Here is a 226782-nt window from a genome sequence, read left to right as displayed (position 1 = left end):
TCCTGCTGGAACTGGGTACGCACCTGGTCGGCGATCCGCCGCAGCTCAGCACTGTCGACACAGGCCAGGTGGAACTTCCGGGATCGTTCGTAGGTCGCCTGTTGCCGCTCAGCCGACCAGAACACCCCGCTGACCAAGGTCGACCCGGCCGGTAATCCGATGTGCCGCACCGTGATCGCGCCGACCGCCAGCTCGAACCCGGCCAACTGGTCGCGCAGCCGCTGATCCTCCGGGTCGGTGATCGTCGCGGTGTTGTCGGTCGCGAACAGTTCCGCGGTGGGCTGCAACGGATTTCCCGCCGCACATGCCGCCGGACCCGCACCAGCGGGCCCCGCTCCCCCGAGCAATCCCGCGCCGACGAATACCGTCGCGAGAACAGCCACCATCCGTACCGCGATCATCCCGATCCTCCCGAGCCGTTGATCCGCGCGATAGACCACTGCACCTTAATGCCGCACTCGGAATGATCGAGACGTTTCGCGCCCTACCCGGACGCGGCCGAGCGGGCGGTACCCGATGGGGCACGCACCCGCTCGACAAGACCGGAAAGTCGGTCAGTTGCGGAAGGCGTCCTTGACCTTCTCGCCCGCGTCCTTGAGGTTGGACTTGATCTGATCGCCCTTGCCCTCGTTCTTCAGGTCCTGATCGTCGGTGGCTTCACCGAACTTCTCCTTGGCCTGACCGGCGAGATCGTCAGCCTTGTTCTTGGCCTTGTCCGTTGCGCTCATTGTCTAACCCCTTTCGTCGGGTCCGACCGACCTGCCTTTTCGGGCCGGTCTTCTGGCGGATAACCGGCCTCCGCCGATACAAACACCCACGGGCTGTGGTCAACACCGCCGTTTACCCGCAGACAGGCCCCCGAGCTGCGGCTCAGGCGTAGAGTTCCAGGTGCAATTCCCCGAGTCCCGAAGCGTGGCTCTGCGTGCCTGCGACCGAACCCGGAGGAATCATGACCCTTGTCTCACACAACGAACTCATCGAGCACGCACCCCCGCGCCCGCCACCATCGGCCGAGCACGATACCGCCGCGTTCACCGAACTCGGCGACCGACTGGTCCGCAATCTGTTCGACACCGGCCTGCGGCTGGACACCATCCGGATGGCGTTCGACCGCGACGAGCTGACCCCAGCGCAGGTGGGCGCACACCGGGACGCCATCGTCGACATCCTCGCCACCCTGGATTCCATGATTCGTACCACCGGCTCAGCGATGCTCACCCTGACCGCCGCCGCACCGATGGGCGCGCCGCGCCGCAAAAGGCGGCGATGAGGTCGTGGCCGGCACGGATGACGCGTACGCCGTCGTCGCCGTCGCCTCGTCGGCGGGCGGGATCACCGCACTCTTCCGAGTGCTCGGCGCCCTGCCCGCCGACTTGCCGGTTCCGGTTTTGGTCGTTCAGCATCTCGACCCTCGCCACAAAACGGTGCTGGCCGAATTAGTCTCGCGCCGAACCGAATTGCGCGTGAAGCTGGCGACCGCGGGGGAACTGGTCGAGGCGGGCACCGTGTACATCGCGCCGCCGAACCAGCACCTGCTGGTGGAACCGCCCGGTATCCTCGCCCTCTCCGGTAGCGAGCTCGTCCACTTCGTCCGGCCCTCGGCCGACCTGCTGTTCGAATCGGTGGCAGGCGCGTACGGATCGCGCGCGATCGCCTGCGTACTGACCGGATCGGGCAGTGACGGAGCGACGGGGGTGAGCGCGATCAAATCCCGCGGCGGCACGGTGCTCGTGCAAGACCCGGACGAAGCCGAATTCCAGGGCATGCCCCGCGCGGCCGTCGCGACCGGAGACGCGGACATCGTTGTGCCACTCGAGGATATCGCCGACGTCATTCGCGGCTTGGTGGTGGCGAGCTCATCGTGACCGAGTCGAGCGAGCAGATCACGACGGCACCGGGCGACGACATCGACACCGTCGACCCGGCGCTGGAGGATCTGCTGCTGTTCATTCGAGATTCGCGCGGTTTCGATTTCACCGGCTACAAGCGCTCGTCGCTGACCAGACGTATCCGCAAGCGCATGCACGAGGTACGGGTCACCGATTACCTCGATTACCGGGATCTGCTGGAAAGCAACGCGGAAGAGTTCCGCCACCTGTTCAACACCATCCTGATCAACGTCACCAGCTTCTTCCGCGACCTGGACGCCTGGCATTACCTGCAGCGCGAAGTGTTGCCCGAACTGATCGCGAATACCAAGCCCGACAGCGAGATTCGGATCTGGAGCGCGGGCTGCTCCAGCGGTGAGGAGACCTATTCGCTGGCCATCGCGCTGGCCGAGGTGCTCGGCATCGAAGAGTGCGCGAGCCGGGTCAAGCTCTATGGCACCGACGTCGACGAGGAGGCGCTGCGCGAAGCCCGGTCCGGCGTCTACCCGGCGAAGGCGCTCGGGCAGCTGTCCGGTGAGCTCCGGGATCGGTACTTCGAGCCGTTCGGTGACAAATTCGTCTTCCGATCGGATCTGCGCCGCCGGGTGATCTTCGGCCGCCACGACATCACCAGGGACGCACCCATCTCCCGCCTCGACCTACTGGTGTGCCGGAATACGTTGATGTACTTCAACGCCGAGGCGCAAGCGCAGATCCTCGAGCGCTTCCGTTTCGCGCTGCGCGAGGGCGGATTCCTGTTCCTCGGCAAGGCGGAACTGCTACTCGCCGAGGGTGAGCGGTTCGGCGTGGCGAGCATGCGCCAGCGCATCTTCCGGCGCCGGGCCGGCGAGGTCAGGGCGCTGCGCCAGCCGCACCCGGCGCGACTCGACATCGACGACGGCCTGCAGGCGCACGGCCTGGTCAAGAAGCGCCAGCTCGGTGAGCTCGCCCTGGAAACCGCGCCGTTCGGGGTGATCGGGCTCGATGCCGAGGGCAAAGTCGCCATCCTCAACAACCAGATGCGCAGCCAGTTCGGCTTGACGGCGCGCGACGTCGGCAGGCCGCTGAGTGATCTGGAAATCTCCTACCGGCCGGTCGAATTGCGTTCGCTGATCGAGCAGGCCGTTTCCGAGCGCCGCAGCATCCGGGTCAGTTCGGCCGAACGCAAGCTCGGCCCCGGTGACGCCCAGTATTTCGACGTGCTCGTCCAGCCGCTGTGGGCGGGTGATGGCACGAATGTCGGCGTGGTGGTCAACTTCGTCGACACGACGATGCCGACGCGGCTCGCGCTCGAAGTGAAATTGAAAAGAGCCGAACTCGAAACCGCCTACGAGGAACTCCAGTCGACCAACGAAGAACTCGAAACTACCAACGAAGAACTCCAATCCAGCATCGAGGAATTGGAGACCACCAACGAAGAGCTGCAATCGACCAACGAAGAACTCGAAACCACCAACGAAGAACTCCAGGCGGGCAACGAAGAACTCGAGACAATGAACGAGGAAATGCAGCTTCGCACCGATGAGTTGAACGAGACCCGCACCTTCCTCGAGGGCGTGCTGTCCAGCGTCGCGGCGGGCGTGGTCGTCCTCGACGATCAGCTGCGGGTCAGGAGCTGGAACCGGGGCGCCGAGGAGATGTGGGGGCTGCGCTCCGAGGAGGTCCAGCAGCAGGTGTTCTTCGGGCTGGATTTCGGGCTACCGACCCTGCGGCTGCACGAAAGCATCCAGCGCTGCCTCGAGACGGGGCACCGCGAGGGCCCGGTGGGGATCCCGTCGGTCAATCGCATCGGACGTTCGATCACCTGCGCGGTGACCTGCTCACCCCTGGACGGCACCCCCGACGGCGTGGTGTTGCTCATGGAAGAGATCTTGTCGACAAATGTTGGCTTACAGGGCAATTAGTTCTCCCCCTTGCGTGGGGGCGTAGGCTTTACCTGTGCGGTCGTATTCGGACGCTCACCAGGAAATAGCCCGTGAGTGGCAGGAATTCAGCGCCGAGCGAGGACGTGCAGCTCGCGCGGCGACCGTGGCCGCGAAATACGAGGCACAGGCCGTCCAGCGACCGGAATCCATGCAGCCATTTCGTCGGCACATGGCGGAATTGCACCGGCGGATCGAGGCCCGCCATCTCGCGTGCGCGCGACTGCACCGTTTGCACGCGCTCCGCCTGCAGCGTTGGTACATCGGCGACCGGGCGTCGCTGCGACCGGTCTTCATGGCCGCGGTCGCCCAGCACCTGAGAATGGACAGCGCCGCGGTCACGCTGTTCGGGCGCGCTGGCGAGGAGCTGCTGGTCGCCGCCTCGGATGGGACGGCGCGGACCGCGCACGATCTCGAACTGCTGATCGGCGAGGGCCCCGCCCGCGAGGTATTGGACGGCCGGGACTTCGTCGCCGCGGACAGTACGGATCTGGCCGCTCGCTGGCCGCAGTACGGTCCGGCGCTCACCGAGATCGGGGTGCGGTCCGTGGTCGCGGTCCCATTGCGCTCTTCTCGGCTGCTCGGTGCCTTGTGCGTGTTCACCAGCCGAGCCGGACTGCGCAACGAAGTCGCCCCGGCCGCGACGAAAGTGGCCGACGCCCTGGCCAACACGGTGCTGCTCGCCGCACACGGGACCGACGACGGCAGCGGTCCGATGGGGACCTTGTTCGATGACGCCGATTACCTCACCGCGGTGCATCAGGCGGTCGGTATGGTTGCCGTGCAGTGCAGTTGCGATCTCGACGCCGCGTTGGCGCTGCTGCGCGCACGCGCGTTCGCCGAAGGCATCGCCGTTTCCGAGATCGCCCACTGGGTACTGGAGGACGGATATCAATTATGTTGCCCGTCAAGGTAGTTCATGACTGACGAGCTGGCATTGGGAATGTCGGAGTTGACGGCGACGCTGTTGACCGGCGATGACGTTGCCGAATCACTGTGCGCTGTCGCCGATATCGTCGCCAGGATGCTCCCTGACCACCCCATGGTTGGAGTGACGCTGATCCGGGAGCACGACACCATCGTCGCCGGTTCGAGCGGCGCACCTGCGCTGCTCATCGAGGAATCCCGGTTCGGCGAGCGAGACGACCCCTGTCAGCAGGCGATCAGTACCGCACGCCAGGTTTCGGTGCCTGATATGGCCACCGAGCACCGCTGGGGCGGCTACGCCGAACGGATGCTGGCCCACGGCGTGAAATCTATTCACGCCCAACCTCTTTCGGTGAAGGGTGAAATAGTCGGCGCACTGTCGCTCTACTCGAAGCGCCCGCACAGCTTCACCGGCCGGCTTCGCAGGGCCATCACGCTCACCGCCGAACACATTGGTGTACTGCTCGCCGTGGCCATCGATACGACAAGGCGGGCCAAGCTGACCGAGCAATTGCGCGCCACGCTGGCCTCCCGCTCCACCATCGACCAGGCTCTCGGCATCCTCATGGCCGAACGGCGGTGCACCCGCGAGGCCGCGTTCGCGGTGCTGCGTGGCACGTCGCAGCGGCGCAATGTCCGGGTCGCGGACTTGGCCGTCGAGATCATCGAGGTGGTCAGCGGCCGCAAACCGCCCTCGCCGCACTTCGTCGACCCCGAACAGCCACCCCGCCCGCGCCGCCGGTGATGTCCGGCGATCAGAGAATGGGCCTACCACCCGTGACGGCCAGGCGCGCGCCGGAGATGTAGCTGCCGTCGTCCGAAGCGAGCAGCACGTACGCGGAGGCGAGTTCGGCGGGTTGTCCTGCCCGGCCGAGCGGGGTGTCGTCGCCGAACTTGCTGACCTTCTCCGGCGGCATCGTCGCGGGGATCAGCGGTGTCCAGATCGGGCCGGGGGCCACGCTGTTGACCCGAATTCCCTTCTCCCCCAGTAGCTGAGCCAGGCTGGCCGAGAAGTTCGCGATGGCCGCCTTGGTCGCCGCGTACGGCGCGAGCGTCGGCGAGGGCATATCGGAATTCACCGACGAGCTGCCGATGATAGATGAGCCTGCGGGCATGTGCGGCAATGCGGCCTTGACCAGGTAGAAGTAGGCGCCGATGTTCAATTTGAAGGTGTAGTCGAACTCCTCGTCGCTGATCTCGTCGAGGCTGGTGTGCGTCATCTGATAGGCGGCGTTACTGACCAGCACGTCGATCTTGCCGAATTCCGCTGCCGCACGGTCGATCACGGCGCGGCAGTGCTTCGGGTCGGACAGGTCGCCCGGCATCAGCACCGCCCGGCGGCCCGCCTGCTCCACCAGCTGCGCGACCTGCTTCGCGTCCTCGTCCTCGTCGAGGTAGGAGATCAGCACATCGGCGCCTTCGCGGGCGAAGGCGATGGCGACCGCGCGGCCGATTCCGCTGTCCGCTCCGGTGATCACGGCCGCCTTGCCGGTCAGCTTGCCGGAACCGCGGTAGCTGTCCTCACCGCAGTCCGGCACCGGGTTCATCCGGGCCTGGATACCGGGGACTTCTTGCTGCTGCTCGGGAAAACCCATAACGGCGGACCCTTCTGTGCGCTGGTCTGGACTCAGACCGGGTGCCCCGTCGCCGCGCCAGGAAACCCTCCGTTGATGCCCTTTCGATGGCTGCGCCGATCGACATAGGTATACGATTCTGCCGGCGGTGGAACGGTCCAACAAGGCGGCTGGCCACTGTATTTTCGAGCACGCGAGTCCGAGTGCGTGGGATGGACCGGAGGCGGCATTGTCCGAAATGTCGATTACTGCTTTCGCGGCGGATACCAGTCCCAACGGTGTCAGCGCGGGCCTGCTTTCCGAACTTGTGGAACATCTGCGGCAGAACCGCACCATCCTGCGCGAAGAATGGGCGCGCCGGATTACCGAAGCGCAGTTGCTGACCGCGATGACGCCCGACGAGATGTTCTCCGAAGCCACCTCCGTCTACGACAACTACGTCGCCGTGCTGGAAACCGGCTCGGTAGAGGCGCTACAGGATTACGCCCGCGATCTGTCCGAACGCATCATCCCGCGAGGTGTCGAGACCGACGAGGTCCTCGGCATCGTGCTGCTGTTGCGCGACGTACTCGCGCGCTCACTGTTCGAGAAGTACCAGGCCGACTTCCAGCTACTCAACGCGGTACTCGACGCCTACGAACCGGCCGCCAACCGCATCGCCAACACCGTTGGCGTCTCCTTCGTCGAGGAACGCGAGCGCATCATCCGCCAGCAGCAGGAGGCGATCCGCGAGCTGTCCACCCCGGTTCTCCAGGTGCGTGAACAGCTGCTCATCCTGCCGATCATCGGCGTGCTCGACGGGCAGCGCGCCCGCCAGCTCACCGAACAGCTGCTGCGCGCGATCCGGGCCAATCGCGCCAAGGTGGTCGTCATCGACATCACGGGTGTGCCGACGATCGACTCCACCGTGGCCAACCACCTGGTGCAAACCGTCGACGCCTCCGGCCTGATGGGCGCGAACGTGATCATCACCGGCCTGTCCTCGGAAATCGCGCTGACGCTGGTTACGATCGGCTTGGATCTGTCCAAGATGAACGCGGTCGGCGACCTGCAAGGCGGTATCGAAGAGGCCGAACGGCTGTTGGGCTATGAGGTCAGCCGGACCAGCGACTCCGCACGGCGATCGGACGGCTGAAAACCCTCGCCTACTGCTCGGGACCGGCGTGCTCGTGCAGGGTCAGCAGCAGATGGTCGAACGCGGTCTGCTCCCGCGGCGGGGCCGGGGGCAGCGAGTCGAGTTCGGTGATGAGCCGAGTGGCCAGCGTGCGCAACTTGACGTTCGTTTCCTGCGACCGCCATTGCAGCACCCGGAAGGCCTGCTCGGCATTGATCCGGTACACCCGCATCAGCACGCCCTTGGCCTGTTCGATCACCGCGCGCGACTCGAATAGTTCCGGTAGCGCGCCGTCGAGCATCTCCTGGCGCTGCTCATCGAAGGTTTCGGTCAGGTCTATGTAGTAGCCCGCGGTGCCGACGACATTGCCGTCGTTGTCGGTCATGGTGTCGCCGAAGACGATCACATGGTGCGTCTGACCGGTCAGGTCGATGATGCGGTGGCGGCTGCAAAAGGGCTCGGCATCGCGCAGCGACTTGGCGATCGTCTGCGCGACTTGAGCCCGGTCGTCCGGATGCTTGTGGGATAGCAGCAGCTCCGTGGTGGGAGTCACCGATCCCGGCTCGTACCCGTGCATGGCGGCGACCTCGTCCGACCACTCCCACCGTTGATCGGCGAACCAGAAGCGGAAGCTTCCGGTCGCCTGCGGGGTGCCGACACCGACCACCTGGACGACCGCATCGGTCTCCGCCCGGGTAGCCACCGCGCCTGTTTCCATCACAGCGTAAGTATGCTCGCTACCTGCGGTTTTCTGCTAGTGCACCCGTCGGTCGCCGGTGTCGTAAGCAGTGCACGCCGTTTTCAGCAGCCGGAGACAACTGTCAGATATCTATGTGCCGCGGGGGTGCCAGATCCGGTGGGGCGTGCAATATTCCGGCAGCCCCCGGGTCCTGTGGCGCGGCGTTCTGCGCTTCTACGATGGCGCGCGCGTGGTCGGTGGGCGTGACGCCGTGGGCTCGGGCAAGTCGGACCAAATAGTGCCGCGCCGCAGCGATATTCAGGTCGAAGTATTCGGCCAGGACGCCGACCGCCGCGGCGATCACGGTGGTGCCATGCAGCACCGCTTCCACGGTTTCACTGGTGCTCGCGCGCCGGCCTTCCACTCGCCCGGTGGACAGCGCGATGGCGATGAGATCGGCCAGGATCTGGCCGAAGTCGTTGGGACGGGCGTTGCCCCATGGCTCGTCGACGTGCACCACGACCGAACCGAGCGGCACTGTCAACGCGATCACCGGAAAGGCGCGGATGGATCGCAGACCCGCGGCCAGAGCCTGCTGGCGATACTGCGGCCAGCGGAGGTCGGCACCCTCGTCGAGATCGGCGATCATCGCCACCACACCGTCGCGGGCGCTGGCGGACCCCGGTCCGGTCACGTTCAGGCGCGGATCCGCCGAGACACCGTCGCGCGACGCCTCGGCAACGATCTGAAGCCCTGGCGACTCGGCCGACTGCCGGGAGTCGACCAAAATCACCACCGCGGATACCGCGTCGAAGCACTCACGGGCATGGGCAGCAACGGCGTGCAGCAGTGTCGGCACGTCGAAATCGGTGGTCAGCGTCGACGTCAGCTCCGCGATCGCCAGCCGCGTCCGGGCCGTGGTCATGATTCCTGCCCCTCCGTCGTGTCGCGCTGGTCCCGCAACGACAGTCGCCGGGCGACGATGTCTGCAGCGACCTCGGCGATGGAGCGCCGCTGCGCGTAAGAGTAGGCCCGCAACCGATCCAGACCCACGGCGACCGGGACCGCGAGTTGCACCGCCACCATACCGGCGGCGTTGAATACTTCCGCGCGCGAGAAGTCGTTGGCGGTCTCGAGCGCGCGGTCGTCCGATCCGGCTTTCTCGAGCGCGATCTCGACGCTCCCCGCCGCGTCGATTCGCTCGGCCCAGTTCGCCCGCAGGGTGCGCCCGACCGCCACCGCGACCGCCACCGCCGACTCCTGCTCGGTGGCAGCCAGCATCCCGGCCGCGTTGCGATACAGCTCCAGCACACCGATCGGCCGCACCGCGCCGGGTACCGGAAAGGCGAACGCGGCGCGTACCCCGAGGGCAAGCACGTCGGGGGTGAACGCGGGCCACCGCGCGGCGGCGGCCGCCAGCGTCAGATTCGGCCACAACTCGCCGCGATCGTCGCGGTAGGCATCGACGCAGGGACCCTCACCGACGATGAACTGCAATTCATCGATCTGCTGGGCGGTCGCATTGGTCGCGTAAACCAATTCGCGCACTTGCGTCGAACTGCTCAGCACCGCTACGGCGGCACCGTCGGTACCGGTCAGGCGCACGGCAGCCGAGCACAGCGTGCCGATTCCGGTGAACAGCGAACCACGCGCACGGGTGACGTCCTGGTCGGGATCACCAGGCCGGTCACCGTGATAACCACCGGACGCTTCCTCCACGCCGCACTCCTAATCTCCCCGATTTCGACGCTACTCCAGCTGGGTACGCAATCCAGCACCAACGGTGCGGCGCGGGCGATTTCGGGCCGATCTCCCGGTTGGGTCGGCACCGCTGGGGTATGGCCCCAGTGACGCGATGGGAGGCGGTGGACATGATGAAGGTGGTTTCCGAGACATCGGCGCCACAGCAGACGGCCGTGGTCGCGCACCGTGTTGTCGTCGAGCTAGCCGCTGAGCTGCACGAATTGGGAATGCTTCGAGCGCTCGCCGACACGGTGTGCATGATGGCCGACGTCGCGCTCGATGCGATTCCGGACATCCGGCTGGTGCTGAGCGAAGCGGCGACCGCACTGATGCTCGACGCGGTGCCCGGCTCGACCCTCGACTGTGAGTTCACCTACAACCGGCGCCGGATCAGCGTTCGGATCAGCGCGACGACAACGCGAGATATCGAGGTCAGCCGCGATCCGCTGAGCTGGCAGCTGGTGCGCATGCTCACCGATGCGGCCGAGCTGACCCGAGATCCTTTTGATCCCGCCGCGGGCGGGTATCCGACGGCCATCGAATTCAGCTGGGAGCGAGGAACATCCGATGCCATGTGAGTTCACGGACCGAACCGACACCGCTCGACGCTCGCAGTCGCGCGGCGACAGCTACGACAATATCGAGCCGTGGTTCGAGAAGATGGCCGCGCTCGACGCGGGCGATCCGCACCGGAACGAGCTGCGCGAGGAAGTGCTGCAACTGTGCCTGCCGTTGGCCGAGCACATCGCCCGTAAGTTCGCGGGCCGCGGCGAGGCCTTCGACGATCTGCACCAGATCGCCCGGGTCGGCTTGGTGCTCGCGGTCGATCGTTTCGATGTAGCGCGTGGCAGCTCGTTCCTGTCGTTCGCCGTTCCGACGATTATGGGTGAGGTGCGCAGGCACTTCCGGGACAACACCTGGGCGGTGCGCGTACCGCGCAGGCTCAAGGAGATTCAGCAGCTCATCGGGCCCGCCACCGAAACCTTGTCGAACCGGCTCGGCCGCGTGCCCACCGCTCGGGAGATCGCCGCCGAACTGGAGCTCGAGCTCGGCGAGGTCACCCAGGCGTTGATCGCGAGCAATGGTTATCAGACCAAGTCGATCGATGCCGTGGTCCGCGACGACGGCGAGAACGCTGCCCTGCCCGTCACGGCGGGACTCGGCGCGGAGGAACCGTGCTACGGGCTGCTGGAGCAGTCGATGACGGTGCGCCCACTGATCGCCGCGCTGCCCGAGCGGGAACGCCGGGTCCTGATCATGCGGTTCTTCGAATCGCTGACCCAGGCGCAGATCGCCGAACGGCTCGGCGTCTCACAGATGCAGGTTTCGCGCATTCTCTCTAAGACGCTGAATACCCTGCGCGAGCAGGCACTGGGTGAGGAGGCTGTACAGGTTGCCTGACTCCCCTAGGCCACGTGGCCCGGCTTGAGGTCGGCTACGGCGTTATAGCGCAGCGGGGCGGTTTGCGGGGCGGGTGCGGAGGCTGCGACCGGTTCGATGAGTATGCCGACGTGATCGCCGAAATCGTGCCGTTCGAGAATGCGCCCGGCGAACCATCCGGCCGCGGCCTCCAAGATCGGCTGTTCGGCCGGGCCCGCGTGCCACTTGCAGTGCGCGAACTTGTTGATGTCGTCACCGGTCTCGGCGCCGAAAAGCGCGGCAAGCGAGGACTGTTCGCTGCCGAGCAGATGCACGACGAGGTGGTCAGCGTCCGCCGCGACGCCGAAGGTGAAGTTGTTCTTGGAGATGCCGATCAGAAAACGCGGCGGTTCGATACTCACCTGCGAGGTGAAGCCGACCAGACAGCCGGCCTGGCGGCCACCCGCGCGCGTGGTCACGACGAACACCGGGTAGTCGGCGGTGGCGATCACCGCGTCGAAACCCGATCGATCTGCTGTGGCGTTGTCCGACATGGTCCTCGCGCTCGGCTCGGCCGCGCCCCTCGTCGCGCGGGCGTGCAGCGCGGCTCAGGACCGCGGCAAGTGGGCAGTCCGTAACCCACACTACGAGACATCACCGCTTCGCACGTCCGCAGAACGGTGGACCGCCGGTCAGCGGGCGGAGGTGATGTCCGAGCGGAGTTTGCGGAGGTTGGCCTTTTCGGCGAGGAGGCGTTCGATTCCGGCATCCAGCTGACGGGTGCGCTCGTCGAGTTGCGCTAGCACGTCGTCGCGGTCCTGGTCGGAGGCGTTTTGCGGGGCGGTGCAGGCGATGTGGATCAGCGTTGCCGCTTCCGACAGCGAGAGGCCGGAGGCGAGCAGGCAGCGAATATCGTGCACCGTCTTGACGTCTTCTTCGCGGTAATGGCGGTAGCCGTTGGGGTCGCGCTGCGGGGTCAGCACCCCGGCATTCTCGTAATGCCGCAGCATCCGCGGGCTCGCGCCGGTGATCCGGCTCAGATCGCTGATCCGCACTGACCTTCTCCTTGACATTGACGTTAGTGTCATACTTTACCTTGGCCGCATGACGAACGAACAGCGCCGACCGAACGTACTGCTCGTGGTCTCGCACCCCGATCACGAGTCCGCCACCTGGGCTATCACCCGAGCGGTCGAGCAAGGTATCCGAGCAGACGGAAGTACCACTGCCACAACACATGACCTGACCGCCTCCGGCTTCGACCCCGTGTACAACGCGGCGGATCTCGCGGTCCATCGACTGCTCGGGGACGTACCCGCCGACGTCGAGCGGGAGCACCGGTTGCTCGAATCGGCCGATGTCGTCGTTGTTCTCTTCCCGGTGTACTGGTGGTCCATGCCCGCATTGGCAAAGGGCTGGATCGACCGGGTCTTCAGCCGCGGCTGGGCCTACGAGAACAGCGCGCACGACGGCGGCAGTGCGATCAAAGAGCTGCACTTCGTCGCAGTGGCGGGCGTCGGGGAGGGCACCTACGATCGCCGCGGCTACAAGGAATCGATGACCATTCAGTTGCAGCACGGCATCGCCGGATACTCCGCCATCCCCCACTCATCCATCGAATTCCTCTACGGCTCCGAAACCACGGACCCGCACGTCCACCAGGAACTGGCGGCCCAGGCCTACAAGCTCGGCGCCGACCTGGCCCAGCGCGCCCAGTCCGCATTCGACGCAACGAACCCTGAGCCGTGAGTGGGCGCTCTCGCGTTTCGCCGCTGCCATGTGCCACTCACCTTCGCCGATAAAGTGCTCATTTGGTGAGCACTTAACTGGGGATGATGGCTTTATGGAGACGTGCGATGCAGGGTTCATTTGCTTCACCGACGCGGCGGAGTGGGAGGCTTGGCTGGCCGGGGAGCACGATCGGTCGACCGGGGTCTGGTTGCTGATCAGCAAGAAGGGTGCGGCCGACAAGGGGATCACCATCGGGGAGGCGCTCGATGCCGCGCTGTGCTTCGGCTGGATCGACAGCCATCGCAAGGGCTACGACGAGCAGCACTACTTGCAACGCTATTCGCCCCGGCGACCGAAAAGCCCTTGGTCCCAGGTCAATGTCGAGAAAGCCGAGGCACTGATCGCCGCGGGGCGGATGCGCGAGCCCGGTCTCGCGGCGATCCGGGCGGCCGAGGCCGACGGGCGGTGGGCAAGCGCCTACCAGCGGCAGCGCGACGCCACCGTCCCACCCGACCTGGCCGCCGCGTTGGCCGCTGACGGCCTGGCACTCGACCATTTCGAGCGACTGGACCGGACACGGCAGTACGCCCTGCTCCTCCGGCTGATGAAGGCGCGCACGCCGGACAGCCGGGCCGCACAGCTGGCTCAGATCGTCGCGGACCTCGCGCAGGCGAGCTAGTGGCCGGGAACCTCTTCGGCGTCAGTGTGTCTGGCCTGAGCTGGCGTCGGCGCATCCTGAGATGCCGTCGCTTTGCCATCGCTGGCCAGGGTGAGCATCGCCAAGGCGGATTCGCGCACGAGCATTTCCAGCTCATCGATGAGACCCATCACGATGCCCCGAACGTGTTCGTGCGTTGTCTCCGGACGGTCGAGATCATCTAGCACCGTGTGCAATTGGAGTCCGAAATCCAGCAAATGCCGCCGTAGCTGATCGTTACAGGCAACGAATTGCAGTATGTCGGGCCCGTTGGACTCGGCGGCCGACTCTCCTGTCCCACGCGAACGGGTCGCGGCGCCGATAGTCTGACCAGGCCTCCTTCTGGCGCCAGGCATCTTGGTTCCTCCTGAATCAACTCATCTCGGGGCGCCGATGCAGACGACCCGAGCACGGTGGATCACGAGTCGAGTAGACATTTTATGGTTTTGCCCGCCGCGACGCAGCTAACCCGCACCTTCGGTTTCGACCAGCCTGATCGGCTCAGCCGATGTATCGCGTCCGGCGCCAGTTCTGTTGCGGTGCTGTAGAAAAGCCCGCTTCGCATCCGAAACACCCAAGCCGGTGGCGCGCGGGAAGCATTGGCATTACGCGCACCGACCTCCCCGGTGCAAGACTCGGGGACATGAGATGGGCGGTGGCGGAGACGGGCGATGGCGGTGCACGTCTGTGTCCACTCGATCAGGACGGTCGGCCCGCGGGACCAGTGGTGCGCGAACCCTCGCTCGCCGAGGCGGTGCGTGCACGCCCGCAGGTCGAGCGGTGGGTCTGGCGATCCACCGCCGAGATCTACCGACCCTTGCTGGCGGCAGGCGTACGGGTCGAGCGCTGCTACGACGTGCAGGCCGCGGAGGCCCTGCTGATCGGCCACGAGGAGGGCCAGTCGGGCCAGGCCCGCTCGCTGGCGGCGGCCTGGGCGCGATTGCACAACCTGCCCGTTCCGCCGGACGCGCCCGCGCGGGCCGCCGAGACCCAGCCGTCGCTGTTCGAGTCGGGTCCGGTACCGCTGCCGCCAGGCACGGACGAGTTCACCGCGCTACTGGAGGTTTACGCGGGACAGATCGCCCGTACGGCGAAGACCGAACATCCGGAGCGGATGCGGCTGCTCCTCGCCGCCGAGTCGGCGGGCATGCTGGTGGCCGCAGAGATGTCGCGAGCCGGGATCCCCTGGCGCGCGGACGTGCACCGCGAGTTGCTGAACAAGCTGCTCGGTGAGCGCTTTCCCGGCGGGGAACCGCGCCGGATGACCGAGTTGGCCGAGGAGGTGTCGCGGGCCTTCGGGGAAGGTGTGCGGGTCCGGCCAGATCTGCCCAACGACATCATCAGAGCCTTCGCCCGCGCCGGAATCCCGTTGTCCTCCACTCGAAAATGGGAGCTCCAGCAGATCGATCACCCCGCGGTGGCGCCACTGCTGGCCTACAAATCGCTCTACCGCCTGTACACCGCCCACGGCTGGTCCTGGCTCGAACAGTGGGTACACGACGGCCGCTTCCGTCCCGAATATTTGCCCGGCGGAACGGTTTCCGGCCGCTGGACCACCAACGGTGGCGGTGCCCTGCAAATCCCCAAGGTGATCCGGCAAGCGATACGCGCCGACCCCGGCTGGTCTCTGGTGGTCGCCGACGCCGACCAGATGGAGCCGCGAGTACTCGCCGCAGTCTCCCGCGACCAAGGGCTGATGGAGGTGGCGGGCCGCGGCGACGATCTGTACGCCGATCTGGCGGCTCGCGCCTTCGGCGGCGACCGCGCCCAAGCCAAGATCGCCCTACTCGGCGCCATTTACGGTCAGACTTCCGGCGACGCCCTCACCCACATGGCCGAACTGCGCCGCCGTTATCCGGCCGCGGTGGCCTACGTCGACGACGCGGCTCGGGCCGGTGAGCAGGGTCGCCTGGTCCGCACCTGGCTGGGTCGCACCTGCCCGCCGCTGTCCGCGGCGGCGCCGGACCAGGCGGACCTATCGCAGGAGGAGGCCAGCGGGTATGGCAGCACCGCCGCGGCCCGCGCTCGTGGCCGCTTCACCCGTAACTTCGTGGTCCAAGGCAGCGCCGCCGACTGGGCACTGCTGGTACTGGCGGGGCTGCGGCATGCGATGACTCGGGCCGGGCTTCGCGCCGAACTGGTCTTCTTCCAGCACGACGAGGTCATCGTGCACTGCCCGGCCGAGGAGGCGACCGTGGTTGCCGAAGCGATCGCGGCCGCCGCGGCGGCCGCGGGCCGGATCGCCTTCGGTCCGACACTGGTGCGGTTCCCGTTCACGACAGCGGTGGTGGAGTGCTACTGGGACGCCAAGTAACGGCGCGTCCCGGCGGCGAACTCGCGGCCAGAGCCGAGGCCGCCCGGAGACCTCACAGGTTTCTCCGGGCAGCGTCGGTATCCGAGACGGCGGGAGGGCGCCCGCCACCGGTGAGCCATGAGCCACGGACGCCTCCGTGCCCCACTCGGACCGAAATCCACTGATCCACCGGTGGTTTGAACGGTACTGACCGTATGCCTCTCTACGGAACAGTATTTGGACAATTAGGGGAATTTGTCTACTTGCAGTACGAAATATGCAATCTGTACACCTTCATTCGAAGGGCTGCACGCTCCAGGGCGGGGCGGTCCAGCGCAGGCGTTCGGCGATTCGATCGGTCCATCTGTCGGGAAGATTGCCGCCTACGACCATGCCACTGGGGACCAGATAGCCGCTGGATCGATCGACGCCAACCCGACGGGCGATCGATCCGAGAACGCACAATCGGCGATCGGTGGGTGGGCCACCGATCGCCGGTCGTACTTATGGATTTGTCATCGCGAGAGCGAGTTGCGCAGGTCGGTGATAGTGGAGCGGCGCTCGTAAGCGATCCAGGCGAAGATCGCGGCGAGCACCAGCGGGAAGATCGCCATCACGGGCTTGTCGGCGATGAAAGCCTGCGTCGCGGCGGCGAGCACGGTGAGAACGGACAGACCCGCGGCAGCCAGAGCGCTGAGCCGTGGCACCATCAGACCGATACCGCCCGCGACCTCGACAACGCCGATGAAGATCAGCAGCCCGAGGGGGATGGTCAGATTCTCGGGGGCGTTCTCCATCAGGGTGTTCGGGATGACGAGCTTGGGCCCGCCGGAGGCAATGATGAAGAACAGGCCGAGCAGGATCTGCAGCGTCCACAGGACGCGGTTGCGGACCTTGCCCGGACGGTAGGTGGTGTCGTCGGCGAAGTTGGCGGTGGGGTTGGCGGTGGTCATTTCCGGTCCTTCTGGTCGGTCGCGCCGGGTTGGTAGCGCGTTCAACAGATAGGACGGAGCACCGTCGGAGAACTCATCGCTGTCCGCGAAGATTTTCGGAACCATTGGGGCCCGGTCGCTCGCTGCGAGACTACGAAGGTCGCGGAGCAGCCGCCGAAGCTGCCGCTGGGTCGTCGGTGAACAGCGAGGGTTGGGTAAAGCGGCTCGCGGGAACGCTTCCGGCCGCGACGGATCCGGGCCGGAATACGCCGAGCGTGCCGATCACTGCTGCATCCTCGGGTCCTGGGTGGGGTCGGCATACCGGGGCGGGCAGCCGTAATCGGCGGCCTCGGGCCGCAGTTCGTAGTGCCAGGGTTCGTTGCTGTAAATCTGGCACAGCCCGTACTCGGCGCCGTGCGCGGACAGCCACGCCGCTGCCTCGATGGGCCCGATGTCGACCGCCTCCCCCGACACGTGAGCAGACGTGCCGGGGGTGGCCACCCATCGGGCAGCTTCGGCTTCCGAGCCGTACTTCGAGACCGCCTCCCGCAAGAGTTGCTTCTGATAATCCGGGGACCGCCAGCCACTATTGACGACGAACTCGACCCCGTCGTTCGCAGCATCACGTGCCGCTCGGCGCAGGGCACCGAGCAAATCGGGATCGAGGTTGGCCACGGACGGAACGTCGTCATCGAAGACCGTCACGCGGTCCGGCAGGTGGTCGCCGTGCGGAATATGAATGGACCATGCGCCCGAGGAGGACAGGGACGCCAGCGACTGGTAAACGAAGACGCCGATCAGCGGCGCGCTGACGACCACGAGGGCCGCGAGGGTGGTCGATCGGATCCGGCGAGTCGCTGTTCGTGCTGGTCTACTGTGGTTCATGCCTTCAGTGAAGGCAGCGTGGTGTTGCTAGCACGTATGCGATTTTCGATACGCCGACGATATCCCCCGGCTGGGAGAATCGAGGGTCTATGCGCGTGTTGATCGTCGAGGACGAACCCTATCTGGCGGAAGCCATCCGCGATGGCCTGCGCCTGGACGCGATCGCCGCCGACATCGCCGGTGACGGCGACACCGCGCTGGAGCTGCTGAGCATCAACGCCTACGACATCGCCGTCCTCGACCGCGACATCCCCGGTCCCTCCGGCGACGAGATCGCCGAACGCATCGTCGCCTCCGGCAGCGGGATGCCGATCCTGATGCTCACCGCCGCCGACCGGCTCGACGACAAGGCCTCCGGATTCGAACTCGGTGCCGACGACTACCTCACCAAACCCTTCGCACTCCGAGAACTCGTGCTCAGACTCAGAGCACTCGACCGCAGACGCGCCCACAGCAGACCACCCGTGCGCGAGATCGTCGGCCTGCGTCTGGATCCGTTCCGCCGCGAGGTCTACCGCGACGGCCGCTACGTCGCGCTCACCCGGAAACAATTCGCCGTGCTCGAAGTTCTCGTCGCTGCCGAAGGCGGTGTCGTCAGCGCCGAAGAACTTTTGGAACGAGCATGGGATGAGAACGCCGACCCGTTCACCAACGCCGTGCGCATCACAGTCTCCGCTTTGCGCAAACGCCTAGGCGAACCATGGATCATCGCCACGGTGCCCGGCGTCGGCTACCGCATCGACACAGGAGGCGAGAGAGGCGAGCGTGGATAGGGCACCGGGGTTGAGCATTCGCCTCAAACTCACCCTCAGCTACGCCGGATTCCTCATGCTCGCTGGTGCCCTACTGCTTGCGGTCGTATGGGTATTCCTCCTGCGCTACGTGCCCGAGGACGCTCGCAGGGCCCCAGGTGGCGGACCCAACCGCGCCGAACTGCTGAGCGCCTTCGGCCCGAAAGCAGCCTGGGCGCTGGCTTTCCTGCTGATGTTCGGTCTCGCAGGCGGATGGATTCTCGCCGGACGGATGCTCGCCCCGCTGACCCGCATCACGAACGCCACCCGGATGGCCGCGAACGGGTCGCTCTCCCACCGAATCCAGTTGGAGGGCCGCACAGACGAGTTCCGCGAACTCGCCGACGCCTTCGACACCATGCTCGCACGGCTGGAAGCACACAATGCCGAACAGCAGAGGTTCGCCGCCAACGCCTCCCACGAATTGCGGACCCCACTGGCGATCACGCAGACACTTCTCGACGTGGCCCGCAATGATCCGAGCCGCGACACCGGCGAACTGGTCGCCCTCCTGCACACCGTCAATACCCGCGCGATCAACCTCACCGAAGCATTGCTCCTGCTCAGCCGTGCCGATCAACGGTCCTTCACCCGAGAACACGTCGACTTGTCCCTCACAGCGGAAGAAGCTATCGAAACGCTGCTCCCCCTCGCCGAAAAACGCGGCCTCACCATCGAGATTACCGGCGACATGGCACCCACCCTCGGCTCCCGCACGCTCCTGCAGCAGATGACAACGAACCTCGTGCACAACGCGATCGTCCACAATCTGCCTGAACAGGGCATCGTGCGGGTGACGACCAGCGTCCACCCCAAGAGCGTGGCGCTCACTGTCGAGAACACGGGCGAAAAGCTCACCCCCCAGCTGGTTTCCACGCTTGTCGAGCCGTTTCAGCGCGGCACCGAACGCATCCGCAGTGATCATGCGGGTGTCGGCCTCGGCCTGGCCATCGTCAAGAGCATCGCCCAGGCACACGACGGAACCCTCACCCTCACCCCGCGCCCCGCCGGCGGGCTCTGCGTCACGGTGCAACTACCCAGGCGGTCATGAGGCGGGCGTGAGCGCCGGTGGTAACCAGCGGTCTGCATAAGCCGGACGGCGCGAGGTGCATATCGTGTCGGGCTAGTGGCCGCGGGGCGCGGGCCGCGACCACGGCCCCAACACGCTAAGCCTGCAACTGACGTTGGGTAGCGGCGGCCATCGCGGCATACCCGATGTCGTTGAGGTGCAGGTGGTCGCCGGCGTCGAAGCGGGGGTCGAGGCGCCGCGGGTCGGCCGGGTCGGCCAGCGCCGTGTCGAGGTCGACGAGCGCGTCGTATTCGCCTGAGGTTCGGATCCAGGCGTTGACGGCCTGCCGCCGGGCTTCGCGCTCTTCGGTGTAGTAACGCGAACCTTGGAACGGGGGCAGGGTGGCGCCGATCACCCGGACGCCCGCGGCTCGGGCTTGCTGGATCAGGCTGCGATGGCCGGCAATCAGCTGTTCGGCGGACACTTGCGCCTGCGGCGCACCGTTGCGGTCCTGACCGCCGCCGAGCCCGATGTCGTTGATGCCCTCGAGGATCACGACAGTGCCCACTCCTGGCTGTTCCAGGGCGTCGCGCCGGAACCGCGACAACGCGCTGTCGCCGAGGGTGGGGGAATCGACGGTGACACGGTTGCCGCCGATACCCAGGTTCAGCAGCGGCCGCGGCGTGCCCTGCGCGGTCAGCTGCTCGGCGAGCTCATCCGGGTAGGTGTTCCTAGCGTCCGGTGTCGCGCCGTAACCGTCGGTAATCGAGTCGCCGAACAAGGCCACACCCGACTGGCGGGGCAGAGCGACTGTCTCGATGGCGGACAGGTAGTAGTAGGACACCGACGTCTCGGTGAAGGCATCGGCAGTGGCGTCGGCGCGGTGATCACCGTATCCGCGGTAGCTCGTCCCCATCGCCTGCGCGTGATAGGTGGATGGCCCCGTCGGTTGTGCGAAATACATCGTGATAGTCAGCGAATCCAGCGGCGCTACCGGGAAGATCGCTGGGTCGGTGACGATTTCGGAACCCGGAGCGATCACGAATGACCGGTTGAGGCCAACAGCCAAGTGCTGCATTGTTTCTGGTTGAATCGCCGCGCCGGATGCCGTGCGCGCGATGGTCAGGCCGGTCACTTGAAGCGGCTGTGTGCCGTAGGCGTTGGACAACCGCAGCCGCAGCGCAGGTCCGCCGCTGGTAACTCGGATCACCTGGCGCACAGTGTGATCGGCGAAGCCTTCCTCGGACCAGTTGGGCGTGTAGTTCTTCCCCGCCCGCATCGTGGCCGTCGCCCATACCGCTTCCCATCCCTGCGCGGGCGCCGCCACGGCAACGCCGGAGGAGCCAAGCAGGGTCGCCATCACCGCGGCCGCCACAATCTGTTTACGCACGAGTGCGATTCCTTCCTTATCAGTCATATCGTCTGGCCCATACCGATGACCCGGTTCTCGTGAGCTACGTGGCCACCGCGACCGGCTTCTCCCGCATGCCGGTGTTCGATTCGCGGCTCGCGGCCCACATCGCGAGCAAGATCATCAGCGTGAAGGCGATGAGTGCGGTGCCGGTTCGCAGGTAGTGGAAGTAGTCCCAGCGCGTGAGGATCTCGGCGTAGTCGGTGGGTGCGCCTTCGGTGACCCACCTGTTGATCTGGTGGTTGATCGGGACGTTGCCGAAGCGGGTGATCACAAAGCTCGCCACGACCAGCGTGCCGGACAGCGCGGCGAGTAGGCGAGGTCGGCCGCTGGTCACCGCGGCGAGAGCCACGCAGGACAGCGCGGCCAAGGCCATGGTGAGTTGCATGCTGACGCTGTTGTTCCGCATTAGATCGGTGTGGAACTCGAGCCGCATCTGCAACGGGACGCGACGGAAAGTGGGTGCGAGGTTGGCGGCGCCGTAGCCGAAGGCGCCGGCGAGGAGTCCGGTGGTGAGCAGTGCGAGGGAATGAGTAAGTCGGACGCGGTTCAAGGCACTCCAAGCGATAGAATTCTTACAGTGATGTAAAGGCTAGAGTGTCCCGCTAAATTTGACAAGGGTGTAAGAGTTGATCGAAAAACGGGAACCGAAGCGGCGAGCCGACGCCGAGCGCAGCAGGACCCTCATCCTCGAGGCGGCCGTCCGGCTACTCTCCGAGCGGCCCGGAGCGGGGATGTCCACGATCGCGAAGGAAGCCGGGGTGACTCGCCAGACGGTGTACGCCCATTTCGCGTCCCGAGACGAATTGCTCACCGCCACCGTCGATCACATCACCGGCCAGGCCAAAGCGGCGTTCGACGCCGCCCACCTCGACGATGGGCCCGCCACCGACGCCTTGCTGCGGCTGCTCGACATCGGCTGGCGGTTCTTCCGGAAATCGCCGATCCTGCACCACGTCGGAGCCTTCGCGGGACCGAGCGACCGCAGCCGCGCCGTCCCGCTCAACACCCGCCTACTGACCCTGATCCGCCGCGGCCAGCAAGCCGGTGAATTCGAGCCGGCCGCCTCCCCGCAATGGCTGGTCACCGCCATCATCGCCCTCGGCAACGCGGCCGGAGATGAGGTCCGCACCGACCGCATGACCGTTCCCGAAGCCCAGCAGGTACTGCGCCACAGCGTGTTACGGCTCGTGAGTAGCCAACCAGCATCCGATGCCGAGCGGCGCTGACGGAATCGGTACCGGTGAAGATGGCTTAAGGGTGCGTCTCACGTGGTCGATTGGGCCGGGGGAATCGCGGCAACACAGACGGCAAGGTCGTTGCGCAGTCGGCATTGCTCTTCCGCGGACAGCGGGGAGAACATTTGCCGTTCGACGGTGCGCACGGCGACGCTGGCGGCGCGCAATTTCCCCTGCCCTGAGCTGGTGAGCCGGGTGGGCAGCGCGCGGCCGCGGGGGGCCTGCTCGGGTCGGGTGAGCAGGCCGCGGTCTTGTAACCCGCGCAGGACGAGGTTCATCGATTGGCGGGTGACGAACGCGCCGCGGGCGAGTTCGGAGTTGGATATCCCCGGGCGCCGGCCGAGTAATTCGAGGCAGGCGTATTGCGCCACAGTCAGTTCCAGCGGGCGCAGCACCGCGTCCATTGCGGAGTGCAGCGCGGCCTGGGCCTGTTTGAGGACGTAGCCCACCGATTGCTCTAATTCGCCCACGGTCTCCTCTTGACGCATGTCAGCATCATGACACAGACTCTCCATGTCAACATCCTGACAACCCGAGGTGCGTGATCTCTCGCGAAAGGGTGCGGTCCCCCACTTTGGCTCCATATTCACGACAGCGAGGAGAAAACGATGGCTGAGATCCGCGACAGGGCCGACGATGTCGACGACATCAACCGGCGGACAGGCAGCGGGAAGACACGGCCTGCCACGATCCTCGACAGCCACGCCGACATACTCGGCAAGAAGGGCTTCGCGCACCTCGCGTCGCTGGGACCCGACGGTGAGCCGCAGTCACACCCGGTATGGTTCGACTTCGACGCCGTCCATGGGCAGCTGCTCATCTCAACCGGCACCGACCGGCAAAAATATCGCAACATCCAGCGCGATCCGCGGGTGTCGGTCTCGATCCTCGATCCCGACGACCCCTATCGCTACCTGGAAGTCCGCGGCCGTGTCGTCACGATCGAGCCAGACCCCGGCAAAGCATTCCTGGATCAGCTGGCGCGCAAGTACCTAGATCTGGATACCTACCCGTACGAGCAGAGACGGAACGTCGAGCGGGTGATCATCCACATACAACCGGAACACGTCATCGCCTGACGGGCCGTGCACGAGCGATCGGCTGAATCAAGCCACCACGGCGAGCAGTGTCGTCGCGGACTCGGCCAGCTCCTGATCACCGCGCAATTCACTACGCCGACGGGCAGTTTCGACGGTGATGCCACGGCTGGCCAGCCGCCAGAGCGTGTCCTGGTCCATCCGCACGGATGCGGTCGGCTCCACAGCTTGCGACGTCGTCAACTCCCAGCGCTGACCGTCGGACACGCCCGTCCAGCACCCGCCCGCCGGGCCGACGACCTCGAACCGCACCGTCGCACCGCTAGGTCGAATCCGATCGTGCAAGGCCGACGGCAGCGCGTGCAGGAAGGTGACCAGCACCGGACGCAGCATCGAAACATCATCGGCCCCGGGCCGATACACCGCGTCGCGGATCTGTTGCTGATGGACCCAGAATTCGGTGTATTCACGGGCGATGTCGAGCCAGCCTGGACTGACACTCAACCCCGCCCAGGAAACGTCCAGATGTGCGGGGCCCTCGAGATCGGTTGCCGCCCAGATGAGATCCAGCTCTGGGCCCAGTTGTGCGAGTAGCTCGATGACCAGGTGCGGGCTGCATTGCCGCATCGCGCGGACGAACTCCTCATTGACGCGTGCCAGGTAGGCCGGCAGGGTTTCCCCGTCGCGAAAGGCGGCACCGCCGTGTTGGTCTCGGCTGCCCGAGATGCGCCGCATGTAGTCGTTGAGGATGTGCGCAGTCACGTCGGCGACACTCCAGCCAGGACATACCGTCGGCTTCGTCCAGTCTGCCGGCTCCAACGACCGGAGTAGCTCGAGCAGAGCCTGTCGCTCGACCGGGAACAGTGGGCGGGTATCGCTCGGGATCATGGTTGTCCAGTGAACCGCTCGTCTCGCCGTCGATGCCAGTAGTTTTCCCAACGCTCCGCGCCTCGGCCACGCCCCAGGGTTCGTTCATCCATTGGCCGACCTCCCGCTACTGCTGGACCGCGAAGCGTATCGAATTCGGCATTGTGGGATGTCCCGAGCCGCAGCGCGTCTCGGTCGACAACGCACGATAGGCGCGCGCAGCCATTCGTCGCGGTGGTGGTGAGGGCTTGGGAGCTGCCCGGATCGGCGGGGTGGTCCAGGGCCCACGAGGCCAAACAGACTCGGTGCACCAAACTCATCACTGCGAGGAACGTGTCCTCGCTGAAGTCGCCCACCACGTGCTCGCGATGGGCTTTCGGGGCTACCAGTACGTGGCCGAGCGAGGTCGGGTACTTGCACAGGAACGCGAAGTTCCGGTTCGTCGCGGCGCGCTAGTTCGTGCGCTGGTCGATCAGTTCGAGGACCAGGCTCCTTGCTGGACCAACTGCGCGCTCGCGACGTCCCGATGCTAGACCGTGCGCTAGTTCCGCGCGGCCAGGATTTGGGTGAGGTAGTCCGGGGTGCCGTCGATGCGTTGCAGATGCGGGTAGCGGAGGCCGTCGTGATAGTCCAGTTCAACGGTCCGCGTCTGATCGAAGTCTTTCACCTGCAATCGGATCGGTGCCGGGTCTGTCTTGGCCGCCTCGATTGCGGCTTCCATCGTGGCTTGGGAATAGGGGGCGTCGTTGACCGAAACCACCGTCATCCCGGTGCCGACTTTGGCCTTGAATGCGGGCCCGTCCCATCGCACGTCGGTGACCTTGCCTTCACCGGACACGTTGAGACCGATGGAGTAGGTGTAATTGACGGCGCCCTCAGCCTTTTTCATCTGAGCCGTGAGGAGGGCACCCGGGTTGTTGTCGAAGACCAACTTCCACCCCGTCTTCTCGACACTTGCGGCGAACGGTTCCTTTCCGTCGAGGCGATCGCGCAGGTACTTCGCCCAATCGTCGGAGACCACGCCATTCAGCGTCGAGACGACGTCGTCGAAGTCGTAGGTGTTCTGTGACATCCACTTACTCTCGTCGACACCGAAGAACGCACGAGCGAAATCATCGAGTGACTTTGTGTTCCCCGACAGTTCGCGGATACGCGCGTCCACCCCCAGCCACACCAGTTGCCCGCCCCGGTAGTAATCCTCGCTGAGCTGCCACGACAGATACGGCTTCGTACGCCGCTGAGCGATGATGGGATCGTTGGTGGTGTCCTGCAGATTGCGCCAGGTGAGTCCGGGCCGGTTTTCGGTGTATGCGGCGACTACCGAAGCCAACGCATCACGAGAGACTTCCGCAGGTCGCAAGCCGGACCGGCCGGTGAGCACGTTGCCCCAATACTGCGTCTGTCCCTCGTAGACCCACAACAAGCTGTCTTGCATCGGGACGTTGTAGTTGGGTGTCCACAGGTCTGCCGGACGTCGAAACTTGCCGTTCCAGGAATGGGTGAACTCGTGCCCGAGCAGATCGGCGCTGCCAACCGCGGGGTCCCACCCGGTGAAATAGTCCGTGGGTTGGCCGTTCTCGCTGGATCGTTGGTGTTCCAATCCGTTGGAGCTGAGCTGATTCGACAACGACAGCAGGAAGTCGTAGTGGTCATAGTGTTGTGAGTCAAACAGTTTCACAGCCTGTTGCACCAGAGCCTTGTGCAGCTCAATGTGCTCGGGCTTGGCTTCGAGCTGCTCCGGTGCGTCTGCGAATGCTTGCAGCCGCACAGGGGTTTTCGCGCCAGGAGCCAGGTCGAACTCCCTGTGATAGCGCCCCGCATACACGGGCGAGTCGACGAGGATGTCCAACGGAACCTGCTTGTAATTCACGGTGTCGCCGTCCTTGCCAGCGACCTCCAGCGCGGTTCCGGCCTCGAATCCTGGCGGGTAGGTAACGCTCGGAATGAAGGGAATCTCACTGACGGGAGCACCAGCTGGATAGAGGACCACGGCATTCCACTGCAAATTCAGCATATTCGGCGTCATCACCACGCGCCCTTGAGTGGAATCGGTGGGGGTGAAGTACTGGAAGCTCGCGTCAATTGATTCCACGCCGTCGGGCACAGTAACCTTGAACGCATACACGTTCAGCGGATCACGCTTCCACTCCAGCTTGTTCCAGGCGCTGGTGAAGGTGATGCCCGCGATCTTGTCGATCGGACCGGACGGAGAGTGGTTGCCGGGCAGCCACTGCGGAAAAAGTAAATCTACCTCGCCCGGCTGAACGGGGATCGTCTGTTTCACCTGAATCACGCGTTGCGGCAGATTGGTCACGTCGACCGCCACCGAGATCGCTTTCTGATTCGCCGGAGCTTCATCAGACTTGCGCAAGCCGAAGTAAAGCGAGCCTGCCAGGAGAATGAGAACGACGACGCCAACAGCGCCAAATATACGGATCTTAGACAACGACACTCCCCGAGTCACACAGACGATCTTGTCGACACTATGAAATAGACGCAATGCCCGCCCCCGGCGGCTGGTGCACATCGGCCAAGGATAGGACCTACCGATTGCCGTCATAAACAATGCTGCTTATAGCGGCAACAAGTTCGCGTACGGTGCGGTCGCCGCGACCGCCTGCCCCATCCCTCCTCCGGCGTCAATGCTTCGAATAGTTTGTTCGGGTCGGCGAACGTCCCTTAGTTGCTGAACTAAGGGACGATACTACGAGGGTTGGTATCGCAGCGTGCGAGGAGCGAGTGTGGGCTGCGTCATACTGACCTTCGCCAGGGCCTAGACGCGCGCGACCGCTTCGATACTCTCGCGCTACCCGGTGAAATTAGCGAGTAAATAGCGACCTGGCCCCGATCGGCGCCAGGTTCGCTACCCGACCACGCTGCTCAGCAGCGGTTTTGTGGGGCGGGCGGGGCTCGAACCCGCGACCAATGGATTATGAGTCCACGGCTCTAACCGACTGAGCTACCGCCCCTCTTCTGCGGGGTGAACCACAGGCGTGGGGGATGCTACCGGCTGGGGTGGCGCTTACACCACTTGGACCCGAAGTGGTGGTTAGGGTGGGGTCGTCCCCGCAACCGTTCTGGAGGGTCGACCATGGCCAATATGTTCGCGAATGTGCTGAAGGCGCATCAGTGGGTGTACGAGAAGAGTGGCGGGTTGGTGGGGCATCGGCTGCTGTTCGGGAATCCGACGTTGCTGCTGCGGACGGTGGGGCGCAAGACAGGGCAGCCGCGGACGTCGGCGCTGACTTACGGCAAGGATGGGGCGGACTACTTGGTGACGGCGTCCAATGGGGGTTCGCCGCGGCCGCCGGGCTGGCTGGCGAATCTGAAGGCGCTGCCGGAGTGTGAGATTCAGATCGGGCGGCGCAAGGTGCGGGTGGTTGCGCGGCCTACCTATCCGGACGATCCGGAGTATGCGCGCCGGTTCGCGATTGTCGACAAGGTGAGCAGGGGTCGCTACAGCAGTTATCAGAAGCTGACCAAGCGACCCATCGCCGTGGTGGTGCTGTCGCCGATCGGCTGACCCCTATCGGTCCCGGTCGTCATCGTCATCGCGCTCATTCCAGCGGCCGCGATAGTCGTCGGGATCGTCCCTGTCCCAACGACTCTCGTCGGCCGGGGGTCTGCTGGCGATTTGCACGACAACTACGACGACGGCGAGTACTAGCAGAACCACACCAACAACGATCAGAGTCTCCACCCAGGGCACCCTAGCGCTGAGCCAGGGTGCCCGCCAGAGCCTCGATCGAACGGTCTCAGACAGCAGAATCCACGGTCAGCAGGGTGCGCCCCAGCGCGGTCCTGGACTCGATGGCGGCGTGGGCGCGTTCGGCCTCGTCGAGTGAAAAGGTTTGGCCGATCACCACTTCCAGCCGCCCCGCCGCGGCCTCGGCGACGGCACGTTCGGCCAGCCCCATCCAGTCGGTGTTGCCGTCGGTGACGTCGAACAGACCGTCCACCGCGATGCCACGGGACGCGGCCACCTCGCGGTCCGGCGCAGCGAATTCACCTGCGGCGGCCCCATATCCGAGGAATCGGCCGTTGTCGGCGATGGCGTCGAAGGCCGCTTCGCCCAGCGCACCGCCCGCGCCGTCCAGCACCACGGCCACGCCCGCGCCGCCGGTCGCCGCCCGGGCCGTGTCCGACCAGCCGGGCACGGAGTAGTCGACGACGACCTCGGCACCGAGCCGCTCGGCCAACTCCAGTTTGGTCCGTCCACGCGCCGCGGCGATCACGTGGGCGCCCGCCGTGCGGGCGAGTTGGATCAGCAAGGTGCCCAACCCGCCGCCCGCGGCGGTGATCAGCACCCACTCCCCCGGCTTTATCGCGGCGCGGTCGAACACCGCCAGCGCGGTTTTCCGTCGTGGGTGAGCGCGACAGCCTGCAACAGGCTCAGCCCCTCGGGCACGACGGTCAGCGTCGCGGCCTTGGCGAGCGCCTGCTCGGCGTATCCGCCGATCGGTTGACCGCCGCCGATCCTGCTGGCGGCGGTCGCCGTGGCGACGCGCTTACCCACCCAGGACCGATCGACATCGGCGCCCACCGCTACGACTACCCCGGCGACCGCGCCGCCCGGGACGTAGGGCGTCCGCAATTCGAAGAAGTCGCCACCCCAACCGCTGCGCAACCGGGTGTCCAAGAACATCACGTCGGCGGCCGCCACCTGCACCACCACCTCATCCGCCCCGGCCACCGGCTCCGGCACCTCACGCACCGTAAGTACTTCCGGCCCACCGAATTCCACCGCTTGCACAACCCGCATGACAAACCTCCATCGCTTCCATGTCTCGTCCGACTTGGACCAGCATGGAACCTGAAGAGGCGTTGAGGTCAAGCGGTCAGGAACCGCCCCCACCGCAGCCGCTGCTGCTACTTCCGCCGCCGCAACTACTGCTGCTCCCACCCCCGCAGCTACTGCTACTTCCACCGCTGTCGTGATGGCCACCGCCGTGCCCCGGTTCGTATCCGCCGCCACAACTGCTCGACGAACCGGAGTCGGTATCGGCGAACCCGGCGGCACCGGCAGCCCAGTACGGGCCCGGTCGGTTTCCGCCGCCATACCCGCGGCGGGGACCGCCCCCGCGCCTGCCGCGGTAGGGCGGAACTCGCCTGTTGCGCCGCGCCCCGACGATCGCGCCGATGATCAAGAACGGCGTGGCGATAACCACCAGCACCAGCCCCACGATGACCAGGAGAAGGACAACGTCACCCATCCATGAACCGTAGCGGCCCACCGACGCTGCGTACAGTGAACTGTGCCGTCCTTCAGCTTCCGCAGATCCCGGCAGCGCGAAATCGATCTGGCCGCGGTCAACACCACCGTCGCCGCTCTGCAACTGCCCGAGGCCATCTACAAGACCTGCCCTTGGCAGCCACGGGAACTCGTCGAGACCGGCCTGCGGCAATGGCTGCGCTGTTGCGGCGCGGCAATGCGCGACGGGCAGGTCATCGGCATGCCGTCGCACGCGGTGGACGAGGCCTGGCACGGGTTCATTCTCTGCACCGAGCGATATGCCGCCTTCTGCGCCGCGGCCTACGGCAAATTCCTCCACCATTTCCCGGAAGGCGCTGGGCCACCAAAGGTTTCGCACGGCTCGATGGGCGAGCAACTCGGCCGCACCGTGGTGGCCTGGGCACTGGTGGCCGAGCCCGGCGAGGCCTGCGTGTTGTGGGACTTGGACGGCAGGGTCGGCGTCGAACACCCGTGGGGCGTCGACGCCGAGCGCGTCGCGGCCATCGAGGCCGACCTGCGTGCCCTGTCCGACTAGGTGAGCTTCACTCGGGCCGCGACGAATCGGCCGATGGCGGGCGCGAGCCTGCTGACGTGGTACTGCAATCGGGCTTCCGGCGTCACCGGCACGATGCTCCGGTCCTTTTCGACGGCACGCACGATCTGCTCGGCCACCTTCTCCGGCCCGTAGCGCCGCATCCGGTAGAGGTTGTCGTAGCGCTCCTGCTTGCGCTTCTCCTCTTCGGCGCTGACACCCGAGAAGGTGGTGTTCGCAACGATATTGGTGTGCACGATGCCCGGGCAGATGGTGTGCACCGAAATACCGCGACCGGCGAGTTCCGCGCGCAGGCAGTCGGAGAACATGAACACCGCCGACTTGCTGGTGGAGTACGCGCTGAAGCCCTGCTGCGGACTGTAGGCCGCCATGCTGGACAGGTTCACGATGTGCCCGCCCAAACCGCGCTCGGCCATGGCGGATCCGAACGCCCGGCAGCCGTTCACCACGCCGCCGAGATTGATCCGCATGACCCGATCGAACTCCGCGGCCGAGGTGTCGAAGAACCCGCCGGCCTGGCCGACACCGGCGTTGTTGATCAGGATGTCCGGCACACCATGGGTTTTCAGTACGGCCTCGGCATGGACGGTCACCGCGGCCGCGTCGGAGACATCGAGCTGGTAGGCATGCGCCACACCGCCTTCGGCGGCGATCAGCTCTACGGTCTCTTTCGCCGCGACGAGATTGATGTCCGACAGCACGATTTCGGCACCGCGCCGGGCCAGCGCCAACGCCGTTTCGCGACCGATACCGCTGCCGCCGCCGGTAATCACCACCAGCTGATCCTCGAACGGCTTTGCGCTGCGGCCGACTTCGGCACGCCGTAGCCCGCGCGGGACCGCGGCACCATTGATCGTGTCGATCAGCTCGGTGGTCGCGGTGGCCAGCAATTCGGGGTGGGAGAACGGCATCCAGTGCCCGGCTGGTACATCACGGCGCCACAGCCGCCGCACCCACTTGCGTTCGTCGTCGTATCCGGCGGGCCGGACCGCGACGTCGCGACGCGCGACGATCAGCTGCACCGGCACCTCGGTGTGCCGCTCCCGCGGCGAAAGCAAGCGCTGCACGATGTTTGCCCGGTAGATCAGCAGGCCGTCGACCAGGTCGCTGCGGAACGTCGGGCCCAGGGTCACATTCGCGGGCGGCGTCTCGTTCATGATCGAGACGACCCGCTGCCACCGCCGCTCGGTGCCGAGCAGGCCGAAAACGGCCCGCGGCAGGCCCGGCGTCATGAAGAAGAAGGTGTAGGCCGAGGACAATGCCTGGCTGAACGGCTGCCAGATATTGCGCGGCGTCGGCCGGGAAAGCCGGTCGCGCATCCAGTTCGCGATGTGGTCGAGATTCGGTCCGGACACCGAGGTGAACGACGCGATCCGAGCGGTCGCCTGCGGCTCACACACCGCCTCCCACACCTGCACCGAACCCCAGTCGTGCGCGAGCACGTGCACCGGCCGGTCGGGACTGACCGCGTCGGCGACGGCGAAGAAGTCTCCGGCCAACTGGTCCAGCCGGAAGTCCTCGGTGCGCCGGGTCCGGGTGGATCGCCCGTGCCCGCGGGTGTCGTAGGTGACGACGTGGAAGCGCCGCGCCAGCAACGGCACCACCGCGTCCCAGAGATGATTGGTGTCCGGCCAGCCGTGCACCAGCAGCACGGTTTCCGCGGTCGGGTCCCCGTATTCATAGACGGCGAGCGCGAATTCGCCGCTGCGTACCGTCCGCTCGGCGGCCACCAGCTCCGGTGGTTCGATGGTCGTCATCGGGTTTCTCCTTGCTGACCAGAGGTCATGGTTACAGATCGAGCACCAGTCGCCCACCGGGCGAACGGGATACGCAGACCAGCATTTCGCCCGCCTCGTGTTCGGCGGCGGTGAGCACGGTTTCGCGATGCTCCGGCTCGCCGGTCAGCACCCGCACCTTGCAAGTGCGGCAGAAGCCCTGCCTGCACGAGTAAGGGCGATCCGGCCGGGACTGGAGGATGGTGTCGAGCGCCGAGCGATCCGCGGCCACCTCGATCACCTCGCCGGTGGAGGCGAATTCGATCTCGAAGGGCACGCCGTTCACGATCGGCGGCGGCGAGAACCGCTCGGAATGCAATTCCACACCGGGCATTTCGCGCACTACGGCGGCAACGGCGCTGGTCATCGGCACCGGGCCGCAGCAGTAGACCGCGGTGTCGGCGGCGACCCCTGGCAGCAGCGCGGCGGCGTCGGGCAGGCCGTGCTCGTCGTCGGTGCGGATCGTGACCCGGTCACCGAACCCGGCGATCTCATCGAGGAACGGGATGGTTTCGCGGTTGCGGCCGGTGTACACCATCGACCAGTCGATACCGAGCCGCTGCGCCAGCCGTGCCATCGGCAGGATCGGCGTGATCCCGATGCCGCCCGCGATGAAATGCAAACGGGCGGCGGGTGATCCGTGACCGGGTACGGCGAACGGGAAGGCGTTGCGCGGCCCGCGCACGGTCAGCGGCGCACCGATCGGCAGGCCGTCGTGCACCTCCACCGACCCACCGCCGCCGTCCGGAATGCGGCGCACGGCAACGCGATACGCGCGAATGTCGGCCGGATCGCCGCACAGCGAGTACTGCCGCAGCCGCCCCGAGGGCAGTTCGAGGTCCAGATGGGCGCCCGGCCGCCACGGCGGCAGTACCCGCCCGTCCGCGGCTTCCAGCCGCAGGCTCACCACGTCCTGGTCGTGCGCCTCGATCCGCCGCTCGGTCACCACGAGGGCAAGTCGGCGGTCGTCGATCCTGGTCGACAGATCGCGCCGATTGACCAGTGTTGTCCAGCGCAGCCGCGCCGACGCGACCGCGTCGAGCACCCGCACCGCCCGGTCCTGCGCCCGCTTACCGAATAGATCCGCGGGCAGCTGCTCCGGTATCGGCCGCACGGTCACGACGCGACCGCTTGCGCGGCAGGTGATTTCGCGAGGTATGCCACCGCCTGCGCGGTGGAACCGACCGTTTCCGGATCGTAGCCGGGTTTGAAGGTCGACAGCGCACTCCACAGCAACGACGGCACGCCGGGCAGCGCCCCGCGCCACATCGCGCCCAAGACCCGCTTGATCAGCCGTGGATAGCCGAGATCGGGCAGCGCGGGGTCTTGGTGGACCATGAATTTGGTGCCGCGCACCACCAGCGTGATGAAGATCGGGAATACCAGCGTCATGATCGCCGCGCGCCGCACATAGCCCGCCCCGAAATAGACCGCCACATCGTGCGCGACGTGCCGGTGCTCGACCTCCTCCGCACCGTGCCAGCGGAACAGATCCGCCATCCGCGGGTCGGCGCCGAACTTCTCCAGCTCGGCGTTGAGCACCCAGTCGCCGAGGTAGGCGAAGAAGTGCTCTAGGCAGGCGATGAACGCCAGCCGCTCCACCATCACCTGGCGCTGCGCCACGCCGCCGGCCTGCTTGGGTCCCAGCGTCTTGCGGAACAGGTATTCGGCCTGCCGCACATAGGGTTCCGGGTCGATACCGTGCGCGGCGAGCACCTCGTTCAGCACCTTGTCGTGCGTCTCGGCGTGCATGGACTCCTGGCCGATGAACCCGAGCATGGCCTCGCGCAGCTTGTCGTCCTTCACGAACGGCAACGCCTCGGTGTAGGCCGCGCAGAACATGCGCTCGCCCTCGGGCAGCAGCAGATTCAGTGAGTTGATCAGGTGCGAGGCGATCGGCTCCGCCGGCATCCAGTGCAGCGGCGTGTCCGCCCACTGGAATTGCACATTGCGGGCGTGTAGCGCGACCTCACCCGGATCGGTGTCCGGCCGCCGTCTACCGCTACGAAGTAGCTTCATCGGTACTCCTCTCACGACCGCGTCGTCGCGCGCCTTCCTGCATGGCTGTAGCAATCATCATACACATATATGGAACTTGGGGTTACATACATATCCGTAGCAGCGCAAACGAGCCTCCGGTCGCGGCCCGCGCCGCAGAACAACCCCCGGCCCGTCGCCCCCTCAATGCCGTTAGCCCGCTTGACAATAGAGACCACGACTGAGACCCACATCCCACCCATTCAGCCCAAGACTAGAACGCGTTCTAGTAGTCTCCCGCTATGGAGCGACTAACCGGATTGGATGCCAGCTTTCTCTACTTGGAAACCGGGACCCAGCACCTGCACGTATGTGCGCTGCTGATCTTGGATCCCAGCTCGGGGGACTATTCGTTCGAGAATTTCAAGGCCGAGCTCGGCAGGCGACTACCGCTGATCCCGCAGATGCGCAGGCGCGTCTACGAGGTGCCGTTCAACCTGGATCACCCGGTGTGGGTCGAGGACCAGAACTTCGACCTGGACTATCACATTCGGCGCATCGGCATCGCCGCCCCCGCGGGCCGCCGCGAGCTCGCCGAACTGGTCGGCGACATCGCCAGCCGCCCGATGGACCGCGACCGCCCGCTCTGGGAGATGTCCGTGGTGGAGGGCCTCGACGACGGCATGGTCGCGGTGATCTGCAAATACCATCACGCCGCGGTGGACGGCATCACCGGCACGAACATGATGATGCATCTGTGCGACCTGGAACCGCACGCGGAGAAGACACCGCCCGCCGAGGAATGGCAGCCGGAACCTAGCCCCAACGACTGGGAACTGCTGGCCAAGGCGGTGATCAAGTTCCCGACCAAGGCGGGCATTGTCGGTATGGTGCCGAAAACGCTCGGCATGGTGGCCGGTTTCGCGCAGCGCCGCCGAAAGGACAAGGCGGGCATGGCATTGCCGTTCTCCGCGCCGCGGACCCCGTTCAACCTGGCCATCACCCCGCATCGCGCGGTCGCGTTCACCGAGGCGGAACTGGGCGCCGTCAAGGAGATCAAGTCCGCGTTCGGGGTGAAGATCAACGATGTCGTGCTGACCGTCGTCGCCGGAGTGCTGCGCGCCTATCTAGCGAAGCACGACGAGCTGCCCGACCGCTCGCTCGTCGCGTCGGTGCCGGTCTCCGTGCACGAATCGTCGCGGCACACCGCGGGTATCAACAAGGTGTCCACGCTGTTCGCCCGGCTCGGCACCGACATCGCGGACCCGGTACAACGCCTGCTACAGGTGGCCGAGGACAACCGGGGGGCCAAAGAGGAACACGACCTCATCGGCGCCGACTTCCTGCAGGACTGGTCGAAGTACGCCCCACCGAACACCTTTCAGCTCGCGGCGCGGGTGTACTCGTCGCTGAAGCTGGCCGAGCGGCATCCAGTGGTGCACAACCTGGTGGTCTCGAATGTGCCGGGGCCGCCGATGCCGCTCTACTTCCTCGGGGTGCGGGTGACCGGGATGTATCCGTTCGGCCCGGTCTTTCACGGCGCGGGGCTCACCGTGACCGTGTTGTCCAACAACGACGACCTGGACTTCGGCTTCATCGCCTGCAAGGAGCTGGTGCCCGACGTCGCCGAACTCGCCGACGCGGTCCCGGGCGTAGTCGACGAATTGCTGACCGCAGCAAGAAAATTGGGCTGAACCTTGGCCAGGTCCCTGTTCGTCACCGCCGCCGGACAGGGCCGCCGACGCCCGCTGTCACAACCTCGCGGCGACCGCCCCGCACGCCTCGACCAGCACGGGAACGAATTGATCGGCCTCCAGCACGCAGGCCGCGTGCCCGCCCTTGACCAGGTGAATGGTTGCCCCAGGGATCGCGGTCGCCATCTCCAGCTGTCGATAGACCGGAATGGCCCGGTCGCGAGTCGTAATGACCACGGCGGTCGGCATATTCAGGCTCGACAACCAGTCGGTCGCATCGAATCGGCCGACCTCGCCGATCACCTGGGTGATCGCCCAGCCGCTGGTACTGCGAAGTTCGGTGAGCGCCCATCGATCCAATCCGCCCGGCGCCCAGGCGATATCGGGCAGTTCCGGTAGCCGCCCGGCGAATTCCTCGATGCGCCGGAAGGAATACGGCCCGACCGCCGCCGCGAACGCACCGAACGCCTGATGAAAGGCGCGCTCGCGCCACTTCTCCTGGAACCGGTACGGCGTGGCACACAGCACAAGTCCGCTCACCCGATCCGGATGCCGGTGTGCCGCGGCCAGACTCACCACGCCACCCAGCGAGAACCCCACGCATACGGCCTTATCCAGACCGAGCACGTCGAGCACGGCGACGACATCGTCGGCGCAGTCGTCCACCGAGAAACGCTCGGAGCGGATCCCCCGGCCATGCCAGCGCTGATCGAACAGGATCACCCGGTACCGCTCGGCCAGCGCCGCCAGCGACGGAAACCAGTTCAGGTACGCGGTACACGCGGTGCCGTGCAACAACACCAGCGCGGGCGCGCCCTCCGGTCCCGGGATGTCGACCACGTACGTGCGCCCCCGCCCCGGCAGGTCGATCAGTCGGCCGCCCGGCACCTCGGCGATATCCGGTACCCGCCTGGCGAACCGGCGCAGCGCCGCGGCGGATCGTGGGTTCGTCATCGTGCGCCTCCCGCGGATCGCGGACAGAATTAGAACGTGTTCTAACACGATGATGCCATAGCGCGACGACTCTCGACAGCAGGACCGGACCGGCTCCGACGGCTACGCCATGGCTCGGACGATCACTTCGGCGATGCAGGCGGGTTTGTCCGAGCCTTCGCGTTCGATCGTCGCCGCGAGCACCACCTGGAGGCCCCCTGGTACCTCCTCGACGCTGACGATCGCGGCCCGGCCGCGAAGGCGGGAGCCGGCTGGTACCGGAGACGGAAACCGAACTCTGTTGAGGCCGTAGTTGATCCGTGCACCGGCATCGCTGATCTCGAACAACTGCCGCGTGATCGCCGGAATCAGCGACAGGGTCAGATAACCGTGCGCGACGGTGGCGCCGAACGGTCCATCCGCCGCCCGCTGCGGGTCGACGTGGATCCACTGGCGGTCCTCGGTGGCTTCGGCGAACGCGGTGATGCGGTCCTGGCCGACCTCGATCCAACCGCTCACGCCGAGGTCGGTGCCCGCCGCGTGCCGCAGCGACGCCATGGTGAAGAGGGTGGGCTCACTCATTCGAGTAACCCTAAATCGGACGAGCGGCCGCCGCGAGGTCAGTCGGTCGCGCGGTTCCGGACAACCTGGGCACGCCACCTCCCGCCGCCCCATAAGCCGCTGGCCCACAACGGCTTTCCCCGGCGCACCGCCCTCGTATGGCAGCATCGGACGCGGGACCGGCCCCCGATCGGGCCCACTTCTGTAACGTGTTCCAGTACGTTGGCGTGGACGAGCGAAAGACGGAGGTGCCGCGATGGGGCGGTTGACCGGCAAGGTGGCGTTGATCAGCGGCGGGGCCCGCGGCATGGGCGCGGCACACGCGAAGGCCATGGTGGCCGAGGACGCCCGCGTTGTCCTCGGTGACGTGCTCGACGACGAAGGCGCCGCCGTGGCCAAGGAATTGGGCGACGCGGCTGCCTATGTACACCTCGATGTGCGTGAACCGGCGCAGTGGCATGGCGCCGTCGCCGAGACGGTGCAACGGTTCGGATCGCTGAACGTGCTGGTGAACAACGCGGGCATCGCCAACGGCAACCTGCTCGTCGATTTCGACCTGACCGAGTGGCAGCGGATCATCGACATCAACCTCACCGGAACTTTTCTCGGTATGCAGACCGCCACACCTGCCATGATCGAGGCGGGCGGCGGCTCGATGATCAATATTTCGTCTGTCGAAGGCATGCGCGGCAGCCCGGGCCTGCACGGCTATGTCGCGACCAAATTCGCCGTCCGCGGCCTCACCAAATCCACAGCGCTCGAGTTGGCGCAGTACAAGATTCGGGTGAATTCGGTGCACCCCGGCCTGATCACCACCCCGATGACCGAGAACATTCCCGCGGACTTCCTGCAGATCCCGATGGGCCGGGCCGCCGACCCGTCCGAGGTTTCCGCGCTGATCACCTTTCTGGCCAGCGACGAATCCTCGTACTCGACCGGCGCCGAGTTCGTCATCGATGGCGGGCTCACCGTCGGCATCCCGCACAAGGCGTTCGACGACTGGCCTCAGTCGCCGTAGTGGTGCGGCATGTCGCGGGTGAGCAGCAGCGCGAGCACCGGCAGCGCCGTCAGCGCGAGACAGGTGATCATGTTGACCCACTTGTAGGCCACCAGGATCGCGGCGAACTCGCGCAGAATCGCCGATGGCAGATAGTAGAAGGCGGTCTTGGCACCGGTCACCTCGGCGTCGAGGTCGAGTCGCCGGGCCAGGATCGCCGTCCGCAGGATGTGAAAGTTGCTGGTCACCAGGACCATTCGAGTGGACGTGCCGCGCTCGCCCAGTAACCGCTTGGTGTAGAGCAGATTCTCCCTGGTGGTCGTCGAACGGTCCTCCAGCACCACGTTTTCGGCGGGCACGCCCTTGTCTACGAGATAGCCCGCCATCGCCGCCGCCTCCGATACGGCTTCGTCGGAACCCTTACCGCCGCTGGTGATCAGCACCGGCCTGCGGCCCGCCGCGATCTCGGCTCGGTAGAGCTCGACGGCCCGATCCAGCCGACTGGCCAGCAGCGGCGGCACCCGGTCACCGAGCAGACCGGAGCCGTGCACGACGATCGCGTCCATGCCGGGCCGATATGGCAGCGCCCCGTAGAACAGCGAATACGGCAGGAAGCTGGCGAACAGAAAGCCGATGTAGCTCACCGCCATGGTCAGCGACGCCAAAATCACCACGAACCAGATCTCCCCGGTGAAAATGGCCACCGCCAGCAAGACATAGGGAACGAGTAGCGCGATACCGAGCCCGAGTGGGAGCAGATTGGCGACCCGCACTCCTTCACGCCGGAGCAGCTGTCCGCCGTTGACCATCAGCAACCCGGCGAGCACCAGCACGAGCAGCGGTGACAGCAACACCAGCAGGCCCGCCAGCACCACCGGCGTGTCGCCCTCGGCACCCGATCCGAGCAGCCAGACACCGCAGAATGCCATCCCGAGCAGCAGAAACACCCCATTGCTCAGCCGACGGCGATCCTTGCGGAACCTCAGCACGAACACACCCAACAGCACAAGACCGACGACTGCCAACATCACTCGGCCACCGTAACCGGCGCGCCGGCAACCGGGTGGCGATGGCACGGCGCGGCTCCGCCGGGCCTTTCCGTTTTTCCCATAATGTGTCGCTCGTCCGAACACCGGCCGGGCGAATTTTCACGGCCGGTTTTCGAGTTATTCGACTTTCCACATGCAAAACAAATCCCCGTGAATGTCGTGAGGAATGGGAGTCGCTCATCGTCATGCTTCGACACATCAGCCCCGCGCTCGCCGCGCTGGCCCTCGTGCTGTCGGCCGCTCAGGTAGCCGTCACACCGGGTATCGCTGCGGCACAACCGATCTACCCGCTGCCGGACCCGGACCCCTTCTATGCGGCACCGGCGGATCTGGATCGGGCGAAACCGGGTGACGTGCTCGGCGTTCGCTCGATGCCCGCGCTGCTCGCCTTCCCCGGCACCACCGTCACGATGATCAAATTCCGGTCGACCAATTCGGCGGGCGATCCGATCGCGGCCACCACCACCGTGCTGACCCCGCACAACCACGTCCCAGGCGGACCGCTGTTGTCCTACCAGCACATCATCAACGGCCTCGGCACCCGGTGCGCGGTATCGCGCGTGCTCTATACCGACGATCCGAATCTGGCCGTGCGCGAGGCCCCCGCGCTCAACGCGGTGCTGCTGCGCGGCTGGTCGGTGGCGCTGCCCGACCATCTCGGGCCTACGAGCGCCTACGGCGCGGCCAAGCTGGGCGGGATGATCACCCTCGACGGCATTCGCGCCGCCCGGCAGGTCGCCGAGCTCGGCGTCGCCACCAGCCCGATCGCGCTGTTCGGCTACTCCGGCGGCGGCATGGCGACGGGCTGGGCGGCCGCGCTGGCGCCGACCTACGCACCGGAACTCGACATCGCGGGCGCGGCCGAAGGCGGGGTTCCGATGAACCTGGTGAAGATGACCGAGGGACTCGGTTACTCCAGGCATCCGGCGTTCGGCCTCGCGCTGGCGGCGGCCATCGGACTCGAGCGGGAATACCCGACGCGGCTGCCGATCAGCGACCATCTGAACGCCTTCGGCCTGGCGACCCGCGACCGGATCGCCAACGGCTGCACCAACGAGATCCTGGCGGCCGGTGCCGGTCACAGCGTGCTCGACGTGGCCAGTTCCACCTCGCTGGCCGACGACCCGAGTGCCCGCTCCGTGCTCGAGGAGAACAGCCTGGAACTCTACGACGGTGTGCCGAAAACGCCGATTTACCAATGGCGTTCGCACGAGGACGCGCTGATCCCGGTGGCTTCGATCGACAACACCGTGCGCCGGTATTGCGCGGCCGGTGCCAGCGTTCGATCGGCCCTGTTCCCCAGCCCGGACCATCTGACCACCGCGGTACTCGGCGCACCGGCCGCGATGGCATGGATCGAGGAGCGATTCCGCGGCACACCGGCACCGAGCGACTGCTGAGCACCCTGTGCCGCAACATAAATCGGCGGCGCGGGGACGAATATCGTCCCCGCGCCGCCGATTTCAGCGGTCAGGACTCCTTGCCGCTCTGATGGGCACTCTGGCGAGCCTCGTCGAGATTGGCCTCGGCGCGAGCCTTCTCGGCCTCGGCTTCCTTCTTTGCGGCCTCGCGCTCGGACTCGGCCTTCTCCTGCTGGGCCCGGCCTTCGCTCTTCAGGCCTTCGTTCCCGGTGACAACGCCCGCGGCTTCCTTGGCCTTGCCCTTGACGTCTTCGACGACGCCCTCGACGGCCTCGCGCGGTCCACTCTCGTGCTTGGTCATGACTACTCCTCCAACTCGGGGTGTGGGCGGTCATTCGCCGCATACCCGGCGTCCGGTGCCTCAATCAGCACGGGACACCCCGGCGACTGTGTCTCGCATCACCCAGGTGGCTCAGCCAACCCTGTTCTCGCCGAACAACACTCGTCTCACGACTAGTGGCAACATTCGAGTTTCCCGCGTGGCAGCCAGCTCTCGACTACCAGCCCAGCTCCGGACGCCGTGGTTTCGCCGTCAAGGCGACGGACCGGCGAGCAACAGCGCCACCGCCAGCAGCGTCATCATCACGGCGATAGCGGAATCCAGGACGCGCCAGGCAAGTGGACGGGCGAACAGCGGGCCGAGCAGGCGGGCGCCGTACCCGAGCGCGGTGAACCAGATCACACTGCCGAGCATCGCGCCCGCGCCGAGGAACCAGCGGTCGGGGCTCGTATAGGTGTTGGCGACGGCGCCGAGCAGGACCACGGTGTCCAGGTAGACGTGCGGGTTGAGCCAGGTCAGAGCCAGGCAGGTAGCGACCGTCGCGCCGAGCGCCACGGTCGCGCCCGCGGATTCGGCGGTGAGCGTGGCCGACGCGAATGCCCGCCGCGCCGCGAGGATGGCATAGCCGAGCAGGAACGCCGCACCCGCATAACGAACCACCGTGACCGCGGCGGGCACCGATTGGACGACCACGCCGAAACCCCCGACGCCCGCGGCGATCAGCACGATATCCGACAGCGCGCACACCGCGACGACCGCGAAAATGTGCTGTCCGCGCACCCCCTGACGCAGCACGAACGCGTTCTGTGCGCCGATCGCCACGATCAATGAGAGTCCGAAACCGAGACCGGAGAAAGCCGCCAAGGCCGCCGAGGGAACATCCACATTCGCCGACGCTAGGCCGGGCATTATCACCAGACAAGCTAAAGATTCTGCACTACCATTACGATTCCTTAATATGGACCTCCAGCTCGATCAGCTCCGCGCCTTGAACGCGGCGGTCACCGAGGGCACGTTCGACGCCGCCGCGAAAAGCCTGCGGATCACCCCGTCGGCGGTCAGCCAACGCATCAAGGCACTGGAGGACGCGGCGGGCCGCGTCTTGGTGCAGCGCACAAAGCCGGTGCGCGCCACCGAATCCGGGCTCGCGGTGCTGCGCCTGGCCAGGCAGATCGAGCTGCTCGCCGGGGACACCGCCCGCGAACTCGGCGACGCCCATCGACCCGCCGATCGGCCGATCCGCCTGCCCATCGCGGTCAACGCCGATTCGCTGGAAACCTGGGTGCTGCCCGCGCTCGCCGACATACCGCCGAGCATCTGTTTCGAAATCCACCGCGAAGACGAGGAACACACCACCCGGCTGCTGCGCGACGGCACGGTCATGGCGGCGATCACCGCCACGTCCGCCGCGGTGCAGGGCTGCAAGGTCGAGCGGCTCGGCGCGATGCGGTACCGGCCGATGGCCGCACCGCGGTTCGCTCGAACCTGGTTCGGCGACGGTCCCACTGCCAAGGCTTATGCGGCGGCGCCGGTGGTGCTGTTCGATCGCAAAGACGATCTGCAAGACCGGCACCTGCGGCGCCGCAGCCGCCAACGCCTTGATCCGCCGCGCCATTATGTCCCGTCCTCGGCCGGTTTCCTGGCGGCGGTTCGGCTCGGATTGGGCTGGGGCATGTTGCCGGACCTGCAATCCCGAAATTCTCCTACCACCGAGCTGGTGTCCATCGATGGCGAGGCATTCATCGATGTCCCGCTGTACTGGCAGCAATGGCGGCTCGACTCACCGGCATTGAGCGCGGTCGCCGCGTCGATAGCCGCGCGGGCGGCGGAATCGCTGCGCTGACTACCGCGCCGCCGATGCTCGTGCACTTCTGCGGCGCACTGCTTTTCTCACCGACGAGTTCGATGCGATACGGTATTAGTATTTCGAGCCAAATACTCGTGACTACGCAAAGGACGCACTCCATGGCCAAGAAAGTCACCGTCACCCTGGTCGACGACTACGACGGCAAGTCGAAAGCGAATGAAACAGTTCAATTTTCGATCGATGGCGTGGCCTACGAGATCGATCTGTCCACCAAGAACGCGGGCAAGCTGCGGGTCGCGCTGGAGCCGTGGGCGGAAAAGGCGCGCAAGACCGGTCGGGCGAAGCGCAAAGGTTCCGGGAAAGCCACTTCGGCGACCGATCGCGAGCAAACAGCGGCGATCCGCGAATGGGCCAGGAAGCACGGGCACAACGTATCGACCCGCGGCCGCATCCCCGCCGACATTGTCGCGGCATATAACAACGCGAACTAGCGGCACCCGGATTCGCGCCTCGGCTCGGCACATCGCCAGTTCACGGCAGTTGCCGCGGACTTCGGGCGGGCGATGTCTCGTGGCGGGAACGGCCGGGCCCGGCAGGCTCGTCTGTAGAATTCCGGGTTCGATGGCCTGAATCGGCCGACGGGACTCGGATAGGACAGGTGTGAGGCGATGCGCGTGCGGAAGCTGACCGCTCGGTCGGCCATTCTGAGTGCGTTGCTCGGCACGCATCCGGCGCAGGCCCCCGTCAGCTGGATCGTTTCGGTGGCCGAGGAACTGGGGTTGCAACAGTCGGCTGTTCGGGTCGCGCTGACCCGGATGGTCGCCATGGGTGATCTGGAACGCGCGAACGGCGTGTATCGGCTCTCCGACCGGCTGATCGAGCGGCAGCGCAGGCAAGACGCCGCGGTGAGTCCCGTGGTGAAAGCGTGGGACGGCGAATGGTATTTGGCGGTGGTGACCGCCATCGGTGACGACGCGGCCGCGCGGACCGCGTTCCGGGATACGATGCGCGCCCGCAAACTCGGTGAATTACGGGAAGGCGTCTGGACCCGGCCCGCGAACATCGAGCTCGTTCTCGGGCCGGATGCCCGCCGACGGGTTTCGGTGTTCACCGCGGTCCCGCAGGATTCACCGGCCGCGATGGCGGAAACCCTTTTCGCGCCCCAGCTTTGGGCTCGCGACGCCGAGCAGTTGCTCCTCGAGTTCGCGAGTTCGTCATCGTTGCGTGAGCGGTTCGAGGTAGCGGCAGCGGCGGTGCGGCATATTCTCGATGATCCCTTGCTGCCCGATCCGCTGTTGCCCGCCGACTGGCCCGGGTTGCGGCTACGTGCCGAATATGCGGCATTTCGTACCGAATTCATGACATTCGCCGAACACCTGCTGGTCACCTCGGACGCATAACGGGTGCGCAGTCGGCTTCAGTCGCCGGTCTTGGGCGTGGCTCGCTGAATGATCGCCGTGCTATCGATGCCTGTCGGTAGCGTGCCGAAAACATCACCGTGCTCGCCGCCGAGCCTGCTGATGGTGAAGGCATCCGCCACGGCCGGATGGCCATAGCGCACGAGCAGCGACGCTTGCAGAACCTGCGCCATATCGCCGACGATGCGGCGGGCCCGGTGCTGGATGGTGTCGAAGTCGCCGAATTGCTGTTCCAGCCGGGTGATCGCGGCATCGAGATGCCGGTCGGCGCCGCCCGCTCGTTTCACCTCGTCGAAGAAGGCGCCGAGGGTTTCCGGTTGTTTGGCCATCGCGCGCAGGGTGTCGAGGGCGGCGACATTGCCCGAGCCCTCCCAGATCGACATCAACGGCGCTTCCCGATAGAGCCGCGGCATTCGAGACTCTTCGACATATCCGTTGCCGCCCAGGCATTCCAACGCTTCGGCGGCGTGGATCGGGCCACGTTTGCACACATAGTATTTGCTCACCGCCAACGCGATTCGGCGTAACTGATCGGCGCCGTCCACCCCGGCCGTCGCCTGGTCGGTGAGGTCGGCCAACCACAGTGCGACGGTGGTCGCCGCCTCGGCCTCGATCGCGAGATCGGCCAGCACATTGCGCATCAGCGGCTGATCCGCCAGTGCCGCACCGAAAGCAGTGCGATGGGCGGCATGGTGCGCGGCCGCGGCGACACCGGTGCGCATGCCGGTGGCGGTACCGAGGGTGCAGTCCAGCCGGGTCAGATTGACCATTTCGATGATCGTCGGCACGCCGCGGCCTTCGGCGCCGACCAGCCAGCCGATGGTGTTGTCGTATTCGACCTCGCTGCTGGCGTTCGAGCGGTTACCCAGTTTGTCCTTGAGCCGTTGCAGCGCAAAGGCATTGCGGGTGCCATCGGGCAACACGCGCGGGACAAAGAAACAGGAAAGGCCGCCGGGCGCTTGCGCCAGCACCAGGAACACGTCCGACATCGGCGCGGAGGTGAACCACTTGTGTCCGGTGATCCGGTAGGTGCCGTCGGACATCGGCGTCGCGGCGGTGGTGTTGGCCCGGACGTCCGAACCGCCTTGCTTTTCCGTCATCGACATCCCGGCGATCAGACCCCGCTTCGACAGCGGCGTACGCAAGCCGGGATCGTATTCTCTTGCACACAACAAAGGTTCGTACTGTACGGCGAGGTCCGGGGCGGCACGCAGTGCGGGGACGACGGCATAGGTCATCGAGATCGGGCAGCCGTGCCCGGCATCGACCGGACCCCATACGCTCAATTTCGCGGCCCGGGTCAGATGCGGGTTCGGTCGAGGGTCCGCCCACACCGCGCCGTGCAGGCCGAACCCGATCGCGTGGGTCATCAGCTGGTGATAGCTCGGGTCGTAGACGACCTCGTCGACGCGGTTGCCGTATCGGTCGTGCGTCTTCAGGGTCGGCGGATGCGCCTCGGCGCGATCACCGAGCTCCGCCGCTTCGGCACTGCCCGCCAGTCGTCCGATCTCGTGCAGCTCGTCGAGCGCGTGCTCGGCGCCCGCACGGTGCAGCGCCTCCAGCAGTACGGGCTGTTCGGCGGCGTCATAGTCGACGAGCGGGGGAACTTGATTCGTTACCACGTGGGTGGGCATGAAATCAGTATTACAGTGTTACGTCACTTGACACAAGTATGTAATATCAAGGCTAGTTCCCCCGTCCCCGACGCACAGTCAGGAAACCGTCTTGTCAGACTTCGAGAATCATTCCGGCACCCGCCCGGCCGCTTGGTACGAGGGACTTACCGAAGCCCCCGATTCGCCGTGGGCCGACCGCACGCTGCCGCCGACCGAAATCAGCTACCGCACGCTCACCTACGAGGTGACCGGCCGGATCGCCCGGATCACCTTCAACCGCCCCGAACACGGCAACGCGATCACCTCCGACACCCCCATCGAGCTCGCGCACGCGGTCGAGCGGGCCGACCTCGATCCGCGCGTGCACGTAATGGTGGTTTCCGGCCGCGGCAAAGGCTTCTGCGGCGGATACGATCTGTCCCTCTTCGCCGAGAACGGATTCGATTCCGGCGATGGCATGGACTCCACGACCGGAACCGTGCTCGATCCGGTGGTCCAGGCGCGCAATCACAACCCTTGGGGCACTTGGGATCCCATGGTCGACTACGCGATGATGAGCCGGTTCAACCGCGGCTTCGCCAGCCTGCTGCACGCCAACAAGCCGACGGTCGCCAAACTGCACGGCTTCGCCGTCGCCGGCGGCACCGACATCGCGCTGTACGCCGACCAGATCATCTGCGCCGAAGACACCAAGATCGGTTACCCGCCCACCCGCGTCTGGGGCATCCCTGCCGCGGGCATGTGGGCGCACCGCCTGGGCGACCAGCGCGCCAAGCGCCTGCTGTTCACCGGCGACTGTCTGTCCGGCAAGCAGGCCGAGGAGTGGGGGCTCGCGGTCGAGTCGACGCCGCCCGACGAACTGGACGAGCGCACCGAAGCCCTGCTCGAGCGCATCGCGCGGATGCCGGTCAACCAGTTGATCATGGCGAAACTGGCGCTCAACAGCGCGCTGCTCGCGCAGGGGGTGGCGAACTCGGGCATGATCAGCACCGTCTTCGATGGCATCTCCCGGCACACCCGCGAGGGCTATGCCTTCCAATTGCGTTCGGCCACTACAGGTTTCCGGGAGGCCGTCCGGGAGCGGGACGAGCCGTATGGTGACTGGAAGCGGACGCAGTTCGAGAAGTAGGTCGGTGACGCCGCTTTTCCCGATCATCGGCGCGAGCACGCGGCGCGCTCCGGTTGCGCCGCACCGGATCTCGCCGCGGTTCAGCTCGGATCCTGTTGGCCCAGTGGATGGTTGGCAGCGGCCACGCGAACGAGTCAGCGGCCCGTTCGACGGACGTGGCTCATTCGACCATCCGCCAAGCCAAGCCGTACACCGATATCACTGAGACTCATGCCGTGATCGTGCGCGTCTTCGATCGCGGTCTGCCGGATACCCGACAGCTCCGCGATCCGAAGTTGGTAATGGGTAATAAGATTCGCGGCCAACTGCGCCCGTCGGATCGGATGCGCCTCGGCCCGAACATCATCGACCTCATCGTCGATGGAAAGCCCGCCAGGTTCGTCCACCGATACTCCACCGATAACAAAGGTCCCCCGCCGCGGCACAGTCCGCACAAGCCCCCGACTACCCAGCACCTCAATCGCTCGCCGAATAACCGACCGCGACACCCCATACCGCCCGATCAACTCCGCCTGGCTAGGCAGCCGAGCCCCGGCCGCAAGCTCCCCCTCCCGAATCCGCCGCGCGTACTCGTCCGCAATCGCGACATAAGCCGCTTCGGCCATCCCTCGATCCCTTCATCAGCGCTCGGCGCGTTCGAGGATACGGCTTGCGGGTGAAATCGCAGTGGCACGAACGTGGAACCGATCGACGACCCCATGCGTCAGTATCAATAGGTAGGCGACATGAACGAGGCGCTCACAGGTCAGTGGGGGTGAGGAGAGACCGATGTCGTTCGAGGTCAGCCCGGACAGCCTGCGGGGAGCGGCAGGGGTGCTGGCCGCACTGCCCGGTTCGATCGATCGAGCTCCGCACCTGGGCGCGGGCCCCAACGTGGACAAGTTGAAAGGGTCTGTGGTCGGGGCAGCGCTGGCCGAGTCGGACCCGTCGAGCAGGCGGGCCAAGGATGTGTTGAAAGCACGGTTCAACCAGTTCTCCAGTCTGCTGGCACTGTCGGCGGAAACATTTCGCGACACCGATCTCGATGCTGCCAAGCGACTGGCCGCCGTCGCCGATATCAACTCCGGCGACCCGCACGCGGGGAATTGAGCGATGGCTACACCGAATGAAGTATTGAGTTGGGATGTATCCGGACTGCAGGCGGTCGCTGTCAACGCCACTGCTATCGCCGACGCGACCGTCAAAGCCGCCGACACGATGTACGTCACGCTCCACGACGATTTAGCGTGGAAGGGCGATGCCAGGCAAGCCGCAGAAGACAAGGCCGACCGAGAACGCACCCAGATGCGGGCAATCGCCACGGCATACGATGATCTCGGCACCGCTTGTGCCGGAGCCGCCCGCGATATGGCACATTCACTGGCGGAGATCCGCATTATCTTCCAGCACTACGTCTTCCCACCGGTCAGCGTCGCCGACGACTGGACGGTGAGCGGCGTTCAGGACTGGGATTCCGAGGCCGGAGTGCAGCTTTCGAGACTTGTCGGCTTGGTTTCAGCCCTGGCGGGTTCCGACGCACAGTGGGGCGCGAAGATCGCACAGGCGAATCAAGAACTCGAAGCCATGGCACCGGAGTCGGCGTTGACCGAGGCGACGAAGGCGATCGAGGACGTCAAGACACAGAACTCCAGGTCGGACCCCGACCGTCTCCGTACCTCCGCGGCGGCTTTCCAGCAGATCTTCGGCCGAGCACCTACCAGTCCGACGGACTGGAAAACCGCCGAAGCATTGAACCCTAATAGTTACGACCCGAAGTATCAGGGAGTGCCACCGAATATCAAGGTTGCCCGGATCGAGCCGGTGCCCGGTCAGGGGATCGTTCGCGCCGCTGCCTTCATCCCTGCCGCGCAGGTGTTCAATGTGCCCGAATACGACCTGGGCGACAATCGCGCCGAGGATCCGAAGTTCGACCCTGAACACGCACGCGTCGTCACATACGTCGACTACGAGAACGGCCTCATCATCACTCGCCAAAATCCTTCGGTCACCACCTCCGGCGACGTCCAGGTCGGCGAACCGGCAGTGCAGGCGCAGCAGCTTCCGAACGGTTCGGTGTTGATCCAATACGATGCGGCCAATCCATTCGCACCGCCAGGATCGAGCGTGACCGGCCACACCGTCAACGGTGAGCTGGTGATATCGCCCACGAGCGGAAACCCTGGCACACCAAGAGTTGTGGCCGGTGGAGAGATAACCGACTACCCTTCCGTCGAGATCTATCAAGATAATTTCGCAGGGACCGCTCGACCCGTCTTGATCGATCCGGCGAACTCCGGGAGCCAGTGGGGGCCGCTCGCGAACCTACCGTCCTTTCACGATGTCGGAGGAGGAAAAGCAATGTTCGAGCCGTTCAAAGCCGACTTCAGTGATCCGAACTGGGAGCGGAACAAGCCGACAACACTGGGCAGTCCCAGCAATCCGCCGTCCGTTGTGGTTTTGCGCTAGTGGAGCAACGTGGTGATACCAGCGCACAAGGGTTGATGTCCGACTCGGTCTTCTGGCAGATGACGACATTGGCGGTGCCAGTGGCGTCCGCAACGGCCGCGATGCTGTTCGCCTTTGTGGTGCGACTGGCGGACGCGGCTTACCCATCGGTCGACCCGTCGAAGCACGTGATATTCGCAGTCGTCACTGTCTTGATGGCCGCGGCGGCAACCCTGCTGGCGCTGCGGAGAACGCCGCGAAGGCTGGGCGCAGCCGTCGGTACAGCGACCGCAGGCTTCCTTGTTCTATTCGTCTGGCTGGCAACGGCATGAGCGACCCGCCACCGAAGTATGCGCGGGACAACTGGTTCGGTCCCGAGGCGTTCGTCGCCGTAGTGATCGGCATGATCTGCATAGCATTGCCCTACACAGGACTGGCCCCTCGCGACGCGACCTGGCTCATCGCGGGACCTCCGGTGGCCGGCGGCCTGCTCATCGCCATCAGCGCCGCAGATCTCCCACTCCGTTACAGCACCCGCCGAGTCGGCGTCGGCTTGCTGGCGGCATTCGCCGGACTTCTACTAGCCCTCTTCGGATTCCTGCTCGGCCTCGCCATCGGCGGGATGGTCACCTAGGCCGACGCCTTATCGGCGATAGAGCGCTCGGGCACGATCGACGTCGATAGTCCTGTCGCGGTACAGGTGCAGGAAGTGATCCAGCTGCCATGCTTGCGCCCTGCCCGCCTGCCGGTTGGTGGTGTGCACCTACGGCGGATAAACCCGGAACGCCCGCTTCCCGTCCGAACCGTCTCCGGCGACGACTCCGCGCTCGCGGAGCACGTCGACGGGAAAGACGAACTGCCCCAAGCTGTCCCGCTCGACCGTGCTGATGACGAACAGATCGACGCGGTCGGTGTCGTCGAAGGGCTCGATCGGCCCACCAACAGCCCTCTTCCAGACAGTGACAAATTGGCCGACCTTAGTGGGCGTCGACTTCGCCGAGCGAAACCGGATCGAACGTCCGTCGACGGTAAACAAGTGGGCGGCGTACCCGGCACTCTCGGCTTCCGGAACCGGTTCCGTGCAGGCGAACCCACACGGATCGTAAACAAGCTCCTTCGCCGCGACCAGGTCGTCGTGCACCACGGCAGTATCCGACCACGGGTCGAGACCGGCCGAGTAGCAATCGGATAAATACTCGCCGTCTGCAACCATCCGCTAACCCTGGCACGCACCACCGACAGACCCCGCTGTCACTACTGCCCCGGGTAATGATTCCGAGGTTGCAATACGAGTTCGGCCCCCATCTGTGCCCCCCCGTTCCGGCTCAACCATGACCCATCCGGCTCCAACGACGTCCGGAAATGCCGATGTGCGCGCCTTGGTCAATCATCCGGATGGGTTGGGTGACAGGGTTTTCCAAGATCCGTGTCGAACACTCTGCTGGCTGTCCTGATCCTGCTGTTCAGGCCTCGAGCTTATGTCCATCCGAATCCGCTCTTGTCGGTGCCTGTGCTCACGGAAACCCGGACCTTCGCGGCGGCGCAGTTCACGGCGTTGTTCAGACGTGAGTAGATGATCGGCTCACCGTCCACGAGGATCATGCGCCCTGTCGTGCGGCCGTCTAGAAGGTCCGCCACGAGGGGTAGTCGGGCTCGGTGGTGACGACAGGCTCTCAGCGGCAACGCTGGGGGCCGCTACCTCCGTCGCGGGCGCACAGATGCGGCAAAGACGTTGGTGCGGTAGCTCGTCCAGCACCGCGCGGGGACCGTCGAGCGAGTTGCTGTATCCGTGCCCGCAATTCTGTGGGCCCGCCCCGGTTCGGTGTACCGTCCCGACGCGTGACGCGATGTTTCTGGGTTCGTGACGTTGCCGTTGGGATGTGCGATCCACGACTCCGAACGGAGACCCGAATACGGCGGCACTCAGATCGAATGCGTTTCCCCGTCAATTCTTAGGAGACACCATGCGACACCGCAACATGCTCGTTCGGATGCCGATCATCGGAGCGTGCGTCGCCGCAGTACTGCTTTCGTCCGGCACAACCGCGAGCGCGGCCGGACCCTACGGCGCTCAGCTGGTGAACACTCCCACCGCTTGCCGTGACTTTCCCATCCCTACCGAGATCAACGGCAACGCGCAGAGCCGCCCCGATCTCGGTCCGCTGGGCACAGTCGGCATTTGGTACGGCTTCCAGCACCGTGCCTTTATCTACACCCCGTGCACGGTGACCGTCACCGCACACTGGACCAACCTCGACACCGGAGACTCCGGCTCCGTGGACGTTCCGCTCAGTGGCGGTTGGGGTTTCGCCCTGCCCGCGAACACCGGCACCGTCGGCCGGGCCACTTTCTTCACCGGAGTCGGCCGCGTCAGCATCACCACGACGACGGACATGCCACACCAGGTGATGCCCGCCGCCGAGTTCTACGCCGGCTGATCCACCGGGAACTTTCGAACGCGATCGGCCAGCCCGGTCGACTACGCGACGGGTTGCGGGCGTAATCCGCGACAAGCGTTCGCCCGCTCCCCACGAAGATTGCTCGTGCGAGCGGGTTTCGGGGAGGACCCCTGCAGCGCTTCGGGGCTCAGGCCCTCGAACTCCGTATCAGCGGCTGGTCACAAACGTAAGCACACGCCGCTGGGCGGGCGTCCTGCGAGGCGAGATCGCCTGCGGGGCAGAACATCCGACGGTAGGTGATCAACAACCGCCCCAGCTACCGGCGGCATATGGTTATCGAACAATCAACAAGCTGCGCCCATCGCATCCAGGCTCGGCAATAGAAGTTGCGCCGGTGCCAATGGGCGCGCATGCGTGGCGGACATCTGCTCGTGCGGACGGGGCGTGATGTGGGACGCGCTGAGGAAACCGCGGTAGAGGTCGCACTCCACCGGGAATCGGTTTGCCTGTTGCGTGGGATGGGTCAGGGGTGCTGAGTCGGGGGTCGGCTCATGTATCGGAGGGAGTCGAGAGCCCAGGTGAGGTAGGCGGCGGGGAAGTTGAGGGTGGCGCAGGCGATGCGGCTGATGTCGCGGATGGTGGCCGGAGGCAGGCCGAGATGGTCGGCGATGTCGGGGACGCGTTGGCCCAGGGCAGCGGCCTGGTCGAGGCGAGCGACGATGCGGCCGACCACCCATTGGTCGGCGTCGGAGTGGTTCAGTCCGAGTTCGTGGCGTGCGACCAGGACGTAGTTCATGGTGACGCGGTCGGTGATTTCCTTGGGGCAGGAGAGGATGTCATTGCACCAGTTCGCGGCGTCGCTGACGTGGCAGACCAGCTGGTGCCACAGCGTGGTGGCCGCGAACGCGGGCGGTAGTTCGATGCCCAGGATTGCTTCGGGTAGGTCGTAGATCCACATGCCGCCGGACTGGCGCCGCAGCAGCGGATACTCCGCGATAGTGGGAACGGTGCCGCTGCGGCGCAGCCGCAGTTCGCGCAGGCAGCCGGTGTGCTGGTAGCGCAGGTCCTCGCTGAAACGGGCACGCCAGTCTGAGCCCATGCCTCTGCTGGTTTGCTGCCACAGCTCGGCGAAGGCTCGCTCGATCACGTGGGCGGGACCGCTTGCGGTGCCGTGGACAGCGGACGCGCTGCTGTGGATGTCGGTGTCCGGGACTTCCGTGCGGGCCAGCAGGTTTCCGAACATCGTGTCGATCGCCTGCGGGTCGGTGTGAGATTCGACGTGGTCGTCGAGGCTGAACAGCCAGATCAGCCAGCGCGCGTACAGCAGAACCTGCTCGTCGCGTTCCTCGGACATCGCGGTGGCGGCCAGCTGGTCGATGCCCTGGGCGCGCAGCCGCACCGCGGCCGGCCCGGCGGCCAGGCCGCAGTCGGAGGCCCAGCGTCGGGCTCGGTGTTCCAGGTCGCTGGCGTGGCGGTGGCGGCGGTGCGGGCGGCATAGCCAGCGACTGACTTCGGGCAGTAGCACCCCCCGCACACCGGAATCGGTGTGCACGGGTTCGTCGGTCACAGCCCAGCCCGGGACAACGGTGTCTGGAACGCCGGGCCGTACAGCCAGTTGCCGGGCGCCTCCGGGTCGGGGTTGGTGTAGTAATCGCGGACAGCGTCCAGGTATTCCTGCACGCTCAGGGCACCGTCGGAGTCGGTGTCCAACTTGTCGAACGCCATCCGGCTGTCCTCGGCGGAAATCCCCAGCACGGCCTCCATCGCCTGGAACTCCGCCTGGTCGATCCGGCCGTCGCCGTCGGTGTCAGCGACGATCGCCAGGGCCCTGGCAGCGGGTCGGAAGATATCGTCGAATTTGCCGCCGTCGACGAAGGCCGCAATCATCCCGGCCCGGTATTCGTCCGGGGTGATCTGGTGGTCGCGGTCGGTGTCGCAATGCTCGGCCAGGGCGTCCCAGAATCGATCGAACGCCTCCAACAGGGCCTGCCCCTTTGCCGTCGACGTCGGCTCGGAGAACTTCAGCAACAGTCGCGAACCCAGCCCGAGCATGTCCTGCCGCTCGATCAGACCATTGCGATCGATATCGAGGTGCAGAAACGTGAGGTCGATTTTGTTCGCCAACGGTGCGTTCATCGTCACCACTCCAATCGTCACAAAAGGAGAAAGACCGGAAGAACACCACAGATCACCCGTGGTGTCGGTGCACAGATTGGTGAACTGATTCCTCCAATCTGTTTGTGAGCCAGCCAATTCCGGAACAGCGCTTCTCACTGTAAAGACTGCCCGGGTCCGACACGCCGCAGACCGAACAGCCCACCGGTCGCCGACGGTGTGTTCCGGAACGGAGTACCCGGCAGCGTTCACCTACGCGCACCGCATCCCCACTGTTGCGGAACATCCTGTATTGCCGCGGTGCGGGCGTTCTGCGCGGCAAGATCGACTGCGGCGCAGAACGTCCGGTAGTGCCGATTGTGTGGCCTCGTCCGTCCGGCCAGAACAGCGCACTGGCCATGCCGTGTTGCCCGCTGATCCGTTCAGTCGGTGCCGTCCGAAGCGCGCTGGCCTGCCGATGCGCGGTCGGCAGGTCACCGTGTTCGGTGGTGCTCAGGACAGTGTCTTGATCCATTCGGTGATGATGTCGACATAGCGTTGCGCCTGTGGTTCGTGCATGGTGTGCGGTGCGTCGAGCTGGGTGTAGGTGACCGGGTGGCCGGTGGTGCCGAGTAGGCGTTTGGCTTGGGCGGCTTGGATGTCGGTCATCGCGCCCATGAGTTGGCCGGTCTCGGGGTCGGTTTGGTGGAAGTGGTGGGTGAGCAGTGCCGGGGCCTTGTTCTGCGACAGCATGGTGGCGTGGTCGCAACCGGCGTTGGCGGTGTCGGTGGCCTTGAGGTGCTGGACCGGGTGGGCGACGCTTTGCCGTTGCCGTCGCCCATCATGAACCCGATACCGGGGTGCAGGAATTCGGGGTGCAGGAATTCGGGCAACTCGGCCGGTGCGGCTTCGATCATGCCTTCCCAGTCGCCGATGCTCCATTGCGGGCCGAGCCATTTCGCCCACAGCGCGAAGATCGGACCGAGGGTTTGCATCATGCCGGGACCGTAGGGTGGTCCGGCTTGGGCGGAGAACAGGGGCGGGTCTTCCAGGATCACGCCGCGGACCAGGCCGGGCTTGGCGTAGGCGCTCAGCCAGGCGGTGATCACACCTCCCGAGGAATTGCCCGCCACCAGTGCGGGGCGGCCGATGACGAGATCGATGAAGTGTTCGACGTCGCTGCCCCAGGTGTTGAGGTTGTAGCGGCCGGTGGTCCAGGTGGTGCGGCCCTGCCCGCGTAGATCGATGGCGAAGACCCGGAATTCCGGGCTCAGCAATGCGATGGCTTCTTCGTATCCCCACCAGGATTCGCCCTGGGCGGGGATCAACAGCAGCGCCGGCGCCTCGGGATCACCCTCGGCGACGTAGTTCATGCGGATCTCTCCGAGGTCGACGGTCTTCTCGTCGAATTTGTGCGCGACGAAGGTGTCGGCGCGGTCGGCGGCTTCAGAAACTCCCATGATCAATGACCTCTCTGTGTTGGAGTCCGGCCAGCTGAACCATTCCGCGCTAGCGGGCCAGCTAATCGCTGGTAATCGTTTGGGCACGATCCAACGTAGGAGGTGCTTAGGACAGTTGCCGCCCTAGGTCATCGCGCCGTCTCTGTGGCGAGAGACATAGGGCCGGTTACTGGGAGGCCGTCGTCCGCCAGGCTTGGTCGGAACATCCATCCATGTCGCGGTCGGCACCGAATATCGCCATGGTGCGTGCAGTGCCGCGATCACGGCGTGCCGGTTCGGATACGAACTGTCGAGGAGGTGCCGGGTAAGTCACCTTCTCGGCAGCGCCCTCCGGGTGCCCCACAGAATGTCCGCTCATGCCGCATATCGCGTGTTCTCAGCCAGATTGATCGTTCTGCCGACTTCAGATCCACACGGCCCATTGAATTTCCGCTGCCCCGCGCGGCCGGATCGATCAGCGCGGTATGCGGCAGTTCAGTACATTCGCCCGTTGAAGAGTGGACCGAGCTGAGAGCAAACGATGCGGCCCAACCATCCACCGGTCATGTCCTCACCACGCAGTTCCCGGAATCTCTGTGCCACACGCCAGGCGGAGTCCGCGTCGTCCAGTTCGGGGATGAACGCCGACTCATTCCAGTAGTGCTTCATCGACTTGGTGTAGTCACGCAGCACTGCGGGACCAGAACCGAGTTCGGCACGCGCACGGGCGAATCCCGCGTAATCATCACCGACGGTCCATACCGACCGCGGCGTCACGTCGGTGACCGAGGAATACCAGCCCGGCAGCTCGTGCGCCCGACGGTACTGTTCGGGACTGGTCCTCAAGGTGACGCCACGTCGTCGCAGTGCCGCGGCGAACTCGGCGTACTGCTCGCTACGCAACATCCAGCCGCGATACCACGCCGTATCGCTCGTTCGCACCGCGCGAACTGCCTCCTCGGCACCGTCGGGTCTGGTCAACGCGTCGTGATCGACCAGCGCGACCTCCATTCCGGCCGCGCGGGCGGCATCTGCCTCGGCGGCGAAATGCTCATCGGCACGACGAGGACGAAGCACATCGGCGGGAACGAGCAGCATCATGGATCGCATGGTGGCGACCGAATCGTCCGTCTTCAAGTCGTTTTCGCGCTGGATGCCCGCTCGTCGGCAAGAGCGGATGTTCTGCGCCGCAGTCGATCTCGCCGCGCAGAACACCCGCCCAGCGGCAATACCGGATGTTAACGAGATCAACTGTGGGCCATCGGTTTCGCTCGACCGAACGAGCAGAACACGATCTATGAGGACGGTTGCAGCATGGTCTACTTCATCCCGGCGGCGCGGAAGAGACGATCGTAGATCTCACGGATCACCTGTTGCTTACGCGCGTTGTAATCCATGACGTTGCCACCTGCGGGGATCGCCGCTCGTTTGGCGTTCTCGTAGAGTGCGCGGTCCTCGGGGTGGGTGCGCAACCAGTCGCGGAACATGCGGTGTCTGATGACCTCCGGACAGTCCGGGCCGAACACGTGCAGGTTCACCCGAGGGTCGGCGAGCCGCAGGCACCGATGCTCATGGAACAACGGCTCTCGAACGGTGAGGAAATAGCCGAGTCGTTCGAGCGGTGGGACGTACACGCTCTCCTCTCGCGGGTCGGCAACGGTGAGATCGATGTCGATGACGTCCTTTGCGGCAAGTCCCTCGACGGATGTGGATCCGATGTGCTCGATGTCGAGGGCCACCTCGCCGAGCGCGGCAAGGATGTCGTCGGCCAAGGCCTGAAAGCGGCGCGCCCACTCCCGGTTGTAGGAGACGATCGTGATCGTCTCGGGTGAGGGCGGCCCGTTGACCCAAGGGTTGTCGGAGGGATCGGGTTCGTGGTGGCGGGTGATCTCGTCGAAGGTGGGCATCAGAAACAACCTAGCGATGTGACGAGGGTTTCGGCACCGCCTTTCCTCGGCTCCGCCAGCCCCACACATGGTCGCTAGCGGGAGCAAGTGCAACCACAAACGCCCTCAATTCGGCAGATCCGGATGTTGGCGAGATCGACTGCCGCCCAGCGGCTGCGGCCGGGCCGAACGCACGGGTCGCGGCATGAGCGGACGTTTTGAGCTTGCGTATTAGGCGCAGCAGTCCTCGGTTGTTCCTCCATCCGCCCGATGAGATGTGCGCCAGCATCTGCGACTGGTAGGTGTGGTTGGTGACCGGCGGTCGGACAGCAACCACAGCGAGTTCGGTGCCATCCGAACAGGACGTAGGTCGGGTAGGGGCGGAACGCCAGGTGGCGCGTTCTGCGGGACGCACTAGACATAGTAATTAGGCATGCCTAACCTCAAGGCATGCCAGGACTGGGGAACCGTTTGAAGTTCGCACTCGCTGGAGAAGTCCTCGAAACCGTCAATCCACTTCTACCGGGCCGCCCCCACGACGCACTGATCCGCCTGGTCGAGCGCGGTCACGTCGAGCACGTGTTGGAGTTGTGTGCCGGGACCGGATACGCGTCACGGCTACTAGCCGATAGGCGCCCTGAGATCCAGGCGACCGCCGTCGATCTCTCACCCGAGATGATCGCGGTGGGCAGACGCAAAGTGGCCGCACAGGGGATCGTCAACCTCACCCTGGCAGAGGGCGATATAGCTGACTTGCCCTATCCGGACGACTCGTTCGACACCGTGATGTCGGTCTTCGGGCTGCATGAAGTCCCTACCGCGGTCCGCGACAGCGCAATCCGCGAGTCCGCGCGGGTACTCGTACCCGGCGGGCGCATCGTCATCATCGATCTCGACCGCCCAGTGCTGACCGGATTGCTGATGGATGCCTACCTACTGGTCATGGAGCCGCAGCATGCCCGCGCGGTGTGCGGACGTGGCCTGGTTGAGCTACTGGCGAAAAGCGGATTCACCATCAGCCACCACGACCCTGCCGGGTCGCTGGGAATGACACAGTCGATCATCGCCACCCTGGAGGCGGCACCCGAGCCCTAGATCACCAGATCGAACCCGGAGATCCCTTGGGAGCAAACGGATTCGGGTCCTTTGGCGTGGCTGGGCCATTTCGGGATATCGAGCATTCGATCGAGTTCGCGCCGCATCGAAAACTCCGACTCGTGTGCCCAAACGGCCCTGCAGATCATCGAGATCGGCCTGCGGCCGTTACCGGTAGCGGCGGTGAACTCGACGAGCCCCAGCCATACCCCGTTCCAGGCCCGCGCCGCGATGGACCCGGTCTCCATGCATCGGCACCCCCGACACGATGCCGAGGGTGCCGTTGTTTCTGGGGCGTGCCGAGTCCGCGCTGGCCGTCCTAGCACTACGACTCAGCAGTGGTGTACGCCAGGACAGTGGCCTATCTTTGGGTGCAGAACCGAACTGGGGAGGGTCGGTAACAGAGGTGGGCCAGCTACTACGCAACCGCAAAGTACTCGGCGTATTTGCCGTGGTCGCATTCATTATTTACGCGGTGGGATCCTTCGCGGCATGTGATTTGATTCGCGGCGGCTCCGACACCGACGTCGACAAGTTGAAGGTGGGCCAATGTCTGGCGAGTACCTACCAACCTCGCGTTGTGGACTGTGCCTCACCTGACGCCGAAGACTATGTTGAAGCTATTGTTTCGAACGCTGACCAATGCCCTGTGCATGGGGGTTTCCGATTTTGGCTGCTCGGGTCGAAACACGTCGTCTGCCATAGCGGCTGGGACCACGTGAAGATGAAACCCCGCCATCAGCTATAGCGGCTGGTACCACGCCTTCTGTGGGCGATCCCGTTGCTGGCCGCACGAACCAACGACGACAGTGCAAGGTCGTCGGGGTGGCGTTCGAAGGGGTGGCGCCGGTGTAGTCGATCCCGTCGTATCGGGGTCAGCGCAACAATCCAGGTTTGTACTTCTCGGCGACGGTGGGCGCGCATGTCGAGTACGAGTCGCGGCTCGAGCGGGACGAGGCGATGGCTCTGGACTTCGATCCGGACGCTGTCGGGTATGCGGCGCAGCCATTCTGGCTGTTCTGGATGGACGGGGTGAAGCAGCGATCGCATGCGCCGGACTTCTTCGCTTGCCTCGCGGACGAGTCCGGTGTGGTGAACAGACGCCATCCATTTCACGCAGACCAGATAGGTTGAGCCAAAGCCGTCACGAATTGACTCAACCTATCTGGACCACCGCAGCTCAACGCATCGACTATGGGCCAGAATCCTGAGCCAGAACACGCTCGCTTTTCGCTGTCGCGCACGGTCTTCTGCGTCGTTCGAGTGTGGCCGTCAGGGCTTGAACGTCACGAACACGCAACCCTTGCCACCGGAACCTCCCTTTATGCCGTCCCCCGAGGAGGAGGGGCTGGCACTGGTTGCGCGCTCGGGCTTCCGGCCGCCGTTACGGCCGATACCACCGTAGCTCGTGCAGCCTGCCGACTTCCCACCCTCCGAGACCGCTCCGGCATGCGGACTGGATTTCCCGGGTTCTCCGGCGGTGACCTCCGAGGAGTCACCGGTGCAGAAGGACGCCTCCTCGGGGCCGCCGATTCCAGGGACTCCATTGGTACCGGCAGCTTCGGCTGTACCGGCAGTTCCGCCGTCCCCACCGAACCCACCCTCGGCAGCGGCCACCTCTTCCCCCGCGACGGCGACAGACGAGCGCTCACCGTCGTCGCCCGTGCCACCGCGGGTAGGCGTTCCAGTGTCGGCCCCGGTGCCGCCCTTTCCTCCGCGGCCCCCCTTGCCCACAGTCATTGTCACGACCTGCCCTGCAGTGACAGCCACCGTGCATCTGACACCAGCAGCGCCGCCACCACCGCCGCCACCACCACCTACGTTGCTATCCCACCCCCCGCCACCCCCGCCGCCGCCATTGCCGCCTCCAACGAAGACGGCCATCTGCGTCATGCCGTCTGGAACCGTGCAACTGAAGGTGCCTTTGGGGGCCTCGATCTCCGATTCACAGGGCTTGTCAGCGGCAGCGGCCGCCGGGGAGAAGCACACGGGTATCGCGGCCACAGCAGCCAGGACCACTACCCGGAGAAACGACCCTTGCCATGACATTTGACCGATCAGCGGTCCAGAAACCAGTAGTACGAATAGCGAACCTCCTGTAGTCGGGAACCGATGCGGAAAAAAACACGCACATATTTGGGACGAAGAACGACAGTGGACGCCAGCGAAACAAGGCAGAACACCAGAGCCACCGGTCCCGACGATTATTCGACACCACTAAGGTTGCGGATGGCATCGATTACTAGTTGGGAGCGGCGCACTTCGCGGCCTGCGGATACTCCAGCCTGGTGGACGTCAGCGTCAGATCGATCGCGGTCGACGCCGTTCCGGTCGCCGACTGGATCGACCACGTCACCGGGGGCGCACATCGAACGGACCGGTTTCAACCTGTCGACCAGATGCGCAATCTGATCATCGACGCTCTCGGTGCTGCGTCGGATGATCTTCCACGCATAGCAGCGGGGAACCCAATGCTCCGCCGACCGACCCCCCATCACCATGACCTCGTCCGGGTCCATCTGCATCCGAGCGGCCATCTCGACCGCCGACAGCGTGTCACTCTTCAAACGCGAAATAGCAGTACTGACGGGTCCTCATCATCAGCAGGATCGACCCTTGCCCACGTCCACGTGCCCAGCTGTCGCGATGGCGTGCAGCGGTGGAAGCGCTGTGATGACTCGGCGGCGACGCTATTCACGCACGGCGCCCGCGGCTGGCTCTGTTCGCCAATGACGACGGCCGCGCGGCGTCCCCACCTGCCGCAGCGGGTTGAACGCGCGCCCAGCGACCATCTTCGTGTGTTGGTGCCAGGTGCTCTTACACCCGGTTCAGGGGCCCGATGGTGCAGCTCGTTGATTGCTGTTCGATAACCAGATGACACTTGGCCGTTGTTGATCACCTACCGTCGTAAGGGTCAGGTGTTATCCAGGTCAACAAGAGCTGAGGTAACTGAGATGGCTGCGAAGTTCGAGATGTACAAGGACAAGTCCGATAAGTACCGGTTCCGGCTCAAGGCCACCAACGGCGAGATCATTGCTGTCGGCGAAGCGTATGAGTCTGAGACTGCGTGCAAGAACGGCATCGAGTCGGTCAAGAAGAACGCTCCAGCCGCAGAGATCGTCAACCAGACAGCGGCACGGGTCTAGCGAGTTCGTTCCGCAAGCTCGGTCCGGCCACTTGTCGTCGGACCGAGCAAGCGCACCCAGCGGCACAGAACGTTGGGGACCATGCCGTGCGCTGAGATCGCGCGCCGTGCGGCATTTCCGGACGAGATTCACCGGGACACGGGACAGCGCGGGCAGTAGCGCGGCGGAGCGCGATACGACGTACGCTCTCGGGCCGTGAACAATCCGTGGCTGCAACACATTCTTCTGATCGGCGCCATCCACACGGTGTGGCTCGGGGTTGGGAAGGTCTGTGCCGCAACCGGGAAAAGCGGTCGGGTCCCGTACCTCGAGTCGGCGGGAACCTGGGGCGAAGCGTTCTCGTACCTGGTGAACGGCGCATTGATGGCGGCGATCGCGTGGGCGTGGATACGAGGGAACACGGATGTGGCGCGGGTGCCCTTCGACGATCTCGCTATTCCGTCGATCCTCGGGCCAGCGGTCGCCTTCCTCACCGGACTCATAATCGGTCCAGACAGTCCTGTCGGACGATGGCGGGAACGCTGAACTGCGCGGTTACAAGGCGCGGAAGTTGGTGGGTTCCGGTTTGCCGCCGGTCAGACGGATGATCCGGTGCGAGCGCGTCCTGGCCGCTGGTGATCGCGCGTGCGGTGTCGATCAGGTGACCGCCGACGATGGTCGCGCCGGATCCGATGATGGCGACCTCCGCGCGGCGGGCCCTGACTCATGTGTAGCCGAGTTCGGCTCTGCGGTGCAGTTCGTTGGCGATGGTGTCTGCGGAGGCGGGGGTGACGGTGGTGTCGTTGGGGTTGACATCGATCAGATATCGCCGGGCGGCCGGATGTCCGTCGTGGATGTCGATCCCAGCTCACGTAGACGGCCGGTTGGCCGCCGACCTGGTCCCAGATGCGGGATCCGGGGCGGATTTGCTTAGTACTGCTCCAGCCGCATCAGTGAATCCGGAACCCGCACCGCCGGTCACGTTTACCGGCGTCGGCCCCATGGACAGCAACCCCGACGATCCGGCCGATCGCACCAACAGGTGAACACGAGGACAGTCTGGAACTTCACGCCCGACGAATTCGCCTGGGTGTGGGCCGAAACCGGACGCGATGAGTATCCGGACCCGATCAGCATCATCGAATCGCCCATAAACCAGGACGACTACACCCGCCTAGTCGGCGAAATAAGCGCCCGCTACCCACACCACGCCGATGCCGATCTCACCGGCCCACTGCGGATGCTCGCAGATCCGGACCTCCGGATCGTGTGCACCGGCCGATCGCTCACCTCGCACAAACGGCTTCGGTCGGTGCCGCGGTCGCTGATCTCGGTGTCGTATTGTTCCAGAAGTCTGGTGCGATAGCCGATTTCGGCGGCAACCTCAAGCTGGTCGTCACTCAACGAAGTAACCTCGGCAAACACCTCGTCGGCACCATGCCGACAGCCCCCGCTGGCGCAGCAGGACAGATGATCGGATACACGCGACGAGCACGTGGGCAAGAACCACCCAGTTCATACCGACACGCTGACAATGGACAACAGCCCGTCGAAGAACGCATCCGAACCCTATTGCGTGCACCACGGACCGCCGAAGGCTATCTGAAGATCGAACGTGACCTACACGACCGACGTCCGCCCTCTCGGACAACCCGGTACGCGACACCTCCCGAATGCGCCGACGCAAAACCAGGCCACAGCCCATCGAACGAGAACGCCTCAACGCCCTGCGCGCCCAGCTTCAGGAGTGGTTGGCAGGCAACGAGATTCCAGGAACACCCGCATACACCCGTGGCACGAAGCGGGACCCGCTCGTACTCGATGTCGCCGATCTGATCCTCGGTTCTGGCGTGCGACCGGGGGGAAGCCCTGGCGGCTTGTTGGGATCAGTACGACCTAGAGGCCGAGCCGGCGCTGTTCACCATCTCGGCGACCGTCATCAGGCTCGCTGGGAAAGGGCTGTTCCGCCAGGAGTGGGCGAAGACCGATGCCGGGCATCGTGTTGTTGCGCTCCCGGAGTTCACTACCCGCATGTTGAAGCGGTTGCGGGCCGATCCGAAGTGTGGGGGTATGTGTGAGGTGAAGACCGTTCGGGAGGTGCGCGGCGGAGTCGTGGAGGTAGACGACAAAGTCTCGCTTGTCTTTCCGGCCGGGGAGGAGTGCTTCGCGACCCACACAACTTCAACCGGACATGGCGCGACGCACGTGGAACGCTGTACAAGAACGTCACCCAGTACACGTTCCGCAAGGCCGTCGCCACGCTGATCGCCGAGACATCGGATTCGAAGACCGCCGCGAAGCAGTTGGGCCACTCCCGAGAGGGAATCACCGAGAGGCACTACATCGCTTCGCCCGAGCAGGCTCCGGACTCGTCTGCCATGCTAGAGGAGGGCTTCGCGTGGGGACCTGACGCAATGTTCGGTGCCGAATTCTTGGTGTTTTCTTGGTGACGGCCCAATACACACCGGCCAAATGAATAGCCCCTGACCATATTGCCTGGTCAGGGGCTTATTCCTGCTCCCCCATCTGGACTCGAACCAGAAACCTGCCGATTAACAGTCGGCTGCTCTGCCAATTGAGCTATAGGGGACTATCCTCGGCTCGTCTGTGCTAGGCGGGCCGAGGAGAAACTTTAGCGTATGGGCGGGCGCCCGCCCAAATCGTGTCACTACCTGCTGACATGTGGGGTGAGGGTGGCGGTGGCGGCGCGGTGGTCGCTGCCGGGGGTGCGGCGGACGGCGGCGTGTACGGGGGTGAAGCCGCGGGCGAGGATGTGGTCGGGGCGGGTGAGGGGGAATTCGGCGGGCCAGGTGAAGCCTAGGCCGGTGCGGACGTCGTCCAGAGTTTCGGTGAGTGGGGCGAACTGGGGGTCGGTGGAGGCGGTGTTCAGGTCGCCGAGGACGAGCAGTCGGTCTGATCGGTCGCGTTGCACGAGGTCGGTGAGTGTGCGCAAGGTGCGGTTGCGTGATTCGGTTTCACCGAAGCGGACGGAGCCGAGGTGCACGGCGTAGACGGTCACGTCGCCCGCGGGGGACTCGATTCGGGCTCGTAGGGCGCGGGCCCACCCTTGGCCCAGGTCCAAGCGTTCGACGTCGTTCACGGGGTAGCGGCTCCACAGGCCGATGGTGCCGACGGTGGCGGCGTGCGGGTGGTGTGGGTCCAGGGCCACCGCGACGGATGCCCGGTTGCGATCGGTGAGTTCCTGTACCGAAATCACTGCGGCGTCGGCCAATTCGGCGGCGGTACCGGCTGCGCCGAGGTTCTGAGTGGCGACGCGGAGTTCGTCGGCGGATGCCTGCCCATGGGGACGCTCCATGAGCTCCGGCCCGAAGAGTACCGACCAGGCGAGCAGCGGTGCCACGACAGCGACGAGGCCGACCTTGGAGGCCATGCTGAACGCGACCACGGCAAGCAGCAGCGTCGGGACCAGCAGCCACGGCAAAAAGCTGCCGACCAGCTGGCGAACGCCGCCGAGCTCGGGCAGCAGTGGATGGGCGACCAGCAGCACGGCCAGTAGCGCGGCAGCCGACGCGAGCGTGATGTCTCTCAGTGTCCCGTGCAGCATGACGCCAACGATGAACTCCGAAAATGAGAGCTTCATGAATCGACCGAGTTCGACCGTCCTGGCGTGGCGGTAACGGTACGGCGTCCATCGGGCGAGAGTATGAATACATAGCGCTGAGCGCGTGGTGAATTGGGCACTCCACAGCAACCCCGCTGAGCAAAGGAACGAGGAGGCCGTCATGAGCGAATTCGCATGCGGCGATTGCTGGCGTCGCGAGAATCTGACATTCAAACAACGACTGGACCCCGCGCACATCCACCGCGGCCATCGGCAGCTGTGCGAAGAGCATCGGGCCAAGCGAGAGGAACTCGCCGCCTGAGCCGCTTTCGTGACCGGTCGGCGAATTGACCCGCCCAGCTGCTAGCCGGATCGACAGGGCTACCGCGCGTCGGGCAGGATAGAGCCCGCGAACAGGCAACTGGGAGGAGCACATCGAGATGCTGCGGTTGATCATCGGCGTGGCGGCCGGGTATGTACTCGGCAGCAAGGCCGGGCGGGCTCGCTACGAGCAGATCAGCGCGGCGACCCGCGCGCTGTCGGAGAGTCCGGTGACCCGCAAGCTCGTGCTCGTCGGCAGGCAGAAGTTGTCGGACAAGCTCAGCACGAAACCGCGGCTGGAACCGATGGAGCCGCTGGACGAGCGGACCACCATCCTGGTGCCGCAGGACCAGCTGCGCCGCTGAGATCTGTGCGAACACAGTCGAGCGACCCAGGCGAGCTGAGCCTCGGTCGCTGAACGCCGATTACTAAGCCCCGGTGGCGAAGTCGTCGTGGTTCCCCATCGCCTGCGTCAGCAGGCTCTTGCGGTACTGCTCCAGCGCCACCAGATCCCCGAACAACGCCATGTACGCATCGGGCTGCTCGGTAGACGACACCCGTTGCAGCTTGGACTTCAGCTCGGCGATCTGCCGCCCCACCCACGCCTCCTGGACGCGCGCCAGCACGCCCGCGACGAAGCGCGGGATACCGGCCGCGTTCTTCACCGGCAACGGCTCATTCGCCAGTTCGGACAGCAGCGCGCGCATGGTCAGATCGTCGGTGCGGTCCGCGATCGCGTTGACCCACTCGGCACCGCCGAGCCCGGCCCCGGTGCCGCCCACCTCCGCGATGAGCAGCCGGACCGCGGCGTAGGCGGGGTGGGTGAAGGCATCGGCCTCCAGCGAGTCGAACACCGAGCCCGCCATCGCCGGATACTGCAGCGCCGCCGCGAGCACCTGCCGCTGCGGCATCAGGGTCGGGTCGTTCGGATTGGGCCGCGCCGCAGGATGTTCGGCGACCACATCGCCCTGCTGCTTGGCCGGCGGGATCGTCCGCCCGCCGGAGCCGTGGCCGCTGCGGTGGCGCTTGGCTTCGTCGCCGACCCGGCGGACCACGGTCTGGATATCGTCCCAGCCGACCCACCCGGCCAGCTTGGTCGCGTACGCCTTGCGCAACGCGTTGTCCTTGATCTGGGCCACCACCGGAACGGCCCGGCGCAACGCCTCCACCTGCCCCTCGGCGGTGTCCAGGTTGTGGTCGGCGAGCAGACCGCGAATCACGAACTCGTACAACGGGGTTCGTCGCGCCACCAGATCGCGGACGGCACCGTCGCCGGCGTGCTGGCGTAGCTCGCACGGATCCTGCCCGTCCGGAGCCACCGCGATGTAGGTCTGGCCGGCCAGTTTCTGGTCGCCCGCAAAGGCTTTCAGTGCGGCCGCCTGGCCTGCCGCGTCACCGTCGAAGGTGTAGATGATCTCGCCGCGCCAGAAGTTGTCGTCCAGCAGCAGCCTGCGCAGCAGCGCGAGATGCTCGTCGCCGAAGGCGGTGCCGCAGGACGCGACGGCGGTCTTCACCCCGGCCAGGTGCATGGCCATCACGTCGGTGTAGCCCTCGACCACGACGGCTTGATGCCCCTTGGCGATGTCCCGTTTGGCCAGGTCGAGGCCGAACAGCACCTGGGACTTCTTGTACAGGATCGTTTCCGGGGTGTTGATGTATTTGCCCGGCATGGTGTCGTCGTCGAAGAGCTTGCGCGCGCCGAAGCCGATGACGTCGCCGCCGAGATTGCGGATCGGCCAGAGCAACCGCCGGTGGAACCGGTCGATCGGCCCGCGCTGGCCCTGCCTGGAGAGTCCCGCGCCTTCCAGCTCCTTGAACTCGAAACCCTTGCGCAGCAGATGTTTGGTAAGTGTGTCCCAGCCCGCGGGTGCGTAGCCGCAGCCGAACTGCTGGGCGGCGGCGGCATCGAAATTGCGGTCGGTGAGGAACTTGCGCGCCGCCTCGGCGCCCGGCTCACGCAGCTGAGCCATGTAGAACTCGTGCGCGGCGGCGTTGGCGGCGACCAGCCGGGAGCGGGTGCCACGATCGCGCTGCACCGAGGTGCCGCCGCCCTCGTAGTTGATCTGGTAGCCGATCCGGTCGGCCATCTGCTCAACCGCTTCGACGAAGCCGACGTGGTCGATCTTCTGCAGGAACGCGAAGACGTCGCCGCCCTCGCCGCAGCCGAAGCAGTGGAAGAGGCCATGATTCGGCCGCACGTGGAATGACGGCGACTTCTCGTCATGGAATGGGCACAGGCCCTTCATGGAGTCCGCACCCGCCCGCTTCAGCGCGACATACTCGCCCACGATGTCTTCGATGCGGACGCGGTCACGTATCGCCGCGATATCGCGATCAGGGAGTCGTCCGGCCACGGCAGTGAGCGTACCTGTCGAAGGGGGCCTTCTTCACCTATGCCTCCGGCTCGACAGTAACTCCGGCGGCCTCCGTGCTCTTCGATGGCGAGCGGGGTATGCGACCGTGTCACCCTCGTCACGCTGACCGACCAGGATCCGGTCGCTGCGCGCATCCGCGGAGCGGACGTACTCGACGCAACGTGACGACGCTCGACGACGCTGTGACGGCAGCGGACCGCGCGCCGATCAGTGACCGAACGATTCCGCGACCCGCTCCAGCCTGCTCTCGGTGTAGGACGCGATCTGGTCCACGATCACCCGGACCCGCGCGGTGTCATCGGCGGCGGCTTCCCACCATGGCAGCAATAACGGATCGAGGCGATGCGGCGCGGCGGCGAGCAGTCCCTCGGCGACAGCGTGGATGCGGTCGCGCTGGGCGGCTTGGCGCAGTTTGTGGTCGGGGTCGGACATGACGTAGCGGAGGGCGACGGTTTTGAGCACGGCCACTTCGGCGACGACGACGCGCGGGACTTCCAGGTCGGCGCCGTAGCGGGAAAGACTCGCGCTGCTCGCGGTTTCGCGGGTCGCGGTGATGGCGGCGGTGGCGAAGCGGCCGACGAGTTCGCTGGTGAGGCGTTTGAGCGCAACGGAACTGGCGAGGGTGCCGTCGTAGGCGGTAACCGCGGCGACGACGGGCAGTTCGGACAGTCGCTGGGCGGCGGCAACCAGTTCGTCCGCCGAGAGGGAGTGATGCTTGTGTCTGCCGAGGGTAGCCAGCGCGTCCTGTTCGGCGGGATCGGCCAGAGCGCGTAGGTCGATCCGGCCGGCGATCACGCCGTCCTCGACGTCGTGCACGGAATAGGCGACGTCGTCGGACCAGTCCATGATCTGGCATTCGAGGCTGCGGCGGCGCTCGGGCGCTGCCTTGCGGATCCAGTCGAGGCGGTCGGTGTCGATGTCGTAGGCGCCGAATTTGGTGCCGGAACCTGTTCTGCCCCAGGGGTATTTGAGGGCGGCATCGAGGGAGGCACGGGTCAGGTTGAGGCCCGCACTGACGCCGTCGGCGTCGAGCACCTTCGGTTCGAGGCGAGTAAGGATGCGCAGGTTCTGCGCGTTGCCTTCGAAACCGCCGTGCGCGTCGGCGAACACATCGAGAGCCTTCTCGCCGTTGTGCCCATATGGCGGGTGGCCGATGTCGTGCGCCAGCCCGGCCAGGTCGACCAGGTCCGCGTCGCAGCCGAGACCGTCGGCGATGCTGCGACCGATCTGGGCGACCTCGAGCGAATGGGTGAGCCGAGTGCGCGGAGTATCACCATCGCGCGGGCCCATCACCTGAGTCTTGTCGGCGAGCCGCCGCAACGCCGCCGAGTGCAGCACCCTCGCCCGGTCGCGGGCGAATTCGGTGCGATGGCCGGACTCGAATTCGCTGCGCGGCGGGCCGAGTCCCGCGGTCTTGGCGCGCTCGACGACGAGCCGCTCAGCATCGTGTTCGGTGTAACCCTGCACTACTGTCCCGCCGTGTATCGGAAGTCCGCCGCGAAATGGGTGAGTTGATACCAGAGCAAAGCGCCTGTCTCCCTGGCAATTCCGTGCGCCTGCGACTCACGGGTGTAGACCGCGGGCCCGGTTCTGGTCGGCGCGGTCCACGCGTCGAGGCCCTCGTCGCGAGCCATCGTACGGGTGCGCAGCGAATGCCAGGGATCGCTCACCAGTACTGCCGAACCCATCTCGCGCGCCCGCATGGCCGTCGCGACCGCCTCGACGCTGCGCAAGGTGTCCGAGCCGGTTTCGACGGCGAGGATCTTGTCGCTCGGTATCCCGCGCGACTGCAGATAGTTCTTGCCGGACGCCGCCTCGGTATAGAGATCGCCCTCCTGCTTGCCGCCAACGGTGATCACCCGCGGCGCCACTCCCGCTCGGAACAGCCGGTAAGCCTGGTCTAGTCGCGCCTCGAACACCGTGGAGGGTGTGCCGGAATATTGCGCGGCGCCGAGCACCACGATGGCGTCCGCGGTCGAATAGTCATCGATGCGCGCCACCTGCCACACCCGGAACGACGTCCCCCCGACCAGCACTAATCCCATCAACACCGACCCGACGACAAGCCGCCGAACCCACCGCAACAGCCCCGCTCCGTGGCCGCGCGACGGGACGGGGTCGGGCACCGAATCAGCTCGAGCGCGCATCGTTGGCGAATCCACTCCCCAAGTCTGCCAGTAGGCGCGCCGCGCCCGGGTTGTTCGGGCGCCGGCGTGCGCACGCTGGGCCCGCCCGCCGATTTCGCGATCGAACCGTTCACGGCACGTCCCACAGAGCTTGCGAACGCTGCACAGCGCTGACAAGCACTGTGCGGCGTCGGCAATCTCGGTGACTGCGGGATTCGGCTGCGCGTTCGGGTTACCAGCCGCGTTCGCGCCACTCGGCTAGGTGCGGGCGTTCGGTGCCCAGGGTGGTGTCGTCGCCATGACCTGGGTAGATGACGGTGTCGTCGGGATAGCGGGCAAAGAGTTTGGTGGTCACGTCGCCGTAGAGGGAGTCGAAGTCCTCCGGACTGGTGGTGCGGCCGAGGCCGCCGGGGAACAGTGAGTCGCCGGTGAACAAATGGACCAGTCCGTCGCCGTCGGTGAGGCCGAGGGTGACCGAGCCGGGGGTGTGTCCGCGAAGGTGGATGACGTCGAAGCTCAGCTCACCGATGTCGAGATGATCGCCGTCGGCGAGCAGGCGATCGGGGCGGACCGGTAGCGGGTCGGCATCGAGCTGGTGGGCAGCGGTGGGCGCTCCGGTAACGGCCGTCGTCTCCTTCAGCGCCCACCAATGATCGGGATGCTGATGGGTCGTGACGATCAGACCGACCTGACCAGGCGCTACATGGTCGATCAGCGCCTCGATGCGCTCGGGTTCATTCGCGGCATCGATGAGCAGCGCGGCACCGGTGGCCGTGCATTGCACGAGATAACAATTGTTATCCATGCCGCCGACGGACATCTTGACGATGCGAGCACCGGCGACATCACGCTGCTGCGGATTCGAATCCGCCGACACGTGGCCGGTATACGGGCGATCGATGGTGATCACCCCGTCGATGCTATCCACCCCCGCCGCCCCCTGCCATCCCCAGACCCTCCGGCCCGGCCACCCGAGTCCGATCATGATCAACGGGACACCAGCGTGCCGCCACCCGCGAAATGCCGCGGCCACGTCCCGTTGATCACGCAATCAGGCACTTGGACGACAGCCTCGATGAGGGGGCGCGCGATAGATTCGTGCCATGTCGCTGCCGAATCGTGTTGCCCGCTGGACTGCCTGGGTGGCGGTCGGTCTGCTGATCGCCGGGGTTGCGGGGGCGCCGGGGGTGGGGGCGGAGCCGCCGGTGCGGATGGATACCTATGTGGTCGATTCGGCGAAGGCGCTGAACGGCGGGCAGGTCGATCGGGTGCAGGCCGCAGTGGATCAGTTATATGCCGAGCAGCAGGTGCGGCTGTGGGTGATTTATGTACGGGATTTCGGCGGGCTCGGGCCGGAGGTGTGGGCGCAGCAGACCGCGGCGGAGTCCGGGTTCGGCGGTCGCGATCTGTTGCTCGCGGTGGCCACGCGGGATCGCTCGTACTGGTTTTACGGGGATTTGCCCAGCGGTGTCAGCGACTCCGAACTGGACAGTCTGTTGACTCGTGAGGTCGAGCCCGCCCTGCGGGACGGCCGCTGGGCCGATGCGGGTGTCGAGACGGCCGACGGGCTGAAGGCGGCGGTGCAGGGCGGCGGCACCAGCGTCCGTGTCCTGCTCGTCATCGGGCTGCTGCTCGTGGTCGGCGTGGGCGGGCTGGTGCTGTTCTCCCGCAAACGACGCCGCGACCGGACCAAGGCCGAGCTCGCGGCGGCGCGGCAGGTGGACCCGGACAACACGACCGCGCTGGCGGCGCTCCCGCTGCCGGCGCTGCACACGCGCTCGCGCGAGGTGCTCGTCGAGATCGACAATGCGATCCGCACCAGCGCGGAGGAATTGGAGCTGGCGACCGGCGAGTTCGGCAGCACCGCTGCCCTCCCCTTCAACACTGCCCTCGATCACGCGAAAGCCGCTGCCGCCAAGGCCTTCTCGATCCGGCAACGACTGGACGACGAAATTCCGGAGACACCGGAGGAACAGCGCACGTTACTGGTCGACCTGATCGGCACCGTCGGGCGGGCCGATCGCGAACTCGACGCCCAGGTCGCCGAATTCGACGCGATGCGCAACCTGCTGATCAACGCGCCGGACCGATTGGACGGGCTGACAAGGGATCTGGTCGAACTGACCGGCCGCATCCCCGCGTCCGAGGCGGAACTTTCCCGGCTCACCGCCGCCCATCCGACCAGCGTCCTCGCACCGATCCACGACAACGTGACGATGGCCCGCGAACGAATCACCTTCGCGGAGCAGAACATCGATGCGGGTCGCGCGGCGCTCACCCAACCGGTGGGCAAGCAGGGCGGCGCGGTCGCCGCCATCCGCGCGGCGGAGGCGGCGGTCGGCCAGGCAGGCACTCTCCTCGACGCCGTCGACAACGCGTCCGCCAATATTCAGCAAGCCCGAGATGGCCTGCCCGCGGTATTGGACGAGCTGCGCCGCGATATCGCCTCCGCCACCGAGCTTTCCGGCTACGGCGGCCCCGAGCTGGCCGCCGCCACCGCTGCCGCGCAAACCGCCTTGGCCAAGGCCGAGACCACCGCGACGGCCGACCCGCTCGACGCTTTCCACGACGCGGTAACCGCCGATGGCGAGTTGGACCGCGCCATCGCCGCCGCCACCGATCGCAAACTCGCCGCCGAAGATCTGCGGCGCAGGCTCGACCAGGCGCTGCTCAACGCCCGCTCGCGAGTCGGCGCGGCGGCGGACTACATCAGCACCCGCCGCGGCGGCATCGACGCCGAAGCCCGGACCCGGCTGTCCGAGGCGCAACGCAATCTCGATGCGGCGCAACAGCTCAGCGCCACAGATTCCGCGCAGGCACTCGCGCACGCCCAGGCCGCCGCCGATCTCGGCGGACGCGCGCTTCAGGCCGCGCAGGCCAGCGTTCAGGCCTGGGAGGCACGCCAACCGCTGTCGGGCACGTCGCAGGCGGGAGCCGTGCTCGGCGGCATCCTCATCGACGGACTGCTGCGCGGGGCGGCGAGCGGCGGCCGCCGGTCCGGGTCGGGCGGCTGGAGTGCGGGCTCCTACGGCGGATCCTCGGGCTCGCGGCGGATCAGCCGGGGCGGCCGCTTCTGACGGTTGACCCTGACACCGTGTGAGGCCATAGACCGGGAGTCGTTATGTTCACCATCGGAGACTTCGCCAGACACGGACGGGTATCGGTGCGCATGTTGCGCCACTACGACACGCTCGGGCTGCTGCGCCCGGACAAGGTCGACCCGTACAGCGGCTACCGCTTCTACTCCGCGGGCCAGCTGGCCCGGCTCAATCGCCTTGTCGCACTGAAGGATCTCGGTTTCACGCTGGAGCAGGTGGGCCGGATTCTGGACGACCAGGTCAGTGGCGCGGAGCTGCGCGGCATGCTCACGTTGCGCCGCGTCGAGCTGGAGCAGCGCATCGCGGATGACCGGGCCAGGCTCGTCCAGGTCGAAGCGAGGCTCCGCATCATCGAGAAGGAGGGCGCAATGCCCGAGCATGATGTGATGATCAAATCCATTCCGGCGGTCCGGGTGGCCGAGTTGTCCGCTGTGGCGGGCGATTTCGAGCCGGATTCGATCGGCCCGGTCATCGGGCCACTGTTCCAGGACCTGTGCGCGCGGCTGGAGAAGGTCGGGGCCCGCTTCTGCGGACCAGCCATTGCCTACTACGGCCAGAACGGCGACGGCACGGTCCTCGCACACGCCGCCATGCCGGTCGATCTCGACCCCGGCGACACCCACGATTTCACCGTCGTCGACCTGCCCGCCATACCGAAGGCCGCCACGGTGGTGCACCGAGGCAGCATGCAGGACGTCGACGAACCCTGGCAGGCCCTCGCCCGCTGGATCGACGAAAATGGTTACCGCATAACCGGTCCCAGCCGCGAGGTGACACTGGTGTACACCGAGGACGAGGCCGGATGGGTCACCGAGCTACAAGAGCCCATCGAGCCGAAGTAGCCCGACCAAGATCAATGGATTTGGTGGCGGCATCGCCCGAGAGCAGCCGCCACCAAGTCCCGTGATCATGAAAGCCAGTTTGGCCGAGCTCTGGCAACGGCCGTTTCCTTCGCCGAGCGGTTAAGTGTGGGCGGTTGACTGCGCCGACTGTCGCTCAGACCTGCACGGTGACCGTATGGAAGCCCGACGGCCCGGTCGGGAACGGTGTGCGGTGCCGCCCCTGCTGAACCTCACCTGACCGGCTGATCGCCCTGGCCTGCACGGTGTGCTCCCCCGGTGGCAGTTCCACGGTGACACGCCAACGTCGCCAGGCCGCCGGGGCCAGCTCGGTGCCGAGATCGACTGGGCGCCAGTCACCTTCGCCGACCCGAACCTCGACCGCCTCGACACCGTGCGGCGGCGCCCACGCGACCCCGGCGATCGTCGTGGTGCCCGCGGCGGTCCGCCCCGGCGCGGTGACGTCGATGCGCGCCTGCGGCGTAACCCACAGCGGGCCCGCGGGCCAACCGCGCCGCCACCAGTAATCGACGTGACTGTCGTCGGTGAGCTCCAGCTCGCTGAGCCATTTCACGCCGGTGTACTGGCCGTAGAGGCCGGGCACGAAGACACGGGCCGGGAACCCGTGCGCGGGAGTCAACGGTTCACCGTTCATGCCGATCACCACGTAGCCCGGCCATTCACCCGATCGCAGCGGCTCGACCGGCAACGAAATCGTGTAGCCATCCACGGCTTTGGTGACCAGCCGGGTGGCCCCGGCTTCCGGGATGACGTGCTTCAACAGACCGGCCAGCGGTACCCCGTACCAGCGGCCGTTGCCCGCCCGGCACTCGCCGGGACGGTTGTGCACGCACACCATGACGGCGTCGAATTCCACCGCGTCCTCGGCCAAGTCGGCCAGCGACAAGCGCAGCGGATGGGCGACCTTCCCGGTGACCGACAGCCGCCAGTGGATCGGATCGATCCGGGGCGGGCGCAGATTGACGTCGGCGACATACATCCGGCGAGCGGCGGTGACCAGTGGCGACAAACCGGGCTCGTCCTCCAGGCCGTCCTCGGGGACAACGCCGAGCGCGCCCATCGGGCCGACTCGGCGAATGTCGTTGTCGTGCTTACGGTCCAGATCATGCTGCAACGTGTTCGCCGCGGCGAACATGCCGGCACCTGTTGCCGCCCAGGCCAATACGCCGAGCATGCCGCGCGGCCGCCTGCGCAGCCCGGCGGCGAGCACTCCCGCGGCCGCGACCGCACCGGCGACGGTGGATGTCGAGCGAGTCGGCAACCGCGTCCCCAACGCGGCCGCTCCCGCCCCGAACGCGGCCGCGGCGGGCGTGCGCAACCGTTCGGGCAACGCGCCGAGCCCGACGGTGGCCGCGAGCGCACCGGCACCGATGCCGAGCCGGGTGACGGCCTTGTCGTGCTCACCGGACATCGCGACGGTGGCCTCGACGACCGGCACCGGCATGACGTCGATCACCGCCCGCGCCAGGGTGTCGATGAGCGAACCGCCCCTGGTCGCGGCGATGGCTTCGCCGACCCCGAGCGCCGCCACACCGACCGCGGCCGCCCCGAGCCCACTACCGCGTCTCCGGTCTCCGTTTGTCAGCACCGCTGGCACACCCGCTTCCAACCCGATCGTCCGCTGTTACCCAGCATTCTGCCCGACCCCGTCAACCTGCCAGCCTGGTTTCCCCCGTGCTACGGCCCAGGTACGGGTCACTGACCGATCGTCTCGGCGGATAACGCGGTCAGCTCTTTGCGCACCGCGGCGAGCAGCCGGTCGGTGTCGGCACCACCGCCGAGCACGCCGACGGCCAGTTCGCCGTGAAAGGTGTAGACGAGGAAGGTGACCGCGGCGGAGGCGCCGACCGAGGGCCTCGGGTGGGCGGAGAGGTAGACGATTTCGTAGTCGGTGAACGCGAGTCCGGCGGGGGTACGAAACGACGGGACCGCGCCGGTATTGGTGACCGCGACGTGCCCGGCCAGCGAGTGAATTCGGCCGGGGCCGAAGAACTCAGGGAAGTGCAGCACCGACTGCTGCACGACGCCCTCGGCCAGGTCCTGGCGTAGTCGTTCGGAAATGCGTTGGGCCAGTTCGAGAACATTCCCCGAGGGATCGACATCGGCGCCGAACGAAGCCAGTCCGGCCATGTTCGTCCCCTCGGCGGGTGCGATCCGCGGGTCGAGGCGCGGGCGCATGTCCACCGGATACAAACAACCCAAGCGTGCCGGATCGCCTGTGACATGGGCGCTTTCGGACGCGTACGCGCGCAGCAGCGCGGCGGTGACCAACCCGTTGACGCTGACGCCCTCTTGGTGGCCGAGTCCGATGATTCGCGCCGTGGCCGCCCCGTCCAACCTTGTCCGTTCCGGCCGGGCGAGTGAGCTCGGTCCGGGGTCGCCAGCCGGGGCGACGCCCGCGCCTGTCGGCAATGGCCGCTGCACGTCCTCGAACCCGGACACCGGGCCAGCGGTAATGCCGCGCCGCGCCACATGCCATTCGAGCGACTGCGGATAGCTTTGCGGCACAACATCTATCGGCGTCGATTCGACGATATCGGTGTAGAAATCCCAGAACCGCGACAGCAGTTCGACGCAATGCCCGGCGTCGGCGATGCTGTGATGCGCGAACAGCGTGACCCGCCACCGACCCGAACCGGACGCCACCGCGTCCAGGTAAGCGAGCTGCGTCGCCGGGTCCACCAGCGTACCCGGCAACCCGACGGTCTCCACGTTACCTTTGGTCACCGACGCCCCGACACGCGAATCCCCTGGGCGCAGTAGATAACCCGTGCCTTCCGCGTCTTCCCCGATCCGGCAGGTCACCACCGGATACGCACGCTGAAGTGCGGCAAAAGCCGCTGTCAACACCTCCGCATCGAGGTCCCCCGACACCGACACCGACCGGCCCGTGTACGTGCCGTGCCGAACAAACCGCTGTTCCGACGGTGCCAGCACACGCACCACTTCATCCTCATCCCGCAACACACCGCAAGCGTGCGGTAACACCGGCGACGGCGCAAACCATCGGATGCGCAAGACTGGACGGCATGAGTCTCGCCGCGCATCTGGAAGAACTCGGCCGTCCCCTGGTCGAGCATCAGCTCGACCACCCCACCGTGGCCGGCATTGCCAAGGGCGACTTGGCGGAGCCGATCTTCCGGTCCTGGCTCGAGCAGGATTACCTCTTCCTGCTCGACTACGTCCGGGTGTTCAGCCGCTTGGCCTGGCAGGCCCCTTCGGCACACCTCGGCGACCTGGTGGATCTGGCGCACGCCACCTATCACGACGAGCTGGCACTGCACCGCTCGCTCGCCGCGGAGTTCGGCGCCGACCTCGACGGTGCCACCAAAGGTGTTGCCTGCGAGGCGTATACGTCGTTCCTACTCGACTCGGCCGCCACCTACGCCGAGGGCCTTGCCGCGCTCTACCCGTGCATGTGGGGCTATTCCACCCTTGGCGCTCGTCTCGCCGAGAACCCGCCCGCCGAACCGCGCTACCGCCGCTGGGTCGACACCTACGCCGACCCGGGCTTCGCCGACCTCACCCGCCGCTGCGCGCAAATGATCGATGAAGCGGGCGCCGACCCGGCCCGCGCGGAGCAGCTGTTCCTGGAGGGCATGCGGCACGAACTCGCCTTCTGGGACGTACCCCGCTGAGGCGGCGCGAGAAAACAATGGAGGCAATGGAATTCAGGGGCGCAGGACGATCTTGCCGCGAGTATGCCGCTGCTCCAACTCCCGGTACGCTTCTTGCACTTTGTCGAGCGGGTAGGTAGCCGCGATCGGCACCTCGATGGTGCCCGCCGCGGCGAGGTCGGCCAACTCGGTCAGAATATCGATGGTCGCCGCGGCGGCATTGCCGTCCGCCTTGACGCCGTACTTCTCGACGGCCGCCCAGTTGATGATCGTATTGATCCGCTCGACCGGAACGCCGAGTTCGACGGCGATGTCCACGTAGTCGGCACCGTAGGTATCGATGAACGCGTCCACACCCTTCGGTGCCGCGGCCCGGAGCCTCTCGATCAGGCCGTCGCCGTAGGCGACGGGTGTCACGCCGACCTTCCGCAGCCAGTCGTGATTGGCGGCACTGGCAATGCCGATCACCTCGGCGCCTCGCGCGCGCAACAGCTGCACGGTGATCGAGCCGACACCCCCGGCCGCGCCGGAAACGACGACCGTGTCACCCTCGTTCGCCTCTACCGCTCGCATTGCCGCGAAAGCTGTTGTGCCCGCGACGAATAGCGCCCCGGCTACATCCCATTCCAGCCCAGTCGGTTTGGGCGTGACCTGATCAACGGGCACCACAACGTGCGTGGCGTGACTGGCCCTATTGTCGGTGAACCCGAGCACCTCGTCACCGACCTCGACACCACCGACGCCCGCACCGATCTCGACGATCCGCCCCGCGAAATCGGACCCTTGTCCGGACGGAAACGTCGCGGGCCACCGCTCGTGCAACGCTCCGGTGCGGATGTACGCCTCGCCGGGATTGATGCCCGCCGCGACCACCGCGACCACCACCTGCCCCGGCCCCGCGGTCGGCGTCGGCACCTCGACCACCTTCAATTCTTCGATCCCGCCGTACCGATCGAACTTCACCGCTCTTGCCATACCCCGCTCCTCACTTCGGTGACGTACCGCACATCGAGCGTCAACGGTCCACCTGGACCGGTTAATTCCCGCCGGGCGCAGTCGGAAACCTGTCGCACTACGACTGACTAATTGCGCGCACACCACGCGCAACCGTCCTACGCTGGCAGGCGTGGGAGTGGAGCATGTGCGGGCGTCTGACGCGGACCGCGAGAAGATCGTCGAACAACTACGGCGCGCGATGAACGAGGGCAGGTTGACCCTGCACGAGTACGACGATCGACTCCAGCAGGTCTACGCCGCGAAGACCTATGGCGAACTGACTCCACTGCTGTCGGATCTTCCCACCCATCGTGTCAAGCACCCCAGGGAGTCGCCGCGCATACCGCAGTGGGTGGTCATCATGTGGATCCCGTGGGTCTTCGTGAGTCTGCTGTGCCTGCTGATCTGGCTGGCCACCGGCGCGGGTTACTTCTGGCCGTTCTGGGTGGCGGTGCCGTGGGGCATGGCGCTGCTCATTCCGACGGCGATCGGAATCACGATGCGCGGCAATGGTTCCGGGCCGGAGAGTCCACCGACTCCGCCTAGTCCACCGCTCCCACCGCTGCCGCCGAAGCACTGAACGGCGAACGACCCGCACCGATCACTCGGTGCGAGTCGTTCGGTTGATCCTCGAACCCTCAGGCCCCCAGCAGATGCTGAGCCAGGTACCCCTCGACCTTGTCGAGCGCGATCCGCTCCTGCGCCATCGAATCCCGTTCGCGGATGGTCACCGCCTGATCGTCCAGGGTGTCGAAGTCGACGGTGATGCAGAACGGGGTGCCGATCTCGTCCTGGCGACGGTAGCGGCGGCCGATCGCGCCCGCGTCGTCGAATTCCACGTTCCAGTTCCGGCGCAGTTGCGCCGCAAGGTCTTTCGCCTTCGGCGTCAGATCCGCGTTACGCGACAACGGCAGCACGGCCGCCTTGACCGGGGCGAGCCTGCGGTCCAGCCGCAGCACCGTGCGAGTGTCCACGCCGCCCTTGGCATTGGGCGCCTCGTCCTCGGCGTAGGCATCGACCAGGAACGCCATCAGCGAGCGGGTCAGGCCGGCCGCGGGCTCGATGACGTAGGGCACGTAGCGCTCGTTGGTGGTCTGGTCGAAGAAGCTGAGTTCGGTGCCCGAGTGCTCGGAGTGCGTCTTGAGGTCGAAGTCGGTGCGGTTCGCGACACCCTCCAGCTCACCCCACTCGTTGCCCTGGAAGCCGAAGCGGTACTCGATGTCGGTGGTGCCCGCCGAGTAGTGCGACAGCTTTTCCTTCGGGTGTTCGTAGAGCCGCAGGTTGTCCGGGTCGATGCCGAGGTCGGTGTACCAGGAGAAGCGGGTCTCGATCCAGTACTTGTGCCATTCCGCGTCTTCGCCCGGCTTGACGAAGAATTCCATCTCCATCTGCTCGAACTCGCGGGTGCGGAAGATGAAGTTGCCCGGGGTGATCTCGTTGCGGAAGCTCTTGCCGATCTGGGCGATGCCGAACGGCGGCTTCTTGCGCGCGGTGGTCATCACGTTGGCGAAGTTGACAAAGATGCCCTGCGCGGTTTCGGGCCGCAGGTAGTGCATGCCCTCCTCGGACTCGATCGGGCCGAGGTAGGTCTTGAGCATCATGTTGAAGTCGCGCGGTTCGGTCCACTTGCCGACGGTGCCGCAGTTCGGGCAGGCGAGCACCTCCATCGAGACGCTGTCCGGGTCATCGATCTTGTGCTTGAGCGCGTAGGCCTCCTGCAGGTGGTCCTGCCGGAAGCGGTGGTGGCAGTTCAGGCACTCCACCAACGGATCGTTGAACACGCCGACGTGGCCCGAGGCCACCCACACCTGACGCGGCAGAATCACCGACGAGTCGAGGCCGACAATGTCTTCCCGGCTGGTGACCATGGAACGCCACCACTGCCGCTTGATGTTCTCCTTGAGCTCGACACCCAGCGGACCGTAGTCCCACGCCGATTTGGTGCCTCCGTAGATCTCACCGCTCGGGTACACCAGACCCCGGCGCTTGGCGAGGTTGGCAACGGTGTCCACCTTCGACTTGGGTGCCACTCGAGAATTCTCCATCCACTACGAGTCGGATTCGTCGGTTCGATTCGATTGGATGCATCCCATCGGGTTGGGCATATCCAATCGGTCGGACACAGCCTATCGGCCCTGCCCAACCTAGTTTCCACCGCACGGGCAACCTCCGGCACGGCGCGACTTCGAGCCCGGCACGGCGCGCCCGTTTGACATGCGCAACTGTGCATATCAAAATGGGATCGCTTTCCAATAAGGAGTTGGTGCCATGACCGCCGGAACCGCCACCGCCCATCCGCACAATCCGTACCGCTCGCCCGCACCGGCGCCGGTGCCCGCGCGGACCGTCCTGGAGGACGCGGGCGAGCTGCTGCGCGCCCTGGCCGCACCGGTCCGCATCGCCATTGTGCTGCAACTGCGCGAGTCGCCGCGCTGTGTGCACGAGTTGGTGGACGCGCTCGGTGTCACCCAACCGCTGGTGAGCCAGCATCTGCGCATCCTCAAGTCCGCGGGCGTCGTACACGGCGAGCGGTCGGGTCGCGAGGTGCTCTACGAACTCGTCGACGACCATCTCGCCCATATTGTTGTCGACGCCGTCGCGCACGCCGAGGAAGGGTGATTCGTGCCAGAGAACACGGTCGTTCCGCAGAAGCCGGTCGGCATCCGCAGTACCAGACAGCGCAGTGCGATCGCCGCGCTGCTCGGTGACATCGAGGAGTTCCGTTCCGCTCAGGAGTTGCACGACGAGTTGCGCAAGCGCGGCGAGGGCATCGGCCTGACGACGGTCTATCGCACCCTGCAGTCGCTGGCCGACGCGGGCATGGTCGACGTGCTGCGCACCGACACCGGCGAATCCGTCTACCGGCAGTGCTCCACCGGGCACCATCACCATCTGGTCTGTCGGCGCTGCGGGCGCACCGTGGAGGTGGAGGGACCGACGGTCGAGGCCTGGGCGGGCGCCATCGCGAACGAGCACGGATTCACCGAGGTGAGTCACACCATGGAGGTGTTCGGCACCTGTCAGTCGTGTGCGTCGGCAGGTAATGGCGACGGCCGGACGCCCCTGTAATCAACCATCTTTCGACTGAGGCAGGGTAACGCGCACCGGCCCGCACATTCGCCGTCAACTGATTCGAGCGCCCTCGCTGGCGCAGCCCGAGCCGCACACCTCTCGGGTCCCGGCATCCGAATGCATGTGCCGGAAATCAAGAAGTGTGCGGCTTTGACGATAAGGGTCCGGGTCTTCCGGCGCCCGCCCTCGGGCGGGTCAGCTTGCGGTGACGGGAACCCGTGCCGCAGCGGGGGTTTCGTCGGTACGGCGGTCGCGCAGCGCGCCGATTCCGAGCAGAACAAGCGCCGCGGCAGCCCAAATCACCAGCACCACAAGCGGACCCGCGGCTCCCGCACCGTCGAAGAACGCGACCGAGCGCAGTAGCGAGGCAGCCGCGCCGGGCGGGAGGAGCTGACCGATGGCGCCCCACGGCTGCGGAAGCAGTTCCGGTGCCGAGGTGGCGGCGGAGAACGGGTTGCCGATGAGCAGCATGGTCAACGCGGCCAGACCGATGCCCGCCCGGCCGATTGCGGCGCCGAGGCCGACCACCGTGCCCGCGACGGCGAACGAGACCAGTGCGGCGACAGCGGACAGTTCGAGGTAGGACCCCGGCACCACCGACATCCAGCCGTGGATGATCTCCATGCTCAGCAGACCTCCCACGACACCGAACGTGGTCAGCCCCAAGACTTTCCCGCCGATGGTCGGGATGAGCAGGCTGAGCAGCACGCCCGCCGCGATTCCCGCCATCACCAGCGGCAACACCATGGCGCCGAACGCGGTGCCACGCGGGTCATCGGAGTCTGCGGCCACCACATCGTCCACCCGCGCGGCCGGTACGCCGGACAGCTGCTGGCCGATCTGCGTGAGTTGTTGCGCGACAGCGGGACTCGCGGCCGAAGCGATCAGCACCCGCGGCTGGCCCGCACCGGTGACGATCGCGCCGTACACCTCCCGGTTCTCGATCGCGGTGCGGGCCGCCGCCTCGTCGGCCGGCCGAGAGATCTCGAAGGCTCCGGGACTGTGCTCGGCCAGGCGGCCGACAATCATCTCGGCCTGCGGCCCGGCGACGGCGATGGGCACGTCGCGTGGGGCGATATTGGCGGCCGGCCAGGCGAAGGCGATCAGCATCAGCGCCTGAATCAGGGCGGCCCCGACGCCGACGGCGAGCGCTCGCTGCGTGATGTTCATGACGTTCTCCGTAAATCGAATGTTCGTTCTCTTTCGACGAAATCAACGGTCGCACGCACTCAGAAGGTTGTCAAGAACGGATGTTCGTTTTACTTTGTAAGCATGCCCAAAGTCAGCGAAGAACACCTGGAACGCCGCAGGCAGCAGATCCTCGATGCCGCGCGCCTGTGCTTCGCCCGCAAGGGCTTCCACGAGACCTCCATGCAGGACGTCTTCGCGGAATCCGGCTTGTCGGCCGGGGCGGTCTACCGCTACTTCAAGAGCAAGAACGACCTGATCGCGGCGCTGGCCGCGCAGACGACGGTCGGCTTGCGGGTACGGATGACCGAGCTGATCAGCGCCGATCCGCTGCCAACGCCGGACCTGCTGGTCCGCGCGCTCGCCGAGCACATGGTCGCGCACAGCGGACCCGATGGCACGGTACGGCTGGCCCCGCAGGCGTGGGCACTGGCCCTGGTGCACCCCGAAGCGGCGGAATACGTCAAGGAGGCCATCCTCGGCGTCCGCGGACGCTGGTACGAATACACCGAACGCATGCGCGACGAAGGCTGGTTGCCCGCCGACACGGATGTGCACGCGGTCTCGACCGCCATCATGGGCGTGCTCCCCGGATTCATGTTGCAACACTTGATAATCGGCGACATCGACCCGGAAACCCTGGCCCGCGGCATCCGCGCGCTGCTCCCCTACGGGCCCTCAGCCACCTGACGCTCGGCACTATCCAGCCAGGGATGGTCGGCCGCGGTCAGAGGCTGAAGGCAACCGCACGCAGAATCAACGCGACCACGAAGACCGCGGTGAAGGCCAGGTCGATCGACATGCCGCCCGCGCGAACCGGCTGTAGCACCTTCCGGACCGGCGCGATCACCGGCTCGGTCGCGGCGTACGACAGGGCGCGGGGCCGGTCCGCCCAGGACGGGTTCTTGCCGAGCACCGCCATCCAGTCGAACACCATCCGAGCGAGCAGCAACAAGACGAACACTGTCAACGCGTACCCGAGCAGGGTGCCGATGAGGCTCATGCCGAACTCCTTCGTGGTGGCCGGATTGGCCTTCTTACCACTCTCAACGCCGGAGACCAGGCAAAAGTGTCGTGTTTGCCGGGTTCTCAGCCGACTATCAGTCGGAGCCACCCGGCCCAAGAAACTACCGGCAGTCCGATCCGCGCCGGGGCATTGATCTCCGGCATCGCCTGTGCAAGTGTCGGGCGTACCCCCGCTCAGGGGAAAGCCGTTGCCGGAAGGGGAATTTGCCGTGTTCGTTCCGAAGAAGGCCGCTGCCGCGGTGACCACGCTCGGCGCGTTGACCGCCGCGATCGCACTCGCCGCGCCCACTGCGACAGCTGCGGTCACCCGCATCGATGTCGCGCCCGGCCTGAGTTTCGGTAGCTCCGGTTCGTACGGAACCGGCTGCTCCTACACGGTCACCGCGACCGCGCGGCCCGGTGTCGCGGTGGTCTTCCTCGACGAGGTCGACGGGAACCGGACCGACACCACGTTCAAGCCGGTCGGCCCGGTCACGGACGCGTCCGGCAAGGCGAGCACCACCTGGACCCCTGCCAAGAAGGGCGAGCACAAGATCTGGGCGGCCGAGTACGTCCAGGGCGAGACCTACTTCCTCACCTCGGTGACCGTCGGGACCGGCATCAGTACCGGTCCCGCGTGCGTCGTGCTGCCGTAGTCAGGGCAGACCGACCTCAGCGCAGCCTGGAGTCGAGCAGGATGGTCGCGATGGTGACCTGGGCCGGGTCGAGGGCGGTGTGGCCGTCCTCGACGTCCCAGTGCGCGTTCTGCAGCACGCGACCCAGCGTCCAGCCCGCCGCCCGGCGCCGGTCGAGGCCGAGCACCTCGGTGAGCAGGTCGAAGCGGTAGCGCACGGCCCGCGCCGTGTCGCCGGTGGCCACCATCTCTTCCCAGCGATTACCCAACGCGGGCAGCAGTTCGAAGCCAGGATCGCCCGCGAGCGGCTTCGGATCGATGGCCAGCCATGGTTCTCGCTCGGCCGCGAGAATGTTGTCGAAATGCAGGTCCCAGTGCAGCAACCGGTCGCCGGGTTCATCGACCAGTTCGGCGACGGCGGATGCACAGGTGCGAACCAGCAGCCGCTCGGCCGGATCGGGCAACGCCGCCAGGGTGCGGGGCACTTGATCGAGCATGGCCGCGGCGATATCGGCCAGTTGCCGCAGCCCGGTTGGTGCGGGGACCGCGACCAAGCGGGCCAGTAGCTCCGCGAGAATCCGCACTGCGGCGCGGTCGTCGGTCACCGAAGACAGTGGACGGGCCGCATCCAGCCGTTCCAGTAGCAACGTGCCGGTGTCCGGATCATGGTCGAGCAGGCGCACCGCGCCGTCGCCGTTCCAGCCGCGCAGGCCAAGCGGCTCGCCGACGTTCTCCTCGTTGACCGGCTGTAGTTTCAACGCGGCGGGCGTCCCGTCCGCCTTGATCACCGGCAGCACCAGCGACACCATGCCGTGCCGTGCCGGACCATCCAGGCGCAACGCCCAGCGGTCGAGGAAGCCCGCGGCCAGGCCGGGCAACGCCGCGATCCAGGCACGACCGGATGCACCGTCGTGTGCGCTGTGTGACGCCGCCAAGGCGTCGGGGACGTCGATGCGGATCGACGTGCTCATCGTCAAATCTCCTTCGTAGGTTCCGAATGTGGACACGAAGGAGGCGAGGTGGTGCCCGGCCGCCGGGCTGGGGTCAACGCATGCCGGCCACCTTAGTCGACCACGATCATTGTGCGGGAGCCTGTCGGCGCCGCGTTCAGAGCCAGCCGAGACGTTCGGCCGCGCGGACGGCTTCGGCGCGGGTGGTGCTGCCGGTCTTGCCGATGGCGGACGAAAGATGGTTGCGCACAGTGCCTTCCGAGAGGTGCAGCCGTTTGGCGATGGCGCCCGTGGTCGCGCCGTCGGACGCGGCGGCCAGGACCTCGCGTTCGCGTTCGGTCAGCGGGGAGGTGCCCGCGGTGAGGGTTTCGGCGGCCAGCGCGGGATCGACCACCCGCAGACCCAGCTGGACGCGGCGGACCGCGTCGGCCAATTCCCTTGCCGGGGTGTCCTTGACGACGAAACCGCTGGCGCCCGCGTCGATGGCACGGCGCAGGTAGCCGGGCCTGCCGAAGGTGGTCACCATCAGGATGCGCAGCTCGGGGTGGGCGGCGCGCAGTTGCGCGGCGACGGCGATGCCGTCCATGCCGGGCATTTCCACATCCAGCAGCACCACATCGGGATTCGTGCGGTCGACCGCGTCGAGCACCTCGTCGCCGCGACCGACCTCACCGACCACCTCCAGGTCGGATTCCAGTCCGAGCAACGCCGCGAGCGCGCCACGCACCAGCGCCTGGTCGTCGGCGAGCAACAGCCGGATCATCACGCCCACTTCCTTATTCGGGGACAATGGCACGAACACGTACTCCCCCGCACTCCGGCACGGACAGCGTCAACGTGCCACCCGCGGCCATGACCCGGGCGCGGAGACCGGCGAGCCCCGAGCCGGACGCCGCACTCGCACCGAGCCCACGGCCGTCGTCGACCACCTCGATGCTCGACGCGGTGACCGTCACCGTGCAGTGCCGGGCGGCACTGTGCCGGATCACATTGGTGATCGCCTCGCGCAGGACCCAGCCGAACAACTCACTGTGCGGTGTATCGGGCAGCTGCCCGACCGTAGGCAGATCGGCGGCGATATCCGCGGCAGCCAGTGCGGTCCGCGCGTTGGCCAGTTCGCCACGCAGCGAGACCTCGCGCAGACCGCCGACGGTATCGCGGACCCCGGCCAGTGCCTCCCGGGCGAGCCGCTCGATATCGGCGAGCTCGGCCTTCGCCCGTCCCAGATCGACGTCGACGAGTCGTTGCGCCAGCTCGGTCTTCACCGTGATCACCGTGAGCGAGTGGCCGAGGATGTCGTGCACGTCGCGGGCCACCCGGTTGCGTTCCTCCACGATGTCGAGTTCGGCGCGTTGCCGCCGGGCCAGCTCCGCGAGCCGTTCGCCGCGCAGTCCCAGCTGCCTGGCCACCCAGATCGCCACCGGGACGAAGGCCAGGTAAAACGGCATATCGGCGAGTTGCCGACCGGGCATGAGCACCGGAAGGAGCAGCATCGCGGCCATCACCGCGACGACCACGTATCCGGATTCCCGCAGCGGAAGATTGACGATCGCGACCACCGCGATATAGATCACCGTGGGCAGCGCGATAGGTCCGAGCAGCACCACCAACGCCACATGCAGCGCGGTCAGCGCCGCGAGCGTGAGCCAAATCCGCCGATCGATCGGCCGCTCCACCATGAGCGCGCGCGGACCGGGCCGACGGAAGAGCAGGAAGGACCCGACGATGAGCGTCGCGAACGCGGCCAGGCACGCCGTCGCCAGACCGGCGGTCACCAGCTCGCCCCGCGACCATCGCTGCACGATCGGCGCGACCAACCAGACCAGCCACACCACCGCGACAAGCGTGCCGAACCAGCCGCGCCGTCTGGGATTCACCGACACCGACTGGTCTTCGAGCACGCGGTCGATCAGGCCGGAAACGCCGCCCGCGCGCAGCGACGCCAGCCCAGAACTCACGCCCATCCGACGCCCCTGAGCGGCGACGGATCGCGGGGGAAGCTACGCGCGCCGTCGTTGATCACGAGGACCGACGGTACCGAACCCCGCTCGGGCCGGATCACCCCCGCGGCACGGCCGTCCACCCCGCGAACAGGACGGCCGCGCCGCGGCGCACCTGGTAACTCAGCGGGCAGTGTCACGACGGAACAGGATCGCCGAGCCGCCGACGAACACCGCGGCCCAGACCACGACATTGAGCACCGCGAGCGCGATCGACCCGGCGCTGGTGTCACCGAACGGCATTCGGGACAGCGTGGCGACCCCGTTGGTGGGAAACACCTTCGACACCGTGTCGAACCAGCCGTGCAGCGGAATGAACAGACCGCCAGCGAAGGACAGCACGGCGAGCACCGGCCCGAGCAGTTGCATCACGTTCTCCGACGGCAGCAGGTAGCCGACGAACAGGCCGAATGCCGCGAAAACCAGCGAGGTCAGCCAGGCGAGCAGGAAGCAGCCGACCCAGGCGACCGGCGTGAGGTGGGCGCCGAGCACCCCACCGACTACGAACACCGCGCTGACCGAAACCAGCCCGAGCACCATCGCGACGGCGACCTTGGTGGCGATGTAGGCGACCGGATGCAGTGGGGTGAGCCGCAATTGGCGACTCCAGCCCTGGGCGCGTTCGATCGCCACCATGGCGCCGCCGCTGGTGGTGGCCAGCAGCGCGCCGTAGACCGCCATCGACACCATGACGTAGCCGGTCACGTTGCCGGAGCCGAAAGACTGTGTCCGGAAATCGGATTGCAGGCCGAAGATGACGAAGAACAGCGGCGGAATGAGCAGCGTGAAGATCATCGTGCGGCGATTGCGCAGCATGCGGCGCAGTTCCAGGCGCAGGAAGCCGAGACTGAAGCCGCCCAACGGCGTGGGCTGATGCCGGGCCGAAGCCGACGGGGCAAGTGTTGTCATGTCAGTTTTCTCCGGTGGTGAGCGCGAGAAACGCGGATTCGAGATTGTGCGAGGTGATTTCGAGGTCGGTAGCGCTGGTCTCGGTGAGCAGGTAGCGTGCCACCGCGTCGGAGTCCTTGGTGTGCACGACGATTCGCTCGCCACGCACCTCCACCTCATCGACGCCTGGGAGATCATGCAGACCGGTGGGCACACCACCGGACAGGGTGGCGCTGACCGCGCGGCCCGCCGCCAAGTTCTTGATCTCGGCGGCGCTGCCGTCCGCGACCACCCGGCCCGCCCGGACCAGCACGATCCGGTCGGCATAGGCATCGGCCTCGTCCAGGTAGTGGGTGGCGAACAGGACGGTGCGGCCGCGCTGGGAGTCCTCCCGCATGGCGTTCCAGAAGTCCCTGCGGCCTTCGACGTCCATGCCGGTGGTCGGTTCGTCGAGCACGATGAGGTCGGGATTCGGCAGCAACGCGAGCGCGAAGCGCAGCCGCTGCCGCTGCCCGCCCGAGCACTTGCCGACCATGCGGCCCGCGATCTCGGCGAGGCCCGCGCGGGACAGCACCTCCTCGACCGGACGCGGATTCACGTGCAGACTGGCCACCAGCCGCACGGTCTCGGCGACGGTGAGGTCGGGCAGCAGCCCGCCGGACTGCAATACCGCCGAAATCCGGCCTACCGCAAGTGCTTCCGCCGGTGTGCCGCCGAACACCGCGACGCTGCCCGAATCCGGCGCCGCCAAGCCAAGCACCATGTCGAGGGTGGTGGTCTTGCCCGCGCCGTTGGGCCCGAGGAACGCGACGATCTCGCCCGGTTCGATGACGAGGTCGAGTCCGTCGACGGCCCGCACCGTGCCACCGCCCGGCACCGGAAAGCTCTTACGCAGATCGCGCAGTTCGATCGCGGGCGTCGCCGAACCGCCAGCCGCGGCGAAGACGGCCGCGGTCGTCAGTGCTGATGTCATGGGACAACCGTCGCGCATCCACGCCAGGAAACCCCGGCACGACTGTCACGTGTCTGCCATGACAGATGTCAGGGCAGCAGGCCCTGCCTGGCGCGGCCCGCGCCGGAGAGGACGAGCACCAGCATGGTGGCCAGTGCCTGGTCGTCGAGCCCGGCGGCCGGGAAGGTGTAGCGCAGGATGATGTCGGCGAGCTTGTCGTGGGCGATCACGGTGAGCGACCCGAACTGTAGCGCGTTGTTCCGCTCGGCGACCCGCTTGTGCAGCTGCGGCTTGATCGGCCGATCCCAGGCCAGTACGCAGGTCAGGGTCAGCACGTCCAGGCCGGGCGCGAGGCTCACCGCACGCAGCGAGCACAGCGCGCCCTCGTATTCGAAACCGATCGAGCCCTCGGGGTCGACGCGCACGTCGATGTCGTACAGCGAAAGGCAGGCACCGGCGCGCGCCTGAAGTTCGTGTTCCGGAGTCACCGATGATTCCATGCCTGTGCCGCCGTTCATTTGGTGCCGCCGAAGCGTCGGTCACGGGAAGCGTACTGGAGGCACGCTTCCCACAGATTGCGCCGGTCGAAATCGGGGAACAGGGTGTCCTGATAGACGTATTCGGCGTAGGCGGACTGCCAGAGCAGGAAGTTCGAGCTGCGGAACTCCCCGGACGGCCGCAGGAACAGATCCACGTCCGGCATGTCCGGCTCGTCGAGGTATTTCGCCACCGTCGCCTCGGTCACCTTCTCCGGGTCGATCTCGCCCGCCGCCACTCGCCGCGCGATTTCCCTTGCCGCATCGGCGATTTCGGCTCGGCCGCCATAGTTGACGCACATGGTGAGGGTCATCACCGTGTTGTCCTTGGTCAACTCCTCGGCGACTTCCAGTTCGTTGATCACGCTGCGCCACAACCGAGGTCGCCGTCCGGCCCAGCGCACCCGAACGCCCATTTCGTTCATCTCGTCGCGGCGGCGGCGGATCACATCGCGATTGAATCCCATGAGGAAGCGCACCTCCTCGGGGCTGCGCCGCCAGTTCTCGGTGGAGAACGCGTAGGCCGACAGCCACTTCACGCCGATCTCGATGCAGCCCTCGACGGTGTCCATCAGCACCGCCTCGCCGCGCTCGTGTCCCGCGGTGCGCGGCAGTCCGCGCTCCTGCGCCCACCGGCCGTTGCCGTCCATCACCAGCGCGACATGGTTCGGCACCAGGTCGGCCGGAATTTCCGGCGGACGAGCTCCCGAAGGGTGCTGCGAAGGCGGACGAACGGTGCGGGCCGCGCCCGGCCGTGCGTTCGACCTGGTCGCGGTGGAGGAGTCTCGGCGGAGGATCACGGCCCCTATCCTGCCTGATGGTTGTGGAGGCCTTGTGAAGGTCTCCGCGGACCTCAGCTATCAGGCCGGGAAGCCCACTGGACGGGACCGCTCGATCAGCGGCAACGTGCGCAACTGCCGTTCCAGATGCCATTGCAGATGCGCGGCGACCAGGCCACTGGCCTGCCTGCGCGCACCATCGGGCACCGTCTCGATGTAGTCCCATTCGCCGCGCAGCAGCGCGACCAGCAGATCGAGCACGCCGGGCGCCGGTGTCGCCGAGCCGGGCGGGCGGCAGTGCACGCACACCGCGCCCCCGGCCGCGACGTGGAACGCCCGGTGCGGGCCCGGGGTCGCGCACTTGGCGCATTCGTCCAGCGCGGGCGCCCAGCCCGCGAAACCCATGGCGCGCAACAGGAATGCGTCCAGGATCAGCTCGTGCGGCCGTTGCTTGGCGGCGATGGCGCGCAACGCGCTCGCGGTGAGCGCGTGCAGCCGCGGCGCGGGCGCCCGCTCCTCACCGGCCAGCCGTTCGGCGGTTTCCAGCACCGCGCAGGCCGTGGTGTAGCGCCCGTAGTCGTCGATGATGTCGGCGGCGAACGCCTCCACCGTGTGCACCTGGGTCACCACGTCCAGTGTGCGTCCCGGATGCAACTGCACATCGATATAGGCGAACGGCTCCAGCCGGGCGCCGAACCTCGACTTGGTGCGACGCACCCCCTTGGCCACCGCACGCACCAAGCCGTGCTGGCGCGTCAGCAACGTGACGATGCGGTCCGCCTCGCCCAGCTTGTGCTGGCGTACCACCACCGCCACATCTCGATACAAACGCACGCCTCATCCTCCCACGAACATCCGACAGCCCTCGGCAGGCGCGGCACTGCCCCGGTCACTTCCCGGACGAATCCACCATGCCGTTCGGCGCACTGACCTATTCTTTTTCTCTACCGCACTGCTGGGGAGGGGTTTTCGGATTTGGACGACCTACTTGGTACCGGAACCGCCGCAGGTTTCCGGGCCACTCGTGAACTGCTCGGCCTGCCGGTGCCCTGGTGCGCCCGGCTCTTCGCCGTCGCCGAGCGCACCGTGGAACGCTGGGAGAAGGGGGCCTTCCAGATTCCGGACACGGTGGCGCGCGAGCTCGCCGAGATCGCCGACGAGACCGAGCAGGTCATCGAGGCGATGGTCGACGCCATCGGCGCCGGGGAGATCTCGCCGCGCCTGCACACCTATCGGACCAATGACGACTACTGCCGCCACGAGCCGGACACTCGTTACCCCGCCACCTGGCATCGCGCCGTGTGCGCCCGGGTCATGGTCGAGTTACCGCAGGTGGAGCTGCAATTCGTGGAGTAAAACTCAGGTCTTGATGAGGCCGGAGATCAGCAGCAGCATCGACTGCTGGGCTTCGGCGCGGGCGCTGTCCGGATCGTCCGCGTGCGCGACGATCAAGGCCGATTCGGTCAGTGCGCTGAGCAGTAGCTGGGCCAGTACCTGGATGGGTGCGTCGGCGATCAGGCCCGCGACGCGAGCGCGTTCCAGCTGGGCGGTGATCACGCCGAGGCCGTGCCGGCTCTCGAATTCGCGCCAGGCCTGCCAGCCCAGTACGGCGGGCGCGTCGGTGAGCGAGATACGCAGCATCGCCGGGCGCTGGCAGATCTCCAGGAACAGGCCGAGGCCGACCGCCATCCCGGTCATCACATCGTCGGGATCGACTGTGGCGATGGCCTTTTCGATCTCGTCGGTGGCTTCGACCTCGATCTGTTCCAGGACGGCGAGGAACAGGCCGCGCTTGTCGCCGTAGTGGTGGTGCAGCGCGCCACGGGTGACCCCGGCCTCGGTGACCAGTTCCTCCGCCGAGGTCGCCGCGAAGCCGCGCTCGGTGAACAGGCGACGTCCGGCCTGTTCGAGCGCGGCCCTGGTGGTGCGGGAGCGGTCCTCCTGGCTACGGCGTGGCATGCAGCCGAGTGAACTCCAGGATCGACTCGGTGAGCAACTCGGGCTGGTCTTCCGGCAGGAAGGTGTAGGAGTCGTCGATGACCTCCAGTGTCGCGTGCGGCAGGTCCCGGGCCAGGCGTTCGGCATAGGACATCGGGAAAATCTTGTCCTCGCTGGCCCACACCAGCAGCACCGGTATGTCGACCGACGCGAAGCGGGAGGCGGCTTCCAGCGTGTAGCGGCGGTGCGCGTTCTTCAGGAACGACCGCAGATTTCTGCGGACCGCAGCGGATTTCTTGGGGCCCGCCAGATACGAGTCGGCGATCTCCGGCGGCACCCGGCGTTTGGCGACCAGGCCGAACACCAGTGGCGTCGGCTGCAGCGCCCGGATGCGCGCCAATTCGATGACCGGACGCATCGAACCCGGAATCTTGGCCAGCCAGGTGAGCAGGGCGAACGGCTGCGGCAGGAATCCCTCGTAGCTGTCGACCGCGGCGAGCACAACGCGCCCGATCCTGGCCGGACGACGGGTCATCAGCACCTGGGTGATCGCGCCGCCGGTGTCGTTGGCGACCACGGTGACATCGGTCAGGTCGAGGCGTTCGAGGAAGTCCGCGATGAGGTCGGCCACCCCGGTCGGGGTGAGGTCCGCGTCCGGGACCGCGATCTCGTGTGCGCCGAGCGGCCAGTCCGGGGTCAGGCAGCGGTAGCCCGCGGCGGCGATGCCGGGGACGACCTTGCGCCACAGGTCCGCGTTGACGATCAGTCCGTGCACGAAGACGACCGGCGACCCCTCCCCCGTGTCGTGGTACCGAATGCGGCCGCCGGGCAGATCTACCTCGTGCGTGCGGCCGAGTGCCGTGCTGATTCCCATGGTTCCTCCAGTGCGTCGCGGTCTCACCACTGTTACATACATACGGTATGTATGTCTATATCGAGACCCGAGCGACCTTCGATGGAAGCGCCGAACCGCGGGTTTTCGCTTCAGTGCTCGACACGAGGCCGTAGACGACTCACCAGACGCTGACTGTGTTGACCGTATTCCGGGTCATTGAGAGGAGCGGCAACGAAATCGGTGTGCAGTAGACGGCGATCGAGTCGAGTCTCCAGGCAGCCGATGCAAAGGATGCTGTCTTCCGCGGCATTGGCGTGTTCCCATACGCGGTCGTGCACCGTGTACCACTCGTCTGGACCATCGAGGGGTGCGGTCGGCAATCCGCAATCGTGACAGGGGAACTCATCCCGCTCGCAAGAGTTATGCCTGTGCGCGACGCTCCACCTTTCCCTTCTTGAGGCACGAAGTGCATACCTTCATACGCACGGGGGTACCGTCTTTGACGGCCCGCACCGGTTGAATGTTCGGATTGAATCGGCGACTCGTCCGGCCTTTGACATACCGTTGCTGAGCCCGACGTCCGGCCCGCGCTACGCGATTCCCGAAGCTGGGCTGCTTACCGCAGACATCGCATCGACTAGACATCTCATGGCTCCTTTTCGGTGTCGGCTATCGCCGCTGACTGTTTCCTTGGCCGACCATGGGGATCAGCCTGAGGATAAATTCTCCAGCACTGTGCCGAGACGCGTAAACGGTTCGCGCCCTTGGGTTCCGCTTCAAACGGCCCCCTACCAGCGAATATGTGGAGACTGGGCATTCGGGCCCGCCAGTTTCAAGGCAAAATGCATCGGATTCAGTGCAGATTGCATTTCGGGCCAACAAGTCGTGTGTCAGATCCAGCCACGGGTGGCAGCGACGCGTATTGCCTCGATGCGATTGCGGGCGCCGACCTTCCGGTTGATGGCAGCCAGATTGTGGCGAATCGTTCCCGGCGAGAGATGCAGCGTCTCGGCGATTTCATCCCGGGGTGCGCTCTCGCGCGGCCAGCTAGCGGATATCGATATCGCGTTCGGTCAGTGAATTGCCGGGAGCGTGGAGGGCCTCCGCGTCGGTCTGCGGCTCCAATACCCGATCACCGCAGGCCACCCTGCGCACAGTGTCGGCACTAGTCGGTTGTCCAGTTGCGGGTTACGGTTTTCCGAAGCACGACGAGAGAGGGAGCTCACATGACAACCGCCGACCAAGGGCGACTCCCCGCCGGAGCACCGCCGAACGACCTCGGGCTGTCCGACTACGCCGCCGCACTCGCGCACGGCACCATCGGTTCCGTCGCCGCGGTCGGCGCTGCCCTCGACCGCATCGAGGCCGCCCAGCCGACGCTCAACGCGTTCCGGCTGGTGCGCCGCGACCGGGCACTCGCCGAGGCGGCCGACGCCGACCGGCGCCTCGCGGCGGGTGACCGGCTGCCGCTGCTCGGCGTGCCGATCGCGGTGAAGGACGACACCGATATCGCCGGTGAGCCAACGGCATTCGGCTGCGGCGGCGATTTCGCGCCGAAAACCGAAGATGCCGAATCGGTTCGGCGGTTGCGCGCGGCGGGCGCGGTGATCGTCGGCAAGACCAACACGTGTGAGCTCGGTCAGTTGCCCTTCACCAGCGCGGCGTCCTTCGGGCACACCCGCAATCCGTGGGCCGCCGACCGCACGCCCGGTGGCTCTTCCGGCGGCTCGGCGGCGGCGGTCGCGGCCGGATTGGTACCCGCCGCACTGGGTTCCGACGGCGCGGGCTCGGTCCGGATCCCAGCCGCGTGGACCAATCTCGTCGGCATCAAACCGCAGCGCGGCCGGATCTCCACCTGGCCACACGCCGAGGCGTTCTACGGGCTCACCGTCAACGGACCACTGGCCCGCACCGTCACAGACGCCGCCCTGCTGCTCGACCTGGCCGCCGGACCGCACCCCGGTGATTTACACACTCCCGCACCGATTTCCGCCACCGAGGCGGTCGGGCGTGATCCCGGCAGGCTGCGGATCGCACTGTCGCTGCGCACGCCGTTCACGGCGACAAGGACCGCGCTTGACCCCGAGGTCGCCGCGGCGGTGCGGCGCGTCGGCGACACCCTGCGCAAGCTGGGCCACACGGTGACCGTCGCCGATCTGCACTACGGCCTGCTGATCGGCGCGTCGTTTCTGCCCCGGTCATTGGCGGGCATTCGCGCGGCGTACCGGAAGTTCCCTGGCGCCCAAGTGGATCCGCGCACCATCGCCAACACTCGGTTCGGCACCCTGCTCGACGGCCCGGCGCTGTTCGCCGCACGGCAGGCGGAACCCTTGCTGCACAGGCGCATCGGGAACTTCTTCCGCGACTACGACGTGGTGCTCGCGCCGACCACCGCGACACCGCCGCCGCGCGCCGAGGACATCGACGGCATCGGCGTGCACGCCACCAACAACCTGATCACCGCCGCCTGCCCCTACACTTGGCCATGGAACGTGCTCGGCTGGCCGAGCGTGAACGTCCCGGCCGGTTTCACCGAGGCGGGCCTGCCGATCGGCGCGCAGCTGATGGGCACCGAGGCCACCGAACCGATGCTCGTTTCTGTTGCGGCGCAACTGGAATCGGAGCTGCACTGGGAACGCGAACGCCCTAACCCGTGGTGGTTATCTCGCTGAATCGCGTGATTCGCGGATGCTCGCCGACATCCGGCGAGCCGTCGTCCGGGCGGGACACTCCAGCCGTCCGCAGCCCGGCGGCGGCCGCGGCGTCCAACTTCTCGATCGCGGCGGAGGCGAAGGTGATCCGCTCCGGCGGCACCCCGATCACCTTCGCGATCAGCCGGTACGACACCGGATCGTCGTCGGCTCCCTCCGACGCGCTGTCGAAATAGCCGCCGATCGAATGGGCCAGATCGCCGAACTCCGAGTGCGCGAACCAGAGCTGTTGCACCAGTTCGGATTCGGCACAGAACACATAAACAGGTACACCCGAACGATGCCACGCCTCCAGCACCGGAGGCACATCCGCGTAGAACCGCGCCGACAACGCACCGGATGCGAACCCGTCCAGCCAGATCAACCCTTGCAACGCCCCCAACGGCTCGGCTCTGATCCCGAGATCGCTCCACTGGTGCAGTCGCTCGGTCACCACATCCAGGTCGGCAGCCACGTCCCCCATCGCGAGGCGCACCGCATCGATAATGAGCGCAATCTCCGGCTCCGATTTGCGCACCCACTCCGCGATCCGCGGACGGGCGTAGGGCACCAGCGAGTCCCGTATGGCGGCAACAGGACTCACAGTTCCCTCGATGTCGAGGAGGACAGCGTCACGCATACGACAACCTCATCAGAGTTCGGTATTCCGGTAGCGATCGGGGTCACCCTATCCATCGGTTGAAACGGAGCGCACCGCCACCACCAGGTCATGACCGGGGTTCCTCGTAGGCGGTCATCTGTATCGACGGCCCCGGACCTGATCCGATTATCCGCAGTTCACTCGATGTGTCCGACAGCGGTGGCATCATCGATGCGCTACGAGATGGGATGAGACAGCGCAAACCTTGTCGGCAGGGGGAACATGAGCGCAGAACTCATTGCGATCAGGCTGGGTACCGCGCTGGTCGGACGTGCGGCGCATCTCCTACTGGCGAAACAGCAGGGGGATCAAGACCGGCGGTCCGATATGGACGGGCTGATTCGGCGATACATTCCCGGCCTGCGTCCGCAGCGCAGCGTGCAGCGGCAGTTCGAGCAGATCGCGGATTCAGTGGCCGACCGGCTGGAGCCGATGCTGACGCATGAGTTCCGCGGAATGGACGCGGGTGAGCACGCTGCGGTAGTCGATGCGGTGATCGACGCGTTCGAAAACGCCGATCTCTCCGACAAGGTGATCTTCGAGTCCAACGCGGACTCGGCACAGCTGGCGCGCCGGATCCGTGAAGCTGCACGGCCGCCGGTCGGGCTCAGTGCGGCCGGGTCGGCGCTCTATGAACAGCTCGTCGCGGAATGCTGCGATTGCTATGTCCAGATCGTTCGCCATCTGCCGGTGTTCACCGAACGGGCAGTGGCCGAATTGCTCAGTCGGGTGGACGAACTGGGCAAGGATGTCAGGGAGGTCTTGGAACGACTGCCCAAACGCTCTTTGTACGCTCCGGGTGGCAGCGACCACGACGCCGCCTTTCGCCATGAATACCTGACACTGATCAGCCGGTCTCTCGATGAGGTCGAGCTGTTCAGTTTCGCCGTAGAGCAGCCGTTGCGCACCAAGCTCTCGGTTGCCTACGTCAGCCTGCGGGTGACCACAGAGCCCGGCGGACGGTGGCTCCGGATACCCAAAGACCCTGCACTGTGGCGCAGCCCGGCACCACGGACAGGTATCGAAGCGTGGCAGGCCGACGAGCAAGAAACGGGTGGCGAGCGGGTCGAAGCGGCGTTGAGTCGAAAATCGAGAATCCTGCTGCGCGGTGAAGCGGGCTCCGGCAAGACCACCCTGCTGCGCTGGCTGGCGACCACGGCGGCGCGTGCGTCGTTCACCGGCGAGTTGGCCACCTGGAACGGGCTCGTCCCGGTACTGCTCAGGTTGCGTAGCTACGCCTCTCGCGAATTGCCGAAACTCCACGAGCTACTCGATGACGCGGCAGGCCTTATCACGAGCCATATGCCCAACGGGTGGATCGACCGCCTGCTCACCGACGGACAAATCCTGCTGCTCATCGACGGAGTCGACGAACTCGTCCCCGCCGACCGGCACCGGGTGCGCGAGTGGATCACTCTGCTGCTCCACTCGTATCCAACCACCCGGGTGGTGGTGACCTCCCGGCCGATCGCCGCGCGCAACGATTGGCTCGATGAGGCGGGATTCGCACCCGTCGAGCTCGAGCGAATGACCCCAACCGATCTGAAAGCCTTTATCCGACAATGGCACCAGGCCGTGGAGGCGAGCGGACAGCGGCTGCCTTGCCCGCCCTTGGAACTGCCCGAGTACGAGCGTGCCCTCGTCGCGAGCATTCAGGATCGGCATCATCTGCTCGCACTGGCTACCAACCCACTGCTCGCGGCGATGTTGTGTTCGCTGCACTTGAGCCGCAATCGACAGCTGCCGCGTAATCGCATGGAGCTGTACCAGATCGCGGTCGAAATGCTGGTGCAGCGCCGCGACGCGGAGCGCCATATTCCTGCCGCACAAGAGGTTTCGCTGAGCTTGACCGACAAGCTCACCGTGCTGCGGGATCTGGCATGGCGGCTGTCCGACAACAATCTCAACGAACTGGATGTCGTCAAGGCCACGGAATACGTGACCGCGAAGATCGCTTCCATGCGTCACCTCGACGTCGAGCCCGTACGCGTGATGGACTATTTGCTCAACCGCTCGGGCGTGCTGAGGTCCCCCGCCGAGGGCCGAATCGATTTCGTACACCGGACTTTCCAGGAGTATCTCGCCGCGGGCGAGGCCGCCGCGCAGGATCGAATGGGGAACTTGATAAGTCGGGCGCACCTGGACGCCTGGCGCGACACGATCATCATGGCGGCGGGCCACGCCAATCGCAGCCAACGGCAGGAGTTGATCACCGGAATCCTCGAGCTTTCCGTCCGGAACAGTGCGAACCGAAGAGAGATGTGCTTACTGGCCGCATCCTGCATGGAAACGATCGAATCGATCTCCGGCGAACTCGCCGACCGGCTGGACAAATCCATCGCACGGCTGGTTCCGCCTCGCTCCTATGAAGAGGGTGTCTCGCTGGCGTCTGTCGGCGAGTCCATCTTGCATCATCTGCCGAAAACCCTCGGGCAGCTGCGATCCGAGGAAGTGTCGGCGACGATACGCACGGTGGCGCAGATCGGCGGCACCGCGGCGTTGCGATTGCTGGCAGCTTATGCCCAGGACGGGCGACTGACGGGACAGGTAGCGCTCGGCGAGGCCTGGGCCTACTTCGACCTGGACGAGTACGCCGATCAGGTGCTCGCCAAAGTCCCCGCCGAACCTGGTCTCCGCCTCCAACTGGTCGATCCGGGCCAATGGAAGCCGGCGACTCGGCTCGACAACCTCAAAAGGTTGATCATCGACTACCCGACCAACCTCGACGACCTCGCCTTCGGTGAGCTCCCCGCCGTCCACGTTCTTCGCATCAAGCGGCTGATCGGAACGAATGACCTCGGCGCGCTGACCGTGCTACCGCCCGATTATCCAAGGCACTTGACGCTCAACGCTGTTGATAGCCGGGTCAAGGCGGTAAACCTCGCAACACTGGCAACACGCACCGGCTTGTCCACACTCGAACTGACCGGATGGGAGCCGCTTCCGCCGCTCACCGATGTCACACTGCCGACCTGTCTGCAATCGCTCGGTCTTGGCTCAGTCCATCCGGGCTACGACCTGTCATTTGTCGTGGAATCCGGGCTGAGAACGCTAAGTCTCGCTGGCATGCATGCGCACCTCCCCCTCGCTGCAGTCGGGTGCGCGGCCCAGCTCGAGAACCTGGTACTGGCCAACTGCGACCTCGACGCAGGTTTCCAGCCGCTACCGGCTGTGTTACCGGCGCTGCAATCGCTGGAACTGCGCGGCACCGTTCTGCCGTACGATCTGATCTTTCTCGCCGACTTCCCAGCTTTGACCGAGATCAGATTGATCGACTGCATCGGACCGTCGAATTCCGCCGTCAATGTGGCCTCGATTCCGCAACCCGACCCACCGAGGCAGCTGATTGTGAGTGTCGACGGCGCCACGCGGACAACAGGGGCGATCGCGTCAAGGGACCGCATCGTGTACCACCGACTCCCCAGGGGAACTACCTCGGACTGAATGCTGTCCGACCTCTAGAACCCCAGTTTGCCCAACTGTTTCGGGTCCCGCTGCCAGTCCTTCGCCACCTTCACGTGCAGGTTGAGGTAGATGCGGGTGCCGAGGATGTGTTCGATCTGGTGGCGGGCGTTGGTACCTACCTCTTTGAGGCGGGCGCCGCCTTTGCCGATGATGATCGACTTCTGGCTGGGGCGTTCGACGTAGAGGATGGCGTGGACGTCGAGCATGTCCTCGCGTTCCTGGTAGGGCAGGATCTCCTCGATCACCACGGCCAGCGAGTGCGGCAGTTCGTCGCGGACGCCCTCTAGCGCCGCCTCGCGGATGAGCTCGGCCATGAGGGTTTCCTCCGGCTCGTCGGTGAGCTCACCGTCGGGGTAAAAGGCAGGTCCCTCCGGCATTTTCGAGGCGATGACGTCGACGAGGACCTCGATCTGCTCACCCTTGACCGCCGACACCGGCACCACGTCGGCGTCCGGCCCGAGCAGCCGGGACAGCGCGAGCAGCTGTTCGGCGATCTGGTCCCGGCTCACCTTGTCGATCTTGGTTACCACACCGAGCAGAGTCGTTTTCGGCGCCATCTGCTTGATCTGCTGCACGATCCACTTGTCGCCCGGCCCGATCTTCTCGTCGGCCGGGACACAGAGCGTGATCACGTCGACCTCCGAATACGTATCGCGCACAAGGTCGTTCAGTCGCTGGCCGAGCAGGGTGCGGGGGCGGTGCAGACCAGGGGTGTCGACGAGGATGAGCTGGGCGTGCTCGCGGTGCACGATGCCGCGGATGGTGTGCCTGGTGGTCTGCGGACGGGAGGAGGTGATGGCGATCTTCTGGCCGACGAGGGCATTGGTCAGCGTCGATTTTCCGGTGTTCGGGCGGCCGACGAAACAGACGAAGCCGGAACGGAATTCGCCGTCAGCCACCGCGCACCTCGCTGACCGAATCCGCGTCGACACTGGTCTCCGCGTCGTCGACGATCTCGAAGACCGCGCCGTCCCGGTCGGTAAAGATGATCTTGGCTGCGGGCGACACCTCGCGCACCGCCGTCACGCCACGGTCGGACAACCGTCCGCCGACCACCACGGCCGCCTCGAATCCCTCTGCGCCACTGGAGATCGCGGCCGCGACCGCCGCCTGCAATGCGGTCAGGCGCAGCGCGGTCAAGCTCACCTCGCCCGCCGCGTAGGTGCGCCCGTCGGTGTCGCGGATCGCGGCGCCGCTCGCACCACCGGCGCGGCCCATCGCGCCGCGCGCCAGCACCAGCAGTTTGTTGTCCTCGGGATCCAATTCGGTCATTCGGTGTCTCCGTCCTCGTGTCGACCGGCCGGGGTCTCCCGATCCGATCCATTGCCTTTACGCTTGCCGTTCGACTTCTCGCCGTCGGTGTCCTGTGCCTTTTCGGTCGCCCTGCGCACCACCACGGTGTGCACCCGCACCCGCCCGCGGGCGTCGGCACCGCCTTCGCCGCGCAGCACCAGCCCGTGCACCACGACCTTCGCTCCCGGCAGCGGCACTCGGCCGAGCTCGTGCGCCATCAGCCCGCCGACGGTGTCGACGTCCTCCTCCTCGATGTCGAGGCCGTACAGATCGCCGAGATCCTCGATCGGCAGGCGCGCCGACACGCGGTAGCGGCCGTCGCCGAGGTCTTCGATGGGCGGCGTCTCGTCGGTGTCGTACTCGTCGGCGATCTCGCCGACGATCTCTTCGAGCACATCTTCGATCGTCACCAGCCCGGCGATGCCGCCGTATTCGTCGACCAGCAGCGCCATGTGGTTGCGCCTGCGTTGCATCTCGTCGAGCAGGCTGTCAAGCGGTTTGGAGTCGGGCATGAACACGGCGGGGCGCATCACCTCGCGCACCAGCACCTTTCGACTCCGTTCCGCAAAGGGCACAAGGTCTTTCAGGTACACCACGCCGAGAATGTCGTCGACGTTCTCGCCGACTACCGGAATCCGCGAGTTCCCGGATCGCACCGCGAGCGACATCGCCTGTGCCACCGTCTTATCCGCTTCGATCCAGACCATCTCGGTGCGCGGCACCATCACCGCGCGCGCGGCCGTGTCGCCTAATTCGAAGACCGACTGGATCATTCGGCGTTCGTCGTCGGCCACCACGCCGCGCTCGCCGGCCATCTCGACCACCTCGCGCAGCTCGATCTCGGATGCGAACGGGCCGTTGCGAAAACCTTTACCGGGGGTGATCGCGTTACCGAGCAGGATGAGCAGCCTGCTGAGCGGGCCGAGCAGCGCGCCGATGAACTGCAACGGCAACGCGGCGGCCAATGCGATCGAATAGGCGTGCTGACGCCCCAGGGTGCGTGGGCCGACCCCGATCACCACGTACGAGACCAGCACCATGACGATGGCGGTGACCAGCAACGCCCAGTTGTCCCGCCATACGGAGATCAGCGCCGCGGCGAGCAGTACGGTGGCGCCGATTTCGCACAGAATGCGCAGCAGCACCATGAGATTCACGTAGCGGGCGCGGTCGGCGACGATCCGGCTGAGTCGCACCGCGCCGGGCCGGTCGGCGCGAACCAGGTCGTCCACCCGGGCCGGGGAAATCGTGTTCAACGCCGAATCCACGCCTGCGAACATTCCGCCCACCGGGATGAGCAGAACGGCAAGCAGGATGAGGGTCAACGAACTCACGCGGGTCCTAATGCGTCACCCGGTGTGGTGAAGCCCGCCTTCCCCAGCAACCTGGCGTCTCGGGCGGCGAGCTCGGCGCGCCGCTGGGCCTCGCGCAAGCTCTCGTACCACTCTTCGAGCAGTCGGGCCTGCAGCGCGAACATTTCCTTCTCCTCCTCCGGCTCGGCGTGGTCGTAGCCGAGCAGGTGGAGCACGCCGTGCACGGTGAGCAGCGCGAGTTCGTGATCGAGTGAGTGACCGGCCTTGCGGGCCTGGGCGGCGGCGAACTCGGGGCACAGCACGATGTCGCCGAGCATGGACGGGCCGGGCTCGGGGCTGTCGGGGCGCCCGCCCGGCTCGAGTTCGTCCATCGGGAACGACATGACGTCGGTCGGGCCGGGTAGGTCCATCCAGCGCATGTGCAGGTCGGCCATGGTGTCGAGATCGACGAGCACCATCGACAGTTCCGCGGCGGGGTGCACATCCATCCGGGTGATCACGAAGCGCGCGACACTGACCAGATCTTCTTCGGGCACGTCGATACCCGACTCGTTGGCGATCTCGATACTCACCCGGTCAGCCTATGTCACGGGCTGTGTCCGACAGGTTGACACCCGGCGTCGCCGGATGTCGACCAAACGGTCCGGAGCCGGAGCTCAGCGCCGATCGCCGCGGCTCGCGGCTCGGCGCTGCGCCCGGTTGCCCGGATAGTGCGGTCCGACCTGCGGCCGGGTGTCGGATTCGGCCCGGTCGTAGGCGTCGACGATGTCGGCGACCAGCCGGTGCCGGACCACGTCGCTGCTGGTGAGGTACGAGAAGTGGATGTCCTCGATGTCGGTGAGGATCTCGCTCGCCGCACGCAGCCCGGACCGCGCGCCGGTGGGCAGGTCGACCTGGCTGACGTCACCGGTCACCACGATCTTCGAACCGAAGCCGAGGCGGGTAAGGAACATCTTCATCTGTTCGGCCGTGGTGTTCTGCGCCTCGTCGAGCACGATGAACGAGTCGTTGAGGGTGCGACCACGCATGTAGGCCAGCGGCGCGACCTCGATGACTCCGGCCGCCATCAACTTCGGGATGGCTTCGGGATCCATCATGTCGTGCAGTGCGTCGTAGAGCGGGCGCAGGTACGGGTCGATCTTCTCGTTGAGCGTGCCGGGCAGGAAGCCGAGCCGCTCCCCTGCCTCCACCGCGGGACGGGTGAGGATGATCCGGTTGACCTGCTTGGTCTGCAACGCCTGCACGGCCTTGGCCATCGCCAGGTACGTCTTGCCGGTACCGGCCGGGCCGATGCCGAACACGATGGTGTTGGCGTCGATCGCGTCGACGTAGCGCTTCTGGTTCAGCGTCTTGGGCCGGACGGTCTTGCCGCGCCGGGACAGGATGTCCAGGCTGAGCACCTCGGCCGGGGACTCGGAGGAGCCCTCGGTGAGCATCGAAACGGTGTGCCGCACCGCCTCCGGTGTCACCACGCGGTTCCGGCTGGTGAGCGCGACGAGCTGTTCGATCACCCGCTCGGCCAGCGCGACGTCGGCCGCCTTGCCGGTGAGGGTGACGGAATTGCCGCGGACGTGGATGTCGGCGTCGAGCAGCTTTTCGAGTTCACGCAGGTTCTGGTCGGCTGAACCGAGGAACGGGAACACGGATTCGGGAGCGAGTTCGATACTGGAACGCACGGTGCGTGCTGCTGGACCCGAGTTAGTGTCGGCACCGATGCCCGTCGCAGAGGTGGTCGGGTCGCCGATCTCGCCTTGAGTTCTCAAAAGTGGCTACAGCCTGCTTTCCGGTCTCGACGTGCTGCTGTGTTGATGAAAGTTTAACGCGCCCCACCGACACCGCCCAGTGAATAAGCCGCTAACGGAGGGACCGGGCTGATCATTGGATTCCCCGGCGTCGCTGCGCCCAATCCTCGGTGAAATCACGAAACCGTCGCGCCGCGGCCGACGCGGGAGCCGCGGCCGACCAGACCAGGCCGACTTCCCGGGTCGCGCCCTCGTCCGTCAGCGGGATCAGCACCGGCCCGGACAGCAGGTGGGTCGGGCCCAGATCCTCCTGCGGTAGCACTGCCACGCCGAGACCGGCCGCGACCAGGCCCGCGACGGTGATCAGGTCGCTGGCCTCGAAGGCGATGCGCGGCCGGATGTCGGCGGCGGCGCACAATTCGTCGACGATGCGGCGCATGCCGAAGCCGGGATGCATGACGATGAACTCCGCGTCGGCGACCTCGGCGAGGCGCGCCTGCCTGCGACCCGCGAGCCGGTGATCGGCCGGAACGGCGAGCGCGAGCCGCTGATTCAACAGGCCGCGCCAGCCGATGCCGTGCACCGCCGGGCGCGGCGAGACGATACCGAGATCAGATATCCCGTCGAGCACATCGGTGGCCACCATTTCGGCGGGTCCCTGGCGCAACGCGAAGGTGATTCGGGCGGAGCCGCGGCGGAAGCCGCCGACCAGTTGCGGGACCAGCCAGCCGCCGAAGGAGTGCAGGAAGGACAGGCGGACAACGCCTTTGGTCGGACTGGTGAGGTCGGCGATGGCCTGGCTCGCGGCGTCGAGTTCGGCTTGCGCGCGGCGGGCGTGCTCGTAGTAGATGCGGCCGAACTCGTTGAGGGTGATGCGTTTTCCGCGGCGGTCGAACAGTTCGGCGCCGAGCCTGCGCTCCAATCTGCCCAGCATCCGCGACAGGGTCGGCTGAGCGATGTGCAGGCGCTCGGCAGCCGCGCCGACGCGCTCCAGTTCGGCGAGTGTGGTGAACCATTCCAAGTCTTCACCCAGCATGGGTTGCCTCTCTGTCCGCTCGTTCGCCGACCAACGGTTGTCCTCGGTTCACAGAGTTTCGATGCGCCCCACAGCGACTACATGTGCTGTGGGGCGTGCGGAAACCCTGGGATCGACGAGTGGCGTGGACCACTCCGGGACCGCGGGGCGCACGGTTGGCCTTTCTATATGCGCTCAGTGCATGAACTAGGCCATTATTATTCACTTCCCTTCTGAGGGGGGACTGGTGATCCTGAGTCCGGGAGGTGCCATGTCCACGATGAAGACCCGGGCCCGGGCGGGGAGCGGTGCGTCGCACGAACGCCGGATCACCACCGCGCTGTTCGCGGCGGGGTTGGCTACCTTCGCGACCATGTACAGCGCGCAAGCCCTGCTGCCGAGCCTGTCGGCGGCGTTCGGTGCGGCGCCCGCCCATGCGGCGCTTGCGGTTTCGCTGACCACCGGGTTTCTCGCGCTGGCGATCATTCCGGTGAGCGCGCTGTCCTCGCGGATCGGGCGTACCCGGGTGATGACGGCCTCGGCGGTGAGTTCGGCGGTGATCGGGTTGCTGCTGCCGTTCAGCCCGTCGCTGGAGGTGCTGTTGACCGGTCGGGCGCTGCAAGGACTCACCTTGGCCGGGGTGCCCGCGGTGGCGATGGCCTACCTGGCCGAGGAGATCGGCGCCGATGGGCTTGGCGCGGCGATGGGCGTCTACGTCGCGGGCACCACGATCGGTGGACTGGCCGGGCGGGTGGTTCCGGCGTTCACCCTCGGCTTGGCCTCGTGGCGCTGGGCTGAAGCCACCATCTCCGTCGCGGCGGCCGTGTGCACCGTGTGGTTCGTTCGCGGCTTGCCACCGTCGCGTGGATTCGACGCTAGACCGGCCGGAATCCGCACGGTACTACGCGATCTCGCCGCCCAGCTTCGCCATCGCGGGCTGCTCTGCCTTTTCGCGTTGGCCTTCGTGCTGGTCGGCGGGTTCGTGTCCCTCTACAACTTCCTCGGCTATCGACTGACCCAGCCGCCGTTCGAATTGCCCGCCGCCGTAGCCGGTTTGGTGTTCATCCTTTACCTCGCCGGAACAGCGGCTTCGGCGGCCGCAGGCCGACTCGCCGACCGCCTCGGCCGCCACCGGATCCTCGCCGCCTCCGTAGCGACCATGGGCCTCGGCTTGTTCCTGACGATCCCCGACAATCTCGTCACCCTCGTTCTCGGGATAGCTCTATGCACCGCAGGGTTTTTCGGTTCCCACACCGTGGCGAGCGCGTGGGTCGGCGCCATGGCGAACGGAAACCGCGGCGCCGCATCGTCACTGTATTTGTTCGCCTTCTACCTCGGCAGCGCCGTAATCGGCGGCGGTGGAGGTATCGCTTACACGCATTACGGCTGGACCGGCCTGACCCTCTGTGTGGCCGTCCTTCTGCTCATCGCCGCAATCCTCGTGTGCGCTTTGATTCTTCACTCGCGGTACACCGGCCCCGCGCAGGTAGCCGACCTCGGCCAGCCCGCCTGATGCCGGTCTCACAGAGGCTCTTGACTGCCCACAGGGGCTAGAGACGCTGTGGAGGGAGACTGCTGGGCGGGCCGTGTATGGCTAGTGCCAGCGGGGGGTCAAAGCGCCGAGGGCACCCAAGGCTACGGCCGCGGCTGTCGAGGTGCGCAGGACAGTCGGACCCAGCAAGACGATGTCGGCGCCCGCTTCGGCTAGGCCGGTGAGTTCGGCGGCGTCGAGGCCGCCTTCGGGACCGACGATCAATACGACCTCGGGCGCGCCATCGAACGGGAGCTCGGTGAAACGGCCGGTGCCGGATTCGTGCAGGGCCGCGACGATCGCACCGTCCGCCCTCGCCTTTCGAACCTGTTCGACCAGGTCGCGGGTGCGGTGCAGCTCCGCGACTTCGGGGATGTAGGCCCGACGGGATTGCCGGGCTGCGGTGCGGGCGGCGGCACGCCATTTGTCAACGGCCTTGCCCGCCTTGCCTTCCCAGTTCGCGATGCAGCGGGCGGCTTGCCACGGGATGATCGCGTCGGCGCCCGCCTCGGTCATCAGCTCGACGGCCAGCTCGGAGCGGTCTGATTTCGGTAGCGCCTGAACAACCGTTACGCGTGGCGAAACCGGCTGCGCCACAGTGCGATTCAGAACCCTCAGGTCAAGCCGGTCACGTTGCGCCGCAACGACTTCCGACTCGGCAAGCACACCGCGCCCGTCCGACAAGGTAATCGGCTCGCCTACCCGGATCCGGCGCACCGTAGCGGCGTGCCTGCCCTCCTGGCCGTCGAGCACGGCGATGGCGCCCGGTTCGGGCACCTCGTCGAGGTAGAAGACCGTCGCGGCCAACTAGCGCCCGCTGAACGAGGCCCGCAGCCTGGCGAACAGGCCGCTGTTGTGCTCGGACTGCGTCGACATGACCTCGGCGCGCTCGCTCGGGCGCATGCCCTTGTACTTGCGCAGCAGGTCGGTCTGCTTGCTGTCCAGCTTGCTGGGGATCACGATGTCGAGGTGCGCGAGCAGGTCGCCGCGCGCGCCGGACCGCAGCCGCGGCATGCCATGGCCGCGCAGCACCGACACCTCGCCCGGCTGGGTGCCCGGCGGAATGGTCAGTTCGGTCGGGCCGTCCAGGATGGTGTCGATCACCACGGTGGTGCCCAGCGCGGCGTCGACCATCGGGACGCGGATGGTGCAGTGCAGGTCGTCGCCGTCGCGGACGAACACGTCGTGCGGCTGCTCGACGATCTCCACGTACAGGTCACCGGCATGCCCGCCGCCGGGACCGACCTCGCCCTGCGCGGCCAGCCGCACCCGCATGCCGTTCGCGACACCGGCCGGGATCGGCGCGGCGATCTCGCGGCGCGCCCGCACCCGTCCGTCGCCGCCACACTTATGGCAGGGGTCGGGGATGGTCTCGCCCGCGCCGCGGCAGGTCGGGCAGGGGCGGGAGGTCAGCACCTGGCCGAGGAACGACCGCTGCACCGACTGCACTTCGCCTGCGCCACCGCAGGTTTCACAACGGACCGGCTTGGATTTGCCGTTGGTGCCCGCACCGGTGCAGACGTCGCAGAGGATCGCGGTGTCCACGGTCAGATGCTTGGTCACGCCGACCGCGCATTCAGCCAGGCTGAGCCGGGTCCGCAGCAGCGAATCCGCGCCGGGCTGCACCCGTCCACGCGGCTTGCGGGTGCCGCCCGACGAACTCATGCCGCCGAAGAACGCCTCGAACACGTCCCCGAGTCCGCCGAAACCGGCGCCCGAGAAGCCGGGTCCGCCGCCGCCGGACTCCAGCGGGTCACCGCCCATGTCGACGATGCGCCGCTTCTCCGGATCCGACAGCACCTCGTAGGCGGCGGACACTTCCCTGAACCTGGCCTGCGCCGTCTCGTCCGGGTTGACGTCGGGGTGGAGTTCCCGCGCCAACTTGCGATAGGCGCGCTTGATCTCCTGGTCGGTCGCGTTCTTCGCGACGCCGAGCAGTCCGTAGTAGTCCCGTGCCACTTGAGTTCTCTAGTCCTTGGTCGTTCTCGACAATGCCGACGGTGCCTTCACCGTTCCCACCGCATGCTGATGAACAGCATTAGTCGGATGCACTCAACTTTATCCGGCCGGAAGTACGAGGGTAGCAGCGGCATCGGAGCCGTCAGCGTTCGGCGAGGACCTCGCCGATGTACCGGGCAACGGCCGCGACCGAGGCAATGGTTCCCGGGTAGTCCATCCGGGTCGGGCCGAGCACCCCCATCCCGCCGAGCACCGCACCGGACGTGCCATAACCGGTCGACACCACCGAGGTGCCGCGCATCTGCTCGACCTGCGTTTCCTCGCCGATCCGCACCGTCACGGTGCCCGGCTGTTGCGCGGCGGCCAGCAGCTTGAGCACGATCACCTGCTCTTCGAGGGCCTCCAGTACGTCACGCAGCGAACCAGGGAAACCGAAATCGGCCGCATTGCGCGTCAGATTGGCGGTGCCGCCTAGTACGAGTCGTTCCTCCGGATGCTCCACCAGCGTCTCGACCAGCACCGTCGACACCCGGATCAGCACATCGCGCAAGCGCAGCGGCGCCCGCTCGGGCAGTTCCGCGACCGCGGCCGACGCCGCGGCCAGCCGCTTTCCGTCCATCGCGCCGCCGAGCATGCCGCGCAGCGCGGCCAGATCCTCGTCGTCGATCAGCGCGCCGAGTTCGACCAGCCGCTGGTCGACCCGGCCGGTGTCGGTGATCACCACCAGTAGCAGTCGGGCCGGATTCAGCGCGACCACCTCGATGTGCCGCACCGTCGACGCGGACACCGACGGATACTGCACAACCGCGACCTGCCTGGTCAGCTGGGCCAGTAGCCGCACGCCGCGGCGCAGTACGTCATCCAGGTCGACCCCTGATTCCAGGAACTCCATGATCGCCCGCCGCTCCGCCCCCGATAGCGGCTTGACCTCGGCGATCCGGTCCACGAACTGCCGATATCCCTTATCGGTAGGAATGCGCCCGGAACTGGTGTGCGGCTGCGTGATGTACCCCTCCGCCTCCAGCACCGCCATATCGTTGCGCACCGTCGCACTGGAAACACCCAGATTGTGCCGCTCCACCAGGCTCTTCGACCCGATCGGCTCCTTGGTCGCGACATAGTCCGCGACGATCGCGCGCAGGACCTCGAAGCGCCTGTCCTCGGTGCTCGACATCGGCCCCACCTCCTCGCTTCGTCCTCGGGTACGCCGCTACAGGCCGCCGGCGAACCCATTCCCTTCGCACAACACCATACGAATCCCGGTCCGTCTGCTTAACCAGTCTAATTGCCCACGCACGAATCGCCCGCCTACGCGGGGGACGTCATACGAACTGGATTCGGCGACCACGCGGGAAACAAAGCGACGGACTGAATCGGCAGTCGCCTCGATGGACACGGGAGGAGCGCCCGTGCTCATCGAGTACGCCGACGGCACAGCGGCGACCAAGGGACCAGGCTGTGGGGCTAATGGAAGGGTTCCGGTTGGGGCAGTGGTTCGGGTGGTAGAGGCAGGGCGGTGGTAAGGCTGGTCAGGGCACGGCGGATGGCATGGAGGGATCGGAGTCCGCGCTGTCGCCGGCGTCGGCTGCGCCGTCGGTGTCGGTCTTGCCGAGGGAGAGGCTGTGGCAGCGCCCGACCACTTCGAGGCCATCGGCTTTCTGGGTGGCTGTGCCGTTGGTGCAGGAGAAGGTGGGGCCGTCGTCTTCGATCTCGATGGTGAACCCCGCGACGACCTTGCCGGTGGTGGGCGCGGAACCGGTGGCGTTGCAGTAGATGCCGAGCCCCTGCGGCCCCTTGAAGCTCATCTCCTTGCAGATGTAGGCCGGTTTAGCCGGGCCCGCGACGGCGGTGCCACTCGAGAGGACGAATACAGCGGCCAAGACGAACAGGCAAACGGAACGGATGCGCAAGACCAACCCCTTCGCGGACAGGGCGGTCCCCCGGTGCTGCGTCATCCCATACGGAACCGCCAGTCTGGTCCCAACCAACTAGCCAGGACTACCCCTATATTCGGTCCCAAAGTCCACCTGGATTGACCCAAACCCACCACATCTCGCGGCGAACGCATGTTCAGGGGATCGCGCGGAGGACGGTGGGGGTGATTTGGGTGACTTGGGTGCAGGCGTCGAAGGGGAAGGGTGGGGTGGCGGGGGCGAGGTTCAGGGAGACGTGCAGTAGGTGGGCGTTGTTGGCGGTGGGTGGGTCGGCGCGGCGGTAGTTGAGGGTGACCTTGCAGGTGGTGTTCTGGCGGGTGGGGTCGGTGGACTGGACCGAGCGGATTTCGATACCGGTGAGTCCCTCGACGGTGGTGTGGCGGCCGTACTGGATGGACTGTCCGCCGTCGAGGCCGGAGGGTAGCCGCAGGACCTCCCCCGTTTTGACCATCTGCTCGATGTTCTGCTCGAAGGACACCTCGATGGTCACCCGGTGCCCCCCACCGGGCTGGATCAGGGTGATCGCGCATTTGTATGCCTTGGTCCAGCCGACCGAGGACATCTGCCAGCCGCGGAATTGTGCGCTGATCTGCTGTTCGGCCGCGCAGGGGTTGCGCTGCATCAATGACCTGCCGACCGGGTGGTCGATGACATGCGGCGGCAATGCCGACACCCCGTCGATGGTTGCGGCGAGGTAGTCCTTGGTGAACCGGCACGGCTGCGACCACGGGACCGGCGTCTTCTTCGCCCCCGCCATCTTGGCAATGGTCAGGAAATGCCCGAATCCGGTGTCTCCGGCGGGGATTCGGTACTCGCAGCTGTAGGCGTCCGGCCTGCCGTCGTCGCTGTTCGCGCTGCGATACACCGTGCGGCCGTTGATCTGCTCGGGTTTGTCCGACGACCGCTTGTCCGAGGTGTAGAGCTTGTCGAGTTCCAGGTTGAACGAGTAGTAGGTGTCCGGGTTCTCGGGTTCGGTGACCAGTAGCCCGCAGCCGGTCCAGCCGGTGCCGCGTTCCCAGCCGGGACTGCGGTCGAAGCGTTGGAATGGTCCGAGGCGCTCGGCGAATTCGCGGTTCAGCAGGCTGCACGCATCGGTCGCACGGACCCGCGCCATGAGTTCGCTCGTCCCAGGTGCGATGGCGGCCAGTTCCATGGACCCCGGCAGCTCTGCTTGCGCTTTCGCTGATTTCGGGGCACGGGCTTCGGTGCTGGTTCGCACGGTGGCATCTCTGGTAATGGTGCCGCACCCGCACAGCGCGACAACGACCATGCCTATCGCCGCTACTGCCGCCCAGCGTCGTATGCCGTCCACGATCAACGGCAACTCCCTCGGCTTATCGAACGATCCTCGGCAGGTTAACCCACTCGCGGGTGCTCCTCTATCGGTTCTCGAATACCCGGCGAATCCTGTCCGAATCAATGCTCGAATCGACGCCGCGCGAACAAAACTCATGATCAACACCCACGGGGCAGGCGGCGACGGCCGCTGCTGAGTTCATGGGTGAGGTCCTCGTACGCGATGGCCAGTTCGGCTAGGCGCTCCAAGGCGAACCAGAGGTCCCAGTCGGATTCGTGGGAGAGGGCGGCGTTGGCGCACGCGGTGAGTCGGGCGAGGCGGTCCAGGATCGCGCCGACAGTTTCGGTGTGCAGGTAGGCGCCGCCATGCGGGACGGGTAGCTGGGCGGTGACCCAGCGATCGACGTCACGGACCTGGTTGGCTCGATATTCGTCCAACTCACAAGTACTTTCGCGGGCAGCGGACAACCTGCGCTCATGTAGGGCGGTCAGTTCACGAGCCGCCCGCAACAACGGATGGTCACCGGCAGTCCCCCGACAGGCTTGCAGCACTTGCCCTCTCGTCGGCAGCGAACTTTTCACCGCCCGCTCCCTCTTCTCGTGCTGCGGCACGCGTGTAGACCGCACACCCTTTGTGACGCGACCACACCCGCCGTACTGGGGGTGCGGCTGCCGAAAAGGGTGTGCGCTGGATAGTTTGGTGGTTGCTCGGGGGTGGGACGTCTGGAGCCGGTGGCGGACGGATGCAGAGGTTCTGGCAAGACGCGTCGCACCCCTATCGCGGCGAGCTGTTGAACGCGCGGCCAGCGCATGTGGTGCCCACCGGCGTACACGGGCAGCGAAATCGATGGTCACCGAACCCGACGGGTAGGTACGGCGCCGGGGCGATGCGCTCAGCTTCCTACGGACGGTGGATGGACATGGTGGCCCAGCGCTACGGAGCATCGTCTCGTAGTCCAGCTGCTCGACTCTCGCACCATCGCGGACAGGCCGTCATTGCAGGCATCCAGCGCTTAACAGCCACCTGGATATCCGCTGGCACGAGTAAAGGCTTGCGGCACGTCATAACTCGTCTGAAGCGAGCCCGTCACCGGACACTCTGCCGCGCGGCGCAGGTGCGGATGTAGTCGATGATGACCGCACCGGAAGGACGGAAGGTGTCGCGCGGTGGGACTACCCAAGCCCGGCAGGCGGCGCGTGCGTCGTCCGGGGACGGGAGGGCGATTTCGCTGCCGAACGGGACGATGGAGACGTCGAGGCGGAACAGTTCGGCGAACAGGCGCAGGTCGTCGGGAACGTCGGGACGGCAAAGGAAAGTCCAACGGCGGGAACGGATGTGGGCTACAACCGGGCCGAGGGGACAGCTGCGGAACAGCATGTCGTCACGGACGCGCTGGCCGAGTCGGGCCGGCATAGTGATCGCACCGACAACACCCGCTTTGACGACGATCCGGCCCACCCCCGGATGGATTCCGGCGGGTAGACCGCATGTGCGACGGTAATACGCACAGCGCGAAATAGGTGAATCCGCGAACACTGGATCGTTCATATTGAACCTCGACTCCCCTCGGTCGGTCGCTTGGTGCGCCGGATCCGAGTGGACCTGAACCCGCTCTCGCCGATAAGGTTTCAGTACTTCGATGACACGGACCGGGGCGCGCGTTCAGTAGAGCACCGGAAATGATCGGCGGGAACGTTCCCAGTAGTGGAGCCAGGGGAAAATTCGCAAGGTTCCAAGGATTCCCGTCCATGCGGTTCCAGTTGCATACATGGCCAATAGTAAGGCTACGAAAGGGCATTGCCGTGACCCCCACCGGATCCACCCTCCCGCGACGCATGCTGGCACGTCAGCTGCGCGAACTCAGGGAAAATTCAGGCGTCAGCGCGGAACACGCCCGCCAAGAGATAGGCGTTGGCAAGCAAACACTGTGGCGGATGGAGACCGGGCAACCCGTCCGGCTGAATCCGTTGTTCATCGAGCGCTTGTGCGAGGTGTACGGCGCATGCGAAGACGTGACGAGCATGCTGCTCGGATTGGTCGAAGAGGCGCATCGCACCGGATGGTGGCATGCGTACGGCGATGCCATTCCGAAGCATTTCGATTTGTTTGTCGGATTGGAAGACGCTGCTGAGCGGATCATTTCGTATCAGACGGTGCTGTTGCCGGGTTTGTTGCAAACCGAGGAATATCGGCGGGCGATGATTCGGGTAGACGCACCCACAATGCCTAGAGCGGAAGTCGAACGGCGCATCGAGCTGTTCGCTCGACGGAAGGCTCGGCTGACCAATACCGACAACCTGCTCGCCATCGACGCCATCGTGGACGAGTGCATGCTGCGCCGGCCAATCGGCGGTCCAGCAGTCATGGCAGACCAGCTCGAACACCTTGCCCGAGTTGACGAGTTGCCGAACGTCTCGGTACGTGTGGTCCCACTCAGCGCAGAGGCATACGGAGGCCTGGCGGTGGGGCCTTTCGTACTACTCGAATTCCCAAGGCACCCAATGGCACATCTCACAGAGCCACCGATCGTCTACACGGAGGGCCACAACGGTGCGCTGTACCTCGAGAAGGCCGACGAGGTGAAGCAGTATCAGCAGGCATATATCGACCTGCAACGTTGTGCCTTGGATGAGTCCCGCAGTCGCGCTCTCCTCTCCAAGATCGCGAAGGAGCACGCGACGTGAACACAGATCGATCGACAGCCCACGGTTCAAGAGCAGCTACTGCAGCCCCAGCCGGGACTGCGTAGAAGTCCCCTTCCTCGGCGGCGACTTGGTCGGCGTTTGTGATTCGAAGAACGCGAACGGCCCAGCGCTCGTTTTCACCCCCGGCGAGTGGGACGCATTCACCGCCGGTGTCGCCAATGGCGAGTTCAGTCGGTCGCGAGGCTGAGGCGACCGTGCGATGGGGCCCCGGAACCTGGTTTGCCCGCGGTTCCGGGGCTCGCAAGTACCCGCGATGCGGCGGTTCCTGGACCCAGCTCAGCCCACCCGCCCCTTGGGCTACCCACCTGACGCGATGCGCTTGCACCCAGGTTGGCGCATCGGTAGCGTCAGCATGATCTGACAGGGGGCGGAGGAGCCGGTCCGGCCCTGTGCGATCAAAACCAGCACCGGCGGCGAAGGATCCGATGACGAGCAGGTCGAATTCGTGGCAGTTAGCTGCTCTCGCGCTCGGCGCCGTGTTCGTGATCGCCGGGTGCGGGTCGTCGACAGATGGGGATCCCAAGCCGACGGGAAATTCACCTACGTCGACGACGAGCGTCGCTCCGGACGTGCCTTCCGGCTACGACCCCTGCACTGACGTCCCGCAGAGCGTGTTGGACTCCGAAAAACTGCTGGACAAGACGCCTGATGACTCCAATGCCTCTGGCGGCATCAAGTGGCGTGGGTGTCTGTGGGTCCAAACAGACGGGTACGGAGCGAGAATCCAGACGACGAACATCACCGTCGATATGGTGCGAGCGAAGAACTTCTCTGATACTCGCGAGTTCACTGTCAACGGTCGCCGAGCAATCTCAACCCGGCAGTCCAATGACCACCCGGAGGCCGCATGCACGGTGGATGTGGAGATGAAGGGCGGCAGTCTCGAAATCAACCTGAGCAATCCTCCGTCGCGGCGTAATACAGGACACCTCGACACCTGCGACCTCACTCGGAAGCTCGCGGAGAAGGTCGTGCCGACAATGCCGGCCAACGTGTAAATCCACTGACCGCGATAGGAACGACTGGGAGGGAAGGACTCATGGGGGACGATCAGACGGCACCGCCTCGACCGATGTCGAACATGATCAGCGCAGCTCGCGAAGGTCAATTGGCGGTTGAGATGAAGCCTGAAGACTTCATCTACATTGACCGCGACTGCGAGTACTTCAAGCGCACCATCCAGCGAATCCAGACGATCGCCGATGGTGTGTCGAATCAGCCGAATTGGGGCCTCGGAGAAACCAACAACCAGATGGTTTCGGCAGGCACAGTCGTCGATCGATTCAAGACGAAGGCCAAACTGACGAAGGATGGCAACGACGTCTTCGCGATCATGGAGCAGCACTACAAGATCGTTGAAGATATCCAAGCGGTTTACCGATTGGCCCGAGAGCGAATGATGCAGGCGGACACCGAGTTCGCCAGTGAGTTCACGCGCCTGAACGAGACACTCCCCGAGCGTCCACCCGTTCAACTCCCAGCTGGCCCATACCTCCTCCCGGACGGGACTGGCCGATGAGCGGATACGAACCACCCCGGATTCCGGGCGGCGGCGAGCACACAGACAGCTGGGAGCATCCGGAGATCAAGGATGCCTTCGATCCGCTCGATACCACCGACGCGATCAACCAGGCCGAAAAGTACTGGCAGATGCATCAACTCTGGGAGCAGGGCGTAGCGACCTTCGCCCGCTCTATCCAGAACTCGATCTCCCAAGCGTGGTCCGGCCCGGCCGCCGAGGCGTCGAAGAAGGCGATCCAGGACTACACGACCGACGCCCATACATTGACGCCCGCCCTCGCCGAACTGCACACCAGGGTGCGTGATGCCGCGAGCGCAATCGTCAACACCAAGAAGGCGATTCCCGATCCGGTAGTCGTCACATGGACATCGTGGGCTTGGCCCCCGCACCGCTGGGACCTCCAGCGTGACCAATCCGAGGAGACTCAGCGGGCGCGCGTCGCGATGAACGAGCACTACGTGCAGCCATTCAGCCAGATCGACGGCAAGATCCCCATCTTGCCGACGCCGACGAGTCCCACCAAGCCCGTCGACATCACCCCTCCGCCCGGCGGATACACCGACGACAACAGCAACAGCGGCAGTCAGCCGAACCAGTCCAAATCGACCAGCACGGACCCGAACTCGACCAACTCCCCCGTCCCCGGCGACAAGGATGGCGACGGCAAGCCCGACGACCCGGGCACTACGCAGCAGCCGGGCGACCAGACCACCCCCGAGCAGGCGCAAACCACCCCCGCCTCCACAACTCCGAGCAACACCCAAACCACCCCGGCGGGCGCCAACCCAACAACCCAAACCCCAGGCACCACCCCCACCTCCACGGATCCGACGAAGACCATGGCGACCGGCACCGGCACCCCGTACGCCCCCGGCACCCCAAGCCGCACCGGCAGTCCCGGCACTCCAAGTTCACCCAGTCCGTCGACTCCCCAACCGGGCCGCAGCGTCCCCGGCACGCCCACCGCCCCCGGCACCCAGACCAATCCCGCCGCAGCAGCAGCCGCCGCCCGCGGCGCAACCGGCATGCCCGGCATGGGCGCCCCCGGTATGGGCGCCCGCGGCGGCAAGTCCGAAGACGACGCCGAACACAAAGTCCCCGACTACCTGATCACCCAAGAAAACACCGACGAACTACTCGGCGACCTCCCAAAAACCATCCCCGGCGGCGTAATCGGCGGCGAAACCCCCACCTAACCCCATGCCCCACCCCCGCCAACTCAACTACCAACCGATGCCGACGGCCATTATCCCTCCGCAGCCCCGCCGAACGGGACCTCACGCAGCAAGCCAGCGCGTCCCCCAGCCACGCCCCGCCCCACCCACAACCGACCGACACCAACCTGGACCACACGGTGCGTGCACCGATCGCTCCGCAGCCACGTCCAGCTACCCGCTGAGGCTGCCCGGCCAAACACCGAACGGGACTACACGCCGCGAGAATCCACGGATCGCCGCAGCCGTGTCCCCCTCGCCGCTCGCGGCGGCGTTGGGGTGGGCGGGATTCGGATGGGACGATTCGTGTGGCGAACGGCCTGGCATGGGGGCGCCTGTGTGCGGGGCCGAAAGCGGCGCCGCATGAGCGTTGGGGCGCACAGGCACTCAGCAAAGTACGACATGGAGCAGATTGGATGGGTATGGCTGAATGGACTTGGGAACCGGATGATTTCGCGGCGCTCTGGTATTCCGATGCCCATGATCGGTTCCCGGGTCCGCTGCGCTACACCAGTCGGTTCGCTTTGCGTGATGAGTTCGCGGCGCATCGACGTGCGGTGCGGGAGCGCTATAGCGCTGACGAGTTTGAGGAGATTCAGCTGGCGTTGCACACGCTCGGCACCTCCGAGTTGCGGATCGAAATCCTCGGTGGCACTTGCAAACACAAGAACAGTTCCGGCCGGGACGATCTACGTGAGTACCGGATTGTCGGCGCGAGGAATCCTTATCACGCCGTCACTCTCATGCAGGCGGGCACCGCTACCGAACATGGCCCGATCCGCGTGCGCATGTTCCGCCCGGACAGCCTCCCAAACCGTTTGGTGCAGGCCCTGCCCGCCTGCACGCCCGGCAGCGCGGCCCCGGCCACCTTCCACCCGGACGATCTCACACCGCGTAGCAATGGCTACTTCGAAGACGTGGCCCGCCAAACCCCGCGCGAGCAATACCAGCGACTCCTCGGTCGTCCCGCCGACGGCGGCGGCACCGCCGTCCTCGTAGCCGCCCCGCTGCACACCCTCGCCCAACCCTGGAATGTCCTGCAATGGCACGACATCACCGACGACGGCCGCTACACCGAAATCCGCGGCCCCCACATCACCGTCCGCCCCACCACCCCCACCGACCTGACCACGCACTTCACCACCTGGATAACCCGCGCCCTGACCCGCCTCCAAGAATCCAGCGCCGAAACTTGGTAGCCACCAGCCGCCACGGACCTGGTTCCGCCGTCAGCTCGTCGGAGTCCGCTGACTCGGACTGTTCGTAGCGTCGTTCACCCACGACTCGATCCACGACTGAGCCGCTGCCAGTTCCTCTTCCCGCTGCGAACGCGGCAGACCGGCGCCCTCCGGCAGGTACATCCGGACGACAGGCAGCGACTGCTCGGCAGTGTTGGGTGCGGCGAACTCCGGTGGTCTTCGACCACTGGGCTCCTCCGCCTCCTCGGCTGTGTGCCCGTCGATCACGTTGAGCGCCAACGCGCACAGCACGATCAGTGCCCCACCGACGATCCCGCTCCACGTCGGCACCTGGCCGAAGAAGCACAACCCGAACAACAAACCCCATACGCATTCGAGGGTCAGCATGTTGCCGCCGGGTACCGGATCCACATGCTCGAAGGCGTAATTGATGAGGAAGACGTTCACCACGCTGAGTACACCGGCGATACCGATTGCGGCCCACAGCATTCCCGCTGAAGTGTGCGGCGGCAGTTGCTCCGGAATTCGCGGTAGTCCGTCCCTTTGCACAACGGAAGTGAACGCCACGCCCAAAGCTCCGACGCCGAGGGTCAAGGCGGTGAGCTCATGATTGTTCAGTACACCGTTATGCCATTCGCGGCCAAGGTAACTCAACGAAATTGCCACCATGGCGACCAGCGCGACGAGGTTGCCATAGTTCAACGCACTCGATGCACTCCCCCCGAATCCCGACAGGATCGCCACGCCCACCGCCGATCCCCCGACGAACACGATCCGGACAGCGGTGACGCGCACGCTGCGCATCAGCATCCCGAGCGCGGAGACCAGGGGCAGGGCGGCGATGAAGGAAATATCGCTCACCGTCGTCATTGTCGTGGCCTTTGCGAACAATGTGGTGCCGATTACGTACAGCAGCACGGTACGTCCCACGATCACGGACCATTCCCGCACGCCTACCCGAAGCACGGTGCGCCAGCGAATCCACCGGCTGAATACGGCGAGCGCCAGCAAGAACGCCACACCGGTCCGCAGATAGACCTGCTGAGCGACGGTGAAACCACCGGCGAGATAGCGCGACAACACCGTGAGCATGGCAAATGACGCGGTGAGCAGAACCAGCGCTCCGATACCGCGCAGGTCAGTTGAATGTCTGCTTTGTACGATCTCGGACCCGTTGATGTCGCTCACATTACCGATATGACCGACACCCGGTTCCGTACTCCCGGGTATTTTTTCGCGGCTCGCCGCGCGCTACAACGATATGGGCCTGAACGGAACTTTCCGCGGCATCACGGGTCCGAGTTTGCCCTGGTTACCGGGTCTGCGACTAGGCGGAACCCCCTGCGGTCTCGCATATCCGAGTGTGCCTGCGATCCTCGCGGCAATGACAGCGTCGCCCGCGCGCCAGCCAGCCGGCCAGTACCCACGCGGCGGCCAACACCGACACGGTGCCGATGTTCATTGCCGATGCGCAAGTGACGAATGTGGCCAGCGCGGTGATTCCGGTCGCGATCGGGGTCAGCACGTGTATCGCCTGGTGGGCGAGTGACACGTGGTCATCCTCGGCGGCATAATGCACCGGGTTCGCCGGAGTCCTTCCGACGATGACTATTTTTCTCATGCCCCCAGCGTGGTCCCGCCGTCCCGCCGTAGCCAGCAATGCCCCGTCCTTGCACGCCTCGCGCGCAGAACTGCCTGTTTATGGACGTGAGCACAGCGTACGGATACCGTCAAGAGCGCGGGTCACGCAGATCCATCCGCGTGTCCGCCAAGGAAATCACCAGTGACCTGGAGATGTCGTGGGGAGCCAGCACAGCATCGCGTGCGGCAGACGAGTCGTGCGGGAGTATGCGGCCGCGGGCGGGACGACGTGGGAGACGGTCCACGCGGTCCGGTCGCATTGTGGAGTGTCGTTGCTCCGAGCTCATCGGATCGCGCACGGGTTCACCCTCGTCGATGTCGCCCAGCGGTTGCAGCAGATCGTCAGTGCCGAGGGGTCGTCGTGCCGCGGGTTATCGCATCAAAGCGTGTCCCGTTGGGAGACCGGTCTCGACATGCCGACGTATCAGTTCCTCGACGCGCTGTGCCGGTTGTACCGCACCCGGCCGGACCGACTCGGCTACGGGCACGACTACACCGAGGACGAATCCCCGCCGATCGCGCCACGGAGCCGCCTGCTCGCCCCGACCACCCCGCGCAGCGACTTCACGGCGCTGGAAACCGTTCGCGTACTGGAGGAGAGCCTCGAACTCTGCGGCTACCTCGTCTACGTCCTTCCCCCATCGGAATACATTCCGGCACGGATGCGTGACCTGGCCCAGGTCCAGCAGCTGAAGTTGACCGACCACTCCGCCGACCTACATCGGCGCCTGCACCGCATCGAGGCGATCCTCGCCGGGCTCATCGCCTTTCGGCTGAACGACGTCGCCGATCTGCAAGACACCTTCATGTGGTTCTCTAAGGCGCGCCGTGCCGCCCGCCATGCCGGGGACACCGCACTCGAGGCCTGGTTGCACGGGCACATGGCGCACACGCACGAGTGCTACCGGCACGCGCTCGACCAAGGCTTGGCCGCGGCACGTGCGGCCCAGGCGGCCAGTGGCCCGTCGCCGACACCGGCGGGGGTCTTCGGGCTACTTGCCGAGGCGGGTATTCAGGCCCGGATCGGACGGCGGCGGGATGCGCTGGACGCGGTCACCGCCGCCGAGCGGATGTTCGCCGCGCTGCCCGCCACCGCCACGACCGACGACAATCTCGGCACCTCCGAATACATCCTGCGCTGGCACCAGTCGCACGCACTCAGTTCCGTCGGCGACTGGCGCGCGGCCGAGTCGATCCGGCAACGGATGCTCGAACTACCGATGGCCGAGAAGGATCAGGTCGGCCGCGCACTTCTCGATCTCGATATGGCCGCGGTGTTCATCCGCAGAGGCGAATTGGACCATGCTCGGGAGACGATTCGTCAGGTCTGGCAGTCGTTGTCGCCGGAACTGCGGGTTGGTCAGGTCCGTCGGCAGGTCTCGCAGCTAGTTGTCCGGCTCCCACCTGCTATGCGAGACAACATCTTTGAAAGATGAGCGGTCCACGAAAAGCATTGATCGCGCTTCGTGGACCGCTTCAGGGGACTCGATTGAAGAGTCGGCCCGCGAGGTCGACGCCGGTGATCGTGCCGTGTGCGTCGTGGGTGAAGAAGCCGCGTTGACCGGCTAGGGCGCCGGTGGTGAGGATGTAGTCGTCGCCCTCACCGGGTAGGAGGCCCATGCCGAAAGGCGGGTAGTCCCGGGGCAGCAATTCGATACCGTCTGCTGTTCGGCCGTCGCCGAGATGGAAGCGGGCCCAGCGGAGTTGGTCCGCGACCGAAGATGCGAGGCCGCCGCCTGGATGGTTGGCACGGGTGTCCTTCCATGGGCGGGTGCGACATGTGATTGCCTTTCGGTTTCGCGTACGACGCCGAGGGTTTGGATGCGTCGAACGGCTGATGTGCACGACGATGCCGAGTGCCGCTGATATGGCGCTGATATGGAGGTGCGGTCGTATGGCGACGCGGCCTACATCGCGGCACGACCGATATGGCGGCGCGCGGCCGGATCAACGCGGATCGTGTCGGTTGGGATATGGTGTCCAACTTCTCAGTGGCGCATCAATTTTCCGGCAGGTGGGTGCGCTGGTCGTAAGTGAGCAGTTGGTAACCGTTGGTCGCGCGCTGCCAGCTGGTGATCGATCCGTTGCCCGCGAGGCCAGCTTCGGCAAGCGCCAAAACCTCTGTGTCGGTGAGCTTTTCGATGAGTTGGCGCAGGAACAGCACTATCGCGTCATGCGCCACTATCAGCACCCGGCGGTGGCGGTGGTCGGTTTCGAGATCGGCCACGACGCCGCGCAATCGTTCGGCGACATCTTTGAAGGATTCGCCTTCGGGTGGGCGATAGCCGAGTGGGTCGCGGGCTTCTTTCGCGAGTTCCTCGGGGAAGCGCTCGCGTACGACTGCAGGGGGCAGGTGTTTGAGCTGACCTCGGTGTCGGTCGTAGAGACGGTGGTCGACGCGGTGGCACGGCAGCTTTCGGTTCGCCGTGCGCAATTCCTGCTCGGCGAGTTGCCAAGTCTGCACCGCTCGCCGGTACGGGGAGCAAAGCACCAGGTCAGGGAACTGGTTTGCATCGAGGGCGGCGAACCACTCGCCGACCGCAGTCGCCTGCCGCCGACCCAGCTCGGTCAGTGCGATGGCCATGTCGTCGGACTCGACCGTCTCATTCGCGGCGAACGCGACGTTCGATTCGCTCTGTCCATGCCGGACTGCGTACAGCAGATCGATGACTCCGCCATCGTCCGGATGCGGGCAGGAGAACTCGAATCCCTCTCGCCCCCAATCGCTCCCGGCATCGTCCCCCGCCCGAGCCGCACTATCCCCATTAGTGATCACACCGAATTATGCGCCTTGCGCCGTCAGGTGCCGATCACATCGGCGGTCATCGAGAACTCGATCGGAGCGTTGCTCCCAACTCGACCCGACCCATGGGTGCGGCGCACACTTCGTCGAGCCGCACCAGCACGCCTACACCGCCTTCGGCGCCGCAAAAGACTCGACTTCGATCGAGATGGAACGGCGCGCCACTCGAGCCGTGTGCACGCTCCACGCCAAAGCCCACACCCCACAGACCTTCCGCACGGTCCACAGAGGGTAGAAGGCCTGTGAGCCGTGCCGATGGTCTGCGACCACCAGCGGACAGAGGACTAGGCAGGTGCCGAGCTCGAGGCCACCGGCGACTGATCACGGTGGGGGTGGAGCGGGTGTCGAACTGGGGGCCACCCGCAGCCTCGCACCGCCGCCGTGCGCATGGTCCACGTCGACAGCAAGGTTTCACAGACCTTTCGCGCGGCTCACAGAGGGCAGAGGGCCTGGGACCCGCACCCAAGGTCTGTGACTACGGGCAGGCGGGTGTCGAGCTCGTGGCCGTGTTCGGCTGGCGCCGGTTGGCCTCGGCTGGTGTGGGGCGCGAGGCAGCTTGGGGCTGGTCGGAGCGGGGTGGGGCGCTGGTGGTTTCGAGGGCGCGGACCCACATGTCGACTACGGTGTCGATGCAGTCCTCCATGGTGCGGCCGGGAGGTGGTTCGATGATGGCGCCGTGGATTTGGGCACCGACGGCTTGGACGACTAGCAGGGCGGTGAGGTAGGGGTCCGGGCCGCCGACGTTCATTCGGCGGAGGTGGTATTCGACCTCGGTGGCGAGGACGTCTTCGAGGTCCCGCATGCGGCGCATGATGTCCGGGGTGCGATGAGCCTGTAGGAACAGCATCCGGTTCAGGTGCTTCTCGTCGCGGTGCCCGTAGGCCAAACCGGTGACTATCTGGCGAACGGTGTCGGCCAGCGGCGGATCGTCGCTGCGCAGGATGGCGAATTGCGCCATCAGCGCGTCCATGTTGTGCCGCAGGTGGCGTTCGTCCAGCGCGTACAGCAGCGCATCCTTGTTCGGGATGTAGTGATACAGCGTCCCGATGGACACCCCGGCCAGCTCGGCGATCTTGTTTGTGGTGGTGTTCTTGTACCCGTCGCGCTCGAAAAGTCGAGCAGCCGCATCCAAGATCGCCTCGAAGGTGAACTGTGAGCGCTGCTGACGGGGCTGTTTACGGGGTGTGGACACGGTCGCCTCAAAGTCGAGTTGAATACCGGGGAAATCCTCGAAACAATCATGTCATGCAACCTCGTCGGCGAAAGTCGTTCTGCCGCAGGCGGTCCGCTCACCGAACCGGCCATCCGCTACACAGCTCACTGCCACAGCGGATCACGGCGTGATCGGTCGGCTCCGCGCACTCCGGCAGCAAACCAACGCCATGAACATCGGCGGTCCGGGCAACGATGCCCGCACCTGTCGATCGGCAGCTTCGCTGATCTGCACCTCGAGCGAATGCTGTTTGATCGAGTAATCATTCAATAACAACCACAACCCGCGGGGGGTTACCGAATTGGTGATAGGCGATGTTCGAGACCTATTCAGCGAAGAAGAGGACCAGGTCGAGGCACTGCGCGCCCGGGTACGCGCAGCCATGGCAGAGATCGACGGCTGGACGTACGAAGCAGGCGACGGCAGTGCGCATGTGACCGTCTCGGCCGACGGACGAGTTCTGGCGATCGAGCTGCCACGCGGGCTCACCGATTGTTCCCTCGGATTCGGCGGCGCTACCGAGGCGGCGTGGTCGGAAACGAGCAACGCCCTGGCTGAGACCTGCCGGGCGATCGTGGCAGCAGTCAACAGCGCCCGGCGCAGTGCGGCGGAGGCAGCCATCGACGTGCTGCGCAAAGAATTCCCCGAAGCCTTCGAGCACCATCCCGCCAGCCTGTGAAAGAGGGCTCGTATGTCGGATCTCGTCAGCATCTCCGCACTCGTCCAGGAAATGAATCGAGACTGGAATCGTAGTGCGCAGAACATCCTCGACGGAGGGTCCGCACTGGCCGACCGGTTGTACGAGGTCAGGGTCGTGGACCGTCGGGCGGGCACCGAGTTCGGCAGCGTGACGATCGATGGCCGTGGCCTGCTCCGCTCCATTGATCTGGACGCCGACAAAGTGCTCGACATCTACGAGGGAGAGGTCCTCGGCGCCCTGATCAACGCCATCAATAGCGCCATATCCGACTCAGCCGCAATGGCGAAAGGCAATGTCTCGCCGTAAACCGTTGGGATGCAGTGCGATTGATGCGGTCGGTCGGGAGACCAACTGGGAGTGGAGTATTCGCAGGCTCGGGGTCGGCCCGCCGCCGACGTCGCTGTCGTGGCACCAGGTTTGACTCGGAGACCAGCGCGATGGGGTGTTGCTGGGCGAACGGACCAGCTGCGCTTCAGTGCAAAAGTTGCGGACCTAAATTCTGCTCAGCGAGGAAATCCAGTGCCGTGTCAGCGACTTCGCGCCAACCGAGGTCGACAGGCATGGCGTGGCCACGATCGCTGAAGACGGTGAGCTCGGTGACGCCAAGGTTCTTAGGCTGAATCCGGTACGCGGAGTGCACAGTTGCCTCCGGCACGGTGCGATCGCGACCGCCCGCCAGCAACAGCAGCGGCCCGCGGGCGCTCTTGGTGTCGACACTCGCCTCGCTATGCGGCGCGAAATTGGCCACGCCCGCTTGAAAGATGGGCTGGCGGGGGCGGGGATGCTGTTGCGTGGCGAACAGATTGTCGGATTCCCGGCGCGGGATCTCGCTTGGCGAAGAAGCGGTGATAGCTCTCCGGCGTGTGCGACCACGTCTTTGCGTGCGCAGCCATGGCCTGCTGAGCACCGGGAGCGCGCTGCGCACCTGCGCGAGCGGCAACGTGAAAACACCACGGAACTGGGCGGGCGCGATCGCGACACCCGCACTGGCGAGGCCGGAGCCGAGGAGTTGCTGCGCGATCGACCGCCGAAGGAGTGGCCTATCACCACGGGTGGCGTCGGCGGTGTCGGCGTCGCCGGGCCAGCCCGGTGCGAACGTGTTGTATCCCGCGCGGTCGAACCGGTCGAGCCACGAAGCCCCCTGCTGCTGTGCATCCACAGTCCATGGATGAACACGACGGGGCGTGCGGCCGACCGACCCGAACCTCGGATCGAGCACAACGTATCGGTGCGTCAGCTGTACAGATCCGCGCGACGGCCGCTGACAGCCACTAGCAGTGGACCATCAACCAGCGACCGGAAGAGGGTCCAGACGCATCCAGACCGCAGACACCGCACGATCGCAATAATCGCGCGGCGCTGTAGTTTTCGTGACCCGTCGCATTTCGCTTGGCGCTTGCGCACCGCGTACGGGCTGCCCCGCGAGTGGCGGCGACTGGCGCTCGCCGACGGGGAGGTGTGTTAGTCGCAGACCCTGGCTTGTTTGCCGGCGAGTGCGTCCAGGCCGAGCATCGCCAATAGGGACTGGCAATCATCGGCGTTTTGCGAATAGCTGGCGACCGTGCGGGCGGCCACCGCGCTCTGTCGCGCAGTTTCGGCCTTTTCGTTTGCCCGCGCCTCGGCGAATTCGCCCGGTTCGTGGATGAGAGTGATGTGTCGTGCCGGGGACATGAATCTCCTTGGGGTTGATCGAAGCCTACAAGGCCGGTCGGCTCCGCGACAGCCGAACCGACCCGGCAGTTCGCCGAAGGTGGTTGGTCGGGCTGCGGGATGCTCGCAAGTTTGCGAGTGCTGCGGCGAGTCGACCGGGTGCGCTAGCGGGCTGGTTGCCCCGGTAGGGGACCTGAGAGCGCCCTGGAGGCGAGAAGATCTACCGAGTCCCTTCCGATGCCGAACGAAGAGGGCGGATCGTTCCGCGCCAGCGAGGTGATCCGACCCGTGATGAGTGTTGTGTCACATGCGAACGAGAGCGAGCCGGTTTTCCGGTGACTGTCGCGCACCCTTTGGAGCGATGAGGTGCGCGACCTGCTTATGGGACGAGCAGCTGACGGACCACTCCGTCGGCCAGGAGCCTGCCTCGATCGGTGAGCACGAGACGATCACCCGATCGTGTTGCCAGGCCGTCGGCGATAACTCGGTCGGCAGCCGCGGCGCTGGTCGGGTCCAGGTCGGCCAGGGGTAGGCCGGTGCGGAGGCGGACGGCGAGCATGACGCGTTCGGTGTAGCGCTCGTCGGAGGTCAGGGTTTCCCAGCCTGCGGCGGGGAGGCCGCCGTCGGCCACGCGGTCGGCGTAGCGGGCGGGGTGTTTGATGTTCCACCAGCGGACGCCGCCGACATGGCTGTGCGCGCCGGGGCCCGCGCCGAGCCAGTCGCCACCGTCCCAGTAGCCGAGGTTGTGCCGACAGGCCGCGGCTTCGCTTGCGGCCCAATTGGATACCTCGTACCAGGTCAGGCCTGCGGCGGTGAGGCGGGCGTCGATGCGTTCGTAGCGGACGGCGAGGACGTCGTCGTCCGGGGCGGGGAGTTCGCCGCGGCGGACGCGGCGGGCCAGTGCGGTGCCGTCTTCGACGATCAGCGAGTAGGCGGAGACGTGGTCGACGCCCGCGGCGAGTACCGCGTCGAGGCTGGCATCGAGGTCGCTGTCGCGTTCGCCGGGGGTGCCGTAGATCAGGTCGAGGTTCACATGGTCGAACCCGGCCGCGCGGGCCTCTTGTGCGGCGGCGACCGCGCGGCCAGGGGTGTGGGTGCGGTCGAGCACTTTCAGTACGTGCGCGGCGGCGGATTGCATGCCGAGCGAGACACGGGTAAAGCCCGCCGCGCGGATCCGCTCGAAGAATTCCGGCGAGGTGGATTCCGGGTTGGACTCGGTGGTCACCTCGGCATCCGCGGCGAGGGTGAAGTTCACGCGCACCGCATCGAGAACCGACGCCAGGCCGTCCCCGCCGAGCAGCGAAGGGGTGCCCCCGCCGACGAAGATCGTCGCAACCTCGGGCGTCGTCGTCGGAAGCGCCGCGAACTGAGCCGCCGCAGTGGCCAACTCGCCCCGCAGTGCGTCCAGCCACGACTGCGGCGACGCTGAGGTCCCGAGCTCACCCGCCGTATAGGTGTTGAAATCGCAGTACCCACAGCGTGTCGCACAGAACGGCACATGCACGTAGATCCCGAACGCCCCACCCCCGAAATCACCGAGCACCGGCCCCGACGTCTCGGTGCCAACAGGGATAGCCGCAGGTGAACTCACCCCTCCAGTCTGCCGGTCCTCCACCACCCACCCGCGCCCGGGCAACCCGCGCGGCTGCCATGCCCCCACGCGCACCTCGCAGCTACCCGCTTCAGTCGAACGTCGGAGGGTCCGGCGGTACGGCGGCGCGGTGGTCCAGCCCTCCAGCGGATGCGAGGGCTGTCCGAATGCTTCCGGCCAGCCACTGCGCACCTCGATTCAGTCTGCGACCACCGTGTTCTGGTTTGCGGTGAGCAGCCAGCGGCCGTCTTCTTTGGACATCACGTACATCGGGGAACCCTGGCCGGTCAGTTCGCCGTCGTTGGTCAGGTAGCGCTGACGGACCTTGACGGCTGCGACGTCGGGGCGGATGAACAGGACGTGTTCGATCTCGTAGATGGCAGTGCCGTCGCGCATCGCGCCGGGCAGGACCTTGGCGGTGAACTCGGCGATGGCGTCGCGGCCGAACAGTCGTTTGCCGCCACCGGTGGTCCAGATGGCGTCTTCGCGGAACAGGCCGACGAACTCCTCGACCAGTTCGTTCTGCTGAGAGTGTTCGATGGTGGCCACGACCTTGCGGATGGCGTCGAGTTCGGCCTCGACAGCTGCGGTACTCATGGCGCTCACCCTGACACCTCGAGTGGACTTCAGGTCAAATCCCAGAATCCGTCCACGAGCGGGACCTGGCTGAGGCAAAACCCGAGTAGCCCCCTCCGTGTTGTCCCCTTCGCCGAGCACCCCTACGGCTTGGCCTCGGCGGACGGGACATGGCTGCGAGAAACTGCGAGTGATGCCGCCGTGAGGTCCCGTCCGTCGATAGTGGCACGGTTCACTTCGGTGACGGCGGGGTATCAGCAGCCGAGTTCGGTAGATGGTCTATGACTGGCGTCACATATCGACCGAACGGTCCAGGGGATTTCCCGCTAAATTGCGGAAAATATGGACTCTCGGTCGGAAGGCCGCCGCTGACGTGGCACAATTGGGCTCATGCGCGCATCGGGAGTACGACTTGTGGCACGTCGCCACGTCGACTACAAGCGCGTCTGTAGTGCTTGCTGTCTGCCTGCTTCTTCTCGGTAGCTCAGCGACGCCCATCCCCGGGTCTTCCCGGCGATCCCGATATTCGACTTTATCGGTCCGCTGACACCGCAGGTGCGAGTCAGCCCCTCGCGCCTTCAGCACGGATGTAAACCCACCCCGCAGGAGCGACCCCATGACGTCGAGCACCGACGCCGGTCCGACCGATCAGTCCGGCCCCGATTCCCGGCCCGCCCACCACTCGCGGCCCGACCGCCCCGCCTCCGAACGCCGCGTCCGCCCCGACCGCCCGCGCCCCGAAACGTCGGCCGCACCCAAGGCCGGAGCTCAACGCGCCCGCACCGGTAAGCCGGTGCGCCGCAAGGCGGAAGGACAGTGGGCGCTCGGCTATCGCGAACCGCTGAACCCGAACGAACAGTCCAAGAAGGACGACAACCCACTCAACGTCCGCGCCCGGATCGAGAACATCTACTCGAAGCAGGGCTTCGACAGCATCGACAAGGGCGATCTGCGCGGCCGGTTCCGCTGGTGGGGTCTCTACACCCAGCGCGAACAGGGCTACGACGGCAGCTGGACCGGCGACGAGAACATCGACCTGCTCGAGGCCAAGTACTTCATGATGCGCATCCGCTGCGACGCGGGCGCATTGAACGTCGAGCAGCTGCGCACGCTCGGCCAGATCTCCACCGAGTTCGGCCGCGACACCGCCGACCTGTCCGACCGCGAGAACGTGCAGTACCACTGGATCGAGGTGGAGAACGTCCCCGAGATCTGGCAGCGGATCGAGGCAGTCGGCCTCAAGACCACCGAGGCGTGTGGCGACTGCCCGCGCGTGGTGCTCGGCTCCCCGCTCGCGGGTGAATCGCTGAACGAGATCATCGACCCGACGCCCGCGATCGACGAGATCGTGCGCCGCTACATCGGCAAGAAGGAGTACTCCAACCTGCCGCGCAAGTTCAAGACGGCGATCTCGGGCCAGCAGGACGTGGTGCACGAGATCAACGATGTCGCGTTCGTCGGGGTGAACCATCCCGAGCACGGGCCGGGTCTCGATCTGTGGGTCGGTGGCGGCCTGTCCACGAATCCGATGCTGGCGCAACGAGTCGGCGCGTGGGTGCCGCTCGACGAGGTGCCGGATGTGTGGGAGGCCGTGGTTTCGCTGTACCGCGACTACGGCTACCGCCGCCTTCGTACCAAGGCGCGACTGAAGTTCCTGGTCAAGGACTGGGGCATCGAGAAGTTCCGTGAGGTGCTCGAAGAGAAGTACCTGAAGCGAAGGCTGATCGACGGCCCGGCGCCGGAGCAGCCGACCAAGCCGATCGACCACGTCGGTGTGCAGAAGCTGAAGAACGGGCTGAACGCGGTCGGCTTCTCCCCCATCGCGGGCCGGGTCTCCGGCACGATCCTGACCAAGGTCGCCGACGCCGTCGAGCGGATCGGGTCGGACCGTATCCGGTTCACGCCGTACCAGAAGCTGATCGTGCTCGACGTCGCCGACGACAAGGTCGACGCGTTGATCGACGAGCTGGAACCCCTTGGGCTGCAAGCACGTCCGTCGTTGTGGCGGCGAAACCTGATGGCGTGCTCCGGCATCGAGTTCTGCAAGCTGTCGTTCGCCGAGACGCGTAAGCGGTCGCAGGTGCTGGTGCCCGAACTGGAGGAGCGGCTCGCGGATCTCAATGCGCTGCTGGACGTTCCGGTCACCATCAATATCAACGGCTGCCCGAACTCGTGCGCCCGGTCGCAGATCGCCGACATCGGGTTCAAGGGTCAGCTGGTCGATGACGGCAACGGGAACCACGTGGAGGGCTTCCAGGTTCACCTGGGTGGCAGCCTCGGCTTCGACAGCGCCTTCGGGCGCAAGCTGCGTCAGCACAAGGTGACCAGCGACGAGCTCGGTGACTACATCGAGCGGGTGGTGCGCAACTTCATCAAGCACCGCGAGGATGGCGAACGGTTCGCGCAGTGGGCCGTTCGTGCCGACGAGGCTGACCTGAAATGAGCCTCGCTTGCGCTGGGCATGTGATGGGAGATCAACTGTGACAACCGAATTGGTAGCGAAGCTGGCCGAGGAAGAGCTGCGGGCCATCGCCGAGAAGGGCGCAGCCGACCTCGGTCCCGAGGCATCCGCGCTCGACCTGCTGCAGTGGACCGAGGCCAACTTCGGCTCGGGCTACATCGTCGCCTCGAACATGCAGGACGGCGTGCTGGTTCACCTGGCCGCGCAGGTCCGCTCCGGCGTGGACGTGCTGTTCCTGGATACCGGCTACCACTTCGCCGAGACCATCGGCACCCGGGACGCCGTCGAGGCGGTGTATGGGGTGAACGTGGTCAATGTTCGTCCGGAACACACTGTGGCCGAACAGGATCAGTTGCTCGGCAAGGACTTGTTCGGGCGTGATCCCGGCGAGTGCTGCCGGTTGCGCAAGGTGGTCCCGCTGCAGAAGTCACTGGCCGGATACAACGCCTGGGTGACCGGCATCCGCCGGGTCGAGGCGCCGACGCGGGCCAACGCACCGCTCATCTCGTTCGACGAGGCGTTCGGACTGGTGAAGATCAACCCGATCGCCGCCTGGTCCGACGACGAGATGCAGGCCTACATCGAACAGCACGGCATCCTCGTCAATCCCCTGGTGGAAGAGGGATATCCGTCCATCGGCTGCGCTCCGTGCACACGGAAGCCGGAGCCGGGTTCCGATCCGCGAAGCGGCCGTTGGGCCGGCCTCGCCAAGACCGAATGCGGGTTGCACACCGCCTGACCGAGTCAGGCCCGGCGGAGGCAGCCTGCGTAACCACGGAGGGCCCTCGGACAGGCAGATTGGATACAGCATGACGGAGACCATTGTGAACGAACTTGTGAGCGAATCCTCCAACACCACCGAACGCGCCTTCGGCATCAGTGATTTCGACACGCTCGCCGCCCTGGAGTCGGAGTCGATCCACATCTTCCGTGAGGTGGCAGGGGAATTCGAGCGGCCGGTGATCCTGTTCTCCGGCGGCAAGGACTCCACCGTGCTGCTGCACTTGGCGCTCAAGGCATTCTGGCCCGCGCCGCTGCCGTTCGCGCTGCTGCACGTCGATACCGGGCACAATCTGCCGGAGGTGCTGGAATTCCGGGACAAGATCGTCGAGCGGTACGGGCTGCGGCTGCACGTCGCCAAGGTCGAGGACTATCTCGCTGACGGCAGGCTCACCGAGCGTCCGGACGGCATCCGCAATCCGTTGCAGACCGTCCCGCTGCTGGACGCGATCAGCGAGCACCGCTTCGATGCGGTGTTCGGCGGCGGCCGCCGCGACGAGGAGCGCTCCCGCGCTAAGGAGCGAATCTTCTCGCTGCGCAACGCCTTCGGGCAGTGGGACCCCAAGCGGCAGCGGCCGGAACTGTGGAACCTGTACAACGGGCGGCACGCGCCGGGCGAGCACGTTCGGGTGTTCCCGTTGAGCAACTGGACCGAGCTCGACATCTGGCGCTACATCGCCCGCGAGGACATCGACCTGGCGAGCATCTACTACGCGCATCAGCGTCCGGTGTACCAGCGCGACGGCATGTGGATGACGCCCGGCGTCTGGGGTGGCCCGCGCGAGGACGAAGTGCTGGAAACGCTTTCGGTGCGTTACCGCACCGTCGGCGACGGATCGTCCACCGGCGCAGTGCTTTCCGACGCTGCCGACAACCAGGCGATCTTGGCCGAGGTGGCCGCGTCCCGATTGACCGAACGTGGTGCTACCCGCGGTGACGACCGGGTGTCGGAAGCCGCGATGGAAGACCGCAAGCGAGAGGGTTATTTCTGATATGTCCGCCGAGCTATTGAGGCTGGCCACCGCCGGTTCTGTCGACGACGGCAAGTCCACCCTGGTCGGACGCCTGCTCTACGACACGAAATCCGTTCTGGCCGATCAGATCGATGCCGTTACTCGGGCGTCGGTGGACAAAGGGCTTGCCACACCGGACCTTTCGTTGCTCGTGGACGGGCTGCGCGCGGAACGTGAGCAGGGCATCACCATCGATGTCGCCTACCGTTATTTCGCCACGCCGCGGCGCTCGTTCGTGCTGGCGGACACTCCCGGGCATGTGCAGTACACCCGGAATACGGTGTCCGGTGCGTCGACCGCGCAGCTGGTGATCCTGCTCGTCGACGCGCGCAAGGGTGTCATCGAGCAGACCCGTAGGCACGCGGCGGTGCTCGCACTGCTCGGGGTGCCGAAGCTGGTACTCGCGGTGAACAAGATCGACCTGGTGGATGATGCGGCGACCGTGTTCGCGGACATCTCGGCCGAATTCAACCAGCTCACCCGGACTCTCGGCTGGGCCGACGACGACGTGCTGGAGATTCCGGTTTCCGCGCTGCACGGCGACAACATCGCCACTCGCTCCGAGGGCACCCCGTACTACAGCGGTCCCTCGCTGATCGAGCATCTGGAATCGGTGCCGGTCGATGCCGACAGCACCGGCAATCACACACTGGGACTTCGCTTTCCGGTGCAGTATGTGATCCGGCCGCGCACCGCCGAGTACCCCGACTATCGCGGCTATGCCGGTCAGATCGCGGCCGGTGCGGTCGCGCCCGGCGACGAGGTCGTGGTGCTGCCCTCCGGGATTCGCACCACCGTCGAGCGGATCGATACGCCGGACGGTGAGCTCGCCGTGGCGCAAACCGGCCGCAGCGTCACGCTGATCCTGGCCGACGACGTCGACATCTCCCGCGGCGACACCATCGCCTCGGTCGCCGACGCCCCCGAGCCGATCGACACCTTCGACGCGACCGTCTGCTGGCTCGGCGACAAGCCGCTGCGCCCCGGCGCACGCCTGCTGCTCAAGCACGGCACCCGCACCACGCAGGCCATCGTCGGCGGCCTGCTGGAACGCTTCGACGAACAGCGCCTTCTCGCCGACCCGAACCCGGAATCGTTGGCCCTCAACGACATCGGCCGCATCTCTGTGCGCGTCGCCGAACCCCTCGCCGTCGACGACTACCGAGTCAACCGCCACACCGGCAGCTTCCTGCTCATCGATCCGTCCGGGGGCAACACCGTAGCCGCAGGCCTGGTCGGCGACGTGCTGTCGGCCGTTGAGGTCGGCACCGGAGTCTGACGTGAGGGATCCGTTCGGCAGTACGACACTGCGGCCCGCCGCGACGGGGGTGGTGTCGGGCGCAAGCACGATGCCGGACGCAAGCACGGCGCCCGACACGAACACGGTGCTGGACGCGAGCACGGTGCCAGGTGCGAACACGATGCCGAGCATGAATACGGTGCCTGACGCAAGCCCGGCGCCGGGCGCGAACACGGCAGCGGACGCGAACACAGTGTCGGGCACGAGCACAGCGTCCGGCACGATCACAGCGTCCGGCGCGAACACAGTGTCGAACGCGAATGCGGTGCGGGTGGCGATGCCAGGCGTGAGCGGGGTGACGGAATCGCGCGCCATCGCAGCGACGCCCGCCTTGCATACGGCGGCGGTGCGACAAACCGCTGCGGCACTGAGCATGTCGGTCGCACCGCTCGTCGGTGAGGCCGCACCGAGGCGAGGTGCCCCCGCGTTGATCGCGGTGGCGCATGGCAGCCGGGATCCGCGGTCCGCCGCGACCATGTCGGCGGTCGTCGAAGAACTGGCGGCCGCGCGGCCGGGTTTCGATGTGCGGCTGGCGTTTCTCGATCTCAGTGCGCCGTCGGTCGAGCAAGTCGTGGACGCCGTTGCGGCGCAAGGGCATACCCATGCGGTGGTCGCGCCGATGCTGCTGGGCAATGCCTTTCACGCCCGGGTGGATCTACCCGGCCTGTTGGCCGCAGCCCACACCCGCCACCCGCAGCTCCACCTCACCCAAGCCGACGTACTCGGCCCCGATATCCGGCTGATCGCCGCACTGCGAGATCGGGTAACAGAAGCCTGCGACTCGATCGCCGCCACGCGGTACCCACCGAGTGATGCCACGCGAGACCGCAGCGACACCACCCGTGACATGTCGATCAGCGCAACCCAAGACCCCACGAGCTCCACCACCCGAATCGAAACCTCGCGGGGCCCATTGCGGACCCGGCCGAATTGTCGCCTCGGTATCGCGGTGGCCGCGGTGGGCTCCTCCTCCCCCGCCGCCAACGCCCGCACGGCGGCGGTGGCCCGACGTCTCGCCGCGCTCACCGGCCATCTCACCGAGATCTGCTTCGCCACCACCGAACCCACGGTGTCGCAGGCGATTTCCCGCTTGCACGCCCGTGGCGCCGATGACGTACTCGTCGCCCCGTGGTTCCTGGCTCCCGGCCTCCTCACCGACCGTCTAGCGACCGCCGCCCCGAACTTGGTGCACGCCAACGTCATCGGCCCCCATTCCGCTCTCACCGAAATTGTCTGGGACCGCTACGACGCCGCCGTCGCCAACAACCTCGTAAGGTCGGCCTGACAGGACACACCCGACGGCGCGCATCTGTCCCACAGTTCCGGCGTCGGTCCTGACGCCTGCGTAAACACTCCGACTGAAAGTCGTGCGATCCGGGGCGAAGAACTGGCAGATGTCTAGTCCGGACACGTAGGCAGCGACCCGTCTACACGAAACTCAGCCCAGCAACTCGTCGACAATCGCGCGAGCCGTCGCCACGCCCCAGTCGTTGCCCATCTGGCGGGCGCTGTGGGCGGCGGCGATGACGGCGTCCAGTTCGAAGGCGATGATGTCGGCGTTGCGTTCGCCGAGGTGTCCTTGTTCCTGAGCGTGGCGGATTTCGTTGGCCACGAAGGCGAGGAAGTCGCGGTGGCCCTCGGCGACGGCGTCGCGGATGGGGCCGGGGCGGCTGTCGAACTCGGCGAGGGTAGCGACCCGGAAGCAGCCGCCGGGGAACGCCGGCTCGATGACCTGGCCGAACCAGCGGTCGACCAGGGCGCGCAGGCGCGGCATGCCGGTCGGCTCGTCCAGGCTCGGCTTGACGACCTCGTCGACAAAGACCTCACGCGCCACTTTGACCGCAGCCAATTGCAGAGCTTCCTTGCTGCCGAACAGGGTCGCGATGCCACTCTTGCTGAGGCCGAGATCGGTGGCCAGCCTCCCGATGCTCAGCCCCGTCAAGCCCTCGACGGACGCAACATCAGCTGCATGCCTGGCGATCGACGCCCGGGCCCGCGCACCTTTGACCAAGCGCTGATCGGCGCTTTGCTGCTGGTCAGAAGCACTTGTGGGCTCGGACATGTCCCCATTCTTCCACGAAAACGCACGAATACGAACGGACGATCGTACTTTAGTGAACGACCGATCGTGTGCTCTCAGACAGGTCCCGCTCGGGAGCCCGCCAATCTTCAGAACTTCGCCGAGGGCACATAGTGGAGGCGTTTGCGGAGAAGGGCTCACCATGATGTGCCACTCGACGCTCGCCGGGGAACGAGAAGCGTGGGTGAGGTGGCGGTTTTACGGTGATGGGGGGTGGTAGCGGTTGATGAGTTCCGTGCCGATTCGGGCTAGTTCGGTGCGGACTTCTTCGGGTTCGACGACTTCGATGGAGGCGCCCCAGCCGGCTAGTTGCTGGGCGAGCATCCAGGCGGTGGGGGCGGTGACCTGGACTTGGATGCGGCCGTCGGGGATCGGGCCGTCGACTACGCAGTGTCTGCCTTGTTGGTTGCGGAGGATCGGGAGCAGGCGGTCGGAGATGAGGACGGTGGCGGCGGTGGCGGCGCGGCGTTGCTCCATTTCGTCGACTACCTCGTTCCAGGTGGCGGAGAGGTCGAAATCGGCTGGGCGGTGGGCGGGTTCGTCGGTCAAGACGGCCTCGGTGATGCGGTCGATGCGGAAGGTGCGCTGGCCGTTGTCGGTTCCGGCGATGAGGTACCAGATGGCGTCCTTGTCGATCAGGCCCCACGGGTCGACCAACCGCTCGGTGCGTTCGCCCTTCTTACTGGCGTAGTGCAGGCGAACCTTGTTGCGCTGCACCACCGCTCGCTGTAGTAGCTCGACCACCGGCGGTAGCTCCCGGTCGGCCTGACCCCAGCGGGCGGGATCGATCACCACGGCGTCGGCGGCTGCCGCGGCGTCAGTGCGGAAGGGCTGCGGCAAGGCGCGGACCAGTTTGCGCAGTGCTGATTTCACCTCCGGTACCGCGCTGGCCGACGGGCCTGCCAGCAGGAACAACGCCCGCGCCTCGCCCGCCGTCAAACCGGTGAGGTCGGTGCGCGCGCCGCCCACCAGCGACCAACCGCCGCCGCGGCCCGGCTGTGGGTACACCGGGACGCCCGCCGTCGACAATGCCTCTAGGTCGCGGCGCGCGGTGGCGACCGATGTCTCCAGTTCCTCGGCGACCTCGGCGGCGGTCACCCGTCCGCGCGTCTGCATCATCAGCAGGATCGCCACCAATCTGTCCGCTCGCATGCGCACAATTCTGCCTGAAAAAGTGCTCATTCGGTGAGCACTTTAGGTTGGATGATGGTTTTACAAGCAAGAACCAACACCGATGAAGGAGACCGAAATGCTGCGAGGAATGGCGACGAGCACGTTCTACGCCGACGACCTGGAAGCCGCGAAGGACTGGTACACCGAGTTCCTCGGCGTTGAGCCCTACTTCCACGTCCCCAATGGCTACTACGAGTTCCGCATCGGCGACTACCTGCACGAATTTGGAATCGTCAACCGCGCCTACGCCCCGGCAGGCGCCCGCAACGCACCCGGCGGGGCCATCGTCAACTGGCACGTCGACGACATCAAGGCCACCTTCGACCGACTGCTCGAACTCGGCGCCAAGGAGTACGACCCGATCACCGAGCGCGGCGAAGGCTCCGGATTCGTGACGGCGTCCGTCGTCGACCCCTTCGGCAATGTCCTCGGCCTCATGTCGAACCCGCACTACCTCGAGGTGCTGGCGAAGACCGGTCCGGCGTAACCAGGAGCCGTCCACCGAGCGAGTCGCACTCACCTGCGGCCGTCCACCCGAGCGCGTCGCACACACCTGCGGCGCGCTCGGTCGTTGGCGGTTTCACAGCGGTTCGGCCGCTGCGCGGGTGGCCGGGTGTTGCTGTCGGCGGGGCGGCATATGATCTGGGCCACATCTGCTGTTTGCGTCGTGAACGGCTTCCGGCTTGGAAGGACACCTATGGTCATCCCCGTCCGAGCAGTACACGGCGCGCGCGGCACGGCGAATAGTCCGGAGATGCTAATCCGCCGCGTCGGGCGCGGGGACGAGCAGGCGTTCGCCGAGTTGTACGACATCGTGGCGGGGCCGGTGCTAGGGATTGTGGCGCGGGTGGTGCGAGATCATGCCCAGGCCGAAGATGTCGCGCGGAATGTACTGCTCGAGCTCTGGCAGAAGGCACCGCAATTCGATGAGCACAATCATCGAGTGCTGGAGTGGGCGATGTCGATCGCGCATCGCCGCGCAGTGGAACGCGTGCGCTTCGCCGACGCCGGGGAACGGCAGAATCGTGCGGGGCAATCCGAGTTGCGCTGGTGCTTCGACGAGGTTGTGCAGACCGCGATGGATCGGATCGAGGACGACGCGGTGCGCAGGTCGTTGGGCGAACTCACCGATCTGCAATGCCGATCGCTCATTCTCGCCTACTACCGCGGTTACACCGACCGCGAGGTATCCGAGGCACTCGACAAGCCGGTAGGGACGATCAAAGCCCGGATGCGCGACGGACTGATCCGCGTCCGCGACACCCTGGACCGGCAGCCGTGAACCCCGACATCCACAACCTCACCGGCGCCTTCGTACTTGACGCCCTGAACGACGCCGAACGCGCCGCCTTCGCACGCCACCTCGACAATTGCCCCACCTGTCACGCCGAGGTCACCCTCCTGCGGTCAGTCGCCGCACGCCTCGCCACCGCGGTGGCCCCGGTATCGGCACCTTCGTTGAAGGACCGGGTCCTGGCCGACCTCAGCACACGCCGCCAACTCCCCGCTGACACTCTCGGCCGAACCCAGATCATCCCAGCCATAGGCGACCTGGAGCGAACAGCAATTATGCCGCCCCTGGAAGGCTTGACCGACAACGACTTTCCACCGAAAAGCAAGCGCCGGTGGACCCCGTTCCGAAAGCGCCGCTCGAGGTAACCCGCCCGCCAGCCGCCGACGCCCCATTAAGCGCCCCACCGAACAGGACACAGCCGAGTCCCACTCGCAATTCGGCTCAGCCATGTCCCACTCGACGCCTTGGTCAAAGCGGCCGCGGCCGCCCGATCGTCAGCTGCCCAGGGCGCAGTGGCCGCCTCACCCAACGGGACACAGCCGAGTCTCTACTCGCAATTCGGCTCAGCCATATCCCGCTCGACGCCTTGGTCAAACCGGCCGCACCCGCCCGCTCATCAGCTGCCGAGGGCACAGTGGGCACTTCGTCCTCCGGGCCACAGCGAGTCCACGCTCGCATTCGGCTCGCCCATGTCCCCTTGGCACTTTGGTCACAAACCATGCCGCGGTCGGACTCGACCGCCGCTTCGATAACCTCTTTCCCCGACCCTCAGCGGCCAAGGGCGCGGCGGGCGCTTTGCCCAACGGATCACAGCCGAGTCCCCGCCCGGGATCCGGTTCAGCCAGGTCCCGCTCGGTGCGTGGGTTGGGGAGGCCGGGGCGGGTCGGAGTCGACTCTGTCCCGTGCGTTCAGGGGTGCCGAGGGGACGGGTCAGGGGCGGAACCAGCGCTCCAGGATGGTGGCTACGCCGTCTTCGAGGACGTTGCCGGTTACCTCGTGGGCTAGGTTTCTGACTTCGGCGGGGGCGTTGGCCATGGCTACGGAATGGGCTGCCCAGCGGAGCATTTCGCGGTCGTTGTAGCCGTCGCCGATGGCTAGGGTGGCGGAATGCGGGACGTCCAGGGCTAGGCGGAGACGTTCGAGGGCCCAGCCTTTGGACACGCCTTCGCGGGAGACGGTGAGCCAGGGGCCGAATTCGCCGTGCACCCAGCTGGCGCCGGGGACTTGCAGCTCATGCAGCAGGCGCAGCATTTCCGCCAGCGAACCCTGGGGCCACCAGCCGTTGAGCCGTGGGGTCGGCTCGCTGCTCAACGCGCCGTGGTCGACGAGCAGGTATTCGCCGAGCGAGAACTCCCCTGGGCTGGTGCCGGTGGCCCAATAGCCGATGCCGACCTTCTCGACGGCGAAGATCATCTCCGGGATCAGGGCGCGCAACGCGAGAACCGCAGGCGCCGGGTCGAAATCGTGCACGGTCACCGGCTGCCCCTTGGCCACGTCGACGTGCACCGCCCCGTTGGAGCACAGCGCGTGCCCCTCGAGTAGACCCAGTTCGGCCAGCACCGGCCGGGTGGTCAGGACGGTTCGCCCGGTCGTCACGACGACATGCGCGCCCGCCAGCACGGCCGCACGCACAGCGGCGGCCACGCGCTCACTGACCGGACTACCGGTGTCGAGCAGCGTTCCGTCCACATCCAGCGCAATGAGCTGGGGTCCCCCGTTTGCCACCAGCCCATTGTGCCTTGACGCCGCGGTGCCCGTCGGGCGATCACTCACGTCGAGACCTCCACTCGGCCCGCTGATTCGGCACCGGCCGTACGGCAATGCCGCAGCCTTACCAGAGCAGCCGCAGGCCGACCAACCTGCGCACCGAACCACACCGCCGTGTTCGCCGTGACGGCAAAGGGCGGACGCAGCACTGCTCCGACTCCCAGCGAATCGCCCTAATGCCCGCCTGCGCCATCTGTGGAACCACCGGTCGAACCACCCGAGGACGTGCCGCCGGAAGTGGAACCGCCGGAGGTCGTGTCGCTCGAGGTCGACGTGCTCGCGGTTGTTCCAGAGGTGCTGCCCCCGGTGCCGCTCGACGTGTCGCTGGAAGAGGTTCCGCCGGAAGTGGTTCCGCTCGAGGTGCTTCCGCCGCTGGAAGTACCGGCGGAGCCACCGGCCGTGGTGCCACCGGTGGATTCGCCGGAAGACGTACCCCCGGTGGACTCGCCGGACGATGCGGTGCCACCGGAGGTCGTGCCGCCGGTGCCGGAAGTTGTTGTCCCGCTGGCAGTACCGGAAGTTGCTCCGGCGACCGGCGCTTCCGCGACACCTCCGGTGATAGGGGCTGCCGGGGTGGTGCCGGTATCCGGTATCGAAGGCGCCGGATTGCCCTGGGGCGCAGTGGGTATCGACCCTGGCGCAGGCGGCACGGCAGGTGTGCCCGCGATCGGGGCGGCAGGCTGCGCAGGTACGCCAGGAACCGCAGGCTGTTTAGGCGACGGCGCAGGTTGGCCGAAGGGCAGCGGGTTGATGAAGTAGGCCGGGTCGGCATAGGGGGCACCGCGACGTGGCGTGGTGGCACCGGCGATTCGAGGTCCGTCGTTCGAATCGTTGCGGGATTCCGCCACGCTCGGCCCGAGCGGGGTCGCGTGTGACGCGGGCGTGATGAACAAGCCGTACGCGGAGGGCTTGGCGTTGCCGGAAACCAGGTTTCGCGATTTCGTCCACCCGGCGGGTGTCGCCACCCAGGCGTCGTGGTGGCCCGCCATATGGTCCCCACTGGCGTCGTACAGCAGGGTGTCGCTCGTCGGTGCGTCCAGGCCGGGGTAATGCTCGAGCACCGGTATCGCATCAGGACCCGCTGGGCTGCCGAACACGGTCACCGCCGACATGGCGACCGCGGAAACCACAGCAGCACTGGAGAATACGGCTACCCGCGGCGAGTTCCGGCTGCCGTCGGAGGCTGCGAGCGCCATGGTGCGCGCAGCCATGAGCGCGGCACCCGCGGCGACGGTCTGGCCGGGATCGGCCGAGACCACCAGGGGGCGGCCGAGTTCGGCGAGGGTGCGGGCCACCTCGGCGGGCCGGGACGCGCCGCCGACCACCAGGATGCGGCTGATGTCGGACAAAGTGAGATCGGCCGATCGGACGGCGCTGCGCACCACCTCGAGTGTGTCGTGCACGTGCGCGGCGCGCAGGCCATCGATGTCGATCATCGACAGCATCGACATCGGTGTCGTCGTGCCGGGCCGGGCGTCGTGGGCGTACCGTGCGATCATCGCGCCCAGCGGCCTGCCACCGAAGTCGTAGGAGCGCACCGGTTTTCCGACCATCGGATGGTTGTCCCAGTCCGGACCGACGCGCACGACGGAGACGTCGAGGCTGGTCCCGCCGAGGTCGTAGACCAGCACGAAGCCCGGTTCCAGCGGACCGTGTTCGCGTTCCAGCCATTCGGCGGCGGCCACCGGCTCGGGCACCAACGCGACGTCGCTCGCTCCCGAGAGGTCGAGCGCCTGCCGCAGCAAGGTCACCTCTTTGTCGGAATACGTTGCGGGATAGGTGGCTACGGCACCCGACTCGGCCGCCGCGGGCTCGGCTTCGCGCAGCCCGTTCACCACCGCGGCGACGAGGTTGGCGGGCGACCAGATGCGCCCGCCGACGATCATCGACTCCGGATCGCGACTCAGGTCGGCGAAATCCGTTACGGCCATGCTGAATTGAGGTATGCCACCGATCCGCAGGCCGCCCGCGCTGTCGAAGGTCACCGCGGTGCGTCGACTGCGCACGACGGGCCGCGTTCGCGCACCGGTCACCGAAGCCGTCATAGAGTTCACTGCACCGATGCTGAAACCCAGACCTGTGGTCATATGCTATCCCGTCAACGTACCGAGACCACGTCCATCACACAGAGAACCATGTGGCCGCGGTCGTCTTCCAAACAGCCAGCACAGATTAGCTGCTCGGCTCGCTGGAAGGATGTGGAATAGATATGAACGGCACGAGAATGGCGTGAAACGTTTAGCTCCCGACGGCAATGATCCGGGTCACCTGCGGCGATGTGCCGTCGCAGAAAATGTTCAGCCCTCTCGACAGGCGCGGATGCCACAGCGCACCACACAATCCCGTTACTTCACAGCGATCCGGACAAAGCGCCGATGGCGGACCGAGAGCCGGTATTCCCCGAGAATCACAAGTCACATTAAGACACTGACTGGTCGGTAACCAAATCGTTGCCAGCGCTACTCATTCCAGTGGGAGCTATCCCGCCGCCAGTTCCATGACGCATCAACTCAATGTCTGATTCCTGCCAGCGCAGCCGCCCCGCGCCGACTTGACTTGGTTCTGCGACCGCACCACAGAGGTGAGATCGCAAGAACGAGAAGGGAAATGAAGAACATGGCTACAAGGTTCGAGGAAAAGGTCGTGCTGATCACCGGCGCCAGCTCGGGCGTCGGCAAGGCGGTGGCCCTGCGGGTGGCTAGCGAAGGGGCTGCCGTGGTGCTCGGCGCGCGCGGCAAGGACACGGGCGAGCAGGTGGCGTCCGACATCCGCGCGGCAGGTGGTCGGGCGCTGTTCGTGGCGACCGATGTCACCGTGGAGGCGGATGTGGCACGGCTTACCCAGGCGGCGCTCACCGAGTACGGGCGGCTGGACGCGGCTTTCAACAACGCGGGCGCGGTCAATGCCTTCGGCCCCGTCTCCGAGATCGATGAGGCGGGCTGGCGCGCCGACCTGGAACTGAACCTGACAAGCGTGTTCTACGGTCTGCGTCACCAGGTGCCCGCGCTAGCGCGTCCGGTGGCGGTGCGATCCTGAACAACGCGTCGAACCTCGGCGTCGTCGGCATGGGCTCGGTCGCCCCGTATGTGGCGGCCAAGCACGGCGTCATCGGCCTGACCAGGGCGGTGGCGCTGGAAGCCGCCGAACAGGGTGTCCGGGTGAACGCGCTGGTCTCCGGTGCGATCGACACCCCGGCGTTCCGCAATTCGATGGGCGCGACACCCGAGGGTGAGGCGGCCATCGCCGCGCTGCACCCGCTGGGCCGGATCAGTCAGCCTGCCGAGATCGCGTCCTTTTGCGCGTATCTGCTCAGCGACGAAGCCAGTTTCGTTACCGGTGCCGCACTGGCGATCGATGGTGGATTCACAGCTCGGTGAACGCCGGAGGCCCCGGCGGAGGCGCGGGGCGCTGCGAGCGTCGGAACTCGGCGCTTGTCGAAGAATGCTCGGACGGGTCGCCGCGCGCGACCCGTCCGAGCTCCAGCGGAACCGACCCGACGTGATCCCGCTAGCACACGAGCCGAGACCTGCTCGTGTTGATCCCGGTGCCGACGCTGAACGGTCGCGATGGCGGTCGCAATCCCCCCAGTTCCGTACGCGTGATGCCCTTCCATCGTCTGGCCTCCCGTCCCCGCCCACAAGTCCCCGAAACTGGGGGGATCACCCCGAGGTCACGCGCTCACAAGCCGCCCACGAATCTGCCTCCCGCACATGACCTAGCGGCCAGTAACCTGCACCGCAACAAAACCGCACACCCCGCCCCGCCGAAGTCGAGCCTGCCGCGCATGAATTAGGGTCCGGCAGGCAGAATGGCCCGCAATTATCCGCGCAACAAGCCGAAACCCGCGCGGCAGGACGAAATCCGCGCAGCGGGACCAAACACGCGCGGCATGGCACGCGGCCGTAGTCCGGCTGCCTTGCATCAATTGGTTCGGCTCGCGTCTCGGCCCCGCAATTGTGTGCGCAGCAAGATACAACACGCGCGGCTGGACCAACGTGCGAGCCGGGAGCGAACACACGCAGCGGGACACAACGCACGCGGCGGTACGGAACACACACGGCGAGACGCACTTACGCATGGACGGAGCGAGTCTCCCAGCGCGGTCACGCCCTCATCGCGTGGCCGCGGGGTGGGCACCATCGACGGCGGCGCTGGCGTCGATGGTGACGGCCTCGCGGGACCGGGGTGCCGCGAGGGGTTTGTCAGGAGCGGATGAGCAGGCGGCGGAGCGGGCCGCGGCGTTCGGTGGCTCCGGCGGTGCGGACGGCGGGCTGGCGCTGGTGGATCAGGCGGTCGAATTCTGGTGGTGTACCGGCAGGTTCGGGTAGGCGGCCGGCGTTGAAATCGTCGGCGAGCTGCTGCACCGTCTCTTGCGCGCAGGATTTGTTGGTGCCGATGAAGCCGGTGGGACCGCGCTTGATCCAGCCGGTGACATAGGTGCCGGGCAGTACGGCGCCGTCGGTGCGCTCGAGCACGCGGCCGTCTCGGTTCGGGATCACGCTGGCGGCGTCGTCGAACGGCAGGCCGGGCAGGGGCACGCCACGGTAGCCCACCGAGGTGAGCACGAGGCCGGCGTCGAGGCGTTCGGTGGCACCGGTTGCGACCGCGCGGGTGCGGCCGTCCGCGTCGGTGACGAGTTCGTTGCGGCTGACCTCGATGCCCGCTACCCGGTCGGTGCCGAGAATTTCGGTGGGCGAGGCGAGGTAGCGGAAGACGACCCGCTTGCGTTCGCCGAACGGCCTGCTGCGCACGGTGTGCAGCAGCCGCAGCTTCTGCTCGACCTGATACGGCAGACCCTCGACGATCTCGGGCAGTTCGCCCTCGATCGCAATGTCCACATCGGCACCGAGCAGTCCGACGAATTCGGGCACGGTGAAAGCGGATTCGAGCGGACCTCGGCGGCCGAGAATCACCACTTCCTCGATCTTGCTCTCCCGCAACGCCCGCAGCGCGTACGGCGCGATGTCAGTGCGCGACAACGATTCCGGGTCGGTGGTGAGAATGCGCGCGACGTCGAGCGCGACATTGCCGTTGCCGACGATCACGGCGCGCTGCTGCGACAGGTCGAAGGTGCGGTCCGCGTGATCGGGATGCCCGTTGTACCAGGCGACGAAGTCGGTGGCGGAGATATTGCCCCGCAGTCCCTCACCGGGGATGTCGAGCTTGCGGTCCGCGGACGCACCGACGGCATAGATCACCGCGTGGAAGTGATCGAGCAGTTCCTCATGCGAAACATGCGCGCCCACTTCGACATTCAGATATGAGCCGAATCCGGGCTGCGCCGAGATGATGTCGAACAGCTCGCTGACCTTGCGGGTCTTGGCGTGATCCGGCGCGACGCCGTGGCGGGCCAGCCCGTAGGGCACCGGCAGCCGGTCGAACACGGTCACCGACACATCGGGCTGGGTCAGCAGTTCGTCGGCCGCGTACATGGCCGAGGGTCCCGACCCGACAATCGCCACCCGCAACGACTGGCGTTCGGTGCGAATTTCGGCCGCGGGCACCGGCTTCGCCAGCAACGGCCGCGGCCGGGTCTGCCGGTAGAAGTCGGCGTTGATCTCGATGAACGGCTTCTGCTCAGCGGTCAGCTTCTTCGACGACACGATCGCGTCGACCGGGCACGCGGTGGCGCAAGCGCCGCAGTCGACGCACGCCTGCGGGTCCACGTACAGCATGTCCGCGGTCAGGAAGTCGGGCTCATCCGGCGTGGGATGGATGCAGTTGACCGGGCAGGCGTACACGCAAGACGCGTCGCTGCAACAAGATTGGGTGACGATATAGGGCACGTCAGCCGGCCTTGGCCGCGCGCAACGGCTCCGAACGGTAGCGGGTGGTGTGGCCGTCGATCTTGAGCAGCTTCCAGATCGCCTTGGAGACCGGGTTCATCAGGCCGATGTCCTTGGCCAGCGTGCGCACGTCACCGAAGAAGTCGCTGAACTCCTGCTTGGATTCCTTCGACCCGTAGAACAGCTCCTTGCGGACGTAATCCGGGATGTCGAATTCGCGCCAGAAGGACCGGGGCGGGGTGAAGATCGCGCGGCCGAGAATGAACATGACGATCGGCATCGCGATGGACAGGATGAACTTGGGGGCCGCCTTCGACTCCGGCACGTGGATCTTCAGGAACTCGTGCGCGAAGGAAATGTGCCGCGCCTCTTCGGCGACGTGGATGGCCATCACGCCGCGCATGATCGGGTGCACGTCTTCGCCGGAGCGCAGGATCGCCTTCTGGATGTGGTCGATCGGCTCTTCGCCGGCCAGCACCGCCATGAAGAACAGATTCGGGAACAGCGCGGCGACGGGGGCGCCCAGGTACTTGAACTTGCGCACCAGCGGGCCCATGCCGGGCACGTCCTCGCCGATCCGGTTGACCATCTCCTGGAACATCAGGGTGTGGTTGTGCTCCTCGATCATCTCGTGGGAGCAGTAGCGGAATTCGGGGGAACCGTTGGGCAGGCCGAAGTTGTGCGTGACCATGCCGCTGATCAGGATCGTTTCGAACTGCAGACCGACCTTGGCGACGTTGGCCTGGCGGTACTTGCCGATCGCGATCTTGCGCTCGACGGGCAGCGCCTGGTACCAGGGGTGGCGACCGAGCGGGTCGGCCGAGACCGGGAGGATCCACCGCTCCTCCCCCGCGTCGACGGCGAAGTCGGGGTTGTCCCAGTCGATGTCCTCGTACGGGTCGAAATGCTTGTTGACCGAACCCTCGGAGAGCAGCAGCAGCGTCGCGGCGTACTCCTGCGCCTTCTCCAGATCGGGGTCGACCGGGGGCGTCACGGCTGTAGACATCGTCGCAGCTGCCTCTCCTCGTAGAACGTTTACCTGTATCCCATAGTTACACCTACGACTGGTCACGTCAACCCACGAAGACAGCTGGACGAATGATCACCGGGGAGCTGATGCCGGGGAAATACAAAAGGCCGCCGCCACCAATTCCTGCTCAGCAGGGAAACGGTGGCCGCGGCCTACTCGGCGCAGCTCGTTGACGAGGCGTTATCCGCTGGCGGTGGCCCTCATCGCTACCGCCAGCGGATAACCACCCCTAGTGCAGCCCGAGCTGCGCCAACCCCACGATCACCCCGTCGGCGGGCAGGGCAAGCGCCATGCCGACACCCGCTACCGACAGCCCGGCCGCGAGCGCCACCCTGGTCAAGCGACGCTTGGTGCGCTGGGACAACACCAACGCCCTGGTGGCCGCCCGGTGCGCCCCGCCCCCACGCCGCTTGGCGTGGTGCTTACCCGCCGCCTCCTCGGCGGCAACGGCAGCCCGCCTGCCGATGATCGCCGCACCGTCGGCGATGGTGCGTTCCGGATCGGGCGCGGTGATCACCGGCCGGGCCAGCTCGCCCGCCAGCACCTGGGCCACCTCGACCGGCCGCGCCGCGCCGCCGACCACGAGGACGCAGTCGACATCGGCCATGGTGACGTCCGCGATGCGCAGACAGCGATAGACGAGTTCCAAGGAGGACCGCACGTGTTTGGTCCGTAACTCGTCGGCCGTGGTGCCCATGACCGAACCCGAAATAGAGGCCGAAGGCAATCCGTACCCGGCGCGCGAGGCGACCAGCGCACCGAAGGCCCGGCCGCCGAATTCGGCGGAACGCAGCGGCTCGCCGACGATCGGGTTGCGCGGACAGCCCGCGCCGACCCGGACCAGCGTGATGTCCAGACTCGCGCCACCTAGGTCATAGACCAGGGCCAGCCCCGGCATGAGCGGACCACGGTCGGCTTCCAACCAGGCCGCCGCCGCGACGGGTTCGGCCACCAGCGCGACATGGTCGAGACCGATGGCGTCCAACGAGGCACGCAGATCGCCGACGTGCGCCTCGGTGTAGCGCGCCGGATGGGTCAGCACGATGCCGACGTCGGTGCTGCGCGCGGTGTAGTGCGGATGATCGAGCAGTGTCTCGGTGATCAGGCTTTCGGCGACCACCGACACCAGATCCGCGGGCGACAGGGCGCGGTGGCCGACCCGCGCGGACATGATCGAGCGTTGGGTGAGATCGGCGAATTCGATGATCGCGCGCCCGTGCCGCGGAATCATGCCGACGCGGGCCAGGCCCGTGCTGTCGAAGGTGAGTGTGGTTCGGCGGGTGATGGATTGGGAGCGCTGGGCCCACCGGCGACCCGGTGGAGCCTGCGGGGATCGCAGCCAGCGGGGCGGGTAGGAGCCGTCTGAACCCTCCTCCGCCAGAGCGGAAACCGTGTTCACCGTGCCGATGCTCAAACCGAGACCAACCGCCATCGCAATCCACCTGATCGCCGAGCCGATTTGCTTCGAACTCCGTCCACGCAACCACTCCGCGACCCGCCTGCCAACCACCGGACACCCTGTTGTCCGCAGCCCGCCTGTTTTGCAACAGGTTACATAGCACAAGCATCCATCCTGGTCACCTGCCCTGGAGAGCGGCGAGTGCGACGGGAGCCGGATCCCAGTGCGACACGCCGATATTCGGCGCTGTCCCGCCCCGGTTTGCCGCACGGAAAAATAACCGCACAGCCATCGGGGACCATCGCGGATACACGTTCTCACATGCCGTGATAGCCCCTAACAATCGCAGAAACGCCTGACACGCGACCAGCGGAGAGCGATACTGCACAGACCTGCCGGAGCAAGGCACCGCCCGCCGCCCCGCAGAACCCGCATGCCCGCACACAACGTGGACACCGCAGTGACTTCGTACCCCCATGCCCGGACGCCATCACACCGAAAACTGATGGATCTCCTTGCGCCAGCACAAGATCAGCAACGATCCAGCAGCCGGACGACAACTCAGTGCGCGGGCAACTCCGGAATTCTGGTCGCCCGCGCATACACCGTCTCCCCATCGGCCAGCCGCAGCGCCTCCGCGTCACCGCGAGTCACCTGCGCGGCGAACAGATCACCGGTGGCCGCGTTGCGCAACTCGACCCGAACCTCGAAACCCAGGTGCACGACGCGCTCGACGGTGGCCCTGGTGACCCCCGCCGACTCAGCGGTCCCCTCGTGCTCGGCCAGCGACATGCTCGGCTCCCGACCGACGCGAATGTCGTGCGGCCGCACCAGATGTCCGTTGAGCCGCGCCACCGCGCCGAGGAAAGACATCACGAACTCGTTGGCCGGCCGGTCGTACACGTCCTCCGGCGTGCCGATCTGCTCGATGCGCCCCTTGTTCATCACCGCGATCCGATCGGCGACGTCCAGGGCCTCCTCCTGGTCGTGGGTGACCAGCACGGTGGTCACGTGCACCTCCTCGTGCAGCCTGCGCAGCCAGGTGCGCAGATCGGCGCGGACCTTGGCGTCCAGCGCGCCGAACGGCTCGTCGAGCAGCAGCACCTGCGGGTCGACGGCGAGCGCCCGCGCCAGGGCCATACGCTGGCGCTGGCCGCCGGACAGCTGCGCCGGGTAGCGGTGCTGGAAGCCGTCGAGACCGACGATGCCGAGCAGTTCGTCGACCCGCTTGCGGATCTCGTTCTTGGGGCGCTTGCGGATCTTCAAGCCGAAGGCCACGTTGTCGCGCACGGTCATGTGCTTGAACGCGGCGTAATGCTGGAACACGAACCCGATGTCGCGCTTCTGCGGCGGGACCCGGGTGACGTTGTGCCCCGCGATCATCACCACGCCGGAGTCGAGCGACTCCAGCCCGGCGATCGAGCGCAGCAGCGTCGACTTGCCCGAACCCGACGGCCCGAGCAGGGCGGTCAGCTCGCCGGACGGGATGTCGATGGTGACGTCGTCGAGCGCGGCGAACGAACCGTAGTTCTTCTTCGCATTGGTCACGGTGATCATTTGGTGCCCCGTTTGCGTTCGAGGAGGGTCATCAACAGGAGGGTCACGAGGGCCATGCCCATCAGCAAGGTCGCGGCGGCGTAGGCGCCGAAGGTGTTGTGGTCGTTGATGTATCGGCCATGCACGAGCAGCGTCAGGGTCTGCGACGTACCGGGCAGCGCGGACGACACCATGATCACCGCGCCGAACTCACCGAGCGCACGCGCGACAGTCAGTACGACGCCATAGGTGAGCCCCCAGCGGATGGCGGGCAGGGTGATCCGCCAAAACGTCTGCCAGCGGGTGGCACCCAGGGTGGCGGCGGCCTGTTCCTGGTCGTCGCCGATCTCGTGCAGCACCGGCTCGACCTCGCGCACCACGAACGGCAGCGTGACGAAGATGGTGGCGATCACCATGCCGGGCAGATTGAAGATCACCTTCAAGCCGATGTCCTCGAGACCGCCGAACCAGCCACCCGCGCCCCACAGCAGGATCAGCGCGACACCGACCACCACCGGCGAGACCGCGAACGGCAGATCCACGATGCCCTGAACCAGCGTGCGGCCGGGAAACTTGCCGCGCACCAACGCGATCGCGGTGACGATGCCGAAGACGACGTTCACCGGAACCACGATCGCCACGATGATCATCGACAGCTGGAACGCCGAGATGGCCGCGGGCGTGGTGATCGAGTCGATGAACGCGCCGATGCCCTTTTCGAAGGTGCGCACCAGGATGATGATCAGCGGCAGCACCAGCAACACGAACAGGTAGCCCAGCGCCACCACCCGCAACGAAATCCGGGTAGGCCAAGACAGATTCATCGCGATTCCTGTTCCTTGCGCACGCTGCGCTCGGCTAGCAATCGGAGCACCAGCAGCGACGCGAACGAAATGGCGAGCAGCGCAACCGAAACCGCCGCGGCGTTGAGCGGACGGTCGATCTCGATCTGCTTCTGGATGTACTGCGAGGCCATTTCGGTCTCCCGCGGAATGGCGCCGCCGATCAGCACCACCGACCCGTATTCGCCGATGGCACGGGCGAATGCGAGCCCGCCGCCGGAAATGATCGCCGGCCCGAGGGTGGGCAGCACGATGCGGCGGAAGGTGGTCCAGTTGTCCGCGCCGAGCGAAAGTGCGGCCTGCTCGACCTCCCGATCGGCCTCGATGAGCACCGGCTGCACCGAGCGAACCACGAACGGCAGCGTGACGAACGCCAGCGCCACGATCAGACCGGGCTGAGTCGCGTTGAGGTGGATGTCGATCGGGCTCTGCGGCCCGTACAACGACAGCAGCACGATGCTGGCCACGATCGTCGGCAACGCGAACGGCAGATCGATCAGCCCGTTGACGATGCCCTTGCCCGGGAAGTCATCGCGGACCAGCACCCAGGCGATGAGCGTGCCCATCACCACGTTGATCACCGCGACCACCACCGAGACGAGCACGGTGATCCGCAGCGAGTCCAGCGCGGCGGGCGCGGTGACCGCGTTCCAGAAGCCGGACCAGCCCTCGTCGAACGAGGCGACGGTGAGCGCGGCCAGCGGCAGCAGCACGATGATGCTGAGCCACAGCACCGCGGTGGCGATGCCGAGCGGGCCCACCGAGCCGGTCACCCGCAGCCAGGACCAGTTTCCGCGCGGACCGGTGTCTTTGGTGTCGCCTGGAGCGGGCGTCGACCCGATTCCGGCGGTGCTGCTCTCAGTCACAATCGTCCAGTATCCCGTGTGCCGGACCGGCTACCTGGTCGCCTTGTCATAGATCACCGCGACCGATCCGGTGTTCGGGGTGAACAGTTCCTTGTCCACGGTCTGCCAACCGCCCAGGTCGGCGATGGTCCACAGTTTCTGCGGCGTCGGGAAGTCGCTGCCGAAATCGGCGGCCACCTGCGGGTCGACCGGGCGGAAACCGGCACTCGCCCAAGCCTTCTGCCCCTCGGCGGTGTAGAGGAAGTCGCGGAAGGCGACGGCCTTCTCCTGGTTCTTGCTCGACTTCAGCACCGCGACCGGGTTCTCGATCTTGAAGGTGACCGGCGGCACGATGTGCTCGATGGGATCGCCGTTGCGCTCGGAGAAGATGGCCTCGTTCTCATAGCTGAGCAGCACGTCACCGGTGCCTTGTAGGAAGGTCTCGGTGGCCTCGCGGCCCGACTTGGGCTGCACCTTCACGTGCTCCTTGGACACCAGCTGACTCAGGTAGTCCAGGCCCGCCTGGGGGTTTTTGCCGCCTTCGGATTTGGCCGCGTACGGGGCGAGCAGGTTCCACTTGGCCGAACCGGAGCTGAACGGGTTCGGGGTGACCACCTCGATGCCGGGCTTCAGCAGGTCGTCCCAGTCCTTGATGCCCTTCGGGTTGCCCTTGCGGACCACGATCGCGACGACCGAGCCGAACGGAATTCCCTTGGTGGCGTCGGCATTCCAGCTCTCGTCGACCAAGCCCGCATCGACGAGACGGGTGATGTCGGGCTCGACCGAGAAGTTCACGATATCGGCCGCGGCACCGTCCTTGACCTTGCGGGACTGATCGCCCGAGGCGCCGTAGGCCCCGTTGACGACGACACCCTTGCCCTGCTCGGTCTTGTTGAACTCGACGACGACCTTGTCGAAGCCGGGCTTGGGGACCGCGTAGGCGTAGAGGTTCAGCGTGCCGCCGCTACCGTCGGCGCCGCTGCCCCCGACCGTGTCACTGGCTCCGCCACCGCACGCGGTGAGCGCGACCGCCGCGAACGCGGTGAGGGCGGCGACAACAGACCGTCGGCGCGGGGAGAGCCAAGTTTTGCGAGCCATTCGGGGTGGACCTTTCCTACGGACCGCCGGCTCGGGACCTCGAGCGACGGAGAAGCATTCTGTTGGATCGGTAGACCTGCCGCCGGATCGATGCGGCAGTGGCGCGACTGTCGGCCGGATCGGCCGCCGAGGTTCGGGGACGTCTGCGGAAAATTGCACGCCAGTCTACGAGGTAGGGACGCGCAGCCGTGCCCGTCGTCGATCAGCGACAGAGAATGTCGGCGACCGCGAGATTGCCGACCGCGATCAACGCCAGTTCATGGCGGACCTGCGGGACGGCACTCGAAGACACGGGCAGACTGTAGCAGAGCGCATGGCGCTACTTCGAATTGCAGAGCTCCAGGAAGAGGGGGGTTTCATCCCATGACTACCAGCCCGGATCGTGTCCGCACCCGGTTCCCCGGCATCAGCACCCGCGCGTGGGAGCACCCCGCCGATCGCACCGCTCTGGTGGCGTTGCGGACGCTGTCCGGGTTCGACACCGTGCTGCGCACCTTGTCCGGTTTGCTGCAAGAGCGCCAGCATCGGCTGCTCTATCTGGCCACGGCCGTTCGGGTGGACGAACGTCAGTTCCGTTCGCTGCATCAATTGCGGGAGGACTGCGTCGATATCCTCGATGCCCGCACCACGCCGGAGATTTTCGTGCTGCAGAGTCCGCACGTGAATGCCTTCACCATCGGCATGGACCAGCCGTTCATCGTGCTGACCACCGGTTTGATCGATCTGATGGATACCGAGGAGTTGCGTTTCATCGTCGGGCATGAGCTCGGGCACGCACTGTCCGGACATGCGGTGTACCGCACCATGCTGATGCATTTGCTGCGGATCTCCGCGAGCATCGGCTGGATGCCGGTGGGCGGCTGGGCATTACGCGCGATCGTGGCCGCATTGATGGAGTGGAGCCGCAAATCCGAGTTGTCCGGCGACCGGGCCGGGCTGCTGTGCGGGCAGGATGTCGACGCCTCCGTGCGGGTGCACATGAAGACCGCGGGCGGCACCTGGATCAAGGAGATGAACCACGGCGCGTTCCTCGCCCAGGCCGACGACTACGAACGTTCCGGCGATCTGCGCGACGGTGTGCTGAAACTGCTCAACCTGGAATTGCAGAGCCACCCGTTCTCCGTGCTGCGCGCCGCCGAGCTGCGCCGCTGGATCCAGAGCGGCGACTACGACCGGCTGCTCGCCGGCGACTATCCGCGGCGCGAACACGACAAGAGCACCAGCCTCGGCGAGGAGATCAAGGAAGCCGCCCGCACCTACCGCACCAATTTCGACCAGTCCGAGGACCCGCTCATCCGCACCGTCCGCAATCTGGGCCGCGATGTGGGTTCCGCGGTGAGCACGGTCGGGCAGGAGGTCGGCGAAACCGTCTCCAAGATCGGCAAGCGCTTCAACGACTGGCGCAGCGGGGAGAGCTAGGCGTCAGCGGGTGACGAGCCAGGCGACGACAACGAGGACGAGCAGGGCGATCAGGGCGAGCTGGACGCGCGAACGTGGCATCAGCGGACACCGCTCTGCACGGTCGGGCGGGCATCGACCGAGGTGAGCTCGGCGGGCAGGGTGTCGGGCACGGTGGGCAGTGCCTGCTCGACTCCGTGCTTGCGGTCGAGCACGCGCAGCGACAGGCGCAGTGCCCGGTCCAGCAGGTAGGCGATGGCGAAGCTGACCGGCACCATGCCCACCAGCACCACCAGGAACTGCGGGATGAACGGGAGTCCCGCGACCCACAGCTCGAAGCTGTCCCACCAACCTGCGATCCGATGCACCAACCCAGCCTAGTAGCTCCACCTGAGAGCTCGGCAAGTCCAATTCGAGACCTCGTGCCGCGGGCACGGCCATAGATACAGTGAGCTATGGCGTCCTCCGATGATCTCACCGTCGACGAACCGTACGACCTGCCGGTGGTGAGCAGGCTGACCGAAGCACGGAAACACGGCGCCTACCCGCCGATCGACGACTACGCGTTTCTGTCCGACTGCGAGACCAGCTGCCTGATCGCGAGCAATGGGTCGGTCGAGTGGATGTGCGTCCCGCGCCCCGATTCGCCGAGCGTCTTCGGTGCGATGCTGGACCGCAGCGCGGGCCATTTCCGGATCGGCCCGTACGGCGTGAACGTGCCCGCCGCGCGCCGCTACCTGCCGGGCGGGATGATCCTGGAGACCACCTGGCAGACCGAGACCGGCTGGCTGATCGTGCGCGACGCGCTGGTGCTCGGCCCGTGGCACAACAACGACCAGCGCTCCAAGACGCACCGGCGCACCCCGATGGACTGGGATGCCGAGCACCTGCTGTTGCGCACGGTGAAGTGTGTGAACGGCACCGTCGAGCTGGAGATGAGCTGTGAGCCCTCGTTCGACTATCACCGCGGAACGGCCCGCTGGGAGTACACCGGCAAGGTCTACGAGGAGGCGACCGCCGTCCGCGCCGACGACTCGAGCGCGGGCCCGACGCTGGTGCTGACCACCGATCTACGGCTCGGCCTGGAGGGCAGGGAGGCGCGCGCCCGCACCAGGATGGAGGAAGGCGACGAGGTGTACGTCGCGTTGACCTGGTCGGAATTGCCCGCGCCCAAGACGTTCGAGGACGCGGCGCAGAAGATGTGGCAGACCACCGAGTGCTGGCGGCAGTGGATCACCCTCGGCAACTTCCCGGATCACCCGTGGCGCAACTACTTACAGCGCAGCGCGCTGACGCTCAAGGGCCTCACCTACGCGCCGACCGGCGCGCTGTTGGCCGCCGCGACCACGTCGCTGCCGGAAACACCTGGCGGTCAACGTAATTGGGACTACCGCTACACCTGGGTACGCGATTCCAGCTTCGCACTGTGGGGTCTGTACACGCTCGGGCTCGACCGCGAGGCCGACGACTTCTTCTCCTTTTTGCGCGACGCCACCACCGATGAGAACGGCGATGCCGTTCCGCTGCAGGTGTTGTACGGCATCGGCGGCGAACGCCGAATCACCGAGGAGACGCTCGATCATCTCGGCGGTTACGACGGCGCCAAGCCGGTGCGCATCGGCAACGCCGCCTACAACCAGGATCAGCACGACATCTGGGGCACCATGCTCGATGCCGTGTACCTGCACGTGAAGTCGCGCCAGCAGGTGCCGGAAACACTGTGGCCGTTACTGGAAAGACAGGTCCGTGCGGCCATCGCGCACTGGCGCGAGCCGGACCGCGGCATCTGGGAAGTGCGTGGCGAGCCACAGCATTTCACCTCGTCCAAGGTGATGTGCTGGGTGGCGCTGGATCGCGGCGCCAAGCTGGCCGAACTGCACGGCCAGTTCGAGCACGCCACCGAGTGGTACACCATCGCCGACGAGATCAAGGCCGACATCCTCGAGCACGGGGTGAACGCCAACGGCGTATTCACCCAGACCTACGGCGGCGACACCCTGGACGCGTCACTACTCTTGGCGGTGCTGACCCGCTTCCTGCCGCCGGACGACCACCGGATCCGGGCCACCGTGCTGTCCATCGCCGACCTGCTCACCGAGAACGGCCTGGTGCTGCGCTACCGCACCGAGACCACCGATGACGGCTTGACCGGCGCCGAAGGCACTTTCACCATCTGCTCGTTCTGGCTGGTGTCCGCGCTGGTGGAGATCGGCGAGGTGCAGCGCGCCAGGCACCTGTGCGAGCGGCTGCTCGGATTCGCCAGTCCGCTGCGGCTTTATGCCGAGGAGATCGATCCGCGCAGCGGTCGCCACCTCGGCAACTTCCCGCAAGCCTTCACCCACCTGGCGCTGATCAATGCGGTCACGCACGTGATCAGGGCCGAGGACTACCGCAACGCGGGCGGCTTCCAGCCCGCCCACACGCCCGCGAACCACCCTGGCTGACAGGGGTTTTCGTCAGGCGGCCAGACTGTCGGCCTGCTCGCGCAGGCCGCGCAGCTTGCCGAGTTGCCCGTCCAGGTCGGCGATCCGGTCCCCGCTGTGATCGCCGTATTTCTCGAAGGCGGCCTCGGCCAGGCGCAGCGCCTCGTCCGCCTGCCGGGAGACGTCGGTCGCGATCTCGGTGAAGTGGTCGCGCAGCACTCGCTGCATGGCCCGCAACCGATTTCGCGATTCCTTGCTCACCTGGAAGATGACGTCGTCCATCAGCCGAGCCACCGCGACCTTCGCCTCGGCGCGGCGGCGGGCCTTGCGGGCCTTGCGGTCATCCCACAGGGCGTTGACGCCGAGCAGCACGCCCGCACCGGCCGAGTACCAGTTCACCAGCGACATGCCGAGCAGGCTGGTGGCCAGACCGACCATCAGGATGCCGCCGTAGGAGCCGCGCAACGCGGACAGGAACTGCTGCGTCACACTGGCTTTCGCGCTTTCCAACGGCTCGAGCGGCTGTACCGGTTCGAGTACCTCACCGGGCTTGTCCAGGCGCAGATCGGGCAGCGGCGCGGCGCGGTTGTCCGCGAGGAACTTCGAGGCCACCTGCTCGGAGAGTTCGACGGAGCGATAGTGCGCCATCACGAAGTTCTCCTCGACCGCCTCACAGATCCTGGCGTCGAGGTCGGTACCGAATTCCTTCCAGCGGCGCGCCGGATCGGTCTTGGTGATCTCGGCCTCGGCGTCACGCACCAGATTGCGCAGTCGATGACGCAGGTCGTGCTCGATGTCGGCCATCAGCTCAGTGCTGCCGTCGACCAGGGTGACCTGCCAGTTCGCCGTGCGCTGGCGCAGTTGCTCGGCGCCGTCGCGGGCCCGGACCAGCTGGTCGGTGATCTCGGCCCGGCGCCGCGGGTCGCGCAGCGACTCGGCCTCGTTGCGCAGCGTCAACGCGAGATGGTCGCTGACCAGCCGGATGTCCTGTACCGCGGCATCCACCGCGACCGTGTCGGCGCGGGCGACCACGTAGTCGCGCAGATGGTCGATCAGTTGCGGGACACCGGATTCGATGTCGCGCTGATAGTTGCCGGACAGCCCGGCCTGCCGGTGCAGTTCCGCGGACACCGGCGCCACCGCGAAGCCGAGACCGGCCGCGTCGAGCAGCTCCCGGTTGCGCTGCTGGGTGTGCGACCAATGCGGGTACTGGTCGATCTTGTTGAGCACGCAGATGACGGTCGGGCAGATCTGCTGGATACGTTGCAGATAGGCGATCTGCTCCGCGGTGAGTTCCGCCGCGGCGTCACCGACGTAGAGCACGGCGTCGGCGGCGGCGACCATCGACCAGGTAATGGGGTTGTCGGCCCCGTGCGCGCCCGGCGCGTCCATCACCACGACACCGTCGGCGAGCAGCGGGCTCGGCTGGGTGAACTCGGCGCGGATCACGCCGAAACCGGAAATGGCGGGGCCGGGGTCGAGCGGGTCCACCGACTGCCGCTCGGTGCGGCCATCGACCGAACGCACCAGGGTCGCGGTCGGTTCCGGGCCGTACTCGACGATGACGGGCACACTCAAGTCGCTCGCGGTCGCACTGACCGAGGCCCCGACCAGGCTGTTGACCAGCGTGCTCATCCCGTTCTTCGGTTCACCGACGACGACGAGACGAACCCGGGGGTCACTCACCCTGGCCCGGACCATGCTCAGACGGCTGCCGAGATCGTTCCGGCCCGCTGATCGGGTCATCTCCCACAATTCGTCGAGAATCCGGATGAGCGGCGCCATCGCGTCCGGGTGTTTCACCGTGGCGGCCTTCAGCCCGGCTGCGGCAGACAACCCTCCTCCTTACGCTGGTTTGCTTTCGATCGACATGGATGCCCCCGCTCATCCCCTCCCACAGAGATCCGCTTACACCAACGGTATGTCCCAGCCGCCCGGTGTCGCGTGGTGGGTCTCGCTCATCATCGACTCGGGCATCAACCCACCGGACAGACCGCTGCCCGAGGCGGCGGCGAGCGTCGAGTGATCGGTGTACGCCGTGTAGTCGGTGACCGGCTGCGCGGTCGCGGCGACCATGTGCGTGCTGTTGATCGGATCGGCGATGGCGTGCGGCTTCGGGTCCATCACCGGCGGCTTGTACGTCGGCACCGGTGCCTGGGTGGGCGACGGGGCGTGGAACGTCGGCGGCAGGTCGTGCGTCGGCACCGGCGCGTTGTGCGTCGGGACGGCGGTCGGCACGTCATGGGTCGGCACGGACACGGTCGGCTCCGGCTGGGTGACCGTCGGCACCTCTCGGGTCGGCACGGTCGGCTGGGTGGTGACGCCGCCGGTCGCGCCGCCGTTGCCCGTTCCCGTGCCGGGAGTGGTCACGTCGCCATCCGGGTCGGTGGTCGGCACCTGCGTCGGGTGTGTTCCGGTGGCACCGGGCGTCTTGGTGGTCGGCACGTCCGGCCCGGTGCTGATGCCACCGTGCGGTGTGGTGGGGACGCCCGGAATCTTCGTGCCGAGGTCCGGCGTCTTCGGGACGCTCGGCGCGGTGACATCGCTCGGCACCACCGGGACCGGGACGGTCTTGGTGATGGTGGTCGGCGTGTTCGGCGTCGTGATCGTGACTTCCGAGGAATGCGGCTCGATCGCCGGTGTGGGCTTCACCACCGGTGTCGGCCGCGCCTGATCGAACAGCGCGGGCGTGGCGGCGGCGGGCACGGTGAGCACCGACGGACCCTCCGGTGCCCCGATCACGTTCGCGATCGGCGTGGTCGCGGCGTCCGGCTGGATCGTGGTCTGCAGCGGGGTGGCCACCACCGGCTGCGGGGCGCTCGCCACCGGCGCCACCGCGACAACGGGTGCCGCCGCGGCGGCCGCCACCGGCGCGGGCGCCGTCGACATGATCGGCGCGGGCGCGGCGAGCGGCTGCGGGACCGGCTGCGTGGTGGCGGTGGGCACCGTCGAATGGCTGGAATGACCGGACTGATTCGACTGGTGCGTGGACGAGCCAGGGGTGGTGAGCCCGCCGACGACGCCGGGGGTGCCGTGGCTGGTCACGGTCGGGTCGGTCACCGATCGGCCGCTGCCGTCCGGCACGTGCAGGCCGCTGCCGAGCCAGTCGGTGAACTGGTCGAGCTGGTCGCCGACGTGACCGGCGCCGAGATCGACCTTCATCTCGGAATTGAAGTAGATGCCATGCGGTCCGACGCCGAAGTCCACGGACCACTGCGTTCCGACGAAGATCCCGAGGGGATCACCACCGTCGCCGACTCCATCGAACGGGCCGCCGGCCGATGGGGACGCGGCGGCAGCGGGATTCGAACCGGGCAGACCCGGCGCGACAAAACCGTTCGCACCCGGCAGGCCGAAACCGTGCCCGGCTTGTCCGAGCCCGTGGCCGGGCAGGCCGAAACCGTTGCCACCGGGCAGGTCGAGGCCGTTCGAGGGCGCGTGGTTGGGCGTTCCCGGCAGCGGCAGTCCGCTGGATTCGGGCGTAGCACCGATCCCGCTTGGTGCGCCGGACAGTCCGGGCAGCTGCATGCCCTGCTGGCCGGTCCCGCCGCCGGGCAGGCTCGGCAGCTCCATGCCGTGCTGGCCGGAGTCGCTGCCTGGCAGCGGGAAGCCGGCGTCGGTGCCGTTGTATTCGTCGCCAAGGGACGGCAGCGGAAGGTTCGCGCCGCCGCCGGTGCCGGGCAGGTTGAACCCGGAGTTGCCGTGTGCGACGGGCGAGTTGGCCGAATGCGGTGAGTTCACCGGTGCGGGTTCCACGACCGGGTCCGGAAACGTGATCACCGGGGAAGGAGTGTCGGAATCGGGGTCGCTGGTGTTCGCCCAACCCGCGTTCCAGCTGTCCAAGCGGGACGAGCCCGGATGTTCGGGGGTGCCGCCGCCGTCGTACGCGGCGACCAGGGCACCGCCGGTGACGTACGCGCCCGCCCGCGCGACCCGCGCGACACCCGTGGCCACCCGATAGGCGGTGTCACCCGCGCGCTCGGCTGCCTCGGTGGCGTCGTCATCGAAGGGCAGGTCACGCGTCATCGAAGCTCCATCTCGGGGGTTCCAGCAGCCATCCTCACCGCCGGCCGGACCGAGTGAAGATCACCTAACACTATTTCGGGAATACCCGACTGTCACATTCTTCAGGACTGTAGAGAATCCGGCGAGGGCGAGCAAGACAACCTTGCCACTCCCAAAATCAGAACGGAAGCCCTATTTCTGGTGGCCTTACCCAACTGGACATCGCCTCAAATATGCTCGATGACCAGGTCCGATACTGCCGCTTCCACACCTTGGCGGCACAGCGGTCACGAGACCCTAAGAGTTCTCTAACGATTGCTCAACGAGTGGTGAAGATCCTTTCCCTACCGTCGATTTCGTCGGGCCGACCGGCCGGCAGCATCGATCTGAAGGAGACACCCCTCATGACGGCACTCATCGGACGCCGCGGCGCTCGCGTCGCGGCCGTGCTCAGCGGCACCGCACTCACCGCCGCCGTGGTCGCGGGAATGGCGGGTTCCGCCTCGGCGCTGCCGGGGCCGCCGATGCCGCCGCCGCCCGGTCCCGGGATCATCCAGGTCGACCCGGTCGCTCCCGGCGTACCTGCCCCGCCGGTCGTCCCCGGCGCACCTGCCGCGCCGGTCGTCCCCGGCGTACCCGCCCCACCGGTCGCCCCCGGCGCACCTGCCGCGCCGGTCGCGCCCGGCGAACCTGTCCTGTGCCACGAGATCGACCCGACCGGACCCGTGGTGATCACGCCCGCCGATGACGGCGGTGCGTGGGTGACCATCGAGCGCGAGCTGCCGCCCGGTGCCGTGCCCGCGGTCCCGCTCGAGCACGCGTGCGTCGCCGCCAGCGTCCGCTGACCGGCCGGGACTAATGTTGATCCATGACCGGACACCGGATCTTGGTCGTGGACGACGAGGTTCGCGTGCTCGCGTCGCTACGACGCGGGCTGGAACTTTCCGATTTCGAGGTGGTCACCGCGGGCGACGGCGCCGAAGCGCTGGCGATGGTTCGCTCCGCGACGCCCGACGCCATGGTGTTGGACGTGAACATGCCGACCCTCGACGGTGAAGGCGTGGTCACCGCGTTGCGCGCGATGGGCAACGACATACCGATCTGCGTGCTCAGCGCGCGTAGCGCGGTGACCGACCGGATCGCCTGCCTCGAACGCGGCGCCGACGACTACCTCACCAAGCCCTTCGACCTGGGCGAGTTGGTCGCCCGGCTGCGGGCGCTGCTGCGCCGCCGGGTCAATACTCCGGAACGAGCGGGCGCGCAGGTACGGATCGGACAGGTGCAGATCGACCTGGCCGGGCACCGGGTACTGGCCGCGGGCACACCGGTCGACCTCACCAAACGAGAATTCGAGGTGCTCGCCTTGCTCGCCGACCACCCGGGCATCGTGCTCGGCCGTGAGCAGATCCTTTCCGCGGTATGGGGTTACGACTTCGCCACCGACACCAATGTGGTGGATGTCTTCGTCTCGTACCTGCGCCGCAAACTGGAGGCGCCCGGCGCGCCGCGGGTGGTGCACACCGTGCGCGGTGTCGGATTCGTCCTGCGGGAGCAGCCGTGAAACGTTCACCGTCGCTGCGTACCCGGGTGGCGCTGGTCTCCGGCGTGGTCGCCGCGCTGGTCGCGCTCACCCTGACCATTACCTTCGCCGCGTTGCTGAACGCGACCGGCGAGCGGCAGCTGGACGAGACCGTCTCCTCGATGGCGGTGCGGGTCGCGCCGCCATTGAAAGGTGTTCCGGCGGAGACGGTTCCGCCGCCGCCCGCCCCACCGCCCCCGGCGGCACCCGCGCCGGGTCAGGCGCCCGCGCCGGATCGGGCGTCCGCGCCGACTCGGGAGACCGAAGCACCCGCGCCGACTCGACCACCCGATGCACCCGGATACATGACCGACATACCCGAGGAGAGCGCACTCGCGCCCGGCATGCCCAGCGACGTGGCCGTGACCCGGGTCGACGGTCTGCCCGGCGTGCTGGTGGCGCTGGACCCGAACCGCGATGTGGTCGCCTCCGCCATCCACCGCAGCCAGTTGATCGGTCTCGGGATCGGCGTGGCCGGTGCGCTGATCGCCGCCGTGCTCGGCTGGTTCCTGGCCGGTTACGCCGCGCGACCGCTGCGCAGGCTGGCCGCCGCCACCCACGGCATCGACACCCTCGAAGAGCTGCCGCCGCTGTCCGGCCGCGGCGCCAGGGAGGCGGAGGAACTGTCCGACGCCATCACCCGCATGCTGGCCCGGTTGGAGGCCGCGCACCGCGCCACCAACCACGCCCTCACCAGCGCTCGCGATTTCGCCGCCGTCTGCGCCCACGAGCTGCGCACCCCGCTCACCGCGCTGCGTACCGATCTACAAGTGCTGGCCACCAAGGAAATTCCCGCCGAACAGCGCGGCGCCATCCTCACCGAGGTGCTCTTCGCCGAGCAGCAGATCGAGAACACCCTCACCGATCTGGAGCGTCTCGCCGTCGGCGAACTCACCGAACCCGACGCGTTCGAACCCTTCGACCTCTGCGAAACCCTCGACCGCGCAGTACAAGACGCACAGCGCCGACACCCCGACGTCCGCATCGACCTCGCCGAATGCGACCCGATCACGGTGACCGGCCTGCCCGGCGGGCTCATGCTGATCGTCACCAACGCGGTCGCGAATGCCGTCGAGCACGGTCACGCGGACACGGTCACCGTCACGGTCCATCCCGCTGCCGACCACACCATCGAAATCCTCATCGATGACAACGGTCGAGGCGTCCCGGATACCGTGCGCCCCAACGCTTTCGACCGCTTCAGCAAAGGCCCCGGCTCCCCCGGCTCGGGCCTCGGCCTGGCCCTGGTCCGTCAACAAGCCGAATTGCATTCCGGCACAGCCGAACTCGATCACAGCCCACTAGGCGGCACCCGCCTGCGCGTGCGTATCACGGCAAGCACCTGACCCACTGTCATGGCCTATCCACTGGACTGGCCCGCCCTCAGATCCGTTCGAGGTCCTCGAACGAGATGCTGACCTTCATCCCCTCGGGTAGATCCACCACAAGCGAACCTCGATGCGGGAGGCGTCGGAGACTCACAGAACACGACCCGACCGTCGACGACCTCGATCGTCCGGCACACCTCCGCTGGCAGAGCCTCGTACTGCTCCTCGGTGACCACCAGACTGGACGGGTCGGTGGCCCAAGTAGGCAGCGACATGACCGAACTCCTTCGCGATCAGTGTGCGGCCGACACTACTACTACTTCCCCTTCGGCTTGTCCGACGCCGCGTCCGAGGACAGCGCCGCGACGAACGCCTCCTGCGGAACATCCACCCGTCCGATGGTCTTCATCCGCTTCTTGCCTTCCTTCTGCTTCTCCAGCAGTTTGCGCTTACGGCTGATGTCGCCGCCGTAGCACTTGGCGAGCACGTCCTTGCGGATGGCGCGAATGTTCTCGCGGGCAATGATTTTCGAGCCGATGGCGGCCTGGATGGGCACCTCGAACTGCTGCCGCGGGATGAGCTCGCGCAGCTTGGTGGTCATCTTGTTGCCGTAGGCCTGGGCGGCGTCCTTGTGCACGATCGCGCTGAACGCGTCCACCGCCTCGCCCTGCAGCAGGATATCGACCTTCACCAGCGCCGAGTCCTGCACGCCGGACTCTTCGTAGTCGAGGCTGGCGTAGCCGCGGGTGCGCGACTTCAGCGAGTCGAAGAAGTCGAAGATGATCTCCGCCATCGGCATGGTGTAGCGCAGTTCGACGCGGGTCTCGGACAGGTAGTCCATGCCACCGAGCTCACCGCGGCGGCCCTGACACAGCTCCATGATCGAGCCGATGAACTCGCTCGGCGAGATGACGGTGCACTTCACCACCGGCTCGTACACGTGCCGGACCTTGCCCTCCGGCCAGTACGAGGGATTGGTGACGACGTGCTTGCTGCCGTCCTCCATCTCTACGGTGTAGACCACGTTGGGTGCGGTGGAGATCAGGTCGAGGTCGAACTCGCGTTGCAGCCGCTCGCGGGTGATCTCCATGTGCAGCAGGCCGAGGAAGCCGCAACGGAAGCCGAAGCCGAGGGCCACCGAGGTTTCCGGCTCGTAGGTCAGGGCGGCATCGTTGAGCTGAAGCTTTTCCAGTGCGTCGCGCAGATCCGGGTAGTCGGAGCCGTCGACCGGGTAGAGGCCGGAGTAGACCATCGGGCGGGGTTCCCGGTAACCGGTGAGCGGTTCGGAGGCGCCGTTGCGCGCGGCGGTCACCGTGTCACCGACCTTCGACTGGCGCACGTCCTTCACGCCGGTGATCAGATAGCCGACCTCGCCGACGCCAAGACCCTGGGTGGGTTTGGGTTCGGGCGAGACGATGCCGATCTCCAGCATTTCGTGGGTGGCGCCGGTGGACATCATCTTGATCTTCTCGCGCGGGGTGAGCTTGCCGTCCACCACGCGGACATAGGTGACCACGCCACGGTAGGTGTCGTAGACCGAGTCGAAGATCATCGCCCGAGCCGGCGCGTCGGGGTCACCGACGGGGGCGGGCACCGTCTTGATCACCTCGTCGAGCAACTCGCTCACGCCGACACCGGTCTTGCCGGAGACCCGGAGCACGTCGTCGGGTTCGCAGCCGATGATGTGCGCGATCTCGCCCGCGTAGCGGTCCGGGTCGGCGGCAGGCAGGTCGATCTTGTTGAGCACCGGGATGATCGTCAGATCCTTGTCCAGCGCCAAGTACAGGTTGGCCAGCGTCTGCGCCTCGATGCCCTGCGCCGCGTCGACCAGCAACACCGCGCCCTCACAGGCTTCCAGTGCGCGCGACACCTCGTAGGTGAAGTCGACGTGACCCGGCGTATCGATCAGATGCAGCACGTAGTCGGTGCCGTCGACCTGCCACGGCAGCCGCACGTTCTGCGCCTTGATAGTGATGCCGCGCTCACGCTCGATGTCCATCCGGTCCAGATATTGGGCGCGCATCTGCCGCTCTTCGACCACGCCGGTCAGTTGCAGCATCCGATCGGCCAGCGTCGACTTGCCGTGATCGATGTGCGCGATGATGCAGAAGTTCCGGATCCGTGACGGATCGGTGAACGTGGTGTCGGCGAAGCTGGCGGGCACTCCACTCCTCATGGGTATCGGCAAACTGCCGTCTATCGTCCCATGAGCAGTACGAAGCTTTCCCCAGCGGTGCCACCCAAGCCCGGCACGCTGGCATTTTCACCGTCGAGAACTGCGATAGCGGCCCCAGATCAGCACATTCGCAGTACCACAGCCACTCGCGGCGCGGGTGAGAAGAGGGCGGGGCGCCGTTATATTTCGAACATGGCCCGAAGGTGGAACTCTCTCGGCAAGCAGCTCGGACTTATCGCTAAGGAGCAGGGTCCCAGGATTGTCAAGCAGCAGGGACCGAAGTTGGTGGAACGGCTGGTCGGGTCGTTGGCGCAGCGGCGGACGCCGGCGGTAAAGGTGCGGCCGACGGCGTCGACTCCGGTGCCGACGGCCGAGCGGGCGCGCCAGATCGTGTATTCGCCGCAGTTGGACGGGCGGGCCGATCCGGGGGAGGTCGTGTGGACCTGGGTGCCGTTCGAGGACGATCCGAGCAATGGCAAGGATCGGCCGGTGCTGGTGGTCGGGCGGGATCGCCGGACACTGCTCGGATTGATGCTGTCATCGAAGGCGGAGCGGGCGTACGACCCGAATTGGGTCGGCATCGGCAGCGGCAGTTGGGATCCCGAGGGCAGGCCGAGCTGGGTTCGGCTGGACCGTGTCCTGGATGTGCCGGAAGCCGGGATTCGGCGCGAAGGAGCCATCTTGGCGCGCAAGACATTCGACCTTGTCGCCCACCGCTTGTGCGCCGAATACGCCTGGCACTGAGTCGAATACGGTTCTACCCGTGTTGAATCGCGTCCTGGGCCCGACCAAGCTCGCCATGCTGGTCACCGATATCGGCTTCCTGGTGTATTGGGCGATTGCCTTCGCCCAGGTCATCCCGCCGGAGTTGGCTTACAAGGACTACGCGAATCCGATTCTGAGCGACTGGAACTTCTCGTTCGTCGTGCTCGATCTCGCGGCCAGCGCCACCGGCCTGGCCAGCCTGTGCCGCACCAACGGCTGGCGGGTACTGATGACCATTTCGCTCACGCTGACCAGCACCGCCGGGCTCCAAGCGATCGCTTTCTGGGCGCTGCGCGGCGATTTCAGCCTCACCTGGTGGATCCCCAACCTGTTCCTGCTGCTGTTCCCGCTCCCCGCGCTGATCGCCTTGACCTGCAACGCGATTCCGAACCCGGCCGAATAGCAACAGGCCCACCGACATCGCCGTGCTGCCGGTGGGCCTGTCCTAGTCAACTCAAGAGAGCATGTTGCGGGACCGTCCGAACAGCAGCCCGTACACCAGCGCACCGAGCGCGCCACCGATCAGCGGGAACACCACGAACGCCCAGACCTGGGCCATCGCACCGTCCTGGTAGGGCGCGACGCCGAGGCTGCGCGCCGGGTTGACCGACGTGTTGTCCACCGGGATCGAGATCAGATGGATGACCGCCAGCGTCACGCCGATCGACAAACCGGCCAGCGGGACATCGGAGAGCTGATCGGTCGAGGCGAGCACCACGAAAACCAGCAGCGCGGTCAGCATGACCTCGATGATGATCATCGCCGCCATTCCGTATCCGTTCTGCAGCACGACCTCCCCCAGCGGCCCGCGCTGCGCCGACGGACTGTGCTGCCCCCAGCCGTTCGCGCCGAGCCCGTCGACCGCGCGATCGTAGGACGGCAGGTTCTTCGCCAGCGCGAACAGCACAAGCCCGGCCAGGAACCCGCCGATCAGCTGCGCGATCCAATACCCGACCGCGGTGACCGCCCCGATCCGGCCGAGCAGCAGATGTCCGACCGTCACCGCCGGATTGACGTGACAGCCCGAGATCGGCCCGATCGCGTAGACGAGGAACAACAGCGTGAGCCCGAAGGCGAGCGCAACCCCCAGCGCACCGACCCGCTCGCCCGCCAGCACCGCCGTACCGACGCCGCCGATCACCAGGACGAACGTGCCGAGCGCCTCCGCACCCCATCTCTTGGCGTCGGAGATCGGCCCGTACTCGGCGACCTCTTCGACAACTTCTTGAGCCGTTGGAGACATCTGCCAGCCCGCCTCTCCGCGTGTTTACCCGTCACTGCCGCAAGACTTGTGCACAGGGTGCTGCGGTTCGAACGCTACGCGCCCGATCTACCGCCGACAACGATCTCCGCAGCGTGTCTCCCTGCCCGGCGGCCAGGTGCTGATTTCGTGCGCCGAGCGGCGGCTGGTATCCTCGACCTTCGGCGTTGCGTTACCCGTTCACTCAGGGTGCGACGCACGCGTAGGAACTTTTCCAGCACATACCACTCAGCGACAGGAACACGAGGAAACAGGCGTGGCCAACATCAAGTCCCAGTTGAAGCGGATCCGTACCAACGAGGAAGCGCGTAAGCGTAACCAGTCGGTCAAGTCCGCGCTGCGCACCGCGATCCGCAGCTTCCGGGAAGCCGCCGCGGCCGGCGACAAAGAGAAGGCCGCCGCGCAGCTCCAGTTCGCGAGCCGCAAGCTCGACAAGGCTGCCTCGAAGGGCGTCATCCACGCCAACCAGGCCGCCAACAAGAAGTCCGCGCTCGCGCTGGCTCTGAACAAGATCTGATTTCCGGTACCGATTCGGTACCGCATTCTTTGACGCAGCCGCCGTGGCCTCGACGACCACGGCGGCTTTTGTCGTGCCCCCCGCTAGACCGGGCCGCGCCGAGTGTTCATCTCCGGGGATTCTGGATCGGCCCACAGCCTGTCGGTGGTTCCAGCTACCATTCGGCGCATGGTTACCGTTTACGCCAATCAGACCGTGGTCCGTGGCGAGGATCTGCCCGACGTGATCCGGGCCGCCGAGGTCCTGGGCATCGGGGTGAAGATCGAGAACGTGATGGTTCCCATCGACGATGAGGGCACGTACTCGTTGGAGTGGGTTGTCACGAGGGACGAAGAAGTACCCGTCTACGACGAGTGGGACGGCCGGTACGACGAGGCCGAAGAGGACGAGGAGCTGGTACTCAGCTCGGTGGAATAAGCCACGACGACGGTGCCGGATCGGCGGCCAGCCGGTCCAGCGCCGTCTGGGACTCCGCATCGGCCGCGCGATAGATGATGACGCGCTGATCGGGATCCTGCACCGGCATCAGCACCTCGTAATCGACCACCAGCCGACCGACCACCGGGTGCCGCAGCGGTTTGGCGCCGCGGCCCTGCACCCTGACATCGTGTCGAGCCCAACCCTGCGCGAACTCCGCGCTGTGCGCCGTGAACTCCGCGATCAGGTCGCCGAGCGCCTGATCGTCCGGATGCGCCGCCCAGGCCGCCCGCAGATCCGCGATACCCTCCCGGATGATGCGTTCCCGCTCGACGTAGAAGTCGCGCATGCTCGGCTCCATCAGGCACAGCCACATAGTGTTGCGCTGCTGCGGCGGCAGCGTGTCGAAGTCGACGATCAGCCGCGCCATCTCCTGGTTCCAGGCCAGGATGTCGTAGCGATGATTGACGAGCATCGCCGGTAGCGGCGAGAGATCACGCACCAGCATGGCCAGCGCGGGCGCGGGCACCGTGCTCGGTTTCCCGGGGTTCGGCGGCCGCTGCTGGGCCAGGTCGAACAGGTAGGCGCGCTCGTCGGCGGTCAGTCGCAGCGCCCGGGACAGGGCCTCCAACACGTCCGCGGACGGCCGCAGTCCACGCCCCTGTTCCAGCCGGACGACGTAGTCGGTGCTCACACCGGCCAGCTCCGCGACCTCTTCGCGCCGCAGCCCTGGCGTGCGCCGCGCCTGCCTGCGCGGCGGCAGGCCGACGTCGCCGGGTGTGAGACGTTCGCGCCGGGCGCGCAAGAAAGCCGCCAGTTCCTGCGTCGCATTCACCGTTCCAGTCATCGCCTCGATATTACGGCTGCATAGGACTGGCTTTCCCAGGAAAAACCTTCCCTTACCGTTCCCCCGGCACCGCTCCAGACTGGGCTTCATCACAAAGGAAGCACCAACGACAAGGAGCTGGACATGTCCGGAGCACTCACCCTCGATACCTACCGGCTGCTCGGCCGCTCGGGTCTTCGGGTGTCTCCGCTGTCTCTCGGCACGATGACCTTCGGCGCCGACTGGGGTTGGGGCGCCGACCGAGACGAGTCGCGCAAGATGTTCGACACCTACCTCGATCGCGGCGGAAACTTCATCGACACCGCGAGCCAGTACACCAACGGCACCTCCGAGCAACTTCTCGGCGAATTCACCGTGAACAACCGCGAAAGCCTGGTGCTGGCAACGAAATACACCATGCTGCGCCGCCCCGGCGACCCCAATTCCGGTGGGAACCACCGCAAGAGCATGTTCGCCTCGGTCGAGGCGAGCCTGCGCAAGCTCAACACCGACTACCTCGATCTGCTGTATCTGCACGCCTGGGATTTCCTCACCCCCGTAGACGAAATCCTGCGTGGCATGGACGATCTCGTGCGTTCGGGCAAGGTGCTCTACGTCGGCATCTCCGATGCACCGGCCTGGCAGGTCTCCCGCATGCAGGCGATCGCCGACCTGCGCGGCTGGGCACCGCTGGTCGCGTTGCAGATCGAATACAACCTGGCCGAGCGGACCGTCGAACGCGACCTCATTCCGATGGCGCGGGAGATGGGTCTCGGGGTGATCCCGTGGTCGCCGCTCGCCAGCGGCGTGCTCACCGGCAAGTACAGCCGGGCCGACCTCGACCACGAGGCAGCGGGCTCGCCCGAGGGCACCAGGAAAAACGTGGCCGCCGCCAACGGTGCGCTCACCGAGCGCGCGCTGACCATCGCCGACGTCGTCAAGGAGGTGGCGGGCGAGCTCGGCAAGACTCCCGCGCAGGTCGCGCTGGCTTGGACCTTGCGGAATCCCGGGGTGACCGCGCCCATCATCGGTGCCCGCACCGCCACCCAGTTGACGGACAATCTCGGCGCGCTCGACGTCGAATTCGACGCCGCCCAGCTGGCTCGATTGGCGCAGGTCAGCGCCATCGAACTGGGGTTCCCGCACGACATGCTGGCACGGCCGATGACCCGTGGGGTCGTCTCCGGCGATCTGAAGATCGAAGCGCGCTCCTGAGTGACGCGGCGGTGCGAGCAGCTTGCGCCGCCGCGTCAGGCTGTCCTATGCTCGGCCCCGCGACATCGCGTCGCCGTAAGCGTTCACGTCAACCAACGCACCGGCCCACGCCATCCGGCGGGGCCGCTGCCTGACGGACACTTATGGAGCGAATCGATGAATTCCGCGAACACCAACTCCCGCAACGCTTTCGGCAAGCTGCCCGCCCGGTATTCGGCCGTGGTCACGCCGATGCTGCTGTCGATTCTGATGACGTGCATCGTCTCGTTGATCAGCACACTGATGAGTGACGGCCTCGCCGTCGGTGTTTGGTTGCGGTCGTGGGCCGTGTCCTGGCCCATCGCTTTTCCGACACTACTGCTGGTGCTGCCGCTGGTTCGCCGGGTCGCCTCGGTGCTGGTCCGGACGGCATAACCGGGCTGCTCGGGGCGCGACGATGAATTTCTGCGTCCCGCCCCGTCTGCACAGATGATCGACACCGACCGCGGAGGACGCAATGGATCACGACCGGACACGCACATGGATACGCACCCAACGGCTCGCCCTCGCCGACTTTCTCGACGACCTGACCGAACCCGAGTGGGCAGTCGATTCACTGTGCTCCGGCTGGACCATCCACGAGGTGCTCGCGCACGTGACCCTGTCTTCCCGGGTCGGGTTGTGGGAGACGATCTTCGGCGTCCTCCGCGCCCGCGGCGACTGGGACCGAATGACCGCCCGATTGGCCCGCGACCGCGCCGCCCGATTCACACCGACCGAGCTGATCGCGCAACTGCGCGAATCCGCGGGCGCGACCCGGCGGGCACCCGGCGCGGGCGTGGTCGATCCGTTGGTAGACATCATGATTCACGGTCAAGACATCGCTCGGCCACTCGGCCGGAGGCTGGAGATGCCCACCGAACCGGCGATCGCCGTGCTCGATCATGTACTGCGCAGCCGGTTCTACGGGGCGCACAAGCGGTTGGCTGGAGTGCGGTTGACGGCCACGGACGCGGCATGGTCGTCGGGTGCGGGGCCAGATGAGGTATGCGGGCCGCTGAGTGATCTGCTTCTTGTCGCGACCGGACGTACGGCGGGGCTCGCCGCACTGACCGGGCCGGGGGTGCAGCGGATCACCGCCTTGTGAGCTTCGAGAGTTGTTGCCCGGCAGGTCAGTTGACGCAGGGGATGGTGTCGCCGGTGATGGTGGTAGCGACCGGCTTACCCACATCCGGTGTGGGCGTTGGGGTTCCAGTGGGCGAGTCGGCGGCTGCCATGGTCGGCGGGGCCTGATGGAACAAGGCGGCGGCGGGTTCCGGCTCGCCGAACGCGGCGCGGACCTCGCGGCGGATGGCCGCCGGGTCGATGATGTTGACGTCCTGGCCGTTGATGGTGTCGTAGCGGAGCACCGGGAGGGTGCGGAATTCGACGGCCGGGCTGCCGGACGTGCCGAGGGTGCGCAAGAAGTCGGTGACATTCCAGCCGTCGGACAGCACGATATTGCGGTGGGCGACGTCCATCAGCGCGGACAGCTTGCCGACATCGGTGAAGGTGCCGGACTTGCGAAGGTCCAGGGCCACCGAGGTGAGAAAGGCTTGCTGCCGGTGGGTGCGGTCGAGATCGCCGTTTTCCAAACCGTGGCGCTGCCGGACGAAGGCCAGCGACTGGGCCGGGTCGAGTCGTTGCCTGCCCGCGGGAAAATCGGCGCCGGAGTAGTAGCTGTCGTTCACCGGCTTGTTGAGACACACCTCGACACCGCCGAGTGCCTTGGCCAGATCATAGAAACCGGCGAGGGTGACCTCGCCGAAACGATCGATCGGCACCCCGGTCAGGTCGCGTACCGCCTGCACGATCGACGCCCGCCCCGCCTCACGTCCCGCGCGTTCCAGCTCCTTGGTGTCGGTGACGCCCTGATTGATCAGCTGGTCCTGAACCGCCGCCTTCTTCAGCCCGTACGCTTCCTTGATCTTCACGTTGCTGTAGCCGGGGATACCCGACACCTTGACGTAGTCGTCGCGCGGAATCGACACCGCCACAATCTTTTTCATGTCCGCCGGGATGTGCACCAGGATCAGCGTGTTCGCGTTGTACCCACCCTCGTCGCCGTCACCCGCGTGCAACTGATCCAGGACCTCCCGCGGCAGATCATTCCCGTTCTGATCCTTGCGGGTATCCAGACCGATCAACAGGACATTCATGTCCCCCGACAGCGACCGCGGCGCATCCACGCCCAACGCCGCCGACCTGGTGAACCCTTTGTCGAACCGACCTTCCGTCGCCCATCCGACCGCGGTCCCAGCCAACACCGCCGTAGACAACCCCCCAGCCACCACTTTCAATATGGTCTGCCCCACCCGCCGCGACGGCCGCCGATGCGCGCCACCCCGCCGCCGTCGAGCGCGCCGCGCACGGGCCCGCCGGGATTCATCAACCGGAAATACCGGTGCAGTTCGCTCGTCCATAACCAAATCCAGTTTGACATGAAATGGATAGCTGGCAATTTGCGATCCTCGTCGGGAACCCGCTGGCCAGGCCGCTGCGAGCAGGCTGCGCATCCGCCCTCCGCTGCTTGCGCAGACCGGACAAATCTCACCTGACCTCGCGATCTGTCACATCGCCCCAACCCGGACGCGAGCCATTCACGTCAACAGAATCGAGCAATCCGGTGGCGATGGAGTCCACATTTATGTGCTACAGCACACGTCCGGACAACCATTGACCGGCTGAACGCCAGCCGGTTCGGTGTACTCCCCCACCCAGCTGTCCGGCGAGCACCGGGATCGGCGACCCCCATCAGCACTCCACTACACCAGACACACCTACGTACGAACCATGATCAACGGGACACAGCGGCGGCAGCGCCCGAGTGAACCCTCCACCATGTCTCGTTGATCATGGCCAGGGCCGTGGACGTGCCCTCTGTCGTAGCTGCGCACTAAGGCAGACCGCCCACACCGACGAGCGAACCGTGATCAGTGGGACATGGACGCGGCAGCGCACGAGTAGACCTTCCACCACGTCCCGTTGATCATGGCCATGGCGGTAGGCGTGCGACCTGTTATGGGCGGATCTTCAGCGGGACCCCTTCGAGCCGAGGCAGGCAGCGGAGCTCAGCTCATGGAGTGCAGGTCCAGGATTTGGGTGAGGGCGTGTTCCAGGGCGTAGTTGGGGTCGGCGGCGCCGCCTTTGACGTCGGCGTTCAGTGCCGCGACGACCTGGAGGGCGGAGCCGATGGTGGCGGGGGTCCAGTTGCGGGCTTGAGCTTGGGCCTTTTTGACTTTCCAGGGCGGCATGCCGAGTTGCTGGGCGAGTTTGAAGGGGTCGCCGCGGCCTGCGGAGCCGACGCGGGCGATTGTGTGCACGGAGTCGGCGAGGGCGTCGGCGAGCAGCACGTGTGGGACGCCGCGGTCGTTCGCCCAGCGCAACGCTTCCATCGCACCGGGGCGGTCGCCTGCGACGGCGAGTTCGGCCACGTCGAACCCGGAGACCTCGGCCTTGCCGGAGTAGTAGCGGTGGACGGCCGCGACGTCGATCTTTCCGCCCGTGTCGGAGGCCAACTGCGAGCAGGCCGCGGCGAGTTCACGCAGGTCGGATCCGACGGACTCCAGCATCGCCTGCACGACATCGCCCGCGACCCGCACCCCGGCCGCACGGAACTCGCCGCGCACGAACTCCACTCGCGCGGCCGCCTTGGTCAACTTGGCGCAGTCGTGCACGACAGCACCGGCCTTCTGCAGCGCGGGTACCAATGCTTTGGCTCGTCCGCCGCCCGAATGCAGCACCACCAGCACCACGCCTTCCGGCGGGTCGCCCGCGGCGGCAGTGATCACCGCGACCGCGTCCTTGCCCGCCTCGGCCGCGGACTCCAGGATGATCACCCGGTCCTCGGCGAACAGCGACGGACTCAGCAGCTCGGCCAGTTCGGCGGTACTCGCGTCCCCTGCTCGCATCCGATCCACCGGCACCGCATCGGCATCCGGCGCCAGCGCACGCACCTGCGCGGTAACCTCCGCCACCGCCCGCTCGACCAACAGCTCTTCATCCCCCAGCACCAGGTGCAGCGCGGGCCGCTCGGTCACGACGCCACCTCGCCGACGCTCGCCCGCGCCACGCGCGAAGGCACGCGGTGTCGATGGTCCACTCGCTGACGCTCGCTCCGCTCGGTCACGGCAGCGATCCTACGGTCCCCCACCGACAGACCCGCGCCGCAGGTTCCGCGTGTTCACCGAGCACCGCGCAGAACCCGGCAACTCGCGTCGACGATGCGCCGGGTCAGCTCCGGGTCGAGTCGGTCGAAGCGTTCGCCCACATGTGTTCGTGGCAGCCACAGCGGTCGGTCGGATAGCGCCACGCCGAACGGCGTTTCCACGGCCGTTCCGAAAGACGTTGCCCGGTAACGGGTTCCGGTTTCAATTTCGACAACTACCACGGTCGGGCCTGCGGCCTCGTTGTATTCGTCACTGGAGATGACCAAATACAGCTCGCGTTCGCCGGTCAACGGAGAGGGGTCGGCGATAAAGACGTCGCCTTGTCTCATGCCGACCCGCCGGAGGGCCGGTCCGCTATCCAGGCGGACAGGCCGTCGCGGACCGCGCGCGACTTCCGGACGAGTCGCTCGGCATCTCCCGCCTCGGCCTCGTTAACCATGCGGGCATGCTCGTCGAACTCCCGACGGAGCAGCTTCTCCTCGATCGCCTTGGCAGCGAAGGTAGTCAGGGTGACGCCGTCGCTCTCGGCCGCCAACTTGGCCGCTTCCACCAGATCCGCACGTAGCCGCATATTCACAGGCTTTGTCACGCCTTCACTCTACTCGGGCCTGCACAGATTGTGTGACAGGTTGTTTTACGGAACGTATACGCCCTCACCGGGAGGTAACTACACGTAACGACCCCCCATCAGCTAGGACCAGCACGTCGCCGCGTTGGTCGGTGCGTGTCACCGTGGCGCCGAGAGCGGACAACTCCGTGAGCACTCCGGCATTCGGGTGACCGAAGGTGTTCTCGCTGCCGACGCTGATGACGGTGAGGCGGGGGCGGACGGCTGCGAGGAATTCTTTTGTCGTGGTTCGTGATCCATGGTGTGGGAGCTTCAGAATGTCTGCGTGCAGCGAGATTCCGGCCTGTAGCAGTGCGCGTTGTGCGGGTGCCTCGATGTCGCCGGTGAGGAGGATGCGACCGGCGGTCGTGGTTGCCGCCAGGACGACCGAGCGATCGTTGGCTTCGTCTGCTTCGGCACCGGGGGTGGGCCGCCCTGCACTCGCCTCAGGTGCGAGCACCTGCAAATCGACTGTCCCGAAACGGAATATCTGCCCCGCTGATAGTTCCAGCAGCGGGATTCCAGCCCGGTCGGCAACGTCTACGACCTGGGCTAGACCGTCCGCTCGCCCGCCGTGCCGCGTTATCTCCCGCTGCCGCTCACTCGACGGGTCGGCCCCGGCCACCGAAACGTCGCCGGTTGTCGGCGCTACCCCAGCGAGCTCATGCAAGCCGACCGCCAAGGCGGCTACCGAACGACCGTCCAGCGCACCGCTGATACCACCGATGTGGTCCGCATGGGGATGGGTCAGCACCAGCAACTCGATGCGTGAGATATGCAAGCGGTCCAGGCAGTTTCGGATCAAGCGTGGGTCCGGACCGACATCGATCACCACCGCCGTGCCGTCACCGACCGAGATGGCAAGTCCGTCCCCTTGCCCGACATCGCAAGCGGCCAGTACCCAGCCCGCCTGCGGCCAGCCGGGCTGCCAGATCCGCACCGGGATCAGCACCACCGCCACGCCGAAGGCCACAGCCAGGATCACCCGGCGTATTGCGGCGAAGCGCAATGCGACGACACCCACGATGACAACCACGAAAGCGATCAGCCCACCGAGCATTCCATCGGGCACGCCGACGGAAGCGCCGGGCACACCGGCCGACTGCTCGGCGACGAACAGCAACCACCACAACGGCGGTGCGGCACAACGCACAACGCATTCGGCCAGTGGCAACCAGATAACGGCGAGGATCGCACCGGTCGCGCCGATCACGGTGATCGGCGCAATAACCGGCGCCACAAGAACATTCGCGAGAATAGCCACCAAGCTGAGCTGCCCGGTCAATGCGACCATCAGCGGCGTGGTGACAACGAAGGCACCCGCCGCCACCGCGAACAACTCGGCTGGCAGGCGCCACCACCCCCGGGCCCGCAGCCAGTCCGCCCAACTCGGGGCCAGCAGGATCAATCCGGCGGTCGCGAATACCGACAGTGCGAAACCCGCGGACACCGCAAGCGCGGGCCACACGGCGAGCAGACCGATGACCGCGGCACAGAGTGCGGGCAAGGCCTGCTTCCGCCGCCCGGTCACCAAAGCCAACAAGGTGATCGCGCCCATGGCCCCGGCCCGCAGCACACTGGGATCAGGCCGTGCGACAACCACGAACATCACCAACGCCGCTCCCGCGACTAGCGCCCCGGCGCGCGGACCAAGGGTCAGCACCCGCACCGAGAACAGCACGACCGTCAGCAGGATAGTGAAATTGGCACCGCTGACCACGCAAAGGTGTGCCAGCCCCGCGATTTCGAACTCCTCGCGGAGATGATCCGGCAGCGCGGAGGTGTCCCCGACGACCAGCGCGGGTAGCACCCCAGCCGGTTCCATCGGCAGCGCTCGCGATGTCGCGTCGGCGAAATCGGTACGCACCGACCGAGCTACCCGCTGCCACCACGGCAAAGCTCCGACCAACTCGGGCGATCCCTGTGCCCGCAGTGTCGCCACCGTGAGATCACGGTGCCGCGGTGGAGCCACCCTTGCCTGGAATTCCACCGCCTGGCCGGGCGACAGCCCGGCCCATCCGTCTCCGGACGCCAGAATCACCACCGCGCCACCAGCCCGCACCGCCGACTCACCCAACCGATACTCGTGCAGGCTCGCCCGAACAACCCACTGCCGACCACCGAATGAGTTGCCGCGCACAGGCTTCGGATCCCCGCTCGGCGTCACCACTACCCGCAGCGAAAGCCCCGCCGCCGCCCGCATCGGATGCGTCGCCGCCCGATACTCCCGCCAAGCCGCCGCCACCGCGAACCCGGCGGCAAGCAGCACCGCCGCCAGCGCCACCACTGCCACTGCCCGCCACCGCTCACCCCGATGTGCCATCGCCCACAGCAGCAACACCCACAACCCGATTGCCAACACGACCAGCGCCACCGCAAGCCACAACCCGGCCACCCACCCCGCCGTCAGCGCCACAATCGTTGCCCCCCAACAACACAACGCGGCAGGTAGCAGCCGAGCATCGAGCACCTGCGGCTCGTCATCCGATCCCGGGGCGGGACTTTCCGCATCGTCGCCGTTCGGCGAACCACTCTGTCTCGGACCACCCGGTCGCGCTCCATCAGCGTTCATACCTTCACCAGCTCGCGCAGGCGGGCCAAGCGGGCGGGACCGATGCCATCTACTTGGCCGAGTTGATCGATGGCGGTGAAACGCCCGTTGGCGGTGCGCCAGGCGATGATGGCCTTGGCTGTCACGGGGCCGACGCCGGGAAGAGCGTCGAGGTCGGATTCGGTCGCGGTGTTGAGGTCGACTCGGCCGGACGGCGATGGTGCACCGGCCGACCCGGACGGCGCGGTGGAGGTACGGCCGCCCGTGTTGATCGTGGTACTGCCGAGCTGCGGTGGTCCAGGGTTCGGACCCGCCGGACCGACCAGCACCTGATCTCCGTCGAACAGTCGCTGCGCCAGGTTGAGGCCAGCGAGGTCGGCGCCGTCCCGGGTACCACCCGCGGCCGCGAGGGCGTCGGCGACGCGCGATCCGGCTGGCAGCCGCACCAGACCGGTGTGATGCACCAACCCGACCACGCTGACCACCAATTCGTCGGCACCCGGTGCCGCGCCCGACTCGGCGGGCTGCGGTGCCGCACCGGGCAATGCGGCCGCACTCGCCGGAGTGGTGGAATTCGACCGTGCCACAGCCGGAGTCGTAGTGCTGGTCCGCACCGCGGGCAATGGCGGCACCGGTTGCGCGACAGGCCGCTCACGGAACACAACGACAGCCGCAACCACCATCGCCACCACCCCGATCACCAGCAGGGTGCCGACACCGCGCCGCCCAGGATCGAACCGAATACCTCGAAACCGCTCCGGCACCAGCCGATCCCGCCACCCGGAACCAGCCACGGGTTCCTCCAGCCACTTGGGCGCACGCACCTCCCCCACCTCGTCATCCCCGTCGTCACCACCACTGCCCGCCTCGGACGGCACCTCCGCAAAATCCCAGCGCCCGCTACGACCGGCGCCCACCGGTCTCGTACCGACCTCACCCCGTCGCTGACCGGCACTGCCCGCCTCGGACGGCACCTCCGCAAGATCCCAGCGCCCGCTCCGGCCAGCGCCCACCGGTCTCGTACCGACCTCACCCCGTCGCTGACCGGCACTGCCCGCCTCGGACGGCACCTCCGCAAGATCCCAGCGCCCGCTCCGGCCAGCGGGCATCAGTTTCGTACCGACCTCACCCCACCCCTGACCGGCCACCCCTGCTCCAGCCGTCCGCCCGCTCGACAAATCCCGCGAGCGACCCCCAAGGGGATGCGCGGCTTCGGCCGCACCCGCGATCCCAGTCCTACTGGCACTGACGCGGGTGGTCAGCGCGCCCAGCCGCCGCCGGATCCGTTCGCGTTCGTCCTGTCGTGACATGAGGCGACCGTATTCCGGCCCGAAGCCGAAAGGTCTTGCCCGACCAGGCGATTCAGCCGTCCTGTTGACAACTACGGGGATGTGGACAACTCGCCGAAGCCGCACACCTGTCAGCGCGCGGCGCACGCCGAGGTGCCCCAGCCACCCGCCCACAACCGGACCCAACCAATGCGGCGAACGAGACCTGACGGAGCCCTCTACTCGCGTTTCGACACGGCTATGTCCCGCTCGGCGAAACAGCCAGGGCTAGGTGCAGCCGCCGGGGAGTACCAGGACGCCTACGGCCCCGATGCCGAGGTGGATGCCAAGCGCGGGACCGAATTCGGCGACGATGAGTTCGCGGATGCCGGGGACCAGGTCACGCAGTTGGGCGGCGACGGTATTGGCGGCGTCTTCGGCGCCGAGGTGCTGGACAGCGACGGCCGCACCGTCCTCGCCTGCCGCATCCACCGCTGCCGCAACGAGTTTCGCGAAGGCTTTGGAGCGTGTCCGAACCTTCTCGCGGAGTTCGAGGCGCCCTTCGACGATCTGTAGCAGCGGCTTGGTGACCAGTTCACTGCCGAAGAAGGCGGCAGCGGAGCTCAGTCGGCCGCCGCGGCGCAGCTGTTCGGTGCGGTTCACCAGGATGAATGTGCGGGCGCGGCTCGACGCGGCGACCGCGGTGTCGTAGACGACATCCAGCGGCGCTCCGTCGTGGGCCCGGCGCGCCGCGGCCAGCACCGGCAGCCCGGTGGCCAGACCCGCGCCGAGCGAATCGACAAGACGTACCCGGTCGGCGGCGTCCATATCGCGGACGGCCTGCCTGCCCGCCTCCCAGGTCCCGGAGAGTTGACGCGAAATATGCACGGCGACAACACCATCGCCACCACTGCGCGCCCAGGCCTGCTCGTATACGGCACGCAGCTCACCCGGCGATGCCGCCGAGGTGGTCACCGTGTCGGAGGCATAGTCGATGTCTACGGCGTCGACACCCTCGCGGATCGCGCGGTCCCCGATCAGCACATGCAGCGGGACGACGGCGATATCGAGCTCGGCGGCGAGTTCGGCAGGGAGGCTGGCGGACGAATCTGTCACGACCACGACGGCCACGGACTACCGAACCTCCTGCAGGGTCTTCACCATCGCGTTGGCCACGGCCGTGTGCCCCGCCCAACCCCAGTGGATACCGTCCGGATTCGCCTCACCGGAGAAGATGTTGTCGCGCACCGCTTCGCCGAGATCGACCAGCGGCACCGAGGTGCGCGCCGACCACGCCCGCAACGCTTTGACGGCACGCGCACGCCCGGAGTGCACTCGCCCGTAGGCGGCACAGTTGTGCACGGACGGCAGCACCGCGACCACCGGCAGCTCGGGCCGCAACTGCGCCAACGCTTCTCGCGACTGCTCCAGGTAGTCCACGCTCACCTTCGGTGGCAGCGCGACGGGGCGACCGAGTTTCGACAGTTTCGGCTGCAACCAGGTGTAGGTGGCGCGGACGCTGCGGCGCAGCGCGGGCGGGCGCACGTATCGAATCAGTTCACGCAGCGCGGTCGGCAGCGGCGACGGCAAGGTGTCCATGCCGCCGACGGCGAACACCACGGCACCGGCGCGCGGCACCGCCGCCCATACCCGCGGATCACCGATCAACGCCCAGTACGCGTCCCGGCAGGTCCAGCCGATCCGCCCGACTATCTCGACGTCCCAATCCAGCTCGGCGCCGACCAGGTTCGGCCAAATTTGCGGGTGATCGGCGGGGAGCCCACCCTTTGGCCCGAAGTACGACAGCGAATCCGCGATGACCAGCAGCACCGGTCGCCCGGTGGCCGACGCGCCCTGCGCCACCTCAGCCGACTCGTCCCGCGCCACTTCAGCCGACTCGCCCTGCGCTACCGCAGCCGACGCACTCGAACCGGCGGCCACAGCAGCCGACGCGTCCGCCGATACCGAAGAGCCGCCAGCGACGCCGACAGCGGCAGCCAATTCACCAGCGCCGGACTCGGCGGGTACTCCCGCGGGCGCGGCGGACTCGTCAGCAGCACCGACCGAATCGGCAGTCCGCCCTGACTCAGAACCGCCCGCAACAACCGAGGCCCCGCTCGACTCTGCGACCACAACCGACCGCTCAGGAGGTGGGTCTACCGAACTGGCCGGAGCGGAACCTTCGGGCTCAGCCGACTCTCCCTCCTCGGCCCCCGACTCAGCAGCTTCGGGCTCCACCGGCGGCACCGGAGGCGGACCGAACAACGCGTCCGGGATCGAGCGTTCCGGTTTCGCCGAGGCCTTCCGGAACAGTTCGTCCGGCACCTGCCGAATCGGATCTTCAGAGGACATCCGAGGCCACCTTCGCCGATGCGTTCCACACGTCAAGGCGCCAACCGGGCTGGTCGATGCTCGGACCGTGACTGCTCAGCTGCACCCAGCTGGTATTGGCCAGTCCGCCGAGGACGGGCCAATTCGCTGGCGGCAGATCGAGCAGCGCGGCCGTGAGGCCGGCGATCAGCCCGCCGTGCGCCACCAGGATGATAGTCCGGCCCGGCCAGTCCTGCCGCTCGACAAGCAATTCCTGGACAACCGGCAGCGCTCGCGCGCCGACCTCGAGTTTGCTCTCTCCATTGGGCGGCCGATAGGTGGCGTCGAGCCGCCAGGCCTGGCGCGCGCCGGGGAAGTCGGCGTCCACCTCGAGGTGCGTCAGCCCCTCCCAGTCGCCGAGATCGGTTTCCCGCAGTCGTGGGTCGGGCACCACGTCGAGTGACGTGTGATCGGCGAGCGCGGTCGCGGTCTCGAAGGCCCGGCGCAGGTCGGAGGAGACGATGGCGATCGCATTGCGCGAAACCAGTTCGCGCGCGGCCTCTTTCGCCTGACGGCGACCGAGCTCGGTGAGATCGGTATCGATCTGGCCCTGCATCCGGTCGGCGGCATTCCATTCGGTCTGCCCGTGGCGCAACAGGATCAGTGTGCGCACGCCGGCGTACTTACTCACGGTCGCGCCTTTCTGACGCTCGACTCTGCCGCTAACAAGACTGCCGTACCGATGACTCGTTCATTCACTCGGCGTCGCTCTCCGCATCACCGTTCACCGCCGCGGCCCGCGCTTCCGGCGCACCGATGCCGTCCACCGGCACCACCGGGCAGTCCTTCCACAACCGTTCCAGCGCATAGAAGTTGCGCTCGTCGTTGTGCTGCACGTGCACCACGACATCGACGTAGTCGAGCAGCGCCCAGCGTCCCTCGCGGGTGCCCTCGCGCCGGACCGGCTTGTGCCCGGCCTCGCGGAGCTTGTCCTCGATGTTGTCGACGATGGCGTTCACCTGACGCTCGTTCGGCGCGGACGCGATGACGAAGCAGTCGGTGATCACCAGCTGCTCGGACACGTCGAGCACCACCACGTCGGAGGCCAACTTCTCATCCGCCGCCCGCGCAGCGACCTGCGCGATCTCAACCGACTCCACGGACGCACTCATGCCTGCCCCCCGCTACGCTCGCTCACTCAGCTACCTTCCGCTCCTGCGGGCACATAGAGGTGCCGCTTCGATATGTACTGCACCACGCCATCGGGGACGAGGTACCACACCGGCCGGTTCTCGGCGGCGCGGCGACGGCATTCGCTCGACGAGATCGCCAGTGCCGGGATTTCGACCATGGTCACCGCATCGGCTGGAAGATCGCGCAGATGCTCCTCGAGATGATCGGTATTCAGCTCGTACCCCGGACGGCTCACCCCGACAAACCTCGCCAGTTCGAACAGTTCGGCCCAATCCTGCCATGTCAGGATGTTGGCCAGCGCATCCGCTCCGGTGATGAAGTACAGCTCGGCGTCCGGATGCTTGCTGCGCATCTCGCGCAGCGTGTCGACGGTGTAGGTGACCTTTTCCCGGTCGATGTCGGCGCGACTGACCGAGAAACTGGGGTTCGAGGCGGTCGCGATCACGGTCATCAAGTAGCGGTCCTCGGCCGGACTGACCTGTTTATCCGACTTCTGCCAGGGCTGACCGGTGGGGACGAAGATCACTTCGTCGAGCTCGAACCGATTGGCGACCTCGCTGGCGGCGACCAGGTGACCGTGGTGGATGGGGTCGAAGGTGCCGCCCATCACGCCCAGTTTGCGGCCGCGCCGACCTGTCTCTTGCATGAGTGCCGAGCTTAATCGGTCGGCTCCGGGCAACCCTGGGCGGCAAGCCGGGGCGCGGTCAACTGCTGGCGACCGCAGGCAGCTACTCGCCCGCCACCCGGTCCCCGTCCGCCGCGTCCAGCATTTCCCGCAGCTCGCGGCGGGTCTGTGCGAGTTCGGCGGCCACCGCCGCGGTCGACGAGTCGCCATCGATCCCTGCCAACTCGGCGATCAATGCCTGCATCGCGCTCAACCACGGCCGATCCGGCCCGGCGGACCCCCACACCTGCAACCACGCCGCCGACCGCAGGCAGCGCGCCCGCGACACGACCTGTCCGAGGTCGCCGAACAATGCGGCGGCCCGCTGATAGGCGGCCCCCGCCGCTTCGTCCTGATCGCAGTATTCCAGCGCGGTGGCGGCCGCCAAGGCGAGTCCGGCGTGCTGCTCGCGGCGGTCGGGGTCACGCTCGACGAGCCGGGCGGCTTCGGCGAATTGCCGGGCGGCCTCGTGGTAGCGGTGCAGTGCGTTCAACGATTCACCGAATTGCGCACGAACCGTTGCTATTTCGGCGGGTGGGTAGGGCAGCCCGTCGGCCGCCAAGGCCTCCTCGAACAGGGCGACGGCCTCGCCGTGGCGCCGACCGCGATGGCAGGCGCGCGCGGCAATCACGGTGTGGTGCAGCAGATCCGGTTCGGACAGCGCCTCCCAGCGAGCGGCGGCGCGGATCGCCGCGTCCGCCAGGTCCAGCTCGCGATTCGGTTGCCCGGCGATCGCGATGCACAGTTGTGAGCTGAGCCGTGCCAAATGTTCCGCGGGCAGTACCGCGCCACCGATCGCCAACGCTTCCCGCAGGCGGGCTTCCGCGACTTCCGGGGCATCGGCCAGCTGAGCGGCACCGAATTCCGCCAGCCGCAACACCTCGGCCAGCCGGTCATCCTCGGAGCTCACAACTTCCGGAGATGGTTCGGAATCGAGCGCAACGGCTGCCGAGGTGCGCACGACCCTCGGCAGTCTGCTACGCAAGCCGAGCGGAAGCCGTTCCACCAGTGGTTGTCCCGCCAGCCGCGCGGCCACCCGGCTACTGACCGCGCCATTCCGGTTACGAAGGTCGTACCGCGCGCACAGCCCCGCGATCTCCGTATCGAGTTCCACCAGTACCGAATCCACGGTCCCGTCCGCGACCCGTACATACCCCAGTCCAAGCGTGACCAGCCTGCGCAACAGCACACAAACCCCGGTGATGAACGCGAGACGCGCACCGACGTCCGCGCCGGGATCACCGACCCAACGACTGTGCTCGGCCAGAATCTCCAGTCCCCGCCCTTCGTTCCCGGTCAGCGCACAGAACTCGATATGCGCCGCCACCGACGGCCGCAAGCTCTCGCTGTGCCGAACCAGCGGATACCCCGTCAAGTGCGCGCCGCGCGCCGCCGCGACGCGGCCCGTGCGCAGCAGTGGCAGCAGTGCCTGAGCCAGCACGCGATGCGGCTCTTCGGCGCAGCCGAGCTCACCATCGATCACCGGCTGCCAGTGCGCGAGCGCGCCCACGTCATCCCCCGAAGCCGCACTGCCGCTACCCCATTCATTGCGCTCGCAGGCCTCGCAGTCGGACATGCTGTCGCGCGGTGCCGCCATCGCCTGCTCGTGCCACCGGGCGGTACCTTCGCGGTCGCCCAGCTGCCTGGCCAGTTGGGCGCGCAGCGCGAACACCGGCCGCAGGCTGTAACCGCGCTGGCCATAGCGATTTTCGAGCTCGTCGAACCAGCGGTAGACGGTCGGCAGCGGTACCGCGGGATCGTCGATGAGCCCCCAGGTCATCCACTTGAGGTACCAATGCACCGAATAGGTCAGTGGCCCCAACTCGACCGGGTGCTCGTCATAGATCCGCAGCAGCCTGGCGTAGGCGACCGGCGCCAGGTCACGTTCGCTCGCGTAGGCATAGGATTCGGCCAGCTCCAGCAGCACGCGACCTTCGAGGTGCCGGTCCGGTCCCGACTTCGCGGCCGCCGCAAGGATTTCCAGTCGTTCGACGCGTACTCGTCCTTGCGGCAGCGTATAGACCTGTGCCAGTGCCTCGTTGATCTCGACGGTGTCCATCTTCACTCCGTCTCGTCGGCGGTGCCCGCGGCACGTTGCGTTGCCCAGCTGAGGAATTCACCGAAGGCGCGATTGAGCAGCGCCGTGTCGGCGGGCCGCAGCGGCCGGTGCGTCATCAGCAGGGCCTGCCCGTACAGCGATTCCACCGCCGTCTTCAGGAAGGCCGGATCGCCGATGCGGGCCAGCCTGCGGACTACCGGACTGTGGTGGTTCAGCACGAGCTTGGCACGCGGCGCGGCGGCGTCGAGCGCACCGAGGATCTCGCTCCACAGCTCGTCCGCGCCGAGCGCGGTCTCCGCTCTGGTCCGTTCGTTGCGCGCACTCCGTCCGTCCAAGTACAACGCGGGCACCGAAACCGGGTGAAACGCTCGCACGATCACGTCGCAGGACAGTGGGTCGAGCGCCGCGCGGGCAATGGTCAACACCGGTGTCAGCGCCAGTTCGTCGGCCGGGTCGACCAGATCCAGCGCAGCCGTGATGGCGTCGGTGTCGAGGTCGATCACCTCGACACCTGGCAGCAACCGCGGCAGCGCCACCACCAGTTCCCGGTCGTAGGCGTAGCCACCGTTGACGATCCCGATGCCCTGCGCCGCCGCGGTCGACGCCACTTGACGGAACTCCTCCACCGTCGCCGTCACCCGGATGACCGGGTGGTTGCGGGCGAACTCGGTCAGCGGAACTCGGCCGTCGCTCGTCTCGAAGGTCAAGTGCGGCAGCATGATCCGGAACAGTTCGGCCGAGTGCCGGGCCATCGCCTTGACACCGAGTGCGTGCACCGACAGGAACGCGGCCAGCCGCTGCGGCTGCTCGGCCGCGATCTCGGTGAGCCAGTCGCGCACCCGGTCGCCGAGTACCTCCCGAATAATGGCCAGCCGGTCGTCCTCGTACAGTCCCTCGCGGGATGCGGTGGGGCGCAATGAGTCGGTATCGATCACGCACCGCACGAAGAACGCCCAGTCCGGCAGCAGTCCGCGCACCGCGTCGCCGAGCAGCATGCCCTTCAGATACACCCGGTGCGCGCTGCTCTCCGCCGGATTGCCCGGCTGCGCGAGCACATACGCGACGCCGCTCACCCCGGCCAGTTCCGCGTCCAGATCGATGACGTCGAGGGGCGCGAAGCCGAGTGTGCGCTCGCCGAATTCGAGCAGGGCAGCCCGCCGTTCCGCGGCGGAGGAATAGTCGCGATGCCACACGGCCGGGCCATCGGTGACCGGCACGATGACGCCATCGGACTCGACGGTCACCGCATAGGGCAGCAAGGAGCCGTATTCGCGGGCGAGTTCGATGACGCGGCGCGGCGCGAACCACGACTCCGCACCCGCCCGCGGCGTCAACTGCACCGTGGTACCGGGCTCGGGGTACTCCGCTGGTTCCAGCAACCGCACCGAGTAGGTGCCATCCGCGGCGGCCAGCCATTCGACCGGCGCGGCAGCCGGATCGTCGGCGGAGTGGGTGACCACGCGGATCGTCTCGGCCACGGTGAAGCAGGCCAGCAGCCCGATGCCGAACTGCCCGAGAAACTCTCGCCGCGCGCCCTCGATGTCGTCACGTTTCGACGATCGCCCGATCGTCGCCAGGAACCGATGCACATCCGCCTCGGTCAGACCCACCCCCGGGTCGGTGATCCGTAACCCGGTCGCATCGACGGCGATCCGAATCGCGGTAGGCGCCAACCGGTCTCGCCCAGCACGTGCCGTGACGGCGTCCACCGCGTTCTGCAGCAACTCACGCAGATACACCCGAGGACTGGAATACAGGTGGTGGGACAGCAAATCGACGATCCCGCGCAGATCCACCTGGAACGTATAGCTGTCCTGCACCGCCGCCACACCATTGGGCGCTCTCTCCACCATGGTGGGCATCCTCGCGGCAAGGCCCAATGGTTCTCTTAACGAACGCTGATGACGCCGATCCTCACACCGGAAGCAGGCGCGACACCACGGCCGTCAGCTGACTGGCCGAGCGGCATTCGTGCATCTCGATCACCTGCCGGTACTTGTCGGCGGCGGAATCGCCCGAACCCCAATTGGTTCGCATCTCCGGATTGAGCCAGTGCGCGTGCTTGGCGGTACGCACCAGCGATCGCAGCGTCTCCAGTTCGGGGTCACGGTAATTGGTGCGCGCGTCGCCGAGAATCAGCAGTGAGCTGCGGGCGGTGACGGCATCTGGAAAGTCTCTGGCGAATCCGGCCAGCGCGTTGCCGTAATCGGAGTGCCCGTCCATGCCGACAACGCGTGCCTCGGTGAAGATCCGGGCCATCGCCTTGTCCAACTGCGTGCGCGGATCGAAGAACTGGGTCACCTCATCGGTCTGGTCGACGAACGCGAAAATCCGCACCCGCGAGAACTGTTCGCGCAGCGCGTTGACCAGCAGCAGGGTGAAGTTGCTGAAGCCTGCCACCGAGCCGGACACGTCGCACAGCAGGACGAGCTCCGGGCGCCCGGGCCGAGGCTTGCGGTTCACCAGGTCGATGGGCACGCCACCGGTCGACATCGACTTGCGCAGCGTCTTCCGCAAATCGATCTCGCCACGCCGGGAATGTCTGCGCCGCACGGCAAGCCGCGAGGCCAGGATGCGCGCCAACTGCTGGGTGCTGCGCCGCATCGCGGCCAGCTCGGACTCGGAGGCGCGCAGGAAGTCGATGTCTTCGGATTGGCGCGGTACGCCATAGCTGGCGACGCGTTCGCGTCCGATCCGCTCGGCCACCCGCCGCCGCGTTTCCGCTTCCACGGAGGCCCGGAACTGATCGATGCGCCCGCGCGCGGTCCGCCGGGCGACCTCGGTGTCGAATGCGCTGACATCCGGCCCGGCCGCGAGCCCGGCCAGGATCTTGGCCAGCAACGTCTGCGGCTGAACATCTTTCAACGCCTGATAGGCCGAGAACGACGGCCCACTCGCCGACTGATACTGGCCGAGTTGCTCGACCAGCTGGGCAGCCAATGCCTCCAAACGCGCGTCGGAGGCTTCCTCGGTCAACAGTTCCGCGAGCAATTCCCGCAGCGCCGCGATGTCCACTTCGCCCGTAGGTGTCCTGGGAATCTCCACTTCGTCACGTCCGGCGGTGCGCTCCCCTACCGTGATCGGGAACCACAGATCGAACAGTCCGTCGAACGTCGCGCGATGCGTGGTCCGGCGCAGCAGCGCACACGCCAGGCCCTCGCGCAGCACCTCGCGGTCCAGCAGGTCGAGCACGGTCACCACCCGGCCCGCGTCCACGGTTTCCGACGGACCCACCGGAATGCCGCGCTCACGCAGCGCTTCGACGAACCCGACGAGATGCCCGGGCAGCCCGTGCGGCGCGGTCAGTTCCACGCCGGGCGCGGGCAGCGATCGCGCGGCCATCGGCTCAGGCCAGCTTCAGCTCGGCCAGTGCGCGCTGGTGATCGCTCTGATGCTTGAGCACGACGCCGAGCGTGGCGCGCACCGCGCTGTCGTCCAGGTCGTGCATGCCGAGCGCGAGCAGCGTGCGACCCCAGTCGATCGACTCGGCCACCGAGGGCAGCTTCTTCAGCTGCATGCCGCGCAGCACGTGCACGATCCGCACCAGCTGGGCGGCGACGGCGGCGGACAGCTCCGGCACCCGGCTGGCCAGGATGCGCCGCTCCAACTCCTCGTCCGGGAAGTCCAGGTGCAGGTAGAGGCAGCGGCGCTTGAGCGCCTCGGATAGCTCGCGGGTGGCGTTGGAGGTCAGCACGACGAACGGCTTGCGACTCGCGGTGATGGTACCCAGCTCCGGGACGGTCACCGCGAAATCGCTGAGCACCTCGAGCAGCAGACCCTCGATTTCGACGTCGGCCTTGTCGGTCTCGTCGATCAGCAGCACCGTCGGATCGCTGCGCCGGATCGCGGTGAGCAGCGGCCGCGACAGCAGAAATTCCTCGGTGAAGACGTCGGCCTTGGTTTCTTCCCAGGCGTTCTCACTGGACGCCTGGATCCGCAGGATCTGCTTGGCGTGGTTCCACTCGTACAAAGCGCGAGCCTCGTCGACACCCTCGTAGCACTGCAGACGGACCAGTTCGGCGCCGGAGGTCTGCGCGACCGCGCGCGCCAGCTCGGTCTTGCCGACGCCGGCCGGACCCTCGACGAGCAGTGGCTTGCCGAGCCGGTCGGCGAGGAACACCGAGGTGGCAGTGGCCTTGTCGGCGAGATAGCCCGTGCCGGCCAGCTGATCGATCACATCGTCGACCGACGCGAAGATCGGCTCCTGGGGCGCCTCGGGAATGGGGGCCACGTGCAGTCCTTCCTCGGAATCGAGTGGCATGCGCGCCGCTCGCTCCCTATATGCCTATACGGGCCGAATCTGGCCGTCGCCCCACACGATCCACTTGGTGGAGGTCAGTTCCGGTAGCGCCATGGGGCCGCGGGCGTGCAGCTTCTGGGTGGAGATGCCGATCTCGGCACCAAACCCGAACTGCTCGCCGTCGGTGAACGCGGTAGAAGCATTCACCATGACCGCCGCGGCGTCGACCCGGCTGGTGAATTCGCGGGCGGCGGCCAGTTCGGCGGTGACGATGGCCTCGGTGTGCCCGGTGCCCCAGGTGTTGATGTGCTCGATGGCCGCGTCCAGGCCGTCGACCACCTTGAGCGCGATATCGAGGGTGAGATACTCCTCGCCCCAGTCCTTGCTGTTCGCGGGCACCAGGCCGGGCAGGTCGCCGTGCACGGTGACGCCGTGGCGTTCCAGCGCCTCGATCAGCCGGGGCACCGCGGTGGTGGCGATCGCGTCATCGATGAGCACCGTCTCGGCGGCATTGCAGACGCTGGGGCGGCGGGTCTTGGCATTGAGCAGGATCTGCTCGGCCATGTCCAGGTCGGCGGCGGCGTGCACGTAGACGTGGCAGTTGCCGGTACCGGTCTCGATGGTCGGCACGGTGGCGTCGCGGACGACGGCGCTGATCAGACCGGCGCCACCGCGCGGGATGACCACGTCGACCAGTCCGCGAGCCTGGATCAGGTGGGTGACGCTGGAGCGGTCCGCGCTCGGCAGCAGCTGCACGGCGTCGGCCGGGATGTCCTGCGCGACAAGCGATTCCCGCAGCACCGCGACCAACGCCGCATTCGAGTGCGCGGCCGAGGATGAACCGCGCAGCAGGGCCGCGTTGCCGGATTTGAGCGCCAACCCGAAGGCGTCCACGGTGACGTTCGGCCGGGCCTCGTAGACCATGCCGACCACCCCGAGCGGCACCCGGACCTGGCGGATTTCCAGGCCGTTCGGCAGCGTCGAGCCGCGCACCACGTCACCGACCGGATCGGGCAGCGCGGCCACCTGACGCAGGCCGGAGGCGATGCCGTCGATGCGCGCCTTGGTCAGCCGGAGCCGATCCAACAGCGACTCCTCGGTACCCGCGGCCTGCGCCTCGGCGAGATCCTCGGCGTTGGCCTCGAGCACCGTGTCCGCCGCGGCGAGGAGCGCGTCGGCGGCGGCGTGCAGTGCGGCGTTCTTCCGCGCGGTGGTCAGCTGGGCCAGCACCCGCGACGCGACGCGAGCCTTGCGCGCGGCATCGTGCACCACCTCGCGGACATCGGGCCCGGTCGTCGTTCCTACCGTCATGGGTACAGCCTACTGATCCGGTCCAGGGCAAAAACCACCGCTGTGGGACACCGCAGCGCCTCTACTAGCCTCTGACGGCATGGCCGAAAAGACGGACACGCCCTCGATCGCTGTGCTCGGCAGTATCAACATGGATCTGGTGACCATCACCGAGCGACGCCCGGTGCCCGGCGAGACGGTGCTCGGCACGGGCTTCGCGACGGTGCCCGGCGGCAAGGGGTCGAATCAGGCGATCGCCGCGCAGCGGGCCGGTGGCGCCGTGCAGTTCCTCGGCGCGGTCGGCGACGACGTGTTCGCCGCCGAACTACGGCGCGCGCTGACCGATTCGGCGGTCGGCGTCGAGCGACTGCGGACCGTCGACGGGCCGAGCGGCGTGGCCGCGATCGTGGTGGACAGCGGCGGTGAGAACAGCATCATCGTGGTCGGTGGTGCGAACGCCCGGCTGACCGAGCTCACCGAGGAAGACCTCGACGTGATCGCCGCCGCCGATCTGCTGTTGTGCCAGTTGGAGATTCCGATCGACACGGTAACGGCGGCCGCGCGGCACGCCCGCGCGAACGGCACCACGGTGCTGCTCAATCCGTCCCCGGCCCAACAGCTGCCCGCCGAACTGTGGGCGAATGTCGATGTGGCGGTGGTGAATTCGGGCGAGGCCGAACAGCTCGGCGCCGCCCTCGATCCGGTCGCCCATGTGGTCGTGACGCGCGGCGCGGACGGCGCCGCCTACCGAGGCCCGGACGGTGCGCAACTGTCCCAGCCGAGCCCCAGGGTCGACGTCGTCGACACCACCGGCGCGGGCGACAGCTTCACCGGTGCACTGGCCGCCGCCTGGCATCGCGGCCCGGAATGGGCGTTGACCTGGGCAGGCACCGCAGGCGCACTGGCTACCACCAAGCTCGGCGCAAGCACTTCGATTCCCACCAGCGAAGAAATCAGCGCCGCACTCGCGGCACAGTAGCGGCGCCGACCCTGATCAACGGCACATGACGGCGGCATTCGCTGAGTAGACCAGCACGTGCCGTTGATCATGGCGTCACCGTGAACTCGGTGGCGCGCAGTGGGTTCGGGGGCGAGTCGACTTCAGGGGGCAACCTGGCGGGCTATCGTTGGTGCTCATGGCAACCATGCCGGAGCGCATACCGTCCGATGACGACAATTCGGCACTGATCGGCAGGCTGGATGCCGACATTGTCGCGTTGACGTTCGTCGACAACGCCGGGATCACCCGGGTGAAGACGGTGCCGATGCGGCGGCTCGCGCAGGCGGCGCGGCACGGGATCGGGGTGTCGCCGTGCTTCGAGACGTTCGGCTTCGACGATGTGATGGCGGTCGGAAAGTACCTCGGCGGACCCGACGGCGACCTGCGGCTGGTTCCTGACCTCTCGATGCTGACCGAACTCGCCTGTCAGCCGGGTTGGGCGTGGGCGCCCACCGACAAATACACCCAGGACGGCACCCGTTTCGCCGCCTGCCAGCGCGGATTCGCGGCCCGCCAGGCCGAGAGCGCGCGGCGAGCGGGGCTTCGACTGTCCATGGCATTCGAGACCGAATGGTCTGTTGGCCGGGACGACTCCGCCGACTTCACCCCGGCCGCCTATGGCCCCGCCTACGGCATGGTGCGACTCGGGCAGGTCGCCGACTACGCCAGGGAACTGATCGCCGTGCTGGACCGGCAGGGAATCCTCGTCGACCAGTTCCATCCGGAATACGCGCCAGGCCAGCTGGAACTGTCCGTCCAACCGTCCGATCCGGTCGGCGCCGCCGACGACGCGATACTGGTGCGGCACACCATCCGCCAGGTCAGCCTGCAGTACGGCTGGCGTGCGCTGCTTGCCCCCTGTCTCGAGCCCGGCGGCACCGGATCCGGTGCGCACCTGCACTTTTCCGCCCAAGACGACGAAGGTCCGCTGTTCGCCACCGGCGACGGCCCCTACGGCATGCGCCGGACCGGCGAGGCATTCCTGGCCGGCGTGCTGCGCGAACTGCCCGCACTGGTCGCCGTGGGTGCCGGCAATCCGGCGAGCTTCCTGCGGTTGGTCCCGTCCCGCTGGGCGGGCATCTGGCAATGCTGGGGCCGGGAAACCCGGGAGGCGGCATTGCGTTTCGTCACCGGCGTGCGCGGCACCGAAGAGTGGGCCGCCAATGCCGAGGTCAAATGCTTCGATGCGACCGGCAACCCCTATCTCATCGTGGGTTCGGTCATCGCCGCCGGGTTGGCCGGTGTCGCCGAGGAACTGCGGCTGCCCGCCGAAATCAGCGGCGACCCGGTCACCTTCGATGCCGAACAGCTGCTCATCTCTGGCGTGCGCAGGCTGCCGACCGGCCCCGCCGAGGCGGCCGACCGGCTGGCGGATTCCGCGATCTTGGCCGAGGCCATGGGGCCCGAACTGCACGACGCGCTGCTCACCGTGCGCCGCGCGGAGGCCACACGCTACTCGGACACCAGCCCGGAAGAGCTTGTCGCACTGACTCGTTGGCGGTTCTGACGTGCTGACCGAAGGCCTCACCCTCACCGATCACCATTGCCACGGTGTCGTCCCCCGCGATCTGGACCGGGCCGGGTTCGAGCGACTGCTCAGCGAGGGACCCACCGGCAGCTTCGATTCCACCATCGGCCTCGCCGTCCGGCGATGGTGCGCACCGGCACTCGATCTGCCGCCGCATGTCGGCCCGGACGCGTACCTGACCCACCGCGCCGAACTCGGCTGGCGCGAAGTCGCCGTCCGGCTGCTGCGCGCCACCGGTACCACCAGCTGGTTCCTCGACACCGGGTTCGGCGGTGGGACAGCGGATTTCGGTTCGCTGACCGACGGCGAGGTGCGCGAGGTCGTGCGGCTCGAACACGTCGCCGAACAGGTGATCGCCGAAGTGGGCGCGGGCAAGACGGTATTCGATCAGATCGAGGCCAGGCTGCGCGAGCGGGCCCGAACCGCCGTCGGGCTCAAGACCATCGTCGGCTACCGGTGCGGCCTGGACTTCCCGCTACGTGATCGACCGCCGCGCGCGGTGATTCCCGAGCGCCGCCTCACCGATCCGGACCTCCTGGGCTGGCTAGTGGGTCTCGGGGCCCGCATCGGCGCCGAATTCGGCCTGCCCCTGCAATTCCACACCGGCTTCGGCGACACCGATCTGCGGCTGCATCGCGCGGATCCCTTGCTGCTCACCGACTTTCTCCGGAAAACCGCGGACACCGGTCTCCTGGTGATGCTGCTGCACTGCTGGCCGTTCCATCGCAATGCCGCCTACCTGGCGCACGCCTTCGGGCATGTCCGAATGGATGTCGGACTCACCGTTCCCTATGTGGGACATCGCGCCCAAGCCGTGCTGGCCGAAGCGCTCGAGCTCGCGCCCTTCCGCTCGCTGTGTTACTCGTCGGACGGCTACGGCCTGCCGGAGCTGCACTTCCTCGGCGCCCTCTGGTGGCGGCGCGGGCTCGGCCGACTGCTCGACGAATGGATCGCCGATGACCTGATCACCACCGCCGACGCCGAACGCCTGGCCGCGGGTATCGCCCACATCAATGCCGAGGACGCTTATGGGCGGGCGAAGTCCATCAGCAGACCGCGCACGGCCGGAGCGTAGGCGGAGGTTCACCTACCCCAACACCACTGCCCGGTAACTCCGGTAGAACTACTCGTCCACGCCACGTATTTATTCGAGTGCACCGCACCCCGGCGATCCCTACCGTTGATCAGTAGGACAACGAAAGGATCGAAACAATGTTTCCCGTCGAGCTGCGCGGTACCCGGGCGCAGACGCTTATGTGGGCCGACGAGCACGCGGTCGAGCAGGCCGCGCTGCAGCAGCTGCGGAATATCGCCGCGCTGAAATGGGTCCACGGCGTCCGCGTCATGCCGGACGTGCACCTCGGCAAGGGTGCCACGGTCGGCTCGGTGATCGCGATGCAGGACGCGGTGTCCCCGGCCGCGGTCGGGGTGGACATCGGCTGCGGCATGGAGAGCGTCAAGACCGATCTCACCGCCGCGGATCTGCCGGACGACCTACGCTCGCTGCGGTCCCGGATCGAGGCCGCGGTGCCGGTCGGCTTCCACGCGCACGACGACGCGGTCAACGTCGCCGAGCTCGGCTCAGCGGTTGCCTCGCTCGGCGCGAGCACCGCGACGCTGCGGGCGGGCTGGGATCGTTTCTGGGGTTCGTTCGCCTCGCTTGACGAGGGCGTGCGCGCACGAGAGACCAAGGCGCACAAGCAGATGGGCACCCTCGGCGGCGGCAATCACTTCATCGAGGTCTGCCTCGACCAGGACGACGCGGTGTGGATCCTGCTGCATTCCGGCAGCCGCAATATCGGCAAGGAACTCGCCGAGCGGCACATGGCCGTGGCCAGGAAGCTGCCGCACAACGTCGACCTACCCGATCGCGATCTCGCCGTATTCCTTTCCGGCACACCGGAAATGGATGCCTACCGGCGCGACCTCAGCTGGGCGCAGGAGTACGCCGCACGCAATCGCGCGGTGATGCTCGCGCTGGTGTGCCGCGCGGTCCGCGACGAATTCGCCGAGCGCGAGGTACGTTTCGAGCAGCCGATCTCCTGCCACCACAATTATGTGGCCGAGGAGCTCATCGACGGCATCCCGATGCTGGTGACTCGCAAGGGTGCGGTCCGGGCGGGCGCGGGTGATCTCGCGCTGATTCCGGGTTCGATGGGCACCCGCTCCTATGTGGTGCGCGGCAAGGGAAATCCGGCCTCGTTCCAGTCGGCCTCGCACGGTGCGGGACGGCGGATGAGCCGCAATGCGGCGAAGAAGCAGTTCACCGTCGCCGACCTCGTCGCCCAGACCGAGGGCGTCGAATCGCGCAAGGACGCGGGCGTGGTGGACGAGATCCCGGCCGCCTACAAGGACATCGACGAGGTCATCGCCGCGCAGCGCGACCTGGTCGATGTCGTCGCGACACTGCGGCAGGTGCTCTGCGTCAAGGGCTGAATTCGGGCCGCGCCCACCGGGATGTGGGCGCGGTCCTGGTTCATTTGCGCCGCAAGGTGGCCGCGATACCCGCGCCGATCAGGAACACTCCGGTAAGCAGCGCGAAGCCGTTCAGCACCCAATTGTGCAGTGCGAGATGAAAATCGTCGGCCAGCTCGGGCAAATTCTCGATCTGCCGGTAGGTGTCTTCCGGGAACAGGATGTGCAACACCCCGGGGATCAGACCCCACACCAGGCCCGCGATCGCCGTGCCCACCGGGGAGAACGCGGCCAGCGCCGCAACCAGGAACAGCAGCACCGCACCGCCGATGATCTGGAAGTTCGAACCCCACCGGTCGGCCGAGCCGCCGAGAATGACCCACTGCCTGGTGTCCAGCGCGCCGTGCGCGGCGAGCCCGATCCCGATCGGCGTGATCACCAACGCGATCAGCGTGCCGGTCAGCGTGCGGCCGACGCCGCTGCGACTCTGGAACTGGGCGCCCGGCGGCGACCAGCCCGCGGGCGGCTGATATTGGCTCGACATGGTTGGCCTCCTGCACGGTCCCCGGTACCGGGAATCCTGTCCGCCTATTCTCCGTCGTTCATGGTCATTTCGCGGCGAATGCCGCGCCGTTGCTCGCGATCAGGCCGAGGGTAATTCGGACGCGGGTTCGGCCCGTCTGGTTACCATCGAGTATGCGCCAGCGGCAACACGATTCCGGCTCAGCGACCTCGACAGCAACGGAAACGGCAGATCCCCCAGCGATCGCGGGCGTTCGCCGATCCTTCGTCACCGCGCGTGGCGTCCGCTTCCACCTGACCGAGGCCGGGCCCACGGACGGACGACCGGTGCTCGCGCTGCACGGATGGCCGCAACACCACTACGCCTTCCGTCACCTGCTGGCCGATCCGCCGCCGGGGCTGCGGATCATCGCGCCCGATCTGCCGGGCTACGGCTGGTCCGGTCCGGCGCCGCATCGCTGGGCCAAGGACGACGTGGCCGCCGATGTCCTCGCGCTGCTCGACGAACTCGGACTGGACCGAGTGCTGCTCGTCGGCCACGACTGGGGCGGCTACATCGGCCACCTGCTGGTACTGCGGGAGCCCGAGCGGTTCGACGGATTCCTGGCGTTGAACATCGCGCACCCGTGGCAGACGCCGCGCACCGTCCTGCCGCATCTGTGGCGGTTCATGGTCTATCAACCGCCGGTCGCCGCGTTCGGAAAGTACCTGCATCAGCACACTCGGCTGCTCGACCTGGTCTTCGCCAAGGCGGTCGAGAACCCCGCGGAATTCGGTCCGGAAGTGGTGCGCGTGTATACCGATCGCTTCCGCGACCCGGTCTGCGCTCGCGCCGCGACCGACACCTATCGCACCTTCCTGCTCCGCGAACTGCCCCGCGCGGGCCGCCACGCCGAGACCAGGCGCGCGACCATCCCGATCCGCGCCCTGTTCGGGGTGGACGACGGCGCCGTCCACCACTCGCTCGCCGCCGCCGAAACCGCGCAGGCCGACGATTACACCCTCGAGCGGGTGGCGAACTGCGGACATTTCATCACCGAGGAACGCCCCGATCTGGTCCGCGCCCGCCTGATCGCCCTCGCGGCCGAAACGGCCCCCGCCTGATCCGAATCAGTGATTGTCGATGCCATGCAGCACGCTGATGTTCTCGACAACGACGGTGTTGCCACCACGTTGTTTCGCCTGATACATCGCGCTGTCGGCGCACCGGATCAAGTCCTGCATCAGCTGGCGGCTGCGGTGATAGCCGGTGGCGCCCGCGTCGGCGACGGCGATGCCGATGCTGGCGGTAACCGAAATCGCCCCCGCGGGTTCGGCGACGGCATTGCGCAACCGCTCGGCCGCATCGACCGCGGTGCGCACGGGCAGGCGAGCGACGATCGCGAACTCCTCGCCGCCGAGGCGGGAGACGATGCTGCCCGCGGGCGCGCTGTGCTGCAACCGCTGGGCGGTACGCACCAGCACCTTGTCGCCCGCATGGTGCCCGAAGGTGTCGTTGACGACTTTGAAGCGATCCAGATCGACCATCATGACGCAGACCGGATCCGCGGCGGAGCAACCGACCAGCATCGCGGAGTGATACTCGAAGCCGCGCCTGCTCAACAGCGTCGTCAACGGGTCCGAGAGCATGTCGGTCCGTAGTACCCAGTAGCAGAACTGCAGCCCCGGCGGCACCACCGTGGCCGCGACCATGCCCAGAATCATGATCGCCGCCGACGCCGTGTCACCGACCCCGAACAGCGGAACCGCCAGCACGACGGCCGACACCAGCGACCACGCGGTATGAGCGGCGAGGACCTGCGGGCTGTGGAAGGCGCTGACGTAGATGCCGACGATCAACAACAGCATCATCCCGACCGACCGGACCACATAACCGGGGCTCAGCACACAGACCACCGTGATACACACATCGCCGATCGCGATCAACGTCAGCGATTCCACTCGGCTCGGCCACGGCAGCGACCACCAGCGCACGACCCACACCGCCGCCATCGCGACAATGCACCACAACACCGTTCGGCCGAGCACGCTTTCCGGGCCCGCCGACGACGTCACCGTCAGCAGACTGATGAACGGCGTCGCCAATCCGCACAGTCCGATGGCGAATTTCACCACGCCGAGCGCCGAACGGGACGCGAGCGCGTCCACCACCCAGCGATAGTCGACGCCGTCGCGCCACCAATCCCGAAGCAACTGAAGGTAACCGTTCATGCTTCGCTCGCTGCGCTCGCTCATTCGACTCGTCCTCGGCGTCGACGGAGGCCTCGTATCGTCTCGAACCCGCACTCACTGTGGTGAACGCCGCCGCGGGCGCCGGGGGTTTTCGGCGTGCCGCAGCGATTCAGGCAGTGTAAGCCACGTCACCGACCGGTTGGCCTGGTTGACACCGATAGCCCGTGCCGAAATCGTTCGGATGCGGCCACGACATGCACGGCCGGGGCGGGCGCGCGCGACGAGCGCGGTTCGTGTCGGTACCGTCGGGCACGATGGAGCGCATGACCACGGCGACCGATGTCCCGGCGATCGACCTCACCGCACCCGACCTTCGCGACCGCGCGGAACATTTGCTGCGCGAACTGGCCGGACCCGATGCCCGGCTACGGGAGGATCAGTGGACGGCGATCGAGGCGCTGGTGGTGCAACGGCGCCGAGCGCTGGTCGTGCAGCGCACCGGCTGGGGTAAGTCGGCGGTCTACTTCATCGCCGCCAAGTTGCTGCGCGGGGCCGGGCGCGGGCCGACGGTGATCGTGTCGCCGCTGCTCGCGTTGATGCGCAACCAGGTCGCCGCCGCACAACGCGCGGGAGTGGTTGCCGCGACCATCAATTCGGGCAATATGACCGAATGGGACGAGATCCACACCCAGGTCGCGTCGGGCGAGGTCGACGTGTTGCTGGTCAGCCCGGAGCGGCTGAACAATCCGGACTTCCGCGACCAGGTGCTGCCGAAACTCGCCGCCGACGCGGGCCTCGTGGTGATCGATGAGGCGCACTGCGTCTCCGACTGGGGCCACGACTTCCGGCCCGACTACCGGCGCATCCGCACGCTGATCGCCGATCTCGGCTCGGACGTGCCGGTGCTGGCCACCACGGCGACCGCGAACGACCGGGTGGTCACCGACGTCGCCACCCAGATCGGCACCGACACCCTGGTGCTGCGCGGCACGCTGGACCGCGAGTCGCTGCACCTGTCGGTGGTGCGCTTCGACGACGCGGTGGAACGCACCGCCTGGCTCAGCAAGCACCTGCACACGCTGACCGGGTCCGGCATCGTCTACACGCTCACCGTCGCGGCCGCGCACGACTTGGCCGACGTGCTGAATTCGCATGGGCACACCGTCGCCGCCTACACCGGTCAGACCGACCCGGCCGAACGCGAGGCGCTGGAGTCGGCGCTGCTGAACAACGAGGTGAAGGCGCTCATCGCCACCTCGGCGCTGGGCATGGGTTTCGACAAGCCCGATCTCGGCTTCGTCGTGCATGTCGGCGCGCCGTCCTCGCCCATCGCCTACTACCAACAGGTCGGTCGTGCGGGTCGTGGCACCGACCGCGCCGAGGTGGTGCTGCTGCCCGGCCCCGAGGACGCGCGGATCTGGAGTTACTTTGCCTCCGTTGCCTTTCCACGCGAACACATCGTGCGCTCGGTACTCGATGCGCTGGACACCGACCGGGCACTGTCCACGGCCGCACTCGAACCACTTGTCGAACTGAACCGCTCCCGGTTGGAGATGGTGCTCAAGGTGCTCGACGTGGACGGAGCGGTGCGCCGGGTGCGCGGCGGCTGGATTTCCACCGGCCAGCCGTGGATCTATGACACCGAACGGTACGAACGGTTGTCCGCGGCCCGCGAGGTCGAGCAGCAGGCGATGGTCGATTACCAGTCGACCACCAGCTGCCGGATGGAGTTCCTGCGCCGTCAGCTCGACGACCCGGGATTGACTGCGGAACAATCGGATTCGCCCGGCTGCGGTCGCTGCGACAACTGCACCGGCACTCGGCCGGATGTCACGGTCGACGCCGACGCCATCGCCGCCACCCGGGCCCGTCTCGACCGTCCCGGCCTCGACCTGAGTCCGCGCAAGCAATGGCCTACCGGCATGGCGAAGCTCGGCGTTCCGCTGTCCGGCAAGATCACCAACGGCGCCGAGACCGGTCGGGTCCTCGGCAGGCTTACCGACCTCGGCTGGGGCCAACGCTTGCGCACCCTGCTCGACGGGCCGGACGATCCGATCCCCGATGCGGTCTTCGATGCGTGCATCGCTGTGCTGCGCGACTGGGATTGGGCCACTCGCCCGACGTCGGTCATGGCCCTCGAATCCCCGCGTTACCCGGTGCTGACCGCCACCTTGGCCGCTCGCCTCGCCGAGGTCGGTCGGCTCACCGACCTGGGCACGCTGCAAACGCGTCCGGACCGCCCGCCGGTTTCCGCCGCCAATTCCGCACACCGCGTCGCGGGCCTGTTCGACTCATGGGAAGTCCCCGACCTCACCGATGTCGAGGGCCCGATCCTGTTGGTGGACGCCCTTTCCGACACCGGCTGGACCCTCACCCTCGCCGCCCACGCCCTGCGCACCGCGGGCGCCGACGGGGTGCTGCCGTTCGCGCTCGCGTCCGTCACCTAGGCAAACGAGGCAGCTGAAGTCACTGGCGGGCGTCCGGCAGGTTGATGGTCCGCGGGTCCGGTTCGATCGGCCGGGCCGCGGTCAACTGACTGTCCGGCGGTATGGGTCGCCGGGGCTCGCGGACGCCCGCTGTGCCGCCGCCCGCGCTACCGGGTGGACCGCCTCCGGTCACCTTGCCGCCCAAGAGTCTTCGTATTGCTCCCAGTAGTTTTCGCATCATGCGCTCCAGTGTGCGTGCCGAATGCACCGGCACAGCCGATGTTCACGGGCAGCGAAGTATGGATCACAGGCTGAGGGTGGCGCGTAGGCGGGCGTTCAGGGATTCGGATTCGCTGGATGTCAGTTCGCCGAGTTGTTCAGTGAGCCAAGGGCGGTAGGCGCGGTGCAGTTCGAGGGTGTCGGCCCAGCCGTGTTCGGTGTGCGTGGCCAGCACGTGGCCGGGGTCGGCGTCGCGCAGTGGGACGACGTGCAGCCAGCGGTACGGAGAGGTGATCACCGCCGAGTCGGAGACCAGCACGACCGACATGCGTCGGGGCAGCGGGGTGCCGTCGCTGAGGGCGGGAGAATAACGCCAGACCTCGCCGCGCCTCATGCCGCGCCGCGGTTGCGGCGGGCGTCGGTTTCGGCCGCCTCGGTGATATTCAGGTCGTCGTAGGCCGCCGCGCGTTCCGCGTCCTCGTCCACGGTCAGCTTGGCCAGGCTTTCGTGCACGAGCGCGGTGCGCAGCGAGGCGTTGATCACCGAGGACAGGCTGCGGTTCTGCTGGTCGGCCGCCTGTTTCGCCCATTCGGCCACCTGCGGGTCCAGCGTCACGGTTACACGCGTCGCCTTGCTCATACCTTCATGCATACCAGAACGATGCAGTTCACGGGCTCCTTTTCTGACGACGAGCACGGCATCACATCGACTATCGTCGGACGCGTGGCCAGCAAGTCTGCGTCGTCGGCCATCGAACTGGATGTCGGCGACCGCACGATCCGCATCTCCAACCCGGACCGGGTGTATTTCCCCGAGATCGGGGCGACCAAGCTCGACTTGGTGCAGTACTACCTGAGCGTCGGTGACGGCATCGTCCGCGCACTGCACGATCGGCCGTGCATGCTGCATCGCTTCCCGAAGGGCCTGGCCGGGGACAAGGTGCACCAGAAGCGGTTGCCCGCGGGTGCGCCGGACTGGATTCCGACGGTGCGCGTCTTCTTCCCGCGCTACGGCAGGCACGCCGACGAGCTCTGCGTCCACGAACTGGCCGACGTCATCTGGGCCGTGCAGATGTCGACGGTGGAGTTCCATCCGTGGAACTCCCGCGCGGCCGACACCGAGAGTCCCGACGAGTGGCGCATCGATCTGGATCCTATGCCGGACTGCCCGTGGTCGCGGGTGCAGCGGGTTGCCGGTGTGGTGCACGAGGTGCTCGACGAACTCGGCGCGGTCGGCTGGCCGAAGACTTCCGGCGGCAACGGTTTACACGTTTACGTCCGCATCGCGCCGCAATGGGGATTCAAGGAGGTGCGCCGCGCCGCCCTCGCGTTTGCCCGTGAAGTCGAACGCCGCGCCCCCGACGACGTCACCACCACCTGGTGGCGCCGCGACCGCGATCCCGAGCTGCTGTTCGTCGACTACAACCAGAACGCCCGCGACCACACCATCGCCGCCGCCTACTCGGTCCGCGGCGTCCCCTCGGCCACCGTCTCCACCCCCGTCCGCTGGGACGAGATCCCCCACATCGACCCCCGCGACTTCACCATCAAGACCGTCCCCGCCCGCTTCGCCGAACTCGGCGACCTGCATGAAGGTATAGACGACGCGGTCTTCGCCATCGATCAGCTACTGGAATGGGCCGACCGCGACAAGGTAGACGCCGACCTGGACGAACAAACCGACCTCGACGAGGACTAGCCGCTCGCGAGTTCGTGCGCGAGGGAGCAAAAGTGCGCCGGGTGGCCGGGTCGGGGGCGGTGATAACGTCGCTGGGGCGCTTTGGTTGTGCCTCGCGAGTTCGCTGTGCTGCTTCGAAGGAGGTCCATCCATGAACCGACCGGCAGTAGGGATAGCGATCGGGCCGGGTGAGCCGCCGCCTGCGCTGTTGGAGAAGGCGGTCGTGGAGGGTGGTGCGGCGCTGGCCGACCTCGGCGAGGCGCGGGGGTTGATCTGGGCGGGTGGGCCCGGGGAGTTTCCGGATGAGTTGCCGGACACGATCGAGTGGGTGCAGTTGCCTGCCGCCGGCGTGGAGGACTGGTTCACCGCGGGCATCTTCGCCAGGCATCCGAAGGCGCAATTCACTTCCGCGGCAGGCGCTTTCGCCGCCAGCGTCGCCGAGCACGCGCTGGCGCTGCTGCTCGCCGGGGTGCGGTATCTGCCCGAGCACCTGCGTGCGGCCAGCTGGCGGCAACAGGACTTCTTCCCGCACGTCGGCTCGCTGCGCGGCAAGACCGTCACCATTGTCGGTGCGGGCGGTATCGGCCGCGCGCTGATCCCGATGCTCGTTCCGCTCGGCGCGCACGTGATCGCCGTCAACCGTTCCGGCCGCCCGGTGACCGGTCCCGGCATCCCCGAGACGATCGAGACCATCTCCACCGACCATCTCTCCCGGGTGTGGCCGCGCACCGATCACGTGGTCGTCGCGGCCCCCGCCACCGCCGCCACCAACCACCTGATCGGCGCGGACGTCCTGGCCCGCCTGAAGCCGTCCTCATGGGTGATCAACGTGGCCCGCGGCAGCCTCATCGATACCGACGCGCTGGTGGCCGCGCTCGCCTCCGGCGCGATCGCCGGCGCCGGCCTCGATGTCACCGAACCCGAACCCCTCCCCGACGGCCACCCCCTCTGGGTACTACCGAATGCTATTGTCACACCGCATGATTCGAACCCACCGCAACTACGTTTCGCCGCCTTCGCCGACCATGTAGGCGCGAACGTCCAGCGCTTCGTCGAAGGCAAAGACCTCTTGGCCCCGATCGATCCAGACCGCGGCTACTGACTGCATCCCCGCACGCCCGACCACGCTCAGCGGGACGCCCCGTTAGCCCCTGTCGGATGCGGTCGCCGGAGACGAAGCCCCCTGGCCTCCATCGATTCGGAGCGGGTGCCTAACTCACACCGCGCACGCCTGACCGCTTCAGCCGGGCGGGCAGGGACGAGGGCGGACGCGGTCGCCACGGGCGAAAAACTAAGGGCCCCACTCCATTCGGGCCGCTGTTACTGACCCGGCCCGCATTTACCCGACCATGACCAGCGGGACGGACCCCGCTCGAATCGGACACGGGCTCCGGGTCTACACGCAAACTCGCTGTGCGACTGTCCATTCGCGCAGCGACCACCCGCGCCCGCTCATGATCAACGGGGCCTGGCTGCGCCGTTGTGCGAGTAGAGCCTCCACCGTGTCCCATTGATCACCAGCGCACGGCCTCATCGCCCAACGTCGCGACGAAGCCGCGCGCCAGGCGCGAGAGTCGCCGGTGACCAGCCGTTGGCCGCAGGCTCCCCGGGAGCGCGGGCTCCCCGAGGGCGGGCTCCCCGGGGGCGGTGGCCGGATACGTATACCGGTGCCGAAAGTACCTATAGGTGACTGATTCGGGGCATACCGCCGCGGCCATAACGTAGTTCCTGTCACCACGACGACAACGAAACCGCAGATCACAACCCCTGAAGGAGCACACCATGAACACTCTTGTCGCCCAGTACCTCGAAGCCTGGAACACCACCGAGGCCACCGCACGCAAAGCCGCTATCACCCGCGTCTTCACCGACACCGCCACCTACACCGACCCACTGATGGCCGTGACCGGACACCAGGGCATCGACGCCGCAATCGCCGCCGCCCAAGCACAATTCCCCGGCTGGACCTTCCGCCTGACCGGACCCGTCGACGCCCACCACGACCAAGTCCGCTTCACCTGGGAACTCGGACCCGCCGACGCACCCGCAGTCGTGATCGGCTTCGACGTCGCCATCATCGACAACGGCCGCATCGCCAACGTCTACGGCTTCCTCGACAAAGTCCCCGCCACCGTCTAACCCAAACCGAACCACGCTCCGCCACACCCGGATTCACCGAAGGAACACCTGCCATGACCACCACCACCGCCCCGTCCTACCTGTCCACTCTGATGGCCCCCGGCCCTGCCCTGCTTCGCCTGTCCCTGCGCCTGGACGCCGTCATCACCACCGTCAACGGCCTGGCCTACCTCGCCCTGGCCGGACCTCTTGAATCACTGCTCGGCCTCGACACCGCGATCGGCATCCCGATCGGGATCTTCCTGACCCTCTACGGCCTCGCCGTCGCCCTCATCGGCACCCGGCCCACGATCAACCCCACCGCCACCCGCCTCGTGATCGCAGCCAACACCACCTGGGTCCTCGCCAGCCTCACCGCCCTCTTCATCACAGACACTCTGGACCTGAACCTGATCGGCTCCATCTGGACAGTCATGCAAGCAGGCACCGTCGGCGGCTTCGCCGCCCTGCAATACCTGGGCCTGCGCAAAGCACAGTGACCACCCCAACAACCAAACACTCCCCACCCCGATGACCGCGGCACCAGCACACAGCTGATACCGCGGTCATCGTCGCAGGTCGAACCCACCGCAATAAGCCTGCAATAAATGAGCCATTGACAACTGGCACATTCATGGATGATTCTGGGCACATGACAAGGTCAACGAGGACCTCGATCCCCGGGGTGCCCACCGCACCCTCCACCCGGGCCACCCTGGCCGCGGCGGCCACCCAGTTCGGGTTGCGGCCGCTGAACAATGTGGTGCCGATGAATGCCCCGGGAGTCTGGTTCGCCCGCAAGCTCGTCGCCACCTTCATGGCCGTCGGCGGTCCTGTTCCACGCGGCACCGCCGTCACTCCAGTTCGGTCGGGGGCGGTGCGTGGCGAATGGGTCCGAGCGCCCGGCGTCTCCTTCGGCTCCCGCGCGATCTATTACATTCACGGCAGCGGCTACGTCATCTGCTCCGCGCGCACCCACCGCGGGCTGGCCGCCCAACTGTCGCGCAAGACCGGACTCCCGGTCTTCCTGACCGACTACCGGCTCGCCCCGGAGCACCGTTTCCCGGCCGCCGCCGACGATGTCGAGGCAGGCTACCGCTGGTTGCTCGACCGCGGCTACGCCGCGAACGACCTGGTGATCGCCGGTGACTCGGCGGGCGGACATCTCGCGCTCGACCTGCTCATCGAGAACGAACGCCGTCGCCTGCCGCAGCCCGCGGGCGTGGTGATGTTCTCGCCGCTGTTCGACCTGACCCTGCGGCTGGCCGCCGAACAGGAACGGCGCCAACGTGATCCACTGATTTCCGCGAAGGCGGCCAGCCGGATGCCGCGCGCCTACACCCGCGGCCTGCCCGATGACACGCCGCGGCTGCGCCTGACCGTGCCGGACGGACTCGACCTGCCGCCGATGCTGGTCCAGGTCGGCGGCACCGAAATGCTCAGCGCGGACGCGCGAGCGCTGTGCGAGATGGTGCGTGCCGCGGGCGGCAGCTGCGAGCTGGAGGTGTGGCCGGGCCAGGTGCACGTCTTCCAGGCGTTGCCGACGCTGGTGCCCGAAGCCGATCAGGCTCTCACCCGCGCGGCCGACTTCTTGCGCGCGGCACTGGCCGCCCGCTCCGTCTCCGAGAAGGTGAGCTGACAATGTTCGGACTGGAAAAGCTGCTGCCGCTCGGCAATCGGCCACGGCGCAGCTATGGCGCGCGGGCCGTGGTGACCGGCGCGGGCAGCGGCATCGGCCGGGCCTTCGCGCTCGAGCTCGCCGATCGCGGCGGTCAGGTGATCTGCGCCGATATCGATGAGACACGCGCCGACGAGACCGTCGCGCTGATCGAACGCAAGCATCCCGGCAAGGCGCACGCGTTCCGCTGCGATGTCGCCCGCCGCGAGGACGTGGAAGTCCTTGCCAGCTTTGCCGAATCGCTGTTCGAACGCCCGGTCAGCCTGGTGATCAACAACGCTGGCGTCGGCATCGGCGGAAAACGGGTCGGCCAGGTCGGTTTCGAGGACTGGGAGTGGGCGCTCGGCATCAATCTGTGGGGCGTGGTGCACGGGTGCGAGGTGTTCACTCCGCAACTGCGTGCCGCACGACGCGGCGGAATCATCAATGTCGCCTCCGCCGCCGGATTCGCCGCCGCCCCGTCGATGGCGGTGTACAACGTCTCCAAGGCGGCCGTGATGTCATTGTCGGAGACGATGGCGGCCGAACTGAGTGGCACCGGTGTCGCGGTCACCGTGCTGTGCCCCACCTTCGTGAAAACCAATGTGGCACGGGACGGCCGGATCACCCAGCAGTCCGCGCGGCTGGCCGACACCCTCATGCGGTGGACCGGTTTCACGCCGGAACACGTCGCCCGCAACACACTCGACGCACATGACCGCGGGCAGCTGTATGTGCTGCCGCAGCTGGACGCCCACGTCGTCTGGCGGCTCAAGCGCTATTTCCCCGCCCAGTACACCTATGTCCTCGGCCTCCTGGATCGGGTTCTGCCCCAGGACAACTCCCCCGCCACCGACCGCACGTCGGTCACCGACAAGACAGGAGTCTGACATGGCCATCGCGATGGACTTCGACGACATGCTCGCTAAAATCAAAGACCGCCAGTGGGCGCTGGCCGACATCGATTGGGACGCACCGGGTGCCGAGCGGATCACGCCCGAACTGCACGCCAAGCTCAAGCCGTTCATGGCCGATCTGATGTGGATCGAGAACGTCGGCGCGCGCGGCTTCGCCGCCATGGCGAAGAAGGCGCCCACCGAGACGCTGCGCGAGATCTACCGCTACTTCCACGCCGAGGAGCAGAAGCACGCCAATGCCGAACTGGCACTGATGCGGCGCTGGGGCATGCTCGACGGCGACGAGATCCCGCAGCCGAACGTGAACGTCAAGCTGGTAATCGACTTCCTGGACAAGTACTCCGACCAGATGTCGCTGTCGTTCCTCGGCACCGTGATCCCGATGCTCGAGGTCGCGCTGGACGGCGCGCTGATCAAGTTCATCATGGACGAGATCGACGACCCCATCTGCCAGGAAGCGTTCAAGAAGATCAATAGCGACGAATCCCGGCATCTCGCCGTCGATTTCGCGGTGATGGATCTGCTCGGGCACGCGACGGCCCGCAAGCTGCTGATCGACTTGGTCGGCGGGTGGACCAAACCGTCGCTGATCATCGGCGTACTGAGCTACGTGCCGCTGCTGAACAAGATGCGCGACAACATCGTCGAGATGGGCGTGGACGAGGAGAAGCTGTACTCCGCGCTCAAGCGCTACGCCAATGTCGGTGAGCGCAGCGAATTCGCCCGCAGGCTGCCGATGTATCAGCTCGTGAAGATGCACGGCGGCTGGGTGATCGACCGCGGCAACCCCTATCACCTCGTCGCCGACGCACTGGTGAAGATCACCGCCAGGGTGCCGAAGGCACTGCTGCGCAAGGACCCGACCTGGGTCAAGGAAGTCACCTACGAGCCGGCGGCGTGAGCATGAGCGACAAGACACTCGACGTCGCCGTCATCGGCGGCGGCTTCGCGGGCATCGGCACCGCGATTCGCCTGAAACAAAAGGGTATCGACGGTTTCGCCATCTTCGAGCGCGGCGACGCGATCGGCGGTACCTGGCGCGACAACACTTATCCCGGTGCGGCGTGCGATATTCCGTCGCGGCTGTACTCCTACAGTTTCGCGCCGAACCCGAACTGGTCGCACACCTACTCCGGCAGCAACGAAATCCTGGGCTATATCCAGACGATGGCCGCCGAATTCGGACTCGGACCGCACTTCCGATTCGGCCACAACGTGACCGGCATCGTCTTCGACGAGGCGGCCGGGCTGTGGGACATCACCATCGAAGGCCACGCAGGCACCGTGCGCGCGCGTACCGTGGTGCTCGCCTCGGGACCCCTTGCCAACGTCAGCTTCCCGAACATCCGCGGTATCGAGGACTACGCCGGGCACAAGATCCACAGTGCCCGTTGGGATCACGACTACGACTTCACCGGCAAGAAGGTAGCGGTCGTCGGCACCGGTGCGAGCGCGGTACAGATCATTCCCGAGCTGGTCGATAAGGCCGCCTCGGTCAAGGTCTTCCAGCGCACGCCCGGCTGGGTGCTGCCCCGGGTCAACCGGCGCACCAACCCCGTGACCAAGGAGCTCTATCGCCGGGTGCCCGCCGCCGAACAACTCGCTCGGCAAGCCTGGTTCTACGGACACGAGTCGGTCGCCATCGGCGTCGTCTGGAACACGCCGCTGACCAGGGTGGTCGAGCTGGTCGGGCGGGCTCAATTGCGTAGGCAGGTCAAGGATCCCTGGCTGCGGCGTCAGCTGACGCCGGACTTCCGGGCAGGCTGCAAGCGGCTGCTGATGACCGACGACTACTACCCGGCCCTGCAACGCGACAACTGCAAGCTGATCACCTGGCCCATCGCCCGCCTCTCCGAGCACGGCATCCGCACTGCGGAAGGTGTTGAGCACCAAGCTGATTGCATCGTGTTCGCGACCGGCTTCGATGTCTCCAAGACCGGTACCCCGATCCCGGTCGTCGGCCGCGACGGACGGGTACTCGCCGACGAATGGTCGCGCGGCGCGTACGCCTTCAAGAGCGTCGCGGTGTCGGGGTACCCGAACATGTTCCTCACCTTCGGGCCGAATTCCGGGCCCGGCCACAACTCGGCACTGGTGTACATGGAGGCGCAGATCGACTACCTGGTGAGTGCGATCGGCACCATCCTGGAACAGGATCTGCGGGTCCTCGACGTCAAGAAGGACCGGCAGGACCGCTACAACGCGGGCATGCAGCGCAGGCTGACCAGCACCACCTGGAACTCGGGCTGCCGCAGCTGGTACCTCACCGAGGACGGCTTCAACGCGACCATGTACCCGGGGTTCGCCACGCAGTACGTCAACCAGCTACGCACCGTAGATCTGGCCGACTACACGATCGTGCCGTCGGACGCGACCGTCCGGAAGCCCCGGATCGCGGCGGTTTCCTAGATGACCGGCGCCGGCGGCCTTGGCGATAGACTCGGTCGATCAATGACCGTACTGTTCGGTCGCCGGCAACCCGGCTCCGTGGTGGGCGAGGAGGTGGAATCGATGGAATACCGGATCGATGACCTCGCGCGCGCCGCGGGCACCACCACCCGCAATGTGCGGGCCTACCAGGAGCGCGGACTGCTACCCCCGCCCATCGGCAAGGACGGCCGGGCCAGCATCTACGACAATTCGCACCTGGAGCGGCTGCGGCTGATCGACGCGCTGTTGCAGCGCGGGTTCACCACCTCGCACATCGGCGACTTCATCACCAGTTGGGAAACCGGCAAGGACCTCACCGAGGTGCTCGGCCTGCAGCACGCGGTGACGGCATCCTGGGCCAAGGACGAAACGTTCGAGGTGCCGCGCGAGCTGATCGGCACCATCCTCGGCGCCGAGGCCGACGAACTGGTGGACCGGCTGCGCGAGATGAACCTGGTCCGGCTGGAAGGTGACACCGTGGTGTTCACCGAGACCCAGCTGCTCACCTCGTTCGCCGAGTTGCACGAGTACGGCCTCGAACTGCGCACGCTCATCGAGATCTACGCCAAGGTGGCCGACCGGATCGATGACATCACCCACATCATGATCACGGCGGCCAAACAGCACATCGTCGACGAGCACGGCCCCGGCTGGCTGCCCCACACCAGCACCGAAATCGCGGACACCACAACGATGTTGAGCAAGATGCGCGAGCTGGCGGTCGCCTCGGTGCACTCCACCCTCGCCCGCTCGCTGGATGTCACGCTGCGCCGCGAACTCGGCGACTACCTCGCCACCGCCGCCGAACGCGAACGCGCCAGGGCGGATTCCGGCCAGGAGACCGACTCCTAGCGACGCCGACGGCCCGTCGACGACAACACCCGGGAAGCGAATTCCCCAGTCGCGCATTGCCGCACGTCACACAGTGGGGAACAACGGGTCTCATCGTCGACCCGGCAGAACTCGTATCGTTGTCTCGCCCCTCGGCGGAGGAACATTCCGCCGAGTCGCTTGCTCGTCCCCTGAATCAGCGTGCGCACAGCACAGTACGCACAGCACAGTAGTAGGAGGTGCGAAAATGGCACGACGACGCATCCGAGCAATGACCATGATCGCGGCGGCGGCACCACTGGCCGCGGCCCTGGTAGCCCTTCCGGCGGCCCCCGCTCAAGCCGCCCAAGGCGACCTGACCTGCTCGGCAACCTTCAATCTCACCCTCGATCCGCCGCTGCGGGCCGGTGCTGCCGCGAGCGTCGCGATCAGCGGCAACCTCGACAACTGCACATCACCCAACGGCCGGTACACCAGCATCCGCTCGGGCACACTGACCGGCACGGGCTCGGCCACCGCCACCGCCGGGGGCTTCAATCCGTGCAGGTTGCTGGTCAGCGCGAACGGAAACGGCACGATCGACTGGTCCGCGGGCAGCGACAGCACCTTCGCCTGGCGGATCACCCCCGACCCGATCACCGGAATGTCATTCAGCGCCAACGTCACCGGCGGACAGTTGAACGGTGACACGATCACCGTGGTCCCACGGAGTGCGCAACCCAACCAAGGCTGCGCCACCAACGGCCTGTCGACCCTAGCCGTCACCGCGCAGGTGGCGTTCAACTGATCGGCGAACACGCGGTAGCACCCGTCGCCGCGCGGCGGGTGCCCGCATGACGGGCGGGTCAAGCGCGCGTCCGGCGAGCGAAGAGCCCTGCGGCACAGACGTATCCGACGACGGCGAGGCCGACCGACCACGCCACCGCGAGCCCCGCGCTGTTCCGCGATTCGGCGCCGACGAGCAGACTGCGGAGCGTATCGATCACCGGCGTCGCGGGCTGATGCTCCGCGAAACCGCGCAGCCAGGACGGCATGCTGTCGGTCGGCACGAACGCACTGCTGATATACGGGATGAACATGATCGCGTAGGTGAATCCCCCTGCCGCTTCCGGATTTTGCGCCAACAGCCCCAACGCGACCGCCAGCCAGGTAATCGCGTGCACGAACAACACGATCACCGCACCAGCGGCCAGCCACGCGAAAAAACCTGCGCTCGAACGGAATCCCAGGATCACGCCGACCACCAGCACGATGGCCACAGCGATCATGTTGCGCACAACCCCTTCTCCCACGTGCCCGGCCAGCAGTGCTTGCCGGAAGATCGGCAACGTGCGAAACCGGTCCACTGCACCGGTGCGCAAATCCGTGGCCACTGCCGTGGCGGTGATGGACGCCCCGAACCCGGTGCACAACAAGATGATTCCCGGAATCACGTAGTCGATGTACGGGCCGTCGACCTGGATCGCACCACCGAACACATATACGAACAGCAACATGATCAGCACCGGCAGCAACAACGAGATCAACAGCGTGTCCCGGCTGCGCACCGTGTGCCGCACCGCACGCCGGAACATGACAGCGGAATCAGTGAAAGCCGTTGCCGGTCGGCTCATGCCACCGCGCCGGTCGGGCTCCAGACTCCGTCGCTCATCCCGCCGCCGCCTCGACGATGTCGGCCGTCCGGGTCGTCGCGTCAGAGTGCGATTGCAGCTCTCCGGCAAGGTTTTTCGCGCGTTGCGCGGTCCCCTGGTCGAGCAGCGTCCGCACCCCGGCCGCCAGCCGGTCGCTGTTGAGCTTGCGGAAGTCCAGGTGCGCCCCGACGCCGAGGCGCTCGACCTGGCCGCCCCACATCGGCTGATCGAACGACACCGAACACACCATCGTCGGCAGTCCGGCGCGCAAGCTCTCGAAGGTGGTGCCGATACCGCCGTGGTGGACCGCGGCGGCGCAGACCGGGAACACGATGTCGTGGGCCACCGGACCGACAACTTTGATCCGCGAGCTGGTCTCCGCGTCGGCGGCGGCCAGATCACTCCAGCCCGCACTCACCAAGCCGCGGATGCCGAGGCGGCCGCACACCTCCTCGACCATCGCGAGCACCGCGTGGGTGTCCCGGATGGGCATACTGCCGAAGCCGAAATACACCGGCGGCTCGCCCTCGCCGATCCAGGCGATGACCTCGCCGTGGTCGGCGGCCAACTCGCCCAGCGCCTCTCGCGCGGTCCGTTCCAGCGGCAGGAAGCCGACGAGCGGCCTGCGCTCGCCCCATTCCTCGGCCAGGCCGGGCACCAGGGCGGGGTCGTAGATCTGCACCTCGGGCACGCCTCGGCGTTCGAGGACGGCGGCCGGGCTGGCGGCCGAGCGCGGCAAGCCGAGTTCGTGCCGGAGCTGGTTGAGGTACCGCATGAAGACGACGCGGCGCAGATTCTCGGCGAGCAGCCAGGTGGCCCGGTTCACCGCGGCGGGCGGGCGCCAGGTCGCGGGCAGCGCGCCGGGGAACGGATACGCGGAGTTCTTGCGGCACGGGAATCCGTGCAGCGACACCAGCGGCACGTGCATCGCCTCGGCGACCGACGCGGCCCGGTCCTCGGTGAGCATCGTCGACACGATGACGTCCGCGCCCTCGCAGACGCCGATCACCTCGCGGTTCATCTGCTCGGCGTAGTCGGCCATCTGCTTGCCGACCAGCTGCATCAGCCGGAAGCTGCTGCCCGCGGCAAGTGCCTTCTGGCCTTCATCGGAGGAGTAGAGCTGCTGCACGTCCGGGCCGCAGGTGACGGCGGCGAGACCGGTGCGGGTGGCGAAGTCGACCAGGTTGGGCGGCGCGCCGAGGAGCACGTCGTGGCCGCGCCTGCGCAGCTCCAGTCCGAGCGCCACCGCGGGTTGCACGTCGCCACGGGTGCCCGTCAGCGGAATCGCCACTTTCATGCCAGCTCCTGTACTCGGCGGGCAACCCCGCGATTGTTGCGCAAATGAGCGCCGCGTCGGCGACTCATCGTTCTTCCAGCATGCACGTGTCGCACATGTCCGTACCGTGGTCCCATGCACGTCGCGCTGTTCACGGACTTCCATCCCGCCACCCTCGGCGGGATCCAGACCTCGGTACATGCCCAGCGTCGTGGGCTCGAACGGCTCGGCCACCGCGTCACCGTGTTCACCGCGCCCACGCCGGAATCTACCGAACCGGACCCGAACGTGGTGGCCCTTTCCGCGCTCGGGGGCGTCGTGGTGAACGGTTTCGCCATGGTGCTGCCGACACCGGCGAACACCCGGTTGATCGACGCGGCCTTCGCCGAGCGCGGTCCGATCGACGTCGTGCACACCCAGACCACCTACGGTGTCGCCATCGCCGGACTCCGTGCCGCCCGCCGCCACAGCATCCCCGTGGTGCACACCGTGCACAGCCGCGACGACGTCTTCATCGCCAACACCTCACCCGTTCCGTACCTCTCCGCGCTCACCATGCGCGCCCTGCACGGCCGTTTCGTCTCCCATCGCGGACATATGCCGCGCAACAACGAGTCCCGCGCGGCCCGGCACGCCTGGCGCACCATGGTCGCCCAGGCGCAGGCCGCCGACCGGGTGATCGTACCGACCCGGCACTTCGCCGAACGCATTCTGGCGCATGGGCTGGACCGGCCGACGCAGGTGATCTCCAACGGCATCGACGACGATCTCCTGGACAATGCGCAGGCCTCGGCGCCGCCCGAATCCAGCCCGATCCGAAGCGGCCCGCTGCGAGTTCTCTGGTGCGCCAGGCTATCCGGTGAGAAGCGGCTGCTCGAGGCCATCGAAGCGGTGCGGCTGGTCGAGAACTGCACGTTCGACGTCTACGGCACCGGCGATCTGTGGGACCGGGCACGGGCGATGATCGACGCGGCCGGGCTGGGCGAGCGGGTACGGCTGCACGGCGCGGTGAGTCAGGCGGATTGCCTGGCCGCCATGGCGGCGCACGATGTATTGCTTTTCCCCTCCTCGGGTTTCGATACCCAGGGCATGGCACTGCTGGAGGCGGTGGCGATGCGGCTGCCGGTCGTCTACTGCGATCCGGACCTGGCGGAGACGGTGCCGGACGGCGGTGGCGTGTGTACGCCGAATCCTTCGGTGGCCGCGATCGCCGAGACGTTGCGCGAACTCGCCGATGACCCGGAACAATTGGCGCCGATGCGCAAGATCCTCACCGAGCGCGCCGATGCCGCCCGGCAGTCACGCCTCACCGAAGCGATCCTCTCGATCTACACCGACTTGGTCGGAGGTGCCGAACCCGCTATGCCGCATCCTGTTCCGAATGTCCCCACCGCTCCCGGACGCCTGCCCCTGCTCGGCCACAGCGTGGTGGCGCTGCGTGACGGCCTGAAGTTCGTGACGTCGCTGGCCGAGGTCGGCCCGATCGTCCGGATCTATCTCGGGCCGCGACCGGCCTACGTACTCACCACACCGGAGCTCATCCGCGAGGTGAGCTTCGGCGAGGCAGGCGAATTCCATCGCGAGGAGTTGCGCGACGCCATCCAGGAGGTCATTCGCGGCGCGTCCAACGTGCTCAGCGGCAAACCGCACGAGCTGCGCCGCCGAATGATCGCGCCCGCGCTGCGCCAGCGCCGGTTGAACGAATACGCCGTGGTGGCCGCCGATCTCGCGAACGCGTGGTCGAATTCGCTACGCCCGGGCCAGCAGTTGAACCTGGTGGACGAGGCACACCGGCTCGTCCTCGACACCATCTCCTCGACCTTGTTCACCGCCGACTTCGGCGCGGACGCGAAACGTGAAGTCCAGCAGAACATCCCGTGGCTACTCGGCCAGGTGATCCAGCGCGCCGCGCTGCCGCCGCCGGTGCGCCGCCTGCGGTTGATCGCCAATCGGCGGTTCACCACCAAGTCCCGTCGGCTGCGGGCCGAGATCGGGGCCGTGGTGGCCGAATATCGCCGTGCCGACCGGGATTTCCACGATGTGCTCTCCGCGCTGGTCCAGCACAGCGACCCGGAGACCGGCACCCGCCTCTCCGATGAGGAGATCATCGATGAGCTGCTGCTGATGCTGGCCGCCGGAGTCGGCTCGACCGCGTCCATCCTCGGCTGGGTATGGCACGAGATCATGCGCAATCCGGATATCGCCGACGAATTACACCGGGAGCTGGCCGATTTCGTCGGGGCTGCACCGGTCACGCCCGACCATGTCGCGCGGCTGCCGTATCTGCGACTGGTCGTGCTGGAAACACTGCGTTTCTGGGGGCCGTGGGTCAGCACGCACACCGCCGACGGCCCGGTGACCTTGGGCGGCACCACGCTGCCCGACGGCGCCATGGTCGTTTTCAGTCCGTACATGATTCACCACAATCCGCACTACTACCCCAACCCGGAATCCTTCGATCCCGATCGCTGGTTCCCCGGCCGAGTCGAGGAGATCGACAAGAAAGCCATTTTGCCGTTCGGGGTCGGCATCCGGCACTGTCCGGGCAACAACTTCGCGCTGATGACCATCACCCTCGCCACCGCGGCCCTGTTCGCCCGCTGGCGGCCGGTCGCCGATCCTGACTATCAGGTGAAGCCGTCGAACCGCGATTTCGTCGCTTCCCCGTCCCGGCTTCCGGTGGTCCTGCATGCCAGATGAATTCGGTGCGGCCATCTCGTCAGGCGGCTGGCCCGCCGCGGTCGATGACACCGGCGAGGCACTCACCGCCGAGTACAGCGCCCAGTCCGCGGGCCCCCCACCGTGGCACGTCTACCGCATCACCCCGAACATCGCGATGGCGCTCGGCACAGTGGAACCCGGCGGTGCGACCCGCTGGCGCTTCTGACCGCGGCTAGGCTGGCCACGTCTCATTCGTCGGCCAGGGAGGAGTCGCATGGCTTCCCGCGAACCGAGAATGCCGCCGCAGGCAGTGATCCGCGCGGTAGAGCTGGTGCGCAACGGTTTGGCGCTCGCCTATCGCAAGCTGGTGCCGGGGCATGTCGCGACTATGGAGCTGCTCGCCGCCGGTTGGCTGTCGCAGGCGATCCACGCCGCCGCCGAACTCGGTGTCGCCGACGCCCTCGCCGACGGGCCGCGAAGCGGCGCCGAACTGGCAGCGCAGATAGGGGCCGACGAGCAGGCGCTGCATCGGCTGCTCCGGCTGCTGATCAGTCACGGCATCTTCACCGAGCGCCGGGACGGCAGGTACGCGCTCACTTCGATGGCGCGAGCGCTGCGACGCGACGCCGACGTCTCGCTACGCGATGCCGCCCTGTTCTTCGGCTCCCCGATCCACCGGGACAACTGGTCGCATCTCGTCGACGCGGTGCGCACCGGCAAGCCGGTGGGCGAAGCGCTGCACGGCATGTCGTTCTTCGACCAGGTGCGGGCCGACCGGAAACTCGGCACGCTGTTCGACAACGCGATGACCAGCATCGGCAGCCTCGGGCTGGAACCCGTGCTCGCGGCCTACGACTTCACTCGCTTCGGCACCGTGGTCGATGTGGGCGGGGGCGACGGCACGCTGCTCGCCGAAATCCTGCGCCGCGCACCACGTTCCCGGGGCGTGCTGTTGGAGCTACCAGGGGTGGTCGAGTCGGCGACGACTCGCCTGGCCGATCTGGGACTGATCGACCGCTGCACGATCGAACGCGGATCCTTCTTCGACTCCGTCCCCCAGGGCGGCGACGCCTATCTCCTCAAACACGTCCTGCACGACTGGCCGGAAGACGACGCGGGCCGAATCCTGGCCGCCGTCCGCGCCGCGATGAAACCCGATGCCCGCCTGCTGATCATCGAACTGGTCGTCCCGGAGAACACTCGCCCGCATCCAGGCAAGTTCGTCGACCTGGAAATGCTCATCAATACCGGCGGCCGCGAACGCACCGCGGCCGAGTACCGAAAGTTACTGGCACGCTTCGGATTCACCCTGACCAACGTGATACCGACCGCCTCCCCGGACAACGTTCTCGAGGCCAGACCTGCTTAACCCGTCAACGCCCCGGCGATGACTGCGGTGACGACCTTGCCGACGGCTTCGGCCTCCGGTGGTGTGCCTTTCCGATCGGCGAACAGTAGATGTCCCGCCCCGATCAGCGTGGGAGCGAGCACATCTACGTCGGCGTCCGCCGCGATACGCCCCTGTGCTTGCTCGGCGACGAGGTAGGAGGCGATCATCGCTGTCGCTTCGGCCAACAGCGGAACACCGGTCGGCCTGGCCTGACGGAGCCTGGCGCGCAACTCATCCCGGAACGTGACGAGGCTGATGATGGCCACGGCCACCGATCCGAACACGGTAGTCAGCGCAGCGGTGAGGTTGCCCACGACAGTGCCGGTCCCGGCGGACTCGCGCAGAGCAGCCGCCTGCTGGTCGACCCGCGCGATGCGGTCCAGCACGAGCTCGGCCAGGAAGGCGTCGAAGTCGGCGAAGTGCCGGTGCAGCACCCCCTTGGCACAGCCCGCCGCCGCGGTGACCGCCCGGCTGGTCAGCGCACTCGGCCCGTCCTGCAACAGAATGCGCTCGGCAGCATCGAACAACTGCTCGCGCACATCGCGCATCGCCACACCTGTTGGCACCGTGTACTTCTCCTTGCTTCGCCAGCCCGAACGGTTGAAGAGTGGGCATGTGCCCACTTATAGTGGGCACATGCCCACTATACCGACGGGGCAATCGCCCCGCTCCCAGCACGAGCCGCATCGAATCCGCGAAGTGGCGGAGTCGTTCGGGGTGGACCCCGAACGCTACGACCGATCCAGACCGCGCTACCCCGACGCCATGGTGGCGGCGATCGTCGCCGCCAGCCCGGGTCGCGATTTCCTCGACGTAGGTATCGGCACCGGCATCGTCGCCCGTCAGTTCCAAGCCGCCGGTTGCACGGTCCTCGGCGTCGAACCCGACGACCGCATGGCCGAATTCGCCCGTCGCAATGGCACCGAGGTCGAAGTGGCCACCTTCGAAGCCTGGGATCCCAGGGGCCGGACCTTCGACACCGTCGTCTCCGGGCAGGCCTGGCACTGGGTGGACCCCGTCGCGGGCGCGACGAAGGCGGCCGAGGTCCTGCGGCCCGGCGGCCAGTTGGCCGTGTTCTGGAACGTGAATCAGCCACCACCCGAACTGGCGGAGGCATTCGCCGAGGTCTATCGCCAGGTGCTACCGGACTCACCCATCGCCCGCATGGCCGCGACTCCCGTCCGGGAGGTGTACACGACGATGGGCGACACAGCATCCGAAGGTATCCGCCGGACAAGCGCTTTCGGCGAGCCGGAGCTGCGCCGATTCGACTGGCGTCAGTCCTACACTCGCGACGAGTGGCTGGAACTGTCGGCCACTACCGGCCTCACCACCCGGCTCCCGCAGGAAGTGCTGAACGAAGTGCTGGTCGGCCTCGGCGCCGCGATCGACGCGGTAGGCGGCAGCTTCACAACGCAGTACACCGCAGCGGTCGTTACGGCAGTAAGAAGCGCCGACGAGTAGCGCTCGCCAGGATTCCGGAGTCGCACCGCGGGCCGCTCGCGTATGCGTTGGCGGTGTATCTCGGTGCGGCCGAGGAGGATTGCCCGGACCACCGCATCGGCGTCAATGCCTATCGCCTACCGTCCTCTGCCGTATTTCACCAGACCCGAGCAGGACACGACGGTGGCGCACCTGGACGTTTTGCCACGTCCGGCTACGGCAGGGCCAGGGCCTGGCCGATCAGCGCGAGATAGAGGGTGAGGATGAAGACCACCGCGGGCAGCACCGGATAGTCGACGCGGTCACTGCGCAAGAACTTCACCGCGCCGAACGCCGGAATCGCCAGCAGCGGCACGGGGAGCCAGCCGAGGAGCGACGACGGCAGCGAATACTCCCACGGCCGGACGAGCACGAGAGCACACAGCACGGCGGCACCCGCGCACAGCACAGACGCCGCGGTGCTGCCCTTGGCACCCAACGCATTCGAGTACAGCAGCTCATCGGGCCGACGTTCGCGGGAAGTCTTCCTGGCGAACTCGAACTGAAGGAATGCACCGGCGAAGATAACGGCGACCGCCGCTGCCTGCCAGTGCGCACGCACCTCGCCGGTGTCGATCGCCGACACCACGACGTAACCGGTGACGAGCAGCTGCACCGGATAGGTGACGACCAGATTCACCAGAATGTTGGTCCGCACGGTGGCGAACAGCCGCTCGAACCCCCATAGCGCCAGCCCGTAAGCCATTGCGACAGTGATCATTACGGCCGAACCCACGGACAGCGCGAGACTGCCCGCGACGGCGCCGATCGCGATGAGACCCATGGCGACACGCAGCTCGACGGCGCTCACCGCACCGGTCACCAGCGGACGGTCCGGATTATGCACCCGGTCGTATTCCAAATCCTTCTGCTCATCGACCATCCGCAGGTACAGCAGGACGAACGCGACCACCGCGATCCGGACCACAGTGGCCAAGGTCGGACGCCACGGCGAATCCGGCTGCGTCACAAGCGAAGCCGTGCCCTCCAACGCGAGCACCCACAGCACGCCGTACAGCAGGTAGTGCGGCTTGTACATCACCGCGGTGAACCGGGCGATCCGCGTGGCGGACACCAGCGGCCGGGTCACACCCATCGATCCCACATGGTCACCTCGGCGGCCGGGACCCGCCGACCGGGCCCGTCGCTTCCGGGCAACAGATGCGCGACCGGGACCATGGCCACCTGGGTCACCTCATCGAACGGGATGCCCAACAGCTCCGCGATCTCCCGCTCGTAGGCCAGGTGGGCCGTCGTCAGGCACGACCCGAGTCCGCGCGCACGCAGCGCGAGCATGAAGTTCCATACGGCCGGATAGACCGAACCGTAGAAGCTCGCCAGCCGCAGCGCCGACGCGGGCTCCGGCAGTCGGCCCAGCGAGCAGACGACCACCAGCGCGGGTACCTCGGCCAAGTGTTCGGCGAGATACTGCCCGGAGGCGAGGTCCCCGAGCTGGTCGGGTCGCGGCGTGCGGCCGGAAAGATTGGCAGCGAACCCTTTCCGGTAGTAGCCCGCGATCCGTTCCTTGGTATCGCCGTCCTGCACAATCAGGAATCGCCACGGCTGCCGATTACTGCCGCTGGGCGCCTGCACCGCGATATCCAGGCACTCCAGCAGATCCCGCCGCTCGACCGGACGCGACAGGTCGAGGCGACGGCGGATCGATCGGGTGGTGGTGAGCAGTTCGGTGCCGCTCAACGGCCCGCCTCCGTTCCTTCGGCGCCGAAACCCAGTTCGTCGTCGGCGAATTCGAGATCGATCTCGGCCGCTACCGCGTCGGCCTGCCGGATCTCACAGTGGATCACGGTACGGTCGGCCTGCTGGCCGGTGATCTCGGCAACGCATTCCGCCGGACGGTCCAACTCCACGAAGCGCTCGAAAGCGCTTCCGACGCACTCCAATCGGGGTGCGCGGTGCAGCACCATGGCCAACGCGGTCTGCCTGCACGCCTCGATCAGCAGGCTGCCCGGCACGTGGTCGAGCTGATGATCGAACAGGAACGGGTGGCCGAGATCGGGGACGAGCAGCGCGCGAGCGGTGGTCCCGGACAGTTGCGGCGGCGCGATCACGACATTGCGCCAGTTCTCCCGCCCGACGTCGACCGAGGCGGCGCGGTCGGAGAGCGCCGACGCACCCCGATACGGCCCGAGCCCAAGGCTTTTCCGGAAGGCGCCGCGCAGTGCGGACCACTGTCGCTGGGTCATCCACGAGAACGAACCGTCCACGGTCATCATCGACTCGTTGCCGCAGTCGATTTCCAGCACCATGTCCAGCCCGTGCACCGTCTCGCCGCGCACGTGCCGCCGCGGTACCCGCACCCGCATCACGAGATCGGCGGGCGCGGTGCCGACTTCCCACGCGGGCGTATCCGCGCCGGTGCCGTTGAAGGTGCGCACGATGAACGCCATATCGGCGGGCACCCCGTAGAACTCGTGGCTCAGCGCGATCGCGGCCTGCCTGGCGGCCTCCATCACCAGCAGCGGATCGTGGCGCAGGGCGAGCGAGCCGGTGTGATCGCCGTAATAGGCGTGCATTCTCGGTAATTGGGCGCCGACCACGAACTCGTTCTCGGCCACCGTGTCCAGCGAGGTGACGAACACCTCGGACACCGCGCACCGGTGCGCCAGCGCGCGCGAGATGGTGCGGAGATGGGTTGCTGTCTTTACCGTTTCCACGTTCGCCGTCACGGTCGTTCCTCCAGCCAGTCTTGCGCGGTTACCGGTCGCAGCGTTTGCGGCTGCGTGCCGACCCGCATCGGGAGTACATAGGACCCGAGCACGATGACCGACCAGGGATCGAGTTCCCGGCCGTCGGCCCACGCGGAATACAGCAGGCGCGCGCACTCCGCGTCGTCCTGCGGGTCGAAACCGGGTGGGGCCGTCGAACCGGTCCGCTCGAGGTCGCGCAGGATCGTTTCGACCGCGGTGGCGCGGTCGAAGCTGCGAGCGGGTGCCTGCGCGTAAAGGTCGTCCGCGATCACCAGGGCGTCGGCGGAGCGATCGTCGCCCGTGCCCGCCTGTGCGACCACCGTCGCCCGGCTTCGCTCGTCCAGATGGATGGCGAGCTCCCGCAGCACATCGGCGGGATCGTCGGGCGAATGCACCAGATTCAGCAGATAGTTGTGGCGGCCGAGCAGGTAGCGCAGCTCGCCGGGCTTGCGTTTGCGCGGGTCGGTCGCGCCCTTGGCCTCGGTGAGCCGCACCGGGACCGGCAGTTCCGCGTCTACCCCGCGGACCACAAGCACCAACACGTCCGAGATGCCCACCAGCAGGTCGGCCAGCCGCCTACGTTCGGGCGAGGCGATATTCCAGGCGAAATACCACAGCGCGCGGGCGAAATGCCGATCGACCGCGACCCGGAAGGCGGACACGACCCGGAAGTTATTGTCCGCCAGCCATTTCAGCGTCGGCTCGACCGATCTGGCGACGATGGCATCCGGTTTGAGCAGCAGCAGCGAGTGCTCCCTGGCGAACTTCGCGGCGTCGACACCGAGGCGGTCGAGATGCTCGACAGTCTCCTGTACGTAGGTGTCGTCGACATAGGCCGTCACCTTCTCCGGCTGCGGCGTCAGCGCGGCGAGCAGCTCACGCAGCGGCGGGGTCATCGGTCCACCCCGCCGAAGTCATTGCCTGCCAGCACTTCTTCGATCGACGGCAGCGGCACGCCGAGATAGCCGGATTCGAGACAGTAGTCCAGCAGCACCCGCAGATACTCCTTGCCGGTCGAGGGAGACGGTTTACCGAGCAGCACTTCGACATTCACCGTGCCGAAGACCAGACGGCGCTCGAAGTAACTGGTGTAGAGCGAGCCGATGCGCAGGTAGTACTCCCGCTCGATGGCGTCGAGATCGTTGATGTCGAAGGTCGCCGCTGGCACGAAGGTCGCGACCTCGAAGGACGGATATTCGGCGAGGACATCCGACACCTCGCGCAACGACAGCGTGTCCTGGCCGACCGCGTGGAAGGTGCGATGATGCGCCGAGTCGAAATCCAGTACGGCCGCGGCGATCACGTCGGCGACATGATCGACCGGCGCCAGTGAGAGGGTCGCGTCGTATCGTCCGGGCAGCGACCGCAACTTGCCCTCGACCATCAGTTTGACGACGGTGTAGAGGTTCTTGTACTCGCGGATCACGCCGGTTCCGGTCGCGCCGGTCACAATGCCCGGTCGCACGATAGCCCAGCGCAGGCCCTGTTCCCCGGCCGCGCGCACCAGCTGTTCGGCGCGGAACTTGCTCTCCTCGTAGCCGTTTCCGAAGGTCTGGCCCGCTTCGAGTTCTTCCTCGGTGATGGTGCCGCCGCGCCGTCCGCACACGTAGGCCGTGCTGACGTGCACGAGCGGCACATCCCACGCCTGCGCGAGCGCGATGGCGTTGGCGGTGCCGCGCACATTGAGTTCTTCGTAGTCCGTCGCCGTGGCATCGAACGCCGTGGTGGCCGCGCAGTGCACGATCATGCCGACGCGTTCGGACAGGTCAACGCGATCACGCTCGGACAGCCCGAATCCCGGGCTCCGAATGTCACCGGCGACCTGACTGCCCGCACCAAGGACGGTGCCGTCATTGCGAACGATGCGCGAATTGCTGTGCAGCACAGCGGCGACCGGTCGGCTGGCGGCGGCCAGGCGGGCCACCACTTCCGCGCCGACCAGCCCTGTCGCACCGGTGACCAACACGGTGTCGCGCCCACTCATGACCGGCCTCCCTCGGCTAGGGAACCCGAAATCAAACCGATGACCTCACCGACCCGTCGCACACCGACGAGTTGCTCCGGCTTGTAGCGCGGCAGGTCGAACGCCCGCTCCAATACGACGGTGAGCTCCATCAACCGCAACGAGTCGAAGCCCAGGTCCTCGATGAGCCGTTGACCATCGTCGGTTGTTGCCTGCGGGTTCGGCGCCATGGCGTTGACCAGGGTGCGCACCCGCTCGGCCACGGCGGCGTCGGTTACAGCGGTCATGACCGGATCCCTTCGTCGCGCAGATGTGGTTGCTGCCCGCCGGAGGCCAGCAGGTCTCGGGCCTCGTCCAGAGGCAGGTCGGTGTCGAGATAGCCTGCGACGCGCAGCCAGTCGTAGCCGATGGCCAGGGTGCGCCGCCACTGTTCGCGTGAGTCGAACGAAGCCGGGAACCCGGTCACGTCCGGGTCCGCGGCGACGGAGCGCACCAGCGTCACGAAATCGTCGAGGATCGCGACACCTGCCAGCGGGTCACCGCCGGTCGCGCTGGTCTCCGAGAACCGCACCCGCCCAGCGGTTTCCAGCCGCGCGAGCAGGTCGGCACGGTGCTGGGCGTGCGGTGGCAGGATGCGGCGCAAGGTCACTATCGGAGCGACATCGGCCGGTAGCGGGTGAATACCAAAGGCGGACAACACCACCCGCACGCCCATGGCGATCATCCGGTGCGCCGCGATATCGGCGACTGCCCCCTGCCCGTCCTTGACGGCACCCGCCAGGTCCTCGCGGGCGTTCTCCAGCACGATGTTCGACCACACCAGGTTCAGCGCGCACTCGGTGAAACGGCGGGCGGGCAGTGGCGACAATGTCGCGATCGCCTCCTCGCGCGCCGCACCGGACACGCCGAGAGCGGGCGCCAGTGCGGACGCCACCGGGGTGTATGGCCGCACTGGTTTGCACATGGCGAGCGCGGGTGTAAGCACTTCGCCACGCCGCCACTGCAATCCGACGAAGCCGAGCCGAAGGAACTCCGCCAGTTCGGCGGTGATGTCATGCGGCTGCCGGGCGAGCACTGCGGCGAGCGAATGACGGAACACCACCGAGCGCCAGGCGCGAGCACCGCTGTCCGACAGCGCGAACACCTCGCTGTCACCACGGATGACGTGCACTCGCTTGCCGATCGTCCAAGTCGTCACCTCGGGCACCCTGGCGAACAGGAGCTGGTCGGGATCGTCGACGACGTCCGCGACCCCAAGCGCCTGGGCGAGTTCGAGCAGCTGCGCCCAGGTCGCCTGCTCGGACAGTGCCCGCGCCTGCGCGTCGCCGAGCACACCCGGTAGCGCGTCACCGTGGGTCCGCGTCGTATCGTCGCCCGCCCATGCGCCGGGATCGCTGAGGTCGCGGTAGCGATCGATGAGTTCGTCGCCGCCGATCCGATCCAGCTGCTGCGGCAGCCATTTGGTCTCCAGATAGCTTTCGCCGCGGCGCGCGGCCCAGCCCTTCATGGCCTGGAGCAAGCCGTCGCGGGCCCAGCCGATCGCTTCGTCGCGCGCCCGCAGCGCGCGCAGTGCGCCGGCGTACCGCAGCGCATGCACCGCCCTGGCGAACCACCAGTCGGCGATCAGTGTCGTAAACGTGCTGTGCGGCAGCAGCGCACGCAAGGCATCGACGTCGGGTCCGCCGCGGCGGACCACCGTCGCCCGCAGGAATCGCTGACACCGGTTGAGCAGGTCTTCCTCCAGCTCCGACACCTGCGCGGCGTTCGCCACCTGTTCGAGCTGCCGTCGCAGCTGCGCCTCGGAGCGGGTGCGCACCTCCACCCGGCGGCCGTCGATGAACAGCACCGTCGGCAACGTCGGCAGTTCCTCGTCGCCGGGCGCGAGCACGAGGAAGTCCACGTCGGACCCCTCGTTGCCGAATCCCTCGGCCAGCGATCCCTCGAACAACACGGTCGAATTCGCGGGCACCGCCACGCTTTCCAGTGCGCGGTCGAGCAGCTGGCGCACCCGTTCGGCCGCCAGTGTCGGTTCGGGCCCGTCGGCAACGACTCGATTCGGGCTCTCGCCGGAGAGACCGGGAGGTTCGTGGACGACCGCATCCGCCAGCGCACCGCTGCGGAACTGCTCCCACATGTGCCGCCTGCGTGGCTTACCGCTGGAGGTACGCCGGATGATGCCGCGTGGGCCGGTGACGATGGTGACCGTCTGCGCGGGCCCCAGTTCACTGCGAATAATCTTGCGCGCCTCGGAAATCCAATCGCCCGGCTTGGATTCGGCGAACAGCGCGATCCCCTGCTCGCCCGGTTCGGTGATCGCCACAGCGGCGAGTTTGCCCTTGGTGAGCCCGGTTTCCTGGGCAACGCGCGATTCGATGTCCTCCATGAACACCGACCGGCCGCGCACCTTCAGGCTCGAGCCCATCCGGCCGAGCACGAAAACCTCACCGCGATGCTGGAATCCGGCGTCACCGGAGTACAGCGCGCCGTCGACGATCCGGGTAGACGCGGTATCGGACTCGTCGGAATAGCCAAGCGCCACCGAGTCCCCGACCACCACCATCTCGCCGAGCGTGCCGTCCGGCAGCACCCGCCCCTCTTCATCGACCACCGTGACGGTCGATTCCGGAGTCGAATAGCCGAGCCCGGT

Annotated in this window: 233 protein-coding genes, 2 tRNA genes and 2 pseudogenes (2 of these 237 cut by a window edge); 100 read left to right on the top strand and 137 right to left on the bottom strand. The window is 66.7% G+C overall.

Translation table 11 applies throughout. The annotated features are described in order from the left end of the window. Together KV110_RS10760 and KV110_RS10755 are read right to left on the bottom strand one after the other, a co-directional pair. Window positions 1-401 carry the 5' portion of a hypothetical protein gene (locus KV110_RS10760; protein WP_246634459.1) on the bottom strand. 283 nt of this gene lie to the left of the window's left edge, so the window shows 401 of its 684 coding nt (coding positions 1-401); its start codon is at window positions 399-401; its stop codon lies beyond the left edge, outside the window. Between the two features lie 153 nt (window positions 402-554). Next, window positions 555-728 carry a CsbD family protein gene (locus tag KV110_RS10755; protein ID WP_218475573.1) on the bottom strand — a complete coding sequence of 58 codons (174 nt, stop codon included), beginning with the start codon at window positions 726-728 and terminating at the stop codon, window positions 555-557. Window positions 729-949: 221 nt separating this feature from the next. On the opposite strand from KV110_RS10755, the gene KV110_RS10750 reads away from it, so the two are divergent. From KV110_RS10750 to KV110_RS10730, 5 genes are read left to right on the top strand one after another with little or no spacing between them, the layout of a single operon-like run. Next, window positions 950-1270: a hypothetical protein gene (locus KV110_RS10750; RefSeq protein ID WP_218475571.1), complete on the top strand. Its 321-nt coding sequence runs from the start codon at window positions 950-952 to the stop codon at window positions 1268-1270. A gap of 4 nt (window positions 1271-1274) precedes the next feature. Then, window positions 1275-1865 carry a chemotaxis protein CheB gene (locus KV110_RS10745; RefSeq protein ID WP_218475570.1) on the top strand — a complete coding sequence of 197 codons (591 nt, stop codon included), beginning with the start codon at window positions 1275-1277 and terminating at the stop codon, window positions 1863-1865. After that, entirely contained in the window at window positions 1862-3772 is a 1911-nt protein-coding gene (locus tag KV110_RS10740) for a CheR family methyltransferase (protein ID WP_218475568.1), read from the top strand. The genes KV110_RS10745 and KV110_RS10740 overlap by 4 nt, the downstream gene beginning before the upstream one ends. 34 nt (window positions 3773-3806) lie before the next feature. After that, window positions 3807-4706, top strand: a complete 900-nt coding sequence (locus tag KV110_RS10735) for a GAF domain-containing protein (protein ID WP_218475567.1) — start codon at window positions 3807-3809, stop codon at window positions 4704-4706. 3 nt (window positions 4707-4709) lie between these two features. After that, window positions 4710-5462: a GAF and ANTAR domain-containing protein gene (locus KV110_RS10730; protein ID WP_218475565.1), complete on the top strand. Its 753-nt coding sequence runs from the start codon at window positions 4710-4712 to the stop codon at window positions 5460-5462. A gap of 10 nt (window positions 5463-5472) precedes the next feature. Here the strand turns inward: KV110_RS10730 and KV110_RS10725 are convergent, their stop codons facing one another. Beyond that, window positions 5473-6312 carry an SDR family oxidoreductase gene (locus tag KV110_RS10725; protein WP_218475563.1) on the bottom strand — a complete coding sequence of 280 codons (840 nt, stop codon included), beginning with the start codon at window positions 6310-6312 and terminating at the stop codon, window positions 5473-5475. A 217-nt stretch (window positions 6313-6529) separates the two neighbouring features. Between KV110_RS10725 and KV110_RS10720 the strand changes: the two genes are divergently transcribed. After that, window positions 6530-7426, top strand: a complete 897-nt coding sequence (locus KV110_RS10720; RefSeq protein WP_218475561.1) for an STAS domain-containing protein — start codon at window positions 6530-6532, stop codon at window positions 7424-7426. 10 nt (window positions 7427-7436) lie between these two features. Here the strand turns inward: KV110_RS10720 and KV110_RS10715 are convergent, their stop codons facing one another. From KV110_RS10715 to KV110_RS10705, 3 genes are all read right to left on the bottom strand, one after another. Then, window positions 7437-8123 carry a PAS and ANTAR domain-containing protein gene (locus tag KV110_RS10715; protein ID WP_218478333.1) on the bottom strand — a complete coding sequence of 229 codons (687 nt, stop codon included), beginning with the start codon at window positions 8121-8123 and terminating at the stop codon, window positions 7437-7439. Window positions 8124-8226: 103 nt separating this feature from the next. Next, the gene (locus tag KV110_RS10710; RefSeq protein ID WP_218475559.1) at window positions 8227-9009 is read right to left on the bottom strand and encodes an ANTAR domain-containing protein; all 783 of its coding nucleotides are present in this window, start codon (window positions 9007-9009) and stop codon (window positions 8227-8229) included. Next, window positions 9006-9803, bottom strand: a complete 798-nt coding sequence (locus tag KV110_RS10705; protein WP_218475557.1) for a GAF and ANTAR domain-containing protein — start codon at window positions 9801-9803, stop codon at window positions 9006-9008. The genes KV110_RS10710 and KV110_RS10705 overlap by 4 nt, the downstream gene beginning before the upstream one ends. Window positions 9804-9955: 152 nt before the next feature. Between KV110_RS10705 and KV110_RS10700 the strand changes: the two genes are divergently transcribed. Beyond that, window positions 9956-10405: an anti-sigma factor gene (locus KV110_RS10700; RefSeq protein ID WP_218475555.1), complete on the top strand. Its 450-nt coding sequence runs from the start codon at window positions 9956-9958 to the stop codon at window positions 10403-10405. Then, window positions 10395-11228, top strand: coding sequence for an RNA polymerase sigma factor SigF (locus KV110_RS10695; protein ID WP_218475553.1), 834 nt, complete (start codon window positions 10395-10397; stop codon window positions 11226-11228). The genes KV110_RS10700 and KV110_RS10695 overlap by 11 nt, the downstream gene beginning before the upstream one ends. Before the next feature lie 5 nt (window positions 11229-11233). Here KV110_RS10695 and KV110_RS10690 read toward each other — a convergent pair whose 3' ends face one another. Both KV110_RS10690 and KV110_RS10685 read right to left on the bottom strand, forming a co-directional pair. After that, the gene (locus tag KV110_RS10690; protein ID WP_218475552.1) at window positions 11234-11740 is read right to left on the bottom strand and encodes a flavin reductase family protein; all 507 of its coding nucleotides are present in this window, start codon (window positions 11738-11740) and stop codon (window positions 11234-11236) included. A 138-nt stretch (window positions 11741-11878) separates the two neighbouring features. Next, complete coding sequence (locus tag KV110_RS10685) at window positions 11879-12241, bottom strand: MerR family transcriptional regulator (RefSeq protein ID WP_218475550.1); 363 nt, start codon at window positions 12239-12241, stop codon at window positions 11879-11881. 49 nt (window positions 12242-12290) lie between these two features. Here KV110_RS10685 and KV110_RS10680 point away from each other — a divergent pair, with 49 nt between their 5' ends. Then, complete coding sequence (locus KV110_RS10680; RefSeq protein WP_218475548.1) at window positions 12291-12935, top strand: NAD(P)H-dependent oxidoreductase; 645 nt, start codon at window positions 12291-12293, stop codon at window positions 12933-12935. A gap of 94 nt (window positions 12936-13029) precedes the next feature. Continuing rightward, complete coding sequence (locus tag KV110_RS10675) at window positions 13030-13596, top strand: YdeI/OmpD-associated family protein (protein WP_218475547.1); 567 nt, start codon at window positions 13030-13032, stop codon at window positions 13594-13596. Here KV110_RS10675 and KV110_RS10670 read toward each other — a convergent pair. Continuing rightward, complete coding sequence (locus tag KV110_RS10670) at window positions 13593-13802, bottom strand: hypothetical protein (RefSeq protein WP_218475546.1); 210 nt, start codon at window positions 13800-13802, stop codon at window positions 13593-13595. The two genes, KV110_RS10675 and KV110_RS10670, sit on opposite strands and share 4 nt — an antisense overlap. Before the next feature lie 455 nt (window positions 13803-14257). Here KV110_RS10670 and KV110_RS10665 point away from each other — a divergent pair, with 455 nt between their 5' ends. After that, window positions 14258-15928 carry a bifunctional 3'-5' exonuclease/DNA polymerase gene (locus tag KV110_RS10665; RefSeq protein WP_218475544.1) on the top strand — a complete coding sequence of 557 codons (1671 nt, stop codon included), beginning with the start codon at window positions 14258-14260 and terminating at the stop codon, window positions 15926-15928. 494 nt (window positions 15929-16422) lie between these two features. Here the strand turns inward: KV110_RS10665 and KV110_RS10660 are convergent, their stop codons facing one another. After that, window positions 16423-16860, bottom strand: a complete 438-nt coding sequence (locus KV110_RS10660; RefSeq protein ID WP_218475543.1) for a DoxX family protein — start codon at window positions 16858-16860, stop codon at window positions 16423-16425. A gap of 261 nt (window positions 16861-17121) precedes the next feature. Then, the gene (locus KV110_RS10655; protein WP_246634458.1) at window positions 17122-17658 is read right to left on the bottom strand and encodes a M15 family metallopeptidase; all 537 of its coding nucleotides are present in this window, start codon (window positions 17656-17658) and stop codon (window positions 17122-17124) included. Window positions 17659-17813: 155 nt separating this feature from the next. Here KV110_RS10655 and vanR-Sc point away from each other — a divergent pair, with 155 nt between their 5' ends. Continuing rightward, on the top strand, window positions 17814-18497 hold the full coding sequence (vanR-Sc, locus tag KV110_RS10650; RefSeq protein ID WP_218475539.1) for a VanSc-type vancomycin resistance response regulator transcription factor VanR: 684 nt from the start codon (window positions 17814-17816) through the stop codon (window positions 18495-18497). Beyond that, on the top strand, window positions 18490-19566 hold the full coding sequence (locus KV110_RS10645) for a sensor histidine kinase (protein WP_218475538.1): 1077 nt from the start codon (window positions 18490-18492) through the stop codon (window positions 19564-19566). The genes vanR-Sc and KV110_RS10645 overlap by 8 nt, the downstream gene beginning before the upstream one ends. A gap of 115 nt (window positions 19567-19681) precedes the next feature. On the opposite strand, the gene KV110_RS10640 is transcribed toward KV110_RS10645, so the two are convergent. Then, a complete protein-coding gene (locus KV110_RS10640) occupies window positions 19682-20914 on the bottom strand; it encodes an SGNH/GDSL hydrolase family protein (RefSeq protein WP_218475536.1) in 1233 nt (410 codons plus the stop codon). Window positions 20915-20978: 64 nt separating this feature from the next. Next, window positions 20979-21488 (bottom strand): anthrone oxygenase family protein, encoded by a 510-nt coding sequence (locus KV110_RS10635; RefSeq protein WP_218475535.1) that lies wholly within the window; start codon window positions 21486-21488, stop codon window positions 20979-20981. Window positions 21489-21564: 76 nt separating this feature from the next. Here KV110_RS10635 and KV110_RS10630 point away from each other — a divergent pair, with 76 nt between their 5' ends. After that, complete coding sequence (locus KV110_RS10630; protein ID WP_246634457.1) at window positions 21565-22164, top strand: TetR/AcrR family transcriptional regulator; 600 nt, start codon at window positions 21565-21567, stop codon at window positions 22162-22164. Window positions 22165-22202: 38 nt separating this feature from the next. Here KV110_RS10630 and KV110_RS10625 read toward each other — a convergent pair whose 3' ends face one another. Further along, window positions 22203-22661, bottom strand: a complete 459-nt coding sequence (locus tag KV110_RS10625) for a MarR family winged helix-turn-helix transcriptional regulator (RefSeq protein WP_218475533.1) — start codon at window positions 22659-22661, stop codon at window positions 22203-22205. A 120-nt stretch (window positions 22662-22781) separates the two neighbouring features. On the opposite strand from KV110_RS10625, the gene KV110_RS10620 reads away from it, so the two are divergent. Continuing rightward, window positions 22782-23252 carry a PPOX class F420-dependent oxidoreductase gene (locus KV110_RS10620; protein WP_218475532.1) on the top strand — a complete coding sequence of 157 codons (471 nt, stop codon included), beginning with the start codon at window positions 22782-22784 and terminating at the stop codon, window positions 23250-23252. A 27-nt stretch (window positions 23253-23279) separates the two neighbouring features. Here the strand turns inward: KV110_RS10620 and KV110_RS10615 are convergent, their stop codons facing one another. The 3 genes from KV110_RS10615 to KV110_RS10605 form a co-directional block, all read right to left on the bottom strand. Beyond that, the gene (locus KV110_RS10615) at window positions 23280-24098 is read right to left on the bottom strand and encodes a maleylpyruvate isomerase family mycothiol-dependent enzyme (RefSeq protein ID WP_218475531.1); all 819 of its coding nucleotides are present in this window, start codon (window positions 24096-24098) and stop codon (window positions 23280-23282) included. A 520-nt stretch (window positions 24099-24618) separates the two neighbouring features. After that, a complete protein-coding gene (locus KV110_RS10610; RefSeq protein WP_218478331.1) occupies window positions 24619-26529 on the bottom strand; it encodes a M61 family metallopeptidase in 1911 nt (636 codons plus the stop codon). 443 nt (window positions 26530-26972) lie between these two features. After that, window positions 26973-27046: transfer RNA gene (locus tag KV110_RS10605), tRNA-Ile, on the bottom strand. A 122-nt stretch (window positions 27047-27168) separates the two neighbouring features. On the opposite strand from KV110_RS10605, the gene KV110_RS10600 reads away from it, so the two are divergent. Continuing rightward, window positions 27169-27600, top strand: coding sequence for a nitroreductase family deazaflavin-dependent oxidoreductase (locus KV110_RS10600; RefSeq protein ID WP_218475529.1), 432 nt, complete (start codon window positions 27169-27171; stop codon window positions 27598-27600). Between the two features lie 3 nt (window positions 27601-27603). Here the strand turns inward: KV110_RS10600 and KV110_RS10595 are convergent, their stop codons facing one another. Genes KV110_RS10595 through KV110_RS41380 form a run of 3 tightly spaced genes read right to left on the bottom strand, consistent with a single transcriptional unit; the run spans window position 27604 to window position 28839 of the window. Then, the gene (locus KV110_RS10595) at window positions 27604-27777 is read right to left on the bottom strand and encodes a hypothetical protein (protein ID WP_218475527.1); all 174 of its coding nucleotides are present in this window, start codon (window positions 27775-27777) and stop codon (window positions 27604-27606) included. Between the two features lie 55 nt (window positions 27778-27832). Then, window positions 27833-28420: a zinc-binding dehydrogenase gene (locus tag KV110_RS41385; RefSeq protein WP_246634456.1), complete on the bottom strand. Its 588-nt coding sequence runs from the start codon at window positions 28418-28420 to the stop codon at window positions 27833-27835. Next, window positions 28399-28839: an alcohol dehydrogenase catalytic domain-containing protein gene (locus KV110_RS41380; RefSeq protein ID WP_246634455.1), complete on the bottom strand. Its 441-nt coding sequence runs from the start codon at window positions 28837-28839 to the stop codon at window positions 28399-28401. The genes KV110_RS41385 and KV110_RS41380 overlap by 22 nt, the downstream gene beginning before the upstream one ends. A gap of 493 nt (window positions 28840-29332) precedes the next feature. Between KV110_RS41380 and KV110_RS10585 the strand changes: the two genes are divergently transcribed. Then, the gene (locus KV110_RS10585; protein ID WP_393538783.1) at window positions 29333-29845 is read left to right on the top strand and encodes a glycine-rich domain-containing protein; all 513 of its coding nucleotides are present in this window, start codon (window positions 29333-29335) and stop codon (window positions 29843-29845) included. On the opposite strand, the gene KV110_RS10580 is transcribed toward KV110_RS10585, so the two are convergent. Genes KV110_RS10580 through KV110_RS10570 form a run of 3 tightly spaced genes read right to left on the bottom strand, consistent with a single transcriptional unit; the run spans window position 29842 to window position 33657 of the window. Further along, window positions 29842-31620, bottom strand: a complete 1779-nt coding sequence (locus tag KV110_RS10580; protein WP_218475526.1) for an SDR family oxidoreductase — start codon at window positions 31618-31620, stop codon at window positions 29842-29844. The genes KV110_RS10585 and KV110_RS10580 overlap by 4 nt on opposite strands. Window positions 31621-31651: 31 nt before the next feature. Further along, window positions 31652-32758, bottom strand: a complete 1107-nt coding sequence (locus tag KV110_RS10575) for a PDR/VanB family oxidoreductase (protein WP_218475523.1) — start codon at window positions 32756-32758, stop codon at window positions 31652-31654. Then, on the bottom strand, window positions 32755-33657 hold the full coding sequence (locus KV110_RS10570; RefSeq protein WP_218475521.1) for a metal-dependent hydrolase: 903 nt from the start codon (window positions 33655-33657) through the stop codon (window positions 32755-32757). The genes KV110_RS10575 and KV110_RS10570 overlap by 4 nt, the downstream gene beginning before the upstream one ends. 260 nt (window positions 33658-33917) lie before the next feature. Between KV110_RS10570 and KV110_RS10565 the strand changes: the two genes are divergently transcribed. Further along, window positions 33918-35309 carry a WS/DGAT/MGAT family O-acyltransferase gene (locus tag KV110_RS10565; RefSeq protein WP_218475520.1) on the top strand — a complete coding sequence of 464 codons (1392 nt, stop codon included), beginning with the start codon at window positions 33918-33920 and terminating at the stop codon, window positions 35307-35309. A gap of 57 nt (window positions 35310-35366) precedes the next feature. On the opposite strand, the gene KV110_RS10560 is transcribed toward KV110_RS10565, so the two are convergent. After that, window positions 35367-36263 carry an alpha/beta fold hydrolase gene (locus KV110_RS10560; RefSeq protein WP_218475518.1) on the bottom strand — a complete coding sequence of 299 codons (897 nt, stop codon included), beginning with the start codon at window positions 36261-36263 and terminating at the stop codon, window positions 35367-35369. Window positions 36264-36365: 102 nt separating this feature from the next. Next, window positions 36366-36824: a MaoC family dehydratase gene (locus KV110_RS10555; RefSeq protein ID WP_218475517.1), complete on the bottom strand. Its 459-nt coding sequence runs from the start codon at window positions 36822-36824 to the stop codon at window positions 36366-36368. Between the two features lie 235 nt (window positions 36825-37059). On the opposite strand from KV110_RS10555, the gene KV110_RS10550 reads away from it, so the two are divergent. Further along, window positions 37060-37821, top strand: a complete 762-nt coding sequence (locus tag KV110_RS10550) for a glucose 1-dehydrogenase (RefSeq protein WP_218475515.1) — start codon at window positions 37060-37062, stop codon at window positions 37819-37821. Here the strand turns inward: KV110_RS10550 and KV110_RS10545 are convergent. Next, entirely contained in the window at window positions 37809-38828 is a 1020-nt protein-coding gene (locus KV110_RS10545; protein ID WP_246634712.1) for a YdcF family protein, read from the bottom strand. The two genes, KV110_RS10550 and KV110_RS10545, sit on opposite strands and share 13 nt — an antisense overlap. A gap of 206 nt (window positions 38829-39034) precedes the next feature. On the opposite strand from KV110_RS10545, the gene KV110_RS10540 reads away from it, so the two are divergent. Then, complete coding sequence (locus tag KV110_RS10540) at window positions 39035-40249, top strand: lipase family protein (protein WP_218475512.1); 1215 nt, start codon at window positions 39035-39037, stop codon at window positions 40247-40249. Window positions 40250-40319: 70 nt separating this feature from the next. Here the strand turns inward: KV110_RS10540 and mbp1 are convergent, their stop codons facing one another. Together mbp1 and KV110_RS10530 are read right to left on the bottom strand one after the other, a co-directional pair. Then, window positions 40320-40571, bottom strand: a complete 252-nt coding sequence (gene mbp1, locus KV110_RS10535) for a microaggregate-binding protein 1 (protein WP_218475510.1) — start codon at window positions 40569-40571, stop codon at window positions 40320-40322. A gap of 231 nt (window positions 40572-40802) precedes the next feature. Next, window positions 40803-41435, bottom strand: a complete 633-nt coding sequence (locus tag KV110_RS10530) for a LysE/ArgO family amino acid transporter (protein WP_246634454.1) — start codon at window positions 41433-41435, stop codon at window positions 40803-40805. A gap of 73 nt (window positions 41436-41508) precedes the next feature. Between KV110_RS10530 and KV110_RS10525 the strand changes: the two genes are divergently transcribed. From KV110_RS10525 to KV110_RS10515, 3 genes are all read left to right on the top strand, one after another. Further along, window positions 41509-42393: a LysR family transcriptional regulator ArgP gene (locus KV110_RS10525; protein WP_218475507.1), complete on the top strand. Its 885-nt coding sequence runs from the start codon at window positions 41509-41511 to the stop codon at window positions 42391-42393. Window positions 42394-42515: 122 nt separating this feature from the next. Next, the gene (locus KV110_RS10520) at window positions 42516-42848 is read left to right on the top strand and encodes a histone-like nucleoid-structuring protein Lsr2 (protein WP_218475506.1); all 333 of its coding nucleotides are present in this window, start codon (window positions 42516-42518) and stop codon (window positions 42846-42848) included. A 177-nt stretch (window positions 42849-43025) separates the two neighbouring features. Continuing rightward, a complete protein-coding gene (locus tag KV110_RS10515; protein ID WP_393538774.1) occupies window positions 43026-43757 on the top strand; it encodes a PaaX family transcriptional regulator C-terminal domain-containing protein in 732 nt (243 codons plus the stop codon). 17 nt (window positions 43758-43774) lie between these two features. Here the strand turns inward: KV110_RS10515 and KV110_RS10510 are convergent, their stop codons facing one another. After that, on the bottom strand, window positions 43775-45409 hold the full coding sequence (locus KV110_RS10510; RefSeq protein ID WP_218475504.1) for an acyl-CoA dehydrogenase family protein: 1635 nt from the start codon (window positions 45407-45409) through the stop codon (window positions 43775-43777). Window positions 45410-45500: 91 nt separating this feature from the next. Between KV110_RS10510 and KV110_RS10505 the strand changes: the two genes are divergently transcribed. Beyond that, complete coding sequence (locus KV110_RS10505) at window positions 45501-46520, top strand: crotonase/enoyl-CoA hydratase family protein (RefSeq protein WP_218475503.1); 1020 nt, start codon at window positions 45501-45503, stop codon at window positions 46518-46520. A 134-nt stretch (window positions 46521-46654) separates the two neighbouring features. Here the strand turns inward: KV110_RS10505 and KV110_RS10500 are convergent, their stop codons facing one another. Next, complete coding sequence (locus tag KV110_RS10500; protein WP_218475501.1) at window positions 46655-47125, bottom strand: GntR family transcriptional regulator; 471 nt, start codon at window positions 47123-47125, stop codon at window positions 46655-46657. Window positions 47126-47288: 163 nt separating this feature from the next. Here KV110_RS10500 and KV110_RS10495 point away from each other — a divergent pair, with 163 nt between their 5' ends. The 4 genes from KV110_RS10495 to KV110_RS10480 are packed head-to-tail and all read left to right on the top strand — an operon-like array spanning window position 47289 to window position 49578. Beyond that, window positions 47289-47609, top strand: coding sequence for a hypothetical protein (locus tag KV110_RS10495; protein WP_218475499.1), 321 nt, complete (start codon window positions 47289-47291; stop codon window positions 47607-47609). Between the two features lie 3 nt (window positions 47610-47612). Next, entirely contained in the window at window positions 47613-48965 is a 1353-nt protein-coding gene (locus KV110_RS10490; RefSeq protein ID WP_218475498.1) for a hypothetical protein, read from the top strand. Window positions 48966-49000: 35 nt separating this feature from the next. Further along, window positions 49001-49276 (top strand): hypothetical protein, encoded by a 276-nt coding sequence (locus KV110_RS10485; RefSeq protein ID WP_218475497.1) that lies wholly within the window; start codon window positions 49001-49003, stop codon window positions 49274-49276. Beyond that, entirely contained in the window at window positions 49273-49578 is a 306-nt protein-coding gene (locus KV110_RS10480) for a hypothetical protein (RefSeq protein WP_218475496.1), read from the top strand. Before KV110_RS10485 ends, KV110_RS10480 begins: the two co-directional genes overlap by 4 nt. 129 nt (window positions 49579-49707) lie before the next feature. On the opposite strand, the gene KV110_RS10475 is transcribed toward KV110_RS10480, so the two are convergent. Next, window positions 49708-50085: a MepB family protein gene (locus KV110_RS10475; RefSeq protein ID WP_246634453.1), complete on the bottom strand. Its 378-nt coding sequence runs from the start codon at window positions 50083-50085 to the stop codon at window positions 49708-49710. A gap of 823 nt (window positions 50086-50908) precedes the next feature. Here KV110_RS10475 and KV110_RS10470 point away from each other — a divergent pair. Continuing rightward, complete coding sequence (locus tag KV110_RS10470; protein WP_218475494.1) at window positions 50909-51382, top strand: hypothetical protein; 474 nt, start codon at window positions 50909-50911, stop codon at window positions 51380-51382. A gap of 484 nt (window positions 51383-51866) precedes the next feature. On the opposite strand, the gene KV110_RS41765 is transcribed toward KV110_RS10470, so the two are convergent. From KV110_RS41765 to KV110_RS10445, 6 genes are all read right to left on the bottom strand, one after another. Then, a complete protein-coding gene (locus KV110_RS41765) occupies window positions 51867-52910 on the bottom strand; it encodes a terpene synthase family protein (protein WP_218475493.1) in 1044 nt (347 codons plus the stop codon). After that, a complete protein-coding gene (locus KV110_RS10460; RefSeq protein WP_218475492.1) occupies window positions 52907-53479 on the bottom strand; it encodes an EF-hand domain-containing protein in 573 nt (190 codons plus the stop codon). Before KV110_RS10460 ends, KV110_RS41765 begins: the two co-directional genes overlap by 4 nt. A 471-nt stretch (window positions 53480-53950) precedes the next feature. Continuing rightward, window positions 53951-54106 carry a hypothetical protein gene (locus KV110_RS41370; protein ID WP_246634452.1) on the bottom strand — a complete coding sequence of 52 codons (156 nt, stop codon included), beginning with the start codon at window positions 54104-54106 and terminating at the stop codon, window positions 53951-53953. After that, window positions 54103-54897, bottom strand: a complete 795-nt coding sequence (locus KV110_RS10455) for an alpha/beta fold hydrolase (protein WP_246634451.1) — start codon at window positions 54895-54897, stop codon at window positions 54103-54105. The genes KV110_RS41370 and KV110_RS10455 overlap by 4 nt, the downstream gene beginning before the upstream one ends. A gap of 474 nt (window positions 54898-55371) precedes the next feature. Then, window positions 55372-55977: an ATP-grasp domain-containing protein gene (locus KV110_RS10450; RefSeq protein WP_218475491.1), complete on the bottom strand. Its 606-nt coding sequence runs from the start codon at window positions 55975-55977 to the stop codon at window positions 55372-55374. A gap of 218 nt (window positions 55978-56195) precedes the next feature. Continuing rightward, the gene (locus KV110_RS10445) at window positions 56196-56783 is read right to left on the bottom strand and encodes a GrpB family protein (RefSeq protein ID WP_218475490.1); all 588 of its coding nucleotides are present in this window, start codon (window positions 56781-56783) and stop codon (window positions 56196-56198) included. 429 nt (window positions 56784-57212) lie between these two features. Here KV110_RS10445 and KV110_RS10440 point away from each other — a divergent pair, with 429 nt between their 5' ends. Continuing rightward, window positions 57213-57857, top strand: a complete 645-nt coding sequence (locus KV110_RS10440) for a class I SAM-dependent methyltransferase (protein WP_218475489.1) — start codon at window positions 57213-57215, stop codon at window positions 57855-57857. Here the strand turns inward: KV110_RS10440 and KV110_RS10435 are convergent. Continuing rightward, a complete protein-coding gene (locus KV110_RS10435; RefSeq protein ID WP_218475488.1) occupies window positions 57854-58105 on the bottom strand; it encodes a hypothetical protein in 252 nt (83 codons plus the stop codon). The two genes, KV110_RS10440 and KV110_RS10435, sit on opposite strands and share 4 nt — an antisense overlap. Window positions 58106-58715: 610 nt before the next feature. On the opposite strand from KV110_RS10435, the gene KV110_RS10430 reads away from it, so the two are divergent. Next, window positions 58716-58991, top strand: a complete 276-nt coding sequence (locus KV110_RS10430) for a hypothetical protein (RefSeq protein ID WP_343224197.1) — start codon at window positions 58716-58718, stop codon at window positions 58989-58991. A 138-nt stretch (window positions 58992-59129) separates the two neighbouring features. Here the strand turns inward: KV110_RS10430 and KV110_RS42160 are convergent, their stop codons facing one another. Both KV110_RS42160 and KV110_RS10425 read right to left on the bottom strand, forming a co-directional pair. Then, window positions 59130-59906 (bottom strand): glycine-rich domain-containing protein, encoded by a 777-nt coding sequence (locus KV110_RS42160; RefSeq protein ID WP_454189768.1) that lies wholly within the window; start codon window positions 59904-59906, stop codon window positions 59130-59132. 155 nt (window positions 59907-60061) lie between these two features. Continuing rightward, window positions 60062-60424, bottom strand: a complete 363-nt coding sequence (locus KV110_RS10425) for a DUF4279 domain-containing protein (RefSeq protein WP_218475486.1) — start codon at window positions 60422-60424, stop codon at window positions 60062-60064. A gap of 387 nt (window positions 60425-60811) precedes the next feature. On the opposite strand from KV110_RS10425, the gene KV110_RS10420 reads away from it, so the two are divergent. The 4 genes from KV110_RS10420 (at window position 60812) to KV110_RS10405 (ending at window position 63432) form a co-directional block, all read left to right on the top strand. Continuing rightward, on the top strand, window positions 60812-61003 hold the full coding sequence (locus KV110_RS10420; RefSeq protein WP_218475485.1) for a YegP family protein: 192 nt from the start codon (window positions 60812-60814) through the stop codon (window positions 61001-61003). Window positions 61004-61198: 195 nt separating this feature from the next. Next, entirely contained in the window at window positions 61199-61528 is a 330-nt protein-coding gene (locus KV110_RS10415) for a hypothetical protein (protein WP_218475484.1), read from the top strand. A gap of 496 nt (window positions 61529-62024) precedes the next feature. Next, window positions 62025-62348: a hypothetical protein gene (locus KV110_RS10410; RefSeq protein ID WP_218475483.1), complete on the top strand. Its 324-nt coding sequence runs from the start codon at window positions 62025-62027 to the stop codon at window positions 62346-62348. A gap of 793 nt (window positions 62349-63141) precedes the next feature. Beyond that, window positions 63142-63432, top strand: coding sequence for a site-specific integrase (locus KV110_RS10405; RefSeq protein WP_218475482.1), 291 nt, complete (start codon window positions 63142-63144; stop codon window positions 63430-63432). 67 nt (window positions 63433-63499) lie between these two features. Here the strand turns inward: KV110_RS10405 and KV110_RS10400 are convergent. Beyond that, window positions 63500-63572, bottom strand: a tRNA-Asn gene (locus KV110_RS10400). Window positions 63573-63650: 78 nt separating this feature from the next. After that, a complete protein-coding gene (locus KV110_RS10395; protein ID WP_218475481.1) occupies window positions 63651-64583 on the bottom strand; it encodes an endonuclease/exonuclease/phosphatase family protein in 933 nt (310 codons plus the stop codon). 142 nt (window positions 64584-64725) lie between these two features. Here KV110_RS10395 and KV110_RS10390 point away from each other — a divergent pair, with 142 nt between their 5' ends. Continuing rightward, window positions 64726-64866, top strand: a complete 141-nt coding sequence (locus tag KV110_RS10390; RefSeq protein WP_218475479.1) for a hypothetical protein — start codon at window positions 64726-64728, stop codon at window positions 64864-64866. A gap of 118 nt (window positions 64867-64984) precedes the next feature. Then, the gene (locus KV110_RS10385; RefSeq protein WP_107654933.1) at window positions 64985-65230 is read left to right on the top strand and encodes a hypothetical protein; all 246 of its coding nucleotides are present in this window, start codon (window positions 64985-64987) and stop codon (window positions 65228-65230) included. A gap of 63 nt (window positions 65231-65293) precedes the next feature. Here the strand turns inward: KV110_RS10385 and dnaG are convergent, their stop codons facing one another. The 4 genes from dnaG to KV110_RS10365 all read right to left on the bottom strand — a co-directional run bounded on the left by dnaG (window position 65294) and on the right by KV110_RS10365 (window position 70276). After that, entirely contained in the window at window positions 65294-67219 is a 1926-nt protein-coding gene (gene dnaG / locus KV110_RS10380) for a DNA primase (RefSeq protein WP_218475477.1), read from the bottom strand. Between the two features lie 228 nt (window positions 67220-67447). After that, window positions 67448-68707: a deoxyguanosinetriphosphate triphosphohydrolase gene (locus KV110_RS10375; protein ID WP_218475476.1), complete on the bottom strand. Its 1260-nt coding sequence runs from the start codon at window positions 68705-68707 to the stop codon at window positions 67448-67450. Then, window positions 68707-69387 (bottom strand): YdcF family protein, encoded by a 681-nt coding sequence (locus tag KV110_RS10370; RefSeq protein ID WP_218475474.1) that lies wholly within the window; start codon window positions 69385-69387, stop codon window positions 68707-68709. The genes KV110_RS10375 and KV110_RS10370 overlap by 1 nt, the downstream gene beginning before the upstream one ends. A 211-nt stretch (window positions 69388-69598) precedes the next feature. Continuing rightward, entirely contained in the window at window positions 69599-70276 is a 678-nt protein-coding gene (locus tag KV110_RS10365) for an MBL fold metallo-hydrolase (RefSeq protein WP_246634450.1), read from the bottom strand. Window positions 70277-70469: 193 nt separating this feature from the next. On the opposite strand from KV110_RS10365, the gene KV110_RS10360 reads away from it, so the two are divergent. Together KV110_RS10360 and KV110_RS10355 are read left to right on the top strand one after the other, a co-directional pair. Further along, entirely contained in the window at window positions 70470-72443 is a 1974-nt protein-coding gene (locus KV110_RS10360) for a TPM domain-containing protein (RefSeq protein ID WP_218475473.1), read from the top strand. A 44-nt stretch (window positions 72444-72487) separates the two neighbouring features. Next, window positions 72488-73306: a MerR family transcriptional regulator gene (locus KV110_RS10355; protein ID WP_218475471.1), complete on the top strand. Its 819-nt coding sequence runs from the start codon at window positions 72488-72490 to the stop codon at window positions 73304-73306. 154 nt (window positions 73307-73460) lie between these two features. Here KV110_RS10355 and KV110_RS10350 read toward each other — a convergent pair whose 3' ends face one another. After that, window positions 73461-74912: a molybdopterin-dependent oxidoreductase gene (locus KV110_RS10350; RefSeq protein ID WP_218475470.1), complete on the bottom strand. Its 1452-nt coding sequence runs from the start codon at window positions 74910-74912 to the stop codon at window positions 73461-73463. Between the two features lie 107 nt (window positions 74913-75019). Next, a complete protein-coding gene (locus KV110_RS10345; protein ID WP_246634449.1) occupies window positions 75020-76267 on the bottom strand; it encodes a phthiocerol/phthiodiolone dimycocerosyl transferase family protein in 1248 nt (415 codons plus the stop codon). A gap of 86 nt (window positions 76268-76353) precedes the next feature. Between KV110_RS10345 and KV110_RS10340 the strand changes: the two genes are divergently transcribed. After that, on the top strand, window positions 76354-76962 hold the full coding sequence (locus tag KV110_RS10340) for a TenA family protein (protein ID WP_218475469.1): 609 nt from the start codon (window positions 76354-76356) through the stop codon (window positions 76960-76962). 33 nt (window positions 76963-76995) lie between these two features. Here the strand turns inward: KV110_RS10340 and KV110_RS10335 are convergent, their stop codons facing one another. Continuing rightward, window positions 76996-77916, bottom strand: coding sequence for an NADP-dependent oxidoreductase (locus KV110_RS10335; RefSeq protein ID WP_218475467.1), 921 nt, complete (start codon window positions 77914-77916; stop codon window positions 76996-76998). A 151-nt stretch (window positions 77917-78067) separates the two neighbouring features. On the opposite strand from KV110_RS10335, the gene KV110_RS10330 reads away from it, so the two are divergent. Beyond that, a complete protein-coding gene (locus KV110_RS10330; RefSeq protein WP_246634448.1) occupies window positions 78068-78517 on the top strand; it encodes a DUF1707 domain-containing protein in 450 nt (149 codons plus the stop codon). Window positions 78518-78575: 58 nt separating this feature from the next. Here KV110_RS10330 and KV110_RS10325 read toward each other — a convergent pair whose 3' ends face one another. Beyond that, on the bottom strand, window positions 78576-79967 hold the full coding sequence (locus KV110_RS10325; RefSeq protein ID WP_281427759.1) for a glycine--tRNA ligase: 1392 nt from the start codon (window positions 79965-79967) through the stop codon (window positions 78576-78578). 238 nt (window positions 79968-80205) lie between these two features. Here KV110_RS10325 and KV110_RS10320 point away from each other — a divergent pair, with 238 nt between their 5' ends. Both KV110_RS10320 and KV110_RS10315 read left to right on the top strand, forming a co-directional pair. Continuing rightward, window positions 80206-80556 (top strand): ArsR/SmtB family transcription factor, encoded by a 351-nt coding sequence (locus tag KV110_RS10320; protein WP_218475464.1) that lies wholly within the window; start codon window positions 80206-80208, stop codon window positions 80554-80556. Window positions 80557-80559: 3 nt separating this feature from the next. Beyond that, a complete protein-coding gene (locus KV110_RS10315; protein WP_218475462.1) occupies window positions 80560-81006 on the top strand; it encodes a Fur family transcriptional regulator in 447 nt (148 codons plus the stop codon). Between the two features lie 198 nt (window positions 81007-81204). Here the strand turns inward: KV110_RS10315 and KV110_RS10310 are convergent, their stop codons facing one another. Continuing rightward, window positions 81205-82179, bottom strand: a complete 975-nt coding sequence (locus KV110_RS10310; protein ID WP_218475460.1) for a hypothetical protein — start codon at window positions 82177-82179, stop codon at window positions 81205-81207. A 102-nt stretch (window positions 82180-82281) separates the two neighbouring features. On the opposite strand from KV110_RS10310, the gene KV110_RS10305 reads away from it, so the two are divergent. Then, entirely contained in the window at window positions 82282-82887 is a 606-nt protein-coding gene (locus KV110_RS10305) for a TetR/AcrR family transcriptional regulator (RefSeq protein ID WP_218475459.1), read from the top strand. 37 nt (window positions 82888-82924) lie between these two features. On the opposite strand, the gene KV110_RS10300 is transcribed toward KV110_RS10305, so the two are convergent. After that, window positions 82925-83200, bottom strand: coding sequence for a YggT family protein (locus tag KV110_RS10300; protein ID WP_218475457.1), 276 nt, complete (start codon window positions 83198-83200; stop codon window positions 82925-82927). Window positions 83201-83432: 232 nt separating this feature from the next. Between KV110_RS10300 and KV110_RS10295 the strand changes: the two genes are divergently transcribed. Beyond that, a complete protein-coding gene (locus tag KV110_RS10295; RefSeq protein ID WP_218475456.1) occupies window positions 83433-83858 on the top strand; it encodes a hypothetical protein in 426 nt (141 codons plus the stop codon). A gap of 16 nt (window positions 83859-83874) precedes the next feature. Here the strand turns inward: KV110_RS10295 and KV110_RS10290 are convergent, their stop codons facing one another. The 8 genes from KV110_RS10290 to recO form a co-directional block, all read right to left on the bottom strand. Next, window positions 83875-84807, bottom strand: coding sequence for an aminoglycoside phosphotransferase family protein (locus KV110_RS10290; protein ID WP_218475454.1), 933 nt, complete (start codon window positions 84805-84807; stop codon window positions 83875-83877). Between the two features lie 136 nt (window positions 84808-84943). Next, on the bottom strand, window positions 84944-85549 hold the full coding sequence (locus KV110_RS10285) for a response regulator transcription factor (protein ID WP_218478325.1): 606 nt from the start codon (window positions 85547-85549) through the stop codon (window positions 84944-84946). A 13-nt stretch (window positions 85550-85562) separates the two neighbouring features. Beyond that, a complete protein-coding gene (locus KV110_RS10280) occupies window positions 85563-86750 on the bottom strand; it encodes a sensor histidine kinase (RefSeq protein ID WP_218475452.1) in 1188 nt (395 codons plus the stop codon). Between the two features lie 159 nt (window positions 86751-86909). After that, window positions 86910-87695 (bottom strand): ABC transporter permease, encoded by a 786-nt coding sequence (locus KV110_RS10275; protein ID WP_218475451.1) that lies wholly within the window; start codon window positions 87693-87695, stop codon window positions 86910-86912. 1 nt (window position 87696) lies between these two features. Then, window positions 87697-88647, bottom strand: a complete 951-nt coding sequence (locus KV110_RS10270; protein ID WP_218475449.1) for an ABC transporter ATP-binding protein — start codon at window positions 88645-88647, stop codon at window positions 87697-87699. Window positions 88648-88715: 68 nt separating this feature from the next. Continuing rightward, window positions 88716-89144 (bottom strand): YbjN domain-containing protein, encoded by a 429-nt coding sequence (locus KV110_RS10265; protein ID WP_218475447.1) that lies wholly within the window; start codon window positions 89142-89144, stop codon window positions 88716-88718. After that, a complete protein-coding gene (locus KV110_RS10260; protein ID WP_218475445.1) occupies window positions 89141-89962 on the bottom strand; it encodes an isoprenyl transferase in 822 nt (273 codons plus the stop codon). The genes KV110_RS10265 and KV110_RS10260 overlap by 4 nt, the downstream gene beginning before the upstream one ends. Window positions 89963-90022: 60 nt before the next feature. Further along, window positions 90023-90775, bottom strand: coding sequence for a DNA repair protein RecO (gene recO, locus KV110_RS10255; protein ID WP_218475444.1), 753 nt, complete (start codon window positions 90773-90775; stop codon window positions 90023-90025). Window positions 90776-90916: 141 nt separating this feature from the next. On the opposite strand from recO, the gene KV110_RS10250 reads away from it, so the two are divergent. Beyond that, complete coding sequence (locus tag KV110_RS10250) at window positions 90917-91297, top strand: Aca2/YdiL-like domain-containing protein (RefSeq protein WP_218475442.1); 381 nt, start codon at window positions 90917-90919, stop codon at window positions 91295-91297. Between the two features lie 3 nt (window positions 91298-91300). Here the strand turns inward: KV110_RS10250 and KV110_RS10245 are convergent, their stop codons facing one another. The 4 genes from KV110_RS10245 to KV110_RS42050 form a co-directional block, all read right to left on the bottom strand. Then, window positions 91301-91900 (bottom strand): TetR/AcrR family transcriptional regulator, encoded by a 600-nt coding sequence (locus KV110_RS10245; protein ID WP_218475440.1) that lies wholly within the window; start codon window positions 91898-91900, stop codon window positions 91301-91303. Next, window positions 91887-92753 (bottom strand): alpha/beta fold hydrolase, encoded by an 867-nt coding sequence (locus KV110_RS10240; RefSeq protein ID WP_218475438.1) that lies wholly within the window; start codon window positions 92751-92753, stop codon window positions 91887-91889. The genes KV110_RS10245 and KV110_RS10240 overlap by 14 nt, the downstream gene beginning before the upstream one ends. Window positions 92754-93134: 381 nt before the next feature. Next, a complete protein-coding gene (gene rpmB / locus KV110_RS10235) occupies window positions 93135-93359 on the bottom strand; it encodes a 50S ribosomal protein L28 (RefSeq protein ID WP_218475436.1) in 225 nt (74 codons plus the stop codon). 245 nt (window positions 93360-93604) lie between these two features. After that, window positions 93605-93685: a hypothetical protein gene (locus KV110_RS42050; RefSeq protein ID WP_393539133.1), complete on the bottom strand. Its 81-nt coding sequence runs from the start codon at window positions 93683-93685 to the stop codon at window positions 93605-93607. A 255-nt stretch (window positions 93686-93940) separates the two neighbouring features. On the opposite strand from KV110_RS42050, the gene KV110_RS10225 reads away from it, so the two are divergent. Beyond that, on the top strand, window positions 93941-95386 hold the full coding sequence (locus KV110_RS10225; protein WP_218475434.1) for an amidase: 1446 nt from the start codon (window positions 93941-93943) through the stop codon (window positions 95384-95386). Here the strand turns inward: KV110_RS10225 and mtnC are convergent. Beyond that, the gene (gene mtnC, locus KV110_RS10220) at window positions 95361-96044 is read right to left on the bottom strand and encodes an acireductone synthase (RefSeq protein WP_218475433.1); all 684 of its coding nucleotides are present in this window, start codon (window positions 96042-96044) and stop codon (window positions 95361-95363) included. The two genes, KV110_RS10225 and mtnC, sit on opposite strands and share 26 nt — an antisense overlap. 243 nt (window positions 96045-96287) lie before the next feature. Between mtnC and KV110_RS10215 the strand changes: the two genes are divergently transcribed. After that, window positions 96288-99509: an NACHT domain-containing protein gene (locus KV110_RS10215; protein ID WP_218475431.1), complete on the top strand. Its 3222-nt coding sequence runs from the start codon at window positions 96288-96290 to the stop codon at window positions 99507-99509. 14 nt (window positions 99510-99523) lie between these two features. On the opposite strand, the gene era is transcribed toward KV110_RS10215, so the two are convergent. The 6 genes from era to KV110_RS10185 form a co-directional block, all read right to left on the bottom strand. Further along, complete coding sequence (gene era / locus KV110_RS10210; protein ID WP_218475429.1) at window positions 99524-100429, bottom strand: GTPase Era; 906 nt, start codon at window positions 100427-100429, stop codon at window positions 99524-99526. Continuing rightward, entirely contained in the window at window positions 100422-100802 is a 381-nt protein-coding gene (locus KV110_RS10205; protein WP_218475428.1) for a cytidine deaminase, read from the bottom strand. The genes era and KV110_RS10205 overlap by 8 nt, the downstream gene beginning before the upstream one ends. Beyond that, window positions 100799-102103, bottom strand: a complete 1305-nt coding sequence (locus KV110_RS10200; protein WP_393539130.1) for a hemolysin family protein — start codon at window positions 102101-102103, stop codon at window positions 100799-100801. Before KV110_RS10200 ends, KV110_RS10205 begins: the two co-directional genes overlap by 4 nt. 50 nt (window positions 102104-102153) lie before the next feature. Then, the gene (gene ybeY / locus KV110_RS10195; protein ID WP_218475424.1) at window positions 102154-102708 is read right to left on the bottom strand and encodes an rRNA maturation RNase YbeY; all 555 of its coding nucleotides are present in this window, start codon (window positions 102706-102708) and stop codon (window positions 102154-102156) included. Window positions 102709-102792: 84 nt separating this feature from the next. Then, window positions 102793-103851, bottom strand: coding sequence for a PhoH family protein (locus KV110_RS10190; protein ID WP_218478323.1), 1059 nt, complete (start codon window positions 103849-103851; stop codon window positions 102793-102795). 160 nt (window positions 103852-104011) lie between these two features. After that, window positions 104012-104914 carry a LysR family transcriptional regulator gene (locus KV110_RS10185; protein ID WP_218475422.1) on the bottom strand — a complete coding sequence of 301 codons (903 nt, stop codon included), beginning with the start codon at window positions 104912-104914 and terminating at the stop codon, window positions 104012-104014. 250 nt (window positions 104915-105164) lie between these two features. Between KV110_RS10185 and KV110_RS10180 the strand changes: the two genes are divergently transcribed. Beyond that, the gene (locus KV110_RS10180) at window positions 105165-106406 is read left to right on the top strand and encodes an MFS transporter (RefSeq protein WP_246634447.1); all 1242 of its coding nucleotides are present in this window, start codon (window positions 105165-105167) and stop codon (window positions 106404-106406) included. 81 nt (window positions 106407-106487) lie between these two features. Here KV110_RS10180 and KV110_RS10175 read toward each other — a convergent pair whose 3' ends face one another. The 7 genes from KV110_RS10175 to KV110_RS10145 all read right to left on the bottom strand — a co-directional run bounded on the left by KV110_RS10175 (window position 106488) and on the right by KV110_RS10145 (window position 113162). After that, complete coding sequence (locus tag KV110_RS10175) at window positions 106488-107231, bottom strand: 16S rRNA (uracil(1498)-N(3))-methyltransferase (protein WP_218475420.1); 744 nt, start codon at window positions 107229-107231, stop codon at window positions 106488-106490. Then, the gene (gene dnaJ / locus KV110_RS10170; protein WP_218475418.1) at window positions 107232-108383 is read right to left on the bottom strand and encodes a molecular chaperone DnaJ; all 1152 of its coding nucleotides are present in this window, start codon (window positions 108381-108383) and stop codon (window positions 107232-107234) included. Window positions 108384-108525: 142 nt separating this feature from the next. Then, complete coding sequence (gene hrcA, locus KV110_RS10165) at window positions 108526-109557, bottom strand: heat-inducible transcriptional repressor HrcA (RefSeq protein WP_218475417.1); 1032 nt, start codon at window positions 109555-109557, stop codon at window positions 108526-108528. A gap of 355 nt (window positions 109558-109912) precedes the next feature. Beyond that, window positions 109913-110293 (bottom strand): hypothetical protein, encoded by a 381-nt coding sequence (locus KV110_RS10160; RefSeq protein ID WP_218475415.1) that lies wholly within the window; start codon window positions 110291-110293, stop codon window positions 109913-109915. Between the two features lie 160 nt (window positions 110294-110453). Next, window positions 110454-111629 (bottom strand): DUF3558 domain-containing protein, encoded by a 1176-nt coding sequence (locus KV110_RS10155; protein WP_218475414.1) that lies wholly within the window; start codon window positions 111627-111629, stop codon window positions 110454-110456. Window positions 111630-111772: 143 nt separating this feature from the next. Continuing rightward, entirely contained in the window at window positions 111773-112051 is a 279-nt protein-coding gene (locus tag KV110_RS41365) for a DUF4254 domain-containing protein (RefSeq protein WP_246634446.1), read from the bottom strand. Window positions 112052-112700: 649 nt separating this feature from the next. After that, window positions 112701-113162 (bottom strand): DNA-directed RNA polymerase subunit beta, encoded by a 462-nt coding sequence (locus KV110_RS10145; protein ID WP_218475412.1) that lies wholly within the window; start codon window positions 113160-113162, stop codon window positions 112701-112703. A gap of 287 nt (window positions 113163-113449) precedes the next feature. Here KV110_RS10145 and KV110_RS10140 point away from each other — a divergent pair, with 287 nt between their 5' ends. From KV110_RS10140 to KV110_RS10115, 6 genes are all read left to right on the top strand, one after another. After that, on the top strand, window positions 113450-114298 hold the full coding sequence (locus tag KV110_RS10140; protein WP_246634445.1) for a helix-turn-helix domain-containing protein: 849 nt from the start codon (window positions 113450-113452) through the stop codon (window positions 114296-114298). Then, entirely contained in the window at window positions 114243-114506 is a 264-nt protein-coding gene (locus KV110_RS10135) for a DUF397 domain-containing protein (protein ID WP_218475409.1), read from the top strand. The genes KV110_RS10140 and KV110_RS10135 overlap by 56 nt, the downstream gene beginning before the upstream one ends. 238 nt (window positions 114507-114744) lie before the next feature. Continuing rightward, the gene (locus KV110_RS10130; protein ID WP_218475407.1) at window positions 114745-115317 is read left to right on the top strand and encodes a DUF3558 domain-containing protein; all 573 of its coding nucleotides are present in this window, start codon (window positions 114745-114747) and stop codon (window positions 115315-115317) included. Window positions 115318-115358: 41 nt separating this feature from the next. After that, window positions 115359-115838, top strand: coding sequence for a hypothetical protein (locus KV110_RS10125; RefSeq protein ID WP_246634444.1), 480 nt, complete (start codon window positions 115359-115361; stop codon window positions 115836-115838). Then, window positions 115835-117037 (top strand): hypothetical protein, encoded by a 1203-nt coding sequence (locus KV110_RS10120; RefSeq protein ID WP_218475405.1) that lies wholly within the window; start codon window positions 115835-115837, stop codon window positions 117035-117037. Before KV110_RS10125 ends, KV110_RS10120 begins: the two co-directional genes overlap by 4 nt. 440 nt (window positions 117038-117477) lie before the next feature. Then, the gene (locus KV110_RS10115) at window positions 117478-118254 is read left to right on the top strand and encodes an ESX secretion-associated protein EspG (protein ID WP_218475403.1); all 777 of its coding nucleotides are present in this window, start codon (window positions 117478-117480) and stop codon (window positions 118252-118254) included. 30 nt (window positions 118255-118284) lie between these two features. Here the strand turns inward: KV110_RS10115 and KV110_RS10110 are convergent, their stop codons facing one another. Together KV110_RS10110 and KV110_RS10105 are read right to left on the bottom strand one after the other, a co-directional pair. Beyond that, on the bottom strand, window positions 118285-119442 hold the full coding sequence (locus KV110_RS10110; protein ID WP_218475402.1) for a DMT family transporter: 1158 nt from the start codon (window positions 119440-119442) through the stop codon (window positions 118285-118287). Window positions 119443-119581: 139 nt separating this feature from the next. After that, on the bottom strand, window positions 119582-119875 hold the full coding sequence (locus KV110_RS10105; RefSeq protein ID WP_218475400.1) for a hypothetical protein: 294 nt from the start codon (window positions 119873-119875) through the stop codon (window positions 119582-119584). Window positions 119876-120161: 286 nt separating this feature from the next. Between KV110_RS10105 and KV110_RS10100 the strand changes: the two genes are divergently transcribed. After that, the gene (locus KV110_RS10100; RefSeq protein WP_218475399.1) at window positions 120162-121331 is read left to right on the top strand and encodes a helix-turn-helix domain-containing protein; all 1170 of its coding nucleotides are present in this window, start codon (window positions 120162-120164) and stop codon (window positions 121329-121331) included. A gap of 40 nt (window positions 121332-121371) precedes the next feature. Here KV110_RS10100 and KV110_RS10095 read toward each other — a convergent pair whose 3' ends face one another. From KV110_RS10095 to KV110_RS10085, 3 genes are all read right to left on the bottom strand, one after another. Continuing rightward, a complete protein-coding gene (locus KV110_RS10095; RefSeq protein ID WP_218475397.1) occupies window positions 121372-121515 on the bottom strand; it encodes a hypothetical protein in 144 nt (47 codons plus the stop codon). 379 nt (window positions 121516-121894) lie between these two features. Next, window positions 121895-122671 carry a histidine phosphatase family protein gene (locus KV110_RS10090; RefSeq protein WP_218475395.1) on the bottom strand — a complete coding sequence of 259 codons (777 nt, stop codon included), beginning with the start codon at window positions 122669-122671 and terminating at the stop codon, window positions 121895-121897. Between the two features lie 502 nt (window positions 122672-123173). Further along, on the bottom strand, window positions 123174-123890 hold the full coding sequence (locus KV110_RS10085) for a TetR/AcrR family transcriptional regulator (protein ID WP_218475393.1): 717 nt from the start codon (window positions 123888-123890) through the stop codon (window positions 123174-123176). A 322-nt stretch (window positions 123891-124212) separates the two neighbouring features. Here KV110_RS10085 and KV110_RS10080 point away from each other — a divergent pair, with 322 nt between their 5' ends. Next, the gene (locus KV110_RS10080; protein WP_218475392.1) at window positions 124213-124590 is read left to right on the top strand and encodes a hypothetical protein; all 378 of its coding nucleotides are present in this window, start codon (window positions 124213-124215) and stop codon (window positions 124588-124590) included. A 12-nt stretch (window positions 124591-124602) separates the two neighbouring features. Next, window positions 124603-124917 carry a YbaB/EbfC family nucleoid-associated protein gene (locus KV110_RS10075; RefSeq protein WP_218475390.1) on the top strand — a complete coding sequence of 105 codons (315 nt, stop codon included), beginning with the start codon at window positions 124603-124605 and terminating at the stop codon, window positions 124915-124917. Between the two features lie 166 nt (window positions 124918-125083). Here the strand turns inward: KV110_RS10075 and KV110_RS10070 are convergent, their stop codons facing one another. The 4 genes from KV110_RS10070 to KV110_RS10055 all read right to left on the bottom strand — a co-directional run bounded on the left by KV110_RS10070 (window position 125084) and on the right by KV110_RS10055 (window position 128449). Then, window positions 125084-125770, bottom strand: a complete 687-nt coding sequence (locus KV110_RS10070) for an alpha/beta fold hydrolase (protein ID WP_246634443.1) — start codon at window positions 125768-125770, stop codon at window positions 125084-125086. 302 nt (window positions 125771-126072) lie between these two features. After that, window positions 126073-126282: a hypothetical protein gene (locus tag KV110_RS10065; RefSeq protein WP_107654883.1), complete on the bottom strand. Its 210-nt coding sequence runs from the start codon at window positions 126280-126282 to the stop codon at window positions 126073-126075. 358 nt (window positions 126283-126640) lie between these two features. Then, the gene (gene hemW, locus KV110_RS10060) at window positions 126641-127834 is read right to left on the bottom strand and encodes a radical SAM family heme chaperone HemW (protein WP_393539127.1); all 1194 of its coding nucleotides are present in this window, start codon (window positions 127832-127834) and stop codon (window positions 126641-126643) included. Window positions 127835-128050: 216 nt separating this feature from the next. Then, window positions 128051-128449: an SgcJ/EcaC family oxidoreductase gene (locus tag KV110_RS10055; protein WP_218475386.1), complete on the bottom strand. Its 399-nt coding sequence runs from the start codon at window positions 128447-128449 to the stop codon at window positions 128051-128053. Between the two features lie 369 nt (window positions 128450-128818). Here KV110_RS10055 and KV110_RS42045 point away from each other — a divergent pair, with 369 nt between their 5' ends. The 6 genes from KV110_RS42045 (at window position 128819) to KV110_RS10030 (ending at window position 135267) form a co-directional block, all read left to right on the top strand. Continuing rightward, window positions 128819-128911, top strand: a complete 93-nt coding sequence (locus tag KV110_RS42045) for an Ms4527A family Cys-rich leader peptide (protein WP_357940236.1) — start codon at window positions 128819-128821, stop codon at window positions 128909-128911. 133 nt (window positions 128912-129044) lie between these two features. Beyond that, window positions 129045-130871 carry a nitrite/sulfite reductase gene (locus KV110_RS10050; RefSeq protein ID WP_246634442.1) on the top strand — a complete coding sequence of 609 codons (1827 nt, stop codon included), beginning with the start codon at window positions 129045-129047 and terminating at the stop codon, window positions 130869-130871. A gap of 37 nt (window positions 130872-130908) precedes the next feature. After that, complete coding sequence (locus tag KV110_RS10045) at window positions 130909-131628, top strand: phosphoadenylyl-sulfate reductase (RefSeq protein ID WP_218475385.1); 720 nt, start codon at window positions 130909-130911, stop codon at window positions 131626-131628. Window positions 131629-131698: 70 nt separating this feature from the next. Next, window positions 131699-132661: a sulfate adenylyltransferase subunit CysD gene (gene cysD / locus KV110_RS10040; RefSeq protein WP_218475383.1), complete on the top strand. Its 963-nt coding sequence runs from the start codon at window positions 131699-131701 to the stop codon at window positions 132659-132661. 1 nt (window position 132662) lies between these two features. Further along, window positions 132663-133961, top strand: a complete 1299-nt coding sequence (locus KV110_RS10035) for a sulfate adenylyltransferase subunit 1 (RefSeq protein WP_218475381.1) — start codon at window positions 132663-132665, stop codon at window positions 133959-133961. Window positions 133962-134355: 394 nt separating this feature from the next. Next, window positions 134356-135267, top strand: a complete 912-nt coding sequence (locus KV110_RS10030; protein ID WP_218478319.1) for a sirohydrochlorin chelatase — start codon at window positions 134356-134358, stop codon at window positions 135265-135267. 153 nt (window positions 135268-135420) lie between these two features. Here the strand turns inward: KV110_RS10030 and KV110_RS10025 are convergent, their stop codons facing one another. Both KV110_RS10025 and KV110_RS10020 read right to left on the bottom strand, forming a co-directional pair. After that, window positions 135421-136044 carry a TetR/AcrR family transcriptional regulator gene (locus KV110_RS10025; RefSeq protein WP_218475379.1) on the bottom strand — a complete coding sequence of 208 codons (624 nt, stop codon included), beginning with the start codon at window positions 136042-136044 and terminating at the stop codon, window positions 135421-135423. A gap of 216 nt (window positions 136045-136260) precedes the next feature. Next, window positions 136261-137214, bottom strand: a complete 954-nt coding sequence (locus tag KV110_RS10020; protein WP_218475377.1) for a helix-turn-helix transcriptional regulator — start codon at window positions 137212-137214, stop codon at window positions 136261-136263. Between the two features lie 97 nt (window positions 137215-137311). Here KV110_RS10020 and KV110_RS10015 point away from each other — a divergent pair, with 97 nt between their 5' ends. From KV110_RS10015 to KV110_RS10005, 3 genes are all read left to right on the top strand, one after another. Then, a complete protein-coding gene (locus tag KV110_RS10015; protein ID WP_218475375.1) occupies window positions 137312-137722 on the top strand; it encodes a VOC family protein in 411 nt (136 codons plus the stop codon). Between the two features lie 267 nt (window positions 137723-137989). Next, window positions 137990-138517, top strand: a complete 528-nt coding sequence (locus KV110_RS10010) for a sigma-70 family RNA polymerase sigma factor (protein ID WP_218475373.1) — start codon at window positions 137990-137992, stop codon at window positions 138515-138517. Further along, complete coding sequence (locus KV110_RS10005; protein ID WP_218475371.1) at window positions 138514-138894, top strand: zf-HC2 domain-containing protein; 381 nt, start codon at window positions 138514-138516, stop codon at window positions 138892-138894. Before KV110_RS10010 ends, KV110_RS10005 begins: the two co-directional genes overlap by 4 nt. A gap of 565 nt (window positions 138895-139459) precedes the next feature. Here the strand turns inward: KV110_RS10005 and KV110_RS10000 are convergent. Further along, the gene (locus tag KV110_RS10000) at window positions 139460-140254 is read right to left on the bottom strand and encodes an HAD family hydrolase (protein ID WP_246634441.1); all 795 of its coding nucleotides are present in this window, start codon (window positions 140252-140254) and stop codon (window positions 139460-139462) included. A 215-nt stretch (window positions 140255-140469) separates the two neighbouring features. Then, window positions 140470-142341 (bottom strand): Hsp70 family protein, encoded by a 1872-nt coding sequence (locus KV110_RS09995; protein ID WP_218475369.1) that lies wholly within the window; start codon window positions 142339-142341, stop codon window positions 140470-140472. Between the two features lie 562 nt (window positions 142342-142903). On the opposite strand from KV110_RS09995, the pseudogene KV110_RS09990 reads away from it, so the two are divergent. Continuing rightward, window positions 142904-143673: pseudogene (locus KV110_RS09990) on the top strand (SDR family NAD(P)-dependent oxidoreductase). Window positions 143674-144498: 825 nt separating this feature from the next. On the opposite strand, the gene KV110_RS09985 reads toward KV110_RS09990, so the two are convergent. The 8 genes from KV110_RS09985 to KV110_RS41925 all read right to left on the bottom strand — a co-directional run bounded on the left by KV110_RS09985 (window position 144499) and on the right by KV110_RS41925 (window position 153124). Next, window positions 144499-146082: an FAD-dependent oxidoreductase gene (locus KV110_RS09985; protein WP_218475368.1), complete on the bottom strand. Its 1584-nt coding sequence runs from the start codon at window positions 146080-146082 to the stop codon at window positions 144499-144501. 1 nt (window position 146083) lies between these two features. Then, window positions 146084-147088: an AurF N-oxygenase family protein gene (locus KV110_RS09980; protein WP_218475366.1), complete on the bottom strand. Its 1005-nt coding sequence runs from the start codon at window positions 147086-147088 to the stop codon at window positions 146084-146086. Window positions 147089-147341: 253 nt separating this feature from the next. Further along, complete coding sequence (locus KV110_RS09975) at window positions 147342-148544, bottom strand: Hsp70 family protein (RefSeq protein ID WP_218475364.1); 1203 nt, start codon at window positions 148542-148544, stop codon at window positions 147342-147344. A 528-nt stretch (window positions 148545-149072) separates the two neighbouring features. After that, complete coding sequence (locus KV110_RS09970; protein WP_218475363.1) at window positions 149073-150068, bottom strand: sulfate/molybdate ABC transporter ATP-binding protein; 996 nt, start codon at window positions 150066-150068, stop codon at window positions 149073-149075. Then, window positions 150065-150871 (bottom strand): sulfate ABC transporter permease subunit CysW, encoded by an 807-nt coding sequence (cysW, locus tag KV110_RS09965; RefSeq protein ID WP_218475361.1) that lies wholly within the window; start codon window positions 150869-150871, stop codon window positions 150065-150067. The genes KV110_RS09970 and cysW overlap by 4 nt, the downstream gene beginning before the upstream one ends. Then, window positions 150868-151758, bottom strand: coding sequence for a sulfate ABC transporter permease subunit CysT (gene cysT / locus KV110_RS09960; RefSeq protein ID WP_393539124.1), 891 nt, complete (start codon window positions 151756-151758; stop codon window positions 150868-150870). The genes cysW and cysT overlap by 4 nt, the downstream gene beginning before the upstream one ends. Before the next feature lie 27 nt (window positions 151759-151785). Further along, complete coding sequence (locus KV110_RS09955; RefSeq protein WP_218475360.1) at window positions 151786-152832, bottom strand: sulfate ABC transporter substrate-binding protein; 1047 nt, start codon at window positions 152830-152832, stop codon at window positions 151786-151788. Between the two features lie 202 nt (window positions 152833-153034). After that, window positions 153035-153124: an Ms4533A family Cys-rich leader peptide gene (locus KV110_RS41925; RefSeq protein WP_309546086.1), complete on the bottom strand. Its 90-nt coding sequence runs from the start codon at window positions 153122-153124 to the stop codon at window positions 153035-153037. Between the two features lie 71 nt (window positions 153125-153195). On the opposite strand from KV110_RS41925, the gene KV110_RS09950 reads away from it, so the two are divergent. Continuing rightward, window positions 153196-154251 (top strand): M48 family metallopeptidase, encoded by a 1056-nt coding sequence (locus KV110_RS09950; RefSeq protein ID WP_218475358.1) that lies wholly within the window; start codon window positions 153196-153198, stop codon window positions 154249-154251. A gap of 80 nt (window positions 154252-154331) precedes the next feature. Here KV110_RS09950 and KV110_RS09945 read toward each other — a convergent pair whose 3' ends face one another. After that, on the bottom strand, window positions 154332-154598 hold the full coding sequence (locus KV110_RS09945; protein WP_218479563.1) for a hypothetical protein: 267 nt from the start codon (window positions 154596-154598) through the stop codon (window positions 154332-154334). 87 nt (window positions 154599-154685) lie between these two features. Here KV110_RS09945 and KV110_RS09940 point away from each other — a divergent pair, with 87 nt between their 5' ends. Beyond that, window positions 154686-156674 (top strand): glycoside hydrolase family 15 protein, encoded by a 1989-nt coding sequence (locus KV110_RS09940; protein ID WP_218475356.1) that lies wholly within the window; start codon window positions 154686-154688, stop codon window positions 156672-156674. A 12-nt stretch (window positions 156675-156686) separates the two neighbouring features. On the opposite strand, the gene KV110_RS09935 is transcribed toward KV110_RS09940, so the two are convergent. Both KV110_RS09935 and KV110_RS09930 read right to left on the bottom strand, forming a co-directional pair. Beyond that, the gene (locus tag KV110_RS09935; protein WP_218475354.1) at window positions 156687-158489 is read right to left on the bottom strand and encodes a P-loop NTPase family protein; all 1803 of its coding nucleotides are present in this window, start codon (window positions 158487-158489) and stop codon (window positions 156687-156689) included. Between the two features lie 72 nt (window positions 158490-158561). Beyond that, window positions 158562-160679, bottom strand: coding sequence for a hypothetical protein (locus KV110_RS09930; protein WP_218475352.1), 2118 nt, complete (start codon window positions 160677-160679; stop codon window positions 158562-158564). A 383-nt stretch (window positions 160680-161062) separates the two neighbouring features. Between KV110_RS09930 and KV110_RS09925 the strand changes: the two genes are divergently transcribed. Genes KV110_RS09925 through KV110_RS09915 form a run of 3 tightly spaced genes read left to right on the top strand, consistent with a single transcriptional unit; the run spans window position 161063 to window position 163583 of the window. Further along, complete coding sequence (locus KV110_RS09925) at window positions 161063-161503, top strand: hypothetical protein (protein ID WP_218475351.1); 441 nt, start codon at window positions 161063-161065, stop codon at window positions 161501-161503. Between the two features lie 23 nt (window positions 161504-161526). Beyond that, complete coding sequence (locus KV110_RS09920; protein WP_218475349.1) at window positions 161527-162219, top strand: response regulator transcription factor; 693 nt, start codon at window positions 161527-161529, stop codon at window positions 162217-162219. After that, window positions 162216-163583: a sensor histidine kinase gene (locus KV110_RS09915; protein ID WP_218475348.1), complete on the top strand. Its 1368-nt coding sequence runs from the start codon at window positions 162216-162218 to the stop codon at window positions 163581-163583. Before KV110_RS09920 ends, KV110_RS09915 begins: the two co-directional genes overlap by 4 nt. Window positions 163584-163881: 298 nt before the next feature. Here the strand turns inward: KV110_RS09915 and lepA are convergent, their stop codons facing one another. Continuing rightward, window positions 163882-165741: a translation elongation factor 4 gene (gene lepA / locus KV110_RS09910; protein WP_218475327.1), complete on the bottom strand. Its 1860-nt coding sequence runs from the start codon at window positions 165739-165741 to the stop codon at window positions 163882-163884. Window positions 165742-165933: 192 nt separating this feature from the next. Between lepA and KV110_RS09905 the strand changes: the two genes are divergently transcribed. Both KV110_RS09905 and KV110_RS09900 read left to right on the top strand, forming a co-directional pair. Next, complete coding sequence (locus tag KV110_RS09905; protein WP_218475325.1) at window positions 165934-166485, top strand: type II toxin-antitoxin system PemK/MazF family toxin; 552 nt, start codon at window positions 165934-165936, stop codon at window positions 166483-166485. Between the two features lie 19 nt (window positions 166486-166504). Further along, complete coding sequence (locus tag KV110_RS09900) at window positions 166505-166909, top strand: DUF5360 family protein (RefSeq protein ID WP_218475323.1); 405 nt, start codon at window positions 166505-166507, stop codon at window positions 166907-166909. Window positions 166910-166960: 51 nt separating this feature from the next. Here KV110_RS09900 and KV110_RS09895 read toward each other — a convergent pair whose 3' ends face one another. Then, complete coding sequence (locus KV110_RS09895; RefSeq protein ID WP_218475321.1) at window positions 166961-167749, bottom strand: aquaporin; 789 nt, start codon at window positions 167747-167749, stop codon at window positions 166961-166963. Window positions 167750-168023: 274 nt separating this feature from the next. On the opposite strand from KV110_RS09895, the gene rpsT reads away from it, so the two are divergent. Together rpsT and KV110_RS09885 are read left to right on the top strand one after the other, a co-directional pair. After that, entirely contained in the window at window positions 168024-168284 is a 261-nt protein-coding gene (rpsT, locus tag KV110_RS09890; RefSeq protein WP_069167823.1) for a 30S ribosomal protein S20, read from the top strand. 168 nt (window positions 168285-168452) lie between these two features. Then, window positions 168453-168701, top strand: coding sequence for a hypothetical protein (locus KV110_RS09885; RefSeq protein WP_218475320.1), 249 nt, complete (start codon window positions 168453-168455; stop codon window positions 168699-168701). Here KV110_RS09885 and KV110_RS09880 read toward each other — a convergent pair. Next, a complete protein-coding gene (locus KV110_RS09880; RefSeq protein ID WP_218475318.1) occupies window positions 168685-169548 on the bottom strand; it encodes a helix-turn-helix domain-containing protein in 864 nt (287 codons plus the stop codon). The two genes, KV110_RS09885 and KV110_RS09880, sit on opposite strands and share 17 nt — an antisense overlap. 123 nt (window positions 169549-169671) lie before the next feature. Between KV110_RS09880 and KV110_RS09875 the strand changes: the two genes are divergently transcribed. The 3 genes from KV110_RS09875 to KV110_RS09865 all read left to right on the top strand — a co-directional run bounded on the left by KV110_RS09875 (window position 169672) and on the right by KV110_RS09865 (window position 171868). Then, a complete protein-coding gene (locus tag KV110_RS09875) occupies window positions 169672-170742 on the top strand; it encodes an aldo/keto reductase (protein WP_218475317.1) in 1071 nt (356 codons plus the stop codon). Window positions 170743-170898: 156 nt separating this feature from the next. Continuing rightward, the gene (locus tag KV110_RS09870; protein ID WP_218475315.1) at window positions 170899-171156 is read left to right on the top strand and encodes a DUF2798 domain-containing protein; all 258 of its coding nucleotides are present in this window, start codon (window positions 170899-170901) and stop codon (window positions 171154-171156) included. A gap of 82 nt (window positions 171157-171238) precedes the next feature. Continuing rightward, on the top strand, window positions 171239-171868 hold the full coding sequence (locus KV110_RS09865) for a maleylpyruvate isomerase family mycothiol-dependent enzyme (RefSeq protein ID WP_218475313.1): 630 nt from the start codon (window positions 171239-171241) through the stop codon (window positions 171866-171868). Between the two features lie 106 nt (window positions 171869-171974). Here KV110_RS09865 and KV110_RS09860 read toward each other — a convergent pair. From KV110_RS09860 to KV110_RS09785, 17 genes and pseudogenes are all read right to left on the bottom strand, one after another. Next, window positions 171975-173027, bottom strand: a pseudogene (locus KV110_RS09860) (LCP family protein); the annotation flags it as partial. Between the two features lie 29 nt (window positions 173028-173056). Continuing rightward, the gene (locus KV110_RS41360) at window positions 173057-173203 is read right to left on the bottom strand and encodes a hypothetical protein (protein ID WP_246634439.1); all 147 of its coding nucleotides are present in this window, start codon (window positions 173201-173203) and stop codon (window positions 173057-173059) included. 628 nt (window positions 173204-173831) lie between these two features. Further along, window positions 173832-174800, bottom strand: coding sequence for a DNA polymerase III subunit delta (gene holA, locus KV110_RS09855; protein ID WP_218475309.1), 969 nt, complete (start codon window positions 174798-174800; stop codon window positions 173832-173834). Between the two features lie 143 nt (window positions 174801-174943). Beyond that, window positions 174944-175258 carry a type II toxin-antitoxin system PemK/MazF family toxin gene (locus KV110_RS09850; RefSeq protein WP_218475307.1) on the bottom strand — a complete coding sequence of 105 codons (315 nt, stop codon included), beginning with the start codon at window positions 175256-175258 and terminating at the stop codon, window positions 174944-174946. Further along, the gene (locus KV110_RS09845) at window positions 175255-175518 is read right to left on the bottom strand and encodes a hypothetical protein (RefSeq protein WP_218475306.1); all 264 of its coding nucleotides are present in this window, start codon (window positions 175516-175518) and stop codon (window positions 175255-175257) included. The genes KV110_RS09850 and KV110_RS09845 overlap by 4 nt, the downstream gene beginning before the upstream one ends. Window positions 175519-175582: 64 nt before the next feature. Continuing rightward, the gene (locus KV110_RS09840; protein WP_218475304.1) at window positions 175583-178108 is read right to left on the bottom strand and encodes a ComEC/Rec2 family competence protein; all 2526 of its coding nucleotides are present in this window, start codon (window positions 178106-178108) and stop codon (window positions 175583-175585) included. After that, window positions 178105-179061: a ComEA family DNA-binding protein gene (locus KV110_RS09835; RefSeq protein WP_423710195.1), complete on the bottom strand. Its 957-nt coding sequence runs from the start codon at window positions 179059-179061 to the stop codon at window positions 178105-178107. Before KV110_RS09835 ends, KV110_RS09840 begins: the two co-directional genes overlap by 4 nt. Window positions 179062-179643: 582 nt before the next feature. Continuing rightward, entirely contained in the window at window positions 179644-180486 is an 843-nt protein-coding gene (locus KV110_RS09830; protein WP_218475302.1) for a DegV family protein, read from the bottom strand. 3 nt (window positions 180487-180489) lie between these two features. Next, window positions 180490-181218, bottom strand: a complete 729-nt coding sequence (gene octT / locus KV110_RS41920; RefSeq protein WP_393539118.1) for a diglucosylglycerate octanoyltransferase — start codon at window positions 181216-181218, stop codon at window positions 180490-180492. A gap of 478 nt (window positions 181219-181696) precedes the next feature. After that, the gene (locus KV110_RS09820; protein WP_218475301.1) at window positions 181697-182356 is read right to left on the bottom strand and encodes a histidine phosphatase family protein; all 660 of its coding nucleotides are present in this window, start codon (window positions 182354-182356) and stop codon (window positions 181697-181699) included. Window positions 182357-182420: 64 nt separating this feature from the next. Beyond that, on the bottom strand, window positions 182421-182837 hold the full coding sequence (rsfS, locus tag KV110_RS09815) for a ribosome silencing factor (protein WP_218475299.1): 417 nt from the start codon (window positions 182835-182837) through the stop codon (window positions 182421-182423). A gap of 26 nt (window positions 182838-182863) precedes the next feature. Then, window positions 182864-183505 (bottom strand): nicotinate-nucleotide adenylyltransferase, encoded by a 642-nt coding sequence (gene nadD / locus KV110_RS09810; RefSeq protein WP_218475297.1) that lies wholly within the window; start codon window positions 183503-183505, stop codon window positions 182864-182866. A gap of 82 nt (window positions 183506-183587) precedes the next feature. Further along, on the bottom strand, window positions 183588-185582 hold the full coding sequence (locus tag KV110_RS09805; protein ID WP_246634437.1) for a hypothetical protein: 1995 nt from the start codon (window positions 185580-185582) through the stop codon (window positions 183588-183590). 2 nt (window positions 185583-185584) lie between these two features. After that, on the bottom strand, window positions 185585-187435 hold the full coding sequence (locus KV110_RS09800) for an HSP90 family protein (protein WP_218475293.1): 1851 nt from the start codon (window positions 187433-187435) through the stop codon (window positions 185585-185587). A 61-nt stretch (window positions 187436-187496) separates the two neighbouring features. Beyond that, entirely contained in the window at window positions 187497-188924 is a 1428-nt protein-coding gene (locus KV110_RS09795) for a vWA domain-containing protein (protein WP_218475291.1), read from the bottom strand. Window positions 188925-188928: 4 nt separating this feature from the next. Next, window positions 188929-189843: an AAA family ATPase gene (locus tag KV110_RS09790; RefSeq protein WP_218475289.1), complete on the bottom strand. Its 915-nt coding sequence runs from the start codon at window positions 189841-189843 to the stop codon at window positions 188929-188931. Between the two features lie 24 nt (window positions 189844-189867). Beyond that, the gene (locus KV110_RS09785) at window positions 189868-191133 is read right to left on the bottom strand and encodes a glutamate-5-semialdehyde dehydrogenase (RefSeq protein ID WP_218475287.1); all 1266 of its coding nucleotides are present in this window, start codon (window positions 191131-191133) and stop codon (window positions 189868-189870) included. A 79-nt stretch (window positions 191134-191212) separates the two neighbouring features. Between KV110_RS09785 and KV110_RS09780 the strand changes: the two genes are divergently transcribed. From KV110_RS09780 to KV110_RS09765, 4 genes are all read left to right on the top strand, one after another. Beyond that, on the top strand, window positions 191213-192091 hold the full coding sequence (locus tag KV110_RS09780) for a ribokinase (RefSeq protein ID WP_218475285.1): 879 nt from the start codon (window positions 191213-191215) through the stop codon (window positions 192089-192091). Window positions 192092-192248: 157 nt separating this feature from the next. Continuing rightward, window positions 192249-193619 carry a type I glutamate--ammonia ligase gene (locus tag KV110_RS09775; protein ID WP_218475283.1) on the top strand — a complete coding sequence of 457 codons (1371 nt, stop codon included), beginning with the start codon at window positions 192249-192251 and terminating at the stop codon, window positions 193617-193619. 1 nt (window position 193620) lies between these two features. Continuing rightward, window positions 193621-194715 (top strand): amidohydrolase family protein, encoded by a 1095-nt coding sequence (locus KV110_RS09770; protein WP_218475282.1) that lies wholly within the window; start codon window positions 193621-193623, stop codon window positions 194713-194715. Window positions 194716-194852: 137 nt separating this feature from the next. Further along, window positions 194853-196076 (top strand): RtcB family protein, encoded by a 1224-nt coding sequence (locus KV110_RS09765; protein WP_218475280.1) that lies wholly within the window; start codon window positions 194853-194855, stop codon window positions 196074-196076. A 40-nt stretch (window positions 196077-196116) separates the two neighbouring features. On the opposite strand, the gene KV110_RS09760 is transcribed toward KV110_RS09765, so the two are convergent. After that, window positions 196117-196599: a hypothetical protein gene (locus KV110_RS09760; RefSeq protein WP_218475278.1), complete on the bottom strand. Its 483-nt coding sequence runs from the start codon at window positions 196597-196599 to the stop codon at window positions 196117-196119. Between the two features lie 152 nt (window positions 196600-196751). Between KV110_RS09760 and KV110_RS09755 the strand changes: the two genes are divergently transcribed. After that, the gene (locus tag KV110_RS09755; RefSeq protein ID WP_218475276.1) at window positions 196752-197681 is read left to right on the top strand and encodes an alpha/beta fold hydrolase; all 930 of its coding nucleotides are present in this window, start codon (window positions 196752-196754) and stop codon (window positions 197679-197681) included. 6 nt (window positions 197682-197687) lie between these two features. Here KV110_RS09755 and KV110_RS09750 read toward each other — a convergent pair whose 3' ends face one another. Continuing rightward, window positions 197688-198812, bottom strand: a complete 1125-nt coding sequence (locus KV110_RS09750) for a GGDEF domain-containing protein (RefSeq protein WP_218475274.1) — start codon at window positions 198810-198812, stop codon at window positions 197688-197690. Window positions 198813-199072: 260 nt separating this feature from the next. On the opposite strand from KV110_RS09750, the gene KV110_RS09745 reads away from it, so the two are divergent. After that, window positions 199073-201196 carry a RecQ family ATP-dependent DNA helicase gene (locus tag KV110_RS09745; RefSeq protein ID WP_218475272.1) on the top strand — a complete coding sequence of 708 codons (2124 nt, stop codon included), beginning with the start codon at window positions 199073-199075 and terminating at the stop codon, window positions 201194-201196. Window positions 201197-201215: 19 nt separating this feature from the next. Here the strand turns inward: KV110_RS09745 and KV110_RS09740 are convergent, their stop codons facing one another. From KV110_RS09740 to KV110_RS09730, 3 genes are all read right to left on the bottom strand, one after another. Next, entirely contained in the window at window positions 201216-201416 is a 201-nt protein-coding gene (locus tag KV110_RS09740; RefSeq protein ID WP_218475271.1) for a hypothetical protein, read from the bottom strand. A 63-nt stretch (window positions 201417-201479) separates the two neighbouring features. Beyond that, on the bottom strand, window positions 201480-201788 hold the full coding sequence (locus KV110_RS09735) for a hypothetical protein (RefSeq protein WP_246634436.1): 309 nt from the start codon (window positions 201786-201788) through the stop codon (window positions 201480-201482). After that, window positions 201785-202033, bottom strand: a complete 249-nt coding sequence (locus KV110_RS09730) for a DUF6364 family protein (RefSeq protein WP_218475269.1) — start codon at window positions 202031-202033, stop codon at window positions 201785-201787. The genes KV110_RS09735 and KV110_RS09730 overlap by 4 nt, the downstream gene beginning before the upstream one ends. Window positions 202034-202117: 84 nt before the next feature. Between KV110_RS09730 and ligD the strand changes: the two genes are divergently transcribed. From ligD to KV110_RS09680, 10 genes are all read left to right on the top strand, one after another. Further along, a complete protein-coding gene (gene ligD / locus KV110_RS09725) occupies window positions 202118-203092 on the top strand; it encodes a non-homologous end-joining DNA ligase (protein ID WP_218475267.1) in 975 nt (324 codons plus the stop codon). 130 nt (window positions 203093-203222) lie between these two features. Beyond that, the gene (locus tag KV110_RS09720) at window positions 203223-204173 is read left to right on the top strand and encodes a D-isomer specific 2-hydroxyacid dehydrogenase family protein (protein WP_218475266.1); all 951 of its coding nucleotides are present in this window, start codon (window positions 203223-203225) and stop codon (window positions 204171-204173) included. Between the two features lie 680 nt (window positions 204174-204853). Then, window positions 204854-205210, top strand: coding sequence for a nuclear transport factor 2 family protein (locus tag KV110_RS09715; RefSeq protein ID WP_218475264.1), 357 nt, complete (start codon window positions 204854-204856; stop codon window positions 205208-205210). Window positions 205211-205263: 53 nt separating this feature from the next. Continuing rightward, window positions 205264-205689: a hypothetical protein gene (locus KV110_RS09710; RefSeq protein WP_218471427.1), complete on the top strand. Its 426-nt coding sequence runs from the start codon at window positions 205264-205266 to the stop codon at window positions 205687-205689. A 152-nt stretch (window positions 205690-205841) separates the two neighbouring features. Further along, window positions 205842-206828: an alpha/beta hydrolase gene (locus tag KV110_RS09705; protein ID WP_218475262.1), complete on the top strand. Its 987-nt coding sequence runs from the start codon at window positions 205842-205844 to the stop codon at window positions 206826-206828. A 2-nt stretch (window positions 206829-206830) separates the two neighbouring features. Next, window positions 206831-207736, top strand: coding sequence for an SDR family NAD(P)-dependent oxidoreductase (locus tag KV110_RS09700; protein ID WP_218475260.1), 906 nt, complete (start codon window positions 206831-206833; stop codon window positions 207734-207736). Window positions 207737-207743: 7 nt separating this feature from the next. After that, window positions 207744-208664, top strand: coding sequence for a ferritin-like domain-containing protein (locus KV110_RS09695; protein ID WP_218478312.1), 921 nt, complete (start codon window positions 207744-207746; stop codon window positions 208662-208664). A 2-nt stretch (window positions 208665-208666) separates the two neighbouring features. Further along, a complete protein-coding gene (locus tag KV110_RS09690; RefSeq protein ID WP_218475258.1) occupies window positions 208667-210172 on the top strand; it encodes a flavin-containing monooxygenase in 1506 nt (501 codons plus the stop codon). A 42-nt stretch (window positions 210173-210214) separates the two neighbouring features. Continuing rightward, window positions 210215-211045, top strand: a complete 831-nt coding sequence (locus KV110_RS09685) for a MerR family transcriptional regulator (protein WP_246634435.1) — start codon at window positions 210215-210217, stop codon at window positions 211043-211045. Window positions 211046-211271: 226 nt separating this feature from the next. Then, the gene (locus tag KV110_RS09680; protein ID WP_218475256.1) at window positions 211272-211811 is read left to right on the top strand and encodes a hypothetical protein; all 540 of its coding nucleotides are present in this window, start codon (window positions 211272-211274) and stop codon (window positions 211809-211811) included. A 58-nt stretch (window positions 211812-211869) separates the two neighbouring features. On the opposite strand, the gene KV110_RS09675 is transcribed toward KV110_RS09680, so the two are convergent. Continuing rightward, window positions 211870-212637 (bottom strand): ABC transporter permease, encoded by a 768-nt coding sequence (locus KV110_RS09675; protein WP_246634434.1) that lies wholly within the window; start codon window positions 212635-212637, stop codon window positions 211870-211872. Window positions 212638-212671: 34 nt separating this feature from the next. After that, on the bottom strand, window positions 212672-213952 hold the full coding sequence (locus KV110_RS09670) for a glycosyltransferase (RefSeq protein ID WP_218475254.1): 1281 nt from the start codon (window positions 213950-213952) through the stop codon (window positions 212672-212674). Between the two features lie 114 nt (window positions 213953-214066). Here KV110_RS09670 and KV110_RS09665 point away from each other — a divergent pair, with 114 nt between their 5' ends. The 3 genes from KV110_RS09665 to KV110_RS09655 are packed head-to-tail and all read left to right on the top strand — an operon-like array spanning window position 214067 to window position 217961. Beyond that, window positions 214067-216631: a cytochrome P450 gene (locus KV110_RS09665; protein WP_218475252.1), complete on the top strand. Its 2565-nt coding sequence runs from the start codon at window positions 214067-214069 to the stop codon at window positions 216629-216631. After that, the gene (locus KV110_RS09660) at window positions 216621-216818 is read left to right on the top strand and encodes a hypothetical protein (RefSeq protein WP_246634433.1); all 198 of its coding nucleotides are present in this window, start codon (window positions 216621-216623) and stop codon (window positions 216816-216818) included. The genes KV110_RS09665 and KV110_RS09660 overlap by 11 nt, the downstream gene beginning before the upstream one ends. Before the next feature lie 48 nt (window positions 216819-216866). Beyond that, on the top strand, window positions 216867-217961 hold the full coding sequence (locus KV110_RS09655) for a methyltransferase (protein ID WP_218475250.1): 1095 nt from the start codon (window positions 216867-216869) through the stop codon (window positions 217959-217961). On the opposite strand, the gene KV110_RS09650 is transcribed toward KV110_RS09655, so the two are convergent. Further along, window positions 217958-218548, bottom strand: coding sequence for a TetR/AcrR family transcriptional regulator (locus KV110_RS09650; RefSeq protein ID WP_218475248.1), 591 nt, complete (start codon window positions 218546-218548; stop codon window positions 217958-217960). The two genes, KV110_RS09655 and KV110_RS09650, sit on opposite strands and share 4 nt — an antisense overlap. 70 nt (window positions 218549-218618) lie before the next feature. Here KV110_RS09650 and KV110_RS09645 point away from each other — a divergent pair, with 70 nt between their 5' ends. Continuing rightward, window positions 218619-219446: a class I SAM-dependent methyltransferase gene (locus tag KV110_RS09645; RefSeq protein WP_218475246.1), complete on the top strand. Its 828-nt coding sequence runs from the start codon at window positions 218619-218621 to the stop codon at window positions 219444-219446. 193 nt (window positions 219447-219639) lie between these two features. On the opposite strand, the gene KV110_RS09640 is transcribed toward KV110_RS09645, so the two are convergent. The 7 genes in view from KV110_RS09640 to KV110_RS09610 are tightly spaced (each overlapping or abutting the next) and all read right to left on the bottom strand, a layout consistent with a single transcriptional unit that may run on beyond the window. Next, window positions 219640-220560 carry a UbiA prenyltransferase family protein gene (locus KV110_RS09640; protein ID WP_218478306.1) on the bottom strand — a complete coding sequence of 307 codons (921 nt, stop codon included), beginning with the start codon at window positions 220558-220560 and terminating at the stop codon, window positions 219640-219642. Continuing rightward, entirely contained in the window at window positions 220551-221162 is a 612-nt protein-coding gene (locus KV110_RS09635) for a nitroreductase family protein (RefSeq protein ID WP_218475244.1), read from the bottom strand. The genes KV110_RS09640 and KV110_RS09635 overlap by 10 nt, the downstream gene beginning before the upstream one ends. Continuing rightward, window positions 221159-222151, bottom strand: coding sequence for a ScbA/BarX family gamma-butyrolactone biosynthesis protein (locus KV110_RS09630; protein WP_246634432.1), 993 nt, complete (start codon window positions 222149-222151; stop codon window positions 221159-221161). The genes KV110_RS09635 and KV110_RS09630 overlap by 4 nt, the downstream gene beginning before the upstream one ends. After that, the gene (locus KV110_RS09625) at window positions 222148-223068 is read right to left on the bottom strand and encodes a nucleoside-diphosphate kinase (protein ID WP_218475243.1); all 921 of its coding nucleotides are present in this window, start codon (window positions 223066-223068) and stop codon (window positions 222148-222150) included. The genes KV110_RS09630 and KV110_RS09625 overlap by 4 nt, the downstream gene beginning before the upstream one ends. Next, window positions 223065-224156 carry an SDR family oxidoreductase gene (locus KV110_RS09620; protein WP_218475242.1) on the bottom strand — a complete coding sequence of 364 codons (1092 nt, stop codon included), beginning with the start codon at window positions 224154-224156 and terminating at the stop codon, window positions 223065-223067. The genes KV110_RS09625 and KV110_RS09620 overlap by 4 nt, the downstream gene beginning before the upstream one ends. After that, complete coding sequence (locus KV110_RS09615; protein ID WP_218475241.1) at window positions 224153-224422, bottom strand: acyl carrier protein; 270 nt, start codon at window positions 224420-224422, stop codon at window positions 224153-224155. The genes KV110_RS09620 and KV110_RS09615 overlap by 4 nt, the downstream gene beginning before the upstream one ends. Then, a protein-coding gene (locus tag KV110_RS09610; protein WP_218475239.1) for an AMP-binding protein crosses the window boundary here: on the bottom strand, window positions 224419-226782 show its 3' portion. 1119 nt of this gene lie beyond the right edge of the window; 2364 of the gene's 3483 nt are visible here — the last part of the coding sequence; its start codon lies off the right edge, out of view; its stop codon occupies window positions 224419-224421. Before KV110_RS09610 ends, KV110_RS09615 begins: the two co-directional genes overlap by 4 nt.

This window comes from Nocardia iowensis (assembly GCF_019222765.1).
GTDB lineage: Bacteria > Actinomycetota > Actinomycetes > Mycobacteriales > Mycobacteriaceae > Nocardia > Nocardia iowensis.
The sequence above is the reverse complement of the archived record's forward strand: the minus strand, read 5'-3'. Positions and strand labels throughout refer to the sequence as shown.

Excerpts from the sequence above, each read along its gene's own strand:
- KV110_RS10755 (WP_218475573.1), bottom strand. The coding sequence starts at position 728 with ATGAGCGCAACGGACAAGGCCAAGAACAAGGCTGACGATCTCGCCGGT.
- KV110_RS10750 (WP_218475571.1), top strand. The coding sequence starts at position 950 with ATGACCCTTGTCTCACACAACGAACTCATCGAGCACGCACCCCCGCGC.
- KV110_RS10730 (WP_218475565.1), top strand. The coding sequence starts at position 4,710 with ATGACTGACGAGCTGGCATTGGGAATGTCGGAGTTGACGGCGACGCTG.
- KV110_RS10725 (WP_218475563.1), bottom strand. The coding sequence starts at position 6,312 with ATGGGTTTTCCCGAGCAGCAGCAAGAAGTCCCCGGTATCCAGGCCCGG.
- KV110_RS10720 (WP_218475561.1), top strand. The coding sequence starts at position 6,530 with ATGTCGATTACTGCTTTCGCGGCGGATACCAGTCCCAACGGTGTCAGC.
- KV110_RS10715 (WP_218478333.1), bottom strand. The coding sequence starts at position 8,123 with ATGGAAACAGGCGCGGTGGCTACCCGGGCGGAGACCGATGCGGTCGTC.
- KV110_RS10710 (WP_218475559.1), bottom strand. The coding sequence starts at position 9,009 with ATGACCACGGCCCGGACGCGGCTGGCGATCGCGGAGCTGACGTCGACG.
- KV110_RS10700 (WP_218475555.1), top strand. The coding sequence starts at position 9,956 with ATGATGAAGGTGGTTTCCGAGACATCGGCGCCACAGCAGACGGCCGTG.
- KV110_RS10695 (WP_218475553.1), top strand. The coding sequence starts at position 10,395 with ATGCCATGTGAGTTCACGGACCGAACCGACACCGCTCGACGCTCGCAG.
- KV110_RS10690 (WP_218475552.1), bottom strand. The coding sequence starts at position 11,740 with ATGTCGGACAACGCCACAGCAGATCGATCGGGTTTCGACGCGGTGATC.
- KV110_RS10680 (WP_218475548.1), top strand. The coding sequence starts at position 12,291 with ATGACGAACGAACAGCGCCGACCGAACGTACTGCTCGTGGTCTCGCAC.
- KV110_RS10675 (WP_218475547.1), top strand. The coding sequence starts at position 13,030 with ATGGAGACGTGCGATGCAGGGTTCATTTGCTTCACCGACGCGGCGGAG.
- KV110_RS10665 (WP_218475544.1), top strand. The coding sequence starts at position 14,258 with ATGAGATGGGCGGTGGCGGAGACGGGCGATGGCGGTGCACGTCTGTGT.
- KV110_RS10660 (WP_218475543.1), bottom strand. The coding sequence starts at position 16,860 with ATGACCACCGCCAACCCCACCGCCAACTTCGCCGACGACACCACCTAC.
- vanR-Sc (WP_218475539.1), top strand. The coding sequence starts at position 17,814 with ATGCGCGTGTTGATCGTCGAGGACGAACCCTATCTGGCGGAAGCCATC.
- KV110_RS10625 (WP_218475533.1), bottom strand. The coding sequence starts at position 22,661 with ATGCGTCAAGAGGAGACCGTGGGCGAATTAGAGCAATCGGTGGGCTAC.
- KV110_RS10620 (WP_218475532.1), top strand. The coding sequence starts at position 22,782 with ATGGCTGAGATCCGCGACAGGGCCGACGATGTCGACGACATCAACCGG.
- KV110_RS10615 (WP_218475531.1), bottom strand. The coding sequence starts at position 24,098 with ATGATCCCGAGCGATACCCGCCCACTGTTCCCGGTCGAGCGACAGGCT.
- KV110_RS10600 (WP_218475529.1), top strand. The coding sequence starts at position 27,169 with ATGGCCAATATGTTCGCGAATGTGCTGAAGGCGCATCAGTGGGTGTAC.
- KV110_RS41380 (WP_246634455.1), bottom strand. The coding sequence starts at position 28,839 with ATGCGGGTTGTGCAAGCGGTGGAATTCGGTGGGCCGGAAGTACTTACG.
- KV110_RS10580 (WP_218475526.1), bottom strand. The coding sequence starts at position 31,620 with ATGACGACCATCGAACCACCGGAGCTGGTGGCCGCCGAGCGGACGGTA.
- KV110_RS10570 (WP_218475521.1), bottom strand. The coding sequence starts at position 33,657 with ATGAAGCTACTTCGTAGCGGTAGACGGCGGCCGGACACCGATCCGGGT.
- KV110_RS10565 (WP_218475520.1), top strand. The coding sequence starts at position 33,918 with ATGGAGCGACTAACCGGATTGGATGCCAGCTTTCTCTACTTGGAAACC.
- KV110_RS10560 (WP_218475518.1), bottom strand. The coding sequence starts at position 36,263 with ATGACGAACCCACGATCCGCCGCGGCGCTGCGCCGGTTCGCCAGGCGG.
- KV110_RS10555 (WP_218475517.1), bottom strand. The coding sequence starts at position 36,824 with ATGAGTGAGCCCACCCTCTTCACCATGGCGTCGCTGCGGCACGCGGCG.
- KV110_RS10550 (WP_218475515.1), top strand. The coding sequence starts at position 37,060 with ATGGGGCGGTTGACCGGCAAGGTGGCGTTGATCAGCGGCGGGGCCCGC.
- KV110_RS10545 (WP_246634712.1), bottom strand. The coding sequence starts at position 38,828 with ATGTTGGCAGTCGTCGGTCTTGTGCTGTTGGGTGTGTTCGTGCTGAGG.
- KV110_RS10540 (WP_218475512.1), top strand. The coding sequence starts at position 39,035 with ATGCTTCGACACATCAGCCCCGCGCTCGCCGCGCTGGCCCTCGTGCTG.
- mbp1 (WP_218475510.1), bottom strand. The coding sequence starts at position 40,571 with ATGACCAAGCACGAGAGTGGACCGCGCGAGGCCGTCGAGGGCGTCGTC.
- KV110_RS10525 (WP_218475507.1), top strand. The coding sequence starts at position 41,509 with ATGGACCTCCAGCTCGATCAGCTCCGCGCCTTGAACGCGGCGGTCACC.
- KV110_RS10520 (WP_218475506.1), top strand. The coding sequence starts at position 42,516 with ATGGCCAAGAAAGTCACCGTCACCCTGGTCGACGACTACGACGGCAAG.
- KV110_RS10515 (WP_393538774.1), top strand. The coding sequence starts at position 43,026 with ATGCGCGTGCGGAAGCTGACCGCTCGGTCGGCCATTCTGAGTGCGTTG.
- KV110_RS10510 (WP_218475504.1), bottom strand. The coding sequence starts at position 45,409 with ATGCCCACCCACGTGGTAACGAATCAAGTTCCCCCGCTCGTCGACTAT.
- KV110_RS10500 (WP_218475501.1), bottom strand. The coding sequence starts at position 47,125 with ATGGCCGAAGCGGCTTATGTCGCGATTGCGGACGAGTACGCGCGGCGG.
- KV110_RS10495 (WP_218475499.1), top strand. The coding sequence starts at position 47,289 with ATGTCGTTCGAGGTCAGCCCGGACAGCCTGCGGGGAGCGGCAGGGGTG.
- KV110_RS10490 (WP_218475498.1), top strand. The coding sequence starts at position 47,613 with ATGGCTACACCGAATGAAGTATTGAGTTGGGATGTATCCGGACTGCAG.
- KV110_RS10485 (WP_218475497.1), top strand. The coding sequence starts at position 49,001 with ATGTCCGACTCGGTCTTCTGGCAGATGACGACATTGGCGGTGCCAGTG.
- KV110_RS10480 (WP_218475496.1), top strand. The coding sequence starts at position 49,273 with ATGAGCGACCCGCCACCGAAGTATGCGCGGGACAACTGGTTCGGTCCC.
- KV110_RS10470 (WP_218475494.1), top strand. The coding sequence starts at position 50,909 with ATGCGACACCGCAACATGCTCGTTCGGATGCCGATCATCGGAGCGTGC.
- KV110_RS10460 (WP_218475492.1), bottom strand. The coding sequence starts at position 53,479 with ATGAACGCACCGTTGGCGAACAAAATCGACCTCACGTTTCTGCACCTC.
- KV110_RS41370 (WP_246634452.1), bottom strand. The coding sequence starts at position 54,106 with ATGACCGACATCCAAGCCGCCCAAGCCAAACGCCTACTCGGCACCACC.
- KV110_RS10455 (WP_246634451.1), bottom strand. The coding sequence starts at position 54,897 with ATGGGAGTTTCTGAAGCCGCCGACCGCGCCGACACCTTCGTCGCGCAC.
- KV110_RS10450 (WP_218475491.1), bottom strand. The coding sequence starts at position 55,977 with ATGATGCTGCTCGTTCCCGCCGATGTGCTTCGTCCTCGTCGTGCCGAT.
- KV110_RS10445 (WP_218475490.1), bottom strand. The coding sequence starts at position 56,783 with ATGCCCACCTTCGACGAGATCACCCGCCACCACGAACCCGATCCCTCC.
- KV110_RS10440 (WP_218475489.1), top strand. The coding sequence starts at position 57,213 with ATGCCAGGACTGGGGAACCGTTTGAAGTTCGCACTCGCTGGAGAAGTC.
- KV110_RS10435 (WP_218475488.1), bottom strand. The coding sequence starts at position 58,105 with ATGGAGACCGGGTCCATCGCGGCGCGGGCCTGGAACGGGGTATGGCTG.
- KV110_RS42160 (WP_454189768.1), bottom strand. The coding sequence starts at position 59,906 with ATGTCATGGCAAGGGTCGTTTCTCCGGGTAGTGGTCCTGGCTGCTGTG.
- KV110_RS10420 (WP_218475485.1), top strand. The coding sequence starts at position 60,812 with ATGGCTGCGAAGTTCGAGATGTACAAGGACAAGTCCGATAAGTACCGG.
- KV110_RS10395 (WP_218475481.1), bottom strand. The coding sequence starts at position 64,583 with ATGAAGCTCTCATTTTCGGAGTTCATCGTTGGCGTCATGCTGCACGGG.
- KV110_RS10390 (WP_218475479.1), top strand. The coding sequence starts at position 64,726 with ATGAGCGAATTCGCATGCGGCGATTGCTGGCGTCGCGAGAATCTGACA.
- KV110_RS10385 (WP_107654933.1), top strand. The coding sequence starts at position 64,985 with ATGCTGCGGTTGATCATCGGCGTGGCGGCCGGGTATGTACTCGGCAGC.
- KV110_RS10370 (WP_218475474.1), bottom strand. The coding sequence starts at position 69,387 with ATGCGCGCTCGAGCTGATTCGGTGCCCGACCCCGTCCCGTCGCGCGGC.
- KV110_RS10360 (WP_218475473.1), top strand. The coding sequence starts at position 70,470 with ATGTCGCTGCCGAATCGTGTTGCCCGCTGGACTGCCTGGGTGGCGGTC.
- KV110_RS10355 (WP_218475471.1), top strand. The coding sequence starts at position 72,488 with ATGTTCACCATCGGAGACTTCGCCAGACACGGACGGGTATCGGTGCGC.
- KV110_RS10340 (WP_218475469.1), top strand. The coding sequence starts at position 76,354 with ATGAGTCTCGCCGCGCATCTGGAAGAACTCGGCCGTCCCCTGGTCGAG.
- KV110_RS10335 (WP_218475467.1), bottom strand. The coding sequence starts at position 77,916 with ATGGCAAGAGCGGTGAAGTTCGATCGGTACGGCGGGATCGAAGAATTG.
- KV110_RS10320 (WP_218475464.1), top strand. The coding sequence starts at position 80,206 with ATGACCGCCGGAACCGCCACCGCCCATCCGCACAATCCGTACCGCTCG.
- KV110_RS10310 (WP_218475460.1), bottom strand. The coding sequence starts at position 82,179 with ATGAACATCACGCAGCGAGCGCTCGCCGTCGGCGTCGGGGCCGCCCTG.
- KV110_RS10305 (WP_218475459.1), top strand. The coding sequence starts at position 82,282 with ATGCCCAAAGTCAGCGAAGAACACCTGGAACGCCGCAGGCAGCAGATC.
- KV110_RS10300 (WP_218475457.1), bottom strand. The coding sequence starts at position 83,200 with ATGAGCCTCATCGGCACCCTGCTCGGGTACGCGTTGACAGTGTTCGTC.
- KV110_RS10290 (WP_218475454.1), bottom strand. The coding sequence starts at position 84,807 with ATGAGCACGTCGATCCGCATCGACGTCCCCGACGCCTTGGCGGCGTCA.
- KV110_RS10285 (WP_218478325.1), bottom strand. The coding sequence starts at position 85,549 with ATGATCCGGCTGTTGCTCGCCGACGACCAGGCGCTGGTGCGTGGCGCG.
- KV110_RS10280 (WP_218475452.1), bottom strand. The coding sequence starts at position 86,750 with ATGGGCGTGAGTTCTGGGCTGGCGTCGCTGCGCGCGGGCGGCGTTTCC.
- KV110_RS10275 (WP_218475451.1), bottom strand. The coding sequence starts at position 87,695 with ATGACAACACTTGCCCCGTCGGCTTCGGCCCGGCATCAGCCCACGCCG.
- KV110_RS10270 (WP_218475449.1), bottom strand. The coding sequence starts at position 88,647 with ATGACATCAGCACTGACGACCGCGGCCGTCTTCGCCGCGGCTGGCGGT.
- KV110_RS10265 (WP_218475447.1), bottom strand. The coding sequence starts at position 89,144 with ATGAACGGCGGCACAGGCATGGAATCATCGGTGACTCCGGAACACGAA.
- KV110_RS10245 (WP_218475440.1), bottom strand. The coding sequence starts at position 91,900 with ATGCCACGCCGTAGCCAGGAGGACCGCTCCCGCACCACCAGGGCCGCG.
- KV110_RS10240 (WP_218475438.1), bottom strand. The coding sequence starts at position 92,753 with ATGGGAATCAGCACGGCACTCGGCCGCACGCACGAGGTAGATCTGCCC.
- rpmB (WP_218475436.1), bottom strand. The coding sequence starts at position 93,359 with ATGTCTAGTCGATGCGATGTCTGCGGTAAGCAGCCCAGCTTCGGGAAT.
- KV110_RS10225 (WP_218475434.1), top strand. The coding sequence starts at position 93,941 with ATGACAACCGCCGACCAAGGGCGACTCCCCGCCGGAGCACCGCCGAAC.
- mtnC (WP_218475433.1), bottom strand. The coding sequence starts at position 96,044 with ATGCGTGACGCTGTCCTCCTCGACATCGAGGGAACTGTGAGTCCTGTT.
- KV110_RS10215 (WP_218475431.1), top strand. The coding sequence starts at position 96,288 with ATGAGCGCAGAACTCATTGCGATCAGGCTGGGTACCGCGCTGGTCGGA.
- KV110_RS10205 (WP_218475428.1), bottom strand. The coding sequence starts at position 100,802 with ATGACCGAATTGGATCCCGAGGACAACAAACTGCTGGTGCTGGCGCGC.
- KV110_RS10200 (WP_393539130.1), bottom strand. The coding sequence starts at position 102,103 with ATGTTCGCAGGCGTGGATTCGGCGTTGAACACGATTTCCCCGGCCCGG.
- KV110_RS10185 (WP_218475422.1), bottom strand. The coding sequence starts at position 104,914 with ATGCTGGGTGAAGACTTGGAATGGTTCACCACACTCGCCGAACTGGAG.
- KV110_RS10180 (WP_246634447.1), top strand. The coding sequence starts at position 105,165 with ATGTCCACGATGAAGACCCGGGCCCGGGCGGGGAGCGGTGCGTCGCAC.
- hrcA (WP_218475417.1), bottom strand. The coding sequence starts at position 109,557 with ATGTCGAGCACCGAGGACAGGCGCTTCGAGGTCCTGCGCGCGATCGTC.
- KV110_RS10145 (WP_218475412.1), bottom strand. The coding sequence starts at position 113,162 with ATGAACGATCCAGTGTTCGCGGATTCACCTATTTCGCGCTGTGCGTAT.
- KV110_RS10140 (WP_246634445.1), top strand. The coding sequence starts at position 113,450 with ATGCTGGCACGTCAGCTGCGCGAACTCAGGGAAAATTCAGGCGTCAGC.
- KV110_RS10135 (WP_218475409.1), top strand. The coding sequence starts at position 114,243 with ATGAGTCCCGCAGTCGCGCTCTCCTCTCCAAGATCGCGAAGGAGCACG.
- KV110_RS10130 (WP_218475407.1), top strand. The coding sequence starts at position 114,745 with ATGACGAGCAGGTCGAATTCGTGGCAGTTAGCTGCTCTCGCGCTCGGC.
- KV110_RS10125 (WP_246634444.1), top strand. The coding sequence starts at position 115,359 with ATGGGGGACGATCAGACGGCACCGCCTCGACCGATGTCGAACATGATC.
- KV110_RS10120 (WP_218475405.1), top strand. The coding sequence starts at position 115,835 with ATGAGCGGATACGAACCACCCCGGATTCCGGGCGGCGGCGAGCACACA.
- KV110_RS10115 (WP_218475403.1), top strand. The coding sequence starts at position 117,478 with ATGGCTGAATGGACTTGGGAACCGGATGATTTCGCGGCGCTCTGGTAT.
- KV110_RS10105 (WP_218475400.1), bottom strand. The coding sequence starts at position 119,875 with ATGAGAAAAATAGTCATCGTCGGAAGGACTCCGGCGAACCCGGTGCAT.
- KV110_RS10095 (WP_218475397.1), bottom strand. The coding sequence starts at position 121,515 with ATGGGCCTCCTACCCGGTGAGGGCGACGACTACATCCTCACCACCGGC.
- KV110_RS10075 (WP_218475390.1), top strand. The coding sequence starts at position 124,603 with ATGTCGGATCTCGTCAGCATCTCCGCACTCGTCCAGGAAATGAATCGA.
- KV110_RS10065 (WP_107654883.1), bottom strand. The coding sequence starts at position 126,282 with ATGTCCCCGGCACGACACATCACTCTCATCCACGAACCGGGCGAATTC.
- KV110_RS10055 (WP_218475386.1), bottom strand. The coding sequence starts at position 128,449 with ATGAGTACCGCAGCTGTCGAGGCCGAACTCGACGCCATCCGCAAGGTC.
- KV110_RS42045 (WP_357940236.1), top strand. The coding sequence starts at position 128,819 with ATGCGCGCATCGGGAGTACGACTTGTGGCACGTCGCCACGTCGACTAC.
- KV110_RS10050 (WP_246634442.1), top strand. The coding sequence starts at position 129,045 with ATGACGTCGAGCACCGACGCCGGTCCGACCGATCAGTCCGGCCCCGAT.
- cysD (WP_218475383.1), top strand. The coding sequence starts at position 131,699 with ATGACGGAGACCATTGTGAACGAACTTGTGAGCGAATCCTCCAACACC.
- KV110_RS10035 (WP_218475381.1), top strand. The coding sequence starts at position 132,663 with ATGTCCGCCGAGCTATTGAGGCTGGCCACCGCCGGTTCTGTCGACGAC.
- KV110_RS10030 (WP_218478319.1), top strand. The coding sequence starts at position 134,356 with ATGTCGGTCGCACCGCTCGTCGGTGAGGCCGCACCGAGGCGAGGTGCC.
- KV110_RS10025 (WP_218475379.1), bottom strand. The coding sequence starts at position 136,044 with ATGTCCGAGCCCACAAGTGCTTCTGACCAGCAGCAAAGCGCCGATCAG.
- KV110_RS10020 (WP_218475377.1), bottom strand. The coding sequence starts at position 137,214 with ATGCGAGCGGACAGATTGGTGGCGATCCTGCTGATGATGCAGACGCGC.
- KV110_RS10015 (WP_218475375.1), top strand. The coding sequence starts at position 137,312 with ATGCTGCGAGGAATGGCGACGAGCACGTTCTACGCCGACGACCTGGAA.
- KV110_RS10010 (WP_218475373.1), top strand. The coding sequence starts at position 137,990 with ATGCTAATCCGCCGCGTCGGGCGCGGGGACGAGCAGGCGTTCGCCGAG.
- KV110_RS09995 (WP_218475369.1), bottom strand. The coding sequence starts at position 142,341 with ATGACGGCTTCGGTGACCGGTGCGCGAACGCGGCCCGTCGTGCGCAGT.
- KV110_RS09980 (WP_218475366.1), bottom strand. The coding sequence starts at position 147,088 with ATGTCTACAGCCGTGACGCCCCCGGTCGACCCCGATCTGGAGAAGGCG.
- KV110_RS09975 (WP_218475364.1), bottom strand. The coding sequence starts at position 148,544 with ATGGCGGTTGGTCTCGGTTTGAGCATCGGCACGGTGAACACGGTTTCC.
- KV110_RS09970 (WP_218475363.1), bottom strand. The coding sequence starts at position 150,068 with ATGATCACCGTGACCAATGCGAAGAAGAACTACGGTTCGTTCGCCGCG.
- cysW (WP_218475361.1), bottom strand. The coding sequence starts at position 150,871 with ATGAATCTGTCTTGGCCTACCCGGATTTCGTTGCGGGTGGTGGCGCTG.
- KV110_RS09955 (WP_218475360.1), bottom strand. The coding sequence starts at position 152,832 with ATGGCTCGCAAAACTTGGCTCTCCCCGCGCCGACGGTCTGTTGTCGCC.
- KV110_RS09950 (WP_218475358.1), top strand. The coding sequence starts at position 153,196 with ATGACTACCAGCCCGGATCGTGTCCGCACCCGGTTCCCCGGCATCAGC.
- KV110_RS09940 (WP_218475356.1), top strand. The coding sequence starts at position 154,686 with ATGGCGTCCTCCGATGATCTCACCGTCGACGAACCGTACGACCTGCCG.
- KV110_RS09930 (WP_218475352.1), bottom strand. The coding sequence starts at position 160,679 with ATGACGCGTGACCTGCCCTTCGATGACGACGCCACCGAGGCAGCCGAG.
- KV110_RS09925 (WP_218475351.1), top strand. The coding sequence starts at position 161,063 with ATGACGGCACTCATCGGACGCCGCGGCGCTCGCGTCGCGGCCGTGCTC.
- KV110_RS09920 (WP_218475349.1), top strand. The coding sequence starts at position 161,527 with ATGACCGGACACCGGATCTTGGTCGTGGACGACGAGGTTCGCGTGCTC.
- lepA (WP_218475327.1), bottom strand. The coding sequence starts at position 165,741 with ATGAGGAGTGGAGTGCCCGCCAGCTTCGCCGACACCACGTTCACCGAT.
- KV110_RS09905 (WP_218475325.1), top strand. The coding sequence starts at position 165,934 with ATGGCCCGAAGGTGGAACTCTCTCGGCAAGCAGCTCGGACTTATCGCT.
- KV110_RS09895 (WP_218475321.1), bottom strand. The coding sequence starts at position 167,749 with ATGTCTCCAACGGCTCAAGAAGTTGTCGAAGAGGTCGCCGAGTACGGG.
- KV110_RS09885 (WP_218475320.1), top strand. The coding sequence starts at position 168,453 with ATGGTTACCGTTTACGCCAATCAGACCGTGGTCCGTGGCGAGGATCTG.
- KV110_RS09880 (WP_218475318.1), bottom strand. The coding sequence starts at position 169,548 with ATGACTGGAACGGTGAATGCGACGCAGGAACTGGCGGCTTTCTTGCGC.
- KV110_RS09875 (WP_218475317.1), top strand. The coding sequence starts at position 169,672 with ATGTCCGGAGCACTCACCCTCGATACCTACCGGCTGCTCGGCCGCTCG.
- KV110_RS09870 (WP_218475315.1), top strand. The coding sequence starts at position 170,899 with ATGAATTCCGCGAACACCAACTCCCGCAACGCTTTCGGCAAGCTGCCC.
- KV110_RS09865 (WP_218475313.1), top strand. The coding sequence starts at position 171,239 with ATGGATCACGACCGGACACGCACATGGATACGCACCCAACGGCTCGCC.
- KV110_RS41360 (WP_246634439.1), bottom strand. The coding sequence starts at position 173,203 with ATGTCAAACTGGATTTGGTTATGGACGAGCGAACTGCACCGGTATTTC.
- KV110_RS09850 (WP_218475307.1), bottom strand. The coding sequence starts at position 175,258 with ATGAGACAAGGCGACGTCTTTATCGCCGACCCCTCTCCGTTGACCGGC.
- KV110_RS09840 (WP_218475304.1), bottom strand. The coding sequence starts at position 178,108 with ATGAACGCTGATGGAGCGCGACCGGGTGGTCCGAGACAGAGTGGTTCG.
- rsfS (WP_218475299.1), bottom strand. The coding sequence starts at position 182,837 with ATGAGTGCGTCCGTGGAGTCGGTTGAGATCGCGCAGGTCGCTGCGCGG.
- nadD (WP_218475297.1), bottom strand. The coding sequence starts at position 183,505 with ATGCAAGAGACAGGTCGGCGCGGCCGCAAACTGGGCGTGATGGGCGGC.
- KV110_RS09805 (WP_246634437.1), bottom strand. The coding sequence starts at position 185,582 with ATGGACACCGTCGAGATCAACGAGGCACTGGCACAGGTCTATACGCTG.
- KV110_RS09800 (WP_218475293.1), bottom strand. The coding sequence starts at position 187,435 with ATGGTGGAGAGAGCGCCCAATGGTGTGGCGGCGGTGCAGGACAGCTAT.
- KV110_RS09795 (WP_218475291.1), bottom strand. The coding sequence starts at position 188,924 with ATGGCCGCGCGATCGCTGCCCGCGCCCGGCGTGGAACTGACCGCGCCG.
- KV110_RS09790 (WP_218475289.1), bottom strand. The coding sequence starts at position 189,843 with ATGCCACTCGATTCCGAGGAAGGACTGCACGTGGCCCCCATTCCCGAG.
- KV110_RS09785 (WP_218475287.1), bottom strand. The coding sequence starts at position 191,133 with ATGACGGTAGGAACGACGACCGGGCCCGATGTCCGCGAGGTGGTGCAC.
- KV110_RS09780 (WP_218475285.1), top strand. The coding sequence starts at position 191,213 with ATGGCCGAAAAGACGGACACGCCCTCGATCGCTGTGCTCGGCAGTATC.
- KV110_RS09775 (WP_218475283.1), top strand. The coding sequence starts at position 192,249 with ATGGCAACCATGCCGGAGCGCATACCGTCCGATGACGACAATTCGGCA.
- KV110_RS09765 (WP_218475280.1), top strand. The coding sequence starts at position 194,853 with ATGTTTCCCGTCGAGCTGCGCGGTACCCGGGCGCAGACGCTTATGTGG.
- KV110_RS09760 (WP_218475278.1), bottom strand. The coding sequence starts at position 196,599 with ATGTCGAGCCAATATCAGCCGCCCGCGGGCTGGTCGCCGCCGGGCGCC.
- KV110_RS09755 (WP_218475276.1), top strand. The coding sequence starts at position 196,752 with ATGCGCCAGCGGCAACACGATTCCGGCTCAGCGACCTCGACAGCAACG.
- KV110_RS09750 (WP_218475274.1), bottom strand. The coding sequence starts at position 198,812 with ATGAGCGAGCGCAGCGAGCGAAGCATGAACGGTTACCTTCAGTTGCTT.
- KV110_RS09745 (WP_218475272.1), top strand. The coding sequence starts at position 199,073 with ATGACCACGGCGACCGATGTCCCGGCGATCGACCTCACCGCACCCGAC.
- KV110_RS09740 (WP_218475271.1), bottom strand. The coding sequence starts at position 201,416 with ATGATGCGAAAACTACTGGGAGCAATACGAAGACTCTTGGGCGGCAAG.
- KV110_RS09735 (WP_246634436.1), bottom strand. The coding sequence starts at position 201,788 with ATGAGGCGCGGCGAGGTCTGGCGTTATTCTCCCGCCCTCAGCGACGGC.
- KV110_RS09730 (WP_218475269.1), bottom strand. The coding sequence starts at position 202,033 with ATGAGCAAGGCGACGCGTGTAACCGTGACGCTGGACCCGCAGGTGGCC.
- KV110_RS09720 (WP_218475266.1), top strand. The coding sequence starts at position 203,223 with ATGAACCGACCGGCAGTAGGGATAGCGATCGGGCCGGGTGAGCCGCCG.
- KV110_RS09715 (WP_218475264.1), top strand. The coding sequence starts at position 204,854 with ATGAACACTCTTGTCGCCCAGTACCTCGAAGCCTGGAACACCACCGAG.
- KV110_RS09710 (WP_218471427.1), top strand. The coding sequence starts at position 205,264 with ATGACCACCACCACCGCCCCGTCCTACCTGTCCACTCTGATGGCCCCC.
- KV110_RS09705 (WP_218475262.1), top strand. The coding sequence starts at position 205,842 with ATGACAAGGTCAACGAGGACCTCGATCCCCGGGGTGCCCACCGCACCC.
- KV110_RS09700 (WP_218475260.1), top strand. The coding sequence starts at position 206,831 with ATGTTCGGACTGGAAAAGCTGCTGCCGCTCGGCAATCGGCCACGGCGC.
- KV110_RS09690 (WP_218475258.1), top strand. The coding sequence starts at position 208,667 with ATGAGCGACAAGACACTCGACGTCGCCGTCATCGGCGGCGGCTTCGCG.
- KV110_RS09685 (WP_246634435.1), top strand. The coding sequence starts at position 210,215 with ATGACCGTACTGTTCGGTCGCCGGCAACCCGGCTCCGTGGTGGGCGAG.
- KV110_RS09680 (WP_218475256.1), top strand. The coding sequence starts at position 211,272 with ATGGCACGACGACGCATCCGAGCAATGACCATGATCGCGGCGGCGGCA.
- KV110_RS09675 (WP_246634434.1), bottom strand. The coding sequence starts at position 212,637 with ATGAGCCGACCGGCAACGGCTTTCACTGATTCCGCTGTCATGTTCCGG.
- KV110_RS09670 (WP_218475254.1), bottom strand. The coding sequence starts at position 213,952 with ATGAAAGTGGCGATTCCGCTGACGGGCACCCGTGGCGACGTGCAACCC.
- KV110_RS09665 (WP_218475252.1), top strand. The coding sequence starts at position 214,067 with ATGCACGTCGCGCTGTTCACGGACTTCCATCCCGCCACCCTCGGCGGG.
- KV110_RS09660 (WP_246634433.1), top strand. The coding sequence starts at position 216,621 with ATGCCAGATGAATTCGGTGCGGCCATCTCGTCAGGCGGCTGGCCCGCC.
- KV110_RS09655 (WP_218475250.1), top strand. The coding sequence starts at position 216,867 with ATGGCTTCCCGCGAACCGAGAATGCCGCCGCAGGCAGTGATCCGCGCG.
- KV110_RS09645 (WP_218475246.1), top strand. The coding sequence starts at position 218,619 with ATGCCCACTATACCGACGGGGCAATCGCCCCGCTCCCAGCACGAGCCG.
- KV110_RS09640 (WP_218478306.1), bottom strand. The coding sequence starts at position 220,560 with ATGGGTGTGACCCGGCCGCTGGTGTCCGCCACGCGGATCGCCCGGTTC.
- KV110_RS09625 (WP_218475243.1), bottom strand. The coding sequence starts at position 223,068 with ATGACCCCGCCGCTGCGTGAGCTGCTCGCCGCGCTGACGCCGCAGCCG.
- KV110_RS09620 (WP_218475242.1), bottom strand. The coding sequence starts at position 224,156 with ATGAGTGGGCGCGACACCGTGTTGGTCACCGGTGCGACAGGGCTGGTC.
- KV110_RS09615 (WP_218475241.1), bottom strand. The coding sequence starts at position 224,422 with ATGACCGCTGTAACCGACGCCGCCGTGGCCGAGCGGGTGCGCACCCTG.